This window comes from Ureibacillus terrenus (assembly GCF_006569205.1).
Classification (GTDB): Bacteria; Bacillota; Bacilli; order Bacillales_A; family Planococcaceae; genus Ureibacillus; species Ureibacillus terrenus.
The window spans coordinates 229,855-392,574 of sequence record NZ_VIGD01000001.1 but is presented as its reverse complement, the minus strand read 5'-3'; the positions used below and the strand labels follow the sequence as shown (position 1 = coordinate 392,574).

General features: G+C 42.9%; 170 protein-coding genes, 1 pseudogene and 1 riboswitch (1 of these 172 only partly in view). Of the genes and pseudogenes, 150 read left to right on the top strand and 21 right to left on the bottom strand.

Going from position 1 to position 162,720, the window contains the following annotated elements; genetic code table 11:
- Positions 1–323: pseudogene (locus FKZ59_RS02005) on the bottom strand (IS1634 family transposase); the annotation flags it as partial.
- Positions 324–729: 406 nt separating this feature from the next.
- Here FKZ59_RS02005 and yfmF point away from each other — a divergent pair.
- The 45 genes from yfmF (at position 730) to glnA (ending at position 49,561) form a co-directional block, all read left to right on the top strand.
- Positions 730–1,992: an EF-P 5-aminopentanol modification-associated protein YfmF gene (gene yfmF / locus FKZ59_RS02000; RefSeq protein WP_141601057.1), complete on the top strand. Its 1,263-nt coding sequence runs from the start codon at positions 730–732 to the stop codon at positions 1,990–1,992.
- Positions 1,992–3,287 carry an EF-P 5-aminopentanol modification-associated protein YfmH gene (yfmH, locus tag FKZ59_RS01995; protein ID WP_141601056.1) on the top strand — a complete coding sequence of 432 codons (1,296 nt, stop codon included), beginning with the start codon at positions 1,992–1,994 and terminating at the stop codon, positions 3,285–3,287. Before yfmF ends, yfmH begins: the two co-directional genes overlap by 1 nt.
- Positions 3,284–4,012: an elongation factor P 5-aminopentanone reductase gene (ymfI, locus tag FKZ59_RS01990; protein WP_141601055.1), complete on the top strand. Its 729-nt coding sequence runs from the start codon at positions 3,284–3,286 to the stop codon at positions 4,010–4,012. The genes yfmH and ymfI overlap by 4 nt, the downstream gene beginning before the upstream one ends.
- 44 nt (positions 4,013–4,056) lie before the next feature.
- Positions 4,057–4,317, top strand: a complete 261-nt coding sequence (locus tag FKZ59_RS01985) for a DUF3243 domain-containing protein (protein WP_141601054.1) — start codon at positions 4,057–4,059, stop codon at positions 4,315–4,317.
- Positions 4,318–4,551: 234 nt separating this feature from the next.
- The gene (locus FKZ59_RS01980; RefSeq protein WP_141601053.1) at positions 4,552–5,334 is read left to right on the top strand and encodes a DUF3388 domain-containing protein; all 783 of its coding nucleotides are present in this window, start codon (positions 4,552–4,554) and stop codon (positions 5,332–5,334) included.
- 48 nt (positions 5,335–5,382) lie between these two features.
- Positions 5,383–6,291 (top strand): helix-turn-helix domain-containing protein, encoded by a 909-nt coding sequence (locus FKZ59_RS01975; protein WP_141601052.1) that lies wholly within the window; start codon positions 5,383–5,385, stop codon positions 6,289–6,291.
- Between the two features lie 52 nt (positions 6,292–6,343).
- Complete coding sequence (gene pgsA, locus FKZ59_RS01970) at positions 6,344–6,925, top strand: CDP-diacylglycerol--glycerol-3-phosphate 3-phosphatidyltransferase (protein WP_141601051.1); 582 nt, start codon at positions 6,344–6,346, stop codon at positions 6,923–6,925.
- Positions 6,926–6,938: 13 nt separating this feature from the next.
- Positions 6,939–8,192 (top strand): competence/damage-inducible protein A, encoded by a 1,254-nt coding sequence (locus FKZ59_RS01965; protein WP_141601050.1) that lies wholly within the window; start codon positions 6,939–6,941, stop codon positions 8,190–8,192.
- Between the two features lie 138 nt (positions 8,193–8,330).
- Complete coding sequence (gene recA, locus FKZ59_RS01960; RefSeq protein WP_141601049.1) at positions 8,331–9,392, top strand: recombinase RecA; 1,062 nt, start codon at positions 8,331–8,333, stop codon at positions 9,390–9,392.
- A 452-nt stretch (positions 9,393–9,844) separates the two neighbouring features.
- On the top strand, positions 9,845–11,398 hold the full coding sequence (rny, locus tag FKZ59_RS01955; protein WP_141601048.1) for a ribonuclease Y: 1,554 nt from the start codon (positions 9,845–9,847) through the stop codon (positions 11,396–11,398).
- A gap of 215 nt (positions 11,399–11,613) precedes the next feature.
- Positions 11,614–12,735 carry an S-layer homology domain-containing protein gene (locus FKZ59_RS01950; protein WP_141601047.1) on the top strand — a complete coding sequence of 374 codons (1,122 nt, stop codon included), beginning with the start codon at positions 11,614–11,616 and terminating at the stop codon, positions 12,733–12,735.
- A gap of 82 nt (positions 12,736–12,817) precedes the next feature.
- Positions 12,818–13,564: a hypothetical protein gene (locus FKZ59_RS01945; protein ID WP_141601046.1), complete on the top strand. Its 747-nt coding sequence runs from the start codon at positions 12,818–12,820 to the stop codon at positions 13,562–13,564.
- Positions 13,565–13,673: 109 nt separating this feature from the next.
- Positions 13,674–14,417 carry a YveK family protein gene (locus tag FKZ59_RS01940; RefSeq protein WP_141601045.1) on the top strand — a complete coding sequence of 248 codons (744 nt, stop codon included), beginning with the start codon at positions 13,674–13,676 and terminating at the stop codon, positions 14,415–14,417.
- Positions 14,410–15,111, top strand: coding sequence for a CpsD/CapB family tyrosine-protein kinase (locus FKZ59_RS01935; protein WP_141601044.1), 702 nt, complete (start codon positions 14,410–14,412; stop codon positions 15,109–15,111). Before FKZ59_RS01940 ends, FKZ59_RS01935 begins: the two co-directional genes overlap by 8 nt.
- A gap of 143 nt (positions 15,112–15,254) precedes the next feature.
- Positions 15,255–16,016: a tyrosine-protein phosphatase gene (locus tag FKZ59_RS01930; RefSeq protein WP_141601043.1), complete on the top strand. Its 762-nt coding sequence runs from the start codon at positions 15,255–15,257 to the stop codon at positions 16,014–16,016.
- Positions 16,017–16,999: 983 nt separating this feature from the next.
- Positions 17,000–17,797: a TIGR00282 family metallophosphoesterase gene (locus FKZ59_RS01925; RefSeq protein ID WP_141601042.1), complete on the top strand. Its 798-nt coding sequence runs from the start codon at positions 17,000–17,002 to the stop codon at positions 17,795–17,797.
- 158 nt (positions 17,798–17,955) lie between these two features.
- Positions 17,956–18,222 carry a stage V sporulation protein S gene (locus FKZ59_RS01920; RefSeq protein ID WP_141601072.1) on the top strand — a complete coding sequence of 89 codons (267 nt, stop codon included), beginning with the start codon at positions 17,956–17,958 and terminating at the stop codon, positions 18,220–18,222.
- 265 nt (positions 18,223–18,487) lie between these two features.
- Positions 18,488–20,086, top strand: a complete 1,599-nt coding sequence (locus tag FKZ59_RS01915; RefSeq protein WP_181733132.1) for an ABC transporter substrate-binding protein — start codon at positions 18,488–18,490, stop codon at positions 20,084–20,086.
- Positions 20,087–20,096: 10 nt separating this feature from the next.
- Complete coding sequence (locus FKZ59_RS01910) at positions 20,097–21,368, top strand: nitrogenase component 1 (RefSeq protein ID WP_141601040.1); 1,272 nt, start codon at positions 20,097–20,099, stop codon at positions 21,366–21,368.
- Positions 21,361–22,647: a nitrogenase component 1 gene (locus FKZ59_RS01905; protein ID WP_141601039.1), complete on the top strand. Its 1,287-nt coding sequence runs from the start codon at positions 21,361–21,363 to the stop codon at positions 22,645–22,647. The genes FKZ59_RS01910 and FKZ59_RS01905 overlap by 8 nt, the downstream gene beginning before the upstream one ends.
- 20 nt (positions 22,648–22,667) lie before the next feature.
- Positions 22,668–23,432: a nucleotide-binding protein gene (locus tag FKZ59_RS01900; RefSeq protein WP_220125026.1), complete on the top strand. Its 765-nt coding sequence runs from the start codon at positions 22,668–22,670 to the stop codon at positions 23,430–23,432.
- 17 nt (positions 23,433–23,449) lie between these two features.
- The gene (locus tag FKZ59_RS01895) at positions 23,450–24,388 is read left to right on the top strand and encodes an ABC transporter permease (protein ID WP_141601038.1); all 939 of its coding nucleotides are present in this window, start codon (positions 23,450–23,452) and stop codon (positions 24,386–24,388) included.
- Complete coding sequence (locus tag FKZ59_RS01890) at positions 24,381–25,205, top strand: ABC transporter permease (protein WP_141601037.1); 825 nt, start codon at positions 24,381–24,383, stop codon at positions 25,203–25,205. The genes FKZ59_RS01895 and FKZ59_RS01890 overlap by 8 nt, the downstream gene beginning before the upstream one ends.
- Positions 25,206–25,223: 18 nt before the next feature.
- A complete protein-coding gene (locus FKZ59_RS01885) occupies positions 25,224–27,158 on the top strand; it encodes a dipeptide ABC transporter ATP-binding protein (protein WP_141601036.1) in 1,935 nt (644 codons plus the stop codon).
- A 105-nt stretch (positions 27,159–27,263) separates the two neighbouring features.
- A complete protein-coding gene (locus FKZ59_RS01880; RefSeq protein ID WP_141601035.1) occupies positions 27,264–29,003 on the top strand; it encodes a 2-oxoacid:acceptor oxidoreductase subunit alpha in 1,740 nt (579 codons plus the stop codon).
- A complete protein-coding gene (locus FKZ59_RS01875; protein ID WP_141601034.1) occupies positions 29,003–29,869 on the top strand; it encodes a 2-oxoacid:ferredoxin oxidoreductase subunit beta in 867 nt (288 codons plus the stop codon). Before FKZ59_RS01880 ends, FKZ59_RS01875 begins: the two co-directional genes overlap by 1 nt.
- A gap of 282 nt (positions 29,870–30,151) precedes the next feature.
- Positions 30,152–30,508 carry a hypothetical protein gene (locus FKZ59_RS01870; protein ID WP_141601033.1) on the top strand — a complete coding sequence of 119 codons (357 nt, stop codon included), beginning with the start codon at positions 30,152–30,154 and terminating at the stop codon, positions 30,506–30,508.
- Between the two features lie 115 nt (positions 30,509–30,623).
- Complete coding sequence (miaB, locus tag FKZ59_RS01865) at positions 30,624–32,165, top strand: tRNA (N6-isopentenyl adenosine(37)-C2)-methylthiotransferase MiaB (RefSeq protein ID WP_141601032.1); 1,542 nt, start codon at positions 30,624–30,626, stop codon at positions 32,163–32,165.
- The gene (locus tag FKZ59_RS01860) at positions 32,165–32,602 is read left to right on the top strand and encodes a RicAFT regulatory complex protein RicA family protein (RefSeq protein WP_141601031.1); all 438 of its coding nucleotides are present in this window, start codon (positions 32,165–32,167) and stop codon (positions 32,600–32,602) included. Before miaB ends, FKZ59_RS01860 begins: the two co-directional genes overlap by 1 nt.
- Positions 32,603–32,900: 298 nt before the next feature.
- Entirely contained in the window at positions 32,901–33,488 is a 588-nt protein-coding gene (cotE, locus tag FKZ59_RS01855) for an outer spore coat protein CotE (RefSeq protein ID WP_141601030.1), read from the top strand.
- Positions 33,489–33,622: 134 nt separating this feature from the next.
- Positions 33,623–36,196 carry a DNA mismatch repair protein MutS gene (gene mutS, locus FKZ59_RS01850; protein WP_141601029.1) on the top strand — a complete coding sequence of 858 codons (2,574 nt, stop codon included), beginning with the start codon at positions 33,623–33,625 and terminating at the stop codon, positions 36,194–36,196.
- A 12-nt stretch (positions 36,197–36,208) separates the two neighbouring features.
- Positions 36,209–38,101, top strand: a complete 1,893-nt coding sequence (mutL, locus tag FKZ59_RS01845) for a DNA mismatch repair endonuclease MutL (protein ID WP_141601028.1) — start codon at positions 36,209–36,211, stop codon at positions 38,099–38,101.
- Between the two features lie 34 nt (positions 38,102–38,135).
- Entirely contained in the window at positions 38,136–39,794 is a 1,659-nt protein-coding gene (locus FKZ59_RS01840) for a glycerol-3-phosphate dehydrogenase/oxidase (RefSeq protein WP_141601027.1), read from the top strand.
- Positions 39,778–40,689 (top strand): alpha/beta fold hydrolase, encoded by a 912-nt coding sequence (locus FKZ59_RS01835; protein WP_246045777.1) that lies wholly within the window; start codon positions 39,778–39,780, stop codon positions 40,687–40,689. Before FKZ59_RS01840 ends, FKZ59_RS01835 begins: the two co-directional genes overlap by 17 nt.
- Positions 40,671–41,603: a tRNA (adenosine(37)-N6)-dimethylallyltransferase MiaA gene (miaA, locus tag FKZ59_RS01830; RefSeq protein ID WP_141601026.1), complete on the top strand. Its 933-nt coding sequence runs from the start codon at positions 40,671–40,673 to the stop codon at positions 41,601–41,603. The genes FKZ59_RS01835 and miaA overlap by 19 nt, the downstream gene beginning before the upstream one ends.
- Positions 41,604–41,657: 54 nt before the next feature.
- The gene (hfq, locus tag FKZ59_RS01825) at positions 41,658–41,882 is read left to right on the top strand and encodes an RNA chaperone Hfq (RefSeq protein WP_141601025.1); all 225 of its coding nucleotides are present in this window, start codon (positions 41,658–41,660) and stop codon (positions 41,880–41,882) included.
- 93 nt (positions 41,883–41,975) lie between these two features.
- Positions 41,976–42,278 (top strand): rhodanese-like domain-containing protein, encoded by a 303-nt coding sequence (locus FKZ59_RS01820; RefSeq protein ID WP_141601024.1) that lies wholly within the window; start codon positions 41,976–41,978, stop codon positions 42,276–42,278.
- A 156-nt stretch (positions 42,279–42,434) separates the two neighbouring features.
- Positions 42,435–43,697, top strand: a complete 1,263-nt coding sequence (locus FKZ59_RS01815) for a methionine gamma-lyase family protein (RefSeq protein WP_141601023.1) — start codon at positions 42,435–42,437, stop codon at positions 43,695–43,697.
- Positions 43,684–44,364 (top strand): adenosylcobinamide amidohydrolase, encoded by a 681-nt coding sequence (locus FKZ59_RS01810; RefSeq protein WP_141601022.1) that lies wholly within the window; start codon positions 43,684–43,686, stop codon positions 44,362–44,364. The genes FKZ59_RS01815 and FKZ59_RS01810 overlap by 14 nt, the downstream gene beginning before the upstream one ends.
- Positions 44,361–45,320, top strand: a complete 960-nt coding sequence (cbiB, locus tag FKZ59_RS01805; RefSeq protein WP_141601021.1) for an adenosylcobinamide-phosphate synthase CbiB — start codon at positions 44,361–44,363, stop codon at positions 45,318–45,320. The genes FKZ59_RS01810 and cbiB overlap by 4 nt, the downstream gene beginning before the upstream one ends.
- On the top strand, positions 45,289–46,365 hold the full coding sequence (locus FKZ59_RS01800) for a pyridoxal phosphate-dependent aminotransferase (RefSeq protein ID WP_141601020.1): 1,077 nt from the start codon (positions 45,289–45,291) through the stop codon (positions 46,363–46,365). The genes cbiB and FKZ59_RS01800 overlap by 32 nt, the downstream gene beginning before the upstream one ends.
- On the top strand, positions 46,355–46,963 hold the full coding sequence (locus FKZ59_RS01795; protein ID WP_181733131.1) for a histidine phosphatase family protein: 609 nt from the start codon (positions 46,355–46,357) through the stop codon (positions 46,961–46,963). The genes FKZ59_RS01800 and FKZ59_RS01795 overlap by 11 nt, the downstream gene beginning before the upstream one ends.
- A 53-nt stretch (positions 46,964–47,016) precedes the next feature.
- Entirely contained in the window at positions 47,017–47,622 is a 606-nt protein-coding gene (locus FKZ59_RS01790) for a Bax inhibitor-1 family protein (protein ID WP_141601018.1), read from the top strand.
- A 169-nt stretch (positions 47,623–47,791) separates the two neighbouring features.
- Entirely contained in the window at positions 47,792–48,196 is a 405-nt protein-coding gene (locus FKZ59_RS01785) for a MerR family transcriptional regulator (RefSeq protein ID WP_141601017.1), read from the top strand.
- Between the two features lie 30 nt (positions 48,197–48,226).
- Positions 48,227–49,561: a type I glutamate--ammonia ligase gene (gene glnA, locus FKZ59_RS01780; protein ID WP_141601016.1), complete on the top strand. Its 1,335-nt coding sequence runs from the start codon at positions 48,227–48,229 to the stop codon at positions 49,559–49,561.
- 83 nt (positions 49,562–49,644) lie between these two features.
- On the opposite strand, the gene FKZ59_RS01775 is transcribed toward glnA, so the two are convergent.
- From FKZ59_RS01775 to FKZ59_RS01760, 4 genes are all read right to left on the bottom strand, one after another.
- On the bottom strand, positions 49,645–51,831 hold the full coding sequence (locus FKZ59_RS01775) for a hypothetical protein (protein ID WP_141601015.1): 2,187 nt from the start codon (positions 51,829–51,831) through the stop codon (positions 49,645–49,647).
- A gap of 21 nt (positions 51,832–51,852) precedes the next feature.
- A complete protein-coding gene (locus FKZ59_RS01770; protein WP_141601014.1) occupies positions 51,853–52,338 on the bottom strand; it encodes a type II secretion system protein in 486 nt (161 codons plus the stop codon).
- Positions 52,335–52,829: a type IV pilus modification PilV family protein gene (locus FKZ59_RS14600; RefSeq protein ID WP_181733130.1), complete on the bottom strand. Its 495-nt coding sequence runs from the start codon at positions 52,827–52,829 to the stop codon at positions 52,335–52,337. Before FKZ59_RS14600 ends, FKZ59_RS01770 begins: the two co-directional genes overlap by 4 nt.
- Positions 52,830–53,109: 280 nt before the next feature.
- Positions 53,110–53,571 (bottom strand): hypothetical protein, encoded by a 462-nt coding sequence (locus FKZ59_RS01760; protein WP_141601012.1) that lies wholly within the window; start codon positions 53,569–53,571, stop codon positions 53,110–53,112.
- Positions 53,572–54,041: 470 nt separating this feature from the next.
- Between FKZ59_RS01760 and FKZ59_RS01755 the strand changes: the two genes are divergently transcribed.
- The 10 genes from FKZ59_RS01755 to FKZ59_RS01710 all read left to right on the top strand — a co-directional run bounded on the left by FKZ59_RS01755 (position 54,042) and on the right by FKZ59_RS01710 (position 63,950).
- Positions 54,042–55,412, top strand: coding sequence for a VanW family protein (locus FKZ59_RS01755; protein WP_181733129.1), 1,371 nt, complete (start codon positions 54,042–54,044; stop codon positions 55,410–55,412).
- Between the two features lie 15 nt (positions 55,413–55,427).
- Positions 55,428–57,089, top strand: a complete 1,662-nt coding sequence (locus FKZ59_RS01750; protein WP_141601010.1) for a GspE/PulE family protein — start codon at positions 55,428–55,430, stop codon at positions 57,087–57,089.
- Between the two features lie 13 nt (positions 57,090–57,102).
- Positions 57,103–58,146 carry a type IV pilus twitching motility protein PilT gene (locus FKZ59_RS01745; protein ID WP_141601009.1) on the top strand — a complete coding sequence of 348 codons (1,044 nt, stop codon included), beginning with the start codon at positions 57,103–57,105 and terminating at the stop codon, positions 58,144–58,146.
- Complete coding sequence (locus FKZ59_RS01740) at positions 58,143–59,351, top strand: type II secretion system F family protein (protein WP_141601008.1); 1,209 nt, start codon at positions 58,143–58,145, stop codon at positions 59,349–59,351. The genes FKZ59_RS01745 and FKZ59_RS01740 overlap by 4 nt, the downstream gene beginning before the upstream one ends.
- 111 nt (positions 59,352–59,462) lie before the next feature.
- On the top strand, positions 59,463–59,957 hold the full coding sequence (locus tag FKZ59_RS01735) for a type II secretion system protein (protein ID WP_181733128.1): 495 nt from the start codon (positions 59,463–59,465) through the stop codon (positions 59,955–59,957).
- 138 nt (positions 59,958–60,095) lie between these two features.
- Positions 60,096–61,070 (top strand): type IV pilus biogenesis protein PilM, encoded by a 975-nt coding sequence (pilM, locus tag FKZ59_RS01730; RefSeq protein WP_141601007.1) that lies wholly within the window; start codon positions 60,096–60,098, stop codon positions 61,068–61,070.
- Positions 61,070–61,654: a PilN domain-containing protein gene (locus FKZ59_RS01725; RefSeq protein WP_141601006.1), complete on the top strand. Its 585-nt coding sequence runs from the start codon at positions 61,070–61,072 to the stop codon at positions 61,652–61,654. The genes pilM and FKZ59_RS01725 overlap by 1 nt, the downstream gene beginning before the upstream one ends.
- The gene (locus FKZ59_RS01720; protein WP_141601005.1) at positions 61,651–62,352 is read left to right on the top strand and encodes a potassium transporter; all 702 of its coding nucleotides are present in this window, start codon (positions 61,651–61,653) and stop codon (positions 62,350–62,352) included. Before FKZ59_RS01725 ends, FKZ59_RS01720 begins: the two co-directional genes overlap by 4 nt.
- A gap of 27 nt (positions 62,353–62,379) precedes the next feature.
- Positions 62,380–63,132, top strand: a complete 753-nt coding sequence (locus tag FKZ59_RS01715; protein WP_141601004.1) for a prepilin peptidase — start codon at positions 62,380–62,382, stop codon at positions 63,130–63,132.
- Positions 63,133–63,236: 104 nt separating this feature from the next.
- Positions 63,237–63,950: a gamma-glutamyl-gamma-aminobutyrate hydrolase family protein gene (locus FKZ59_RS01710; protein ID WP_342777674.1), complete on the top strand. Its 714-nt coding sequence runs from the start codon at positions 63,237–63,239 to the stop codon at positions 63,948–63,950.
- A gap of 42 nt (positions 63,951–63,992) precedes the next feature.
- On the opposite strand, the gene lexA is transcribed toward FKZ59_RS01710, so the two are convergent.
- On the bottom strand, positions 63,993–64,610 hold the full coding sequence (lexA, locus tag FKZ59_RS01705; RefSeq protein ID WP_141601002.1) for a transcriptional repressor LexA: 618 nt from the start codon (positions 64,608–64,610) through the stop codon (positions 63,993–63,995).
- A 167-nt stretch (positions 64,611–64,777) separates the two neighbouring features.
- Between lexA and FKZ59_RS01700 the strand changes: the two genes are divergently transcribed.
- The 5 genes from FKZ59_RS01700 to tkt all read left to right on the top strand — a co-directional run bounded on the left by FKZ59_RS01700 (position 64,778) and on the right by tkt (position 68,187).
- A complete protein-coding gene (locus FKZ59_RS01700; protein WP_141601001.1) occupies positions 64,778–64,939 on the top strand; it encodes a LysM peptidoglycan-binding domain-containing protein in 162 nt (53 codons plus the stop codon).
- A gap of 3 nt (positions 64,940–64,942) precedes the next feature.
- The gene (locus FKZ59_RS14595) at positions 64,943–65,110 is read left to right on the top strand and encodes a hypothetical protein (protein WP_181733127.1); all 168 of its coding nucleotides are present in this window, start codon (positions 64,943–64,945) and stop codon (positions 65,108–65,110) included.
- The gene (locus tag FKZ59_RS01695) at positions 65,110–65,772 is read left to right on the top strand and encodes a YneB family resolvase-like protein (RefSeq protein ID WP_141601000.1); all 663 of its coding nucleotides are present in this window, start codon (positions 65,110–65,112) and stop codon (positions 65,770–65,772) included. Before FKZ59_RS14595 ends, FKZ59_RS01695 begins: the two co-directional genes overlap by 1 nt.
- A gap of 66 nt (positions 65,773–65,838) precedes the next feature.
- On the top strand, positions 65,839–66,069 hold the full coding sequence (locus FKZ59_RS01690) for a DUF896 domain-containing protein (RefSeq protein WP_141600999.1): 231 nt from the start codon (positions 65,839–65,841) through the stop codon (positions 66,067–66,069).
- 126 nt (positions 66,070–66,195) lie between these two features.
- Complete coding sequence (tkt, locus tag FKZ59_RS01685) at positions 66,196–68,187, top strand: transketolase (protein WP_141600998.1); 1,992 nt, start codon at positions 66,196–66,198, stop codon at positions 68,185–68,187.
- A gap of 199 nt (positions 68,188–68,386) precedes the next feature.
- Here the strand turns inward: tkt and FKZ59_RS01680 are convergent, their stop codons facing one another.
- The 5 genes from FKZ59_RS01680 to FKZ59_RS01660 all read right to left on the bottom strand — a co-directional run bounded on the left by FKZ59_RS01680 (position 68,387) and on the right by FKZ59_RS01660 (position 71,865).
- Positions 68,387–69,025, bottom strand: coding sequence for a response regulator transcription factor (locus FKZ59_RS01680; RefSeq protein ID WP_141600997.1), 639 nt, complete (start codon positions 69,023–69,025; stop codon positions 68,387–68,389).
- Entirely contained in the window at positions 69,018–70,097 is a 1,080-nt protein-coding gene (locus FKZ59_RS01675) for a sensor histidine kinase (protein WP_141600996.1), read from the bottom strand. Before FKZ59_RS01675 ends, FKZ59_RS01680 begins: the two co-directional genes overlap by 8 nt.
- The gene (gene liaF / locus FKZ59_RS01670) at positions 70,094–70,777 is read right to left on the bottom strand and encodes a cell wall-active antibiotics response protein LiaF (protein ID WP_246045768.1); all 684 of its coding nucleotides are present in this window, start codon (positions 70,775–70,777) and stop codon (positions 70,094–70,096) included. Before liaF ends, FKZ59_RS01675 begins: the two co-directional genes overlap by 4 nt.
- 86 nt (positions 70,778–70,863) lie before the next feature.
- On the bottom strand, positions 70,864–71,505 hold the full coding sequence (locus FKZ59_RS01665; RefSeq protein ID WP_141600995.1) for a PspA/IM30 family protein: 642 nt from the start codon (positions 71,503–71,505) through the stop codon (positions 70,864–70,866).
- Positions 71,506–71,865, bottom strand: a complete 360-nt coding sequence (locus tag FKZ59_RS01660) for a lmo0954 family membrane protein (protein WP_141600994.1) — start codon at positions 71,863–71,865, stop codon at positions 71,506–71,508.
- 312 nt (positions 71,866–72,177) lie between these two features.
- Here FKZ59_RS01660 and sirA point away from each other — a divergent pair, with 312 nt between their 5' ends.
- Positions 72,178–72,603 (top strand): sporulation inhibitor of replication protein SirA, encoded by a 426-nt coding sequence (gene sirA, locus FKZ59_RS01655; protein WP_141600993.1) that lies wholly within the window; start codon positions 72,178–72,180, stop codon positions 72,601–72,603.
- Between the two features lie 113 nt (positions 72,604–72,716).
- Here the strand turns inward: sirA and FKZ59_RS01650 are convergent, their stop codons facing one another.
- Together FKZ59_RS01650 and phaQ are read right to left on the bottom strand one after the other, a co-directional pair.
- A complete protein-coding gene (locus FKZ59_RS01650) occupies positions 72,717–73,211 on the bottom strand; it encodes a hypothetical protein (RefSeq protein WP_141600992.1) in 495 nt (164 codons plus the stop codon).
- Between the two features lie 77 nt (positions 73,212–73,288).
- Positions 73,289–73,885 carry a poly-beta-hydroxybutyrate-responsive repressor gene (gene phaQ, locus FKZ59_RS14875; RefSeq protein ID WP_141600991.1) on the bottom strand — a complete coding sequence of 199 codons (597 nt, stop codon included), beginning with the start codon at positions 73,883–73,885 and terminating at the stop codon, positions 73,289–73,291.
- 214 nt (positions 73,886–74,099) lie between these two features.
- On the opposite strand from phaQ, the gene FKZ59_RS01640 reads away from it, so the two are divergent.
- The 4 genes from FKZ59_RS01640 (at position 74,100) to FKZ59_RS01625 (ending at position 77,071) form a co-directional block, all read left to right on the top strand.
- The gene (locus tag FKZ59_RS01640; RefSeq protein WP_141600990.1) at positions 74,100–74,552 is read left to right on the top strand and encodes a polyhydroxyalkanoate biosynthesis repressor PhaR; all 453 of its coding nucleotides are present in this window, start codon (positions 74,100–74,102) and stop codon (positions 74,550–74,552) included.
- Between the two features lie 50 nt (positions 74,553–74,602).
- Positions 74,603–75,382, top strand: coding sequence for a beta-ketoacyl-ACP reductase (locus FKZ59_RS01635; protein ID WP_141600989.1), 780 nt, complete (start codon positions 74,603–74,605; stop codon positions 75,380–75,382).
- A 10-nt stretch (positions 75,383–75,392) separates the two neighbouring features.
- A complete protein-coding gene (gene phaC, locus FKZ59_RS01630; protein WP_141600988.1) occupies positions 75,393–76,508 on the top strand; it encodes a class III poly(R)-hydroxyalkanoic acid synthase subunit PhaC in 1,116 nt (371 codons plus the stop codon).
- 335 nt (positions 76,509–76,843) lie between these two features.
- Positions 76,844–77,071 (top strand): YneF family protein, encoded by a 228-nt coding sequence (locus FKZ59_RS01625; protein ID WP_141600987.1) that lies wholly within the window; start codon positions 76,844–76,846, stop codon positions 77,069–77,071.
- Positions 77,072–77,237: 166 nt separating this feature from the next.
- Here FKZ59_RS01625 and FKZ59_RS01620 read toward each other — a convergent pair whose 3' ends face one another.
- Positions 77,238–78,185 carry an alpha/beta hydrolase gene (locus tag FKZ59_RS01620; protein WP_141600986.1) on the bottom strand — a complete coding sequence of 316 codons (948 nt, stop codon included), beginning with the start codon at positions 78,183–78,185 and terminating at the stop codon, positions 77,238–77,240.
- A 212-nt stretch (positions 78,186–78,397) separates the two neighbouring features.
- Between FKZ59_RS01620 and FKZ59_RS01615 the strand changes: the two genes are divergently transcribed.
- Positions 78,398–79,579, top strand: coding sequence for an acetyl-CoA C-acetyltransferase (locus tag FKZ59_RS01615; protein ID WP_141600985.1), 1,182 nt, complete (start codon positions 78,398–78,400; stop codon positions 79,577–79,579).
- 35 nt (positions 79,580–79,614) lie between these two features.
- Complete coding sequence (locus FKZ59_RS01610) at positions 79,615–79,869, top strand: DUF3886 domain-containing protein (protein WP_141600984.1); 255 nt, start codon at positions 79,615–79,617, stop codon at positions 79,867–79,869.
- Between the two features lie 59 nt (positions 79,870–79,928).
- Here FKZ59_RS01610 and FKZ59_RS01605 read toward each other — a convergent pair whose 3' ends face one another.
- Positions 79,929–80,414: a VanZ family protein gene (locus tag FKZ59_RS01605; protein ID WP_141600983.1), complete on the bottom strand. Its 486-nt coding sequence runs from the start codon at positions 80,412–80,414 to the stop codon at positions 79,929–79,931.
- Positions 80,411–81,310 (bottom strand): aldo/keto reductase, encoded by a 900-nt coding sequence (locus FKZ59_RS01600; protein ID WP_141600982.1) that lies wholly within the window; start codon positions 81,308–81,310, stop codon positions 80,411–80,413. The genes FKZ59_RS01605 and FKZ59_RS01600 overlap by 4 nt, the downstream gene beginning before the upstream one ends.
- Positions 81,311–81,390: 80 nt before the next feature.
- Here FKZ59_RS01600 and FKZ59_RS01595 point away from each other — a divergent pair, with 80 nt between their 5' ends.
- The 13 genes from FKZ59_RS01595 (at position 81,391) to FKZ59_RS01535 (ending at position 94,380) form a co-directional block, all read left to right on the top strand.
- Entirely contained in the window at positions 81,391–81,933 is a 543-nt protein-coding gene (locus tag FKZ59_RS01595) for an NUDIX domain-containing protein (protein ID WP_141600981.1), read from the top strand.
- 97 nt (positions 81,934–82,030) lie between these two features.
- Positions 82,031–82,543, top strand: coding sequence for a hypothetical protein (locus FKZ59_RS01590; protein ID WP_141600980.1), 513 nt, complete (start codon positions 82,031–82,033; stop codon positions 82,541–82,543).
- Between the two features lie 63 nt (positions 82,544–82,606).
- A complete protein-coding gene (gene fur / locus FKZ59_RS01585; protein ID WP_141600979.1) occupies positions 82,607–83,074 on the top strand; it encodes a ferric iron uptake transcriptional regulator in 468 nt (155 codons plus the stop codon).
- A 225-nt stretch (positions 83,075–83,299) separates the two neighbouring features.
- A complete protein-coding gene (gene xerD / locus FKZ59_RS01580) occupies positions 83,300–84,202 on the top strand; it encodes a site-specific tyrosine recombinase XerD (protein WP_141601067.1) in 903 nt (300 codons plus the stop codon).
- A gap of 24 nt (positions 84,203–84,226) precedes the next feature.
- Positions 84,227–85,405 carry a phosphopentomutase gene (deoB, locus tag FKZ59_RS01575; protein WP_141600978.1) on the top strand — a complete coding sequence of 393 codons (1,179 nt, stop codon included), beginning with the start codon at positions 84,227–84,229 and terminating at the stop codon, positions 85,403–85,405.
- Between the two features lie 13 nt (positions 85,406–85,418).
- Positions 85,419–86,723, top strand: coding sequence for a pyrimidine-nucleoside phosphorylase (locus tag FKZ59_RS01570; RefSeq protein WP_141600977.1), 1,305 nt, complete (start codon positions 85,419–85,421; stop codon positions 86,721–86,723).
- A 222-nt stretch (positions 86,724–86,945) separates the two neighbouring features.
- Positions 86,946–88,667 (top strand): SulP family inorganic anion transporter, encoded by a 1,722-nt coding sequence (locus FKZ59_RS01565; RefSeq protein ID WP_141600976.1) that lies wholly within the window; start codon positions 86,946–86,948, stop codon positions 88,665–88,667.
- 493 nt (positions 88,668–89,160) lie between these two features.
- Positions 89,161–89,511 carry an anti-sigma F factor antagonist gene (gene spoIIAA, locus FKZ59_RS01560; protein ID WP_141600975.1) on the top strand — a complete coding sequence of 117 codons (351 nt, stop codon included), beginning with the start codon at positions 89,161–89,163 and terminating at the stop codon, positions 89,509–89,511.
- Positions 89,504–89,947 (top strand): anti-sigma F factor, encoded by a 444-nt coding sequence (gene spoIIAB, locus FKZ59_RS01555; RefSeq protein WP_141600974.1) that lies wholly within the window; start codon positions 89,504–89,506, stop codon positions 89,945–89,947. The genes spoIIAA and spoIIAB overlap by 8 nt, the downstream gene beginning before the upstream one ends.
- A gap of 97 nt (positions 89,948–90,044) precedes the next feature.
- Positions 90,045–90,836 (top strand): SigF/SigG family RNA polymerase sporulation sigma factor, encoded by a 792-nt coding sequence (locus FKZ59_RS01550; RefSeq protein ID WP_141600973.1) that lies wholly within the window; start codon positions 90,045–90,047, stop codon positions 90,834–90,836.
- Positions 90,833–92,287: a spore germination protein gene (locus FKZ59_RS01545; protein ID WP_141600972.1), complete on the top strand. Its 1,455-nt coding sequence runs from the start codon at positions 90,833–90,835 to the stop codon at positions 92,285–92,287. The genes FKZ59_RS01550 and FKZ59_RS01545 overlap by 4 nt, the downstream gene beginning before the upstream one ends.
- Before the next feature lie 192 nt (positions 92,288–92,479).
- Positions 92,480–93,793 (top strand): diaminopimelate decarboxylase, encoded by a 1,314-nt coding sequence (gene lysA / locus FKZ59_RS01540; protein WP_141600971.1) that lies wholly within the window; start codon positions 92,480–92,482, stop codon positions 93,791–93,793.
- Positions 93,794–94,011: 218 nt separating this feature from the next.
- Positions 94,012–94,380 (top strand): GNAT family N-acetyltransferase, encoded by a 369-nt coding sequence (locus FKZ59_RS01535; protein ID WP_141600970.1) that lies wholly within the window; start codon positions 94,012–94,014, stop codon positions 94,378–94,380.
- Positions 94,381–94,404: 24 nt separating this feature from the next.
- Here FKZ59_RS01535 and FKZ59_RS01530 read toward each other — a convergent pair whose 3' ends face one another.
- On the bottom strand, positions 94,405–94,875 hold the full coding sequence (locus FKZ59_RS01530; protein ID WP_141600969.1) for a DUF309 domain-containing protein: 471 nt from the start codon (positions 94,873–94,875) through the stop codon (positions 94,405–94,407).
- A 55-nt stretch (positions 94,876–94,930) separates the two neighbouring features.
- On the opposite strand from FKZ59_RS01530, the gene FKZ59_RS01525 reads away from it, so the two are divergent.
- From FKZ59_RS01525 to FKZ59_RS01460, 14 genes are all read left to right on the top strand, one after another.
- Positions 94,931–95,710 carry a segregation/condensation protein A gene (locus FKZ59_RS01525; protein WP_141600968.1) on the top strand — a complete coding sequence of 260 codons (780 nt, stop codon included), beginning with the start codon at positions 94,931–94,933 and terminating at the stop codon, positions 95,708–95,710.
- Positions 95,697–96,284 (top strand): SMC-Scp complex subunit ScpB, encoded by a 588-nt coding sequence (gene scpB / locus FKZ59_RS01520; protein ID WP_141601066.1) that lies wholly within the window; start codon positions 95,697–95,699, stop codon positions 96,282–96,284. The genes FKZ59_RS01525 and scpB overlap by 14 nt, the downstream gene beginning before the upstream one ends.
- Entirely contained in the window at positions 96,285–97,274 is a 990-nt protein-coding gene (locus FKZ59_RS01515) for a D-alanyl-D-alanine carboxypeptidase family protein (protein WP_141600967.1), read from the top strand.
- Between the two features lie 148 nt (positions 97,275–97,422).
- Positions 97,423–98,157, top strand: coding sequence for a pseudouridine synthase (locus FKZ59_RS01510; RefSeq protein WP_141600966.1), 735 nt, complete (start codon positions 97,423–97,425; stop codon positions 98,155–98,157).
- A 107-nt stretch (positions 98,158–98,264) separates the two neighbouring features.
- Complete coding sequence (resA, locus tag FKZ59_RS01505) at positions 98,265–98,798, top strand: thiol-disulfide oxidoreductase ResA (protein WP_141600965.1); 534 nt, start codon at positions 98,265–98,267, stop codon at positions 98,796–98,798.
- A 14-nt stretch (positions 98,799–98,812) separates the two neighbouring features.
- Entirely contained in the window at positions 98,813–100,465 is a 1,653-nt protein-coding gene (gene resB / locus FKZ59_RS01500; protein ID WP_141600964.1) for a cytochrome c biogenesis protein ResB, read from the top strand.
- Complete coding sequence (ccsB, locus tag FKZ59_RS01495; protein WP_141600963.1) at positions 100,462–101,643, top strand: c-type cytochrome biogenesis protein CcsB; 1,182 nt, start codon at positions 100,462–100,464, stop codon at positions 101,641–101,643. Before resB ends, ccsB begins: the two co-directional genes overlap by 4 nt.
- 161 nt (positions 101,644–101,804) lie before the next feature.
- The gene (locus FKZ59_RS01490; RefSeq protein ID WP_141600962.1) at positions 101,805–102,521 is read left to right on the top strand and encodes a response regulator transcription factor; all 717 of its coding nucleotides are present in this window, start codon (positions 101,805–101,807) and stop codon (positions 102,519–102,521) included.
- Positions 102,514–104,292 carry an ATP-binding protein gene (locus tag FKZ59_RS01485; protein WP_141600961.1) on the top strand — a complete coding sequence of 593 codons (1,779 nt, stop codon included), beginning with the start codon at positions 102,514–102,516 and terminating at the stop codon, positions 104,290–104,292. The genes FKZ59_RS01490 and FKZ59_RS01485 overlap by 8 nt, the downstream gene beginning before the upstream one ends.
- 195 nt (positions 104,293–104,487) lie before the next feature.
- Positions 104,488–105,021 carry an RNA polymerase sigma factor SigX gene (locus tag FKZ59_RS01480; RefSeq protein WP_141600960.1) on the top strand — a complete coding sequence of 178 codons (534 nt, stop codon included), beginning with the start codon at positions 104,488–104,490 and terminating at the stop codon, positions 105,019–105,021.
- Positions 105,011–106,210: a hypothetical protein gene (locus FKZ59_RS01475; protein WP_141600959.1), complete on the top strand. Its 1,200-nt coding sequence runs from the start codon at positions 105,011–105,013 to the stop codon at positions 106,208–106,210. Before FKZ59_RS01480 ends, FKZ59_RS01475 begins: the two co-directional genes overlap by 11 nt.
- Positions 106,211–106,352: 142 nt before the next feature.
- A riboswitch (FMN riboswitch) is annotated at positions 106,353–106,488 on the top strand.
- Positions 106,489–106,698: 210 nt separating this feature from the next.
- Positions 106,699–107,280: an ECF transporter S component gene (locus FKZ59_RS01470; protein ID WP_141600958.1), complete on the top strand. Its 582-nt coding sequence runs from the start codon at positions 106,699–106,701 to the stop codon at positions 107,278–107,280.
- Positions 107,281–107,400: 120 nt separating this feature from the next.
- Positions 107,401–108,051 carry a peroxiredoxin family protein gene (locus FKZ59_RS01465; RefSeq protein WP_141600957.1) on the top strand — a complete coding sequence of 217 codons (651 nt, stop codon included), beginning with the start codon at positions 107,401–107,403 and terminating at the stop codon, positions 108,049–108,051.
- 45 nt (positions 108,052–108,096) lie between these two features.
- Positions 108,097–108,393, top strand: coding sequence for a cupin domain-containing protein (locus FKZ59_RS01460; RefSeq protein WP_141600956.1), 297 nt, complete (start codon positions 108,097–108,099; stop codon positions 108,391–108,393).
- Between the two features lie 93 nt (positions 108,394–108,486).
- Here FKZ59_RS01460 and fabI read toward each other — a convergent pair whose 3' ends face one another.
- Complete coding sequence (gene fabI, locus FKZ59_RS01455) at positions 108,487–109,263, bottom strand: enoyl-ACP reductase FabI (protein ID WP_141600955.1); 777 nt, start codon at positions 109,261–109,263, stop codon at positions 108,487–108,489.
- A gap of 223 nt (positions 109,264–109,486) precedes the next feature.
- Here fabI and FKZ59_RS01450 point away from each other — a divergent pair, with 223 nt between their 5' ends.
- Positions 109,487–109,813 carry a PadR family transcriptional regulator gene (locus FKZ59_RS01450; protein WP_141600954.1) on the top strand — a complete coding sequence of 109 codons (327 nt, stop codon included), beginning with the start codon at positions 109,487–109,489 and terminating at the stop codon, positions 109,811–109,813.
- On the top strand, positions 109,810–110,484 hold the full coding sequence (locus FKZ59_RS01445) for a DUF1129 family protein (protein ID WP_141600953.1): 675 nt from the start codon (positions 109,810–109,812) through the stop codon (positions 110,482–110,484). Before FKZ59_RS01450 ends, FKZ59_RS01445 begins: the two co-directional genes overlap by 4 nt.
- Before the next feature lie 59 nt (positions 110,485–110,543).
- Here the strand turns inward: FKZ59_RS01445 and FKZ59_RS01440 are convergent, their stop codons facing one another.
- The gene (locus FKZ59_RS01440) at positions 110,544–110,792 is read right to left on the bottom strand and encodes a ferredoxin (RefSeq protein ID WP_141600952.1); all 249 of its coding nucleotides are present in this window, start codon (positions 110,790–110,792) and stop codon (positions 110,544–110,546) included.
- Positions 110,793–110,902: 110 nt separating this feature from the next.
- Here FKZ59_RS01440 and FKZ59_RS01435 point away from each other — a divergent pair, with 110 nt between their 5' ends.
- The 40 genes from FKZ59_RS01435 to FKZ59_RS01240 all read left to right on the top strand — a co-directional run bounded on the left by FKZ59_RS01435 (position 110,903) and on the right by FKZ59_RS01240 (position 147,191).
- Positions 110,903–111,943 carry a helix-turn-helix domain-containing protein gene (locus FKZ59_RS01435; RefSeq protein WP_141600951.1) on the top strand — a complete coding sequence of 347 codons (1,041 nt, stop codon included), beginning with the start codon at positions 110,903–110,905 and terminating at the stop codon, positions 111,941–111,943.
- A complete protein-coding gene (locus FKZ59_RS01430) occupies positions 111,934–113,376 on the top strand; it encodes a RecQ family ATP-dependent DNA helicase (protein ID WP_141600950.1) in 1,443 nt (480 codons plus the stop codon). The genes FKZ59_RS01435 and FKZ59_RS01430 overlap by 10 nt, the downstream gene beginning before the upstream one ends.
- Before the next feature lie 112 nt (positions 113,377–113,488).
- Positions 113,489–114,211 carry a LysM peptidoglycan-binding domain-containing protein gene (locus tag FKZ59_RS01425; RefSeq protein ID WP_141600949.1) on the top strand — a complete coding sequence of 241 codons (723 nt, stop codon included), beginning with the start codon at positions 113,489–113,491 and terminating at the stop codon, positions 114,209–114,211.
- A gap of 96 nt (positions 114,212–114,307) precedes the next feature.
- Positions 114,308–115,066 (top strand): metallophosphoesterase, encoded by a 759-nt coding sequence (locus FKZ59_RS01420; RefSeq protein ID WP_141600948.1) that lies wholly within the window; start codon positions 114,308–114,310, stop codon positions 115,064–115,066.
- Positions 115,067–115,136: 70 nt separating this feature from the next.
- Positions 115,137–116,129, top strand: coding sequence for a YpdA family putative bacillithiol disulfide reductase (locus FKZ59_RS01415; RefSeq protein WP_141600947.1), 993 nt, complete (start codon positions 115,137–115,139; stop codon positions 116,127–116,129).
- Positions 116,130–116,295: 166 nt separating this feature from the next.
- Positions 116,296–117,258 (top strand): fumarylacetoacetate hydrolase family protein, encoded by a 963-nt coding sequence (locus tag FKZ59_RS01410; protein WP_141600946.1) that lies wholly within the window; start codon positions 116,296–116,298, stop codon positions 117,256–117,258.
- Positions 117,259–117,395: 137 nt separating this feature from the next.
- Positions 117,396–118,070, top strand: coding sequence for a glutamic-type intramembrane protease PrsW (gene prsW, locus FKZ59_RS01405; RefSeq protein WP_141600945.1), 675 nt, complete (start codon positions 117,396–117,398; stop codon positions 118,068–118,070).
- Positions 118,071–118,418: 348 nt separating this feature from the next.
- Entirely contained in the window at positions 118,419–119,219 is an 801-nt protein-coding gene (sleB, locus tag FKZ59_RS01400) for a spore cortex-lytic enzyme (RefSeq protein ID WP_141600944.1), read from the top strand.
- 12 nt (positions 119,220–119,231) lie between these two features.
- Positions 119,232–120,518 (top strand): PepSY1/2 domain-containing protein, encoded by a 1,287-nt coding sequence (locus FKZ59_RS01395; protein ID WP_141600943.1) that lies wholly within the window; start codon positions 119,232–119,234, stop codon positions 120,516–120,518.
- Positions 120,519–120,593: 75 nt separating this feature from the next.
- Positions 120,594–121,247, top strand: a complete 654-nt coding sequence (locus FKZ59_RS01390; RefSeq protein WP_141600942.1) for a flagellar brake protein — start codon at positions 120,594–120,596, stop codon at positions 121,245–121,247.
- Positions 121,248–121,365: 118 nt separating this feature from the next.
- A complete protein-coding gene (gene cmk / locus FKZ59_RS01385; RefSeq protein WP_141600941.1) occupies positions 121,366–122,040 on the top strand; it encodes a (d)CMP kinase in 675 nt (224 codons plus the stop codon).
- A gap of 125 nt (positions 122,041–122,165) precedes the next feature.
- Complete coding sequence (gene rpsA / locus FKZ59_RS01380; RefSeq protein ID WP_141600940.1) at positions 122,166–123,308, top strand: 30S ribosomal protein S1; 1,143 nt, start codon at positions 122,166–122,168, stop codon at positions 123,306–123,308.
- 127 nt (positions 123,309–123,435) lie between these two features.
- Positions 123,436–124,749: a ribosome biogenesis GTPase Der gene (gene der / locus FKZ59_RS01375; protein ID WP_141600939.1), complete on the top strand. Its 1,314-nt coding sequence runs from the start codon at positions 123,436–123,438 to the stop codon at positions 124,747–124,749.
- Between the two features lie 16 nt (positions 124,750–124,765).
- Entirely contained in the window at positions 124,766–125,779 is a 1,014-nt protein-coding gene (locus tag FKZ59_RS01370; RefSeq protein ID WP_141600938.1) for an NAD(P)H-dependent glycerol-3-phosphate dehydrogenase, read from the top strand.
- A gap of 160 nt (positions 125,780–125,939) precedes the next feature.
- The gene (locus FKZ59_RS01365) at positions 125,940–126,206 is read left to right on the top strand and encodes a DUF2768 domain-containing protein (RefSeq protein WP_141600937.1); all 267 of its coding nucleotides are present in this window, start codon (positions 125,940–125,942) and stop codon (positions 126,204–126,206) included.
- Positions 126,207–126,223: 17 nt separating this feature from the next.
- Positions 126,224–126,949, top strand: a complete 726-nt coding sequence (locus tag FKZ59_RS01360; RefSeq protein ID WP_141600936.1) for a hypothetical protein — start codon at positions 126,224–126,226, stop codon at positions 126,947–126,949.
- 96 nt (positions 126,950–127,045) lie between these two features.
- Entirely contained in the window at positions 127,046–128,524 is a 1,479-nt protein-coding gene (spoIVA, locus tag FKZ59_RS01355; RefSeq protein WP_141601065.1) for a stage IV sporulation protein A, read from the top strand.
- Positions 128,525–128,924: 400 nt separating this feature from the next.
- Complete coding sequence (locus tag FKZ59_RS01350; protein ID WP_141600935.1) at positions 128,925–129,197, top strand: HU family DNA-binding protein; 273 nt, start codon at positions 128,925–128,927, stop codon at positions 129,195–129,197.
- A gap of 220 nt (positions 129,198–129,417) precedes the next feature.
- Positions 129,418–129,987, top strand: coding sequence for a GTP cyclohydrolase I FolE (gene folE, locus FKZ59_RS01345; protein WP_141600934.1), 570 nt, complete (start codon positions 129,418–129,420; stop codon positions 129,985–129,987).
- Between the two features lie 56 nt (positions 129,988–130,043).
- Entirely contained in the window at positions 130,044–130,265 is a 222-nt protein-coding gene (gene mtrB, locus FKZ59_RS01340) for a trp RNA-binding attenuation protein MtrB (protein ID WP_141600933.1), read from the top strand.
- Between the two features lie 68 nt (positions 130,266–130,333).
- Entirely contained in the window at positions 130,334–131,095 is a 762-nt protein-coding gene (locus FKZ59_RS01335) for a heptaprenyl diphosphate synthase component 1 (RefSeq protein WP_181733125.1), read from the top strand.
- A gap of 8 nt (positions 131,096–131,103) precedes the next feature.
- Entirely contained in the window at positions 131,104–131,811 is a 708-nt protein-coding gene (locus tag FKZ59_RS01330; RefSeq protein WP_141601064.1) for a demethylmenaquinone methyltransferase, read from the top strand.
- 14 nt (positions 131,812–131,825) lie between these two features.
- Entirely contained in the window at positions 131,826–132,800 is a 975-nt protein-coding gene (hepT, locus tag FKZ59_RS01325) for a heptaprenyl diphosphate synthase component II (protein ID WP_141600931.1), read from the top strand.
- A gap of 92 nt (positions 132,801–132,892) precedes the next feature.
- A complete protein-coding gene (ndk, locus tag FKZ59_RS01320; protein ID WP_141600930.1) occupies positions 132,893–133,309 on the top strand; it encodes a nucleoside-diphosphate kinase in 417 nt (138 codons plus the stop codon).
- Between the two features lie 205 nt (positions 133,310–133,514).
- Positions 133,515–134,285 carry a CheR family methyltransferase gene (locus FKZ59_RS01315; protein ID WP_141600929.1) on the top strand — a complete coding sequence of 257 codons (771 nt, stop codon included), beginning with the start codon at positions 133,515–133,517 and terminating at the stop codon, positions 134,283–134,285.
- A 155-nt stretch (positions 134,286–134,440) separates the two neighbouring features.
- A complete protein-coding gene (gene aroC / locus FKZ59_RS01310) occupies positions 134,441–135,622 on the top strand; it encodes a chorismate synthase (protein ID WP_141600928.1) in 1,182 nt (393 codons plus the stop codon).
- A gap of 2 nt (positions 135,623–135,624) precedes the next feature.
- Positions 135,625–136,716, top strand: coding sequence for a 3-dehydroquinate synthase (gene aroB / locus FKZ59_RS01305; protein WP_141600927.1), 1,092 nt, complete (start codon positions 135,625–135,627; stop codon positions 136,714–136,716).
- Positions 136,713–137,084, top strand: coding sequence for a chorismate mutase (gene aroH, locus FKZ59_RS01300; protein ID WP_141600926.1), 372 nt, complete (start codon positions 136,713–136,715; stop codon positions 137,082–137,084). The genes aroB and aroH overlap by 4 nt, the downstream gene beginning before the upstream one ends.
- Before the next feature lie 16 nt (positions 137,085–137,100).
- Complete coding sequence (gene hisC / locus FKZ59_RS01295; RefSeq protein ID WP_141600925.1) at positions 137,101–138,201, top strand: histidinol-phosphate transaminase; 1,101 nt, start codon at positions 137,101–137,103, stop codon at positions 138,199–138,201.
- On the top strand, positions 138,198–139,295 hold the full coding sequence (locus FKZ59_RS01290; protein WP_141600924.1) for a prephenate dehydrogenase: 1,098 nt from the start codon (positions 138,198–138,200) through the stop codon (positions 139,293–139,295). The genes hisC and FKZ59_RS01290 overlap by 4 nt, the downstream gene beginning before the upstream one ends.
- A 28-nt stretch (positions 139,296–139,323) precedes the next feature.
- Positions 139,324–140,613, top strand: a complete 1,290-nt coding sequence (aroA, locus tag FKZ59_RS01285) for a 3-phosphoshikimate 1-carboxyvinyltransferase (protein WP_141600923.1) — start codon at positions 139,324–139,326, stop codon at positions 140,611–140,613.
- A gap of 103 nt (positions 140,614–140,716) precedes the next feature.
- Complete coding sequence (locus FKZ59_RS01280; RefSeq protein WP_141600922.1) at positions 140,717–141,973, top strand: tetratricopeptide repeat protein; 1,257 nt, start codon at positions 140,717–140,719, stop codon at positions 141,971–141,973.
- An 11-nt stretch (positions 141,974–141,984) separates the two neighbouring features.
- Entirely contained in the window at positions 141,985–142,539 is a 555-nt protein-coding gene (locus tag FKZ59_RS01275) for a ReoY family proteolytic degradation factor (protein ID WP_141600921.1), read from the top strand.
- A gap of 122 nt (positions 142,540–142,661) precedes the next feature.
- Positions 142,662–143,111: a YpiF family protein gene (locus FKZ59_RS01270; protein WP_141600920.1), complete on the top strand. Its 450-nt coding sequence runs from the start codon at positions 142,662–142,664 to the stop codon at positions 143,109–143,111.
- A 161-nt stretch (positions 143,112–143,272) separates the two neighbouring features.
- Positions 143,273–143,773 (top strand): QcrA and Rieske domain-containing protein, encoded by a 501-nt coding sequence (locus FKZ59_RS01265; protein ID WP_141600919.1) that lies wholly within the window; start codon positions 143,273–143,275, stop codon positions 143,771–143,773.
- Positions 143,774–143,795: 22 nt separating this feature from the next.
- Positions 143,796–144,467: a menaquinol-cytochrome c reductase cytochrome b subunit gene (gene qcrB / locus FKZ59_RS01260; protein ID WP_141600918.1), complete on the top strand. Its 672-nt coding sequence runs from the start codon at positions 143,796–143,798 to the stop codon at positions 144,465–144,467.
- 43 nt (positions 144,468–144,510) lie between these two features.
- The gene (locus tag FKZ59_RS01255) at positions 144,511–145,305 is read left to right on the top strand and encodes a menaquinol-cytochrome c reductase cytochrome b/c subunit (protein ID WP_141600917.1); all 795 of its coding nucleotides are present in this window, start codon (positions 144,511–144,513) and stop codon (positions 145,303–145,305) included.
- Positions 145,306–145,465: 160 nt separating this feature from the next.
- On the top strand, positions 145,466–146,068 hold the full coding sequence (lhaT, locus tag FKZ59_RS01250; protein WP_141600916.1) for a lipoprotein heptaprenylglyceryl N-acetyltransferase LhaT: 603 nt from the start codon (positions 145,466–145,468) through the stop codon (positions 146,066–146,068).
- A gap of 50 nt (positions 146,069–146,118) precedes the next feature.
- Entirely contained in the window at positions 146,119–146,799 is a 681-nt protein-coding gene (locus FKZ59_RS01245) for a zinc metallopeptidase (RefSeq protein WP_141600915.1), read from the top strand.
- Positions 146,800–146,978: 179 nt separating this feature from the next.
- A complete protein-coding gene (locus FKZ59_RS01240) occupies positions 146,979–147,191 on the top strand; it encodes a hypothetical protein (RefSeq protein WP_141600914.1) in 213 nt (70 codons plus the stop codon).
- 76 nt (positions 147,192–147,267) lie between these two features.
- Here FKZ59_RS01240 and FKZ59_RS01235 read toward each other — a convergent pair whose 3' ends face one another.
- Entirely contained in the window at positions 147,268–148,116 is an 849-nt protein-coding gene (locus FKZ59_RS01235) for a YitT family protein (protein WP_141600913.1), read from the bottom strand.
- A 243-nt stretch (positions 148,117–148,359) separates the two neighbouring features.
- Between FKZ59_RS01235 and dapB the strand changes: the two genes are divergently transcribed.
- From dapB to FKZ59_RS01165, 14 genes are all read left to right on the top strand, one after another.
- Positions 148,360–149,157 carry a 4-hydroxy-tetrahydrodipicolinate reductase gene (gene dapB, locus FKZ59_RS01230; protein WP_141600912.1) on the top strand — a complete coding sequence of 266 codons (798 nt, stop codon included), beginning with the start codon at positions 148,360–148,362 and terminating at the stop codon, positions 149,155–149,157.
- Between the two features lie 17 nt (positions 149,158–149,174).
- On the top strand, positions 149,175–149,585 hold the full coding sequence (gene mgsA / locus FKZ59_RS01225; protein WP_141600911.1) for a methylglyoxal synthase: 411 nt from the start codon (positions 149,175–149,177) through the stop codon (positions 149,583–149,585).
- 106 nt (positions 149,586–149,691) lie between these two features.
- Positions 149,692–150,831, top strand: a complete 1,140-nt coding sequence (gene bshA, locus FKZ59_RS01220; protein ID WP_141600910.1) for an N-acetyl-alpha-D-glucosaminyl L-malate synthase BshA — start codon at positions 149,692–149,694, stop codon at positions 150,829–150,831.
- A gap of 4 nt (positions 150,832–150,835) precedes the next feature.
- Positions 150,836–152,020, top strand: a complete 1,185-nt coding sequence (locus FKZ59_RS01215; protein ID WP_141600909.1) for a CCA tRNA nucleotidyltransferase — start codon at positions 150,836–150,838, stop codon at positions 152,018–152,020.
- A complete protein-coding gene (locus tag FKZ59_RS01210) occupies positions 151,998–152,984 on the top strand; it encodes a biotin--[acetyl-CoA-carboxylase] ligase (protein WP_141600908.1) in 987 nt (328 codons plus the stop codon). The genes FKZ59_RS01215 and FKZ59_RS01210 overlap by 23 nt, the downstream gene beginning before the upstream one ends.
- A 282-nt stretch (positions 152,985–153,266) precedes the next feature.
- The gene (gene panB / locus FKZ59_RS01205; RefSeq protein ID WP_141600907.1) at positions 153,267–154,100 is read left to right on the top strand and encodes a 3-methyl-2-oxobutanoate hydroxymethyltransferase; all 834 of its coding nucleotides are present in this window, start codon (positions 153,267–153,269) and stop codon (positions 154,098–154,100) included.
- Positions 154,101–154,103: 3 nt separating this feature from the next.
- The gene (panC, locus tag FKZ59_RS01200) at positions 154,104–154,949 is read left to right on the top strand and encodes a pantoate--beta-alanine ligase (RefSeq protein ID WP_141600906.1); all 846 of its coding nucleotides are present in this window, start codon (positions 154,104–154,106) and stop codon (positions 154,947–154,949) included.
- 12 nt (positions 154,950–154,961) lie between these two features.
- Positions 154,962–155,345 (top strand): aspartate 1-decarboxylase, encoded by a 384-nt coding sequence (panD, locus tag FKZ59_RS01195; protein ID WP_141600905.1) that lies wholly within the window; start codon positions 154,962–154,964, stop codon positions 155,343–155,345.
- Between the two features lie 318 nt (positions 155,346–155,663).
- Positions 155,664–158,420, top strand: coding sequence for an ATP-dependent DNA helicase DinG (gene dinG, locus FKZ59_RS01190; protein WP_141600904.1), 2,757 nt, complete (start codon positions 155,664–155,666; stop codon positions 158,418–158,420).
- A gap of 56 nt (positions 158,421–158,476) precedes the next feature.
- A complete protein-coding gene (locus FKZ59_RS01185; RefSeq protein ID WP_141600903.1) occupies positions 158,477–158,956 on the top strand; it encodes a cell wall elongation regulator TseB-like domain-containing protein in 480 nt (159 codons plus the stop codon).
- A gap of 15 nt (positions 158,957–158,971) precedes the next feature.
- Positions 158,972–160,165, top strand: coding sequence for a pyridoxal phosphate-dependent aminotransferase (locus FKZ59_RS01180; protein WP_141600902.1), 1,194 nt, complete (start codon positions 158,972–158,974; stop codon positions 160,163–160,165).
- A 65-nt stretch (positions 160,166–160,230) separates the two neighbouring features.
- The gene (locus FKZ59_RS01175; protein WP_141600901.1) at positions 160,231–160,950 is read left to right on the top strand and encodes a DnaD domain-containing protein; all 720 of its coding nucleotides are present in this window, start codon (positions 160,231–160,233) and stop codon (positions 160,948–160,950) included.
- A gap of 10 nt (positions 160,951–160,960) precedes the next feature.
- Positions 160,961–161,620 (top strand): endonuclease III, encoded by a 660-nt coding sequence (gene nth, locus FKZ59_RS01170; protein ID WP_141600900.1) that lies wholly within the window; start codon positions 160,961–160,963, stop codon positions 161,618–161,620.
- Entirely contained in the window at positions 161,617–161,970 is a 354-nt protein-coding gene (locus FKZ59_RS01165) for a YpoC family protein (RefSeq protein ID WP_141600899.1), read from the top strand. The genes nth and FKZ59_RS01165 overlap by 4 nt, the downstream gene beginning before the upstream one ends.
- 128 nt (positions 161,971–162,098) lie before the next feature.
- Here FKZ59_RS01165 and FKZ59_RS01160 read toward each other — a convergent pair whose 3' ends face one another.
- Positions 162,099–162,720 carry the 3' portion of a penicillin-binding protein 1A gene (locus FKZ59_RS01160; RefSeq protein WP_141600898.1) on the bottom strand. Its footprint extends 1,988 nt past the window's final position, so 622 of the gene's 2,610 nt are visible here — the last part of the coding sequence; its start codon lies off the right edge, out of view; it ends in the stop codon at positions 162,099–162,101.

The window sequence follows — 162,720 nt, the reverse complement described above, 5'->3', positions numbered from 1 at the left end:
ATCTCTCCCAATCCCAGTTGTCTCCAGAGCTGATCCAAAAGCCAAGCGCCACCAAGGCGTTTGCTTGATTGAAACTGAAAGTCATCCGACACTTCTCCTGTCAACGTCTCGATTTCCCAAGCCTGCTTAGGAGAAAGGAATCGCGAAATGCTTTTGGCCAGACGCTCCAAGACAGCGCGATCCACCTCGTCTTCGCGCCCAAACGAATAAATCACCTTCGCTTTCGCATATTTGGCCTTCGGATCCCATTCGTTGTGAGCAAGCTGGAGATACGCCACGGTCGTTCCATCTTTGTTTTTGCGTGTTACTCGCCGTATGTACATGCCTATATTATAACCGATATTCAGCTGTTTTAAAAGTTAAAATAAACAAGTCGTGTGCCTATGAAATTCAGTGTTTTTTTCTAGGATCCGCATCGCGAAATCTTTGATATAACAGCATTTTGGCCATTTTCATTTGCCTAAAATGGCCTCAAAACTGTCGAACTCGGGCGATTGAAAGGATTGAAACGCGGTGGAAGATGCGCCTGAGACTTGATGCAATCATAATTCGAGTTCTTTTTGATGCTTTCCGGAAAATTTTCTATTAAAATAAAAATGTTGCACATAAACTATTTTATTCCATGTATAGTAGTATTAGCGGTTAGCGTAATTTTGAATAATATATTTGCCGTTTGAGAAAATTATTTAATAAAGCCATGTATAATATTGGTAGTCAGGAGGAATTTTTTTGTTTCAGACAACGAAATTGGCGGAAGGCGTTTCACTGCATATCAGAAAAACAACACAATTTAAAACGGTGAATTTCTCATTTAAATGGCGGGCGCCATTAACGACAAAAGCTGCAGCTGAGCGGGCTGTGCTTTCAAATGTTTTGCAGCACAGCAATGAGAAATTCAAAAAATCTGCGGAATTCCGAAGCCATTTGGATGACTTGTACGGAACGATGCTTTATTTTGACGTATCCAAACGCGGAGGGGAACATACCGTAGTTTTGAACGTCGAAACCGTAAATGACCAATATTTATCGAATCATCCTGTTTTAAATGATGTGATTGATTTATTGCAAACAGTGATTTTTCAACCGAATTTCGAGAACGGGCAATTCGTCCCTTCCATCGTTGAGAGGGAAAAGCAAATGGTCATTCAACGCATCGAATCCGTTTTTGACGATAAAACACGCTACGCTCAACAACGTCTGACGCAGATTTTGCGTCCGAACCATCCTGCCTCCATTCCTGCAAGCGGAACGATTGAAACCGTGAAGGAAGTGAATCCGGAATCGCTGACGGAAGCCTATTATTCGATGATCAATAACGATAAAATTGATATTTATGTTGCAGGGGATATCGATGTAGAGGCAATGCGGGAAAAGATTCGAAAAGCGTTCCCATTTAAAGATCGGACACCTCAGACGCCGGCTGTCAATGAAGATTCAAAACCGGCAAAGGATTACGTGAAGGAATATCAAGATATGAAACAAGGGAAATTGCATATGGGCTTTAGTACACCGGTGAGATTCGGAGATCCGGACTTTCCGAAAATGCAAGTTTTCAACGGTGTTTTTGGCGGATATGCCCATTCGAAATTATTTATGAATGTCCGTGAGTGGGAAAGTTTATGTTATTACGTTTCCAGTTCTTATGCCCCACATTACGGACTTCTTTATGTGATATCCGGAATTGAACCGAAAAACGAGAAAAAAGCGACAGATATCATCTTTGAGCAACTGGAAGAAATAAAAAGAGGCAATGTTACAGATTTGGAACTAAATCAAACGCGGGCGATGCTTGTGAACCATTTGCGTGAAGCATTGGATTTGCCGCGAGGTCAAATTGACATTTTCGACCAATATAAAGATCTCGATGAAGAATTTTCCGTGGATTTATGGAAGAAACGTTGGCATAAAGTGACGAAGGAAGATTTGCAGGAAATGGCATCACTTCTCAAACATGAAGCGACCTACTTCCTCTGCGGAAAGGAGGCGGAATAATGGAAAAGATCGAATTTCAGCAGTTGGATGAAACATTATATTACAAAAAACTTGCAAATGGGCTTGACGTATATATTTTGCCGAAAAAAGGGTTTTCAAAAACTTTCGTGACATTTACAACAAAATACGGTTCCGTTGACCGGACCTTCACACCGATTGGCGGGAAAGAACCGATCACTGTTCCGGACGGGATTGCCCATTTCCTGGAACATAAAATGTTTGAAAAGGAAGAGGGCGACGTATTCCAGAAGTTCAGTGAAAACGGGGCTTCCGCCAATGCGTTTACATCCTTCACAAGAACGGCATATTTATTTTCGGCTACGGAACATATTTTTGAAAATACGGAAACCCTTTTGGATTTTGTGCAAGAACCGTATTTCACCGAAAAAACGGTCGAAAAAGAAAAAGGGATTATCGGCCAGGAAATTACAATGTACGATGATCAGCCTGATTGGCGTCTTTATTTTGGAACGATCGAAAACATGTACCATAATCACCCTGTGAAAATCGATATCGCCGGAACAATTGAATCGATCAATCAAATTACTGCGGAACATTTATATACTTGCTACAATACCTTCTATCATCCTTCCAACATGCTCCTTTTTATCGTCGGCAATGTGGATCCGGAAGAGATGATAAACTTTATCGAGGAAAACCAAAATAAAAAATCTTTCAAAGAAGCTCCTAAAATCGAACGTTTCTTTGAAGAAGAACCGCAGGAAGTGGCGATCAAAGAACGGGAAATCAAAATGGATGTCCAGCAGCCGAAAGTGTATGTCGGGCTCAAGGCGAAGAATACCGATTTGAGCGGCGACGAAATGCTCAAAAATGAACTCGCCATCCAAATCGGTCTCGAATGCCTGTTTGGCCGTGCTTCCGACTTTTATACGGATGTTTATGAAAACGGATTGATCGACGAGTCTTTCGCGTATGATTTTACGTTGGAGAAAGGTTTCGGATTTGCTTTGATCGGATCGGATTCGCCTGATCCTGATAAGCTCGCCGAAAAAATCTTGCATGCAGTAAATCATGCAGAAGAAATTTTCAATGAAGACTCCATCGGGCGGATTAAACGCAAAAAAATCGGCTTTTTCCTAAGGGCATTAAATTCATTGGAATATATTGCGAATCAATTTACAAGATATAAATTTAATGATATGAATTTATTTGATGTGGTTCCGGTGATTGAAAAGATCACATTGGAAGATGTGAAAAAGGCTTTTCAATCTATTCAAGGGGAATCCCAGCAGACAATCTTTAAAATTTTGCCGGTAAGTAGGAATCAGAAATGAAAAAATTTGCATTGGTGATCGGAGCTTCCGGTGCAATTGGCAGTGCAATCGTAAAGCGTCTGGCTGAAGATGGCTGGTCGCTTTATTTACATTATTTCAGGGGACGCAAAAAGATCGACCAGTTATTGACGGAATTGTCAGTTGCTTATCCCGAATCGGAGTTTATTCCGGTGCAGGCGGATTTTTCCGTTGATGGCGGGGCGGAGAAGCTGGCGAATCAAATTTTCTCTGTACAGGCGGTGATTTTTGCCGGTGGAACGGCATACTATGGACTGCTTGAGGATACACCGGCCAGCATCATCGACAAATTATGGAAAGAGCATGTGCAAAATCCGATTCGCCTTGTGGCACTGTTATCAAGAAAATTGCGCCAAAATGAGATCAGCTATATTATGTTTATCGGGTCCATTTGGGGTGAAGCGGGTGCTGCATACGAAACGGTGTATGCCACCGTAAAAGGGGCCCAGCATGCGTTCGTCAAAGCTTATGCAAAAGAAGCGGCCGGCCAACGCATTTTGGTGAATGCCATTGCGCCAGGCTTTATTGATACGGATATGAACCAACATTTGCTGGAGCAAGAGAAACAGGCCATTTATGATGAAATTCCCCTCCACCGCCCCGGCGAGCCTGAAGAAGTGGCGAATTTCGTCTCCTTTTACATTAGTGGTCAAGCAGATTACGTTACAGGACAAATTATCCGTTTAAATGGCGGTTGGTACATATAATTAACGCTGCTTGAACATACTAAGACCGAAAAGGAGGGGAACATATGGAATTACTACAAAACTGGGAAAAATGGAAATCATTCCTTGGCAAACAAGTGGAAAATGCAAAGAATTTAGGAATGTCCAATAACACGATTGAAAAAACAGCGGTTCAAATCGGCGAATATCTGGCAAAAAACGTTGACCCGAAAAATGAACAAGAACGGGTTCTCGCCGATTTATGGTCCGTGGCGAATGAGAAGGAAAAGCATGCATTGGCAAGCTGCATCATGAAACTGGTGCAAGAGAAAAGAGCCGTCAATTGATGAAATTTAGAATTGCCTTGCAAATCTGAATATAAGGTGGAATCAGAAGAAAAAGGGGGATTTTCCTCCTTTTTCTTCATTCAAGATATTTACTGAAAGAATGCAAAATAAAGCATGATTTTGTCCGATTTGGAATAATTTTGTCGCTTTGTAACTTTTCAATACATACAAAATCCGCTATGATGAAACATGTAGGTTATTTATTTCGTTTTCTATACAAGGGGACGGTTGTTCATGAGTGAATGGTATTTCGAATACGAGATTCAAGTAAATCGTCCAGGTTTGTTAGGTGATATCGCCTCTTTGCTGGGGATGCTCAAAGTAAATATCGTCACGATTAACGGGGTGGATGAAGGCCGCCGCGGTTTGCTGTTAAAAGCGGAAAATGCCGAATCGATTAAACGGTTTCAATCGGTTGTCAAAACGATTGATGATATCCGTGTAACAAAATTCCGTGTGCCCAAACTGCGTGACCGTTTGGCTGTCCGGCACGGCCAATATATCGAAAGGGATGCCGATGAAAAGAACACCTTTCGTTTTGTCCGCGATGAACTTGGAATTTTGGTTGATTTTATGGCTGAATTATTCAAAACCGAGGGGCACAAGTTAATCGGAATCCGCGGCATGCCCCGGGTGGGGAAAACCGAATCCGTCGTAGCCGCAAGCGTTTGTGCAAATAAAAAATGGATTTTTTTATCATCCACCATGATTAAACAAACGATTCGAAAGCAACTCATAGGAGATGAATTTAATACAAATAATATATTTATCCTGGATGGAGTTGTTACGAGAAGGACAACTGACGAACAACATTTGCAGCTTGTCCGTGAAGTCATGAAAATGCCCTGTGTGAAAGTGGTTGAACATCCCGACATTTTTGTCAAGCATTCCGAATATACCATCGACGACTTTGATTACATTATCGAATTGCGCCATCACCCGGATGAGGAAATTGTTTATGATGCCCTAGAAAGAAATGATGCCTTTTTGAATAATGATGATTTTTTCTCTTTATAAAAATTTTTTAAAATGATTAATAAAATATAAATAAAGTAGGTGTTATGGTTGACAGAGCTCGGTACTCGCCTAAAAGAAGCGAGATTGTCTAAAGGGTATAGTTTAGATGACTTGCAGGAAATTACGAAAATTCAAAAGCGGTACTTGATTGCTATTGAAGAAGGCAATTATTCCATTATGCCAGGCACATTTTATGTCCGCGCGTTTATTAAGCAGTATGCGGAAGCAGTAGGATTAGATCCGGATGAAATTTTTGAACAATATAAAAACGAGATACCAAGTCATCAAACGGAGGAAGTGGCCCAATCTTTCTCCCAGAGTCCTGCCCGCAAAAAATTAAAAACTACTTCTGCAAGCAAGCTGATGGAAGCTTTGCCGAAATATGTCGTTGCTTTATTCATTGTAATCATCATCGCAGTATTATGGTTCTTCTTCTCCCAAAGACCTTCTGCTCCGGATGAACAGGTGACGGGCAATAACGATTCATTGGAGTACGAAAAAACGGAAGTTCAAACGCCTTCAACGAAGGAAGGCGAAAAAGCAAACAAAAAAGAGAATGCCGATGAATCACCGGCTGCCAATGATGAGGAAAATAAAGATGAAGAACAAGAGGAACAAAAAGAAGAAGAGAAACAAACAATTTCTGCAGGTGAAGTTCAACCGGACGGCATTACAACAATATATAAACTCTCCGGTACGGACAAGATGCAAATCCGTGTGGAAGTATCAGGCAATACTTGGGTAAGCATCCGGGACAAAAATCAAAATGAACAAGTGGAAGCCCGGGTATATTCACAGGGTGAAGTAGTGGAACATGACTCCACAGCAAATGGTTATGCCCGTATTCGCCTGGGTGCGTCCAACAATGCAAAAGTGTTTGTAAATGGCGAAGAAATCAAATATGTTCTTGACAAAACGACCCAAAATATCGTCATCGAATTTAGCCAGGAACAATAGTCATCTTATTTTAGATGACTATTTTCTTGCGCATGAAAGGTTGTAGTGGACAATGAATTTACCAAATAAAATAACGGTTTCCCGCATTTTATTAATTCCCGTTTTTGTCATTGTGATGATGTTTGATTTTAATTGGGGAAATATGAAATTGTTCGGGGCGGAAATGCCTGTCCATCATTTTGTCGGTGCCCTTATTTTCATTCTTGCATCCTGCACTGACTGGATTGACGGGCATTTCGCCCGGAAATATAATCTGGTAACCAATTTGGGGAAATTTTTGGATCCCCTTGCAGATAAATTGCTGGTTACTTCCGCCTTCCTTCTATTGATTGAAATCAATGAACATGTTCCGGCTTGGGTCATCATTATCATTTTAAGCCGCGAATTTGCGGTTACCGGTTTGCGGTCCATTTTGGCCGGGGAAGGAAAGATTGTCGCAGCCAGCAAATTGGGAAAACTCAAAACGTGGACGCAAATCGTTGCCATTGTGGCATTGCTTTTGCACAATACTATTTTTGTATTGTTTGGCATACCCTTTGATATCATTATGCTTTATGTGGCCTTGTTCTTTACGATTTGGTCAGGCTGGGATTATTTCTATTTAAACCGGCACGTGTTTGTCAATTCCAAATAAGCGAGGCGAGACGATGAATGCCGAAATTATTGCCGTCGGGTCCGAATTGCTTTTAGGCCAGATCGCCAATACGAATGCCCAATTCATTTCCTCCCAATTATCGGAAATAGGCGTTAACGTATATTATCATTCGGTTATAGGTGATAATGGGGGAAGGCTCAAAAAAGCGATTGAAATCGCCGAATCCCGTGCAGATCTGATAATATTTTCCGGCGGATTGGGGCCCACAAAGGACGATTTAACGAAGGAAACTCTTGCGGAACATTTAAACGTACCCCTTGTATTTGATGAAAATGCATTGGAAGTGATTGAGCAGTTTTACAAAAACCAGGGCAGAACCATTACGGAAAACAGCAGAAAACAGGCTTTGATTTTACAAGGAAGCGAAGTGCTGCCGAATCATCACGGCCTTGCGCCGGGCATGATGCTCCAGAAAGGGGGCAGGACGTATATTTTATTGCCCGGGCCGCCAAAAGAACTGGAGCCGATGTTCCAATTCGAAGCGAAACCAAAGCTCGCTTCCCTCATCAGCAAGGGCGGAGTGATCCTGTCCCATGTTCTCCGTTTCTATGGCATTGGGGAAGCGGAGCTCGAGACGAGAATCCAACATATTTTAGATGCGCAAATCAATCCGACCATCGCTCCCCTTGCCTCTGACGGCGAAGTGCTCTTGCGCATTACGGCCAAAGCGGATTCCAAAGAACATGCCTGGAACTTAATCAATGAAAAGAAAAAAGAAATTTTGGATATCGTCGGTAAATACAACTATGGAGTGGATGATGACACCCTTGCATCCAAAGCGGTCAACATGTTGTTGCACCATAAGTTGACGATTTCGGCCGCCGAAAGTTTAACGGCCGGCCTGTTTCAATCGGAGCTTGCGGAGATACCCGGGGTGAGCGGCGCACTCGTCGGAGGAATGGTCACATATACAAAAGAGGCGAAAATGAAGCAGCTGGGCATTCCAAAAGAACTGCTTGACCGTTATGGCGTTGTCAGCAGCGAATGTGCTGCCGGCATGGCGAAAAAAGTCCGTGAAAAGTTTGGCACGGATATCGGAGTAGGTTTGACAGGAGCTGCGGGGCCGGAGCCGCATGATGGTGAACCGGCAGGAACGGTTTGGATCGGGATTGCAATCGGCGATGATGTCGCGACGAAAAAGCTTCAATTATCCGGACTTCGAAATACCAACCGTATACGGACCGTCAAGTATACGTTGAGCTATTTGATTCGATTGCTTGAAGAAAAAGGGTATAGTAAAGTGTGAAATTTAAAATTTGAGCCGGAAAAACGGCTCAAATTTTATTTTTGCGAAAATACGTTCGGTTTTTTATTGATTATTTCCGAAAAAAGAAGTATAGTAGAAACAGAACAATTCAGATTCGTGATTTAAGGAGGAACTATTTTGAGTGACCGTAAAGCTGCCTTGGAAATGGCATTAAAACAAATCGAAAAGCAATTCGGCAAAGGCTCCGTCATGAAACTTGGGGAAAAAACAAATCTGCAAATTTCAACAGTTCCAAGCGGTTCGTTGGCTCTTGACGCCGCGCTCGGAGTTGGAGGATACCCTAGAGGACGTATCATCGAAATTTATGGTCCGGAATCATCCGGTAAAACAACAGTGGCATTGCATGCCATTGCGGAAGTGCAGGCGCAAGGCGGACAAGCGGCATTTATCGATGCGGAGCACGCTCTGGATCCGATTTATGCCCAAAAATTAGGGGTCAATATTGATGAATTGATCCTTTCCCAGCCCGATACAGGGGAACAGGCGTTGGAAATTGCTGAAGCATTGGTACGGAGCGGTGCAATCGATATTATTGTCATCGACTCTGTTGCCGCGCTGGTTCCTAAAGCGGAAATCGAAGGGGAAATGGGCGATTCCCACATGGGATTGCAAGCCCGCCTCATGTCCCAGGCGCTCCGGAAATTATCCGGCGTCATCAATAAATCCAATACGATTTGCATTTTCATCAACCAGGTCCGCGATAAAATCGGCGTCATGTTTGGCAATCCGGAAACGACACCTGGCGGACGCGCATTAAAATTCTACGCCTCCATCCGTCTGGAAGTCCGCCGTGCGGAGACAATCAAGCAAGGCAACGAAATGGTGGGAAATAAAACAAAAATTAAAGTCGTAAAAAACAAAGTGGCGCCTCCGTTCCGGACAGCCGAAGTGGATATCATGTTCGGGGAAGGAATTTCCAAAGAAGGGGAAATCGTGGATATCGGAGTAGACCTGGACATTATCCAGAAGAGCGGTTCCTGGTATTCCTACAATGATGAACGGATTGGCCAGGGCCGGGAAAATGCCAAACAATTCTTGAAGGCAAATCCGGAAATCCGCGATGAAATCGCCAAAAAAATTCGCGAATCCTTCGGTATGGCATCCAATTCCTATATGATTGCGGCCCACGATGAAGACGATGAAATCGCGGAAGAATTGCCTTTATTTGAAGAAGAATAAAACTCAAAACTCAAAAAAATCGGAGAGAAAAAAACAAAAAGCGAATCAGATCAGCTTCTGATTCGCTTTTTTCGCTTATAAAGAGAAAAAGTTTCCGAATAACCGGAATGCCGGCTTGGACTGTTTTCATGATGTATAAAGTTCATCAAAAAATGGAAAAGATATAAAAAGAAACATTCATGTTATAAATCGACTACCCCATTATGCTTTCAAAAATCTATCCTAGAAAAACAGCAAAAATCAATGAAATTTATTATTCTGGGCAAGGTTTGGATGAGACTAAATGAACTGCTGCCGGCAGTGGCAATCCTTGACAGAGCCAAATTCGAACTATACAATTAGACTGTATAATTTTTTTAATAATACAATGAAATAGGCAATATGTTGAGAATAGTTATCAATATATGAGCCGACTGAAATTGCATGTGATTATAGCAAGAGGAGGTGTTCGCATGGAATACGTGATCTCCGCTTTGCTTGGGCTCATCGTCGGTGCCGCTGTTATCTATTTCTATATGAAAAAAGTGAATGAATCGAAAGTAAATAGTGCAAAACACTCAGCCGAGCTGATCATAGATGAAGCGAAGCGAGAAGCGGAAGCGCTTAAAAAGGAAGCACTATTGGAAGCGAAAGATGAAACTCACAAACTTCGGACTGAGGCTGAGAAAGAAATCCGTGAACGACGCGCTGAACTTCAAAAACAAGAGAACCGATTATTGCAAAAAGAAGAAAATCTTGAACGCAAGGATGATGCTCTGAATAAGAAGGAAGCAAGCCTCGAGAAAAAAGAAGAGGCTCTGGCCGAAAGACAACAGCATGTTGAAGAAATGGAAAGTAAAGTGGAAGAGCTCGTAAAAAAGCAGGAGGCAGAGTTGGAACGCATCGCTTCTTTGACGAAAGAAGAAGCGAAGGACATTATTCTAAAACAGGTTGAGCAAGAACTTTCAACGGAAATCGCGATGATGATCAAAGAAGCCGAAACCCGTGCGAAAGAAGAATCTGAGAAAAAGGCGAAGGAAATTTTATCCTTGGCGATGCAAAGATATGCCGCTGACCATGTAGCAGAAACGACCGTGACGGTGGTAAACTTGCCGAATGACGAAATGAAGGGCCGGATTATTGGCCGGGAAGGACGAAATATCCGTACCTTGGAAACGCTTACTGGTATCGATTTGATCATTGACGATACGCCAGAAGCGGTTATTTTATCCGGCTTTGACCCGATTCGCCGGGAAACGGCCCGCCTTGCATTGGAAAAATTGGTGCAGGATGGACGGATCCATCCGGCGCGAATTGAAGAAATGGTTGAAAAATCCCGCCGTGAAATGGATGAACACATCCGCGAAACGGGGGAGCTTACAACATTCGAAGTCGGTGTGCATAACTTGCATCCGGATTTGATCAAAATCTTGGGCCGCATGAAATATCGGACAAGCTACGGCCAAAACGTATTGAAGCATTCCATTGAGGTTGCCCATTTAGCGGGGCTTATGGCCGCCGAATTGGGCGAGGACGTAGCCCTTGCCAAACGGGCAGGACTTCTCCATGACATCGGAAAAGCCATTGACCATGAAGTGGAAGGAAGCCACGTGGAAATCGGTGTTGAACTTGCAACGAAATACAATGAACATCCTGTTGTAATCAACAGTATCGCTTCCCATCATGGCGATGTGGAGCCGGAGAGCGTCATTGCGGTGATTGTTGCAGCTGCGGATGCGCTTTCTGCCGCCCGCCCTGGCGCACGAAGCGAAACGCTCGAAAACTATATCCGGCGATTGGAAAAACTTGAGGAAATTTCCGAATCCTATGAAGGCGTTGAAAAATCCTACGCCATTCAGGCAGGACGTGAAATCCGGATTATCGTCCAACCGGAAAAAATTGACGATTTGCAGGCGCATCGATTGGCGCGGGATATACGAAAACAAATCGAGGAAGAACTCAATTATCCAGGACAGATTAAAGTGACGGTTATTCGCGAAACCCGTGCAGTTGAATACGCAAAATAAAGGAAAACCCTCTTTTGGACAACTCCAAAAGAGGGTAAAATTTTTAATTAGATGCCAATTTTTTTGCATCAATGTTGAAGCTATGAAAGATTTCTATCAAACCTAAAAATATTTTTAAGTAATATTAGAAAAACCACTATCATTACACTAGAAATATGATATAATAATATATATTTTATTAATTTGAAAAAAATGTAAATGGGAGGAAAAAGTGGATGCGTAAAAACAAGAAGCTGTACAATCTCGCCCTTGCTACTACATTGACTACAGCCGCAGTAGTCGCTATTGCACCAACAAATGCGGCAGCAGCAACAGTAAACTTCAAAGATTTGCCTAAAACCGATGTCCACTATGAAAATGTAATGGATCTTGCAGATCGCGGCATCATCAAAGGTTATCCTGATGGAACTTTCAAACCTTATCAACCAATTAAACGCGCGCATGCAGCGAAAATCATTGCCCAAGCTTTGGAATCAAAGGGAATATTAGATACAAAAAATGTAACTAATCCTGGCTTTAAAGATGTGCCAAAAACACATCCTTATTACAGTGAAATCGCGGCTCTTGCCAATGCGGGAATTATCAACGGTTATCCGGATGGTACATTTGGCCCGGAAATTACACTTTCCCGGGGACAGATGTCCAAAATTATCGCCAGAGCGTATAAATTAACTTCGGAAGCTTATGATCATCCTTTTAAAGACATTTCTAGCTCTGAATTTAAGAAATATATTACAATGCTTTACAAATATGGTGTGACTACAGGAACAACAAAAACTACGTACTCTCCAGGCGCTCCTGTGACTCGCGGCCAATTGGCAACTTTTGTTGTACGCGCGGAAAACGCATATGAAAATAGAAATTATGCCGCAGAGCTTAAAGAAGAAATCGAAAATCTCACTAAAGATCCGGCATTCGCAAAAGTAGCATCTGTTGTCGGTAATTCGGAAGGATTAGTAGGTAACAAATTAACTATCAAAGCTTCTTCTATAAATTTGAATAAGTCTTTAAATTCCTTAGGGGATGACTTGAGCAAACAATTAGGCAAATTGATAATGGATTATAATGATGCGGAAGATTTGTTGCATCTTTACGATTTGACAAATTCTATTACTTTTGAAGCTAATGGCCAATCATATGTAGTTGATGCAGCGGATACTGATCTTTTAACTGAATTGAGTGAAAAATTTGGAGAGTTCATCAAACAATTGGGTAATAATGGCAATACTACTTTAGGAGATTTCCTTTCTGGACAGGGAGATTCAATCACAATCAAGGTTACTGTTACTTTTGATAATGGCAATTCCGCAAGCTATGATGTCGTTCTAGAAAAATAAACCTGTTGCCACTCTCTTTGGAATCTATTATTCTATAAGAGCAAAGAAATTCCCCAGAACACGGGCGTTCTGGGGAATTTGATTGGAAGAGAATTTTGATACAGCAAAAGATGTACAATTGGAAAAGGAGTTTCATATGAAGCGCAAATGGATATACCTGATACTTGCATTCGTGTTAATACTCGCTGGTCTGGGCGGATATGGCCTATATATTTTCAAATTTAAAAAGTATGATGTAGCCGATCCCGAAGTCGATAAGATTGTGGAAGATCCGTTTGAAATTACGATGCCGGATGGGACAGAATTGATTATCGACAAGGACGGCAATGTGGTCGAAGAAAAGAATTCGCTTGAAAAGAATGCGTCTAATGAAGAAGAAGGGAACGATAAAGAAAACAGCAGCGACGGCACTGAACCAACCCCTCCTGTAAACAGCAACGGACAGTCAAATGAAGTTGCGAATCCAACGAAAAAGCTGACGGTCAAAGAAATTAAAGAAAAATATATGCCGGCGTTTAAAGCATTGGAATCCCAGGCAAACGGAAACCTTGATGCACTCGTTGGCAGAGCCGCAAACGAATATTCAGAGAAGAAAAAAAATGGCGAAAGAATCCAATATGGCTATTTTTATAATAAATATGTAGGCGCGGCAAAAAGATTGGAAGCAAGTACCGACGCCGCATTTAATGTCATCATGTCCCGCGTGGAAAATGAATTGAAAGCCAACGGGTACGATAAAGCCCATGCGCAAAGTTTCCGGGATGAATACAATGCAGCCAAAGAAGAGCGCCGCAGCGGTCTGTTGAAAAAGGCGAGAGAATATTTCTAATTTCGCAATATTTCCTGCTTTTTAGAAAATTTCGCTGGGACATTCAAACAAAAAACGCATCCAACCAAAACGGAAATTCCATTATAATAACATGGGAGGGGTGACCACTGTGGAAGAAACAATCAGCTTATATGATATATTCAAAGTTTTGAAGAAACGGATCGTGCTGATTCTGAGCATCGCCATTATTGCGACATTAACAGCTGCCATCATCAGTTTTTATGTGTTGACCCCGGTTTATCAGGCTTCGACGCAAATTCTGGTCAATCAGAAACCGAATGAACAAAATCAAATTCAACAGCAGGACATTCAAACAAATTTGCAGCTGATTAATACATACAACGTCATCATAAAAAGTCCGGTCATTTTAAATAAAGTGATTGAAATTTTGGATTTGGATACAACGACGACTGCACTATCGAACCAAATTACTGTATCCAATGCGGACAATTCCCAAGTTGTAAATATCAGCGTGCAAGATGAACAGGCCTATCTGGCGGTCGATATCGCCAACACGGTTGCCCAAGTTTTCCAGGAAGAAATTAAAAACTTGATGAATGTCGATAATGTGAATATTTTATCTCCTGCTGAACTTCCTGAAAACCCGACACCTGTGAAGCCGAACAAAATGTTGAACATGGCGATCGCATTGGTGATCGGTTTGATGGTCGGCGTTGGACTAGCCTTCCTGCTCGAATATTTGGATACGACAATCAAAACAGAACAAGATGTGGAAGAATTGTTGGGATTGCCGATTTTAGGGTTTGTCAGCAGAATTCCGGATACAAACGATGAAGCACCTGTAACTGCGAAATCTGCACAACCAGTTGGGAGAGAAAAGGTAAATGTTTAGAAGGAAAACGAAAAAAAATAAAACGATGGCGAGGAAATTAATCGTCGAAAGTGATCCGAAATCTTTTATTTCCGAACAGTTCCGGACGATTCGGACGAATATCAAATTTTCCATGCCAGATAAAGAGTTAAAAACCATTGTCATTACATCGGCCGGTGCAGGAGAAGGAAAATCGACCATTTCTGCGAACATCGCAGCGGTTTTTTCCCAAGAGGGAAAAAAAGTGCTATTGGTTGATGGCGATATGCGCAAACCGACAGCGCATTATACTTTCGGTTTGAAAAATGCCATCGGTTTATCCAGCCTGCTGACGCGGCAATGCGAACTCGGTGATGCCGTTCAAGAAACCGAATATCCAGGACTCTTTGTCATCACGAGCGGACCGATTCCTCCGAATCCGGCAGAATTGCTCGCGTCAAAACAAATGGAGGCAATGATAAATTCATTAAAAGATGAATTTGATTTTGTTTTCTTTGACGCGCCTCCAGTGTTATCTGTGACGGATGCCCAAATCCTTTCCAACCGGTGCGATGCCACCATCCTTGTTGTAAGTTCAGGCGAAACACAAAAAGAAAGCATTGTGAAGGCAAAAGAATTGTTGGATATGTCGAAAGCGAATATCATCGGGGTCGTCATGAATAACGCGAAGATGGAAAAGGGTTATTATTACTACTATTACGGAACTTCAGAGTAATGGCGCAAAAGCCTTTACTCTTTTTTTATGGTTTTGTAAAGTGAAATTATCGGAATATCAGAAAGTGTGATTTGGCGAAGCCGATGCCGAACGCCGGGTTATAAAATAAAAAAATGAGAAAATAGAAAGAAGCAGGTGAAAACATGATCGATATCCATAGCCATATTTTGTATGGGGTAGATGACGGTCCAAAACACGTGGAAGAGTCCATTGCCATGTTGGAAGCCGCAGCTAATGAAGGAATTACGGAGGTTATTTCAACCTCCCACGCAAGCCATCCGCAGTTTGATGTCCCTTCCAATGTAGTAATAGAACAAATTCATGAATTGAAAAAGGAATTGGACAATCGGCAAATACCGGTTTCGATTCATGTTGGCCATGAAGTCCGCATTTCGGAAAATATCGTGGAACGTTGTTTAACCGGTGAGGTTCATTGTTTGGCCAATTCCAACTATTTATTGATGGAATTGCCCTCCAATTCGATTCCATTGTATACAAAAAACATCATACGGGAGCTATTGCTTCACGATATTATCCCGATTATCGCGCATCCGGAACGGAATAAGGCCATTGCGGAGAAACCGGAGCGCCTTGAGCGCCTGATTCGGGAGGGCGCACTGGCCCAGGTGACGGCTGGCAGTTTGGCCGGATTTTTTGGAAAAAAAGTGCAACAGCTTGCTTTGGATTTGGTGAGGGCAAATCTGGTGCATACATACGGATCGGACGCCCACCATTTAACCGCAAGACCGTTTTTATTTAAGGAAGGGCTGTCCTTTTTGGAAAAAAAGAAGGAACTGGATTCGGCCGATCTGCTTCTCGAAAATAATGCGCGAATTATCGCAAATAGGCCATTGATTCTGTATGAACCGGAACTGCCAAAGCGCAAATGGTGGAAGCTGTTCTAATAATTTTTATAATCTATAGTAATATTATATAAATATTATTTTTGGATATGTTATGATACCTTGTTAGAAAAATGTTGACAAGGAGAAAAGGCGCTTGATTAACACAGATTTTTGAGAAACAAATCCCCCTTTGCTCAAGAGGGATGATTTTTTTGTCCGTCAAAACCCGGATCTTGATAAAATCCATGTAACACAAAACATCATAAAATTATATATAAGATAAAAAAATTAACATAAAATTAATAGGTTTTTAATATATACACTATTGTTATAATGTTAATTTTGTGTCCGATAATGAGAAAAAAGTTTGTGTTCATCCGAAAGTTTTTCTGGTATATTAATGGAAGTAATAAAGAAGAATTATTATTCTATCAAATATTTTTTTATGCTGATATATTTTGATTAGAAAGGAACAAAATTATATAAACAAAAAATAAATTTGTAGGAAAAGGGTAAAAAAACATTTGTATTTTACAAGATCGGCGCGCGGTAATAGGTACAAGGTTTTATTTGCAGAATAGGAGTGTTTGATATATGAAATTGCTGATGCGAATATATTGCAAAATTGTACGTCATCATAAATACAGTTATTTTTCGGATGAATGTGTCCGTTGCGGCAAATTGAAATCTTCTGCATGGGAGCGGTTGAAAAATCACCAAAGTTGAGTTGTTTGGCATAAACGATTGAAAACGGCCCGCCTGATTTTTTCCGTACTTCGCTTATCAGGTGTATTTTTTCTTTTATTTGCTATTACAAAAATTTCTAATAAATTTTGGGGGTTATTAAAAGGCAATATATCGGACAAGGGATTTACGCGCCCTTGTCTTTTTTATTTAATATATAAAGTGCAGTTCGGCTATAAATCATATTGCATTCAGTATTAAGAAAATTCCTTAAAATCGGCCAAAATAACATTACATTAGCTTTGAATGAGTGAAAATGGTAAAATTGAATCGATTTTATAGAAAGCGTGGTAGTCAGATTGAAGGTACTATTTATTGGTGATATTGTCGGCTCGATCGGGCGGGAGGCGGTAGAAAAATATCTGCCGAAAGTAAAGAAAAAATATGAGCCTGATGTAGTGATTGCAAATGGAGAAAACGCAGCGGCGGGCAGGGGCATTACGCAAAAGATTTACCAGCAATTATTGCAAATGGGAATTGATGTCATTACAATGGGGAATCATACTTGGGACAACAAAGAAATTTTTGAATTCATTGACGAGGCGGAATATTTGATCCGCCCCGCAAACTTTTCGAAAGAGGCTCCAGGAAAAGGGGCTGTTCAAATCGAAAAAAACGGACATGTTTTGACCGTCATCAATTTGCATGGCCGCGTATTTTTACCTCCCCATGATGATCCGTTCCGGATGGCGGATGAATTAATCGAAGAAGCGAGAAAGATTTCTCCATTGGTTTTTATTGACTTCCATGGAGAAGCGACGAGCGAGAAAATAGCTTTTGGATGGTATGTGGATGGACGGGTTTCCGCGGTAGTCGGAACCCATACCCATGTTCAGACTGCGGATGCAAGAATATTTCCGGGCGGCACTGCATATATAACTGATGTAGGGATGACTGGACCATATGATGAAATTTTAGGAATGAAAAAAGAAGGAGTTCTTTACAAATTACAAACCAACATGCCTGCCCGATTCGAAGTGCCGAAATCGGGAAGAGATGTATTCAGCGGCTTTTTCGTGGACATTGATAATGAAACCGGAAAAGCCAATTACTGTGAAAGAATTTACATTAATGATGATTATCCTTTCCAGGGATAGCTCCCAAGTTTTTGCATGATTCCCTTCCAAAATGATTCTATTTTTCTGCTTCGCTGCATAAAATGTGCTACGGACACAAGTTCAAGTCCTTTGAATGAATGCCAAAAAGAAAGATTCATTCAAAATCATTAAAAAAGCAAGTATGGGGAGGAATAGCTGTGGATTCATTGAAAGTATCATCTCGCTCAAATCCAAATTCTGTAGCAGGCGCGCTTGTTGCGGTAATTCGTGAGCAAGGATATGCGGAAATGCAGGCTGTCGGTGCCGGTGCTCTGAACCAGGCGGTAAAGGCGGTAGCCATCGCCCGGGGATTTGTGGCACCGAGCGGAACAGACTTGGTTTGTTCGCCGGCATTTGCAGACATAAAAATTGGCGGTGAAGATCGTACTGCACTAAAACTGGTAGTTGAGAAACGCCAGCGATAAATCATTCAAAGTGGCGAAGAAGGGGCTGTCTGAAAACCAAAGTGGAACCCCCCTTCATAAAATGGGTGAACGGAGAAAAACAATGTTGTTTTTCTCCGTTATTTTTTGTTTTATATGGAAAACCAGCAACAATTTCAACAGAAATTCCAGATTTCACACAAATCCCTAAATAGTGACAAATCGTTGTCAAATGGATTTCAAACTTTTTTCAACGATGATTGATAACATAAATTCCGTCAAATCGATAGATGAAAAGGAGTGTTATATGTTGCAACGAATGGCGTCTGGAAGAATAGCGCTACTATTTTTCGCAATCTTCAGTCTTTTACTTTTATCAGCATGCGGAGACAAGAATGCAAACACCGATTCATCGGCGGAAAGGGGAGACGGTCCCAAAAGTGTAGCAATCGCATTGGGACACGGACTGGATTATTTGGGAGTGAACCCTTATGAAGATGGAAGGGAAAATACCGTTCTCAGGACAGTGCTTTTCGAACCGTTAGTTCTGGAAACTGAAACAGGCGTTTTTGAAGGGGCTTTGGCAGAATCATGGGATGTGGATGAAACGGGAACGAAGTGGACATTCCATTTGCGGAAAAACATCAAGTTCCATGACGGTACAGACTTCACGAGCAAAGCGGTCAAAGCGGCGTTCGAACACTATATGGCAGACCGTCAGTTGGCGCAACGCCTGGGGATCGCCCATATTACAATACCGGATGATTATACGGTGGAGTTTACTTTGAAACGCCCTTTCGCTCCGTTTTTAAATGTGGTGGGATCATTTCAATGCACGATTCCAAGCCCAACCTCTTTTGATGAAAAGGGCAATTTCGTTGAACCGATCGGAACAGGCCCTTATAAAATCAAAAGCCATTCTAAGGAACAGGTTGAATTTGTGGCCAATGATGATTATTGGAGAGGAAAGCCAAAAATCGATAATTTGACCGTTGTTTATATACCGGACCCGCAAACAACCATTTTGGCGCTGGAATCGGGGGAAGTGGATTTGATTGGCGCCGATGGCTATGGCATCCCATATTCAGAAATTAAAAGATTGCAAGAAAACAAGGATTTTAAAGTGATTGAAAATCCGGACAGCAGCTCGCTGGAATGGGTCGCTTTCAATATGTACAAAGCGCCTTTGAACGACAAAAAAGTCAGACAAGCCATCAACTATGCGCTCGATCGGGAAGAAATCGCCGAGTATGTTTATGAAGGATTTGCGACACCTGCCGCAGGACCGATCGGTTTTGACGACTCGATTCCTTGGGTTGATACGAGCATCAAAGGATATGAGCATGACCCTGAAAAAGCGAAACTACTATTGGCGGAAGCAGGATGGAAGGAAAAAAGTCCGGAAGGCTATTTAATGAAAGATGGCCAAGTGCTGGAAGTCAATTTCCTTATCCAATCGGACCGAACATGGAAACCGATGGGAGAAATCATTCAAAATCAGCTGAAAGAAATTGGAATTAAAGTGAATTTAGAAATGAGAGACAACAATCTGATCCGCGATTTGATCAAGAAGGGAGAATTTGATTTAGCTGGATTGGGAAGTTTGGGAAAAAGCACTGCGGATCCTTATTATTACTTCCAATATTATTTCACGACGAGAGGTCTCGGTACGGTCGTAAAAGGCAATGAAAAGCTGGATTCCTTGGTATCCGAGGTTGTGACAAATATCAATCAACAAGAAAGACAGGCCATTTATAACGGCATTCAACGGGAATTGATGGAAATTGTTCCTGGAGCATTTCTTGTGCATCCGACAAAAGTGACCATCATGAAAAAGGACATAGAGGGATGGGAGTTTGCAGGCACAATGGACCCGCTGCGCTACGTTTATAAATTATCTCGATGAGGTGTATTCAATGAAGGACAATCGACAAAACGCTTTTTTTGGACAACATCCGGAAAATGATCGGCATGCAGCAGAATTTCCGGGGGCGCATTGCGGTTTATTTGAAGCGTCTTTTATGGCCCCGTTATTTCCGAACAGCATCGCGCTGGTCATTGCGCCGCCATCTTGCACTTATCATGCCAAATGGATGGTATACCGTCGGTTAAGTTCCCCAAAAGGAGGAGTGGATAATCTTTTCTGCCTGAATTTAAGCCGGGAAGACCTGATTTTCGGGGTGGAGCCGGTGATCGAGGAAGCGCTGGAAGAATTGGATGAATGTTATCATCCGGAATTGATTTTTTTAATTACTACATGTACGCCGGAAATCATCGGTTTTGACGAATCCGCATTGACAGCGGCCAAACGTAAAATCAATGCCAAGGTGGTCGTCGTGAAAACGAACGGCTATGAATGCCTGCATCAGCAAAAGGGAAGCACCGATTTTCTGGATTCCCTCGTCAGCCTGATGAAGCCCGGAAAAACGCTGCTTTACAGCGCGAATATTCTTGGACTCAGATCCGCAAATATGGAGGAAGTGGAAATGGTCCGGGTTTTGGAACGGGGAGGAATTTCGGTAAATGCCCTTTTGCCGGGAACCCGATATATTGTGGACATCGAAAACGCTCCACGGGCCGCATTGAATATTGTTGCCGGAAAAATCGCCCTTCCTTTGGCGAAAAAGATGGAATCGGCATTTGGAATTCCATACATTTTTTTCGATTTTTCTTATGGCACCGAGAAAATCATTAAAGGATATGAGACGATATTCGATTTTTTCCATTTGGATTTGCCAAAGGAAATAGAACAGTTGTCAATTCAACATCACGAATTTCTCGAAAGCATGAGGCCAAAGCTCGAAGGGATTACCTTTGGCATCGGTTCGGTGGAAGGAAGCAATGTCGATGCAGCCATTTTTTATGCCTCCCTTGGCATGATACCGAAGTTTTTATTGACCCGGATGCCCATAGAAGAAGATGCGGATGTGCAAAAGATGAAACGGCTTGGCATTAAGATTCCGACGATTTTATTGAAAAAAGGCATGGATATGTATTCGATTATCGGACAATTTAAACCGCAATTATTTTTTGGCCATGCCCAGGCGGAAAAGCTAAGAAAGGAAAATGTCATCCAGTGCCATCCGGTCATCCACCGTTCCGGTCCAGGTTTTTCCGCTGTCCAACAAGAGGTGGCAAATGTGTCGAATTTGATTGAATGCAGAAAGAGCGTGGTTCCAAATGAGTAAAATTTCTTCTGTATTTTTGCCGGCCAATGAATACCTGGGGGTTTTATGGGCGTTATCCGGCGTCAAGGATGTCGCGGTCATCAATCATGGGACGGGAGGATGCAACTTTTTTGAATTTGCGACCGCTTCAGACCGGACGAAACGGCTCATCCATGACCGGTTTTGCTCGACGGGAATGGAAGCGGAAGATATTGCATTAAGCGGAGGCGAGGATAAGTTGAAGGCAGCCATTGAAGAAATGGCACAAAAAGGCGACTTTTCCATGATTGCCATCATCGCAAATCCCGTCTCTTCTCTCATAGGGGTAGACATAGAGGCCGTTGCCAAAGAAGCGGGGGAAAAAACCGGCATTCCGATTATTACCTTTGGAGATTCGGTTTGGCAGGAACAGGCCGAAAAGGGGATTGAATTGGCGCTTGTAAAATTGGTGGAGCATTTATGCGCCGATCAAAAAGACAAAGGGTTGACAAAAGAACCGTCATTTTCTGTCAACATCATTGGGCCCACAATTCAGACGTATAATTGGAAATCGGATAAAAAAGAGTTGTGCCGGCTGCTTTCATTTTTGGGGATGGAAGTAAAAACGGTCATACCATATGACACCACTACGGAAGAAATCAAGAAACTGCCCCAGGCAAACTTGAACATCGTGGCAACGGCGGCCGGGCTTCAGGCGGCAAAATATTTGGAAAGACATTTTCAAATCCCCTATATCTATGGATTGCCTTATGGCAAGAAAGGAACATTTGAATGGCTTCAGGAAATTGCCAAAATGACGAATAACCCGTTGCCGATGAAATGGATCAAAGAAGAAATGGCCTTTCCGGTTCACCATTATTTTGAACGGATTGCAGATGGCACTTTTTATCAAAAAGAATGGACGGTTGCTCTGGCATGTCCGCCGGTTATGGCAAAGAAAATGATTCAAATGGTGACGGAAGATTGGGAACTGCGGGTTGCAGCTGTCCGCCTGACAACAGTTCCAGAGAAAGAAGAGGCGGAAGAACTCGAATCTTTGTCTGTCCCGATGTATGTAACGCCTTCGGAACTTGAATGGAAGAAAATATTGCGGGAATGTCAGCCGTTCATTTTAATGGGGAGCGCAGAAGATCGGCTTCTGGCAAAAGAAATCCCGGTACATTTGAGAATTGTCGAACCGGCTTTTGATGTCTTTTCCTTCTTTGAAGGGACCCCTTTGGTAGGCTGGGAAGGTTTTAAATGCATGACGCAGCAGTTGCTGAATGAAATCAGCCGTTATGCAATAGTGTCGAAAAAATAATAGATAAGAGAGGGTTCGGTATGATTACAAACACAAAACCTATTAAACGCATCGCAATATACGGAAAAGGCGGAATCGGAAAATCGACGATCTCCGCCAACCTTTCCGCAGCATTGAGCGAACGAGGATTAAAAGTGATGCAAATAGGCTGCGATCCAAAAGCGGATTCCACCATGTATCTTGCCCGGGAAAAGGTGCCGACCGTATTGAATGTACTGAAAGAAAAAAAGAATGCCATTCAATTATCCGATTTTGTAAAGGAAGGCTTTAACGGGGTCCTGTGTGTGGAAGTGGGCGGCCCGACGCCGGGGGTCGGCTGTGCGGGACAAGGGATTATTGCGGCATTTCAACAGATGAAAAAATTAAACGCCATTGAAACTTATCAGCCGGATGTCGTGATTTATGACGTATTGGGAGATGTGGTGTGCGGCGGTTTTGCGGTTCCGTTGCGCGACGGCTATGCGGAGGATGTCTACATCATCAGCTCCGGAGAAAGGATGTCTTTATATGCCGCCTACAATATTTCCCGTGCCGTGCAAAATTTTCGGAGCCGGGGCTATGCGACATTAAAGGGGCTTATTTTTAATTCCAAAGGAGGAGAAAACGAAGTGCAGCGGGTACACGAAGCTTTGGAAGAAATCGGAACAAATTTGTTCCATAAGTTTCCAAGGGATCCGGTTGTCCAGCAATGCGAAAAAGAAAAAAAGACGGTGATCGAAGGGGCGCCAAACAGCAAATTGGCCAATGAATACCGGGAACTGGCAAGAAAAGTGATGGAACAATAATTGGAGTGGTGAATCCAATGATCATAAAACGAATTTTGATTCTTCCTGTCTTGCTATTGGTCATTTCCTTTCTCACCTTTTTGCTGACAAGCATCGTTCCGGGGGATATAGCAGAAGGCATTATTTTAAAACAAGGCGGACAGCCGACGGAAGAAACCGTTGCCGCAATGAATGAACAATTGGGGCTCGACCGGGGGCTGTTTGCCAGATATGGCCAATGGCTCATTCAGGCGCTTCAATTGGATTTAGGGACATCTTGGGTATCCGGGGAGCCTGTTGCCAAAGAATTGGCGGAGCGGATTGTTCCAACCCTCTGGCTGACGAGCGCTTCTTTGGTCATCAGTGTTTTGATTACAATGTTCTTTGGCACAGCCGCAGCATATTTTCGCGATACGGCCGTCGATAAAGCCATTCTGGGATTTTCGCTGATCATGAACTGTATTCCGGAGTTTTTATTGGCCTTTATCTTACTCTTTTTCTTCGCGTATAAATGGGATATTTTCCCTTTGGTCGGATACGGTTCATTGGAGCATCTCATATTGCCATCACTGGTATTGGGATTTGGCATCGGAGCCGGCAAAGCCCGTTTGCTGCGTTCAAGCATTCTCGACGCCATGAATTCAAATTACGTCGCAATGGCAAGGGCAAAAGGGCTGACAAAATGGCAAGCGCTGAAAAAACATGCCTTAAGGAACGCATTAATTCCCATTGTTACTTCTTTTGGAAGCACCGTCGGGTTTCTGCTGGGGGGTTCGGTCATCATTGAAAATATTTTTAACTGGCCTGGGCTTGGTAGACTGGCATTGCAGGCAATCAACAGCAGGGACATCCCGGTCCTCCAAGGTTATGTCTTGTTCGCCACCGTCTTTATCATCGGCATCTATTTGATTGTCGATTTGCTTTATATGTTGATCGATCCGAGAGTTTATGCAAAAAGGAGCAATATCCATGGCTGATGTGAAGAAAAAGATGAATGTCGGCTTACTATTGAGCGTCGCGACGATTGCTTGTTTATTTTTGGCGGCCATATTTGCCCACTGGCTTGCCCCTTATGATCCAAACGCAGGCGAATTGTCGGAACGGCTATTACCGCCAAGCAAAGAACATTGGTTTGGCACAGACCATCTGGGGAGAGACGTATTTTCAAGAATCCTTTTTGGCGCCCGGACGACCTTTCTTGTTGCCATATTGATTACTGTAGGCTGTTTTGTCATCGGCACGGCAGCCGGTGTAACGGCCGGCTATTTTGGAGGCTGGATTGACGGTATGATCATGCGGGCCGTCGATTTGCTTTCCGCCTTTCCCGGAAGGATCCTCGCATTGGTCATTGTCGGCATCATCGGTCCGGGGTTGATGAATTTGGCGATTGCCATGATTTTCACTTCTTGGGTCGGATTTGCCCGGATTGTCAGAGGGGTGACTTTATCAGTCCGGGAAAGGGAATTTGTTTTGGCGGCAAAATTGTATGGGCTCGGAAATCAAAAAATCATGTATAAGCACTTGTTGCCGAATGTGTTGCCTCAGCTTCTCGTCGTGATTGCATTAAATACCAGCTGGTATATGACGGCTCTTTCAGGTTTTTCGCTTTTGGGACTGGGAATTGAAGCTCCCCATGCAGAATGGGGGATGATGATCAGCGAAGCTAGGCCATATATGCGGGACTACGGTTATTTGTTGTTCTTCCCGAGCATGGCCATCATGATTGCCGTCACGGCTTTCACCATTCTCGGAGAAAAATTGAGGGATCGGTTTGATCCGAATTTTCATAGATGAAATTCAGGAGGGATTGGGATGAAACACCCGCTATTAGAAGTTGAAAACCTCTCCGTTTCATATCAAATGGAAAATAAACGGGTTCAGGTGGTAAGGGATCTCAGTTTTTCGATTGACAGGGGGGAAACATTGGCGATTGTGGGGGAATCGGGTTCCGGGAAAACGGCGACCGCTTTGTCCATCATCGGGCTGTTGCCGGATAACGGAAAAATCGACAAGGGAAAAATTTATTTTGATGGAAAACAATTGGCCGGACAAACAGAAAAAGAGTGGGTAGAGATCCGAGGGAAGAAAATTGCGATGATCATGCAAGATCCGATGAGCGCATTAAATCCGGTTTTGACGATTGGACGGCAAATGGAAGAAGTGTTTTTACTGAGAAGAAAAGAGAAAGTTAACAAAAAAAGGATTCGTCAGGAGTGCTTGTCTCTATTGGGCCTTGTCGGCGTGACAGAACCGGAGCTTAGACTGAATCAATATCCCCACGAACTGAGCGGAGGCATTCTGCAAAGGATCACGATTGCCATCGCTCTGGCGGGCAAACCGGATTTGCTTATTGCGGATGAACCGACAACGGCGCTGGACGGCATCATCAAAAAACAGATTTTATCATTGCTGGCCGACCTTCAAAAACAACTGAATTTATCCATTTTGCTAATTACCCATGACTTGGCCGAAACTGCCACACTGGCTGATAAAGTACTGGTCCTGTATGCCGGAAAGGCGGTGGAATACGGGAAGGCGGACCTTGTGCTGAAAGAACCGCAGCATCCATATACAAAATCATTATTGAAAGCGGTTCCGACCATGGATTTGGATAAAAACATCCCCTTGTTCGCTTTGAAAGGCCAGCCTCCGAAACCCGGCCATCTTCCTCCTGGCTGCGCCTTTCATCCGAGATGTCCCATTGCTGAGGAAAAATGCAAAAAGGATGATGCATTGAATGGTTTGAAGGAACCCGGTCCATATGGCCGGTATGTCTCTTGTATCCGTCCGAAGGAAGAAAGGAAGAAACTGCTTTCTGCAATAAAATTGAAGCCGGAAAGAAGCAGCAAAATCACAAATATTTTTTCGGGAGAGAATGGGGCGCCCATATTAGAAATTCATGATTTGAAAAAGCACTTTAAAGCGGGCAATTTCCTTTCAAGAAAAGTGATAAAAGCGGTGGATGGAATCAGCTTTACCGTAAACAGCGGACAAATTACCGCCATCGTGGGGGAAAGCGGCAGCGGTAAATCCACTTTGTGGAAAACCATTGTCGGTCTTCATCAAGCAACAGGAGGAGAAGTTTATTATTTGGGGAAAAAGTTAAAAACGATGAAAGACAAACGCGCATTCTATCAACAAGTAGGGTTCGTTTTTCAAAATGCAAGCGCCAGTTTTAATCCCCGGATGACCGTCGGCGAATCCATCCTGGAGCCGTTGCGTGCGGCAAAATGGAATCCTAAGGAACGGAATGGGCGTTTGGAAAGATTGTTTGAATTGGTCGGCCTGCCAATGGAAAAAAGGAACGCATATCCCAACGAGCTGAGCGGCGGTCAACAACAGAGGGCGGCGATTGCCCGCGCCCTTTCCGTCAATCCGAAAATCATGATCTTGGATGAGCCGGTTTCATCATTGGATGTGTCGATACAAGCGCAAATCATCAATTTATTAAAAGAATTGCAAGAAAAATTGCAAATAAGCATGCTTTTTATTTCCCATGATTTGCCGCTCGTCCGCTATTTTGCCGACCAGGTGCTTGTCATGCATCATGGAAAACTGGTGGAACGGGCAAAATGCGAAGAATTATTTGCCCATCCAACACATCCTTATTCCGAAAAATTAATCCGCGCATTCCTGCCTTCCGAGGAAAAAAATAAAACGGTACATCTCCTTTGCCATTCCAGCCATTCTGAAATGTCCGGGAAGTCGTTACAAAATCGTGAACGAACGCTTCCGTCAAAGGTCTGAAATTGAAAATAAATGACGATTTTTCGTATTTCATGCATTTCGATTCATGTTATATTTAAATAAGAAAAAGGTATGTAATGAAATGTTTTTTAAGGAGATGTTAAAATGTTACATCAGCTTTCATGGAAAGTCGGCGGGCAACAAGGGGAAGGTATTGAAAGCACAGGCGAAATTTTTGCGATGGCCATGAACCGTTTGGGTTACTACCTCTATGGCTATCGGCATTTCTCCTCGCGCATTAAAGGAGGACATACAAACAATAAAATCACTGTGCGTCCAACGCCTGTCCGCGCCATAGCGGATGATTTGGATATTTTGGTGGCGTTCGACCAGGAAACGATTGAAGTCAATTACAAGGAATTGACGGAAGATAGCATCATTTTGGCCGACAGCAAATTTGAACCGGTCAATCCGGAAGATTCCAAAGCTCCCCTATTTGCTGTTCCATTTACGGAAATCGCTTCCGAGCTCGGCACTTCATTAATGAAAAACATGGTAGCGATTGGTTCAACCGCTGCTTTATTGAACTTGCCGATTGAAAATTTCCAGGAAGTCGTGGATGAAATTTTTGGCCGCAAAGGGGAAGAAGTGGTCAAAAAGAATATGGAAGCGATTCGGCGGGGCTATGAAGCCACTTGTGAACTCATTGGCGATAAAGTTGGAAAATGGGAATTGGAGCCCGCGGACGGCAAACGCCGCCTCTTCATGATTGGCAATGATGCGGTCGCGTTGGGTGCGATTGCCGCCGGAGCGCGATTTATGGCAGCCTATCCAATTACGCCAGCTTCTGAAATTATGGAATATTTGATTAAAAAGCTTCCGAAGTTTGGTGGTACGGTCATCCAAACGGAAGACGAAATTTCCGCCTGCACAATGGCAATCGGCGCCAACTATGGCGGTGTCCGAGCCTTCACAGCTTCAGCGGGGCCGGGCTTATCCTTGATGATGGAATCCATCGGTCTATCCGGCATGACGGAACAGCCGCTTGTCATCGTGGATACACAGCGGGGCGGTCCATCAACGGGGCTTCCAACAAAACAGGAACAATCCGATTTGATGGCAATGCTTTACGGCACACATGGGGAAATTCCAAAAGTGGTGATTGCGCCTTCCACAATTGAAGAAGCCTTTTACGATACAATCCAGGCATTCAACATAGCGGAAGAATTGCAATTGCCTGTCATTGTCATGACGGACTTGCAATTGGCTCTAGGCAAGCAGACTGCAGAGCCTTTCGATTATTCAAAAATTGAAATCCGCCGGGGAAAATTGAATCTCGGGGAATTGCCTGAAAAAGATCCGAAAGAAGATTTCAAACGGTTCGAAGTGACGGAAGACGGCATTTCTCCTCGCGTTTTGCCGGGGCAACTCCACGGCATTCATAAAGTGACGGGAAATGAACACGATGAGACAGGAAAACCTGCGGAAGCGCCATTAAACCGCAAAGCCCAAATGGACAAGCGTTTGCGCAAATTGAATTATGTGAAATTCAAAGATCCGGTTTATGTGGATGCTCCGCATGAAGAAGCGGATGTATTAATCGTCGGCTTTAATTCCACAAGGGGTGCCATTGAAGAAATACGGCCGCAATTGGATGGAGAGGGAATCAAAACAAACCATGTGCATGTGCGCTTGATCCATCCATTCCCTGCAAATGAATTAAGACCTTTTGTCGACCGTGCGAAAAAAATCATCGTTGTGGAAAACAACGCGACAGGGCAATTGGCTAATATTTTAAAAATGAATATCGGAGCTCACGATAAAATATACAGCATCACAAAATATGACGGCACTCCATTCCTGCCCCGTGAGCTAAAAACTCGTGTAAAGGAGTTGCTTGACTGATGGCAACATTCAAAGATTTTCGCAACAACGTAAAACCGAACTGGTGCCCAGGATGCGGAGACTTCTCCGTTCAGGCCGCCATTCAGAGGGCGGCTGCCAATGTGGGCATCGAACCGCATGAGTTGGCAATCGTTTCAGGCATCGGCTGTTCAGGACGCATCAGCGGATATATCAATGCCTATGGATTCCATGGTACACACGGACGCGCATTGCCAATCGCCCAAGGATTAAAAATCGCCAACCGCAATTTGAACGTCATTGCAACCGGAGGCGACGGCGACGGTTATGCAATAGGCATGGCCCATACCGTTCATGCCATCCGCCGGAATATTGATATCACTTATATTGTCATGGATAACCAAATTTACGGCTTGACAAAAGGGCAAACTTCGCCGCGTTCAGCATACGGCTTCGTGACAAAATCGACACCATACGGCTCCAAAGAGACTTCCATCAAGCCGGTCGAACTCGCATTATCCGCAGGGGCGACTTTTGTGGCCCAAGGATTCTCATCTGATATCAAAGAATTGACTGCGATTATCGAAGCGGGAATCCAACATAAAGGATTCGCTTTCATCAACGTCTTCAGCCCTTGCGTCACATACAATAAAATCAATACGTATGAATGGTTTAAAGAACACTTGACAAAATTAAGCGATATTGAGGGCTATGATCCTCGAAACAGGGATCTTGCGATGCAAACAGTGATGGAAAAAGACGGGCTTGTGACTGGAATCGTATATCAGGATCCTGAATCTGTGCCATATGAAGAACGGATTGAAGGTTTCTCTGAAAAACCGCTTGTGGAAGCGGATTTGACAATCAGCGAAACACAATTTAACGAGCTGGTGAAAGAATTTATGTGATATAAGGAAATGAATGGTGATTATATTTTGGTAAAATAAAGCAAAGGCAATTGCAAGTACCATCCGACGGAAGTGCTGCATTCCGGCAGTTCTTTTGTTGATGGTACTTCATTATTTTTATGGCATGAACAAAATTTCCTAGGAAATTCTTTTTGCATGAATCAACCGATTTTTTTTATTTTCATTTGAAATTCTTTTTCTAAAAGCTAAAAAAAGGGTAATATGGATGATAGCAAGAACGGAAATTGAATAAAATTCGGTAAAGAAATCGAGGTCTTTCCATTGGACAATATCATTGATTTCATTTCCTTAAAAAAGAAAAAACAAGAGGAACAAATGTTGAAGCTGTTCCGCAAAGCAAATTCTTTTCAAAATCGCGAACAAATTGATAAGCTTGTAGATGATAAAAAACTGACAGTAGAAGACCATAAAAACTTTCTCGCTTTCTTGGGGTTTTTAAATGAAAAAGGCATTGAACCGACCGGGCTCTTCAAATCGGTATTGAAAATGTCAAAACATCGCTTCGAACAGCAATATGCGGTGAATTGGCATGCCGTTGTCGAATATTGCATGATTTTCTTAGCGATTTTAAAAGAAAAGGATCAGCGACAATATGACCTTTTTTTATCGGAACGATAAATATGTCAAAAAGTGCATATTGTATGATTCTTATTGTCCTGGCGATCAAGTTTTCGTTATAATATTAAAATGGGATTCCTCTTTGAATCCAGGAGAAAGGAGTTATTCATAATCAATGAACGAAGAACAACGTTTAGCGAATAATCAGGCGGTCCAGCCAAAGCCGCAAAAAACCGAAAAAGATTACAGCAAATATTTTGAACGGGTCATTACCGCTCCTTCTTTAAAAGAAGCGAAAAAACGCGGGAAAGAAGAAGTGAAATATTATAAAGATTTCACCATTCCGGAAGAACTTGAAGGAATGGGGAAAGGGCGCAAATTTTATATTCGCACATATGGTTGCCAAATGAATGAACACGATTCTGAAGTAATGGCCGGCATCTTTATGCAGCTCGGTTATGAACCGACGGAAACGGTCGAAGATGCGGATGTCGTGCTTTTAAATACATGTGCCATTCGGGAAAATGCGGAGAATAAAGTGTTTGGCGAACTCGGGTTGCTTGCAAAATATAAACGCGAAAAGCCAGACATGCTTCTTGGCGTATGCGGATGCATGTCCCAGGAAGAATCCGTTGTCAATAAAATTTTGACACAATATCAACATGTCGACATGGTGTTTGGCACCCATAACATACACCGCTTGCCATATCTCTTAAAAGATGCGTACATGTCCAAAGAAATGGTCATAGAAGTTTGGTCAAAAGAGGGGGACGTGATTGAAAACCTTCCGAAGGCCCGTCATGGCTCCATCAAAGCGTTTGTGAACATTATGTACGGCTGCGATAAATTCTGCACATACTGCATCGTTCCATATACGCGCGGAAAAGAGCGCAGCCGCAGACCGGAAGAGATTATCCGGGAAGTAAGGGAACTTGCGGCCAAAGGCTATAAAGAAGTAATGCTTCTTGGCCAGAACGTAAATGCATACGGAAAAGATTTCACGGATATCGACTATCGCCTCGGCGATTTATTGGATGAACTGCGCAAAATTGATATTCCGCGCATCCGTTTTACAACGAGCCACCCTCGCGACTTTGACGATCATTTAATCGAAGTCCTTGCAAAAGGCGGAAACTTGGTGGAACACATTCATTTGCCGGTTCAATCCGGATCCAATGAAATTTTAAAAATCATGGCCCGCAAATATACGCGCGAGCAGTTCTTGGAGCTCGTCCGGAAAATTAAAGCGGCCATTCCGAATGTGGCATTGACAACGGACATCATCGTCGGTTATCCGAATGAAACGGAAGAACAGTTCCAGGAAACACTTGATTTATATCGTGAAGTGGGCTTTGAATCCGCCTTCACATACATCTATTCGCCGCGCGAAGGAACACCGGCGGCAAAAATGAAAGACAACGTGCCATTGGAAGTGAAAAAAGACCGTTTATATCGCCTAAACCAGCTGGTGGAAGAATTTTCTCGGGAGGCGTTGAAAAAATACGAAAACCAAATTGTCGAAGTGCTTGTTGAAGGGGAAAGCAAAAAGCGCAGCGATGTATTGGCCGGCTACACGAGAAGAAATAAACTTGTGAACTTTGTAGGGCCAAAAGAATTGATTGGCCAATTGGTAAAAGTAAAAATTACGAAAGCGAGCTCATACTCTTTGCGCGGTGAATTTGTGGAAGTAGTAAAACGAGATGAGGTGGAAGTATAATGGCAACCAAACTTTATACAAGAGATGAAATTGTGGAAAAAGCGAAAGAAATTGCCCATATGATCGCCCAAACGGAAGAAGTGGAATTTTTCAAAAAAGCCGAAGCGCAAATCAATGAAAACCAATTTGTCCGTGAAAAAATCGCCAGTTTAAGATCGCTCCAGAAGCAAGCGGTGAACTTCCAACATTTAGGTAAAGAAAAAGCGTTAAAACTGGTTGAGAAAAAAATTGAAGAGATTGAAAAAGAGATCGATGAAATTCCGGTTGTCCAACAATTTAAACAATCCCAGCTGGAAGTTAATGAATTGCTGCAGCTGGTTTCCAATGCCATTGCAACGACGGTCACTAACGATATTATTGAATCAACCGGAGGCAATCTGTTGACGGGCGAAACCGGTTCAAAAGTCAAAAATTCAAGCCCCGGAAGCTGCTCTTGATGAAAGCTACGAGGAAAATCAGGCAATGATTTTCCAGTAGCTTTTTCTTTTCGTTCATAACATTTTACAGGAAATGAAGCCCTCATTTCCGTTTCCTTTGGGGGATAAAAAATTGCCGCAAACCGTAACACTTTTTCGGCTCCTTTAATACTATATGTTTGTTAGGCGAATGCACTATTGAAAACTGGGAGATTCACCGGCCGGCATTGACAAATTTCGTTGAAAACAAAATTGATATTTCACCAATTGGGCATTAGCCGCATACAATAGTGCGACGAGATGTAAAGGAGGAAAAAGTGTGAAACGTTTGCGTCAAATCGTGACAAAAGCGGTGATCGCAAAGGGGAAAAAACGTACGGAATCCAGTGAAATGCTTCGTCCGCCGAACACGCCGACAAGCATTCTGGGATGCTGGGTGATCAACCATCACTATTCCGCGAAAAAAGTCGGAAAATATGTAGAGGTTTCCGGCAAATTCGATGTAAACGTATGGTATGCTTACAATAACCATTCCAAAACGGCTGTTTACACTGAAACGATTCCATATAAAGACAGAATCAAATTGCATTACCGCGATGAAGAGATTATCAATGATTCAAATGAAGTGCACGTGAAAGTGCTGCAGCAGCCGAACTGCATCGAAGCGATCATCAATCAAAGAGGCGACTGCTTCAACATCGTCATCGAACGCGAATTTTTGGTTGAAGTGATTGGTGAAACAAAAGTTGTCGTTTCTGTACATCCGATTGAATTTGAAGAAGAATGGAATTTCGACGATGACGATGATGAAGATGAATCATCCAGCTCATCATCCTCTTCAAGCTTATCAGAAGAATTCGATTATAAAAATAAAAAATCCGCCGACGACTCCTCTTCATTTCAATAATCTTCACTGAGAGCACCATCAAAGGACCAAAAGGATGGTGCTCTAATGTTTAGAAAAAGCTTCCGTTCACGGTTATCGCAATAATTTTTGCCGTGTTATAATACTTTTTAGAGAATTTTAAGCGGGGGAAAACCATGACTACATATACACCAATGATGCAACAATATTTGGCAATAAAAGCGGAATATGAAGACGCCTTTCTCTTTTTCCGGTTAGGCGATTTTTATGAAATGTTTTTTGATGATGCCATTAAAGCGTCGCAAATACTGGAAATTACATTGACAGGACGTGATGCGGGTGGTGATGAACGGGTGCCGATGTGCGGCGTTCCGTATCACTCCGCCCAAAGCTATATTGAAACCTTGGTATCCAAAGGGTATAAAGTGGCGATTTGCGAGCAGGTGGAAGACCCGAAGCAGGCGAAAGGCGTTGTCAAGCGCGAAGTGATTCAGGTCATCACCCCTGGGACGCTGGTGGAAGGAAAAACGATCGATAATAAATCCAATATTTTCATCGGCTGTGCCGAACGGTTATCCGAACAGGAGTTTGCTTTTGCTTATTTGGATGTTTCCACGGGGGAAGCAAACTCCTTCCTGATTGAGGGCGGCACGAAGGGGCTCTTCCAGCAGCTGCAAGCGTACAATATCCGGGAGCTCGTGGTGACGGAGGAGTTAAAACTGCTTCTTCAGGATCAGGCGGCCAATCTGGGCATCGTGTTGTCCATTGAAAATGAGGAAATGGGTGAGGAGAAAGCAGGCAAATATTTAATTCATTTGCCAAAAAAATGTTATGGCGCTGCGAAATATTTGCTGCAATACATTGAGCGGACGCAAATGCGTTCCTTATCCCATATCCAGCCTTTTACATATACCGAAGCGAAGCAATATTTGCAAATCGATGCCAATTCCAAACGTAATTTGGAATTGCTGCAATCCATCCGGGGCAAAGACCAGAAAGGGACGCTATTATGGATTTTGGATGAAACGGTTACGGCGATGGGCGGAAGAAAACTCAAGCAGTGGCTTCATCAGCCTCTCGCAAACCGGACCTTGATTGAAGAAAGATTGGATATTGTGACGGATTTAATCGACGATTTTTTCTTGCGGGACGAGTTGCGGGAGTTGTTAAAACAGGTTTACGATTTGGAGCGCCTTGCAGGCCGGGTTGCTTTTGGCAACGCGGGAGGAAGGGACTTGGCGCAGCTGCGCGAATCATTGAGACAAGTTCCTGCCATTAAAGAAAAACTCATTGAAAGCAATAAAGAAACACTGGTGACGCTTGCGAACAAAATGGATGCATGCGAAGATATCGAACAATTGCTTTCCAAGGCCATCACCGACCAGCCTCCCGTGGCCATCAAAGACGGGGACGTCATCCGGGAAGGATACAGCAAGGAACTGGATGAATTGCGTTATATCGCTCGGAACGGAAAAGATTGGATTGCCCAGCTGGAACAAAAAGAGCGTGAACGGACAGGCATAAAAAATTTGAAAATCGGCTTCAACCGCGTTTTCGGCTATTATATTGAAGTGACAAAATCCAATCTTTCCAATGTGGATTATAACCGATATCATCGGAAGCAGACCCTTGCCAATGCAGAGCGTTTCATTACGGAAGAACTGAAAGAAAAAGAAACGCAAATTCTTCACGCGGAGGAGCAAAGTTTGGCCCTTGAATATGAACTGTTTGTGGAATTAAGGGAACAATTGAAGGCCTATATTCCACGCGTGCAGCAGCTTGCTTCGCTGATCAGCGAATTGGACGTGTACTTAAGCTTTGCGGCAGTATCCGAAAAATATCATTTCACAAGGCCGAAATTCCATGATGGAAAAGGCATCAAAATCATCGCCGGAAGACATCCGGTCGTCGAAAAAATGTTGAATAAACAAGGGTATGTACCGAATGATTGCGTATTGACGGAAGAGAAAAATATGATGCTCATTACCGGGCCGAACATGTCTGGGAAAAGTACTTATATGCGGCAAGTGGCGCTCATTGTCATCATGGCGCAAATGGGCTGCTACGTACCTTGCGACGAAGCGGAATTGCCGATTACCGACCAAATTTTCACCCGGATTGGAGCAGCGGACGATTTGGCATCCGGACAATCCACGTTCATGGTGGAAATGCTTGAAAGCCAGAACGCCATTACCAATGCGACGGAAAGAAGTTTGTTATTGTTCGACGAAATTGGACGGGGCACATCCACATACGATGGTATGGCCCTTGCCCAGGCGATGATGGAATATATCCATGACCATATCGGAGCGAACACCCTTTTCTCCACCCATTACCATGAACTGACGGCATTGGAAGAAGAGCTCGGACGCCTGCAGAATGTCCATGTGAGCGCAATAGAGAAAAATGGCAATGTGGTGTTCCTGCATAAAGTTAAAAAAGGCGCGGCGGACAAGAGCTACGGTGTCCATGTCGCGAAACTGGCCGACATGCCGCAGGAAATCATCGACAGGGCGCAAAGGCTGCTCGAACAATTCGAATCCCAGCAATTGGACCATCCGATGCCCCGGAAGAAGGAAGAAGCTCTTCAGCTTTCTTTGTTTGAAGAAGAACCGAAACCGGAGAAAAATGAGCTGGAATCAAATGAAAAAGAAGTTCTGGAACGGTTGCAAAGCGCCGATATCGTTTCGATGACGCCGATCGAAGCCATGAATCTATTATATCGATTGCAGCAATCGTTAAAAAAATAGGGAGGGATACCGATGGGCAAAATCCGGATCATGGATGAATGGCTGTCCAATAAAATCGCGGCTGGAGAAGTGGTGGAAAGGCCGGCATCCGTTGTGAAAGAGCTTGTGGAAAATGCCATAGACGCCGGAAGCACCTCCATTGAAGTTTTTCTTGAAGAAGCCGGGCTTTCCTCCATCCAGGTGATCGACAACGGAAGCGGCATGGATGAAACCGATGCCCAATTATGCTTTTCACGCCACGCGACATCGAAAATATCCAAGGAACAGGATTTATTCCGCATCCGCACCCTGGGATTCCGCGGGGAAGCTTTGGCGTCCATCGCCGCGGTCTCCAAACTGAAACTGGTGACTTCCGACGGGGAATCGGGCATTGAATTGGAGCTGGAAGGAGGAACCATTGTTTCCAAAAAGCCCGGCCCCCTCAGAAAAGGGACGGAAATTACCGTTTCCCAATTGTTTTACAATACACCGGCAAGGCTGAAGTATTTAAAAACCATCCAAACGGAACTTGGGCATTCCATCGATTTAATGAACCGCCTCGCCCTTGGTTATCCAAATATTTCCTTCAAACTTGTCCATAACGGAAGCACCATCCTTCAAACGAATGGCAGGGGGAACGTCCAACAAGTGCTGGCCGCCATTTATGGGGTGCAGAATGCGAAAAAAATGATTCCTTTCCGCGGCGAAACAAAAGATTATACAATCCATGGCTATGCGACGCTGCCGGAAGTGACGAGGGCATCGAAAAACTACATTTCCATTTTTGTCAATGGACGATGGGTAAAACATTATGTCATCCAAAAAACCATCATTGATGCATACCATACTTTTCTGCCCATCGAGCGGTATCCCATCGTGGTCTTGTACATTGAAGGCGACCCTTATTTGACGGACGTCAATGTGCATCCCGCAAAACTGCAAATCCGTCTCAGCAAAGAGGAAGATTTGCTGCCGCTGATTGAAAACACCATCCGAAATGCCATCAGGGAGCACATGAATGTTCCATTGGCCCAGAAAAAAGAAAAGAAGGCGCGGCCATACAGCGAACAGATGAATATTTGGAAGCAGCCGTCCATCGATGGAACCAAATTCCATTCCATCGTGGAGCGCTTGACCGGAGAAGCGTCCGTCGTAAATGAAAGCACCGCGGCAGAGATGAAAGGGGATCCCGCTACAGAGGTACAAACAGAGGAATGGACATACCAAAAAGACGAAGATGCCAAGGATAATGGGGATGAAGAAATAAAGGATATGGCAGCCAAAAATGGATTGGATGAGCCTCTAACTTCGGAAGGGCGGATTGATCAACAGAAGAAGGAGCCCTTCCCTGACCTCGAAGTGGTCGGCCAAATACACGGCACATATATCGTGGCACAAATGGAAGACGGGTTTTATTTAATCGATCAGCATGCCGCCCAGGAACGGATCAAATATGAATATTTTAAAGAAAAAGTGGGGGAAGTGGATCCGAATGAGCGGCAATCGCTGCTTTTGCCGTTAACGTTCCATTACTCCCAGGATGAAGCATATATTTTAAAAGAAAACCGGAAGGCGCTCGAAGAAGTGGGGGTTTTTCTTGAAGATTTCGGCCCGTCTTCATTTGTCGTAAGGGAGCATCCGACATGGTTTCCAAAAGGATTCGAACAGGAAATCATCGAAGAATTAATTGAGCAAGTTTTGAAAACGAGAAAAACCGATGTGAAAAAACTGAGGGAAGAAGCCGCCATCATGATGAGCTGCAAGCGTTCCATCAAAGCGAACCAGTATTTGACAAAAGAGCAGATGGAAGCGCTCATTGGGGACCTGCGCAAAGCGGAAAACCCGTTTACATGCCCCCATGGCCGCCCCGTGATGATTCATTTCTCTTCTTACGAAATCGAAAAAATGTTTAAAAGGGTCATGTAAGAGGAAGAGGCATACTTGGAAAAGGGGAGATCGGATGTTTTCATATAAAGAACGCCCAGAAATGTTGCGTCTATTGAACAACTATTCTTTTGATGTGCTGGTGATTGGCGGCGGCATTACGGGCGCGGGGATTGCCCTCGACGCCGCCTCAAGGGGCCTTTCCGTGGCACTGGTGGATATGCAGGATTTTGCAGCGGGCACTTCCAGCCGTTCGACGAAATTGATCCACGGAGGTCTCCGCTATTTAAAACAACTGGAATTCCGCCTTGTTTCGGAAGTGGGGCGGGAGCGGGAAATCGTTTATGAAAACAGCATCCATGTCACAACTCCCGAAAGAATGCTCCTTCCCATTTACAAAGATGGCCCGTTAGGGAAATGTTCCACTTCCATCGGATTAAGAATCTATGATTCATTGGCCAACGTCCGCAAATCTGAACGGCGTCAAATGCTTTCAAAAAAAGATGCCCTTGAACTCGTCCCGTTTTTGAAAGAGGACGGTTTGCTCGGCGCAGGCTACTATGTGGAATATAAAACGGATGATGCGAGACTGGTCCTTGAAGTGATCAAGAAAGCTGTGGAATATAAAGCCATTTGCTTGAATTATGCCCGAGTAACGGATTTTGTATATGAAAATAATCGCATTGTTGCCGCGAAAGTTCGCGATGAAATTTCCGGGGAAACAATAACAATTCATGCCGCTCAAATTGTGAATGCCGCAGGTCCTTGGGTTGACGAAGTGTTAAAGAAAGACGTCCACAATGATAGAAAAAGAAAAGCTTTGAAATTGACAAAGGGCGTTCATATCGTGTTTGATCAGGCGGTTCTACCTTTGCGGCAAGCCATCTATTTTGATGTGGACGATGGCCGTATGGTCTTTGCCATTCCAAGAAATAACAAAGTTTATGTCGGCACAACCGATACCTTTTATGAAGGGGACCCGATCCGGCCGGTTGCGGACAAAGAGGATATCCAATATTTATTAAATTCCCTTCGTGCAATCTTTCCGGTTCTTTCTCTTCATGAACATGATGTGGAATCCTCCTGGGCCGGGATTCGTCCTCTAATATATGAAAAAGAATCACAGCCTTCCGCGATATCCAGGAAAGATGAAATCTGGACTTCCCGAAGCGGCCTCATGACCATTGCCGGAGGGAAACTGACCGGATACCGGAAAATGGCCGAAAAAATTGTGGATCAAATTGTAAAAAAACATCGATTCCGGCATGCCACGGGATGCAAAACGAAAAAATTATCTTTATCAGGCGCGGAAGGACTGCGCTCCTCCAATTTCGAGGATTTTATAAATCGAAAGGCTTTGGAGGGGACAAAGGCGGGGTTAACTTTTGAGGAAGTAAAACGGCTCGCCAAAATGTATGGAACCAATGTGGACCGGGTTTTGGCTTACCTGGATTCGGAAGAATTGCCCGATTCCCTTCCGAAATCGTTGTACGCCCAGCTCCTTTATAGCATTGATTATGAAATGGCATACACGCCGGCCGATTTCTTCATCCGCAGGACCGGCCTCATGTTTTTTGACATCCCGCAAGTGGAGAAAACAAAAGAGGCAGTGATCGATATAATGGGCAAAAGGATTGGCTATTCTGAAGATGAAAGATTGTTTTATACCATGCAATTAAACCAGTTTATTCAAGATGCGAAGGGTGATTTTATTGAAAGTGGCGCGATGGTTTGAGATGAGCGACGGACAAAAAATCTATACAAGGATTTATGAACAGGAAAATCCGATAGGGGACTTTTATATCCTTCATGGGATGGGGGAGCATGGAGGGAGATATGATGACTTCGCCAACTTCCTCCATCTGGAAGGATACCGGGTAATCGTACCCGACCATCGCGGCCACGGAAAAACGGGGGAAGTGAGCGGAAAGCTTGGCTATTTTTGCGATGATGACGGCTTTGAACGGGTCGTGGAAGATGTCTATGAGATTGTCAATCAAACGATGAACAAAGAGGCCCCCCGCATAATCTTTGGCCATAGCATGGGCTCTTTTTTGGCAAGAAGATTCATTCAACTTCATTCCAGCCTGGTCCATCAATGCATTTTGTGCGGAACCGGCGCGACGACCGCTTTGCATTATATCGGCAACCTGCTCGCCAAATCCCTTATACGAATGCAGGGTAAAGAAATGGAAAGCAAATGGATGAATGAGTTGGCTTTCTCAAGTTTCAACAAACAATTTGAAAACCCGAAGACCCCTTTTGATTGGCTGACTAGTGATGGCCAGGCGGTGGAGAGCTATATCAATGATCCATATTGCGGATTTGTTCCGACCCATCAATTTTTTAAAGATTTGACCGACGGGCTCTTGCTGATCAGCCGCAAAGAGGAAAATAAAAAAATCCGCAAAGATTTGCCTGTTCTTTTGATCAGCGGTGCTGCCGATCCGGTTGGAAATAATGGAAAAGGCGTGTTTCAGGTGGCGGAACAATTGACGGAGGCTGGCCTGGAGCATGTCGCGGTTCATCTTTTTGAGGGCATGCGCCATGAAATATTGAATGAACGAAGCAAAGAGTTAGTATATAAAGTAATAAAACGGTGGTTAAAGAAATGGAACGACAAAAGCTGATTGATGTGGTCGCCATCGTTGGTCCGACCGCTTCAGGAAAAACCGCGCTCAGCATCAAAATGGCCAAAGCCTTTGACGGCGAAATCATCAATGGGGACTCGATGCAAGTCTATAAAGGGCTTGATATCGGAACCGCCAAAATCCGTCCGGAAGAGATGGAAGGGATTCCCCACCATTTATTGAGCTTTAAAGAACCTGATGAAAGTTTTTCCGTAGCGGAATATCAACGGCTGGCGAGACAAAAAATAAAAGAGATCCATAGCAGAAGGAAGTTGCCGATCATTGTCGGCGGCACAGGTTTGTATATTCAGGCGGTATTATACGATTTTCAATTTACCGGAGAAAAGGCCGACAAAGAAGCCCGAAAAAAATATTATGAAGAGCTCGCGAAAATCGGACCGGAAGCCATGCACAAAAAACTTGCCGCGCTCGATCCGGAAACGGCGAAAAAAATTCATCCGAACAACACCCGACGCGTCATCCGGGCATTGGAGCTGATCGAGCTTCATGGGGTTTCCCGGCAATCGGAAGAATTGAACCGCGGAAACATACCGCTATACAATCATTTCATCATCGGCATGAACATTGACCGCGAAGAATTGTATCGGCGCATCAATGAACGGGTAGACTTGATGATGGAGCAGGGCTTGCTTGAGGAAGTCCGAAGTTTATGGAAAAAAAATATCCGGAATGTCCAATCCGTCCAAGCGATTGGTTACAAAGAGCTGTATGACTATTTGGATGGAAAAATTTCTTTGGAGGAGGCGGTGGAGCAAATCAAACAAAATTCCCGCCGGTACGCAAAAAGGCAAATGACTTATTTCCGAAACAAAATGGATGTCCAATGGATAGGAAATGATTGGGAAAGTATTATAAAAATGTCTAAATTTTTTTATAATAAAGAAGGAAATTAGGATCAACCTATCGAATATTTTACATTAGAGAAAAAAATAGATGAGGTGTGCGGTGTGAAATCAATAAATTTACAAGATACTTTTTTAAACAATTTGCGCAAAAGCAATACTTTCGTAACGGTCTTTTTATTAAATGGTTTCCAATTGAAAGGAACAGTCAAGTCCTATGATAATTTTACGGTGTTAATCGAATCGGAAGGCAAACAGCATTTAATTTATAAACATGCCATTTCAACGTTTTCGCCATCCAAAAATGTTTCGATTCAACCAGAAGAATAATTTCCAAAGAAATCGGCGGTTTTCTGCTCGCCGATTTTTATTTTGTCAATTATAATAAAGAGAATCAGATTAGAATAATTTGGAGGGTTTTAAATGAAAACGATGACAACAGAAGAATTAATCAATCTATTGGATGCCAATGAAGATTTAAATATCATCGATGTACGCGAAGATTTCGAAGTGGCAAACGGCATGATCCCCGGCGCCGTACATATTCCTCTCGGAGAACTTCCTGAACGTTTGGAGGAATTGGATCCTTCGAAAGAATACATCATTGTTTGCCGTTCAGGAAACCGAAGCGGAAAAGCATGCCAGTTTCTAGAATCCCAAGGCTTTAATGCCGTCAATCTTGAAGGCGGAATGGAAGCCTACGATGGGGAATTGGAATTTAAATAATGGATGAGGTGGAGTTCCTGCAAGGACTCCTCTTTTTATTTGCTGCCGGGACGGATGATGGAAATATTATGTTATTATGGTTGACTCCACTTGATGAATTGATAAGATGGTAAAGGATGAGCAAAAAGCGAGATTTAACAGACAGGAGCAGGAAACATGTTCATATCAAGTTTAAAACCGGAAATGATAGAATTGGCAAAAAAAATTGAAGAAAAAATTAAACCATATCATGAAAGAATAGAGGAAACCGCCTTTTTTAACCAACAGAAAGTGCTGGCCGCTTTCCGGAAACATCAAGTAAGCGACTTTCATCTCAATCCTTCAACGGGTTACGGCTATGATGACCATGGACGGGACACATTGGAAAAAGTATATGCCGAAGTGTTTGGAGCCGAAAGCGCCCTTGTGCGAAGCCAAATTATCTCGGGGACGCATGCCATCACCATCAGCTTATTTGGCGTGCTGCGGCCAGGAGATGAACTGATTTATATTACCGGCAAGCCTTACGACACTCTGCAATCCATCGTGGATGGGGGAAAAAAGGATACCGGTTCATTGAAAGATTTCGGCATCAAGTATCGCCACATCGATCTCCTGGATGACAGGGAAATTGATTGGGAAGGCGTCCGGGAGGCAATCAACGAAAATACAAAAATGATCGCCATCCAGCGTTCGAAAGGCTATGCGACAAGACCTTCCTTTACGATTGAGCAAATTCGCGCGATGTGCGAAAAAGTGAGGGAAATCAAACGGGACGTTGTCATCTTTGTCGATAACTGCTACGGCGAATTTGTGGAACGCCTTGAGCCGACTGAAGTGGGGGCGGATTTAATGGCAGGATCCCTCATCAAAAACCCTGGGGGAGGACTGGCAAAAACGGGCGGTTATATTGCCGGAAGGGCGGATTTAGTGGAAAAATGCGCCTACCGGATGACAAGCCCCGGCATCGGTGCGGAAGCCGGGGCAACACTCAATACCCTGATCGATTTTTACCAAGGATTTTTCCTGGCGCCACACGTGGTGGTGCAAAGCTTAAAAGGTGCCATCTTTACGGCCGCCATTCTGGAAGAGGTCGGCATGAAAACGGCTCCCCATTATTCCGACTACCGCACCGATTTGATCCAATCCGTCTCATTCCAGACGGCGGAGCAAATGATCGCATTTTGCCAGGAAATCCAGGCGGCTTCCCCGATTAATGCCCACTTTGCGCCGGTGCCATCCTACATGCCGGGTTATGAGGACGATGTCATCATGGCCGCGGGAACATTTGTCCAAGGGTCAAGCATCGAACTGTCGGCGGACGGCCCGATCCGTCCTCCATATACGGCGTATGTTCAGGGGGGCTTGACATATGAGCATGTCAAATATGCGGTATTGAGCGCCGTCCAAAAATTGGGGGAGATTCATGATCACGCTTGAATCCATCAAAAAATACGGCGACTATATCGCGGTCGAAGCGGACGGCCCCCTCCGCGCGTTCAGTTCGGCCATGCACAACGCGGGCTGCGGCAGCTACCGGTATTTTATCAATCGCACCGTCGATAAAACGTACTTCCCTCCGGACCCCCGCGAGGAAATGAAACGGTTTCTTGAGGACCGGGGATTCCCTCCGAAGGATACCGTGGCCATGATGACGGCCGTTGATATGAAATATGCCCTTTGCCGATTTTTTGAAGAAGGGGATACTTCGATCTTATTGCTGGTTACCGCAGGACTGGGGAATGCGGTGGACGTCACCCGGTCCCACGCATATTTTTATAAACCCGTCAATGGAACAATCAATATTTTCATTTTCATTAACGGCGTTTTGACGGATGAAGCCTTGATTCAAGGGTTGTGCTGCGCGGTCGAAACAAAGGTGAAAGTGCTTTCGGAGCTGTCGATTAAGGATCCGAACTCGGGAACCGTCGCAACAGGCACCTCGACAGACAGCATTTGCATCGCATCCACCCAAAAAGGGGAATTTCATGAATACGGAGGCTCGATTACAAAATTGGGGTCGTTCCTGGGAAAAGCCTTATATGAAACCTTGACAGACGCGGTAATGCAATATCTTGATTTTACGAAAGGAAAATCATCGCCATGACCATCATTACAGTGATTATTGGGCAAGTGCTGGACGCGATCATCGGGGACCCTCCGAAAATGCCCCATCCTGTCCGGTGGATTGGCTCGTTTATCCATTTTCTTTCCAAACATTTGAATAAAGGATCCCGCCGGACGTTAAAAGGGATGCTGACGGGCGTAATCGTCGTATTTTCTGTCGCCCTCATCACTTTTTCCATCGTGAAACTTGCCTATCAAATTCATTTCGTTGCAGGTTTTATTGTCGAAAGCGCATTGATCGGGATTGGCCTTGCCCAAAAAAGTTTGAAGGATGCGGCGATGGAAGTATACGATGCACTGGCCGGAGGTAATCTTGAGGAAGCCAGAAAAAAATTATCGTGGATTGTCGGGCGCGATACGGAACATTTGGATGAACCGGAAGTGGTGCGCGGTGTGGTGGAAACGGTGTCCGAAAACACGAGCGACGGAGTGACGGCACCGTTATTTTACGCCTGTCTTTTTGGAGCCACCGGTTTGTGGACGTATAAAGCCATTAATACATTGGATTCAATGATCGGCTACAAGAACGAAACCTATAAGGATTTTGGAAAATTCAGCGCCAGACTGGATGATGCGGCAAATTTTCTCCCGAGCAGAATTACAGGACTGATTATCCTTTTATTTACAAAAAATAAAACAAACCGTCCATTTGCCGAACGGCTGCGCTTATGGCTGGAAGACGCCAAAAAACATCCAAGTCCCAATAGCGGATATTTGGAAGCGGCGACAAGCTATCAACTTGGAATCAGATTGGGAGGGTACAACTCCTATCAAGGAATTCCATCTTTTCGCGCATATATGGGGAAAGCGGATGTTCCATTGGAAGCGGAGCATATAAAAGACGCCATCCGCCAGATGTTCGCCGCTTCCGCATTGTTTACCATCATCATGGGGGGTGTCATCGTTGGAATTTCCTTCGCATGGAGCCAATTATAAGTCCCTCTACGAACGTTTTCGGATTCCGATGCCGGAAGAGGTGTATGATTTAAGCGAGAATGTCAATGCGTTCGGATTCCCGCCAAGAATTAAAGAAGCATGGCCGGATTTGCTGCATCACATTGCCGCTTATCCCCATCCGGAAGCGGAGCCTTTCAGGACCTTGCTGGCAGCGAAACTGAACGTTGCAAAAGAACAGGTTCTCATCGGCAACGGTGCCGCTGAACTGTTGACGTTTTTTGCAGGAAGATTTTCCAACCGGCAGGCCATCATCGTTCATCCGACTTTTTCGGAATACAGGTCGACGCTTGAAGCGCAAGGCGCCAAAATGATTGAACTGATGGCGGAAGAAATCGCGACATACAAGCTCCCTCTGGAACAGATCAAAGAGCACATGAAAGACGCGGCTTGCCTCTACTTATGCAATCCGAACAATCCGACGGGCTCCCTGATTCCGAAAGAAACCATCGAAGAATTGCTGATTCATGGAGAAAAGGTGGAGTGTGAATTATTGGTTGATGAAGCTTTTATGGATTGGACCGATGAGTCGGAATCGGTGATCCCCCTCGTTGAACAATATCCCCGTTTGACGGTGATGCGGTCGATGACGAAAATGTACGGCATCGCCGGCATCCGATTAGGATATTTGGTGGGGAGAAAGGAGCTTGTGGAGGAATTGCAGCGCCGTCTTCCCCACTGGCATGTCAATGGATTGGCGATCAAAATCGGCCAATTGTGCCTTGAAGACGAAACTTTCCGCAACGAAAGCATTGAACGGCATCAAAAGATCAAACGAAATCTCGAACATTATTTGCTGGAAAGAAATTGCAAAATGACGGACAGCGTGACGAACTTTTTATGTTTTCAGCTGCAAGAACAGGAAAAGACGAGGGATTTTTATTTTTATTGCCTAAAGAAAGGTGTCGTGCTGAGACATACGGAAAATTTTAGGGGCATGGACGGCAGGTGGCTCAGGATCGGAATGAAGGGGGAAGATGCCATGAAAAAATTTCAACAGGTAATGGATGAATGGTATGGAAAATAGATTGGAGCTTTATTTCGTGCGACACGGCGAAACGGAATGGAACCGGGAAGGGCGCTTGCAAGGCTGGCTCGATTCGGAATTGACGCCCAGGGGCATCGGACAAGTCAAGCAATTAAAAGAGCATTTGAAAGATGTTCAATTTGATTGCGCATTTTCAAGCCCTTCTACAAGGGCCTATGACACTGCCTATCTATTGGTAGGCCATTACTTGCCGATTAAGAGAGATCCCAGACTTTTGGAAATCCATCTTGGCACTTGGCAAGGGAAGCGGATTGCAGAACTGGAAAAAGGGGATCTTAGATACCGGGATTACATCCATAATCCGGAAAGATACCTTCCTGATACGGGGGAAAGCTTTCAACAAGTCATTTCCAGAATGGTTGATTTTATGAAGAGTTGCCAACGGAATTTTCCGACAGGGAAAATTCTCGCCGTATCCCATGGTGTCGCCATTCGCGCGGCCATTTTATCCATCCTGGAACTGCCGGTGTCTAATATCTGGGATTTCCATATTGACGGGGCCAGCGTCACAAAAATGGTCATAGCAGATCATCAATGGTCGATAGAGTATATCGGGAAAACTTTTTCGGTTGAATAGACAACTCCGCCAAACAATATATTGAACTAAATAAGAAAAACGGAGTTGTTGGAATGTACGGCTATCATTTGCAACTCGTAATGAAACATTTTGCGCTTATGTGGCTGCTTTCGGGCGTTGGTTTTGCAATGGGATTGTTTTTGCCGCACGCCTTTCTCCTTTCGGTTTCCATCATAAATGTCATTTTGCTCGGCATCATTCTTTTTGTTCGGAAGGTGCAGATGGGCAGCGTCATATTATATCTGGTGCCATTGTTTACGGGCGCGATGTTCTATTGGCTGGTGCATTTCTTTATTGAGGCGGTCGGGGCGGCGTTTGTGTTTGCGGTTTTCGTTGGTACTGCCGTTTTATTCATTTTATTGGCATTGTTTGTGTTGAAGATGCCGAGGGATTTTTTTCCCTGGGGGGCATATCTTGCCGCCTCATTATTGGTTCTGGTCCTGTTTTCCTTCATTTTCTTTTTCATCCCGATAAACCATATGATATATTTCATTATTGCCGCCCTTTTTGTGTCCGTTTTTGTTCTCTTTACCGTGTATGACTTCAATTTGATCCTGGGTTATTATATAAAAGAGCACGAAGTTGTCCAAACCGCATTCAGTTTGTATTTGGGATTGTTGATTTATTTGCTGGAATTTCTTTATCGATTAAAAAAATAACAGAATTTGAAAAACTGTGGAGACGGAAGGCCGTTCCACAGTTTTTTTCATGGAAAATGCAAGCAAATTCATGAAAAAATCGCTGAATTTTCCCATGTAAGGTTTTCTGACATGACATTGACAAACAATATGCCGGATAGTAAAATGTTCATCATTAGGGAGGAGTGACATGGTACAGCACAAGAAACGAACGAGCGAAATCCGGAGATCCATGCCGTTGTTGCCGATTGGGACCGTCATTCAGCTGACGGATTTGACCGCGCGGCAAATCCGTTATTATGAAGAACAGGGATTGATTTGTCCGCACCGTACGGAAGGCAACCAACGGATGTTTTCGTTGAACGATGTTGATTTGCTTTTGGAAATCAAAGATCTGCTTGAACAAGGTTTAAACATAGCTGGAATAAAAAAAGTATTTGAAATGAAAAATGAAATTAATGGGCAAAGAAAGTCGGAAAAGGAGCTTTTCGATGAACAGATCCGCAGCATTTTGCGGGAGGAAATGAAGATGGCACAATCCCATCTGAAAAAACCAAAACTTAGATATGCGGACGTGATTCGATATTATCAATGATATTTTAAATTTTTGTAGGAGAGTGAAATTGTGGGTAAGTATACGAAGGAAGACATCTATCGATTAGTGGAAGAAAAGGAAGTAAAATTCATCCGTCTGCAATTTACAGATATTTTGGGAACAATCAAAAACGTTGAAATTCCTGTAAGCCAATTGGACAAAGCATTAAACAATAAAATGATGTTCGATGGATCCTCCATTGAAGGATTTGTCCGGATTGAAGAATCCGATATGTATTTGTATCCGGATTTAGATACATTCATGGTTTTCCCTTGGACAACCGGAAAAGGGAAAGTGGCGCGATTTATTTGCGATATCTATACTGCCGACGGTAAGCCGTTCCTCGGTGATCCGCGCACGAACTTAAAACGGGTTTTGAAAGAAATGGAGGCATTGGGCTTTACCCATTTCAATCTAGGTCCCGAACCTGAATTCTTCCTATTCAAATTGAATGAACATGGGGAACCTACTTTGGAAGTGAACGACCATGGCGGCTATTTTGATTTGGCTCCGACCGATCTCGGGGAAAATTGCCGCCGCGATATCGTTCTTGAATTGGAAGAAATGGGCTTTGAAGTGGAAGCTTCCCACCATGAAGTGGCGCCTGGCCAACATGAAATCGACTTTAAATATGCAGATGCGGTCACAGCCTGCGACAATATCCAAACATTCAAATTGGTTGTGAAAACCATTGCGAGAAAACACGGACTGCATGCAACATTTATGCCGAAGCCGATTTTCGGGGAAGCCGGATCGGGAATGCATTGCAACGTTTCATTATTTAAAGGGAATGAGAATGCGTTCTATGATCCATCCAACGAACTAGGATTGTCCGAAGTGGCGATGCAGTTTATGGCGGGCGTATTGAAACATGTGCAAAGCTTTACTGCCATTACAAACCCGACCGTGAACTCCTACAAACGGCTAGTTCCGGGATTTGAAGCGCCGGTATATGTCGCCTGGTCTGCGCAAAACCGTTCTCCTTTGATCCGCGTGCCTGCATCCCGTGGCGTATCAACACGGATTGAAGTGCGTTCCGTCGACCCGTCCGCAAACCCTTATTTGGCGATGGCAGTTATTTTGGCTTCAGGTCTTGACGGCATCAAAAACAAATTGACGCCTCCTGCTCCAATCAACCGGAACATTTATGTGATGACGGAGGAAGAACGCCGCGAAAACGGCATTGAAAACTTGCCTGCACAGCTCGATGATGCGCTCCGTTTATTGGAAAAAGATGAAGTGGTGAAAAACGCCCTTGGACCACACATCTACCAAAACTTCAAGGAAGCGAAGGAAATCGAGTTCGAAATGTACCGTTCCACAGTTCACCCATGGGAACTTGAACATTATTTGAAAATGTATTAATGAAAAAACCGGGTCGAATTGCCGACCCGGCTTTTTTGCCGAAAGAAACAATTCTCCCGGCGGTTACGCCCGGGAGAATTGTTTTATTTTCTGGAAGTGATTTTCAATGGTTCAAGGAAAAATTCATAATAATCCGGCATGGAGGAATATTGATTTGTAAGTTCCTTGAAAGTTTTCCATAAATCCGGATCATGTTCGACAATTAAACGGGGTGATGCATTTTCGTTTGTCGTGTTTTTCAAATCCCATAAATACGGCAGACCGATCAGCTTTTTATTCACTTCTCCTCTGATACCGGTCAAGATCACCTGATTTCCTGCAATTCCGCCTTTAACATGGATATTTTTTAAAGTGCCGTGGAATTCCACTGTCCGGTTGGAATACAAATAAGCATTGACTTCAACCGGTTTATTGTCATTGATCATATCCCGGTCCGTCTGGGAATCAAATTTGTAGATAATATCCCCGGTTGCGAAAATGAGCAGCTTATGATTATTTTTGTGATTCAATTTGGAACGCAGAATTTCCACACTTCCATCGACGAAAAGGATCGCGTCGCCGGTGATATTGGTGTCGTAGATTTTGACGTCCCCTTTCATAAAATAGACGCCATTTAATGTGAAATTGCTATTATCCATCAATCCCGGATCCAGATTGAAAGCCTTTCCTTGCGGGATAAGCCCTCTATTATTGATAAGAAAATCCAGCAGACGCTTTTCATCCGGTTTGCCGGAGGACAATAATTCCAATTTCTTTAGCAATTCGGTTAATAATTTATCCTGATTGGCGGCATGTTCAATATAAAATTGCCCTTCCAGGCCTTTATTCTGTTTGTTGCTGCCGGTCAATAAGCTCAACAAATCTTTGATTCCCAGCTCTTTTAACAGATTCCCCAGATTTAAGCTGGATACAAGATTATTTAATAAATCCGTAAGATAGGATGTGCTGGAAGTATAAACGGCCGGAAAATCCAGTTTCTCCGGTGTCCTGATATAGTAAGTTCCTTTATAGGTTGAGTTGTTGATCAATATGCTGGCATTTTCGATTTTATAATTTCCTTCTTTTTTTCCTTTCGCATAGAAGGAAATGGCGTTCGTAAAAGTTGTCCCGTTATTTTCGACAATGCTTTTGATATTTTGTTTGCCATGTTCAATAAAACTGTTCGCGCCGGCGATTTGGACAGGCTCCAATTCTAATCCGGTCTTTTGAAGTTTTAAATTGTCTTTCTTCAAGAGGTATGAAGAAATATCGCTGATCGGAAGTTTTGTAAAACAATTGGATAACTGATTATCATAATTGTAATATTCCAAATCGTAGTAGGTGAGATATTTGCTTGGCGCATCAAAAGTTCCTAACAAAATATACCCCAAAACGTTGATCACGGAGTCAAGGACTGTGCCCAAAGCGCCGGACAAAATGGCAAGAATATTGGTAGCCGCTTCCGGACGTTTGCAGCTGTTCCCGACTTCAAATTGATTCATTTTGAATAAGGATTTGTCCGAATTGTTATACAGGACTCCTGAAATTTCGGGATAAGTGGACAACTTCCACGGATTGTCCTTATAATCGCTCTCCGGAACAGGCACATATCCCCGGTTGGATAGCACGATATTCCCGTTTGTAAAGACATTTCCCTTTATTTGGATTCCGCCGTTTAAAATTAAATTTTCGCTTCTTTTGTCGGAATCCCCATTTCCATTCGTTCCCGGATGGGTCGCAACGGCGAAGTCCAGAAAGCTGGGATAGTTCTTATACGTTGCGCCGAACTTGGCTTTGGCGGTGATGGTTTTTTCTTCACCGTCGGCATAACCGATGCTCTGTATTGTGATTGGAACATAAAAATGATTTTGGTTCAATAATTGATTGATTTCATTTTCATCATAATTGATGCACGTAGAGTAATGGGTATTTCCATCTTCGTTATGTATGTAATTTTTCTCAGGTTTTTCAATATGTATTTTATTTTCCGGAGGACATCTATGTAACTCCAAATTATCGATAAAATCTTTTTTAAAGTTTGCCAATGAACTGCTCGTATTGATGCCTGGAGCAGGTAGATTTTCCTTCAATTTCTTTTGCATGCTGGCCGTTAAATGTTCAATGCCGCTTTCCGCATTTTTCTTGGCCTGGGTAAGATCCTCCCGGTGCTCATTCCGGGCGGTGCCATTGATCGACATGCCGATGAGCGTAAGGGAAATGACGGAGCCTATGACTAATACAAGTATGGCCAAAAGGAAAACATTTCCCTTTTGGGATTTGACATATCTCATCCAATCTGCCTCCTTTTTCAACTATGGTAGTGAATGGACCTCTTTTTTAAAGGTCTTTGTTTTGCCGTTGTATTCCAATGTCAGGGTGATTTTATAGACGTTTTCACCATCCTTTTCCATTTTCGTATCAGGGAAATTGGAAATTTTTATGTTTGAACCAGGATATTCGGTTTTCTCACCTCCGACATATAGAAAGACGGTTTTCCCGTTCTTTTTAAAGCCTGTTATTTTGCTTGGCGAATCTTTTTCCTTGATATAATATCCATCCGTTTCCGATTGAACGACATTTTCCACATTATCTTCATTGAGTGAATAAATATAGTTGGACAAACTTTCCAGGTAAAAATCAGCCACATCCCTCACATTTGCCGAAGTGGCAATTTTTTCTTTGTTGTTTACCAATGAAAACAACACATTGATTGCCAAAAGGGCAATAATGGATCCCAAAACTAAAACAGCCAATACTTCAATCAGAGTCATACCATTGCTATTTAATTGTTTCTTCATAGTTCAACATATCCTTCTACTTCGCTTTTTCCTTTCAAATCGCTAATGGTTTTGCCGCTTGAATCCACTTCCACCCGTTTCACTTTGACGACTACGGTCCTCAATCCCAAATCCGAGATTTCCTGTTTGCTTGTTTTTTTGGCATAGGCGTTCACTTGATATGTATTTCCGTTCATGTTGATTATGTAGTAATCTTTTCCACCGTTATGTATCGTTGAAAGATGTTCCAAATGAATCGAATCCAGGGGGATTTCAATTTCTTCTTTTGGATTGGAGGCCTCCTCAATCGTCTGCTTTACAATATATGGTTCCGCTTTGAGCCGTTCCAGTATGGCATCGGCCAAATCAATAATCACCAGTTTTTCATTGTTAAAGGAATTGGTTTTGTTCGATTGGATCACCAATTGCGCGACACTCAGCAGCACAATTGTAATGATTGCCAGACTGGCCAGGACTTCGACAAGGGTCAGCCCCTTTTCATTCCATTTCATATACGCACCTCCCTTGAGCACTTTTGTGGAGATTAAACTTGCAGAACTTAGTTCAATTATAATAGCCAAAAGGGAAAAATAAATATAATTTATTATTAATAATAAATTCGATTGAGAAAAATTCATATGATTATTGGAAATTTTAACAAAAAATAAGACTTTAGAACTATTACCTTTGTTGGTGGAAAATGGTAATAGTTCTAAAATTTGAGCCCGGTCCATTGTTGGTAATAAAAAGCAAACCTTCCCGTTCCCGCGGGAAGGTTTATTTAGGGGGAAATCACGAATCTTGCTCCTTTTTCTCCCATCGCAGGACATTTTCCTTTTCTACGATGAGGGCCCCGTTCTTTTTATCGAAGACAGCGACTTGCACTACGGATAAATTTTCATATTCTGCATGGGGCTTCATTTTTAAAATTACGTAAAATGGATCGTCTTTTTCATATTTTTTTTCGAAGGTGAAGACGGCAAACTGGCCTTCTTCGGGCTCGCCGTAGCCGATGGATTGGATGGCTTCGAAACGCTTTTCAAACGGATATTCTTTTGCAACGGCGAAGGCTTTATCAAGCTCCGACTGCGCCACTTTTGTGGCTTCTGCCACCGTTTCTTCCGAAAATTCGACATTCTTGTCTTTGATCGTAAAATAGACGATTGCTCCTCCGGAAATGAAAAAAAATACACAAAGGATGATGACGGTAATAATTAAAGGTTTTCCGCCTTTCTCGTTGAAAAGATATTTCACTGTAAACACCTACTTTAGTATGGGATAAAATCTATTTTCAATGTATACGAAAACATGAAGAAATGCCAGCAAAGTCTTTGGATTGTCCCGTCATTGTCACAAATCGGGATGTTCTCGTCACAATTATTTTATCCAAGATCGGACAAGATGTAACAAAAATGAAATAAAATCGACAAAATTCCCGCATAATTTCCCTGGTTGAATGAAATATAATTGCAGATATAAGCTGGCTAATCGGTTCTTTAAAATTATTTAAATGAAAATTTTGGCTTTTTAAGGATAACTAATTTATCATGTTTCTGCACAGCCGGTTTAAAAAAATAACAAAATAGGAAAAAAGAATCATACAAAAGTCGAAAAATTATTGTATTCTAATTTCTAAGTTAGGATTAAGGGTTGGTGAACATTAGTACTAGTAAATTTGGAACAAAGATGAACACATAACTTAATAGAAAAAAGAGGTGGGTAATTTGAAGTACATATTTTCCCGCAAGGCATTCACCTTTCTGCTGGTGATTGCGGCAGTGTTTGGCATACTGTTTTCGGCGCAATATTCTTTAAAAGTATTTGCGGACGGAAAGCAATCCAAAGGTTCTACCATCGGAGGAGTTGCCGTTTCCGGCCTGAAAGATGATGAAATCAAGGCTGCGCTCAGAAAGGCCATACAAAAGTGGAGTTCGGAACCAATCCTTATCAGGGGAGGAGGAGAAGAACTCAGCATTGACCCAGAGGACATACAATTTGATTTGAATCAGACAATCCAGGAATATCGGAAGTCGATACATAAACCTTTCTATCAATTTTGGAAATCCGAAAAGACCGTACATATACCAATACATATTTCGAATAGCGAAACGATAAAAAATCAAATATCATACATAACGATTTGGGATACGGAAGATACATATAATCGGGTTTTAAACGAGGTCTCATACTTAAACGATCATGAAATCGATGCGACGGTAATCGATACCGAACAGCTTGAAAACGAAAGAATTGCCTTAACGATTGAAAAGATACCGGATAATGCCACAGGCGTGGAAGTATTGGCGGAAACATTGAACGAAAACATATTGGAGCCGGATGAACCTTTTTCATTGCTCAATGCTTTACATAATTTAACGGATGCGGCAAATGCTGAAGGTTTAAATTTTGTTGCTTCGGTGATCTATAACACGGTGCTTCAGGGGAATATCGACATTTTGGAAAGACATCCCCAACAAGAGGCGCCAAGTTATTTGCAGCCGGGGATTAACGCATACATAGATCCTTTCGGAAAGAATGACCTGCAGTTCGTGAATGTCTCCGAACATCCATATTTGCTGAAAGCAACGGTCGAAGGCGGACAGTTGAAAGCCGAATTGTTTTCCAGCGTGAAAGGGGCAACGGTTCAGGTTGTTGTCGACAAAGAACCGATCGCTCCACGGATTATTAACCGTTACACACGGGATTTGCCAGCCGGAAGTACACGGTTGATCCAGGAAGGAAAACAGGGCATGCGTGTAACGGTTACAAGAATGATTTCCGATAACGGAGAACAAAAAGTGCAGGAAATTAGCCGAGATTATTATGCGCCGGTGAACCGGATCGTATTGAATTCTGCGTCGGACGTAAATTTCGGAGGCGGCGGGACAGTCGAAGAACAAGGAAAGAGCGCCGGTTTCGGCAGTGTCGAAAATGTGGATTTAAATGGCGACGGTTTGCCAGATTACGACAGTCGAAATGATGGCAATGTTCAAAATCCGAAAGACAATCCAAAAGGCAATCCCAAAGGCGAACCTAAAGACGAGTCTTCTTCCCGAAGTTACTATGACAAGGGCGGAAACTTAGTAACTTCTTAGAAGGGAGAAGACATCATGAAAGCTCGGAAACGTCTTGGGGACCTGCTCGTTGAAGCGGGAGTCATCACACAGGAACAACTGGATTACGCGTTAAAAAATAAGTCTAAAGAAGAAAAACTGGGAGATTTTCTCATTCGGGAAAATATTTTGACGGAACAGCAGTTAATCGAAGTGCTCGAATTCCAATTGGGCGTTCCGCACATCAATTTAAGCCAATATCCGATCGACCCGGAAGTGCTCCAATTGGTGCCGGCAGATTTGGCGAAACGGGCCCAAATCATGCCCATCCGCAAAGATAAAAACAAATTGTTTATCGCCATGGTGGACCCGATGGACTATTTTGCCATCGAGGAAGTGCGGATGGCAACCGGATGCCAAATCGAAACGGGGATCGCGGCAAAGGACGATCTGTACCGGACGATTGCAAAATATTACGATTTGCAGGAATCGATGGATGCCGCGATGGCAGATGTAAACATCGAGACGAAAGAATCGATGGACCAGCAAATAACTGATGACGATTCGCCCATCGTCCGCTTGGTGAACCAGTTGATTGCCAATGCGGTATTTCAGAGGGCGAGCGACATCCATTTCGATCCCCAGGAAACGGATTTCCGGGTCCGGTACCGGATCGACGGCGTGCTGAGAACGGAGCGTTCCCTCCCAAAACATATGCAAAATATGATTACAGCCCGCATTAAAATCATGGGGAACTTAAATATTACCGAAAACCGGATCCCCCAGGACGGCCGTATAAAAACGACCATCAATTTCCGTCAGGTGGATATACGGTTGTCGACATTGCCGACCATTTACGGAGAAAAAATCGTGATGCGGATCCTCGACTTGAGCAATGCGGTAACAAGCATTGAAAAACTGGGGTTCAGCGAACAAAACGAGCGGCTGTTTCGCGGCATGATTGCAAGACCGAACGGCATCGTGCTGATTACCGGCCCGACCGGTTCCGGAAAATCGACGACCTTATATGCCGCTTTATCCGAACTGAACCGGGAAGATGTCAACATCATCACCGTGGAAGACCCGGTGGAATATCGTTTGGAAGGAATCAATCAGATACAGGTAAGGGAAGAAGTGGGCTTGACCTTTGCGGCAGGACTCCGTTCCATTCTCCGGCAGGATCCGGATATTGTGATGATTGGGGAAATCCGGGACGCGGAAACGGCGGAAATTGCCATCCGGGCATCGCTGACGGGCCACCTGGTGCTTAGCACGCTTCATACAAACAGCGCTGTCGAATCGATTTCCCGATTGGAGGATATGGGCATTGAGCCGTTTCTCATTGCATCCTCTGTTGTCGGGGTCATGGCGCAGCGGCTTGTAAGAAAAGTGTGCCGTGACTGTGCAGAACCGCATCCCGCAACCATCCGGGAAAAGGAGCTGTTTGCAAAAGAAGGGCTGCATATCGACACGGTCATGAGGGGGCGGGGATGCCCTGCCTGCAACCATACCGGCTATAAAGGCAGAATAGCCATCCATGAAATTTTGCCGATCAATCGCACAGTCAGGGAATTCATCATGCAGCGGAAAGGCATAACATCCATTATGGACTACATGAAACGGGAAGGTTACCGGACATTGCTCGGTGACGGGTTTTTGAAAGTGATACAAGGCCAGACAACGACAGAAGAAGTATTACGTGTCGCAACGGTTGAATAGAAGGGGATATGCCATGAAGTATTCAATCCAGGAGATCATGCAAAAAGCATATGAAAACCACGCTTCGGACATATATATTACGCTTGGAACGCCGCCGGTATTCCGGATTCACGGAATCCTTGAAAGATTCGGCGAAACGGAATTGACGGCCGAAGAAATTGAGGAAATGGTGAACGCCATCCTTCCGAAAAATAAAATAAAATCGTACCGCATCAAAGGAGATGCGGATTTTAACTACACATTCAATGAAACGGTCCGGTTCCGCGTCAATGCATTTAAACAGCGGAATGTGCCTGCATTGTCGCTCCGTCTGATTCCGACAGAAGTACCGACGATTGAATCGCTGGGCATGCCGAAAGTGCTTTATGATTTGGCGGAAAGGCCGCAGGGGCTTGTGCTGGTTACCGGTCCGACGGGGTCAGGGAAGTCGTCGACATTGGCGGCGATGATCAATCACATTAACGAAACGAAGAAAAAGCATATTATTACCCTGGAAGACCCGATCGAATATATCCATCCGCATAAAAAGTCGATCGTCAATCAAAGGGAAATCGGCACCGATGTCAGGGATTTCAAGACGGGTCTGAGAGCGGCCCTCCGCCAGAACCCGGACGTCATCCTCGTCGGGGAGATGCGGGATTTAGAAACGATTTCGACGGCGATTACCGCCGCCGAAACAGGCCACTTAGTCTTTGGAACGTTGCATACCATCGATGCGGCATCATCCATCGACCGGATCATCGATGTTTTCCCTCCCCACCAGCAAAGCCAGATCCGCACCCAGCTTGCGACGGTGCTGGAAGGCATTATTTCGCAGCGGCTGTTTGTCCGAAAAGACCAAAAGGGACGCGTGGCCGCAACGGAAATCCTTGTAGGCGTGCCGTCCGTGAAGAATTTGATCCGTTCCGAAAAGGTGCAGCAAATTCCGAACATTTTGCAGACGAGCAAAGCGATCGGCATGCATACGATGCACCATTCCATCAAAGAATTGCTGGGGAAAGGCATCGTGTCCCTTGATGAAGTCAAACCTTACATGAACGTTGGTGATTACCATTGACGATTTATCGATATGTGGGAAGGACGAAAACGGGTGAGCTGAAAAAAGGGAGAATCGACGCGTCAACGAAAAAAGCGGCGATTGCAAAACTCCGGGAGCAGGGGATCAACCCCCGGGAAATCTTCGAATCGACGAGCATCCTTGACAAAGAGTTGAATATTCTTGGTTCAAAAGTAAAAAACCAGGATTTCGTCATCTATTGCCGGCAATTCGCCACATTGGTGCGCGCGGGCGTTCCGGTTGTGGAGGCCACCAACATTTTGGCCCGGCAAACCAAAAGCAAACCGCTGAAAAAGGCCCTCGAGCAGGTGGAGGAAGACATCCGGAAAGGGATTTCCTTCTCGAAAGCGACAAAGAAGCATCCAAAAGTATTTCCGGATTTGTTCGTCAACATGATGGTTTCTGCCGAGGCTACCGGAAATCTCGATACGACATTGGATAAATTGGCGACAACCTTTGAAAAGCAATATCACTTAAAAAAGAAAATCCAGTCATCCCTGACTTATCCATTGGTTTTGCTTGTATTGACGATTGCTGTGACCATTTTCATGCTGGTGTTTATTGTACCAAACTTTATTGAAGCCTTTGAATCCATGGAGGCCGAGTTGCCGACCATTACAATCATTACGCTCAAAATCAGCGAAGCGATGCAAAAATATTGGTGGATCGGCCTAGGTGTCATCGCGGTCTCCCTCATTCTGTTCTATTACTTATATAAGAAGAATGAAAAATTCCATTACGGTGTCCATTATACTTTATTGAAGATGCCGGTTTTGGGGCCGTTATTGCAAAAATCCGTCCTTGCCCGGATGATGTCGACCCTTTCTTCGCTGTTTACGAGCGCCGTGCCAATTCTGCAATGTCTGGGCATTGTGGAAAAAGTGATCGGCAACCCGGTCATCGGGAAAGTGGTGAAAGAAGCGCGGAACAGCCTGGAGAAGGGGAGCACTTTGACGGAACCTTTGGAAAAAAGCTGGCTGTTTCCTCCGCTGGTGACATCGATGGTATCCATCGGGGAAAAGACGGGAACCCTCGATTTCATGCTCCAGAAAGCGGCGGAGTTTTACGAGGAGGAAGTCGACCGCACTGTCAATACGTTGAAGTCTCTGATTGAACCGGTCATGATTCTCTTTCTGGCAGTCATTGTCGGTGGAATCGTTGCATCCATCTTCTTGCCGATGTTCAGTTTATACGAACAAATGTAATATAAATCAAATGCATCATTCCATTGTAAGGAGGTGAGAACGCTGAAGGAAACGCACGTACATAATCATAACGACCACATCACACATAAAAAAATTGGAGGAGGAATACATATGAAAAAATTGTTGAAAAAACGTTTGAAAAACGAAAAAGGTTTGACATTGGTTGAATTGCTGGCGGTAGTGGTGATTTTAGGAATTGTTGCCGCCATAGCAATTCCGGCAATCGGAAATATGCTTGAAAATTCACGTTACAATGCGGCGAAATCTGATGCGATCAATATTATTAATGCAGCTAATTTATACTTTACAGAAGTGGGTTCATCGAATGATGATGAAGTATCAGTTAAAGATTTATTAGATGGTAATTATTTAGATACTGCAGGTGTATTTGAGAAATATGAAAATAAAGATCATATAGCTAATTATAAAGTTAAAAGAGCATCAGGAGGGAATACTTTATATGCATCTGACGTGATATTCTCAGGAGAGAAAAAAGTTACGTTTAATGATGCAACGATTCAAGATATTAATAATGACAATGAGAAAGGTAGCGAAATTGATAAAGACGGACACGAGATTCCTGGAACAAGTAATTCCGGAAGTTAAAATTAATTTTTTATAGTTAGCCACTTACTTAGTTTCTCAAAGAACACCTAACGTGGTCGTTGGGTGTTCCATTGAGAAACTAATGAATTCATAATACATGTTCATTAGTTGACAATTTTATCAAAAGGAGCCCTGCGTATGTTTAGACGAAATAAAAAGTCGAATGTTTCCATTGAAATCAACGATTACGTACTTCGCTCCCTCGTAATGAAGGGCCCGGATCTATCGCAGGCGGAAGTTATGGAAATTGCCATACCGGAAGGGGTGATTGACGAGTCCGAAATCAAGGATGAAATGGCGTTGTTTGATCTGCTGAAAGAGCTGTCCCCCCTGTGGAGAGGAAAAAAGCAATCTGTCCGCTTCATCGTACCGGATTCTTTCATTCTGCTGAAAGCTTTCGAGCATCCGGACGATGTGGAAACGGAAAAATTGAAGGAATATGTGGAAATGGAGATTGGCTACTCCATCCATCTTCCGTTTGAAGAGCCTTTGATCGATGTCTACGATCCCGTCGAAGGGGACGGCAAGGCGATGATGTTTGCCGCAAGCTCCGAGCAAGTCACTCAATACATAAATTTGTTTTTGGATGTACATATGCGTCCGGAAGTGGCGGACGTCCGGGCACTTTGCCATTTGCGCTTGCTCGAATCCATGAATTTGTTGAATCCCGAAAAAACGTATTTATTGACAAATTGGTTGATTAATGGATTATCCATCACGATTTATTCCAAAGGAAATGTGGAGTTCCAGCGCTTTCAGCCGCTGGAAACGGATTTGTCCAAATGGAAAGCGGAAGAAACCGGTGAACATCAGGTGGATTTTTCCTATGATGGCCCATTTGACGAATATCGCCTGCTCGTTTCGGACCAGATGCTGGAGCTGGATCGGATCATGGATTTTTTCCGTTTTTCCGTCAGCAAAGACCAGCAAGGGATCGATGAAATCATTGTCATGGGGGACAATCCGAACCTGAACAATATTCACTCCCAATTACAGGAAAATTTTGAATTGCCGATCAAACTGATCAATGATTCATTTATTCAAAAGCATTATCCAGGTTTCAAGGCAAAGCATGCCGCCTTGCTTGGACTTGCCTTGAAGGAGGTTAAATGATGTATATTCCTGATATTAACCTTTTGCCGAAAGTGGAAAGAAGGCAGTCCATTCCAAAAAATCTGTACATTATTTTAACGATTATCACGCTGCTCTTTGTCTCCTTTTTTGTGCTGCAATATTTTACCTATCTGAGCAAGATTTCTTCTTTGCAAAAGGAAGAGGAGCAGCTGTTGACAAAGCGGGATCAATTGCAGGAGGAATTGGACAGCATTTCCGTCGATACCGCTTCCTTAAAGCAATCGGTCGATTTTGTGGAAAACATTTCCTATCCAGTTTCGCCGATTATTGATGAAACGATTCGTCTGCAGCCGGGGCATTCTTATTTGAGGGAATACGCATTTACCGCGCAGACGGCGGAAGTGGCGATGGACTTTGAAACATTGAGCGATATTTCCAAGTATTTGTCCCGCATCTCGGGCAGCGAATATGTCAAAGATGCCCAAGTTTCGGAAATTGAACATTTCAAGATTAAGGAAGATGCGGAAAAGAAGGCGGACTTCCGGGAAATTCCGCGCTATAAAGTCAAATTTACCCTTTCGATTAATCAACAGACTTTGGCTGCCGGGGGTGGAAAACAATGAAACTATTGAATGAAAAAAATTCTTCCATTATATTGTTGATCGCCCTCATCGCAGCATTGCTGTTCGCCCTTTATTATTACGTGATTTTGCCGAAAAAGCAGGAAGCCGCCTCCCTCGAGTCTTCCATTGAATCGGTGAATTCCGAAATTTCTTCGATCCAGCAACAAATCGAGGAAATCAAAGCGAATAAAAACCTCGATCAGGCAACCATTTTCGATTTGCGGAAAAAAGTGCCTTCTACCAGAAATTTGGATGATTTAGTATTAAATATAGAAGAAACCCAATATGTAACCGGAACAAAAATTTTATCCATTGATTTTAATGGATATGATACACTTGTTTCGGAATCGGACTTAAATGATCCGAACGCTTCCGGCGGGGAAGAAAACACGGAAGGGACAGCGGAGGAGGACGATAAGGAAGGTCAGGATTCCGATGAAGCCCCTGTTTCGACGATCGATAAAGAATCTCTTCCGCCGGAGCTCAAGCTGATCACCTTTGAAATCAACGTGGAATCTCCAGATTTTCAACATTTGGTAAGATTTATCAAAGAAATTGAGAAAATCGAGCGCATAATGCACATCGACATCATCAATTTCACTTTGCCGGGGGAAGAAAATGAAATTTCGGAAGATCCCCAGGAAAGCATTGAAGCCACTGTTCAAGTCACAACCTTCTATTATGAAGGGGCAGTGTAATCGCTGTTCTCGTAAGGAGCGCTTTTCATGGAAATCGTGTACTCAATCTTTTTCTTCCTTTTTGGAATTGTATTAGGTTCATTTTATAATGTGGTCGGGCTTCGGGTGCCGAAAAAGGAGTCCATCATTTATCCTCCTTCCCATTGCCCGCATTGCCAAAGACGTCTGACGGCCATTGATTTGATTCCTGTGTTTTCATACATCCTTTTGCGCGGAAAATGCAGAACTTGCGGCGCGGGGATTTCGCCGGTTTATGTGGTGTCCGAGCTTGCAACGGGTTTTATGTTTGTTTTCGGTTACTTGCGGCTCGGATGGTCCTTTGAATTGGCCGTGGCGCTTTTGTTCATCTCATTATTGGTCATTATCGTTGTATCCGATTTTCAATATATGATCATTCCGGATAAAGTGCTTCTGTTCTTTTTGCCGTTAATCATCCTTGGCCGGTTCCTGTCACCGCTTGAACCGTGGTGGGATGCATTTCTCGGCGCCGCAATCGGATTTGCGATCCTTTTGGGGATTGCGGTCGTTTCGAAAGGAGGCATGGGCGGAGGCGACATCAAGTTGTTTTTATTGATCGGCCTTGTGCTGGGGACCGTGAAGACCGTGCTGACATTATTTTTATCTTCCATCATCGGCTTGTTTGCAGGCATTATGGTGTTGAAGATGAGGAAGCAGGGCATGAAAAATCCGGTCCCTTTTGGCCCCTCCATCGCCGTTGCCGCAATCATTGTTTATTTTTACGGAGATTCCATCATCCGGTGGTATTGGAATTTGTTTTAAAAAACATCGCTCGTCGCTTTTGGCAATGGGCGGTGTTTTTTATTTTTGCAGCTCTAAACTTTTCCCGGAATCGAATATATTACAGAAAAGGCTTATGAGGAGGTATCCCCATCAAACCGATCATCGGAATTACCATGGATTGGGATGAAGGATTTTACCGGTTAAATGAAGCGTATGTGAAGGCGGTGATGGAAGCCGGGGGGATTCCGGTAGGCCTGCCGTATGCAGGGGAAGATGATGGCGAACGCATCATCAACACAATTAACGGTTTGCTTCTTTCGGGCGGGGGGGATATTAATCCGATCCTTTATGGAGAGGAACCGCTTCCCCGCCTGGGCAGGGTGATCACCGAACGGGATGAACGGGAAATCCAATGGACAATAGCGGCAATCCAAAAGAAGATTCCCATTTTAGCGGTTTGCCGCGGACTTCAAATATTGAACGTCGCATTGGGGGGAACGGTTTATCAGGATCTTTACGCCCAAAAGAAACGGGAAACCTTGTTGCATTCCCAAACTTCTCTCCGGCATGAAACTTCCCATTTTGTCCATCTCCGGGAAGACAGCAAATTGTACAAAATCGCCAATACGAAAAAGATAGCGGTCAATTCCTTTCATCATCAGGCCATTAAAGAAGCCGCAAAGGACCTGGCGATCGTCGGGGTGGCAAGCGATGGCATCGTGGAGGCGGCAGAACATAAAACATTGCCGTTTTGCCTCGGCGTCCAATGGCATCCGGAAGCGTTGGCCGTAAATGGGGACCCGATGTCATTGGCCCTGTTCCGGTCATTTATTGCGGCATGCAGAAAAGAAAAGTAGAAAAGGGGCCGTTTTAGCCCCTTTCTTTCCCAATAAAATGAATTAATGAAATTTTCGGTAAAGACCCACCACTGTTCCCAAAATCGTGACTTTATCGACAATAATGGGTTCCATGGCCGAATTTTCGGGCTGCAGGCGGAAATGGTCCTTTTCCTTATAGAATCTTTTCACCGTCGCCTCATTATCTTCCGTCATTGCCACAACAATTTCCCCATTGTTTGCGGTGGAAGTCTTTTTCACGATAACATAGTCTCCGTCCAAAATTCCCGCTTCGATCATGGAGTCCCCCATTACTTCCAGCATAAACAGCTGATCATCGTCCGATCCGTATGCAGCAGGCAAAGGAAAATATTCCTCGATGTTTTCAATCGCCGTAATCGGCTGCCCGGCGGTTACCCGGCCCACCAAAGGCACATGGATCACGGACTGTCTTTGGGGCTCCTCTTCTAGATCCAATATTTCAATCGCCCGGGGTTTAGTAGGGTCTCTCCGGATATATCCTTTCTGTTCAAGGCGCGTAAGGTGACCATGTACTGTTGAGCTGGAGGCAAGCCCAACCGCCTCACCTATTTCACGAACGGATGGAGGATACCCTTTCGCCCGTACCTCATTTTTTATAAATTCCAATATCTCTTTCTGCCTTTTTGAAAGCTTCTCCATTTTGGTCACCTCAATGTGAATAGTTTTACATATTTTACATTTAGTATAGCAGTAAAAATGCAGGAATGCAAACACAGGTTCGAAAAAAGTCTTGACAAGAAACGTGTGTTCGCATTAAAGTAAGAACAGATATTCCGAACAAATATTCGTAAAAAGGGGAAAGAGTCATGCGCTGGTTGAGAGAAAAGCAATATATCATGATTTTGGGAATTGTTTCTTTATTGATTATTGCTTATATTATCATTACAGATGAAGGGGATATTTCCTACGAACCGATTACGGTAAAAGAAGGGGACACCCTTTGGACGCTGGCGGACCGCTATAAGTGAAAGATGGACAGGGAGGCATGGATCCGCAATGTTGTCGCCGAAAACAATCTTGAAGGCGAAAGGATCTTCGCTGGACAAACTTTGATGATACCAATTCCTGATGATGCAATCTATATCGCCATTGATGAAGATGATGAAATTCAAGAAGTAAAGGTAGCGAGCAAACGATAATGGGAATCCGGAATGATAAAGCGGTGATTTATGCGAGGGTAAGCACCGATAAAAATGAACAGGAAACTTCCTTGAAACGCCAAAAAGAAGAACTGTCCCGCTATGCCCAAAGACTGGGGTTCCAAGTGGCAGGCATTTTTGAAGACCGCCATAGCGGCTATGACGTTGACCGCGATGGATTGCTGGAAATGCTGGATTTTATCACGGAACAGAAGATTGCCGCCGTTTTCGTGCAGGATGAAACACGCTTGGGCCGCGGACACGCAAGGGTGGCGGTTCTGCATTTGCTGAAAAAATCCGGAACGGAAGTTTATTCCCTCAACGATGCAGGGCCTATGACATTGAATGAAATGGATGAAATGCTTCTCGAGATATTGGCGATTATCGAAGAATATCAGAGAAAAATCCACAATGCAAAAATCAAAAGGGGAATGCGCCGTGCTGTGGAAAACGGCTATCGGCCCGAACGGAACTTTAAAAACAGGCATAAACGGGAAGGAAGGGACCGCATTGAGGTTCCTGTCGAAGAAATCGTCAAATTGAGGGAAAAAGGGCTGACATTCCAGGAAATCGCTTCCACTTTAAGAGGGTTGGGCTATGATGTAAGCAAAGCGACAGTGCACCGGAGATATATGGAATATCAAGAAAGGCTTGAAGACTAAATTGCTTGCACTTCAAGCCTTTTTTGCATATTCTTTTATGTATTGAAAAGGAAAGGTGTGAATGAAATGTTGCCAAAAGAAAAAATTGCCCGGATCAATGAATTGACGCGAAAAGCAAGAGAGGGAAAATTGACGGAAGAAGAAGCAAAAGAACGCACAATGCTTCGGAAGGAATATTTGGAAGCTTTCCGTGAACATTTCAGAAAGACCATCGAAAATGTGCAAATTTTTGACATCGAAGGAAATGATGTCACACCTGAAAAAATAAAAAAGCTCCGCCGCAACCGATTGAATTAGAGAAGCCTCCATGCCGAAAGATAATGTGCAAGAAAATATGAGATTCCATAAAAATAGATTGTTTTCCAAGAAAATGTTGTCTAAACTGTATACGGGACAATAATTGCACGAGAAAGGATGTAAATGATGACAACTACAGCGGATTTAACAGCAATCAACGCGATCCGGACACTGTCTATTGATGCCATTGAGAAAGCGAACTCGGGACATCCGGGACTTCCAATGGGTGCGGCTCCGATGGCATACACATTATGGACAAAACAAATGCGCCATAATCCTAAAAACCCTAAATGGTTCAACCGTGACCGTTTCATTCTTTCCGCGGGACATGGCTCCATGCTGTTATATAGCCTTCTCCATTTAAGCGGCTATGATTTGGACTTGGAAGAAATTAAAAATTTCCGCCAATGGGGTTCCAAAACGCCTGGACATCCGGAATATGGCCATACAGCCGGTGTGGAGGCAACGACGGGGCCGCTTGGACAAGGGATTGCCATGGCCGTAGGAATGGCGATGGCTGAGCGTCATTTGGCAGCGATGTACAATAAACCGGGATTTGACATTGTCGACCATTATACGTTTGCCCTTTGCGGAGACGGTGACCTGATGGAAGGTGTAGCGGCAGAAGCCATCTCATTGGCGGGACACTTGAAACTGGAAAAATTGATCGTTCTTTACGATTCCAATGATATTTCATTGGACGGCGATCTTTCAAAAGCTTTTTCGGAAAATATTCAAAAACGGTTTGAAGCGTGCGGATGGAATTATCTCCGTGTGGAAGACGGCACAGACGTGGATGCCATCAATGAAGCGATCGCCAAAGCGAAGCAATCCACAGGAAAACCGACATTGATTGAAGTAAAAACGATCATCGGCTACGGTTCCCCGAATAAGTCGGGAAAATCCGATGTGCATGGTGCGCCGCTTGGAGCGGATGAAGCGAAATTAACGAAGGAATTTTACGGTTGGAAACATGAGCCGTTTGAAATTCCGGACGAAGTCTATGAGACATTCAAAGTAGTAGAGGAAAATGGCGGACAGGCCGAAGCGGAATGGAACAAAAAATTTGAAGCATATCAAAAAGAATATCCGGAATTGGCGAAACAGTTTCTTCAAGCCATAAATAATGAACTTCCGGAAGACTTTGATGCAGAGCTTCCTGTGTATGAAGCAGGAAAATCCATCGCGACCCGTTCCTCTTCCGGAGAAGCGATCAACGCGCTTGCCAAAAAAATCCCATATTTCTTCGGCGGAAGCGCCGATCTTGCGGGTTCAAACAAAACGACGATCAAAGGCGGCGGCGATTTTTCAGCTGAAACACCTGAAGGACGCAATATTTGGTTTGGCGTGCGGGAGTTTGCGATGGGCGCAGCTTTGAACGGCATGGCGCTGCACGGGGGACTTAAAGTATTCGGAGGAACTTTCTTTGTATTCTCCGATTATGTTCGCCCTGCCGTCCGCTTATCAGCCTTGATGGGATTGCCGGTGACATATGTCTTTACCCATGATTCCATTGCGGTCGGCGAAGACGGCCCAACGCACGAGCCGATTGAACATTTGGCATCCTTCCGCGCGATGCCGAACGTTTCCGTCATCCGTCCGGCGGATGCAAACGAATCACGCGAAGCATGGAAATTGGCGATCCAATCCAAAGATCGGCCAACGATTTTGGTACTATCCCGCCAAAACCTGCCTGTTCTTGAAAACACGGCAACTCTGGCGAAAGATGGCGTTGCAAAAGGTGCTTATGTGGTATCACCGGCATCGAAAGAAACACCTGACGCAATTTTGATTGCCACTGGTTCCGAAGTCGCTTTGGCCGTGAAAGCGCAGGAAAAATTGCGCGAAGAAGGCATCGATGTTTCGGTCGTCTCCATGCCTTCCATGGACCGGTTTGATCAACAGTCCGACGAATATAAGGAATCCGTATTGCCAAAAGCGGTGACAAAACGTTTGGCGATTGAAATGGGATCTTCTTTGGGCTGGCATAAATATGTCGGTGCTGAAGGGGATATCCTTGCCATCGACAAATTCGGCGCCAGCGCGCCAGGAAACATTGTGATGGAAAAATACGGATTTACCGTGGACAATGTTGTCAATAAAGTGAAAGCTTTATAATATAAAAACAAAGGCTTCCTTCTGTAAAAAGAAGGGAGCCTTTGTTTTTATGGGGAACAGACATGTACCCTTTTGGGGAAAACTTCCTTTGATGTGGAATCCTTTCATCTTAATCGTTCCGTATGGAATGTAAACAATTTTGGATCCTTGTCCGTTAAATCGGCATATGGATGGTCCATGAGAAATCGCCATCGATTCCCTATTTCACCAGCCCGTGTTGGAAAGCGTACACGACGGCTTGTGTCCGGTCCTGCACTTCCAGTTTTGCAAGGATGTTGCTTACATGCGTTTTCACCGTTTTCAAAGCGATGAACAGCTCATCTGCTATTTCTTGGTTCGTTTTTCCCTGCGCCATCAAGAGCAAAACTTCCATTTCCCGGTCGGTCAACTGCTCATGAAGGGGACGGCTGGCCGCATTCCGCATCCGGTGGATCATTTTCGATGTCACTTCAGGTTCAAGGACCGGTTCGCCTTGGACGGTTTTCCGAATCGCTTCGGCAATCTGCTTCGCATTGGCCGTTTTCAGGATATAGCTTGTGGCGCCGGCTTCCAAAGCGGGGTATACTTTATCATCATCGAGGAAACTTGTCACAATCATAATTTTCGCTTCCGGCCATTCTTTCAAAATTTCTTTTGTCGCTTCCGCCCCGTTCATGACGGGCATCACATTATCCATCAAAATAATGTCGATATTCGGTTTGAGCTGGAGCACTTTTTCCACCGCTTCTTTTCCATTCTCCGCTTCCCCGACGACCGTCATATCCGGCTGGGAGGAAAGATAAGCGGAAACGCCGATGCGGACCATTTCATGATCATCGGCAATGAATACTCTAATCATCCGATTCGCCTCCCGTTCCATCCTGTTTTTCCAACGATTTTTCCTCATAAGGCGGCATATCCTCTTTTTTCAAAGGCACTTTCACTTCAACGATGGTCCCTTCGCCGGGAACGGATACAATTTTGTATTTGGCACCAATTTCCACTGCGCGTTCGGCAATATTTTTTAATCCATAGGAAGTGGAATGGGTTTCATCGGTTGGATCAAACCCCCGTCCATTGTCCTGTATTCTTAAAATCGCCAACTGGTCTCTTTCGATTAACAACAGTTCCACTTCGGTGGCTTTTGCATGGCGGAGGGTATTGGACAATGCTTCCTGGGCGATGCGGAATAAATGATCTTCCTCCGCTTTCGACAATTGGATTTCTTCGATTTGATAGTCGATGTCAAAATGGACTTTTTGTTTGAGCTCTAAAATTAAATCTTTGAGCCCTTGTGCCAATGTATTGTTGTTTAATGCGATCGGGCGGAGATGCAACAGCAAGGCGCGCATTTCCAATTGGGCCTGCTGCACGATCTTTTCGATTTGATTCAGCTTCTGTTTGGTTTCTTCCGGCGGGGTTTCCGTTTCCGTCAATGCCGATAATAACATGGAAGCGGCAAACAACTGCTGCGATACGGAGTCGTGGAGCTCCCGCGCCAGCCTTTGCCGTTCCGCGACAATCCGCTCCTGGATGATTTTGTCGTTTGCTTCCGCCTTCTCATTGGATAAACGCTGCAGGCTTTTTCTTTGCGTTTCGATTAATTCATTCGTTTCTTTCAGAGCTTTTCTGAGCGGATAGGAAACATTCCGTTTCACTTGCATTTCGGGTTCCGGCAGCTGCTTTACATAATTCAAGGTGATGATTTCTTTTGTTTTTTCCGTAATGAACCACCATAAGCTGATGCAGAAACTGATGATGAATGTACCGGTAATTATGATGGCAAACAACGGAAAATCATGATAATAATACTCCCACAAAGGGCTCCAGGTTGATTCATCAGGAATGCCATATAATAGGTAGAAAAGCCCGAAACACATGCCAAGAAGAATCAGGGCAATGGCAAAGGTGCGGAAAATCAGTGAAATCATTTCCGGTTCACCTCCACATCCCCCAGCCAGGCGGCCACATGAATGACCAGCTTCCTCTTCGACTCATCCGGATTGCCGTCTTCGAAAGTCAGCTTTTCATTCCATAGGCGTTTTGGCGGATAGTCCAATATTTTCGCTTCCCCGATCAGTGTGGAATATTGAAGTCGAAAAGGAATTTCATAGGGCAAAATGATCCGGACTTTCCCGATTCCCTGGCGTATTGTTATGACGGAGGTTCCGGCCGGCAAAACGGTCTCTGTCACATCGACCGTAAAATCGCCGAGGAAGTTTTGAAGCAGCAGATCCTGCCATTTGTAATTTTCCATCGGCCATGAAGAGGGCAGAATGAGCTCGTTTTTTTGGATTGTGCCAAATTCGGGATGCCCGGCGTCGATCTTCACTTCTTTTTGGCGGCTTGTGGTTTGTTTAAAGAGAATATATATTAATAAGCAGACGATGAAAAAACGCAGGCTCCAAAGGGCTAAAACCGCCAGAAAAATAAAAAAGGCGCCCAGCCAAAAATAGATTTTTTTTCCTTTCGAAAAACTCCGATAAAGCAAAAACGCCCCAATAATCAGAAAGAGGGCACCACCATTATTGAAAATGGTCAGCTCTACGAATACAATCAGCACCAAAAGGAAAAACAAAGAAATCATCTGTTTCGTCGTGAAACTGGTCAAAGTGGTTCCTCCTTCAAATTGAACAAACGAAATGATCAATATTGAAAAAGAAGGGAAAATTCCCTTCTTTATTTTTTAACATTATATCACGGCTCAACCGTTTCCTTCGAGGAAGGATTGCCGGCTGCCTGGTTTTGTTCCAAGAGGGCAAGACGGGTTTCCAATAGGGAATATTCATAGTTTTTCTCAACCTTTTTGGATAATTGATCGATATAAGCCGAGAGATTTTGAAAATCCAGGTCATTGGATTCGAAGACTTGATCCATCTTCACATTCGCCCTTACCACATTTTCTTTTCCCATCAATTGCAGTTGGCGGACTTTCATATCTTCAATTTTATGCTTCATCAATTCATATTTTTGTTCCAGCTGAAGATATTCCCTGTTTGCTTGTTCCAAGCTTTCCCTCAAAGTAATGTGGCGGTTTTTATAAGCTTCAACTTCCTGCATCGCAAACCAAATCAAATCCTCTTCGCCGCTTGACTTTGCCAGTTCCAGCTGGTTTGTTCTTTTCTTCAGCATCATTTCCGTATCTTTTAATTTTTGTTCCAGCTCTTCTTTTAAACGTTGTTGTCTTTCCAGGAGCTTCCCCGTTTGTTCCGTCATTTTTTCGGCTTCCCGGATATATTGGTTCAGCATCTTAATGGGATTTTTTTCTTCTTTTCGATCAAGAAGAGCGTGCAAATCCGCCTCCAACGTATAACGGAATCGTTTCAATAAACTCATCATTTAAAATCTCTCCTTGCTTTGTAATTTGGACCATTCATTTTCAAAATTTGTGAAAGGGTCATCCTGTTCTTTGCCGGAAAAGGAAACCTCTTCTCCTTTCCATTTTTGGTAAAGCACATATAGAAGGACGATTGCCGCAAGTCCCAAGAGCGCCGGAACATTGGATACGGCCATCACAAGCCCGATCAGTCCGATCAGGATCCACAGCATTTTGCCGGCAACAGAACGGCTTTTGATGTAATAATGCATGCCAAGAAATACGAGGGCCAAAGCAAAAGCCAGTCCGATTAAAGGCCCCAAGGTGCTGAGGGCGATGATAACCAAAACAATAGCCGCAAGCAATAACAGCAGTTTTTTCATCTTGATTCTCCTTTCTTCTTTGTACTTTTATGGTACTAGTCCGCATCATTTCTCAAAACGACCTGGAACTGTATTTTCGGCTCAGTCTTGAGACGGAGCGGTTTTAAGACTTTGAAAAGCGGGAAATAGAAGTTTCAAATGGATAGTTTCTATGGACTTGAGAGAGAAAAAATAGATTTATTTTATTAAAAAAATGGTATTTCCCCGGAATTTGACAAAAAAAAATCTGCAATAGGGACAAGTTTTGACAAAAAATTCAAAATCTTTCAATTATAATGGAATCAAATAAATGGCCGGAAGGAGGACAAAGAGATGAGAATCTATTCAATCTTTAACATAAAGAAACAATATCAGTCGTTTGTTTTCGGGAGAGAAAGAATGCTCTTGGAAATGGTAGCAAAAATTGATGATCAAGAGGAGTCCTCTGCAAGAAAACAATTAAGTTATATTTGCGAACCGATGGAAGGGAAAATTGAAGCGCAAATCTATCAGCATCTCCAAAAATGTTTTCCGGAAATGCATTGGATGGACGATTATTTGGGATTTGAACATAAGTTGAAAGGACGAATCAAAATCAAAGTTTTCGAATATTATATTGAAGCGGTTTGTGAAGGATCCCGCATGCTGGATCTGGATTTGTTCCAATGTTTAAGCCAGATCAATAATTCGTTCCTTGCATTCAACAAAGAGGAATATGAATGCGGCTGGTTGAAGCCGGTGAAATATGCTTCCTATTAATAAAACATGAAAACCCTGTTGACTTGAAAAAGTTCAACAGGGTTTTACGGGGAATAAGGGGATTTTATTTATGCAAAGGGGATATGATTCACGCAATGGAATAAGATTGAATATTAATCTGCAACAGCTAACAGTTTTTTATGGGTTTCTTTCAGTTGGTTCGCAATTTCTTCGATTTTGTTCAATGTTTCAATCCGTTCCTGCTTTTGCTGTTCAATGGCTTGTTGAAGAGTGATTTCAATTTGTTTTTGCGCATTCGCAAATAGATCCAAAAGCGCGTTGTTCGGCTTCCAGGCCAAGTTTTGGGCTTTGTCCGTGATTTCTTGGACACTTTCAAGCCATTTTGAAATTTCATCAAATTGGCCTTCTTTGCCGAATTCTTTTAAGCTGTTTTCAAGTCTTTCCTGCCATTCTTTTGAAGCTTTTTTCGCTTCTTCTTCAACGGCATTGATGGCATTTACCGCAGATTCAATGAATTCTTTCTGCACATTGAATGCTTGCAGAGTTCTTTTTTCGAAGTCTTCCTGCACTTTTTCGATTGTTTTTAAGCTATTAACCCAGCTGTCCCATACTAAATCTACACCTTTTGCAATTTGCTCTTTTGCCATTACTTAATTTCCTCCTTTAATTTAAAGCAAAATTTTAATTTATAATGAATGCATTTTGCAATGCATACATCCCAAAATTAGACTCCAGGCTGTTCTTGAGGCTCAGGTGTTGCTGCTGTCTGTGTCTTGGTTTTGCGGGTGCGGGCAGTTTTAGGTTTTGACGAGGATGATGCTGCGGATTTTGCTTTGGATGAGGCTGCTTTTGCTGGTGCGGATGATTTTTTCGTTTTGTTTTCGGTAGTTGCTTCGACTTTTTGCTGCGATTTTGTAGTGCTGTTGTTTTCCTTTTTTGTCCCGCCGCTGCCGGTTGAAAAGAATGGATTATATAAGTTGAAAAATTGGTTTAACAGTTTTTGATATTCACTTAAAGAATTGGCCCACATATCCAGATATTTTTCACCGGCTTCAGTGATGGAATAAATGCGTTTGGCAGGGCCGCCGGAACTTGTATCCCATACAGAAGTCACCAAGTTTTCTTTTTCAAGCTGTCTTAATAGACGATAGAAATTACCGTGGTCCAAAGATTCGATCCCAAACTTAGTAATCTTCTCCATCAATTCATAACCATGGGTATTAAATTCACGCAAATGCAACAACATGATTGGAATCAGGAAATTTTTCGGCGCGCCAATACTCGGACTTTTTGGTTTCTTTTTTTCATCTTTCGATACCAATATTATTACACCGCCTTCTGCTATTTACTTATATATGTAATTTACACATATATGCAGCACTTTGTCAATCTTTTTTTTGAAAATTTAATCATTATTTTTCAAAAAAGTTCATAATTTTGTAAATTATTCATAAGAATGAAAAAAAAGCATAAATAATATATTAGAATATGTTGTTTTACAGAATGAAAAAATTTTGTAGAGGAGATGATTCTCATTGTCCCAATCTTCTTTTGATGTCTTCGCATTATGGAAAGAAATCTATAACAGAACCGAAAGCGTCTGGCAGGATGCCATTCAGGAAACGCTTGAAAAGAAATCCTTTGCTGAAAGTTTAGGACAAATCCAGAGCCAATATGTTCAATATCAGGAACTTGTCAATAAAATGACAGAATCCTATTTAAAGCAAGCAAATATTCCTACCCGTGATGAAATCGCGAATGTCGCATCCCTCATCGTTAATGTGGATTCCAAGATTGATCAGCTGGAAGACGAGTTTGATGAGGAAAGGGAGCGGATATTCAAAGAAATAGATGCACTCAAAAAATCTGTTGCATCCTTGGAAAAGAAATTGGATAAAGTCATTGATTTGTTAAATAAGTCGCTGGAAACCACTGAAGAGCCACAGACTTCGGTTGCGGCAGCAGCCAACAAAGCGGTTTCTAAATAATAGTATTCAGATAATGATAGAAAAATATATTAAGAAAGGAAGACTGTTTTATGGCAACTACAGTATTTGAAGTAGAGAAAGTCAATGCTTTAAAACCGTTGGAAGGAAAAGTCGCTATTGTAACAGGGGCATCCCGCGGAATCGGGGCGGAAATCGCAAAAGTGTTGGCCAGAAACGGTGCGACGGTGGTCGGCACATATAACAACAGCCCGAAACATATCCAGGATGTGGCAAAAGTCATTGAAGAAGAAGGCGGAAAATTTCGCGTAATCCAAGCGGATGTGGCGAAATTCGATGATACGGAGAGACTCGCTTCTGAAGTGGTGGAGAATTTTGGAAAGATCGATATTTTGATCAATAATGCGGGAATCACGAAAGACCGTACATTCAGAAAAATTTCAAAAGAAGAATGGGATGCCGTCATCAACGTTAACTTGAACGGAGTGTTCAATGCGACGAAAGCTGTCATCAAACATATGCTTGACCAAAATTACGGCCGCATTGTAAGCATCAGTTCAATTGTCGGCCAGGCCGGCGCTTTTGGACAAACAAACTATGCCGCGACAAAAGCCGGGATTTTAGGGTTCACCAAATCCCTTGCTTTAGAGACTGCTTCCAAAGGCATCACAGTCAATGCGGTGTGCCCGGGATATATTGCAACGGAAATGGTGGCGGCTATGCCGAAAGAGGTGCTCGACAATATTATTGCAAAAGTTCCGATGAAACGTTTGGGAACACCGGCCGAAGTGGCCCAGGCGGTATTATTCCTTGTGCAAGCCGATTATGTCACTGGTCAGGCAATTGCCGTCAACGGCGGATTGTATATGTAAGTCTTCTTGAATGACTCTTGGGAGGGATTATGTGGTTACGCTAGATACAACACCAATACAAGAATGGATTGAAAGTCTGCCAAAAAATCAGGCATTTGAAACGCTGGAAAAACTGAAACGCTTTAATGAAGTATTGTTTACGGATCCGGAACCGGAAGTCGGCCAAACGCCGAAAGAAGTGATTTGGACAAAAAATAAAGCGAAATTGTACCGCTATCAGCCGTATAAAGAAAAAACGAACAAAGTGCCAATCTTGATCATTTACGCATTGATCAATCGACCGTATATTTTAGATTTGTATCCTGGAAACAGTTTTATCGAGTATTTGACGGACTGCGGCCATGATGTATATCTGTTGGACTGGGGAACAGCGGGCTATGAAGACCGTCATTTGAAACTGGAAGACTATATCGTTGATTACATTCCGAGAGCAGCCAAAAAAGTGCTCAAAACTTCAGGAGCCAAGGAAATCACGATGTTTGGCTACTGCATGGGCGGTACCATGACCGCAATCTTTACGGCGCTTTACCAGAAGAAATTGCCGATCCGCAATCTGATATTATTGACAAGCCCGATCGATTTCGAAGATGCGGGACTTTACACGAAGTGGCTGGATAAGCGCTACTTCAAACTGGATAATATTGTAGAAACTTTGGGCAATGTTCCAAGCGATTTCATTGATTTTGGAAATAAATTGTTAAATCCGCTATCGAATACTGTAGGTGTTTATGTCAATATCGCTTCCAACATTGATAATGAAGATAAGGTGTTAAATTGGAAGTTGATGCAAAAATGGCTGAATGACGGGGTTCCTTTCCCGGGAGAAGCCTATCGCCAATGGATTCGCGACTTTTACCAAGAAAACAAATTGATAAACGATGAATTGGTGATCCGCGGTGAACGGGTGTTGCTGTCAAACATTACGGCGAACTTATTGAATATTGTGGCGACCCGCGACAATATCGTTTTGCCGCAACAAATCGAACCTTTGAACGACAAAGTCTCCAGCAAAAATAAAACGTTGCATGTCGTCAATGCGGGGCATGTTTCCGTCATCACCGGCAAACGCGCGGTTGCCGAAAGATACCCTTATATTGAACAATGGATTACGGAAAATTCGAAATAAGAATTATTGATCTTTGATAAAAATCCCCATTAAATTTACCCCTTTAGTTTTATCCGGACGATATTTGAAATTCCCGTGCAGAGAGTTTCAAAGAAGTCCGGATTTTTCTTTATTGATAGAAAGAAACAGATACAGGAAAATAAATACGAAAATTTCGAATATTCTATTTTAGGAAAATATCTTTATATTATATAAAAATTTGGTTACAATACATAAGGTATGTATCATATGTTCGAATAGAAAAAGCCGGGAAAAGCTAGAATCGATAGTATGAATAGTGTATAATCCAACGTGGAGAGTTTTTCTCGGCATAAGATGAGAGGGAGGTTTCTAACTTGGCTACTTGGGTATGGATTTTAATTATTGTGCTTGCGTTCATCGCTGGAACAGCCCTAGGGTTTTATTCGGCCCGTCAATACATGATGAAATATTTGAAAGAAAATCCGCCGATCAATGAACAAATGATTCGCGTCATGATGGCCCAAATGGGACGTAAGCCATCTGAAAAACAAGTGCGTCAAATGATGGCCCAATTAAATAAAATATATGACAAACAGAAGTAATCATAAAAGGTTGTCCTCCATCGGAAGCTATTTCTGAAGAGGGATAACCTTTTTATTTTTGGTTGCAGGCTGCAATGCGGGACAGAAATAAAAAAGCCCTTTGGAAACAGGGCCGATCAAATAGTCCCGGTCATTTATAAATGACGGTTTTCCGGTTATTTGCCTTTTACCTTTTTCCTTCCAGCACAAACCTTTGCAAGAACTTCCGCACCGTTTCCTCATACTCAGACGGATTGACATTAAAGGATTGGGCATGGGCTCCGCGCTCAAATAATTTTAATTGTTTCAGACCTTCCTTCAACTCGTACATTTCTTCCGTCATTTTGCAGGGAATGAACGTATCCGGGATGCTGTGGATGAACAATACAGGTTTTTTGATATTTTTCACCACATCTTTAGGTGCGACGTTTTTAAACCGGTATCCGTCCCGGAAACGGATGAAGAAATCCGCCAGATGAATCGGGATGTCCGGGTAAATGCGGGTTGAATTTTTGACGATATGCCGCAAAAGCTCTTCGAAATCCGAAAAGGCGCAGTCCGAAATATAAAAATCCACTTCATCTCCAATCGTTCCGGCATATAATAACATTGTCGCAGCCCCCATGGATTCCCCGTGGATGCCCAAAATGGCATCTTCTCCGATGACGGCGCGGACGGTTTTCACTACCGCGGCCAAATCGAATTTTTCATAAAAGCCGTAACTTGTTGTTTTCCCTCCGGATTCGCCATGTCTCCGGTGATCGTAAACAAAGGAATTGAATCCGAGTCTTTCAAACATCCGCGCATATTTGATAGAATTGATTTTATTTTCCGTAACCCCATGGCAAATGATGACCGTATTTTTCGTAGGGCAAGGCTGCAAAAAGATGCCTTTGATCGGATAGCCGTTCGGGGAGTCGATGGTAAACTCATCTTTCTTAATGCTGTTGAACCATTTTTCATCGAAACGGTTTGCTTTGAGCTCGCGATCTAAAATAAAATCATCATCTTTTTTCTTGATATACATAAGGCGGTTTGTCAAAGCGAAGCCGAAAACCGTTGTCAGAATACTTGCGATGGCCGTTACAATCGTTGAAAACCAAAGGATTTTTCTTTTTTTCTTTTGTTGTTTCATAGAGAGGCACCTCCTTGGCGTATAGTGGATATGAATAAATTCTATTACAAATCATCTGAAATATCGCAAATATCGTAAAAATAGCAGGAATTTTAACAAAAAATAACATAACTTTTGATAGAATAAAATTACACGATTATTTTGATTGATTTTTATTTTCAAGATATATGAATCGTGTTGATATTATAGACGGGAATAAAGGAGAGAAGTTCATGTTGCAAGATGTTGTCATTGTAAGCGCTGTAAGGACAGCCATCGGTTCTTTCCAGGGTTCGTTGAAAGATGTCCCTGCGCCGACTTTAGGTTCCATTGTCATCAAAGAAGCATTGCGCCGTTCCGGATTGGAACCGGATCGGGTGGATGAAGTCATTATGGGGAATGTATTGCAAGCAGGTTTGGGACAAAATCCCGCCCGCCAGGCGGCCATTCAGGCAGGGCTTCCGGAAACGGTGCCGGCCATGACCATCAATAAAGTGTGCGGTTCCGGCTTAAAAGCGGTTCATCTTGCTTACCAGGCCATTGCCGCAGGGGAAGCGGACATTGTGGTGGCCGGCGGGTTTGAAAATATGAGCCAGGCGCCATATTTATTGAAAAACGCGCGCTCCGGCTTCAAAATGGGCGATCAAACCCTCATTGACAGCATGATTCACGATGGTTTATGGTGCGCGTTCAACGATTATCACATGGGAATCACCGCTGAAAATTTGGCTTCTCAATATCATATTACGCGGGAGGAACAGGATGAGTTCGCGGCCCGTTCCCAGGCCCGTGCGGCAAAAGCCATCGAGGAAGGAAAATTCAAGGAAGAAATAGTACCGGTGGAAATTCCTCAACGAAAAGGGGACCCTATCATCTTCGATACAGATGAATTCGTCCGCCCGGGTACAACGGTGGAGAAACTTTCCGCATTGCGTCCCGCCTTCAAAAAAGATGGCACCGTGACGGCTGGGAACGCTTCCGGCATCAACGACGGGGCGGCAGCGGTTGTCGTGATGTCGAAGAAAAAAGCGGAAGAGTTGGGCATCACCCCTCTTGCCACAATTGTCGCAAACGCGGCGGTTGGCGTTGATCCTGCCATCATGGGAATCGGCCCGGCTGAAGCGGTCCGGAAAGCACTGAAAAAAGCGGATTTAACTTTGGACCAAATTGATCTCATAGAAGCCAATGAGGCTTTCGCCGCCCAATCCATTGCGGTGGACCGGGAATTGCATTTTGATCCTGATAAATTGAATGTCAACGGCGGAGCCATTGCCCTTGGACATCCAATTGGAGCGAGCGGCACGCGCATTTTGGTGACGCTTTTATATGAAATGAAGAGACGGGATGCAAAACTGGGGCTCGCCACCCTATGCATCGGCGGAGGCCAAGGCGTCGCAACGATCATTCAACGATAAATTCTTTACATCTTATAATATAGCAGGTGAATGAGATGGCGAAAAAGAAAAAACAACAATCTTCCGGAATCTCCAATCAAAACGATGCAAAAATCACCCTTCAAGAAAAAATCGGTCAGGACCTGATTGAAAAATTGAAAGCGGCCAAAAAGGAATTGCTCGAAGAAGAAAAACGGAAAGAGGAGGAGCGTCAAGCCCGTCTGGAATTTGAAAGAAAGCAGAAGGAGAAAAATATGAGTTTTGCCGAGCTGCTTGAAAAGTATGGGGATAAAGGCTCCAAATATAATTAAAGGTGCCGCATTTTGCGGCATGAATCAATAAGCCTCCAGTAAAATGCTGGAGGCTTTTCTCAAGCACGCTTTCGGAGCAGCAACCATCTGATGAGATGATATCCCTTAATGCAGAGGATAAAAGTGACGGCGCCTGCCGTATCAAGGAGCACGTCTTCGAAAATGCCCGTGCGCCCTTCCACGAGGGTTTGGTTATATTCATCCAACATGGCGATGAAAAACACGAAGACGCAAGCAAAGATTGCGGCAAATGGCCATTGCATTTTACGGAAAAACATATACAAAAGAACCGCAACAATTCCGTAGCCTGTAAAATGCAAGGTTTTGCGTATCAAAAATTCGATGAAGTAATAATATCCCCTCGTTTCGACCGATATGGTCCGTCCCCAGTAGTTCACCTCGATTTTGCTCAATGTTTCATAAAACGGCTGATTGTCTAGCAGCACCTTCAACTCCGGAACAATCGTCTGCTTTTCATAAGGCATGCTGGAAAGAAAATATAAAATGGTGAGCGCGGCAATCACAAGAAAAAGATATTTTTTCATCGGTGCTCCGTATAGATTTCCTGTTTAGTAATGGTTTTCATAAAGGAAATGTCCCGGATGTGTTGCGCTTCTTCGTAGGCTTTCAGATTTTCCAACAATTGTTCCTTTGTTCTTGCCCCGACGACAAGCGACGCCACGGCAGGCTGGCTTAAGTTGAAGGCGATGGCGGCAGGATGGACGGATCCGAATTCCGATTCGATTTTTTCCAAGATTGAAATCAATTCTGCCTTCGAATAGTTTAAATAGGAATCGATTTTTTCCACCCGCCGTCTCCATTCATCCGTCAGCAGCCCTTTCGCGATGGATCCTCTTGTCACAACGGAAACCTGCTTTTCTTCAAAGAACGGGAACCATTCTTCGGGACGGCGGTCCAAGATGCTGTATTGCATCATGTTGGAGATGCCGTTGCTCTTTTCAAAAAAAGGTTTGAACACATTCGGACGGATGGAGGAAATGCCATACTCCCGAATCAGGCCTTCTTTTTTCAGTTTTTCAAAGGTTTCGATGATGTCGTCCCACGGGTCGTCAATCGTCCCGCCGTGGAGCTGGTATAAATCGATATAATCGGTTTTTAACCGGCGCAAGCTTTCCTTAATTCCTTCTTCGATATGTTCTTTGGAGGCATCCCAATGCCAGCCTTCGCCATTTTCGTTCCAGACGTTTCCCACTTTTGTCGCAATGAACACCTGGTCGCGGTAGGGTTTTAAACATTCGCCGACGACTTCTTCATTGACTCCTTTATCATAGAGGTCAGCCGTATCAAAATAATTGATTCCATGTTCAATCGCCGTTTCGATCACCGGTCTCGCTTCCTCCGCCGATGCCGGCAAGGACATGCAGCCTAAACTGATTTCTGAAATCTCAAATTCGCTTTTTCCCAATCTTCTTTTTTTCATGGAATCCCCCGCATTCTTCTTTCATTTTCTCTAACTAATGGTACAATGAATTCAGTATAATGGACAAGCGAGGAGTAGGTATGAAGAAATTTGAAGAAAAAACGGTTCATTCGACAGAAATTTTCAAGGGAAAAGTCGTCACTTTGACGGTGGATGATGTAATCTTGCCGAACGGGAAAGAGGCCAAAAGGGAAATCGTCCATCATCCGGGTGCCGTTGCGATCATCCCGATTACCCGGGACGGAAAAATCGTGTTTGTGGAACAGTACCGGAAAGCGCTGGAGCGTTCCATTGTCGAAATACCGGCCGGGAAATTGGAGCCCGGGGAAGATCCGGCCGTTTGCGCCAGAAGAGAACTGGAAGAGGAAACGGGTTATGGTGCGGGAGAACTGACTTATCTACTATCTTTTGCAACATCTCCCGGCTTTGCGAATGAGATTATCCATCTTTATGTCGCGAAGGATTTATATAAAATAGAAGAAAAACGCACTTTGGATGAAGATGAATTTGTTTCCATCATCGAGGCGACGATCGAAGAAGCGGAAGAAATGATCGAGAACCGGCAAATCTATGATGCGAAAACGGCATATGGCGTTCTTTGGGCAAAAATGAACAAGATGTAATATTATGAAGAACAAAAATTTTGATAGAAAATACTAAAATTCGTACTAATAATACCCGTGGACGAGCATAAGCTGTAACAACGAAAGGAGAATGCTTATGTTTCGTTCCATTTATTTCATTCAATATTCCTTTTTATTGGCCATTGGTTTTGTGAGCGGCGTATTCTGTTTTCAGGCCTTTTCATTGGACAAGTCCATGAATCTGATCAAACTGATCGATCCGAGGGTGCTGGAATTGTCGGAGGTCACAATTTGGCAGACGGTTCTGCCGATTGTCGTATGGGCTTTATTTGTATTATTTTTTACAACCCACCCATATCTGCATTTTTTTGCTAAACTAGTAGTAGCCGTGAAGGCGACATTTTTTGGCTTCGGTTCGGTCTTTTTGCTGACGCAGCAGGAATCTATTCTCGTTTATAGTGTTTGGTGGTTCCCATTTCAGTTAATTTATTGTATCTTACTATTAGCGCTGTGCTCCGTTTTTGGAACGAGAAAAGTGGGGTCGAATCGAAAGTTCACTTTTAATAGGAAACTGTTTTTTACATTGGTCCTTGCCTTTACGGTGATGTGTCTGGGGGAAATGTTCGTCATTTCTTACATTATTAATTAACCCCTGACCTTGTCATTGGTTTTAGTCTTCTGTTATAATGGAATGGGTTTAGGAGGGCGTCATATGGAAAGCCGTATCGATCGTATAAAAAAGCAATTACATAGTGCTGGCTATAAACTGACGCCACAACGTGAAGCGACAGTTGCAGTACTATTGGAACATGAAGAAGACCATTTGAGCGCCGAAGACGTTTATTTATTGGTGAAAGAGAAAGCGCCTGAAATCGGTCTTGCTACAGTGTATCGCACCCTTGAATTATTAACGGAATTGAAAATTGTCGATAAAATCAATTTTGGAGATGGAGTATCCCGATACGATCTTCGACAAGAGGGCGCAAAACATTTCCATCATCATTTAGTTTGCATTGAATGTGGCTCAGTGGACGAAATTCAGGAAGATTTACTGGAAGAAGTCGAAATGGTTGTAGAGAAAAGATGGAATTTCATCATTAAAGACCATCGGCTCACTTTCCATGGTATTTGCCATCGTTGCCAAGAAAAAGAGAAGCAATCCAAAAAAGAAGAAGCGTAACCCCCGAATAGGAAAATCCTGTTCAGGGGTTTTTTTGTTAAATGGGGAACCCATTTTCTGCAAATTTTGAGGGCGAAGAATATTATCTTATATTTTGTAATAAATTGTAACTTTTTGAAAAATCTATGCAAGAATTGCAAAAGCTTTACAACAAAAAAATGTTAAATCTTGTATGCGGCTGAAAAAATCTCTATCATTTTAATAAAGGAAGGTCAGGTGAGAAAAATGAAAGAAGCGCAGGAAGCCCTTCTGGACTATCTCCATTTTCTGAGAGTGGAACGGCAATATTCAGCAAATACACTGGCTTCCTACCGGCGGGATTTGGAAGATTATTTGGAACATTTACAGACAGTTCAGAAAATCGAATGTTTAAATGAAGTGGACCGTTCAAGAATATTATTATATTTGGAACATTTAAGACAAAACGGGAAATCCCCCCGAACCATTGCGCGTCATATTTCGTCCATCCGGTCATTTCATCAGTTTTTGTTAAGGGAGAAAATTGCAGACCACGACCCTACAGTCCACTTAGAGATGCCTCAAATCGAAAAAACATTGCCAAAAGTACTATCCATAGCAGAAATCGAAGCGTTGATCCAGGCTCCCGATCAATCAAAACCCCAGGGAATACGAGATGTTGCCATGATAGAACTGCTTTATGGAACAGGGATGCGAATCAGCGAGTGCGTTGATTTAAATTTGGAAGATGTGCATTTAACAATGGGATTTGTGCGTATTTATGGAAAAGGCGGAAAGGAGCGGATTGTTCCCTTGGGGAAAAGCGCTCTTTCCGCCTGCGAAAAATATTTGCGGCATTCCCGCCATCTCCTGCAAGGAAATTATGGAAAAACCGATGCCTTTTTCATCAACCGCCGGGGAAAACGTTTAACGCGGCAGGGATGCTGGAAAATCCTGAAACAGTACGCGCTCGCCGCAAACATCAAAAAAGAGATGACCCCCCATATATTGCGGCATAGTTTTGCCACACACCTTATCGAGAACGGGGCCGATCTCCGCGCGGTACAGGAAATGTTGGGTCATGCGGATATCTCAACAACTCAAATTTATACCCACATCAGCAAAACAAGACTTTCGGAAGTCTACAAACGATACCACCCCCGTGCGTAGGAGGGGAGCATAGGAGGAACCGATATGCAATCTTTTAAAAGAATTCATTTAATTGTATTGGATTCTGTCGGAATCGGGGAAGCCCCCGATGCGGATCAATTTGGCGATGCAGGCTGCGATACCCTGGGCCATATCGCGGAGGCGGTAAATGGACTGGATTTGCCGAATCTTCAGGCCCTGGGATTGGGAAATATACGGGAGATAAAAGGAGTCAAAAGGGTACCTTCCCCAAAGGCTTACTTTGGAAAAATGCGGGAGGCTTCCGCGGGAAAAGACACAATGACCGGACATTGGGAAATCATGGGACTCAAAGTGGATAAACCTTTTAAAGTCTATCCGAACGGATTCCCGGAGGACCTGATCAGGCAATTGGAAGAGCAAACGGGACGGAAAGTGATTGGCAATAAGCCGGCAAGCGGCACGGCCATTATCGAGGAATTGGGAAAAGAACATATGGAAACCGGGGCGATTATCGTCTATACATCCGCGGATCCGGTCCTTCAAATTGCCGCCCACGAAGAGATTGTTCCGTTGGAGGAACTATATAAAATTTGCGAGATTGCCCGAAAACTGACACTTGAACCTGAGTATCTGGTCGGAAGGGTGATTGCCCGCCCGTTTGTGGGAACACCCGGAAACTTCAAACGTACGGCGAACCGCCATGATTATGCCATCAAACCTTTTGGAAGGACGACGATGAATGAACTGAAAGATCATGGTTTTGACGTGATCGCACTCGGGAAAATTTCGGATATCTATAACGGAGAAGGCGTGACGGAGGCGATCCGCACGCAAAACAACATGGATGGAATGGATAAGTTGGTGGAAGTTGTAAAACGGGATTTCCACGGATTAAGTTTTTTAAATTTAGTAGACTTTGATGCAATGTACGGGCATCGCAGAGATCCGGCCGGCTACGGACAAGCATTGGAAGATTTCGACCGGAGGCTCCCCGAAGTTTTGGAATTATCGAGGGATGACGATTTAATCATCATTACGGCCGATCATGGCAATGACCCGACCTTTAAAGGAACGGACCATACAAGGGAATACGTGCCGCTGCTTGTTTATTCCAAACGCTTCAAAAAGACGGGAGACCTCGGATTGAGAGAGACGTTCGCAGATATCGCGGCAACAATCGCGGAAAACTTCCGTGTTCCCGCTCCGGCCAATGGAACCAGCTTCTTGTCATGTTTAATGTAGAGGGGGGATTCAGATGAGAATGGTGGATATTATTGAAAAAAAGCGGGATGGCAAGGAACTTTCAAAGGAAGAAATCCGTTTTTTTGTCAATGGATATACGGAAGGGGCCATCCCTGATTATCAGGCGGCAAGTTTTCTTATGGCCGTATACTTTCAGGATATGACGGAACGCGAACGGACCGATTTGACAATGGCGATGGCGGAATCAGGGGATACGATTGATTTGTCGGAAATAGAAGGAATCAAGGTGGATAAACATTCGACCGGCGGCGTGGGGGACAAAGTGACTCTTTGTTTGTCCCCCATGGTGGCCGCCTGCGGGGTTCCCGTCGCGAAGATGAGCGGCCGCGGATTGGGGCATACAGGCGGAACGATCGACAAATTGGAATCCATTCCGGGTTTTCAAGTAGAACTGTCAAGCGACCGGTTCATCCGGCAGGTCAATGACATCAAATTGGCGATTGTAAGCCAAAGCGGCAATCTGGCACCGGCGGATAAGAAAATTTATGCCTTAAGAGATGTGACAGGCACTGTTCCAAGCATCCCCCTTATCGCCAGCTCCATCATGTCCAAAAAAATCGCGAGCGGTGCTGATGCGATTGTATTGGATGTAAAAGTGGGAGAAGGGGCATTTATGAAAACGGTGGAAGAAGCGGAAGAGCTGGCCCATGCCATGGTGGCAATCGGCAACCGGGCGGGAAGAAAAACGATTGCGATTTTATCCGATATGAGCCAGCCTTTGGGTTATGCCGTAGGGAATGCCCTGGAAGTAAAAGAAGCGATTGATGTGCTGAAAGGAAGAGGCCCGAAAGATGTAACCGATCTTTGTTTGACGATCGGCTCATACATGGTGCTTTTGGGCGGCAAAGCCCAAACCATTGAAGAAGCAAGAACGAAACTGAAAAAGGCGCTGGACTCCGGTGAAGCATTGGAAGTGTTTAAAAGATTTGTGGCGGCCCAGGGGGGAGATCCGTCCTTTGTGGATGACCCGTCTTTGTTGCCGCAGGCGCATTATAAAGTGGAAGTTCAGGCGGAAAAGTCCGGATTTGTGAAAAAAATAATCGCCGACGAAATCGGGCTTGCCGCGATGCTATTGGGGGCCGGCAGGGAAACGAAAGATTCGGAGATAGATTTGTCGGTGGGCATTGTATTGAATAAAAAGGTTGGGGACTATGCAGAAAAAGGAGACTCATTGGCAACCGTCCATACGAACAAGAAAAATATAGAAGAAATCATTGAAAAAATATCTTCCAATATCATCCTTTCAGAGGAAAAGGGGGAAGTCCCTTCTTTAATAAAAGAAATCATTGCAGAGTAATGAGGGCAACAGCTTTTAGATGGTTTTCAGGAATGTCCCAAAAGAGCGAACGATAAAATATTTCCGTTCGCTCTTTTTTTTCTTTTTGAAAGATTCAATTATTTGAATCATCAAAAAAGATTGATATTTTGTCAGAAAAACTGTGACAAAATTATGAAAATTGTATATTATAAAACTTAATAAAGAATTTTTCGCACATAAAAAAGAAAAAGAAGGGGTAACATGGATAAGATTTTGCGGGGGAGATTCGAAGGATATTCATTGAATTCTTTCAAACGGGATGTAGTTTCGGGGACAATTGTCGGAATTGTGGCGATTCCATTGGCGATGTCATTTGCGATTGCTTCCGGTGTAAAGCCGGAGTACGGAATTTATACGGCCATCTTCGCGGGGATCCTGATTTCGTTGTTCGGGGGATCAAAATATCAAATCGGAGGACCTACAGGGGCGTTTGTTCCGATATTATTGGGGGTTGTTTTGGCATACGGTTACGAAGATCTGCTGCTTGCAGGTCTGATGGCCGGTGCCATGCTGATCCTGATGGGCGTCTTCCGGTTGGGCCTTTTGATTCAATATATTCCTAGGCCTGTGACCATCGGTTTTACTGCAGGAATCGCGGTGATCATTTTTTCCGGACAAATTGCCAATTTTCTCGGCTTGCAAGGTTTAAAACAGCATGAACGTTCTATAGATAACATGAGGGAAATCGCGTCCCATTTGCATACAATCAATATCTATAGCATTACGGTTGCGGCAATCTGCCTGGCCGCCATCCTCATCACCCCAAAAGTGCTGCCGAAAGTGCCGGGGCCGCTTGTGGGCATCATCGTTTCTTCCGTTGTTGCGGCATTATTTTTCAATGGACAAGTTGCCACAATCGGAACCACGTATGGCGAGATACCGAACCGTTTGCCTCAATTCAGAATACCGGAGATTACGGTGGACCGGATGATTTCACTTTTGGGGCCTGCGTTTGTCATCGCGATGCTGGGGGCAATCGAGTCCCTTCTTTCGGCCGTTGTGGCGGACGGGATGACAAACAGCAAACACAATTCCAACCGGGAATTGATTGGACAAGGCATTGCCAATATGGTGACGCCGCTTTTTGGGGGAATTCCTGCAACAGGAGCGATTGCCCGGACTGCAACCAACATTAAGTTCGGCGCCGCGTCGCCTCTTTCCGGTGTCATTCATGGGGTTTTTGTTCTGATCACTTTGCTGATATTCGCGCCTTTGGCATCGCACATTCCTTTGGCGAGTCTGGCGCCCGTTTTGATGGTCGTTGCCTGGAATATGAGTGAGCGGAAGCATTTTAAGCATGTGTTGAAACTGAAATCGGGGGATTCGCTCGTTCTCATCATCACATTTTTGCTCACTGTCTTAACGAGTTTAACGATTGCCGTCATCGTCGGATTAATGCTCGCAGTTCTTTTGTTCGTAAAACGGATGAGCGACATGCTGATTGTGTCAAAAGTGTTGCCGGACCATAAAAATAACGGGAAAGTTCAACCGCATATCGTAAATGAGACGCGGGACTGCCCTCAAATCAGCATTTATACCATCGAAGGTCCATTGTTTTTCGGGGCTGCCCAGACTTTTGAAGAGAGGATTTTAAAATCGATTCATTATCAGCCGAAGATTCTTATTCTCCGCATGGGCAAAGTGCCTTTTATTGATGCGACGGGCGAGGCATATTTGAGAAATATTGTAAAAAATTTCAAGGCCCAGGGCGGACGCCTTCTTGTGACAGGGGTGCAGCCGGGGCTGAAAATCCTTTTGGATAAAAGCGGATTGACAAAAGAAATCGGAGAAGAGCATTTTTTTGAACATACGGGAGAAGCCATCAACTACGCATTAGGCAGCGTCAATCGAAATCATTGCATCGGTTGCAAACATTTCGCTTTCCGGGAATGCGAAGAATTATCTGCGACAAAAATCAGTTAATGAAGAATATAGGACTTAATGGCCAAAATTTGGCCATTAAGTCTTTTTGTGTTTAAAATTCTTCCTATTTTTCCATACTAAAGCTGATAAGGTAATGCCTTATTAACTTTTCAATTGTTTCATGATGATAAAGGGGCGTTTTAATTATATCGGGTTGCACTGCAAAAGGGATTATGCGGGAGGCGATTTGCATTTTTGCAATCTTCCATCACCGTTTTTGGAACTCCACTATCGCTCTGAACATTTATTAAGAATCGCCGTTTCCGTGAAGAGCTTGCAATCCGTTCACTGACTCCTCGAAGGCTCCAACTTTCCTCAAGCTCGTCAAATCTTGTGCAGGATGGGTGGTGGATGAGGTACGTGGAACCGGTAAAAAACATCTGAAAAGATTGTCGTATTTTTACTAGTTTCAACGAATTTCTTCTACTATTGTCAATTGAAAGGATTTTAGACGGGCTGTGTGGAAATTGCGAAGGGAGGAGGCGAATAACGGATGAATTATGAAATCAATATGGAAAATGATATTGCCATTATCCGCCTTTATGGCGAATTAGATCATCATGAAACGGAAAAAATCCGGACGGATATTTCGAAAACGATATTAAAAGGAAATTTGCACACAATTATTTGGAATTTAGAGAGATTGAATTTTATGGATAGTTCAGGTGTTGGCCTCATCTTGGGCCGCATGAGGGAGTTGAGTGCGGTCAACGGACGTACCATTATTTTAAATCCTTCCAATACAATGAAAAAAATATTTCAATTTTCGGGGTTAGGAAAGTATGTGATGGAGGGAAAAGAAGAAGAGGCTATTTTATATGCAAGGGGGATTGTGAATGGATAACGAAATGACACTTTCATTTGTTGCATTAAGCGAAAATGAAAGCCTGGCAAGAATAGCGATTACAAGTTTTGTGGCACAATTGGATCCAACGATTGATGAACTTTCCGAATTTAAAACGATTGTTTCAGAAGCTGTGTCCAACGCAATCATTCACGGCTACGATGAGGATGGCAAAGGGATTGTGACAGTTCATGCGGTCCGGGAAGGGGATGTTGTTTCGGTAGTTGTGAAAGATGAAGGAAAAGGAATTCCTGATATTAAAAAAGCCATGGAACCTTTATACACGACGAAACCGGATATGGAAAGGTCCGGCATGGGCTTTACAATCATGGAAAGCTTTGCCGATCATCTTCAAGTGGAGTCAGAACCGGGAGTCGGCACAGTGGTGACGTTTTCCAAAAAATTTCACTCGATGAAAATGAAACAAATCTCCTGAATCCTGGAATGGTTTTCTTCACCTTTGATTTGAATATCAGGAATAATTTTCGAATTGGATGCCAATATATTTAGAGGTATTGGAAGAAGTAAGGGGGATGAGGACAATCGAACAGCCGTCCAATGTATTGACGCAGGAAAAGATGCGGGAATTGATCAAACTCGCACAAGCTGGTGACATGGAAGCTCGCAAGCAAATGATTGAAGGGAATACACGGCTTGTTTGGTCGATTGTTCAACGCTTTGCTTCTAGAGGGGTAGAGCTTGAAGATCTATTCCAAATTGGTTGCATCGGTTTGATGAAATCGGTGGATAAATTTGATCTATCATACGATGTAAAATTCTCAACCTATGCGGTGCCAATGATTATTGGAGAAATACAGCGATTTTTAAGGGATGACGGAATGGTGAAAGTAAGCCGTTCCATCCGTGAGTTGAACTATAAAATTCGACAAGTTACCGATGAGTATTTAAAGACCAATGAGAAGCCGCCTTCAGTCTCCGAATTAGCAGAAATGCTTGGTGTGACGCAAGATGAAATTCTGATGGCAACCGATGCTATGAGAGATCCGGCTTCCCTCCATGAGCAATTGTTTGAATCGGAGGGGGATTCCATTACTTTGATGGATCAAATGAAGGATGAAAAATCGGAATTGCCGTTTCAGTATATTTCATTAAAAGAAGTCCTGAAAAAGCTGGATAAACGGGAACAAGCCATCATTTACTTGCGCTATTACCTGGATTTGACCCAGACCGATATTGCTGAAAGGCTTGGTATTTCCCAGGTGCAAGTCTCGAGGCTGGAAAAGAAAATTTTGGCCCAATTGAAGCAATGGATGGATACATCCTCAAATACAACAAGAAAAACGAAAAAGACGGTGAATAAATGACGAACAGAATTTTTGCATCATTAGAAGAAGCAAAAGAGTTTTTATATTCAAAATTTGGAAAAGACGAATCTTTCGATGTTTGCATCAAGGAAGTTCATGTAAAAAATTTGCCGGTGCTATGTGCGTATATAAGCGGCCTTGTTGACGGTGCGACGCTTACTGTCCAGTTGACACCGCTTTATTTTGATAGCGATGAAAAGCAAGGGAATCCGGTGAAAGAGGATGATACTTATTTTGACAATATTTTCAATTTTTACGGCAAATCGGAACCGAAAGACCGGGATGAATTTCTGCTTGGCATCCTGAGCGGCCAGGTCGGCTTTGTTACCCGGCAAGGCTATGCTTATTTGACCGAGCTCAGAAATTATCCCGGACGTCAACCCGAAGAACCGGATAATGAAAAAGTCATCCGGGGTTCCCGCGACGGTTTTGCCGAAAACATCATGTTCAATACGGCGCTCATTCGCAGAAGAATCCGGAGTCCCGAGCTACGCTTCGAATTGTATAAAATCACTTCTGATGGAAAAACCGACGTAGCAATTGCTTACATTAAGAATATTGTGAATGATCACCACTTAAAATGGGTGAAGCAGAGGCTCGAAGAAATCAAACATGATGGACTGACGATGGCCGACAAGTCGTTGGAAGAGTGGCTGTTTAAGCAAAGATTCCATCCGGTTCCATTCGTCCGATATTCGGAGAGACCGGATATCGTCGCCGCTCACCTCCTTGAAGGCCATATTGCCATCATTGTCGACACTTCTCCGTCGGTGATCCTGCTTCCGATCACCATTTTCCATCTAATGCAACATGCCGAAGAATACCGGCAATCCCCTCTAGTCGGATCTACTGTAAGACTTTTGCGTTATAGCGCAATTCTGTTAAGTTTGACATTAATGCCGATTTGGTATTTGCTGGCCACACACGAAGAATATTTGCCGGATGCCCTTCAATTTATCGGCGCAAGAGAGAAATCGAATATTCCGCTATTGTTTCAAGTTTTCATCGCCGATTTGGGGTTGGAATATTTGAGAATTGCCGCCATCCATACACCGACGCCGCTATCCACCGCAATGGGATTGGTAGCGGGTGTCATCATTGGGCAGATCGCAATCGACGTCGGTTTATTCACACCTGAAGTCGTACTTTATTCAGCTGTGGTGGCTATTTTCACTTTTGCCATTCCAACATTCGAATTGAGCGTTTCCATTAAATATTTCCGCTTTATCGTGCTGGTATTGACGGCATTATTTGGCCCAAGCGGATTTTTCATCGGCTTCTTCATCATTTTTTCCTATTTCTGCGCGCTTCGGCCGATGCAAATTCCTTATTTGTGGCCGCTTGTACCATTTTTCCCGAAGGCTTTCCTGAGGGTGTTTATCCGTTTTCCAATGGCCGACGATGCACTCAGACCGTACATTGTCGGAGCGAAGCGGAGAAAACGGGCCTAAATCCAGTTGCGAAAGCGCTGAGCCTATGTTAAAGTTCAAACATAATAACTTTATTAGTGCGGCTGTCCATGTCGAAATTTTCAATCTTTATATGGAAAAAAGCTTCCCTCAATACGCGGGATTGAAGGGGGCGGAAATGGAACGCTCCCTTTTGGCATGGACAGCTGAATAAAATATGACGGAGGGGAATCTATGAATTTACACGGAACACAAACCATCGGAGAAAATGGCCATTTACATATTGGCGGTGTGGATACGGTAGAGCTTGCAAAAGAATACGGAACGCCACTTATTGTTTATGATTTGGAACTGATCAGAAATCGAGCGCGCGCTTTCAGGGATACTTTCCAAAAGCATGGCGTGAACGCGCAAGTGGCTTACGCTTCAAAGGCTTTCTCCTGCATTGCAATCTATCAATTTATGAAAGAAGAAAATTTATCACTGGATGTTGTATCAGGCGGGGAATTATATACGGCGTTAAAAGCGGATTTCCCGGCAGAACGCATCCATTTCCATGGAAACAATAAATCCTACGATGAGCTGCTTCTCGCTTTTGATGCAAAAATCGGCTGTATCGTCGTCGACAATTTCTATGAAATTGAGTTGCTAAAGGAAATTTCTGAATCCCGTAAACAATCAATGAATATACTATTGCGCGTCACTCCGGGAGTAGAGGCCCATACCCACGATTTCATCACGACGGGCCAGGAAGATTCCAAATTCGGCTTTGACTTGAATAACGGCCAGGCAGATGAAGCTTTTCAACTAGTTGTCAATCATGAATATTTAAATTTACTAGGTTTGCATTGCCACATCGGTTCACAGATTTTCGAGACGGACGGCTTCAGTTTGGCTGCAAGCAAATTGATCGAAAAAATCGGTGAGTGGAACAAAAAATACGGCTATGAATGCAAAGTTCTCAATTTAGGAGGAGGCTTCGGCATCCGTTACACCGAAGAAGATCATCCCCTTGAACCGCATGTATATGTAGAAGAAATGGTAAAAACAGTGAAGGAAGAAACATCAAAACGCCAACTTCCAATGCCGGAAATTTGGATCGAACCGGGCCGCTCTTTGGTCGGAGATGCCGGAACAACCCTATATACGATCGGTTCCCGGAAAGTCGTTCCGAATATCCGCGAATATATTGCCGTTGACGGCGGTATGAGCGATAATATCCGCCCTGCATTGTATGATGCAAAATATGAAGCGGTGATCGCGAATAAAGCAAATCTTCCTAGAAATTGCACTTATACAGTAGCAGGAAAATTATGCGAATCCGGTGATAAGCTGATCGTGGACGCTCCTCTTCAAAAAGCGGAACCGGGCGACATTCTTGCCGTTTTCTGTACAGGTGCTTACGGCTATTCCATGGCATCCAATTATAATCGCGTACCGAGACCGGCGGTAGTTTTTGTGGAAAACGGAAAACATCAATTGGCCATCCGAAGAGAAAGTTACGATGACCTCATCTTAAATGATATGGAATATCAATTAAATAAGTAATTCAGGTGAATCAATCGTGAAAATTTCCAAATGGAAGTTGCTGGGTATTATAATAGCTTTTTGTTTAATATGGGCTTTTGTTTACATTTTTTTAATAATCCCTTTACTTCAGTAGAGGGATAAATTTCCTGATTTTTGGATGGAGTTTGATTCTTGACTTGAAATCGTGTACGATAAAATCAGAAATTCGTATGCGAAAGAAAACGAGGGAATGTTACATGTTAGTTCGTTATAAAAAATCACTCGAGAAAATAGCGATGGGTTTGCTTTCGTTTATGCCGCAGGAGAAGGACGTAAAAAAATTGATGGAAACAATGCATTCTTATGAACAAGAAGACAACTGGCAATTATATTTATGGAAAAACAATGATGAGTATGTCGGCATAGTAGGCGTTGTTGTCGAAGATTCTGTTGCAACCATTCAGCACATCACCGTTGTCCCTTCCTACCGGGGAGAGGGAATTGCCAAAAAAATGTTGAAGGCATTAAAAGATTCCGGGGAATATACAGAAATCCGGGCATGTGAAGAGACAGAGCCATTCGTGAATAAATGCTTACATAGCTTGCAAGAGGCAGACGGAAATTAACGTCTGCCCTTTCTTTTTCCCTTCTTATTTTTGAATATCTATACGATTTCGCAGCATATGTTTATGAAGAAGAAATTGAGGGGAAACCGGCGGAAGGGACTTGATTTTTTCGTTTATTTTTTCCTCCAGGACCGGATTGGCCACTTGAATTGGAAAAGCTTTAAAAGGTTTATTTTTTTCAATTGCGTCAAGCGCTTTTAAACAATCGTTACATAATCTTTGAAAATCGATATAATCAAAAAATGGGTGGTTTCGGTTCGCTATGAATTTTTCATAAGCTCTTCTTAACATTTTCGATGCACCGCGAAAGTTGTTTCTGCGCCAATGGTAGAGGCCTGTTGCCAATTGGATGTACCCTGTGAGGGGATGTTCTTTTTCTTTTGGCGCGATTGTCTTCCAATAATCCTCTAAAACTTCGTGACATTCAAAATAATCTTGATTACCATTGAAATATGCGCAAAAATCGATAAATGACGGATGCAGCAGGGGATGCATTTTTTCATAACCTCATTCCTATTGTCATTTTATTAAGATTCAAGGTGTGTGACATATGTATGAAGTAAAATTGGATGCCTTTCAAGGACCGCTAGATTTATTATTGCATTTAATTCAGCGGTTGGAAATCGATATATATGATATTCCGATGGCGGAATTAACCGCCCAATATATGGAACATGTACGGGCCATGCAAGTGTTGGAGCTGGAAGAAGCAAGCGAATATTTAGTGATGGCGGCAACTCTTCTTGCCATCAAAAGCCGGATGCTTTTGCCCGTTCATGAAGGGGAGATGGAAGAATCGGAATTTGAAGTGGAAGAACCGGATCCCCGGGAAGAATTGGTGCAAAAATTGGTGGAGTATAAAAAATTTAAAGAGGCTGCAAATGAATTGAAAAAGTTGGAGGAAAACGCTCCGGAAAATTTCACAAAACCGCCTAGCGATTTGTCTCCATTTATGCAGGATGAACAGCTGACATTGTTTAATCCGGATGTCAATGTTTACGATTTGCTGTATGCTTTCCAAAAAATGCTGAGAAGAAAACAGTTAAGAAAACCATTGAAAACAACAGTAAAAAAACAGGATATTCCGGTCAGAGAGCAGATGTTTAAAGTGGTGGACGTGCTAAAACAAAGAGGCGGCAAATCCAGCTTCTTTGAACTTTTTCCATATGAAGACAAGTCAACCTTGATTGTAACCTTTCTGTCTCTTCTCGAACTTATGAAACGCCAAGTTGTTTACGTCGAACAAGAAAACAATTTTGAAGATTTAACCGTAATTTTGCAGAAGGAGGAACTATTGGGTGAACTCGAAGATATTGATGAGCAGGATTGAGGCTCTTCTATTTGTGGTAGGGGATGAAGGATTGACGGTCAAACAACTTGCGGATTTATTGGATGTGGGGGAAGTGGACATAGAAGCCGGGTTGAGCGAGCTGAAAACCTGCTACGAAAATAATCCGGCATCCGGGCTTACCATTAAACAATTGGCGGATACATATTTATTAACAACAAAACCAGAATTGGCAAATACAATCAAAAAATTGGTCGAACATCCAAATAGCCAGGTATTGTCTACAGCTGCGTTGGAGGTGCTTGCCATCATCGCTTATAAACAACCGATCACAAGGGCCGAGATCGAAGACTTGCGCGGTGTAAAAAGCGAACGTCCAATACAAACTCTTGTTTCCAGAGGACTCATCCGGGAAGTCGGACGGGCGGAGGGAACAGGACGCGCGATTCTTTACGGCACGACAAAAGAATTTCTTCATTATTTTGGTTTATCCGATTTATCGGAACTCCCTCCGCTGCCGGAAGAAGAGTTTGAAGCAGAGCAAGAACAAACGGATCTCTTTATGACAAAATTCCAGGAAGTGTTTCAAAATGAAAATGCTAAAAGGAGTGGCTAAGTGAAATTAGCAAAGTTTGCGATTGCTTTTGCTGTTTCAGTGACTTTCTATTTTTTGTTTCAGCAAGTTGCAAAGGCTTCTTATGTTGTCATTGATGCGGACACGGGAAGAACGCTGATTGGGAACAACGAGCATGCGAGAATGCCCATTGCAAGCCTTACAAAAATTTGGACTGCCCTCGTTGCCATCGAGAACAGCGATTTGGATGACGAAGTGGTCATTTCAAGGGAAGCCGCCATGAGTGAAGGGTCTTCCATCTATTTGGAGCCGGGTGAAGTGGTGACCGTCGAAACATTGCTGTACGGTCTTATGCTCCGTTCAGGAAACGATGCGGCGTACGCGTTGGCGGAACACGCAGGAGGGTCTGTCGAAGGATTTGTTGATTTGATGAACGAAAAAGCCATGTATTATCGGCTGAATCAAACGTATTTCACCAATCCGTCGGGTCTGCACCATGATTTGCATCTGTCCAGCGCTTATGACACGGCCCAGATGTTGCGGATCGCTTTGGCAAACAAAGATTTTTATAAAATTGCTTCCACAATCCAATATAAAAGCAATACGAAAAACGGAACGGTTTGGCTCAACAAACATCGTCTGCTCCGAGAACAGGTCGGCGCGGTGGCAGGAAAGACAGGTTTCACCAAAGTGGCGGGCAGAACACTCGCAACGTATTTTGAAAGAGATGATGAACGGATTATCGTCGTAACATTAAATGAAGCCAACGATTGGCAAGTACATAAACAACTTGCGAATCAGGTGTTCGAAGAATATGATGTGAAAACGATTGTAAGAAAAGGGAAATATAAAGCCGCAAATAATGTAACCGTGGAACTGAAAAAGCCGATCAAATTGCTGATTTCAAACGAAGAAGAGGATCAATTGCGGCATGTCCTGCATGTTTCAAGGAACAAAGATGTGAAATATGGAATCTGGCATGTATTTTTAAACGATGAAAGCATTTATTCTGAAAAGGTTACGCTGAAATAATTATTTTATAAAGCTGTCCGGTCGGATTGGTTTTCGGACAGCTTTTCATTTTGAAAAGCGAGTGATTTTTCTTTAATATTAAGACAAAATATGACATAATTTTCATCAGGTAAAAAGGTTCTCAATGATTGGGTAGGGGTGAGTCATCTTGGAAAGGCTTCAGAAAGTGATTGCACAAGCGGGAATTACTTCAAGGAGAAAAGCGGAAGAACTGATTTTGGAAGGCAAAGTGAAAGTCAACGGCGAGGTGGTTACGCAGCTGGGGACAAAGGTTTCCGCAACGGATGTCATTGAAGTAAACGGAATCAAAGTGGAGAGGGAACAGAAAGTTTATTTTCTCTTTTATAAACCGAGGGGGGTCGTATCCACCGTTTCGGATGACCGGGGAAGAAAAACCGTTCTGGATTTTTTCAAAGGCTATGTGGAACAAAGAATTTTTCCTGTCGGCCGGCTTGATTATGACACATCAGGCCTTTTGCTATTGACGAACGACGGGGAATTTGCCAATTTAATGACCCATCCAAAATATAAGATCGAAAAGACTTATATCGCGCGGCTGAAAGGAATTCCAAGTTTTGAAGACATAAAAAAGCTTCGGAAAGGAATTATGCTGGAAGACGGCATGACGGCCCCGGCAAAGGTGGAATTGAAAAAAATCGATCGCAAGGCTAATAAAGCGATTTGCGAAATTACCATCCATGAAGGGAGAAACAGGCAAGTACGCCGCATGTTTGAGGCGATCGGGACACCTGTTGTGAAATTGAAACGGGAACGATTTGCCTTTCTTGATTTGAAAGGGTTGAACGCCGGAGAGTTTCGCGAATTAACCCCCCATGAAGTAAAACAGCTCCGGGTTTTGGCAGAGACGGGAAAAATCGGTTAGTACTACTATCATAGTGATAACCTTCAAAAACATTTCAAATTTATCCTTGAAATATTTGCTATAATGAAAGAGATTTTACTGATCTCTCCAAGGAGGATATCAATCATATGGACAAGAAAAAGAAGCGCATGGTGATCAGAGGGTTAATTCTCGGATTGTTGGCTTGTGCAATAATTTACACGATTTACAACTCTGCGACGAAAGACAAAGTGGAAGTTTTGCAGGATGGCGATAAGGCCCCGGATTTTGAATTGGTCGATTTGGAAGGAAATACCCACCGTTTATCCGATTACAAGGGACAAGGAGTCTTTTTGAACTTCTGGGGAACATGGTGCGAGCCTTGCAAAAAAGAAATGCCGGCCTTGGAACGCCAATATCAGCAATTTAAAGACCAGGGCGTGCAAGTGTTGGCAGTCAATATCGCCCAATCCAACTTCGAAGTCCAAAACTATGTCGATCAATTACATCTCACATTTCCGGTGGTCATCGATAAAACAAAAAGCGTCATGCAAGCCTATAATGTTGGACAATTGCCTGCATCTTTTCTGATTGATCCGGAAGGAAAAGTGAAAAGAATTCCTCCTGGTGAATTGTCTGAACAGCAAATTCAAACTTATATGGAGTCAATTAAGCCAGAATAGGAGTATTTCAAATTATGGAAAAAGTCAAATGCGTATGTGGCCATGAAAATCCATTCGGAACCAAGATTTGCGGAAAATGCGGCAGACCGTTGACGGAAGAGGCGAAAGCCCAAAAGGTGCTTGATATGAAATACGATGGATCGGCCATCCGTTCAAAAACTTATAACAAATCAATTATCGATAAAATTTGGAATTTCTTTTCCAGCGTAAAAGTAGGCGTATCGTTAATCGTCATTACTTTAATCGCTTCTTCCTTTGGTACATTTTTCCCTCAAAAATTTAATATCCAGGCGGCAACGGAAGCGGAAAAAGCGCTTTATTATGAACAAAACTACGGTACTCTTGGAAAACTCTATTATGAACTAGGTTTATCCGATCTCTATAATTCCTGGTGGTACCAAATTTTAGTGGGCCTATTGGCAATTTCCATTATTGTGGCGAGCCTTGACCGGGGCATTCCGCTTTATAAATCATTAAAAAATCAGAGAGTGAAGCGCCACGAAAGCTTCATGAAGAAACAGCGGATTGTCGCCCACGGACCCGTTACAGAGGGGGATGCTTCAAAAACCCTTGATTTAATTGCCGAGAAAATGTCAAAATTGCGCTATAAAGTGCGCCGTGATGGAAACGCTTTATTGGCGGAGAAAAACCGTTTCGCCCGATCAGGCCCATACATAAACCACTTGGGGCTTATTATCTTTTTGTTTGGCCTGATGCTCCGTTTTATTCCCGGATTCCATGTGGACGAGGCCATGTGGATCCGTGAAGGGGAAATCCGAGCAATACCGGGGATGGACGGTTATTACCTTGAAAATGAAAAATTTATTTTAGAAACGTATGATAATGAACCGACAAGAGCCCAAATAGAACAGGGAGTTTCCAAGATCGCCAAAAACTATCAATCGGATGTAAAGCTTTATAAGCAGCCTGAAGGGGCTGTTTTGGGCGACACGGAAAATCTGGATTTGGTGAAAGAGTATTCCATCCGGGTAAACCATCCTCTTAAATATGATGGGTATTCCATTTACCAGATGGATTATCGGTTAAATGAATTCAAATCGATGACTTTCGGGTTGACCAACAAGCAGTCTGGAGAGTCTCTCGGAACGTTGACCATTGATTTGACAAATCCGGAAAAAGAATATGTTTTAGGGGAAAACACAAAAGTCGAGATATTAAACTATTATCCTGATTTTTCCGGCTTAAAGGACGGGATTCCGCAAACGGCTTCCCAATATCCTAATAATCCGGCGTTTGTATTCAAAATGATTACTCCGGACAAGCCGGAAGGGGAGATCAGTTTCGTATCCATTGGTGCAGCACCTGTTGAAGCAGGGGATAATGAATATAAAATGACATTTAAAAATGTAGAAACAAGAAATGTGTCAGGATTGGCCATCAAAAAAGATGTAACCATCCCGATCTTGATTGTTGGCGGAATTGTTTTCTTGATTGGGCTAGCAATTGGTTCTTACTGGAATCATCGTCGCCTGTGGGTACAACAACTGGAAGACGGCACTCTTTTGCTTGCTGCTCATACAAACAAAAACTGGTTTGGTTTGAAAAAAGATTTAAATGTTGTAACGGAATATGCTCATTTACCTCAATATATCGACCAGCTTGAAGAGAATGATGAAACGAAAAGGGAAGGTGACGATGTCGAATGAGTCTTATTGATATAAGCAGCAATCTGCTGTTAATCGCATTTTTTGCATATATTTTAGGAACTGTGTTGATTGCGGGTTCCATCAAGCGGAATGATGGCGCAGCCAGCAGAGCGGAAAAATGGGGCAAAGCGGGTATTGTTGTAGCCGTTGTCGGGTTTATTGCACAACTGGGTTATTTCATCACCCGCTGGATTTATGCGGGACATGCTCCTGTCAGCAATATGTTCGAATTTACAACAGCATTTGGTATGTTTTTGGTGGGGGCGTTTTTGTTAATCTACTTTATTTATCGGGTCAAAACCCTTGGATTGGTGGCATTGCCAATCGCCATACTTTTTATTTCCTATGCGACGATGTTCCCGACGGATGTGACGCCGCTTGTTCCATCGTTGCAAAGCCATTGGTTGACTCTCCATGTCGTGACCGCGGCAATCGGGCAGGCGATCTTGGCCATCAGCGCGGTGGCTGGGCTTGTTTACCTATTGAAAGAAGTCGATCCGAAACAAAAATCAAAAGAACGTTTTTGGCTTGAAGCAATTTTATATCTTTTCGTCGTGATTATCGGATTTGTCGTTGTGACATTAACATTCCGCACCATGGGGTATGAGGCGGAGTTTACGTACGTTGATAAGAATGGCATGGAGGCGGAGATTGTTTATAATATGCCGGCATTGTTTGGCATGAACGAATATGAATTGAAAACGGACGGCGTAATGGAACCGTTAGTGGAATTGCCTCCATATATCAATGCGAAAAAATTGACAACAGTTGTCTGGTCATTTATCGCAGGTACGATTCTATACTTGCTTTACCGTTTCATTGTGCGCAAACGTATTTGCGAGCTGCTGAATCCTTTGGTGAAAAAAGTCAATACCAACCTAGTGGATGAAATTGGATACCGTTCTGTATTGATTGGATTCCCGGTTTTCACTCTGGGGGCTCTCGTCTTTGCCATGATTTGGGCACAGGAAGCATGGGGCCGATTCTGGGGCTGGGATCCAAAAGAAGTATGGGCTCTTATTACATGGCTTTTCTATGCAGCTTATCTGCATTTGCGCTTGTCGAAAGGATGGGAAGGCAGAAAATCTGCCTGGCTTGCATTAATCGGATTTGCCATCATCATCTTCAACTTGGTATTTGTCAACCTGGTGATTGCAGGTCTACATTCATATGCATAATTCCTATATACTTCAAATTTCGTGAATATATGACAAAATTTTAAGAATTTGTGAAAGGCCTTTCCTCTTTTGGGAAGGCCTTTCTTTATTTATCTTTAATTTTTTTTCATAAAATTGTACAATGTTTATAGTAGATAATGCAAAGAGAGGGGTTTTACATCGTGTCTGAAAAAGTGTCGATCTTGGTTGTAGATGATGAAGACAGAATTCGTCGTCTATTAAAGATGTATTTAGAACGGGAAGGATACGAGGTAGACGAGGCGGAAAACGGCGAAGTCGCTCTAAAAAAGGCGTTGGAAAAAGATTATCATTGCGTTATTTTAGATATCATGATGCCGGAGAAAGACGGTCTGCAAGTTTGTGAAGAATTAAGAGAAAAGAAATCAACGCCAATCATATTGTTAACAGCGAAAGGTGAAGAAGCAAACCGGGTGCAAGGTTTTGAATTAGGGGCGGATGACTATATTGTAAAACCGTTCAGTCCTCGGGAAGTCGTTTTGCGCGTGAAAGCGATTTTACGACGCTCCAGCGCATTGAATCAAGTGTCAAATACAACTGCATCGAGAGATATCGTCGTATTCCCTCATCTTACAATCGATAATGATGCACACCGTGTAACATGTGATGGACAAGAAGTGAACTTAACCCCTAAAGAATATGAATTGCTGTACTTCTTGGCTAAATCACCTGATAAAGTATTTGACCGGGAACAATTATTAAAAGAAGTATGGCATTATGATTTCTTCGGTGATTTGCGCACTGTCGATACGCATATCAAGCGCTTGCGAGAGAAATTGAATCGCGTATCTGACAAAGCTGCCAAAATGATTGTAACCGTATGGGGCGTAGGTTACAAGTTCGAGGTTATCAATGACTAGAATATGGAATAGTATTGTCGGGAAGCTATGGGCAACCATATTGCTTCTCGTTTCATTTGTGTTATTTATTTTCACGGTTGCCATGCTTGAATTTCTTGATGATTTTCATATTAAGCAAGCGGAAAGCTCGCTTAAGCAAGCGGCAACGACCATATCAAACATTGTTGCCCATACGGATATCGATCAAATTACCGATGAGTTATTGAAAGATTTGTTGAATGAAGATACCAATGCCATTATCGCCCTTAAGGACCATACGGTGATTTCCAGTTATCAATCCGGAAAAAATCAGGAAGAAATAAGGAAGGAATTATTGGAATCTGAAGAGTTCAAAAAAATCTTTGATTCCAATAAGCCGATTATTCGGCAAATGATTTTGCCATCCCAAACAGAAGAAGACAAGATGGAATCCTATTTTGTTTTGGGATACCCATTGTCAATAGAGAATGGAGTGCAGGGGGGATTGTTTATATTCCAGAACCCGACGGCACTTCATGAAACGACAAATCAAACAACGAAAATCGTCTTTCTTTCGGCCATAATCGCCTTTGTACTGACAACTTTCTTTGCCTTTTTCTTATCATCCAAAATTACTCAACCCCTTCGAAAAATGCGTGAATATGCTTTTGACATCGCCAAAGGAAAATTTGACGAACAGCTGCCGATGAATCAGAACGATGAAATCGGCCAATTGGCGGTGGCATTCAATCAAATGGGGCGGCAATTGAAGCATCATTTGGAAGTGATCAACCAAGAAAAAGAACAACTTTCCAGCATTCTGACATCGATGACGGATGCGGTGATTTCGTTTAACCGAGATAAAACCATTTTGTTGAGCAATCCTCCTGCGGAACGGCTATTACAGCGCTGGTTCATTCGAAACGGCATGGATAAGGAATTATTCTTGCCGGAAGAATTGTATGAAATGTTGGATCATGTTCTGAATTTTGAAGACAAGCTGGAGGAAGACCTGGAAATTGACGGTTCCTATTACCGGATCACCATCAGCCCGCTGAAAAGCAGCGGTCAGGCGATTCGCGGTGCCATCGCCGTCATCCGGGATATGACGGAACAGATTAAATTGGATAAATTGCGTTCGGACTTTATCGCCAATGTATCCCATGAATTGAGAACGCCGATTGCCATGTTGCAAGGTTATTCCGAGGCCATTATTGATGGAGTCGTTGAATCGGAAGAAGAGAAGAACGAAATGATCCGAATCATCTATGATGAATCCCAGCGGATGGGCCGTTTGGTTGCCGATTTGCTCGATTTGGCACGAATGGAATCCGGACATGAGACATTGGTGAAGGAAACCGTTCCAATCAACCCGGTTTTTGAACGGATTACCCAAAAATTCAGCCAAGTGGCGAAGGAAAATCATATTCATTTGAACTTCCATACAGAAATGCCGGATGATGCGGTAATCAATATCGATGAAGACAGAATCGAACAAGTGTTGACAAATTTGATCGACAACGCAATCCGCCATACGCCGGCAGATGGCAGTGTAACGGTATCGCTGCAACAAGAGTTGTCTTATTTGAAAGTTCAAGTGTCCGATACCGGGGAAGGAATTTCAAAAGAAGATCTGCCGTTTGTTTTCGAACGGTTCTATAAGGCGGATAAAGCAAGAACTCGCAACAAAAAAGTGGGTACAGGCCTAGGACTTGCCATCGTAAAAAATATTGTGGAAGCGCATAATGGGAATATACGGGTAGATAGTGAAGTCGGAAAAGGGACGACCTTTACATTCTATTTGCCGTTGTAAATGGTTAAGAATCCGTGGATACTCCAGGTAAAGAAGTTCAGAAAAGACAAAAAGCAAGTTTGTCCCCTATTTGGCCTGGAGTAGAAGCGGATTCTTTTTTGTTTCCGAAAAAAGTTTCTGCGGAAATCAGCTCAGGAAGTGAAACGTTTCGTTTTTTTAAACGACAAACTCAATAAGGGATCGAGGTGTCATGGATTGAAAGAATCCATATTCCATCGGCTGTATGATCATTATCATCAAGATGTGTTCCGTTTTTTGGTATTTTTAGTCAAGGACCGATCGGTCGCAGAAGACTTGTCCCATGAAGTCTATGTGCGCGTTTTAAAGTCGTACGAACGTTTTCAGGGGAAAAGTTCTGAAAAGACCTGGCTTTTTTCCATTGCAAAAAATGTGGCAATTGATTATTTCCGTAAGAAGGCTGTGCGTGCCACACGCTCCTATGATGCGTTTGACTGGGAAAAGGAACAACTTGTGTCCCCAATGAAATCACCGGAATTTTTTTTGGAATTAAACGATGAAACGAGGCAAGTATTGGGGGCTTTGGAAAAATGCACGGGGGACCAGCAATTGGTGATCATTATGCGATATTTCCAGGAATTGTCCATAGCGGAAACCGCTGCAATTCTAAATTGGACTGAAGGAAAAGTGAAAACGACCCAGCACCGGGCAATCAAACAATTGAGGGAGCTATTATCACAGAATAAGGAGGCGAAGCAACATGAATCATGAGGATTGGAATGACAAACGCATTGAAGAACTATTATCAAAAATTCCAAAAATTCATGATACCCGTTCGAAAGAAGAAGTATTTGAACGTTTAAAAAAGGACGGGATTTTTGAGGAAGAGCCTCCTGAGAAAAAGAAACATCATAAAATCATCCCGTGGATGATTGCGGCGTGTGCCGTAGTGTTTATTGCCATACTCCTTCCTTTGTTGATAAAAAATCCGGCGACTGACGAGACAACACAGCCTGAAGGCGCGTCAAATACGCCCCCGAATCAGGAGATGAAAACTTTTGATTATAATCAAAAGGGGCAACAGGAACAATTGGATTCATCAATTACAACGATGGCGGATTTGAAAACGGCCGTTTATCCGGAAGAATTGGAAGGAAACACCCTTTTCCGGATTGGTCTTGCAAGCGACGACGCGGACAGCATTCCGGTGACCATTTTAATTCCGAATACACAGATTCTAAGAGATTTCGGGAAATCCGATCCGACTCAAGTAGAACTTTATAATGTTTATGCATCCCGTTTGAACGAAAGGCTATTAGGATTTATGGAATATCACCCATATGCGGGGGAAATCAGTGAACGGGGTGATACCGTAGTCCATAAATTGCCGGAAAATCATCCATATGATACGGCTTCCGCAACCCTTTCGACCTATTACGCTTCTTTGATTGATACTTTTACGGATTATAGAAAAATCGAATTTGTCGATGAAAATAATCAGCCGTTGATATTCAAGGAAGTGGGGGAAGAGTACCCGCTCCAAATGGGTCCGGAAACGCGGCAATATGCGTATTTTAAATATGTTCAAAATGACGGGTCTGAGTTTCTGGCGCCAAATTTTAGAGAAACGTTCCCGACGGTTGAACAAGCGATGGAAGCATTGAAAACCAGCACAAACGATATTTATCGCTCCGTCATTCTGCCGAATGCTGATTATTCTGCAGTTGAAAGCAACGGGGTTGTGAGGGTTACGTTTTCCAACCCTTTGGATTTATCCAATTATAACCAGGTGGAAGCGATGCAAATGATTGAAGGGATGTTGTTGACGGCAGCAGGATTTGGCAAGTCCGTGCAATTTGAAAACATCGTGCAATCGGATTGGCAAGGCTTTGATTTTAGAAAGCCGTTGCCGATTCCGGCGGGTCCAAATAAATTGCCCTATACGGTTTTAATGAATTAAAAATGCTTATGTTTTGAAAGTGCGATTACGGATCAGAAGGTTTTAGGACAATAAGAGAAAAAAGTATTCAAAATATTTCTAATTAATTCCTTTACAAATACTCGGAATTCTCCTATAATAGGATTAAATTTAATAAGGATTAAATCATCTTCGGGGCAGGGTGAAATTCCCGACCGGCGGTGTTAGAACTTCGCGTTCTTAAGCCCGCGAGCTCTTTATGAGCAGGATTTGGTGAGATTCCAAAGCCGACAGTATAGTCTGGATGGGAGAAGATGGTACAGTCGTTTCGTTATGTGTGTTTTTGCACATGGCTTGCTTTCTATTGGCTTTTTTGCTTGGTCCAATAGACAAATTATTATGGTCATGTGTTGTCACATGTTGTACATTTTCTCCCTTATGCATGTTTGCATAAGGGATTTTTAATTGCAACGAAGCCGACTAGTACCTTTCTTCTTGCGGATGAAATAAGCAAAGAGGAGAGAGTGCTGATGAACAAAATGAAATTGAAATCTTTCATAACAATCGCGATGCTTTCGAGCATTTCCTGCATTTTAATGTTTTTGAACTTTCCGTTGCCGTATTTTCCTGTGTTTTTGGAAATTGATTTCAGCGATGTCCCTGCATTGATTGCGGCAATTATAATGGGACCTGTCGCCGGCATTATTGTGGAACTGATCAAAAATATATTGAATTGGATTTTTATCGGTGCACCTACGGGGGTGCCGGTAGGACATATAGCGAATTTCACGACTGGACTCCTTTTCATTTTGCCGGTCTATTATCTTTATAAAAAATCCGGCTCCTTAAAAGGTTTAATGATGGGGCTGATTGCCGGCACATTCACAATGGCCATCGGGATGAGCATTTTAAATTACGTCGCGTTTCTGCCAATGTACACATATTTTCTTGGAATGGGCGGATTTGACGCAAAAGAAATGATTGTTCTTGGCATCCTGCCGTTTAATTTCATAAAAGGAATCATGTTGATGGTGCTTGTGATGATGCTGTTCAGAACGATGAGAAGATGGATTGAAAACCAAAGAGCCCAATATTTGCTTCAAAAACAATAGAGTAAAGAAGACGGGGAAATCCCGTCTTTTATTTTTGGCAATTTTAAAATTTGTGCACATGGTACTACTTGATAAAGGGATACATATAGTTGTTAAGAGAAAGGTTATAAGGATGGTGTGATGGAAAGAACGAGACGGTCCATTTTCTTTTTTTTGTTATTGATTTGCGCATTCGTATGGACAATCTATTCCCACTTCATCAAGGGTGAAAAAGGAAGAGAGGAGACTTTCACGGAAGAAGAGTTCATCGATTTTTTGTATCAAAATTTAGGATTAGAGGAGCCGCATGATCGTGAAACCTTGGAAGAAACGGATGGCCATCATCATGATGGGCAATTGGAAACCGCTTTTCATTCAGCGGATTTTGAGGCAAAAAATTTCCAACTGAGAACTTTGAAAAACGATACCATTCGATTATCCGATTTGAAAGGAAAACAAATTTTAATCAACTTTTGGACGAGCTGGTGCCCTCCATGCAAAGAAGAAATGCGCCAGTTGAGCGAATTCTATGAACAATATGCGAAAAAACGCAATATCGAAATTTTGGCAATCAATGTTACCGATCAGGAATGGTCGAAGGATGACGTAAAAAAGTTTGCCGCCCAATATCAATTGAAGTTTCCGGTTTTGCTGGATGAGACAGGGGAAGTATCTGAGAGTTATCAAATCATGACAATTCCCACGAGTTTTATCATCAACGAAGAAGGGAAGGTTACAGAAAAAATAGTCGGCCCGGTCACAAAAGACATGTTATCGAAAAGATTTCAGTAAACAATATGTTTTATAATAGAAAGAAATGGATTGGAGGAATATTGGATGAAAGTCATTTCAACACCATATGTACTTGAAGAGAAAAACAAGCAAGTCGGAAAAGTCCTCGACATAGAAAAAGCGCAAGTGATGAACATTCAGCTGAAATCCGGCGAGTCGATTCCGTCCCATTTCGCCGACGGGGATGTGTTAATCATTGTCCGCAGAGGGACAGTGGAGTTTACGGTGGAAGAAGAAACGGTTGAATTGACGAATGAAACATTGCTGCACATGGAACCGAAAGAAAAGCACAGCTTAATTGCAAAACATGATGCCGACATTATTGTTGTAAAAATGAAATAAAGGTTTTGGACGGCAATAGTTTCAATCGATAAAAAAACAACATTTTCTCACAAGAGAAAATGTTGTTTTATTTTTGTTCCATTCAGTTTATCATTATCCCATAATATGGTAACCGGAGTCGACGTATACCGTTTCCCCTGTCACGCCGCGGGAAAGATCACTGAGGAGCACAACCGTCATATCTCCAACTTCTTCTTTATTTGTGTTGCGTTTTAATGGTGAAACTTCTTCATAACGATGCAAAGCTTCATTAAAGCTTGGAACGCCTTTTGCCGCCAGCGTCCGGATCGCTCCGGCAGAAATGGCATTGACGCGGATGCCTTCTTTTCCTAAGTCTGCAGCCAAATAACGGACGGATGCTTCCAAAGCGGCTTTCGCAACGCCCATGACGTTATATCCTTCAAGAACCCGTTCTGCCCCCAGATAAGACATGGTTACGATCGAGCCGCCTTCCGTCATAAATGGCCGCGCAGCTCTTGTCACCGCGATCAGGGAATAAGCGCTAGTATCCAATGCGAAGGCAAATCCTTCACGGGAAGTTTCCACAAAACGGTTTTTTAAATCTTCAGCATGGGCAAAAGCGACAGAATGCACAATTCCGTGGATGACGCCGAACTGTTCGCCGATTTGCCCGAATGCTGTCTGGATGGATTCATCGCTGTTGACATCGCATTGAATGACGGCCGTTTTTTTCTCTTTGTAGTCTTCCAAAAGTTTTTCTATTTTTGCTTTTGAGCGGTCTTTCCGATACGTAAAAATGACGTTTGCTCCAACTTCCAACAGCTTTTTCGCCGCTCCCCAGGCAATGCTTCTTTCATTAGCAACTCCCATGACAACAATATTTTTATCCTTTAAATTTAATACATCCATGGACTTGACTCCTTTAACATCAGTTATTAGCACCAACTACTAAAATATTAACAGCAATTGCAAGAAAAATCAATAATAACTATTGACAACTATTTTGCAATACAATATAGTGAAAATAGATACTTTGTAATGCAAGGTAGATAACCGGTCAATATCTTGCAATGCAAGATATTTCATTGGAATATGATTCCTGATTCTCATCACTAAATGCGGGGTGACATATTTGTCCATACGAAGCCAGTTGTTAAAAGGGGTTCTGGATGGCTGTATTTTGGCAATTATCGAAAAATACGAAGTTTATGGCTATGAGCTTTCGAAAAAACTGGAACAGGCCGGTTTGGCGGTCAGTGAAGGGACCATTTATCCGGTATTGTTGCGCCTTCAAAAAAATGGATTTATTGTCGGCGAAATGAGGGCTTCCGATTCGGGGCCCGACCGCAAATATTATTTCATTACCGAAAAGGGAAAAGAGGCGCTCAAGGAAATCCGGAAAGAATGGAAAGTTTTGTCTTCATCTATTGAAACAATATTAGGGAGTGATGAAACATGAAAATTCCGATAAAGGAACTGATTCAACAAAACAATGAAAAAAGGGAGCTGTTATTGCCCGAAAATAAAAAATATTATGAAGATTTACTTGTATACATCCGTGCGAATTTATCGAAGGATGAACGGGCTGTGGAAGAAGTGTTGCTTGAGATGCTGGATCATTTATTGGAGGCGCAGAAAGAAGGAAAAACGGCGGAAACAGTGTTCGGGAAAAATCCGAAAGAGTTGGCGGATGAAATTCTTGCCGCTTTGCCGAAAGAATCGTGGAAACATCAAATGGAATTTGCCTTAGAAATTTTGTTTACGTTTTTTGGCTGGTACTTCGCAATCGTAGGATTGTTTCCCCTTTTTAAGAAAGAAGACCAGACCGTTTATGCCGGAACTTTAATCGTATCCGGTATCCTCCTTGTTGGAGCGATTGTAATGTTCATCTATATTGTTTTAAAAATATTAAAGAATGGAACCTTCCGGGAACAAAAAAAGAGAAAAGGCATCACAATATTATATTCCATTATTGCCGGCGGGTTGTTTGCGCTCGGTCTGATCGTGAAATTTGCGGTTCCGCCTTTCGGGCCGACATTTGAAGTTTCTTATTATACAGTATTTGGAATGGGCTGCTTCTTGCTGCTTGCTTCTTACCTATTAAAGAAAATGCGGGAACAAAATGCATAGAAACAATTCATGCCGAAACGAAGAAAGGTGCATCCTGGAGCGATGCACCTTTTTTTATTTTATTCAAATTTCAAAGGGTCGCCATCAAAAGGTTCGTCTGCCACTTTGATGGAATCTGTCGGGCAGCCTTCAAAAGCATCCTGCATATCTTCCAGCAAATCTTCTGGTACTTCCGCAGTCCCCGTGTTATTATCTAAAATAACATAGGCAATGCCTTCATCATCGTAATCATAAATATCCGGGGCGGCCGCACCACAAGCGCCGCATGCGATGCATGTATCTTTATCTACAATTGTATATTTTGGCATATTATAATCTCTCCTTTATCTATCGGGCTTCCATGTTAAAGCTTCTATATTATTCTAAATCTGTTTATAGGACTTTTCAACATTAAGACCATAAAATTGGAGGTTCTGATTTGATATTTCGGTATTTAGTCTTAGATATTTTAAAAATTCTACAAAAAGAACGGACCATTTCTTCCCCGTATCATCTGCTGAAAGGAAAACGTTCCGGACAAACGATACAGGATGTGGGCATCTTCCGCTTGCATCCATACTTTGGCATTCTTCCAAAACTTTCAAGAAATAAATATGATGAAGAAATTCAAAATCTTGTTGAACAACATTTCATCCACATAACAAAGAAGAGTTTTCAACTGACCGAAAAGGGATTACGGTTTCTCCGGCAACATGAGCCTTTGCCTTTAAACGGCTGGCAATATAGGGGAAATGAACATATTTTTTTCTCAAGGCTCTCTTTAATCGTACAAAGCTTATCCCATGCGCGGGAAGAAGTGATGTCCTTTAATCCGATCCAAAAGGATGAAAGCGTACAGCAATGGGTTCGGAGTTTTTTAATAAAAAATCATTACAAATCAGGTCTTCTCGCCCATAATCTGTACGATGAAATGTTGCAAAGCCTGGGAAGAGCCAAAATCAGCGAGCAGGCAAAGGAAATTGTGGTAAAGCGCTTAACCGGCATCCGTATGCCCGGCTTCACCTGGGAGCAAATCAGCAGGGAATTGGAGATGCCTGAATTGGATGTCCAGATCATGTATGTGGCTTGCCTTCACCAATGGCTCAATGAAATTTTGGTTGGCAAAGGGCAATATCCATATTTATTTGAGATGGCTCAAGATATCCGGGTGGAGGTTCCTTTGACGGAATCTGCCTACCATACGGTTCTTCTTTTCAGGCAAGGATATTCGATTGAGCAAATCAGCCGAATTCGGAAATTAAAGAAAAGCACAATTGAAGACCATTTGGTTGAGTTGGCCATCAACGATCCGTCGTTCCCGATCGAACGATTTATCAAAAGGGAAGATATAGAACAAGTGCTCAAAGCGGTTCAACATTACCAGTCAAAAAAATTGAAATTCCTTCACGAGGCATTGCCCCATTTATCATATTTTCAATTGCGCCTTGCATTGGTAAGAGGTGAAACGGTATGCAATTAGAACAGCTGCTGCAAAAACATTTCGGCTACCCATCATTCCGGCCCGGCCAAAAGGAAGTGATCGAACAATTATTAAATGGAAGGGATACCATTGCTTTGCTTCCGACCGGCATGGGGAAATCCCTATGTTACCAGCTGCCGGCATACATATTGAACAAACCGGTATTAATTATTTCTCCTCTGCTTTCCCTTATGCAGGACCAGGTGGACCAAATGAAACAGTTTGGAGAGAAACGGGCAGTCGCCCTCAATTCTTTTTTGAACCGGCAGCAAAAACAGCATGTCATGAATTCTTTGCACAACTTTCGTTTTATTTTTATTTCACCGGAAATGCTGGTGCAGCCGCAGGTCAAAAACAGGCTGAACCAATTGGAACTGGCGCTCATTGTTGTGGATGAGGCCCATTGCATTTCCCAATGGGGGTTCGATTTTCGCCCGGATTATCTGAAAATCGGGGACGTATTGAAAGAAAACCGTCCTCCGGTTTTGGCCTTGTCTGCGACAGCGACGGAAAAGGTGCTTGAAGACATACGCCGATTTTTAAAGATGAAAGAACCGTTTGAATATATTCATTCCGTCGATCGTCCCAATATCCGATATGGCAAAAAAATCTTTCCATCAAAAGAAGAAAAAACGCAATGGCTTCTGAACCATGTATCCCATACGCAAGGGCCGGGCATCATCTATACCCGTTCCAGAAAAAGAACGGATGAAATCGCATCGCTCTTATTGGAACTCGGTCTTTCCGCTTCATCTTATCATGGCGGCAAAGATGCGGAAGACCGCCAATTTATCCAGCAGCAATTTATAGAGGGCGCTTTGGATTGGATCGTTGCTACAAACGCTTTTGGCATGGGAGTTCATAAAGCGGATGTACGGCAAATCATCCATGATACGATGCCATCAAACGTGGCGGATTACATGCAGGAAGTTGGAAGGGCCGGCCGTGACGGGAAGGATGCCGTTGCCATTCTGCTGTACTCAGATGGGGACGAAGAAGTGGTCCGTTTCATTGCGGGGGAAGACTTGCCGAATGAAGCCCAGATGGAGTTATACGATGAATACGTGAGAAGAAACATACATCCGAAAGAAATGATGCACAATGGGTTGATTTCGGAAACATCTTTTCGGGTGCTGCACTATTGGATGGGCCTTTATCCAAAAGAACAAGTGAAATCGATTTTCCGGCAAATGGTCATGGAGAAATACCGCTCCATCAATGACATGTTATCCATTATTAAAAGCGAAGGATGCATTCGGGAGCAGCTGGTGCATTACTTCGGGCAAAAGCTGGAGCGAAAACCGGAACATTGTTGCGAACATTGCGGAATCGATTATGGAGAGTTCCTATTGCCAAGGACAGAAACCCATTTGAAGAAAAAAACATTTACATGGCAGATCAGGTTGCGACAAATTTTGCTGGGAACTGACTGAAAATATAACAATATTCTTATTTCCGGCAAAAATCTCTGAAAATAGAAAGGCCCCCTCATTTACTTTTTCTTCTCTTTTCGTCATAATAAAATAAGTAAGATGGAGGTGCCATATGAACGGGAAAGATTATCGCAAAAAAATAGAAGAACACCGCCAATCGATAGAATTAAATGATGAAAAAACAAGACTGAGCCGCAGCGAGCGCCGCAAAAAAATGAAGAAGCCGAAAGAAATGGCATTATTAAGAAATTTAACGTTCATTTTGATCGGAATCCCGTTAGTCATTTTAATTTACGTATGGTTCTTTTGGAATCCGGAAGAGGAAGTTTCGGTGGACAAAGAGGATGAAAATTTGGTGGAAGTGGAACGGAATCATGCGGTATCATCCAAAAATACAGAGAAAAAAGCGGAAGTAAACGAAAAGAAAGAATCGGCTCCAAAGGCTGAAAAAGAGGGCGATGAGCAATCCAAAGAGCAGGCTGCAGAAAAAGAAGGCAATAACGAGTCCAAAGAACAGGCAGCAAAAAAAGAAGCAAAACATGAACAGTTGGAAAAAAACGGCAATAACGAAACGGAAAATCATACCGCAACTAAACCGGCCGAAAAAAAAGAAACTCCAAAGAAAGCCGAAAACAATACGCCACAAGAACCAAAAACACCTGCTCCGTCCCAGCCAAAAACAAAAATACATACTGTCAGTGCAAATGAAACGTTATTCCGTATTGCGAAGCGATACTATAGCGATCCAATCAGCGGTGTTGAAAAAATTAAAAGAGCGAATCATTTGTCTTCCGATATCATCACCCCTGGACAAACGCTTGTCATTCCGGAATAAAATTCTATAAAATATTATACATTAATGTATGCCAGTGGCTTGAAAAGACGATGGTAACCCACCACGTCTTTTTGTTTTTGCCGAGAGGGGTATGATATGTTGGGATTGACTGCATTTTTCATTTTTTGCACCGGAATGTTCCTTTTTATGATGAAAAAAGCGTTTGAAAATCATGTTGTTCGCCATGAGATTCCGATAGAGGGAAAGAAAGAAAAATTTACAATTTTTTTTATATCTGATATTCATACACGATCCATTAACAAGAAAATGATCCAAAACATTAAAGAACCGATCCATGCGGTGATTATTGGCGGAGATTTGGCGGACAAGAGGACCCCTATCTCAAAAATTTATCGGAATCTTCGCCTTTTGCAATCATTGGCTCCCGTCTATTTTGTCTGGGGAAATAACGACCGGGAAGTCGGGGAGGAGCGTCTAAGGAAGATTTTTCAAGAGACGGGTGTCCAAATTGTGGAAAATGATGCGGTTTTATTGCCGGGCATGGTGAATCGATGTTGGCTGAGCGCCGTTGATGATGTTTCGACAAGCAATGCCCGTCCGGAATTGGCCTTTAAAAAATGCCGTCCCCAAGATAAAGTCATTTTTGTATCCCACAATCCCGTTCTGTTTTCAAGCATGAAAAATTTCCATGCGGATGTTTGTTTGGGAGGACATTACCATGGGGGGCAAATTCGGTTAGGCCCGTTTGGCATTTATCCAAAAGGTTCATTGACCGTTCAAGAAGGCACATATATCCTTGTCAGCAACGGTTATGGGACAACGATGCTTCCGTTGCGATTGGGGGCAAAACCGGAGTGCCACATTATTTGCTTAAACTTTCGCTCTTCATATTGAACAAAGGATTGACAATTCGCGTTATAATATAAAATAGTAGTTTTTTTAAATAATTAAGGAGTTGTTTGTCATGCAGAAAGTAGACGCAATTATTGTCGGAGGGGGCCCTTGTGGTTTGTCGGCGGCGATTGAACTGCAAAAAATCGGTTTGAAGCCGGTGGTCATCGAAAAGGGGAATATCGTAAACGCCCTTTATCATTTTCCGACTCACCAAACGTTCTATTCTACAAGCGACCGGTTGGCGATTGGCGATGTCCCGTTTATTACGGAGCAACGGAAACCGACGAGAAACCAGGCTCTTGCCTATTATCGTGAAGTGGTAAAACTGAAAAATATCCATGTGAATCGTTTTGAAAAAGTGCTTTCTGTGGAAAAACGCCCGGACGGATTATTTGTTGTCGAATCCGATAAAGCCCAATATGAAACACCTTATGTAGTTCTTGCAACCGGCTATTACGATCATCCGAATTATATGGATGTTCCCGGCGAAGATTTGCCAAAAGTATTCCATTATTTTAAAGAAGCCCATCCTTATTTTGATACGGATGTTCTGGTTGTGGGCGGAAAAAATTCAGCGGTCGATGCGGCAATGGAATTGCAAAAGGCCGGGGCTCGCGTGACGGTCGCTTATCGTGGCAGCGATTTCTCCCCTAGCATCAAGCCTTGGATTTTGCCGGAATTTCAATCTCTCATCCGAAATGGTTATGTCACGATGCTGTTCAATACAACAGTGAAAGAGATCCGGGAAAAAGAAGTCGTTTTAAATATCGAAGGGAAAGAAACTGTCATTAAAAATGATTTCGTCTTCGCGATGACCGGCTATCATCCGGATCATGAATTCATCCGAAAAATGGGCGTCACGATTGATGACGAAACAGGCAGACCTACATATGATCCGGACACAATGGAATCGAATATCGAAAATTTGTTCATTGCAGGGGTGCTTGCTGCCGGCAATAACGCCAATGAAATTTTCATTGAAAACGGAAGATTCCATGGGGCCTATATTGCAAAGGCGATTGAGAAAAAAAGAAACTATGTAACCAACAATGAGCGTGTATAATCCTTCCGGAGAAGAGCGGATTGGGAAAGGCCTTCCCAGTCCGCTCTTTTTGCGTCGAAAAAACCTATATCCACTTATTTTTCGAAAAATATTGAAAATATGTTTTATCATATTTACAATTCTCTTTAAGAATGGAAGCAATTAACAATTTTGAAAGAGGTGTCTTATGGGGATTTATCTTGTTCGTTTTGAAAAAATGGGAGAAATGTTCTGGGGAGTAAAAGAAGATGATCAGATCATTCCGGTTTCCAATGTCAATACGTTGCAGGAACTGATGCGCCACTATTTGAATGATCTTCGGGAAATCACCGAAAAACAAAAGGACAACAGTTTTTCAATCAATGAGGTGAAGCTGGTTGCGCCCGTTACCCCAAATGCAATTATTTGCCAGGGAGTCAATTATTCCAGCCATCGTGAAGAAACGGGAGTGGATGTTCAAAAGCCGCCTTTTAATTTAATTTTTTCCAAAGCGGCAAGTTCCATTTCCGGCCCTTATGATCCGATTGTGAAGCCGGAAAGGGTAAAATTATTGGATTACGAAATTGAATTGGCGATTGTTTTGAAAAAAGAGATTCATCCATGTTCCAGGATCGAAGAAGATAATTTGCATGAATATATTCTGGGCGTAACCATTGCGAATGATGTTTCCGCGAGGGATATACAATTTTTGGAGCATCAATGGTTGAAAGGGAAAAGTTTCCGTACTTTTTGTCCGGTTGGTCCTTATGTGTATGTGCCGGAACCCGATGAAATCCATGAAATATTCCAATTGGAACTGGAATTATCGGTGAACGGGGAAATTCGGCAAAAGGCGAATACCAGCCAGTTGCTGTATAAGCCGGTTGAAACATTGAATGAGTTGGCGCAAGTGATGGACCTTTCGCCGGGGGATTTATTGTTGACAGGGACTCCGGGCGGTGTGGCGATGCAGTTTTCCCAGGATGAAATGTCCTTGCTATCAAGTTTAAGCACCGGTTATGACGAAAAGAAAAACATTATTGACCGGCACGATTCATGTAAATATTTAAAAGAGGGCGACATGGTGGAAGCGACCATTTACGGCGCAGGCGGAATTCATTTGGGAACCCAACGGAATGAAGTGGTTTTGGAGAGAAGACTGTCGAAATAAGGCCTGTTCCAAAAAGATGATCAAAGCGGCATCATTTCACGCCGCTTTTTTTAAAGTTCAGAAAATTTATTTCCCCAATCTTTAAAAACATCCTGTAATACTATAAAATAGTGTTGATAAGGAAGGGAGCGTCGATATTGATTATTTTACTTTCTGCTGCGATTGCTCCAGGTTGTGCACTGTTCAGTTATTTCTATTTGCGAAACCAGATGGAGACGGAACCTCGCAAAACGCTTTTTCGGACATTTATTTTTGGATTGTTGATCACTTTTCCCATCATGTTTATTCAGCATGTCATGCAGGAAGAAAGTCTCATTTCGAATCCATTTCTCCTCAATGCCGTTTTTTCAAGTGCGTTGGAAGAATTTTTTAAGTGGTTCATCATTTTTGCCTTTGTTTTTCGGCATGTGGAATTTGATGATCCTTATGACGGCATTTTGTATGGAGCAGCTGCATCTTTGGGATTTGCCACAATGGAGAACATTCTTTATTTGTTGACATTCGGGATTGATACGGCCTTTATGCGCGCATTGCTTCCTGTTTCCAGCCATGCCCTGTTTGGTGTGGTGATGGGCTATTATTTCGGGAAAAGCAAGTTTACGAAAACGAATTATTCAAAGGAATATTTGGCACTTTCATTATTGGCGCCTTTCTTTTTGCATTTTGCCTATAATTCTATCCTGGTGTTTGAAGATTATTGGATTTATTTAATGACGCCTTTTATGCTTTTTTTATGGTGGTTTGCTTTGAAAAAAGTGAAGTTGGCCCACGAACATTTAATCAAGCATTTGATAGAACAAAATAAAATTTAGCTGGGATCTAAAAGTGACGGTTTGCTTTTAGGTCTTTTTTATTTTTTTGATGGTTCAAATGAAATAATGTATTAAACAGAGCGCAAGAAAAAACAGTTACCGGAACTTCATACAATCTGAAGTTCCGGTTTTTTGGTTGTTTCAATTTTTCGTCGCAGATCATTGGAGAATTTTTCTCGGTTCCGGAAATAGTTGTAAATTCAAGGTTTTCAAATGAATCAAATAAAATTCGCTTCAACGTGCATAATAATTCCTGACCGGCCGAACAGATTGGAAAAACGGCCATTTTTCAGGACAGGTGCATAAAAGTTTCCGATATAAACATGCTATGAAAAAGGAGTGAGATTGATGAAGAGGAGAAAAACGTTCATCGCTGTTTTGCTATTGGCTTTATTAATTGGTGCCATTCCTCTTATGAAGCCGGAAGAATCTTCCGCTTTTTCAAATCAAGTGATTGAAAGGGGAGCTTTCGGCGATGATGTCATTGAATTGCAGGCAAGACTTCAATATTTGGGGTTCTATCACGGAAAAATTGACGGAAAGTTCGGTTGGGGAACCTACTGGGCATTGAGAAACTTCCAAGAAAGTTACGGATTGAAAGTGGACGGTATTGCAGGTCCTCAAACGAAAAAAGTGCTGGTCAATAACAGCGATTTCGATCGCGAATGGGTGCATGCACAAATTAATGCAGGTCGTGAATTTACGTATTATGGCGGCATTCCACTCGATCAACAAGTGAAGAAAGGCAAAACCGGGGCTTCAAAAAGCAAAAGTTATCAGCTGCCTGCAAAATTCACGGAACGGGATTTACAGCTGATGGCCAATGCGGTGTATGGGGAAGCGAGAGGAGAACCTTATGAGGGGCAGGTGGCAGTGGCGGCCGTCATTTTAAACCGGCTCGAATCACCCGACTTTCCAAATACGATTTCTGAAATCATTTTCCAGCCAGGTGCTTTTACGGCTGTAGCGGATGGCCAAATTTGGCTGACGCCGAACGAAAGAGCGAAGCAGGCAGTGCTTGATGCAATGAATGGATGGGATCCATCCGAAAATGCCCTTTATTACTTCAACCCTAAAACTGCAACAAGCAAGTGGATTTGGACAAGACCACAAATAAAACAAATCGGCAATCACATCTTTTGCTATTAAAGGAGAGACAATATGAAAAGTTTAGTATATCTGCTTTCCATAGCTGTGCTAGCATTAGGGGTTTATGCGTATGAAGTGCGTTCGGATAATCAGGAACTGAAACAAACGATTCATGCCCAATATACAAACTCTTTGTCCAATGCCAGCGAAAAGTTGAGCTATTTGCAGCGTTCGGTGGCCCAATCGCTGCTTTTTCAGGACGAAAAGGCATTGCAGAATGAATTGGATAATATTTGGAGAACAAGCAATGAGTTGCGCTCATCCATCAGCAATTTACCTTTGAATCCGGATGTAGCAAACCAATGGCTCCGCTACCTTGGAAAAATAGGAGATGAAGCCAAGAGAGCTGCGACAGAGGGCGATTATGAATCATGGCAAAAGAAAATGACAGTGGTCCATCAAAATTTGGAGAAATTGACAGATGAATGGACTGTTGCAACAGCCCAATTTTTTGAAAACGATCGGAACTTCGATAAATGGCAGCAAGTTGCAAAAGCGGATCTTGAAGAATCGCCATTCAAGAATATAGCATCAAATTTAAAAACATATACCGAAAAGGACTTTCCGTTAACAACGAGTGAATCGGACTGGCTGAAAAAAAGGGACTTGAAACATATCAGAGATCGTGAAATTACGAAAGACGAAGCAATCAAAGTGCTGGAGAAATTGGTGCCGGGAATTAAAGATGCGACCTATACGGTTTCAAGAAGCAAAGAAGATGCCCCATACCCTTTCTATCATATTCAATTTGTGAAAGGAAGCTGCATTGGATATGCGGATATCACGGTCAAAGGGGGGCACCTCATTTCATTCCTCTCGGAGCGGCCGGTGCAGCCTGATAAGAATGTGACTCAGGAAAAAGTGAAAGAATTAACAAAACAATTTATCCAGCGGGCCGGTTATGATGATCTGGAAATCATTGAAATGCAGGAAAACCATGAATCCTGGCATGTGCGCCTTGCCAGGGTAGCAGGGAAACATCGTGCGATTGTTTATCCGGACGGCATACAAATGAAGATATCAAAAGACAGCGGCGAATTATTGGGATTAAATGCAATGGAATATGTACAGAAAGAAAACATTAAGGATCAGCCGGTCATTCCGATTGATTGGAAAAAATTCTTCAGACCAAATACAATCGTGGAACAGGAACGATTCATCTATACGGAAAATGAAGCATATCAATTGAGATTATGTTATGAAGTCATTGCCCGGTTCAAAGATGACAGCAATAAAACGTATCGTGTAGTTGTGGATACGGAAAACCACGATGTCATAAAAGTGGAACAATTGCCGTAATGTTTCAAATGCCCTGGAAATTCGCCGGATTTCATGCCATAATGGAACTATCATGATTTTGCGAGGCGGATTTCAATGGAATTTAAAATAGGGGCATTCCTCACATTGGAACCAATTTTTCCGGAAAAAGCGGGAGATTTATTAAAATGCAAAATAGTCGATAAAAAAGAGGATGTCATTTATATTACGTACCCGGTTAATATGAGGACGAACAAAACCGTTTATCTTTTGGACGGTTCCCGGTACCGGGGAATTTTGCAAAACGGAGACCGGAGCATTTTCGCTTTTCAGACGGAAGTCATTGGCCGGATCATGGACAGGATTCCCATGATTAAGCTTTCCTGCCCGCCAGAAGATGAATTTTTGAAAATCGAGAGAAGGGAATTTGTGCGGGTGAAGACTCCCGTGGATGTCGCTGTAGAATATGGCAATCAATTTTACCAATGCGTGGCAAATGATATCAGTGCCGGAGGAGTTGCTTTAAAATTGCCCGAAGCACTGCCGTTTGCTGAGGGGAATATTGTAAAATTGACCATTGTATTGCCATTCAAAAATGGGGATATTCAATATATTCAAACGAATGCAAGGGTAATCCGGATTTTTTATAAGGATGAACAACCATTGGCGTCTTTTCAATATCTGGATACCGATGAAGTGGATCAGCAACAAATCCTTCGTTTCTGTTTCGAACGCCAAGTCATGATGAAGGAGATGCTATACCTCCGATAATCAAATTTATTGGAGGGCTTTTTTTGTGCATAAATTATTTCGATACAATTGCAAAACTTGTGATAAACTACGGAATTAGTGAGGTAAAAACGATAACATTGGAGGAAGTAGGAGCATTATGAAAAAAAATATACAAATCGCTATTGACGGACCTGCAGGAGCCGGAAAAAGCACCATCGCAAAAATTGTAGCGGAAAAATTAGGATTCACTTACATCGATACGGGTGCGATGTATCGTGCCGTAACGTATAAAGCCCTACAGGAAAACATAGAATTAAATGATGAAAAAAAGCTGGAAGAAATGCTTTTGAAAACAACGATTGAATTGAAGCCTTCCCCAAATGGACAACTTGTTTTTCTGGATGGAAAGGATGTCACAATGAAAATCCGTTCACATGAAGTGACCGCCAATGTCCCAAAAGTGGCGGCCATTGGAAAAGTCCGCGAAATTCTGGTGGCAATACAAAAGCAGCTCGCAAAAGACGGAGCGGTTGTAATGGATGGCAGGGATATTGGAACCAATGTATTAAAAGATGCGGAATTGAAAATTTTTATGTCCGCTTCGGTTGAAGAGAGGGCGAAACGCAGGCTGCTTGATAATGAAAAAAGAGGCATCTCTTCCGACTTTGAAAAATTGAAAGAGGAGATTGCCCTTCGTGATAAACAGGATATGGAACGGGAAATCTCTCCTTTAGTACAGGCGGAAGACGCAATCTACTTGGATACAACCGATTTGTCCATCGAAGAAGTGGCGGAGAAAATATTGCATCTGGCAAAAGAAAAAATGGAATAATCTTCATTTCATTTTGCGTATTTTATTCATAAAATAGGAAATATTTTATCTATAAGGAAAAAATTTTGTGTTTATATGGAATTTCTAATAAAATAGAGATTGTAAGATGCGAAGGAGGGTTACATATGTCCGAGGAAATGAACATTGGCTTGAATCGAGAATTCCATGAGGGAGATATTGTAAAAGGGGTTGCCGTGAAAGTCGAAGATAAAGCCGTCATTGTTTCAATAGAAGGAGCACCCTTTGATGGAATAGTACCAATCAGCGAACTTTCCAGCCTGCATGTAGAAAAAGCATCCGATGTGGTGTCTGTAGGCGATGAGCTGGAATTGATGATTACGAAAATCGAGGAAGAAAATTTTGTACTTTCAAAACGGAAAGTAGATGCTTTAAAAGCTTGGGATAAATTGGAAGAACTTTATGAAAAGGGAGAATCTTTTGAAGCTGAAGTAAAAGACGTTGTCAAAGGCGGACTTGTCGTCGATTTGGGAGTACGGGGATTTGTCCCTGCATCTTTAGTAGAAGATCATTTTGTAGAAGATTTGGAAGGGTATAAAGGAAAAACGCTAAAATTTAAAATTACAGAATTGGATAAAGAGAAAGGCCGTTTAATATTGTCCCACCGCGCGGTTGTGGAAGAAGAAAAGGCAAATAGAAAGAGAGAATTGCTTGAAAGCATAAAACCGGGAGACATCTTAAACGGCACGGTTCAACGGATCGCCCCATTCGGCGCTTTTGTGGACATCGGCGGAGTTGACGGATTGGTGCACATTTCACAAATTGCCCATGAACATGTAGAAGATATCAACACGGTCCTTAAAGAAGGACAGGAAGTAAAAGTGAAAGTCCTTTCCGTAGATCCTGCAAACGAAAGAATTTCCTTATCAATTAAGGAGACATTGCCTGGACCATGGGAAAATATCGCCGAGCGGGTTGAAAAAGGCCAAGTGTTGACTGGAAAAGTGAAACGGTTGGTATCCTTTGGCGCCTTTGTTGAAGTGTTCCCTGGTGTGGAAGGATTGGTCCATATTTCACAAATTTCCCAAAAACATATCAATACGCCGCATGAAGTGCTAAAAGAAGGCCAAGAAGTTCAAGTGAAAGTGCTGGATGTCAATGAAAAGGAAAAACGGCTTTCCTTAAGTATCAAAGCCCTTGAAGAAAATCCTAAAGAGGAAATTAATTATGAGTTGCCTGAGGAAGCGACAGGATTCTCCATCAGCGAAGTGATTGGCGATCAGTTGAAGAAATTGAAGGAACAATCTTAATCAATATCATGAAAAAATGCGTGCTTCTAGGAGTGCGCTTTTTTTATGTCCGTTATGTCGAAATATGATAAACCATGAGATTTTGTGTATAATACAAAAGATAAGAATTTGGAAGGATGAAGGACAGATGACAAAACCAGTAATCGCCATCGTAGGACGTCCAAATGTGGGGAAATCAACCATTTTCAATCGGATTGTAGGAGAAAGAATCTCCATAGTGGAAGATGTCCCAGGGGTAACCCGGGACCGCATTTACAGTTCGGCGGAATGGTTGAACCATGAATTCAACATCATCGATACAGGTGGAATTGATTTAGGCGGGGACGAGCCCCTTATGGAACATATTCGCGCCCAAGCGCAAATTGCCATGGAAGAGGCGGATGTCATTATCTTTTTGACGAATGGACGCGAAGGGGTTACGGTCCAGGATGAAGAAATCGCAAAAATGCTCTATAAAACGAATAAACCTGTCGTATTGGCGGTAAACAAAATTGATAACCCGGAAATGCGGGAATCCATTTATGACTTCTATGCCTTAGGATTTGGCGATCCGATTCCGGTTTCCGGTTCCCACGGAATAGGAATTGGGGATTTATTGGATGAATGCGCAAAATATTTTCCTAAAGAATACAAAGATGACTATGCGGATGATGTCATAAAATTTTCATTAATTGGCAGACCAAATGTAGGAAAATCTTCGCTGGTCAATGCTATCCTTGGAGAGGAACGGGTCATCGTCAGCGATATCGCCGGAACTACACGGGATGCCGTTGATACGCCGTATACTTATGATGGGCAAGATTATGTCATCATCGATACGGCCGGAATGAGGAAAAAGGGAAAAGTGTATGAAAGCACGGAGAAGTATGCGGTCTTGAGGGCATTGAGAGCAATCGAACGTTCTGATGTAGTGCTTGTCGTTTTAAATGCGGAAGAAGGAATACAGGAGCAGGATAAAAAAATCGCGGGATATGCCCACGAAGCGGGGAAAGGCATTATCATTGTCGTGAACAAATGGGATGCGATTGAAAAGAATGATAAAACGATGAATGAATTTACAAAAGCGATTCGAAATCAATTTTTATTTTTGGATTATGCGCCGATTGTGTTTGTTTCGGCCAAAACGAAACAACGTTTGCATCAAATTATTCCGTTGGTCAGACGGGTAAGCGAAAACCATGCAATGCGCATCCAATCTTCCATCCTGAATGATGTCATCGAAGATGCGATTGCAAGAAATCCTGCACCGACCGAAAAAGGGAAACGATTGCGCATTTATTATACGACCCAAGTATCCGTAAAGCCGCCTACTTTTGTAACGTTTGTCAACGATCCGGAACTTATGCATTTCTCTTATCTTCGTTTTTTGGAAAACCGAATTCGTGAAACCTTTGATTTTGAAGGGACGCCGATTCGTATCATACCACGTGCACGTGAGTAAATAGCGGGGGAGTCAAATGAAGAAAGTATCAGTATTAGGAGCGGGTTCATGGGGAACCGCTTTGGCAATGGTGTTAACAGAAAATGGCCATGATACGTTGATTTGGAGCCATCGAGAAGATCAAGCGAGAGAAATCAACGAACGGCATACAAACAAAAAATACATTCCAAATATTCAACTTCCTGAAAAATTGATTGCCACAAGCGACTTGCAAAAAGCGGTCGACCATGGGGAAATCATCGTTTTTGCCGTGCCTACAAAGGCTATCCGTGAAGTGGCTGAAAAAGTCAATGATTACTTAAAGAAAAAAGCGCTGATTGTGCATGTATCAAAAGGGATTGAGCCGGATACGCTAAAGCGGATTTCGGAAATTTTGGAAGAAACCCTTTCTACTCATATGGTTGAGGATATTGTTGTATTATCAGGGCCCAGCCATGCCGAAGAAGTGGTGTTGCATCACCCGACAACCATTACGGCGGCGTGCGCAAATCTTCGCTCTGCCGAAAAGATACAGGATTTGTTTATGAACCATTATTTTCGGGTGTATACCAATACGGATGTAATCGGTGTGGAGCTTGGAGGTGCATTGAAAAACGTCATCGCGCTGGCGGCAGGCATTTCCGATGGTCTCAATTATGGGGATAATGCGAAAGCGGCTTTGATTACCCGGGGACTCGCAGAAATTACCCGATTAGGCGTCCGGATGGGCGGCAATCCTTTCACTTTTGCCGGATTAACCGGCATGGGGGATTTGATTGTAACTTGTACAAGCGTTCATTCCCGAAACTGGAAAGCCGGAAATATGCTTGGAAAGGGAATGAAGCTGGACGAAGTATTGGAAAACATGGGCATGGTGGTAGAGGGAGTCCGCACAACAAAAGCGGCATACCAGCTCGCCCAAAAATATGATGTCCCAATGCCGATTACAACGGCCCTTTATGAAGTGCTGTTTGAAGGAAAAGATCCGAAAGATGCGGTGGATGAATTAATGCACCGGGGAAAGAAAAGGGAAATCGATTATTTGCAATAAAACTTGCAGGCATATGGACGGCCTCGTGGGACGTTTTGGGGTGAGAAAAGGGGCCGTTCATCATGCTATAAAGAAGGACGTTAATAATGAAAGTATTCAATAGTTGCAGATTTGGCCCAAAAACGCTGGCACTTATTGTTATTTGAAAGGTGGAATCTCGATGACGAATCCATTATCGATGATGGATGGCAACGCATTTGTTCTTGCTGCAGCCCGCGGCCCTTTGGCGAATATGCACCCGATGGATGTCATGTGGGTGTCCTTTTATTCCATCGCGGCCATGATCATTTCCATTCTCATGTTAACAGCGGCCCGGAAATGGATAAAAAACAGCATTTTGTCCTCTCTTATCCGGATTATTGCCTTTATTGTCTTTTTAATAGGTTCGTTATTAATGGTGTTAGTCATCTTTACATGGCCATCATAATTCAGGAGTGAATATGAATGAAAAAGAACCTGATTTTTTTCGCAATGTTGCTATTAACATCTGTTGTCTTATCCGGTTGTTTATTCCCGGATGAAGAACGGGCGGAAAATCAAATCCCTGATGAAGCCCAGCTGATTGCGGTACAAAATGCCGTGGACCAATATAAAGCGGATACGGGTGTATTGCCGATTAAAACAAAAGATCAGGATACCGATATTTTCATCAAGTATCAGATCGATTTTTCAAAACTTGTTCCAAAATATTTGGCCAATGTTCCCGGAAATTCTTATGAAAAAGGCGGCATATTCCAATATATCATCTGGGATCCGGAGAACAATCCGACAGTAAAACTGGTAGATTTGCGCACGGCCGAAACCATTCGGGAATTAAATCTTCGCCTTCTCTCAAAAAAATATATGATGTATAAGAAACAAATCGCCGATTATGTCTATTCGATAGATTATAAGAAACTGGGGTATCAAAATGAATTGACGGTGCCAAGCCCGTATACCAATAATCATTTGCCTTTGGTTGCTTCATCAGAAGGGAAAGTTTATGTAGATTATTCCATCGATTTGGCACAGTTTCTTAAGGAACATGATGTGAAACCGAAACCGGGAGAAGATATCCGCATGCTGCTTGTCGAAGCTTACCCGGTAGTGCCTGCCTATTCTCTTCCATATACCGTGAATGAAAATAACGAACCGGTCTTCATGTACGATCCGACCAAAAATAATGAATAAAAAATAAAAAATTTAAACCTTGTACGACTTTTCGTGCAAGGTTTTTCATATTTTAGTTATATAATTCATAGATTGAAGCACAAAGGAGGAGCTAAAATAGGGGAACAAATCTTTCAACAAATAGCGGAAAGAACAAATGGCGATGTATATATTGGAGTTGTTGGGCCTGTAAGGGTCGGTAAGTCCACATTTGTGAAAAAAATGATGGAGTCCATCGTGCTGCCGAACATTGTGGATGAAGAAGAGCGCAAAAGAGCGCTGGACGAGCTGCCACAAAGCTCACCCGGCCCTGTCATTATGACGGCGGAACCAAAATTTGTTCCTGCCCATGGAACGGAAATCTGCATCGGGGAAGATGAAATCCCTTTCCGTATCCGTTTTGCCGATTGTGTCGGGTATGTCATCGATGGTGTTAAAGGCTATGAAGATGAAAATGGGCCGAAATATGTCCACACGCCATGGAGCAGTGAGCCGATTCCATTCCAAGAAGCGGCCCGGATTGGAACAGACAAGGTCATCCGTGACCATGCAAACATCGGGGTTGTCGTCACAACGGACGGTACAGTAAACGGGATTGCCCGTGAAGCTGCACAAGTGGCGGAAGAACAAATTGTTGAACAATTAAGGGATATCGGAAAACCATTTGTCATCATTTTAAACAGCCAATTTCCACACAACCAAAATACGCAGAAGCTGCGCAATGAATTGATCGAGCGCTATGGCGTTCCGGTGATTGCCATCTCGATCGACCAAATGACGCTGAAAGACATGGAGTATATTTTGGAAGAAGCGCTCTATGAATTCCCGGTAGAAGATATTGAAGTGGAAAAACCGGATTGGCTTGATGTCCTTGAACCGACGCATCATGTAAATGCAACGCTTTCGGAAGCGGTGGGCAACGTTCTCAATTCTGTCACAAAAATCCGGGATGTCCACAAAGCGGTAGAAGATTTGAGAGATATTGATTTTATTGAAACTTGCGACATTGAAAAAGTGGATGCGGGGCTGGGTGTGGCGACGGTGCGCATCACCCTGAAGCCTGAAATTTATAAAGCGGTTTGCAATGAATTTTTAGATGCCCCAATCGATACGAAAAAAGATTGGCTGTTGTTCATAAAAGAGGCACAAGAGGCGAAAAAAGCCCAAAAACGCTTCCGCGAGGCGATTGAAGAAGCAACGGTAAACGGCTATGGCGTAACGCTTCCGACGGTGGAAGAATTTGAACCGAGCGAACCGGAAATCATTAAACAGAACAACTTCTACGGAGTGCGCATGAAGGCAAAAGCGCCTTCCTACCATATCATTCGCGTCGATATGGAATCTGAATTTTCTCCGTTGATCGGTTCCGAATTCCACAGCCGTCAGCTCTTAAAAGATTTGCAATATGCCTATAAGCATGACCGCGAAGCCTTATGGCAAACCCAATTGTTTGGTACACCGCTTCATGAAGTATTGACGGAAGGAATCAGGTTCAAGATGAATGCCGTTCCGCCGAGCGCGAAGAAAAGAATGCGCCAAACGATTGAACGTATGGTGAATGAAGGAGAAAAAGGCCTCATAACGTTCATTATTTAATAAACGGATGAAAAATCTTGAAATGTCAAGAATTAAGGGCTGCTTTGACAGCCCTTTTTTAGTTGGAAATCACAAACACATCACATTTCTTGCAAATTGGTCACGTTGCCCAGAATTTCTGTAAAATACTACGTGAAAAATCTTGATTTATCAGCATTCTAAAAAGAATAAATGTAATATTTGCGTTTATTATTTAAAAAATGTGAAATAATAAAAATAATGGATTGTTATTATAGGACTTTTTGTCACGTGGACGAAAAGTCCTTTTCGTTATCCGATGATGCAAAAATACAACTTTTCTTGGACAAACATGCATAAATACAGTTGCACCAAGTATTTCAATATGTTACTCTTTTTACATGATTTAGCTTTTCCAACCCTTTGAGAGGAGGTGAATAGCATGAATAAGACAGAATTAGTAAACTCAGTTGCTGAAGCTGCAGGTCTTTCCAAAAAAGACGCTTCCAAAGCAGTTGACGCAGTTTTCGATATCATTCAAGAAGCTCTTGCAAAGGGTGACAAAGTGCAATTAATCGGTTTTGGAAACTTTGAAGTTCGTGAACGTGCTGCACGCAAAGGCCGCAATCCTCAAACAGGGGAAGAGATTGAAATCGCTGCAAGCAAAGTTCCAGCTTTCAAACCAGGTAAAGCACTTAAAGAAGCTGTTAAATAAAGCTTCTTTAAAATTACATAGAGCAGTCGTCATGAATATGATGACTGCTCTTTTTACATATTATATTAACGATTGATAATTCAATTTTACTATCAGAGGGGTAAAATAAACAATCCCCCAATAAAAAATATTTTTTGTAAAAGCCTTTTGCGATTCACGTCTGTATGTGCTACGATTCAATTTGACAGTGTTGTGTTTTGTCGATTTAGGAGGAACATATATGTCTAACATTGATTTAAAAAAAATAGAAGAAGCAGTAAAAATGATTTTAGAAGCCATAGGAGAAGACGTTAATCGTGAAGGACTGATCGATACACCCAAACGGGTATCCAAAATGTATGAAGAAATGTTCAGCGGATTGAAAGAAGATCCAAGATGTTTATTTGAGACGGTCTTTCATGAAGAACATGAAGAACTAGTTCTGGTTAAGGATATTCCATTTTACTCAATGTGCGAACATCACCTCATTCCTTTTTACGGAAAGGCCCATGTTGCATACATACCCCAGAATGGAAGGGTTGCAGGTTTAAGCAAAATCGGCCGATTGGTGGAATCGGTGAGCCATAGACCGCAGTTGCAGGAACGGCTGACAACGACAATAGCCGATATTTTAATGGAAAAATTGGAACCACAAGGCGTTTTTGTGATGATCGAGGCGGAACATATGTGCATGACGATGAGGGGATTAAAAAAACCTGGCACAAAAACGGTCACTTCTTGTGCAAGAGGAATCTATGAGGAAGATGATGTAAAACGCCAAGAAGTGATTTCATTTATTCAAATGTCTTAATTAACATACCGGATTATGATATGATAACAAAGAAAATGTAGATGTGAGGGAGAAGTATGAACCAATCAGATTATGTTGTCATTGAAGCCGAAGAGGATGGCGTACATGTAATCGGTTTAACCCGCGGCCAAGATACGAAATTTCATCATTCCGAAAAATTGGATGCCGGGGAAGTCATGATTGCCCAATTTACTGAACATACGTCCGCTATGAAAATCCGTGGGAAAGCAAAAATTTACACGGCTCATGGCATTATTCAAAGCTATTCGAAAAAATAAAGCCATAGATGCCTGGCGACTGTATGAAGTGCAGGAAACAGTGCTTGAAGTGGAATGGAGTAATACCTATGGATACAACATATATCGAAAATCAAATTGAACAATTAAAAAAAGCGATTTATCGTCAAGTCGAACATAGAACCCTTGTTAAATATACCGGCGATCCATTGGTGGATGAAAATCAATTATTTTACTTGCTGCTGCCATTATTAAATGGTGACCATTGGGACGAAGAAAATTATGAGGGCGTCATTGCTGTCGGGATTGTGGAAGCGTCCCTCGCCGAGCATTCCTATATTGATGAGCATGATGCCACTTCAAAGGTGCAACAGTTGACAGTGCTTTCTGGCGATTATTACAGTGGTCGTTTTTACGAAATTTTGGCAAATTCAGGGAATATTTCGTTGATTCGGGAACTTTCTGAAAGCGTCATTTTAAGATCTGAACACGAGATTCGGATTTATGAACCGAACCGTTATGCCATTGATGATTGGTTGGAAACTTTAACCATCATTGAGACGGAATGTATCAGCAGATTTTATCAATTATATAATTACAATCACTATTTGTACATTATGAAAAAACATTTATTGATTCTTCGGTTGCAAAATGAACTATTAAACTATAGAGAAGGTAATAGCTCACTGCTTTTACAAAAAATGATGGAAAGTTTTCAGCGCAGCGAGGACATGAATTTTGAGCATTACCTTCAAAATAAGATCGATGGACTTGTACATCAATTGCGAGAGTTGCTACGCACCTCCTCTATGAAATCCGAGCTTAAACGATACATCGAGGAACGATTGATTAGAGAGAGCAAGGAAAGGTAATGAAAACAATGGAAAAATCCAAAGAACAACGTGTTCATGAAGTATTTGAGAAAATTTACAAGAATTACGACAAAATGAATTCCGTCATCAGCTTTAATCTGCATGTCAAATGGCGGGAAGATGTTATGAAACGGATGAACGTAAAACCGGGATCTGCATGTTTGGATGTTTGTTGCGGAACGGCCGATTGGACTGTCGCGCTGGCGAAGGCGACAGGGGAAAAAGGGATTGTAAAAGGTCTTGATTTCAGCAAGAATATGCTGAAAATCGGTGCTGAAAAAGTGAAGCCTTATCCCCAAGTGGAATTAATCCATGGAAATGCAATGGAACTTCCTTTTGATGATAACACGTTTGACTACGTCACAATCGGCTTTGGGCTCCGGAATGTTCCGGATTACATGCAGGTATTGAGGGAGATGCACCGGGTATTGAAACCTGGCGGAATGGTCGTCTGCCTGGACACCTCCCAGCCGGAACTGCCGGTTTATAGACAATTGTTCCGTTTCTATTTCCGGTACATCATGCCGCTATTTGGGAAAATTTTTGCGAAAAGTTATGAGGAATATTCATGGCTTCAGGAATCCGCAAGCACGTTTCCGGGAATGAAAAAGCTTGCGAAAATGTTTGAAGAAGTGGGATTTGTCAATGTCACATATAAAAGCTATAGCGGCGGCGCAGCAGCAATGCATATGGGATTTAAAAAGAAAGAGAATTAGGGAGAGGTTGGCGAGTGGAAAAGATGAAGTTGCAAAAGCTCTATTCCGATTTCAAGCCGGATATAGATATCATTGAAAACGAATTAGAAAAGGCTTTACAGTCGACATCGCATCTATTAAACGACGCCTCTCTCCATCTTTTGCATGCGGGCGGGAAAAGAATTCGCCCACTTTTTGTTTTAATGAGCGCGAAATTTGGCAATTATAGTATTGATCGCATGAAATATGCTGCTGTCCCTCTCGAATTGATTCACATGGGGTCGCTTGTACATGATGATGTCATTGACCACTCCAACATGAGAAGAGGGCGTCCTACCGTTCGTTCTCAATGGAATAATCGGGTTGCGATGCTAACTGGCAGTTTTATTTTTGGACGGGCCATTCAATACGTAACGCACATAGAGAATCCAAAGGCCCACCAAATATTGGCCCGCACAATGGTGGAAATCTGTAAAGGGGAAATCATTCAAATTGAAGATAAATTTCGCATAAATCAAAACCTGAAAGACTATTTCCGGCGCATTAAACGGAAAACCGCGCTGCTCATTGAATCAAGCTGCGAAGTGGGGGCGGTTGTTGCAGAGGCGGATCCTGAAGTTACAAAACGTTTAAAGAGATTTGGCTATTATGTCGGGATGAGTTATCAAATCGTGGACGATGTGCTGGATTTTACATCAACAGACAAGCAGCTTGGCAAACCGGCAGGAAGCGACCTGTTGCAAGGCAATATCACATTGCCGATTTTGTTGATGAAAAATCATCCAAAAATTCTTCGGTTTATCGAACGCGCTTCAAAAGGGATTGTGACAGAGCAGGAACGTTTGGAAATGCTGCAAATTGTGCGGAAATCGGATTCCATAAAACAAGCGTTGAAAATCAGCGACCAATATTTAGAGAAAGCGATGAAGGAAGTGGAACGGCTGCCTGACAATCCGACGAAGAAAAGGTTGAAGGAAATCGCATTATTTATAGGCAAACGCAAATTTTAAAAAATCGGACATTGGTAGTTGAAGCTTAAGCGTGATTTTGTTAATATTTAGCGGTAGGTAAAAACCTTGGAAGTTAAGGAGTTGTTAGACATATGGCAATTGAAAGAACATTTTTGATGGTAAAACCGGATGGCGTAAAACGCCAAGTGGTAGGAGACATTATCGACCGCTTTGAGCGTCGCGGTTTTGTAATGCGCGCAGCAAAATTAATGAACGTTCCCCGCGAATTAGCGGAAAAACATTATGAAGAACATAAAGAAAAACCGTTTTTTAATGAATTGGTGGATTTCATTACTTCCGGACCTGTATTCGCAATGGTTTGGGAAGGGGAAAATATTATCAAACTGGCTCGTGTCATGATGGGTGCTACAAAACCTGAAGAAGCGCAGCCAGGTACAATCCGCGGTGATTATGCGGTTACAATTTCCGAAAACGTCATTCATGGTTCCGATTCACCATCTTCCGCTGAACGTGAAATTAAATTATGGTTCAATGATGAACTTGTCTAAGATTTATACTTTTCCGGCTATTCCACGGCAATGCGATTGCTGTTGGAATAGCTTTTTTATTTATGAAGCCCGGGATGTTTCCGGTCTGATTTCAGGTAAAAATTTTTTTCGCCGTCATAATTTAACTTTTTGAATTTTTTATATATTTCAGAAAAGAAAAATTTTGTATATAATAAGTGTACGTCATTAGAGGAGTTCGATGATCATGAATGATTATGAACGGTTTATTGCAGGCATCAAGAAATTGACAGGAATCGATTTATCGCTCTATAAAGAGGCGCAAATGAAACGCCGATTGACTTCCCTTTATGAAAAAAAAGGATATCACAATTTTGTGGAGTTTTTGCGGGGAATTGAAAAAGATAAATCGTTAATGAATGAATTCCTCGACCGGATGACCATCAATGTGTCTGAATTTTATCGAAACGCAAAACGTTGGGAAGTGCTCCAGAATAAAATTCTTCCTAAACTTCTGGAAAGAAACAAGCGGCTGAAAATATGGAGCGCGGCATGTTCAACGGGAGAAGAGCCTTATACGATTGCCATGGTGCTCTCCAATTTTTTGCCGTTGTCAGATATAAAAATCTTGGCGACAGATATTGATGAGAATTGTCTGCAGAAAGCGAAAATAGGGGTTTATCCCGAGCGTTCTTTAAATGAAGTTCCTCCCGATATAAAAGCGAAATATTTTATCCGGGAAGGACAATTTTACAGGGTAAAAGAGGAAATAAAACATACTGTCGCATTCAGAAAGCACAATTTGTTAAGTGACCCATATGAAAAGAATTTTGACTTGATTGTTTGCCGCAATGTCATGATTTATTTCACCGAAGAGGCAAAGGATTATATATATCAAGAATTCAGCAAATCACTCCGGCCAGGAGGCATTTTATTTGTGGGCTCGACAGAGCAGATTTTTAATCCGGCCCGTTATGATTTGGAAGTGGAAGACACGTTCTTTTATCGAAAAAAATGAGCTAGGGAGGGCGTTTTTCGACATTGTGCGAAAAGCGTATTATCTTTTGATAAATCGTCATTTTCATAAATTATTCTATTTATCATGTTTTTTACTATGCATTATGTTATATTAAAAAATACATACTTTAGCGAGTTGAAGGGAGAAAGTGTTTGATGAGATATTTAACAGCGGGGGAATCCCATGGTCCGCAACTAACGGCAATTATTGAAGGGTTGCCATCCCTTTTACCGATTACAGCAGAGCAAATCAATGCAGATCTAAAACGGCGCCAAGGGGGACACGGACGGGGACGCCGCATGCAAATAGAAAAAGATACGGTAGAAATCGTGGGCGGTGTCCGTCACGGGAAGACATTGGGTTCCCCTGTCGCATTAGTGGTGAAAAATGATGATTGGAAACATTGGACTAAAATCATGGGGATTGAGCCCCTTCCTGAAGACATGGATCCCGCGGAAATTAAACGCCGAATTACGAGGCCGCGGCCTGGACATGCCGACCTGGTTGGCGGCATCAAATATGGCCACCGTGATTTGAGAAACGTTTTGGAGCGCTCAAGCGCGAGAGAAACGGCTGTCCGTGTTGCTGTCGGCTCTGTGGCAAAAGCCCTTTTGAAGGAACTGGGCATTTCCGTTGTGGGCTATGTGACTGAAATTTATGGCATCAAAGCCGATACATCGAAAGTTGCCGGCAAATCTGCAGACGAAATCCGTCAAATGGTTGAAGATGATTCTTGCTATACGTTTGATTCTGAAGCTTCGGCAAAAATGGTCCAAGCCATTGATGAGGCAAAAAAAGCCGGAGATTCCATCGGAGGAATTGTCGAAGTCATGGTGGAAGGAATGCCGCCAGGGGTAGGTTCCTATGTGCATTATGACCGCAAATTGGACGGGAAACTTGCCCTGGCAATGCTCTCCATCAATGCCTTTAAAGGGGTGGAGTTCGGCATCGGTTTTGAAATGGCGCGAAGAAAAGGTTCTGAAGTGCATGACGAAATTATTTGGGACAAACAGCACGGTTACCAGCGCCGCACAAATCGGTTGGGCGGCATAGAGGGCGGCATGTCGACAGGGATGCCAATCATCGTCCGGGGCGTCATGAAACCAATTCCGACGCTTTATAAGCCGCTTGAAAGTGTGGATATTGAAACGAAGGAACCTTTTAAAGCGAGCGTCGAACGTTCGGATGCTTGTGCAGTTCCGGCCGCATCCGTGGTGGCTGAATGCGTGATTGCCTGGGAAATTGCCAAGGCGATTGTCGAACAGTTCCATAGCGACCAATTGCCGCAATTAAAAGCGCAAATCGATGAAGTACGTAAATTGGCGAAGGAGTTTTAATAATGCGGATTCCAGTGAATACGAAGAGCCATTTCTATGAAGTTTACATCGGCAGCGGAATTTTGCGTTCCGCTTTCGAATCTTTGAAAGAAAAAATTCAAAAAGCAGATACCCTGGTCGTTTTTACAGATGAGAATGTATGGCGGGCACAGCAAAAATATTTCACGGAAAACTTTCCATATCCATTTGAAGTGTTTGTCATGCCGGGAGGAGAAGCTTGCAAAAGTTTTAAAAATTTCGAAGATGCCCACACTTTTTTGATTGAAAAACAATGTTCCCGAAAGTCTTTTTTATTCGCTTTCGGCGGCGGTGCCGTCGGCGACTTGACAGGCTTTGTAGCGGCGACGTTCATGCGCGGCATCCCTTATATCCAAATTCCTACGACGATTTTGGCCCATGATTCGGCAGTGGGGGGGAAAACGGCAATCAATCATCCCCTCGGCAAGAATCTGGTGGGGGCATTCTATCAACCGGAAGCCGTTGTTTACGACATGAACTTATTGGACAGTCTGCCGACGAAGGAAATTCGTTCAGGAATGGCGGAAGTCATTAAGCATGCGATGATTTCTGATGAAAAATGGCTTAAAGAATTAATGCTGACGCCATCCATCACCAATATCGGGAAAGAGAAGCTGGCGAACCATTTGAAATCGGGAATTGAAGTAAAGGCCAAAATTGTATCCGAAGATGAAACGGAGCATTCCGTCCGAAAGTTTTTGAACTTCGGACATACATATGGCCATGCGATCGAAGCTGCGGCGGGATATGGCGGCCTTGCCCATGGGGAAGCGGTGATGATCGGAATGATATATGCTCTGTTGCTGAGTGAAAGATACGGCAATATTTCACGGGAATTTACAGCAGACTTTGCAAAGTTCGCCTACAGGAACGATTATCCTCTGAAAAAAGTTGATGAATATTCTTTTGATGATTTATATGAATATTTAATGAAAGATAAAAAGATTGAATACGGAAAATTGAAGTTTGTGTTATTACAAGAAATAGGAAAACCTTATGTGAGGGAGATTGGCGAATCCGAATGCCGGAAAGTAGATCGGGAGCTTCGCGGTTTGCTTGAGGAGGTATGCAAATGATTCGCGGCATACGTGGGGCGATTACGATCAAATCCAATACGCCTGAAGTGATTTATAGCGAAACTGAAAGATTAGTGAAAGAAATGGCGAGAGCGAATAATATCGCTCCTGAAGATATTGCTTCCGTGATCGTCACAACCACGCCGGATATTAACGCCGCATTTCCGGCGAAGGCAGTGCGTTCAATTGAAGGGTGGAAATTTGTTCCGACGATGTGCACCCATGAAATGGATGTTCCAGGAGCGTTGCCATTATGTATTCGTGTGCTGATGCATGTAAATACAACTGTACCCCAGAAAGATATTCACCACATCTATTTAAATGATGCTGTCAAACTCAGACCGGATTTAGTGAGAGAAAAAAGATAAAGAAGGAGCGCTGGTCATGAAATTCAAAGAACAAATATATGGAATGAAAGCTTATCAACCCGGCAAACCAATCGAAGAAGTTCAAAAAGAATTCGGATTAAAAGAAGTGATCAAACTTGCTTCCAATGAAAATCCTTTTGGCTGCTCTCCAAAAGTGAAAGAATTTATCAAAAATAACGACATTAATTATGCCATTTATCCGGATGGCTACGCACAAGAACTTCGCACAGCAGTCAGCAAACATCTTGGGGTAGAAGAGAATCAATTGCTGTTCGGCAGCGGATCCGATGATATTATCGCCATCATTTCCCGCGCGCTGCTTTATCCTGGCGTCAATACGGTCATGGCTGACCCATCCTTTTCCCAATACAGCCATAATGCGGAAATTGAAGGGGCCGAAATCCGCAAAGTGCCATTAAAAGATGGCAAACATGATTTGGAGAAAATGTTTGAAGCAATCGATGAAAACACTTCGATTGTATGGATATGCAATCCGAATAATCCGACAGGAACCATCGTGGCAGACGAAGAATTGAGCGCCTTTTTAAAGAAAGTGCCAAAAGAAGTGCTTGTCGTATTGGATGAAGCCTATTTTGAGTATATTACCGATCCGGCTTATCAAGATACGCTGCATTATGTGGAAGAATATCCGAATGTCATCATAATGCGCACATTCTCCAAAGCATATGGGCTTGCCGCATTCCGTGTAGGTTATGCCATCGGACAGGCGGATGTCATTTCAAAATTGGAACCGGTGCGGGCTCCTTTCAACAACACGGTATTAAGCCAAAAAGTTGCCATCGTCGCACTGGAGGACCAGGAATTTATCAAAGAAACGGTGGAAAGAACGGAAAGAGCAAAACGACAGTATGAAGAATTCTGCAAAAAACATGGGTTAAAGTATTACCCATCCCAAACAAACTTTATCTTATTTGAAGTAAAAACAGACAGTGATGTGATTTTCCAAGAAATGATGAAGCGCGGATTTATCGTTCGAAGCGGAAATGCCTTGGGAACACCGGGATTCATCCGTGTTTCCTTCGGCACGGAAGAACAGAACAGCAAATTCTTGGAAACTCTTGAAGGGGTATTGAAAGAACAAGGAGCATTGGTATGACCCGTAATGTGTTAATCATTGGTTTAGGGTTAATAGGGGGGTCCCTTGCATTAGCTTTGCAAAAAGCTCCCGAAACAAAAGTGTACGGCTATGATCTTTCCGAAAAGACAAGAGAACTGGCCAAAACATTAAACATTGTTCATGAAGTGGTGGAAGATGTCGAGGAAGCGGCGAAAAAAGCGGATTTCATTATTTTTGGAACACCTGTGAACGCCACTTTGCAATGGATGGATGAGTTAAAGAACTGGTCATTGAAGAAAAATGCCATTATTTCCGATACCGGCAGCACAAAAGGGCTGATCATGGAGAAAGCCCTTGAGCTTCGGGAAAAAGGACTTACATTTATCGGGGGCCATCCGATGGCAGGCTCCCATAAAAGCGGCATTACGGCCGCCAAACCATATCTTTTCGAAAACGCTTATTATATACTGACACCTTTTGATGATGAAGACGGAAATAAAATCATCGCTTTAAAAGAATTATTGAAATATACATTGGCAAAAATAGTAAAAATCAATGCGGAAGAACATGACCACATGACTGCCGTTGTAAGCCATTTTCCGCATATCGTAGCTGCTTCCCTCGTCCATCAATTGGATGAAGAAAACAAGAAATTTCCGATGACGAGCATGCTCGCTGCGGGGGGGTTCCGGGATATTACCCGGATTGCCTCATCGAATCCGATGATTTGGCGGGATATTACTTTGCAAAACCGCAAGGAACTCATTGGGCAAATGGATGCCTGGATTGAAGAAATGCAGCGGGTAAAGAAAATTTTGATGGAAAATGATGATGAGTCCATCGAAGAATATTTTAAAAAGGCGAAAGATGTCCGGGATGCATTGCCTATTACAACAGGAGCATTCTATTCTACATACGATTTATATGTGGATATTCCGGACTATCCTGGGGTGATTTCAGAAATCACCGGTTATTTGGCGGAAGAGAATATCAGTATAACGAACATACGGGTAGTTGAAACGAGAGAAGACGTCTTTGGTATTCTGGTCATCAGTTTCCAAACCGAAAAAGATCGGGAAAAAGCGATGAACTGCATTCGTACACATACGAATTTCGAAATGCACGTCTCTTAATGTTGCCGTATGGAGAGGGGGAAGAGTGTTGTCTTCGAAAGTATTGGTGTATAATAAACCGAGGTTGGAAGGAATCATTACAGTACCGGGAGATAAATCCATTTCCCACCGCGCCGTAATGTTGGGGGCCATCGCAAAAGGAACAACGACGGTTACCGGCTTCCTGCCCGGAGAAGATTGTTTAAGTACAATTGATTGTTTTCAAAAATTGGGTGTCGATATTCAAGTAGATGGTACAAATGTCAAGATCAGCAGCCCGGGAATAGAGGGATGGCAGGAACCGAAAGAAGTGTTGTACACGGGAAACTCGGGAACGACGACACGGCTGTTGCTTGGAATTTTATCCGGCACCGATTTTTTTAGTGTCATTACAGGGGATGCGTCCATTGGCAAGCGTCCAATGGGCCGTGTCACAAAGCCGTTGAAACAAATGGGGGCACAAATTTTCGGGCGCGAAGGAGGACAGTATACTCCTCTTGCAATAGTAGGGTCAAGATTAAAAGCGATCGACTATACGATGCCTGTAGCAAGTGCCCAAGTAAAATCCGCCATTTTGCTTGCAGGCCTTCAGGCGGAAGGAACGACGGTCGTACGGGAAAAGGAAATTTCCCGGGACCATACAGAACGCATGTTAAAACAATTCGGAGCAAACATCGATGTCAAGGATGGGGTCATCTCCCTTGAAGGGGGCCAACAGCTTCATGCAACCCATGTTGATGTTCCGGGCGACATTTCCTCTGCGGCTTTCTTTTTAGTGGCCGGATCGATTGTTCCGAATAGCGAAGTGGTATTAAAAAATGTCGGCATCAACCCGACAAGGGCAGGCATCATTGAAGTGATGCAACAAATGGGTGCCGATATCACCATCCATCAAGAAAATGAAGGGGCGTCTGAACCGACGGCAACCATTACTGTACGAACTTCCCAATTAAAAGGAACAACGATAGAGGGAGAGATTATTCCCCGTTTAATCGACGAAATTCCGATTATTGCTCTTTTGGCAACCCAAGCGGAAGGAACAACCGTCATCCGTGACGCCGAAGAACTCAAAGTGAAAGAAACAGACCGCATTGCGGCCGTAGTGGCAGAGTTGAAAAAACTTGGCGCGGATATTACGCCTACGGATGATGGCATGATTATCAACGGCCCTACGCCGCTAGAGGGGACAAGTTTGTGCACCTATGGGGACCACCGGATCGGCATGATGGCAGCCATCGCCTCCCTGATTACCGATTCCCCGGTAGAAATTGACGATGCCGATTGCATTGCCGTCTCATATCCAACATTTTTTGAACATCTTGATTTATTGTTAAAATAAATGACAGAAAAAGGTTCATCGAATAGGATGAACCTTTTTCTTGTCTTGCGAAAATTAGTTTTGTAGCATATTTATTGATATAACGAAAGCAAAGGTGATCGAATTGAACAACATCACACAGGACATCATTCAGGCGATAGAAGGCGGCGAAGTGGGCCGCATTGATTCTCTGTTGGAGACATTATTTTTAAAAGAAACACCGGAAGTACAGTATGAAATATACGAATTGCTTTTGCAATACGGGTACATACAGCAGGCAAAACGCGTATTGAAGCATTTGCGTTTTCTGTTCCCGGATGAGGCCCAAATTTCCATCGATTATGCTTCTGTACTGATTGAGCTGGGCGAGGAAGACGAGGCCCTTGACATCCTGTTCGGGATAGATCCAAGTACGCCGGAATATCCCCAATGCCTGCTCCTATTGGCGGATTATTATCAAATGCAGGGACTTTATGAAGCGGCGGAAAAACGCATCAATGAAGCATTGGAACTGCTTCCGGATGAACCGTTAATCCAGTTTGCCAAAGCGGAACTGCTATATGAAACCGGCCGTTTCCCGGAAGCGGCACGCATTTATGAAAACCTGCATAAAAAAGTGAAAGAAATTGCCGGGGTACTCCTAGCGGAAAGACTCGCGGAAGTTTACCGCGCGGGCGGAGGATTTGAAAAAGCGCTGGATTATTACATGGAAGCTTTGGAAGAGAAAGTGACGGCCGACTTGCTTTACGGCAGTGCTTACAGCGCCTTCCAATGCGAAAAATATGAAACTGCCATCAGGCAATTGGAAGATTTAAAAGAACTCGATCCCGACTATTTCAGCAGCTATTTATTGCTGGCCCAAAGTTATGCCATGCTGGAAGATAATGAAAAGGCATATAGCGTCATCAAAGAAGGAATTAAGCGGGACGAATACGAAAAATCCTTCTATTTGTTTGCGGGTAAAATCGCGCTAAAAAATAAACTCCCTGAAGAAGCCATAGAGCATTTGAAAAAAGCGGTCGAATTGGATCCCGAATATATGGAAGCGATTCTTGTCCTGATGTCGGTTTATCATCAAATGGAGCGCTATGATGACATTATTGAGTTGTATGAAAAATTGGAAAGGGAACAATTCGAATGGGTTTCTTTATCCCCTTTTGTTGCAGATGCATTCGCAAAAAATGAACAGTACGATAGAGCATACGAAATTTATAAATCAGCATATAATGAATTAAAAGATGATCCATCATTTCTTGAAAACTACTGCTACTTCCTGATAGAAGACGGCAAACGCGAAGAGGCTCGGGAAGTAGTACAGCGTTTGATCGAATTGCAACCGACAGAAATACAGTGGTTGGATTTACTTGATAGTCTAGAATAGGGGGGACTATTATGGCTTCTTCCGTACCAATCGCAGACAAAAAGAACTTCGTGCGTTGGTTCTTGAAAAACTTCCAATTAAAGAGGCGAGAGTGTGTCTGGATTCTGAATTATTTGCTGAGCAATGATGAGTTGCTAAAAAATATCCATTTTGTAGAAGAAGCTCATTATTGTCCGAGGGCGATTGTCATGTCGAGCGTGGATTCGAATGGCGTGCCATTCCGTTTTTATAAAGGCAATATCATGACAAGCGATGCCGAGAAGTCTTTTCATGATTTAAGGCTTTATCCAAACGAAGATATGTACATTCAGCTGAATTTTCCGAATGTGCCGCCAAATCAATTGTATTTGGCTGTATTGGAGGAAAACCCATATATTCCGAAGGACCTGAATCCGAACGAAAAAGACCGATTGATTGCGGAAGAAATTCTTAAAACGAGCATGCTGACATTCCAGGAAGAGAAACTATTGAGGGAGATCGATGAAGCGCTCGACCAGGGAAATAAAGAAAAGTTTTTGGAACTCTCCAATCTGTTACAGGCATTAAAAGAAACCTCAAAACACTAGAGAAATTCAGTCGAAAAGATTATATCTTTCGACTGGATTTTTTATTTTTCCCCATCTGTTTCAAATGTGCTGGGGTATAATATTATTTATGATGAAAAAATGTTACTTTGGAGGAAAAAATAATGTATTTTCAAACGAAAGATGTACAACAATATCAACAGAATAAAGAATTTATTGATACCGCTATAGTTCCGCTCCTTTCATTGGATTTTTCCGAAGACAACATCGTGAAAAGCAGTTCGGAAGCGGAATTTTTAATGGCGTTGACAGCCTTTGTTGAACAACAATTCAGAGGACGATTGATGCTCCTTCCTCCTTATTCTTATACGGAGCAAACAAAAAGGGAGGAACTTGTCCTCGCCTTGAAACAAAACATACAAGAAGGAGGTTTTAAACATGTCGTGTTCATCACATGCGATCATTATTGGACAAAGCTCCAGGATGAATTGGATGTGATTTGGCTGCCGGCCATTCCAATCGAATCGATGGATAAAGATGTCAAAAAACGTATATTGGAAGAGCAATTAAAACAGCTGATCCCGATCCTATCATCGAAGTGGTATCAACGTTAACAATTCATTCAATAATTGTTCACAATCTATGGAAACCAATATAATGCATTATTGACCTGCCCATTTTATTGATATATCATAGATATGTCCTAGTTTATACTATTATTAATTATATGTAATTATGTCTGTTGGACTGACCTTAAGTTAGAGGGGGGAAAAGGATGAGTAACAAAAAGGTTTCAAGACGTCAATTTCTTAACTACACTTTAACTGGTGTTGGTGGTTTCATGGCGGCAAGCATTCTGATGCCGATGATTCGCTTTGCTATTGATCCTGCTTTGCAGGCAAAAGCGGAAGGCGATTTTATACTGACTAGCCAAAAAATTGATGAATTAACAGATGTTCCGGTACGTGTGGACTTCTCTTACGAACAGGTAGATGCTTGGTACAAGTCTGAAGTATCCGAAATGGCTTGGGTTTACAAAGAAGGCGACAAAATTATAGCGCTTTCACCAGTATGTAAACACTTAGGATGTACCGTAAACTGGGAAGGCGGCGAACACAAAAACGAATACTTCTGTGCTTGTCATGCTGGACGTTATGAGAAAAACGGTAAAAACATTGCCGGTACACCGCCAACTGGACCATTAGATCAGTATGAAGTTTCTGAGAAAGATGGTTACTTAATGCTTGGGAAGAAAATACCAAACACATTAGCTTAATTAGTTAGGGGGTACAACACAAGTGCGTAAATTATATGATTGGGTCGATGAGCGTTTAGATATCACCCCAATATGGCGTGATATTGCCGACCACGAAGTGCCAGAGCACGTTAACCCTGCACACCACTTCTCGGCATTCGTTTACTGTTTCGGAGGACTGACTTTCTTCATTACAGTAATTCAGATCTTATCTGGTATGTTCTTGACAATGTACTATGTACCAGACGTTGAGAATGCTTGGAAATCAGTTTACTACTTGCAAAACGAAGTAGCATTCGGTGAGATTGTGCGCGGTATGCACCACTGGGGAGCATCATTGGTAATCGTCATGATGTTCTTACATACGCTTCGTGTGTTCTTCACAGGTTCGTACAAAAAACCTCGTGAGCTCAACTGGATCGTAGGTGTTTTAATTTTCTGCGTAATGTTAGGTCTTGGATTTACTGGATACCTACTTCCATGGGACATGAAAGCGTTGTTCGCTACGAAAGTAGGTCTTGAAATTGCCGGTTCCGTTCCATTCATCGGGGACCTAATTAAAGTATTGCTTGCTGGTGATGATACAATCATCGGTGCTCAAACATTGACGCGATTCTTTGCTATCCACGTATTCTTCTTGCCAGCGGCTTTATTTGTGTTGCTAGCAGTTCACTTTATTATGATCCGTCGTCAAGGTATTTCTGGACCACTATGATTGATATGTGGTTTCATTCGTTAGTTCAAAAGGAGGGGACAACATGCAGCGCGGAAAAGGAATGAAGTTCGTCGGCGATTCACGCGTTAAGGCTTCCAACCGAATGCCTAACAAGCCGAAAGATTATTCCGAATATCCAGGCAAAACAGAAGCCTTTTGGCCAGACTTCTTATTAAAAGAATGGATGGTTGGTGCTGTTTTCCTGATCGGTTATTTGTTATTAACGGTCGCTCATCCTTCGCCATTAGAGCGTCCAGCTGATCCAACAGATACATCTTACATTCCATTGCCAGACTGGTATTTCTTATTCTTATATCAATTGTTGAAATATTCATTTGCTTCTGGTGACTACAACGTTATCGGTGCAATCGTAATTCCAGGATTGGCAATCTTGTCATTATTGTTAATGCCATGGTTAGATAAAGGTCCTGAGCGCCGTCCATCTAAACGGCCGATTCCAACTGCAATTATGTTATTAGTTGTAGCTTCAATGTTCTATTTGACTTGGGAATCAGTTGTGAACCATGACTGGGAAGCATCCAAAGCCCAAGGTCAAATTACACCAAAAGATTTAGGTTTGGTACCTGATATTGAAATTGATGAGAACTCTGAAGGTTATAAAATCTACCAATCTCAACAAACTTGTGTTGGATGCCACGGCGGTGATTTGACAGGCGTTGGTTCAAACCCTATGTTATTAGGTAACCAATTAACTGCTGAAGAAGTTGAAGAAGTAATCCGCAATGGTCGTGGCGGAATGCCTGGTGGACAATTCTCCGGTACTGACGAAGAATTGAAGACATTGGCAGAATTTATTGCAAGCTTGAAAGAGGAATAATATTCATTTGCTAAGGGCCGGTTTCCAAAACTGGCCCTTTTCTTTTTTGGATTTAATGGATATACATAGAATACCGAATCGTTACACATCCTATAGCGGCTTTGGTATTATAACTTATGTAAAAACTTACTTATATATACCGATGATAAGGAGTAACAGGATGAGAACCATTTTGCTGCAGTTTCTATATTTATTGCAAAACCGCACTGTCCTGACAATGTTATTTATCATAAATTTCCTGGGGACGATCTACGGTTATATTTGGTATGCGCCACAGCTTTCAAGAACGGAACCGCAATTTCTCTTATTTGTTCCGGATAGTCCGACGGCGAGCCTGTTTTTTTGTTTCGCCATTTTGGGATGGTTGTTGGGAAAAAATTTTAAACTCATGGAAGCACTTGCCCTTATTACTTTAATGAAATACGGTATATGGGCTGTAGTGATGAATATACTAACATTGGCGGAGACAGGCTCAATCGGCATTCTTGGATGGATGCTGGTCGTTTCCCATTTTATGATGGCGGTCGAAGGCATTTTATATATGGCCAATTATCGATTTACCCTTGTGCATATTGCCATTGCATCCGTATGGACTTTGCATAATGATGTTATAGATTATGTATATGGACAGATGCCGACTTACAGCAGTTTATATAAATATGCGGATCACATCGGGTACTTTACTTTCTGGTTATCGATCGCTTGTATATCCATAGCCTATTATTCTTTTAAAAAGCGCAATTATTTGAATATAGTGCAATAAATGGTTAGAATGTATAGTAGGATTGATAGAAAGGGGAATAAGGTAGCAAGATGTATCTTCTCTACTTTATAATCATTTTGTTATTGCCGATTTATGCTCAATTGAAAGTTCAACGTACTTATAAACGTTTTTCCCAAGTTCCTGCATCCAAAGGATTAACCGGTGCCCAAACCGCACGGATGATATTGGACAGCCATGGTCTTTATGATGTACGTGTAGTACCGACGCAAGGTATTTTGTCAGACCATTACAATCCAATGACGAAAACGGTCGCATTATCTGAAGGAAACTATTATAGCGACTCTTTGGCAGCCATTGCGGTGGCGGCCCATGAGTGCGGGCACGCTGTCCAGCACCAGGAAGCGTATTCCTTTTTGGTGTTGCGTTCAAAGCTGGTCCCAATTGCCAACTTTTCATCCAATATCTCCTGGATCTTTGTGATGATTGGAATCATCGCCCAAAGCGCCAATATGCTGCTGTTGGGGATTATATTGCTCGCTGCCGGCGTATTGTTCCAAGTGGTAACATTGCCGGTGGAATTTGATGCGTCGAAACGGGCGATGAATGAAGTGGTACAGTTGGGCATCATTAATAACAATGAAGAACATGGAGCAAGAAAAGTGTTAAGCGCCGCGGCTTTGACATATGTAGCGGCTGCAGCCGTAGCTGTGCTTGAGCTATTGCGGCTAATTTTGATATTTACAAATATGAGCTCGAATGAAGAGCAATGAAAAAACGAAAGATCGAGGTCAGGGTTTTGCCCGACCCGTTTTTTTTTTATCTAATCCCATGGGGAAAAGAGTGCATAAGGCCAGTTGCAATAAAAATTTCAAATTTTTGTTGAATAGGCTTATAACCCTTCTTTTTCATTAATAAGATATAGCAAACTGCCGGAAGAGGGAGGGGACTGATGAATAAATATATTTTGAATTGGGCTTTGTTCGGTCTGGCCACTTTGGTTATTCTCGTAATCTTGGCAATCTATTCGATAAAATTATCTTTACATTTTATAGTTGAAGATGACAAAGATACCTATGACGGATTCAGAATTTCGGAAATCGAAAATTCAACTCCAACAGATGAAGAGGAAACCATCACCGTCGATTTTGAAGAAAACCGTTAGTTATACAAAAAGGCTGTCTAAAGCGGGTGCTTTAGGCAGCCCATGGGAAAATCAACAATGATTCCAAGGTGCATTGCTATTCTTCAATCCGGAACCCTTCTCCTGTGACGTCTTTCACATCAATGATGGAGACGAAGGCTTTGGGATCCAGTTTGCGGATAATGGATTTTAATTGGACGATTTCATTTCTGCCGACTATGCAATATAAAACATCTTTTGGCTGCTTTGTATAATATCCGTACGCATGGAACACCGTAATTCCGCGTTCCATTTTTTCAGCCACGGTTTTGGCAATCTCTTCGGGTTTTTCCGAAATAATGAAAGCCCCTTTGGCTGCATAGGCCCCTTCCTGCACCATATCAATGACCCTTGCTCCCACATAGACGGCGACCAGCGTATACATCATGGTAATGGAGCTTAAATATGTTAGCCACGAAACAAGCAATACCAATGAATCGAACAAAAACATGGTCTTACCCATGCTCCAGCCGACATATTTGTTGGCCAGACGGGCAATGATGTCGACTCCGCCAGTTGTTCCTCCGCACCGGAAAATAATGCCCAAACCGGCACCGACAAAGACACCGGCAAATAATGAAGCAAGCAGCAAATCGTTTTTTAGATCCAAAGAAAATTGATAAATCTGGAAAAGTTTCAAAAATAAAGACACGCTTAAGATGCCGAAAATTGAATATAAAAACTCTTTACGTCCGAGCAATTTCCAACCTAAAATAAATATTGGAATGTTTAATACAATATTTGTAATGGCTGGATCAACATTGAATGTAAAGTATAAAATTAAAGATATTCCGCTGAATCCGCCTTCCCCCAATTTATTGAGCATATTAAAATGGACGAAGCCGAAGCTGTAAATGGCTGTTCCAATAAGGATTCCAATAATTTCTTGAATCTTAAAATCCTTCAAAGTATAACCTCCTTAGTACGAGAGCGATATGTATGATTGCATGATTATTATGTTTTATTTTTCTACTTTTGACAACTAGTGGCCTTTTCATTACGATGGAAAAAAGAGAAAATTTTATTGTTTTTGGCTTTTAGCTTCCGCAACTATGCGGCTATCATCGTCTTTTTAACATGGTTCCAAGAATTGCTGGAGTCATTGCAAACCGTGAAATGAACATAGATCAATACGAAAGGACGAATCACAATGTCATTAAGAGTAGCAATTGCAGGATGCAGAGGAAAAATGGGGAAAGAGGCGGTAAAAACCGTAGTCGGCCAGGAAGGAATGGAACTGGTTGCCGCATTGGATTACAAACATGTAGGCGAGAGCCTTGCAGAGCTTGAGATGTTTCCGCCGGATTTGAATGTTCCAATTTATTTGGATTTAAACCAGTTGATTGAAGAAACAAAACCGGATGTATTAATCGACTTAACAAGCCCCCATGCGGTATATGAGCATGTAAAGGTTTCGCTGTTGAACCACGTACGTCCGGTAGTCGGAACAACCGGATTTACCGATGAACAATTGGAAGAACTGACTGAACTCGCGCGGGAACAAAAAATCGGCTGCATCATCGCGCCGAATTTTGCCATTGGTGCAGTATTAATGATGAAATTTGCAAAAGAAGCGGCAAAATATTTGCCAAACGTAGAAATTATCGAACTTCATCACGATCAAAAATTAGATGCCCCTTCAGGCACAGCGAAGAAAACGGCGCAAATGATTTCGGAAGTTCGGGAGCAGCATAAACAGGGGCATCCATTGGAAAAGGAAACGATGGACGGCGCAAGAGGGGCCGAATTTGAAGGAATGCGCATCCACTCGGTCCGCCTTCCGGGATTGGTGGCTCACCAGGAAGTGATTTTTGGAGGAAAAGGCCAGTTGTTGACAATTCGCCACGATTCTTTTAACCGGGAATGTTTTATGGATGGCATTGTATATTGCGTGAAGAAAGTAATGGAATTGGAAGAATTGGTGTATGGAATGGAAAATATTTTATAAAGAATGGATGAAGGAAAATGAAAATAGCACTAATTGCCCACGATAGCAAAAAAGACAGTCTTGTTGAGTTTGCCATTGCCTATAAAGAAATATTGTCCCAGCATGAATTGTATGCGACAGGGACAACAGGCCGCCGCATTATTGAAGAGGCAGGGCTTAAGGTGAAATGTTTCCGTTCCGGTCCCCTTGGGGGAGATCAGCAAATCGGGGCGATGGTTGCCAATAATGATATGGATATGGTGTTTTTCTTCCGCGATCCTTTAACAGCCCAGCCTCACGAACCTGATTGTACAGCCTTGATCCGATTATGCGACCTTTACAATGTTCCACTTGCAACCAATATGGGAACTGCAGAGATATTGCTGAAAGGATTGCAGGAAGGATTTGTGGATTGGAGATTAATCCAGGAAAGGAAATTTAATGAATAATTTCCCTGTTTCTCTCGTATCATTTGTTGGATGGTGCTGTGTTTAGTCTTTTCATTGCGGTGGTATAAGTTATTGCGTATAAATTAGAATGAAAGGACGTGTGTCGGTGAGAAAATTAAAGATTGGAATAACATGTTACCCTACGGTAGGTGGCTCGGGAGTATTGGCGACAGAGCTTGGGAAGAAGCTTGCAGAACGTGGCCATGAAATCCACTTTATCACTTCCAGCGTGCCTTTCCGTTTAAGGAAAATTTATCCGAATGTATTTTTCCATGAAGTGGAAGTCAATAATTATTCCGTTTTCCAATATCCTCCATATGATATTGCGCTGGCAAGCAAAATGGCGGATGTCATCATAGATCAGAAACTGGATGTTTTGCATGTCCACTATGCGATTCCGCATGCGGTATGCGCCGTGCTGGCACGGGATATGTGCGGAGAAAATATCGGAATCGTGACAACCCTTCATGGTACAGATATTTCAGTATTAGGCCAAGATTCAACACTCTCCCAGGCCATCAAATACGGCATTGAAAAATCCGACATAGTCACAGCAGTATCCAACGCATTGAAAGAACAAACTTATGAAATAATCGCGCCAAATAAAGAAATCGAAACCATCTATAATTTTGTCGACGAATCGGTTTTTAGACCGATGGAAGAAGCGACGGAGTTGAAAAAGCAATATGGCATCAGGGAAGATGAGAAGGTCATCATTCATTGCTCAAATTTCCGGAAAATCAAGAACTTGCCTGACATCGTTGAAACGTTCTTCCTGATTCGCAATCAAATTCCTGCGAAATTGTTGCTGGTCGGCGACGGACCGGAACACCATCGGGTCATGATGCAGGCAAAAGAGTCGCCATATAAGGACGATATCTTGTTCCTAGGAAAGCAGGAAAATGTGGAAGAACTATTTTCTATTAGCGATTTAAAATTATTGTTATCGGAAAAAGAATCTTTTGGATTGGTGCTCTTGGAAGCGATGGCATGCGGCGTTCCGGGCATCGGAACAAATGTCGGAGGAATACCTGAGGTAATCGACCACGGCGTCAACGGGTATATTGTTGAACTAGGAGATGTTTATCAGGCGGCTGAGTATGCCGTTGACCTATTGACGGATGAAAATAAACTTGCCGAATTCAAGAAGAATGCGATTCAAACGGTTCAAACGAAATTCAAAGCGGAACCGATTATTGACCAATATGAACAATTATATTACCGATTGGCGGCATTGAGGGTATGAAGATATGAAACAAAGAAATGATTGGGAAGCAGCATTACGGGTTATTGAGAAAATAGAAAACGCCGGATATGAGGCGGTCATTGTCGGAGGAGCGGTCCGTGATTATTTGCTGCAAAGAAAGATCAATGATGTTGATGTGGCCACGAGCGCTCTTCCAAATGAAGTAAAAAAAATTTTTTCCCATACCATTGATGTCGGAATCGAGCATGGAACGGTCGTTGTCCTGGACGAGGGAAGCCCGATCGAAGTGACAACTTATCGCACAGAGGGTACATATACCGATTACCGAAGACCGGATGAAGTAACTTTTGTGCGAGATTTGCCGAAAGATCTGGAGCGGCGCGATTTCACCATTAATGCAATGGCTTTTACAAAGGATGGAAACATCGTTGATTTATATGGGGGAAAAGAAGATTTAAAAAATGGCATTATTCGTGCAGTGGGAGACCCCAATGCAAGATTCCGGGAAGATGCATTAAGAATGCTCAGGGCCGTTCGTTTTGCAGCACAATTAGGATTTACAATTGAAGAAAAAACGATGAAAGCCATCCAGGAAGATAGCGATCTGATTGAATTTATCGCCCGGGAACGGATACGCATGGAGCTATCGAAAATATGGGTGGCGGATTATGTTTTTCTTGGAATAGAAGCCCTTGTTGAAAGCAATCTGGCCTCATACCTCCCCGGCAATTTCGCAAAACATCTGGAATCTTGGAGACATTTCCGTACAAAGAAACCGGAAGTGGGGTGGGCGTATCTTTGCCTGCTCAACCGTTCTGATATGGAAGACCTGTTCGAGTTCTACCGCTATTCAAATAAAGAGAAAAGCTTTGCGAAAAAAGTCATTCACGCCTATGACCGTCTTTTGGAACGATGGGATGAATATGATTATTTTTCAAACGATTTAAACACATTGGAAACAGCTTATGATTTTGCCCACTGGCTGGGGAAAAAGGTTCCTTTTTCCAAAGAACATATTGGAAAAGTTAAAGAACATCTCCCTATTCAATCGATGGATGATTTTGCATTAAACGGGAACCTGCTCATTCAATGGTCCGGAAAAAGAGGAGGACCTTGGGTGAAAGAGGCATTGAACAAGGCATTACATGCAGTGTTGACAGGACAGGTAAAAAATGATGAAGAACAGTTAAAGGAATGGTTCTACAATGAGTTTGTCAATGAAAGATAAAATTATACAACGCTTTCTTTTAGCAAGAGGGGAACCCATTTCAGGTCAACAGCTCGCAGATGAATTAGGCATTTCCCGGACTGCAATTTGGAAACATTTGCAAACCCTTCAAGATGAGGGGTATGAATTCATTACAATCAAGAAAAAAGGTTACCGGTTGGTTTCCGTTCCTGACCGGGTAGATGCTGCGAGAATTTCATCCTATTTAAATACGAAACGGTTTGGCCATACCATCCATTATTTTGAAGAAGTGGATTCAACCCAATCGATAGCGCAACAGCTGGCAAGAGATGGGGCGAAAGATGGCACGATCGTGATCGCCGAAGAACAAACAGGCGGTAAAGGAAGAATGCAAAGGCCATGGTATTCGGCAAAGGGGAAGGGGATTTGGATGACGGTAATTATTCGTCCAAATATTCTTCCCCACCAGGCTCCCCAGTTGACGCTGGTTGCGGCTGTCAGTCTGGTGTCGGCCATGAAAACTTTATATAAAAACTTTATTCCGGAAATTAAATGGCCGAATGACATTTTAATTAACGGAAAAAAATGTGCGGGCATTTTGACGGAAATGCTTGCGGAAATGGACCGGGTCGATGGTCTGCTCATCGGAATCGGAATCAATGCAAATCATGAATTGGATGATTTTCCGGAAGACATTCAATCAATAGCCACATCCATTGCAATAGAAGAGAAGCAAAAAGTGGACCGTGCCCAGCTGGTGGCCGAGATTTTAAAATATTTGGAGCATTATACTGATGAATACGTCGCAAATGGATTTGCGGCCATTAAGCGATTATGGGTGGAACATTCATGCACCATCGGTAAACGCATAAAAGCGACAACGATCCGGGAAACGGTTGAAGGAGAAGCCATTGGAATTACGGATGAAGGGGTTCTCGAAATCCTGTTGGATGACGGCCAGATAAAGAAAGTATATTCTGCCGACATTGAAATTCAAAATTAATGGATGTTTTGGACATACTTCCTGTCTTTCCCATATATAAAGCGCTTTACAAACTTGTCAATTTTCTGTATCTTTTTAATGAAGTTGCTTATATTTCTTGGACAGTATCCTTGTGAACTGTACCGAAAGCAGCTTAATCAATCGGGAATCTGCCTTGATCGGTAAAGACAGGGACGGAAGAAAACAGGTTCGAAACATCCGAACATACACTATCCTTCTGTCCATTTTTGGAAGAAGGATATTTTTGTTTTCTTCCTCCGAAATTTCGAAGGAGGAAAAATCATGAAAACGACAAGCGATTTTCTAAAAATGAAAGCGGCCGGAGAAAAAATCGTCATGATTACCGCATACGACTACCCCGCTGCAAAATATGCGGAAGCAGCGGGAGTCGATATGATTCTCGTTGGCGATTCTTTAGGTATGGTCGTGTTGGGTTATGATTCGACGGTGCAGGTTACAGTGGACGATATGATTCACCATGCCAAAGCGGTCCGCCGTGGCGCAAAAGATACGTTTGTCGTCGTGGATATGCCTTTTGGTTCGTACCACGGAGACCCCAATGAAGCGTTGAAAACGGGTGTCCGGATGATTCAGGAATCAGGAGCGGATGCGTTGAAAGTGGAAGGTGCCGGCGAAGTTTTATATGTAATAAAAAAATTGGTCCACGCAGGCATTCCGGTAGTTGCCCATTTAGGATTGACGCCTCAATCGGTCGGAGTACTCGGGGGATATAAAGTGCAAGGAAAGACGGCGGAACAGGCGAACCAGCTTATTGAAGATGCTTTACGATGCCAGGAAGCGGGAGCCATGGCGGTCGTTTTGGAATGCATTCCGCATCAATTGACCGAAATCGTTTCCCAAAAATTGGAGATTCCGACCATCGGCATTGGTGCGGGGCCTGAAGCGGATGGACAAGTACTTGTATTTCATGATTTGTTGAGATACGGAAACCATCACATTCCTAAATTTGCAAAAGAATTTGCAAATGTCGGGGCACAAATTCAGAAGGGAATAGAAGGTTATAAAAAAGCGGTGAAAGAAGGTTCATTCCCTGCTCCAGAACATTGTTTCAATATGAAAGAAGAAGAATTATTCTCGATTTATGGAGGCAAGTAACGGATGGAAGTCGTGAAAACAATCGCCGAACTAAAAGATATTGTAAGAAAGGTGAAATCGGAAGGGAAGACGATCGGGCTCGTTCCGACGATGGGATATCTTCATGAGGGGCATATGGCTTTGGCAAAAGCGGCAAGAGAGGAAAACGACTTTGTCATCATGAGCATCTTTGTCAATCCGACACAATTTGGACCGAATGAAGACTATGAATCTTATCCAAGAGATTTGGAACGGGACAAAAAAATTGCGGAATCAGTAGGAGTGGATGTTGTGTTTGCGCCGTCTGTCGAAGAAATGTATCCGACAGATGGAGGCATTCGGATCCATGCTGGCCGCCAAGCGACGATTCTCTGCGGTGCATCAAGACCGGGTCATTTTGACGGGGTTTTGCAGGTGGTGACAAAACTTTTCCATATTGCAGAACCGACAAGAGCGTATTTTGGCCAGAAGGATGCACAGCAGGTGGCCATTGTAACGACCCTTGTGCGCGATTATAATTTCCCGTTGGAAATCCGGACTGTGCCAATCGTCCGGGAAGAGGACGGCCTTGCAAAATCTTCGCGGAACGTTTATTTATCCGAACAGGAACGAAAAGAAGCGCCGGCGATTTACCAGGCGTTGAAACTGGCAAAAGAAGAATTTTTAAATTCGAAGGACGCAGAGAAAGCGGTTCAGAAGGCAAAAGATTATATTTTATCAAATACTGCGAGCGGCCGGATTGATTATGTGGAATTGTTGTCCTATCCTGATTTGAAACCCATTGACGAAAAAACGGACCAATTTTTGCTTGCGGCTGCGGTTTACATCGGTAAAACTCGTCTGATTGATAACATCATCTTTTCAAAATAGGGGGAAATGAAAATGTACAGAGAAATGATGAACGCGAAAATCCATAGAGCCCAAGTAACGGAAGCGAATTTAAATTATGTCGGATCCATTACAATCGATTCGGATATACTGGATGCGGTCGGCATGCTTCCAAACGAAAAAGTGCAAGTGGTAAATAACAATAACGGTGCCCGCTTCGAAACATACATCATTCCCGGCGAGCGCGGCAGCGGAGTGATTTGCGTCAATGGCGCGGCTGCCCGTCTTGTACAGGAAGGGGATATTGTCATTATCATTTCCTACGCTTATGTGGAGCAGGAAAAACTTGCCGAACATAAGCCGACTGTCGCGATAATGGGCGAAGGAAATACAATCAAAGAAATCATCCACTACGAACCGGAAGCAACAGTGCTTTAATATATTTGACAAGCTGAATATTCAACAAAGGGCAAATTGGACATGTTTAGAATTCCAATTTGCTTTTTTTATGGCAGAAGACTCGGCAAATCTTCCGGCATCAAGCATATAGGAGAAGCGGCAGAATCAGTATTCCGGAAATCATTCATTTTTTACGGTCGGCGAAAAGATCTGTTCCAAATTTGTTTGAAGACAAAGAAAAGATTTCAATGTTTGATAGCAAAAGGAGAGTGTAAATGAAACACATGACCAGTCTCCCAATCTATGTTAAAATTCGCTTGTAGCTTATAACTATTGATATAGTGAGTTGAGAAAGAAATGGAACATCAAAAATATGTCATTGTCGATCTGGAAACAACCGGCCATTCCCCAAAAGAAGGGGACCGGATCATTCAAATTTCAATGGTCACCATGAAAAATTGGGAAGTGGAAGATACCTTCACCACCTTTGTACATCCGGGAAGATCCATTCCGGTTTTTATACAGGATTTAACCAATATTTCAGATCAGGATATTCAAGACGCCTTGCCATTTGAACATTATTCGGAACAAATATATAGCATCTTGCAGGACGCCATTTTTGTTGCCCATAATGTGGATTTTGATCTATCTTTTCTGCAGGCGGAATTTGAAAGGGCAGGATTGCCGGAATGGAGAGGAAAGAAAATTGATACGGTGGAGCTTTCAAAAATTCTTTTTCCAATGGCCATCGGTTATAAATTGGCAGATCTTGCAAGCGATTTAAATATTCCGCTGGTACATGCCCATCGCGCGGATGATGATGCGATGGCGACGGCCTTATTATTAAAAAAATGCTGGAAAGAAATCCTGGCTTTGCCGGTTCAGACCATTGAACAGCTGCATAAATACTCATTTAAATTAAAATCAAATATTTCCCATTTATTTTTTCAGGCATTGCAAATCAAGAGAAAAAATCTCGGAGAAGAAAGTTTTATTGTTTATCATCAATTTGCGTTCAAAAAGGATTTGCCGATTTCCCTTCAGCATGGACCAATCCGGTCTTTCCCAAACACCGATGAAGAAAAAATGGAGCTTCTGTCAAAACAATTTCCCAATTTTGAAAAACGGCCCTGCCAATTTCAAATGATGGATGCCATTTGGGAAACATTGCAGAGGAAAAGTGAAATCATGATTGAAGCATCCACAGGGGTTGGAAAAACGTTAGGGTATTTGCTGCCTTCCTTCATTTATGCCAAACAGCAGGGAAAGAAAATCTGCATTAGTACGTACACTTCTTTTCTGCTTGAACAGATATTATATAAGGAAATTCCGAAAATCGAACAGGTTTTGGGAACGAAAATCCGGGTCGCCTTGTTAAAGGGCATGCAAAATTATATCGATATCGAATTATTTGAACAGCTATTGAAACAAGAAGAACATACGTATGATGAAACATTGACGATCCTGCAAATACTTGTCTGGCTTTCAAAGACGGATACAGGGGATTTAAGCGAATTAAATCTTTCCGGGGGCGGACAGCTTTTCATTGATAAAATCCGTAAAAAACGCCGCAACAACAATCCTTTTGATTTTTATGAAAGAGCGATTGAGAAGAGCAAGAAGGCAGATATTATTGTAACGAATCATGCCATGTTGTTATCGGATTTGGAGCGGCTTGAGCCGGTTTTTCATTCCATCGAGGGATGGATTATAGATGAAGCCCATCAGTTTGTACAGGCCGCCATCAACCGCAATCAAGTAGTGTTCTCATACGCCCGATGGAAATATCAATTGGGACAAATGGGAATCACTTCTGATAATGGTTTATTCAAATCCATTCAAAAAGCAGCATTGAAAAGCGAAAGAATCTCAAAACGTCAATTTGGCAGATTGGAAAAATGTTATTTGACCTTTTTGGATTGTTTCGACAGGGCGATGCAAACGCTCATTGTTGCCATACAAGTTCAAAAACGTCCTCAATTGGATTATAAACAAACGGCATTTTTAAAAGATTTGTCTTTGGACCGGAACGCAATGAAAGAAGTATCAAGCGCCCTTCAAAATTGGATTGATTTGGCGGAAGAATTATCCGACCGTTTTCTTGAGGCAAAAGAGTTATCGGCGGAAAATAAAATGTTATTGGAACGTTGGGATTATTGGATTCGGGAATGGAAGGTCAAGCTGGCTGAATGGGACTCCATCTTTTTTGAAGCAAATGATCATTATAGCATTTGGATTGAATTGGACAGGCGGCACATCCCGGGAAGCATCCGCATTTACAAAAAACCTCTGGAAATTACGGAAGCCATTGATCGATTGTTTCAATTATTCAGGCAAAAAGCGGGAATCATCTGGACTTCCGGTACACTTACCATCCCGGGCAACGAACGCTTTGTCGCAAAACAATTGGGGATTGGAAATCATGTCCCTGTTTTGAAGCTGGAAGCGCCACAAAATTATTATTCGGGCGCAAAAGTTTATATCGCTACGGATATGCCGGATATTCAAGCAGTGCCACAGGCGGAATACATTGAAGCGGTGGCGGGGGCTGTTTCCCTCATTGTTCAATCTACCGGAGGCCGTTGTTTTGTTTTATTTAATTCCCAGGATATGTTAAAGAGAACGGCCGAGCTGATCGAAGAAGCCGATTTATTAAATGATTATCTGTTGTTTGCACAAGGGGTTACAAGCGGCAGCAGAATGAAGCTATTAAAAGCTTTCAAAAAGTTTCAACGTTCCGTGTTGTTTGGTACGAACAGCTTTTGGGAAGGCGTTGATGTGCCCGGGGAGGATCTGAATACGGTGATCATCGTAAGGCTTCCTTTTTCTTCCCCGGATGAACCGATTTTCAAGGCAAAAGCGGATAAGTTAAAAGAGAAGGGAAAAAATGCCTTTACGGATTTATCTTTGCCGGAAGCCGTTTTGCGTTTCAAACAAGGATTCGGACGGCTCATCCGTTCATCAAAGGATCACGGAGCCCTGATTGTGCTGGATCGGCGAATTGAAACGAAATCATACGGCAAAGAATTCATTCAAGCGCTTCCGGACATCAAAATAGAAAAACTTCCTTTGCTGGATATGGTGAAAGATTTGCAACACTGGTATAATAACTAAGGTGAGGAAGAGAAGCAGATAAACAACGAAAAAATTATAAAGAACAAGGTGTTCAAATGAAAAATTGGATTATTTTTATTACAAGTTTTGTGTTAATATTAACAATTGGAATATCTGTTTTAGTCCTCTGGAAAGCCTCAAGCCCATTCAAATCCATCGAAAAAGAGGCAACGGAATTGGCCATATCATCCAACATCATTCAAAAAGCCTCCGAAGCTTATGTCTATAATGGCAATAAGCCGTATGTCACCGTTTTCGGGGTAGACGAAAAGGGGGATAAATTGGCCGTCTTTGTGCCGATTACGCTGGATGAGAAAGCAATCCAATACGTACGTTTGGAAGACGGCATTTCGGAAAAAGAGGCTTTAGCTGAATTGGATCAGAAAGATGTTAAAGAAGTGCTTCATACGAAATTGGGCTACGAGGAACCGGGCGCCGTTTGGGAGATTGCTTATATTAATCACTCTGACAAACTCAACTATGTCTATGTTTTATTTGAAGATGGACAATGGTGGAAACGCATTTTGAATTTATAGAGGAGTAGATCATAAATGAAAGAATTTTTATCCAATCGTGTAAAAACTTTAAAACCTTCTTCAACTTTGGCCATTACTGCAAAAGCAAAAGAAATGAAAGCGCAGGGCATTGATGTGATAGGACTTGGAGCCGGCGAACCCGATTTTAACACTCCGCAAAACATCATTAATGCCGCAATCGACTCAATGCAAAAAGGATATACAAAATATACCCCTTCCGGAGGGCTTCCGGCTTTAAAAGATGCGATTATTGAAAAATTTAAACGCGACAACCAATTGGAATATAAGCAAAATGAAGTCATTGTCGGCGTAGGTGCAAAACATGTTCTTTACACATTGTTCCAAGTCATTTTAAATGACGGGGATGAAGTCATTATCCCGACACCGTATTGGGTATCCTATCCTGAACAAGTAAAATTGGCCGGCGGTGTTCCGGTATTTGTAGAAACAACAAGTGAACAAAACTATAAAATGACTGCGGAACAGTTGAGAAATGCGATTACGGATAAAACGAAAGCGGTGATTATCAATTCCCCTAGCAATCCGACGGGAATGATTTACCACCGCGAAGAATTGGAAGAAATTGCGAAAGTTGCGTTGGAGCACAACATCCTGATTGTATCGGATGAAATTTACGAAAAGCTCGTATACAATGGGGCCGAGCATTTCTCCATTGCCCAAATTTCAGAAGAAGTAAAATCGAAAACCATCGTGATTAACGGTGTTTCAAAATCCCATTCGATGACCGGCTGGAGAATCGGATATGCAGCGGGTGATGCAGATATCATTAAAGCCATGACAGATTTGGCTTCCCATTCTACGTCCAATCCGACAACCGCTTCCCAATATGCGGCGATTGAGGCTTATAACGGGCCGCAGGATTCAGTGGAAGAAATGAGAAAAGCTTTTGAATCCCGCCTGGAAACGATTTATCCAAAATTGAGTGCAATTCCCGGCTTTAAAGTGGTAAAACCTCAAGGCGCCTTTTATTTATTGCCTGATGTAGGAGAGGCTGCGGCAAAAACCGGGTTTGCAACTGTCGATGAATTTGCCGGTGCTTTATTGACAGAAGCCAATGTAGCGGTGATTCCGGGTTCCGGTTTTGGCGCCCCGTCAACCATCCGCATCAGTTACGCCACATCTTTGGATTTATTGGAAGAAGCGGTGCGCCGCATCGAAAAATTTGTTAAAGATCACTGGAAAAATTAATAGTGCTTCATTTGTCAGCGTCCGTCATTGCGGGCGCTTACTTTCTAATGAAAGGAGTCAAGGAGATGAAGGATCAGCATAGCCGGCTCCGCATGTGGATCGAACAAAAGCTTGTGAACATTCCTGAACTTTTTTTTCGGCACTATAAACAACTGGGAATTGCCGATGATGAAGCCATGCTTTTATTGCACCTGATGGCTTTTCATTCGGAAAATATCGATTTTCCGACTCCCGGCGCTTTGGCCGAAAGAATGCATTTAACGGAAAGGGAAATCACTGAGAAGCTGCAGCGGCTTCTGCAAAAGGGGGTTATTGAAATTACGCAAGGTATAGATGCGAACGGCAAAATCTTCGAAAAATATTCGATGTTTCCATTATGGGAGAGAATGCTGGATTTCATCGGCAAGCGATCGATGGATCAGGAAGAACAACAAAGAAAAAATGAAGAAGGGGAAATCTTCACCCTTTTTGAACAAGAATTTGGACGATTGCTTTCCCCGATTGAAATCGAAACCATTTCTTCTTGGCTTGACCAGGACCATCATTCTCCAAAAATCATACGGGAAGCATTAAAGGAAGCGGTTTTGGCCGGAAAGTTATCGTTCCGCTACATCGACCGTATTTTGTTTGAATGGAAAAAGAAAAATATCCGGACAATCCAGCAAGTGGAAAAACAGCGGGAACAATTCGCCAAACATCATAACCCTTCCGCTCTTCCGAAGCAAAATGCGACGGAGACACGCAAAAAAGTGCCATTTTATAATTGGTTAGAAGAAAGAGAGTAGGGGAGATCAAATGTTGACAAAAAAGCAATGGGAACATTGTTTGGAAGTCATAGACCAAATGTTCCCGGATGCCCACTGTGAGCTTGTACATAGCAATCCTTTTGAGTTATTAATTGCGACGCTTCTGTCTGCCCAATGCACCGATCAACTCGTAAACAAAGTGACAAAAGATTTGTTTCAAAAATATAAAACCCCTGAAGACTATTTGGCGGTGCCTTTGGAAGAATTGCAGCAAGATATCCGATCGATTGGGCTTTACCGCAATAAAGCCAAAAACATACAGAAATTGTGCGAAAAGCTCATAACTGATTTTAATGGAGAAGTTCCTCAAACGAGGGAAGAATTGACTTCGCTTCCTGGAGTGGGAAGGAAAACGGCGAATGTCGTCATGTCCGTGGCATTCGGAATTCCGGCTCTTGCGGTCGATACCCATGTGGAAAGAGTGACAAAACGGCTTGGCTTATGCCGATGGAAAGACAGCGTGCTCGAAGTGGAAGAAACGCTGATGAAAAAAACACCGAAGGAAAGATGGTCAAAAACCCATCATCAATTGATCTTTTTTGGCAGATATCACTGCAAGGCGCAAAATCCGCAATGCCATCAATGTCCGCTTCTGGAATTGTGCAGGGAAGGGCAAAAGCGGCTGAAAAAAGGATTGGTCAAACAATGATTCGGGTACGGAAAGAGGCCATTCAGAAGGAAAAAATAGAGCCTTATTTTGAAAAATGGGACTGTTTATCAAAAGAGATCCATGCAGCACATGACGAGCGCAATGGCAAAAAAGCGAAAGCTTTAATGGAGCAGGGAATCGCACTATTTGAAGAGCTGATGGTAAAAACTGCTGATACGGAAGAGAAAGAACTGATGGTAAATGAGAAATATGAAGGAATGCCGCTGAACGGGATGGACCGGCTTCTATTCATTAAAGCAAGACCCGGCCAATACGCTTGCTTCGTACAGTTGGATGAACTGTTTAAAGAAGCGAAAAAACAGTTCGCGAGGTTAAGGGTACAAAAATAAAAATATATATTGTTGTTCGGCCCATTTCGGATTGGAAGCTTTTTGATTTTGCAGAATGCTATTTAATAAAGGTAATAAGAAAAATGCAAAAAGAAAAGGCAAGTGGAACATTTCCACTTGCCTTTTCTTTATGAACTTTCTGAAGTGGTAGGCGGAGCCGGTTCGGTAGGTGGGTTTGAGCCGTTATTATCGGAGTTTTCATTGCCTGTACCCGGATTTTGGTTATTTCCGTTATTGTTTCCATTATTATTTCCATTATTATTTCCGTTATTGTTTCCATTATTTTGGCCGTTTTGATTTCCTTGATTTCCGCTATTGTTATTCGGCGGAGTTGGTTCTTCGGTTTCATCCGGCTTTTGGACATCCGGTTCCTCAATTTCACCGCCGATCGTAATGGAGACAGAAGCAGGTTTACTGCGGGTTTCTCCCACTATTGCAACCACGGTGAATGTATACGTTTTTCCATCTTCAATACCGGTAATCGTCGCTTGTTTGTTGGCGGTTGTAGTGACAACCTTTGCCTGGCCGCCATCGGATTTCATGGACACTTCGAATTGGACGTCCGAATCTTTATATTCTTCCGGTACGTTGAAATCCCATGTCAAATCCACCATGCCAGGGGCTGTATTGACCGCCTTCAAATTAAATGGCGCTTCAAGCTCTTTATATTTATCGGACACTTCTTTCGGTTCTGTTCCCCGCACAAACAACTCTGTTCTCCGTTTGTCAGCAGGAGTATTTTTGCTTGCC

What these genes read in the sequence shown, in the direction of transcription:
- miaB (WP_141601032.1), top strand. Translation starts at nt 30,624, where the DNA reads ATGAACGAAGAACAACGTTTAGCGAATAATCAGGCGGTCCAGCCAAAG.
- dapB (WP_141600912.1), top strand. Translation starts at nt 148,360, where the DNA reads ATGTCATTAAGAGTAGCAATTGCAGGATGCAGAGGAAAAATGGGGAAA.
- rny (WP_141601048.1), top strand. Translation starts at nt 9,845, where the DNA reads ATGGAATACGTGATCTCCGCTTTGCTTGGGCTCATCGTCGGTGCCGCT.
- FKZ59_RS01210 (WP_141600908.1), top strand. Translation starts at nt 151,998, where the DNA reads ATGAGTTTGTCAATGAAAGATAAAATTATACAACGCTTTCTTTTAGCA.
- FKZ59_RS01905 (WP_141601039.1), top strand. Translation starts at nt 21,361, where the DNA reads ATGAGTAAAATTTCTTCTGTATTTTTGCCGGCCAATGAATACCTGGGG.
- FKZ59_RS01590 (WP_141600980.1), top strand. Translation starts at nt 82,031, where the DNA reads ATGTTTCGTTCCATTTATTTCATTCAATATTCCTTTTTATTGGCCATT.
- FKZ59_RS01695 (WP_141601000.1), top strand. Translation starts at nt 65,110, where the DNA reads ATGGGAATCCGGAATGATAAAGCGGTGATTTATGCGAGGGTAAGCACC.
- FKZ59_RS01410 (WP_141600946.1), top strand. Translation starts at nt 116,296, where the DNA reads ATGGGGATTTATCTTGTTCGTTTTGAAAAAATGGGAGAAATGTTCTGG.
- FKZ59_RS01465 (WP_141600957.1), top strand. Translation starts at nt 107,401, where the DNA reads ATGGAAAGAACGAGACGGTCCATTTTCTTTTTTTTGTTATTGATTTGC.
- cmk (WP_141600941.1), top strand. Translation starts at nt 121,366, where the DNA reads ATGAAAAAAAATATACAAATCGCTATTGACGGACCTGCAGGAGCCGGA.
- FKZ59_RS01265 (WP_141600919.1), top strand. Translation starts at nt 143,273, where the DNA reads ATGAGTAACAAAAAGGTTTCAAGACGTCAATTTCTTAACTACACTTTA.
- cbiB (WP_141601021.1), top strand. Translation starts at nt 44,361, where the DNA reads ATGACCATCATTACAGTGATTATTGGGCAAGTGCTGGACGCGATCATC.
- FKZ59_RS01950 (WP_141601047.1), top strand. Translation starts at nt 11,614, where the DNA reads ATGCGTAAAAACAAGAAGCTGTACAATCTCGCCCTTGCTACTACATTG.
- FKZ59_RS01525 (WP_141600968.1), top strand. Translation starts at nt 94,931, where the DNA reads ATGTATGAAGTAAAATTGGATGCCTTTCAAGGACCGCTAGATTTATTA.
- FKZ59_RS01770 (WP_141601014.1), bottom strand. Translation starts at nt 52,338, where the DNA reads ATGAAGAAACAATTAAATAGCAATGGTATGACTCTGATTGAAGTATTG.
- FKZ59_RS01440 (WP_141600952.1), bottom strand. Translation starts at nt 110,792, where the DNA reads ATGCCAAAATATACAATTGTAGATAAAGATACATGCATCGCATGCGGC.
- ccsB (WP_141600963.1), top strand. Translation starts at nt 100,462, where the DNA reads ATGAGTCTTATTGATATAAGCAGCAATCTGCTGTTAATCGCATTTTTT.
- FKZ59_RS01895 (WP_141601038.1), top strand. Translation starts at nt 23,450, where the DNA reads ATGATCATAAAACGAATTTTGATTCTTCCTGTCTTGCTATTGGTCATT.
- nth (WP_141600900.1), top strand. Translation starts at nt 160,961, where the DNA reads ATGTTGACAAAAAAGCAATGGGAACATTGTTTGGAAGTCATAGACCAA.
- FKZ59_RS01255 (WP_141600917.1), top strand. Translation starts at nt 144,511, where the DNA reads ATGCAGCGCGGAAAAGGAATGAAGTTCGTCGGCGATTCACGCGTTAAG.
- FKZ59_RS01180 (WP_141600902.1), top strand. Translation starts at nt 158,972, where the DNA reads ATGAAAGAATTTTTATCCAATCGTGTAAAAACTTTAAAACCTTCTTCA.
- spoIIAA (WP_141600975.1), top strand. Translation starts at nt 89,161, where the DNA reads ATGAATTATGAAATCAATATGGAAAATGATATTGCCATTATCCGCCTT.
- ndk (WP_141600930.1), top strand. Translation starts at nt 132,893, where the DNA reads ATGGCAATTGAAAGAACATTTTTGATGGTAAAACCGGATGGCGTAAAA.
- FKZ59_RS01860 (WP_141601031.1), top strand. Translation starts at nt 32,165, where the DNA reads ATGGCAACCAAACTTTATACAAGAGATGAAATTGTGGAAAAAGCGAAA.
- mtrB (WP_141600933.1), top strand. Translation starts at nt 130,044, where the DNA reads ATGAACCAATCAGATTATGTTGTCATTGAAGCCGAAGAGGATGGCGTA.
- FKZ59_RS01680 (WP_141600997.1), bottom strand. Translation starts at nt 69,025, where the DNA reads ATGATTAGAGTATTCATTGCCGATGATCATGAAATGGTCCGCATCGGC.
- FKZ59_RS01290 (WP_141600924.1), top strand. Translation starts at nt 138,198, where the DNA reads ATGACCCGTAATGTGTTAATCATTGGTTTAGGGTTAATAGGGGGGTCC.
- FKZ59_RS01460 (WP_141600956.1), top strand. Translation starts at nt 108,097, where the DNA reads ATGAAAGTCATTTCAACACCATATGTACTTGAAGAGAAAAACAAGCAA.
- FKZ59_RS01370 (WP_141600938.1), top strand. Translation starts at nt 124,766, where the DNA reads ATGAAGAAAGTATCAGTATTAGGAGCGGGTTCATGGGGAACCGCTTTG.
- FKZ59_RS01750 (WP_141601010.1), top strand. Translation starts at nt 55,428, where the DNA reads ATGAAAGCTCGGAAACGTCTTGGGGACCTGCTCGTTGAAGCGGGAGTC.
- folE (WP_141600934.1), top strand. Translation starts at nt 129,418, where the DNA reads ATGTCTAACATTGATTTAAAAAAAATAGAAGAAGCAGTAAAAATGATT.
- ymfI (WP_141601055.1), top strand. Translation starts at nt 3,284, where the DNA reads ATGAAAAAATTTGCATTGGTGATCGGAGCTTCCGGTGCAATTGGCAGT.
- FKZ59_RS14595 (WP_181733127.1), top strand. Translation starts at nt 64,943, where the DNA reads ATGGACAGGGAGGCATGGATCCGCAATGTTGTCGCCGAAAACAATCTT.
- FKZ59_RS01425 (WP_141600949.1), top strand. Translation starts at nt 113,489, where the DNA reads ATGAACGGGAAAGATTATCGCAAAAAAATAGAAGAACACCGCCAATCG.
- FKZ59_RS01545 (WP_141600972.1), top strand. Translation starts at nt 90,833, where the DNA reads ATGACGAACAGAATTTTTGCATCATTAGAAGAAGCAAAAGAGTTTTTA.
- FKZ59_RS01315 (WP_141600929.1), top strand. Translation starts at nt 133,515, where the DNA reads ATGAATGATTATGAACGGTTTATTGCAGGCATCAAGAAATTGACAGGA.
- tkt (WP_141600998.1), top strand. Translation starts at nt 66,196, where the DNA reads ATGACAACTACAGCGGATTTAACAGCAATCAACGCGATCCGGACACTG.
- FKZ59_RS01660 (WP_141600994.1), bottom strand. Translation starts at nt 71,865, where the DNA reads ATGAAAAAACTGCTGTTATTGCTTGCGGCTATTGTTTTGGTTATCATC.
- aroH (WP_141600926.1), top strand. Translation starts at nt 136,713, where the DNA reads ATGATTCGCGGCATACGTGGGGCGATTACGATCAAATCCAATACGCCT.
- FKZ59_RS01675 (WP_141600996.1), bottom strand. Translation starts at nt 70,097, where the DNA reads ATGATTTCACTGATTTTCCGCACCTTTGCCATTGCCCTGATTCTTCTT.
- panD (WP_141600905.1), top strand. Translation starts at nt 154,962, where the DNA reads ATGTACAGAGAAATGATGAACGCGAAAATCCATAGAGCCCAAGTAACG.
- FKZ59_RS01980 (WP_141601053.1), top strand. Translation starts at nt 4,552, where the DNA reads ATGAGTGAATGGTATTTCGAATACGAGATTCAAGTAAATCGTCCAGGT.
- lhaT (WP_141600916.1), top strand. Translation starts at nt 145,466, where the DNA reads ATGAGAACCATTTTGCTGCAGTTTCTATATTTATTGCAAAACCGCACT.
- FKZ59_RS01415 (WP_141600947.1), top strand. Translation starts at nt 115,137, where the DNA reads ATGCAGAAAGTAGACGCAATTATTGTCGGAGGGGGCCCTTGTGGTTTG.
- hisC (WP_141600925.1), top strand. Translation starts at nt 137,101, where the DNA reads ATGAAATTCAAAGAACAAATATATGGAATGAAAGCTTATCAACCCGGC.
- mutS (WP_141601029.1), top strand. Translation starts at nt 33,623, where the DNA reads ATGACTACATATACACCAATGATGCAACAATATTTGGCAATAAAAGCG.
- FKZ59_RS01815 (WP_141601023.1), top strand. Translation starts at nt 42,435, where the DNA reads ATGTTCATATCAAGTTTAAAACCGGAAATGATAGAATTGGCAAAAAAA.
- FKZ59_RS01665 (WP_141600995.1), bottom strand. Translation starts at nt 71,505, where the DNA reads ATGATGAGTTTATTGAAACGATTCCGTTATACGTTGGAGGCGGATTTG.
- FKZ59_RS01880 (WP_141601035.1), top strand. Translation starts at nt 27,264, where the DNA reads ATGTTACATCAGCTTTCATGGAAAGTCGGCGGGCAACAAGGGGAAGGT.
- FKZ59_RS01535 (WP_141600970.1), top strand. Translation starts at nt 94,012, where the DNA reads ATGTTAGTTCGTTATAAAAAATCACTCGAGAAAATAGCGATGGGTTTG.
- FKZ59_RS01900 (WP_220125026.1), top strand. Translation starts at nt 22,668, where the DNA reads ATGATTACAAACACAAAACCTATTAAACGCATCGCAATATACGGAAAA.
- xerD (WP_141601067.1), top strand. Translation starts at nt 83,300, where the DNA reads ATGAAAGAAGCGCAGGAAGCCCTTCTGGACTATCTCCATTTTCTGAGA.
- FKZ59_RS01720 (WP_141601005.1), top strand. Translation starts at nt 61,651, where the DNA reads ATGAAACTATTGAATGAAAAAAATTCTTCCATTATATTGTTGATCGCC.
- FKZ59_RS01610 (WP_141600984.1), top strand. Translation starts at nt 79,615, where the DNA reads ATGGCGAAAAAGAAAAAACAACAATCTTCCGGAATCTCCAATCAAAAC.
- FKZ59_RS01215 (WP_141600909.1), top strand. Translation starts at nt 150,836, where the DNA reads ATGAAACAAAGAAATGATTGGGAAGCAGCATTACGGGTTATTGAGAAA.
- phaC (WP_141600988.1), top strand. Translation starts at nt 75,393, where the DNA reads ATGACTCTTGGGAGGGATTATGTGGTTACGCTAGATACAACACCAATA.
- FKZ59_RS01700 (WP_141601001.1), top strand. Translation starts at nt 64,778, where the DNA reads ATGCGCTGGTTGAGAGAAAAGCAATATATCATGATTTTGGGAATTGTT.
- mutL (WP_141601028.1), top strand. Translation starts at nt 36,209, where the DNA reads ATGGGCAAAATCCGGATCATGGATGAATGGCTGTCCAATAAAATCGCG.
- FKZ59_RS01275 (WP_141600921.1), top strand. Translation starts at nt 141,985, where the DNA reads ATGGCTTCTTCCGTACCAATCGCAGACAAAAAGAACTTCGTGCGTTGG.
- FKZ59_RS01365 (WP_141600937.1), top strand. Translation starts at nt 125,940, where the DNA reads ATGACGAATCCATTATCGATGATGGATGGCAACGCATTTGTTCTTGCT.
- FKZ59_RS01790 (WP_141601018.1), top strand. Translation starts at nt 47,017, where the DNA reads ATGTACGGCTATCATTTGCAACTCGTAATGAAACATTTTGCGCTTATG.
- dinG (WP_141600904.1), top strand. Translation starts at nt 155,664, where the DNA reads ATGGAACATCAAAAATATGTCATTGTCGATCTGGAAACAACCGGCCAT.
- scpB (WP_141601066.1), top strand. Translation starts at nt 95,697, where the DNA reads ATGAGCAGGATTGAGGCTCTTCTATTTGTGGTAGGGGATGAAGGATTG.
- panB (WP_141600907.1), top strand. Translation starts at nt 153,267, where the DNA reads ATGAAAACGACAAGCGATTTTCTAAAAATGAAAGCGGCCGGAGAAAAA.
- pgsA (WP_141601051.1), top strand. Translation starts at nt 6,344, where the DNA reads ATGAATTTACCAAATAAAATAACGGTTTCCCGCATTTTATTAATTCCC.
- FKZ59_RS01690 (WP_141600999.1), top strand. Translation starts at nt 65,839, where the DNA reads ATGTTGCCAAAAGAAAAAATTGCCCGGATCAATGAATTGACGCGAAAA.
- FKZ59_RS01330 (WP_141601064.1), top strand. Translation starts at nt 131,104, where the DNA reads ATGGAAAAATCCAAAGAACAACGTGTTCATGAAGTATTTGAGAAAATT.
- FKZ59_RS01360 (WP_141600936.1), top strand. Translation starts at nt 126,224, where the DNA reads ATGAAAAAGAACCTGATTTTTTTCGCAATGTTGCTATTAACATCTGTT.
- FKZ59_RS01890 (WP_141601037.1), top strand. Translation starts at nt 24,381, where the DNA reads ATGGCTGATGTGAAGAAAAAGATGAATGTCGGCTTACTATTGAGCGTC.
- FKZ59_RS01565 (WP_141600976.1), top strand. Translation starts at nt 86,946, where the DNA reads ATGGATAAGATTTTGCGGGGGAGATTCGAAGGATATTCATTGAATTCT.
- FKZ59_RS01775 (WP_141601015.1), bottom strand. Translation starts at nt 51,831, where the DNA reads ATGAGATATGTCAAATCCCAAAAGGGAAATGTTTTCCTTTTGGCCATA.
- FKZ59_RS01985 (WP_141601054.1), top strand. Translation starts at nt 4,057, where the DNA reads ATGGAATTACTACAAAACTGGGAAAAATGGAAATCATTCCTTGGCAAA.
- FKZ59_RS01620 (WP_141600986.1), bottom strand. Translation starts at nt 78,185, where the DNA reads ATGAAACAACAAAAGAAAAAAAGAAAAATCCTTTGGTTTTCAACGATT.
- pilM (WP_141601007.1), top strand. Translation starts at nt 60,096, where the DNA reads ATGTTTAGACGAAATAAAAAGTCGAATGTTTCCATTGAAATCAACGAT.
- FKZ59_RS01915 (WP_181733132.1), top strand. Translation starts at nt 18,488, where the DNA reads ATGTTGCAACGAATGGCGTCTGGAAGAATAGCGCTACTATTTTTCGCA.
- FKZ59_RS01930 (WP_141601043.1), top strand. Translation starts at nt 15,255, where the DNA reads ATGATCGATATCCATAGCCATATTTTGTATGGGGTAGATGACGGTCCA.
- der (WP_141600939.1), top strand. Translation starts at nt 123,436, where the DNA reads ATGACAAAACCAGTAATCGCCATCGTAGGACGTCCAAATGTGGGGAAA.
- sirA (WP_141600993.1), top strand. Translation starts at nt 72,178, where the DNA reads ATGAGAATCTATTCAATCTTTAACATAAAGAAACAATATCAGTCGTTT.
- FKZ59_RS01395 (WP_141600943.1), top strand. Translation starts at nt 119,232, where the DNA reads ATGAAAAGTTTAGTATATCTGCTTTCCATAGCTGTGCTAGCATTAGGG.
- FKZ59_RS01270 (WP_141600920.1), top strand. Translation starts at nt 142,662, where the DNA reads ATGTATTTTCAAACGAAAGATGTACAACAATATCAACAGAATAAAGAA.
- FKZ59_RS01240 (WP_141600914.1), top strand. Translation starts at nt 146,979, where the DNA reads ATGAATAAATATATTTTGAATTGGGCTTTGTTCGGTCTGGCCACTTTG.
- FKZ59_RS01570 (WP_141600977.1), top strand. Translation starts at nt 85,419, where the DNA reads ATGAGAATGGTGGATATTATTGAAAAAAAGCGGGATGGCAAGGAACTT.
- panC (WP_141600906.1), top strand. Translation starts at nt 154,104, where the DNA reads ATGGAAGTCGTGAAAACAATCGCCGAACTAAAAGATATTGTAAGAAAG.
- FKZ59_RS01245 (WP_141600915.1), top strand. Translation starts at nt 146,119, where the DNA reads ATGTATCTTCTCTACTTTATAATCATTTTGTTATTGCCGATTTATGCT.
- deoB (WP_141600978.1), top strand. Translation starts at nt 84,227, where the DNA reads ATGCAATCTTTTAAAAGAATTCATTTAATTGTATTGGATTCTGTCGGA.
- FKZ59_RS01350 (WP_141600935.1), top strand. Translation starts at nt 128,925, where the DNA reads ATGAATAAGACAGAATTAGTAAACTCAGTTGCTGAAGCTGCAGGTCTT.
- FKZ59_RS01445 (WP_141600953.1), top strand. Translation starts at nt 109,810, where the DNA reads ATGAAAATTCCGATAAAGGAACTGATTCAACAAAACAATGAAAAAAGG.
- FKZ59_RS01485 (WP_141600961.1), top strand. Translation starts at nt 102,514, where the DNA reads ATGACTAGAATATGGAATAGTATTGTCGGGAAGCTATGGGCAACCATA.
- FKZ59_RS01885 (WP_141601036.1), top strand. Translation starts at nt 25,224, where the DNA reads ATGAAACACCCGCTATTAGAAGTTGAAAACCTCTCCGTTTCATATCAA.
- FKZ59_RS01185 (WP_141600903.1), top strand. Translation starts at nt 158,477, where the DNA reads ATGAAAAATTGGATTATTTTTATTACAAGTTTTGTGTTAATATTAACA.
- rpsA (WP_141600940.1), top strand. Translation starts at nt 122,166, where the DNA reads ATGTCCGAGGAAATGAACATTGGCTTGAATCGAGAATTCCATGAGGGA.
- FKZ59_RS01725 (WP_141601006.1), top strand. Translation starts at nt 61,070, where the DNA reads ATGTATATTCCTGATATTAACCTTTTGCCGAAAGTGGAAAGAAGGCAG.
- FKZ59_RS01735 (WP_181733128.1), top strand. Translation starts at nt 59,463, where the DNA reads ATGAAAAAATTGTTGAAAAAACGTTTGAAAAACGAAAAAGGTTTGACA.
- FKZ59_RS01430 (WP_141600950.1), top strand. Translation starts at nt 111,934, where the DNA reads ATGCAATTAGAACAGCTGCTGCAAAAACATTTCGGCTACCCATCATTC.
- FKZ59_RS01635 (WP_141600989.1), top strand. Translation starts at nt 74,603, where the DNA reads ATGGCAACTACAGTATTTGAAGTAGAGAAAGTCAATGCTTTAAAACCG.
- FKZ59_RS01605 (WP_141600983.1), bottom strand. Translation starts at nt 80,414, where the DNA reads ATGAAAAAATATCTTTTTCTTGTGATTGCCGCGCTCACCATTTTATAT.
- FKZ59_RS01745 (WP_141601009.1), top strand. Translation starts at nt 57,103, where the DNA reads ATGAAGTATTCAATCCAGGAGATCATGCAAAAAGCATATGAAAACCAC.
- FKZ59_RS01820 (WP_141601024.1), top strand. Translation starts at nt 41,976, where the DNA reads ATGAAAACGATGACAACAGAAGAATTAATCAATCTATTGGATGCCAAT.
- resB (WP_141600964.1), top strand. Translation starts at nt 98,813, where the DNA reads ATGGAAAAAGTCAAATGCGTATGTGGCCATGAAAATCCATTCGGAACC.
- yfmH (WP_141601056.1), top strand. Translation starts at nt 1,992, where the DNA reads ATGGAAAAGATCGAATTTCAGCAGTTGGATGAAACATTATATTACAAA.
- FKZ59_RS01550 (WP_141600973.1), top strand. Translation starts at nt 90,045, where the DNA reads ATGAGGACAATCGAACAGCCGTCCAATGTATTGACGCAGGAAAAGATG.
- lysA (WP_141600971.1), top strand. Translation starts at nt 92,480, where the DNA reads ATGAATTTACACGGAACACAAACCATCGGAGAAAATGGCCATTTACAT.
- FKZ59_RS01470 (WP_141600958.1), top strand. Translation starts at nt 106,699, where the DNA reads ATGAACAAAATGAAATTGAAATCTTTCATAACAATCGCGATGCTTTCG.
- FKZ59_RS01390 (WP_141600942.1), top strand. Translation starts at nt 120,594, where the DNA reads ATGGAATTTAAAATAGGGGCATTCCTCACATTGGAACCAATTTTTCCG.
- mgsA (WP_141600911.1), top strand. Translation starts at nt 149,175, where the DNA reads ATGAAAATAGCACTAATTGCCCACGATAGCAAAAAAGACAGTCTTGTT.
- FKZ59_RS01810 (WP_141601022.1), top strand. Translation starts at nt 43,684, where the DNA reads ATGATCACGCTTGAATCCATCAAAAAATACGGCGACTATATCGCGGTC.
- FKZ59_RS01475 (WP_141600959.1), top strand. Translation starts at nt 105,011, where the DNA reads ATGAATCATGAGGATTGGAATGACAAACGCATTGAAGAACTATTATCA.
- FKZ59_RS01795 (WP_181733131.1), top strand. Translation starts at nt 46,355, where the DNA reads ATGGAAAATAGATTGGAGCTTTATTTCGTGCGACACGGCGAAACGGAA.
- FKZ59_RS01910 (WP_141601040.1), top strand. Translation starts at nt 20,097, where the DNA reads ATGAAGGACAATCGACAAAACGCTTTTTTTGGACAACATCCGGAAAAT.
- FKZ59_RS01785 (WP_141601017.1), top strand. Translation starts at nt 47,792, where the DNA reads ATGGTACAGCACAAGAAACGAACGAGCGAAATCCGGAGATCCATGCCG.
- lexA (WP_141601002.1), bottom strand. Translation starts at nt 64,610, where the DNA reads ATGGAGAAGCTTTCAAAAAGGCAGAAAGAGATATTGGAATTTATAAAA.
- FKZ59_RS01165 (WP_141600899.1), top strand. Translation starts at nt 161,617, where the DNA reads ATGATTCGGGTACGGAAAGAGGCCATTCAGAAGGAAAAAATAGAGCCT.
- fur (WP_141600979.1), top strand. Translation starts at nt 82,607, where the DNA reads ATGGAAAGCCGTATCGATCGTATAAAAAAGCAATTACATAGTGCTGGC.
- FKZ59_RS01840 (WP_141601027.1), top strand. Translation starts at nt 38,136, where the DNA reads ATGTTTTCATATAAAGAACGCCCAGAAATGTTGCGTCTATTGAACAAC.
- FKZ59_RS01650 (WP_141600992.1), bottom strand. Translation starts at nt 73,211, where the DNA reads ATGGCAAAAGAGCAAATTGCAAAAGGTGTAGATTTAGTATGGGACAGC.
- FKZ59_RS01715 (WP_141601004.1), top strand. Translation starts at nt 62,380, where the DNA reads ATGGAAATCGTGTACTCAATCTTTTTCTTCCTTTTTGGAATTGTATTA.
- FKZ59_RS01935 (WP_141601044.1), top strand. Translation starts at nt 14,410, where the DNA reads ATGTTTAGAAGGAAAACGAAAAAAAATAAAACGATGGCGAGGAAATTA.
- FKZ59_RS14600 (WP_181733130.1), bottom strand. Translation starts at nt 52,829, where the DNA reads ATGAAATGGAATGAAAAGGGGCTGACCCTTGTCGAAGTCCTGGCCAGT.
- FKZ59_RS01420 (WP_141600948.1), top strand. Translation starts at nt 114,308, where the DNA reads ATGTTGGGATTGACTGCATTTTTCATTTTTTGCACCGGAATGTTCCTT.
- resA (WP_141600965.1), top strand. Translation starts at nt 98,265, where the DNA reads ATGGACAAGAAAAAGAAGCGCATGGTGATCAGAGGGTTAATTCTCGGA.
- FKZ59_RS01615 (WP_141600985.1), top strand. Translation starts at nt 78,398, where the DNA reads ATGTTGCAAGATGTTGTCATTGTAAGCGCTGTAAGGACAGCCATCGGT.
- aroB (WP_141600927.1), top strand. Translation starts at nt 135,625, where the DNA reads ATGCGGATTCCAGTGAATACGAAGAGCCATTTCTATGAAGTTTACATC.
- FKZ59_RS01335 (WP_181733125.1), top strand. Translation starts at nt 130,334, where the DNA reads ATGGATACAACATATATCGAAAATCAAATTGAACAATTAAAAAAAGCG.
- FKZ59_RS01965 (WP_141601050.1), top strand. Translation starts at nt 6,939, where the DNA reads ATGAATGCCGAAATTATTGCCGTCGGGTCCGAATTGCTTTTAGGCCAG.
- FKZ59_RS01600 (WP_141600982.1), bottom strand. Translation starts at nt 81,310, where the DNA reads ATGAAAAAAAGAAGATTGGGAAAAAGCGAATTTGAGATTTCAGAAATC.
- FKZ59_RS01595 (WP_141600981.1), top strand. Translation starts at nt 81,391, where the DNA reads ATGAAGAAATTTGAAGAAAAAACGGTTCATTCGACAGAAATTTTCAAG.
- FKZ59_RS01530 (WP_141600969.1), bottom strand. Translation starts at nt 94,875, where the DNA reads ATGCATCCCCTGCTGCATCCGTCATTTATCGATTTTTGCGCATATTTC.
- aroC (WP_141600928.1), top strand. Translation starts at nt 134,441, where the DNA reads ATGAGATATTTAACAGCGGGGGAATCCCATGGTCCGCAACTAACGGCA.
- fabI (WP_141600955.1), bottom strand. Translation starts at nt 109,263, where the DNA reads ATGGATGTATTAAATTTAAAGGATAAAAATATTGTTGTCATGGGAGTT.
- FKZ59_RS01175 (WP_141600901.1), top strand. Translation starts at nt 160,231, where the DNA reads ATGAAGGATCAGCATAGCCGGCTCCGCATGTGGATCGAACAAAAGCTT.
- miaA (WP_141601026.1), top strand. Translation starts at nt 40,671, where the DNA reads ATGGAACGACAAAAGCTGATTGATGTGGTCGCCATCGTTGGTCCGACC.
- spoIIAB (WP_141600974.1), top strand. Translation starts at nt 89,504, where the DNA reads ATGGATAACGAAATGACACTTTCATTTGTTGCATTAAGCGAAAATGAA.
- FKZ59_RS01875 (WP_141601034.1), top strand. Translation starts at nt 29,003, where the DNA reads ATGGCAACATTCAAAGATTTTCGCAACAACGTAAAACCGAACTGGTGC.
- sleB (WP_141600944.1), top strand. Translation starts at nt 118,419, where the DNA reads ATGAAGAGGAGAAAAACGTTCATCGCTGTTTTGCTATTGGCTTTATTA.